This window comes from Pontibacter vulgaris, from assembly GCF_022758145.1.
Taxonomy (GTDB): Bacteria; Bacteroidota; Bacteroidia; order Cytophagales; family Hymenobacteraceae; genus Pontibacter; species Pontibacter vulgaris.
The window spans coordinates 1-230,686 of the sequence record NZ_JAJVDH010000005.1; the positions used below are offsets into that span (position 1 = coordinate 1).

Below are 230,686 nucleotides of genomic sequence, written 5' to 3' on the forward strand. Positions count from 1 at the left end.
CGCCGATGGTACTGGAGTCACATCCGGGAGAGTAGGTAGCCGCCAACCCATCAACCAACACCCCTTGTTCTGCTTGAGCAAGGGGTGTTGCCGTTTATACCACCTGCTCATTGGGGCGTAGAAGGCAAAGCATCCCGCCACCTGCAATAGCCCAGGAGCAAGCCGGTCCAATACAAGCAGTTAGCGCTTTGCTAGTCCAATTCATCCACTTCATTATAGCAACAATAGGCTTCTACAACTTATAACAATGCTTACAATGCAAATCAAAACAAGTCGAAATAATATTAGTCACTTATTTTTCGCTTATTGATCTATAGATATTATCCCTTTATCAAATTTCTACTTTAGACTAGTTACTTCCTGATTTCGGATTTAATTTATAGTTGTTATAGCAGACTTTGCCATTACTCGTAAAAGCATCTTAATTGTTTGTAATTTTTTAAAGTGTTAGCTAACTTAAGTTCATGGCATTGCTATATCCAACTTTCTTGTATGCTTTAATTGCTGCAGTTATTCCTGTAATTCTGCATCTTATTCAGTTAAGAAAAGCTAAGCGGGTTGAGTTTAGTAACGTAAAGCTTATACAGGTTTCAAAAGACCTGACTGCAAGCCAGAAGAATCTTAAAGAATTATTGATTTTACTTTGCCGCATACTTTTTATAGTCTTTCTTGTTCTTGCTTTTGCACAGCCCTTTTTACCAGCCCAGGAAAATGAAAGTATGACCGCTACTTCTGATGTTGTACTGGCTGTAGATAACTCCTATAGTATGCAGAATATCACAGCAGGCAAAGATGTTGGGTTGTTAGCTTCAGCTGTAGATAGAGGTAAGTCAGTCATCAATCTTTTTCCTGCCAGTACTTCTTTTAGTGTTAATACGAATGGTATAGTAAGTAGTGGCGCAAAACATAGTGCCGCTGATGCCGATAATGTATTGGACAATCTTGATTTCAGCGCTAAGCCGTCGCGGTTTCAAAATTTAAGTACTACAAATGAACACATTTTTGTGCTTTCAGATTTTCAGAAGAATACCTTTACTCCTGCTTATCTTAGACAGTTAGATTCTCTATCGCAGGTTCATCTTGTTCCTTTACAAGCTGAAAGTATAAATAATGTTACCGTAGATTCAGTTTTCCTGGAAGATGAGTTTATTCGTGTGGGAGGTGATAATACGTTGCACATTAAAGTGTACAATGCGGGTAATAATCCTGTTGATGGCTGCCCGGTTAAATTGTTTATTGATGAGAAGCAGGTAGCCGCTCTTAGTCTTGATCTTCCTGCCAAGCAGGTAACAGAGGCTACCATTACTTTCGGGATACCCGGTGCTGGAAGTATGAAAAAAGCTTATGTTACCTTAGAGGATTACCCGGTCGATTTTGACAACACGTACTATTTTATTTTATCTCCATCAGGCAGTATACAAATCTCTGAAATTAGCGATCAACCTTCCGGCAGTTTAAGTAAATTATACGGGCACGAACCATTTTTTAAAATCAATACATTCGATGCCAAAAGTATAAATTATGGTACCGTATCAGCTTCTAACACTATTCTATTAAACAACCTACCTGTTATTTCAGCAGGTTTAGCTGCAACTGCTGCCAATTTTGTAAAAGCCGGTGGTACTTTAATAATACTTCCTTCTTCCTCTGGCGAACAGAGTAGTTATACTTCGCTTTTTGAGGCTTTGAGTATTCCAGCAACATTAACAGGAACTTTAGATAATGTTGCTAAAACAGCGTTGCAGGCACCAGATCCTAAGAAGCCATTTTTTAAAAGTATCTTTTCTACTTTTGATCCCAAAATGCAAATGCCGTTAGCAACTCGTAGTTTAGCATGGTCCCGGGCATCAGAAGATATTTTAAAATTCAGGGGCGGCGCTCCCTTTTTATCTCGGTTTGACAGAGGCAAAGGGCAAGTGTACCTGATGGCTTCGCCTCTGGACGATAAGTATAATGAGTTAATGAACCATGCATTATTAGTGCCCATAATGTACCGGATGGCCATTTTAAGTTATAAACAGGAGCAGCAATTAGCTTATTCGTTAGCAGGCGGAACGGTAAGTTTACCTGTTACAACCGTCAAAAAGGAAGGTATTTATAAGTTAGAGAAAGACAGCCTTTCGTTTATACCGGATCAGCAGGTACGGGCCGGTAAATTATACTTTGATATTCCCGCGGATATGGCCGATGCAGGGTTTTATGACCTGAAATCAGATGGCGCAACTGTAGCCAAACTTGCTTTTAATTTTGATAAAAAAGAATCTTATCTGGAGCAATACACACCAGAAGAGCTAAGGAACCTGCTGCCAAAAGGCAAGACGAACATACATGTTTACGACTATGGCGATAACTTTTCGGTGAAAGGAGAATTCGAAAAAAGATTTTTTGGCGTCAAGCTTTGGAAATATTGCCTAATATTGTGTCTGTTTTTCTTAATGGCAGAAATCGCACTTATTAGACTCCTCTAACATGAAAGTACTTCTCCAGGCAGCGCTTATTTACCAACCAGCCTCCCCGTATCATTTACAACGGCATAATATTCTTATTGAGAACGGCATTATCACGTATGTTGGTCCGGAAGATCAGGAAGCTGACCGCAGAATTTCTATGGATGGTTTATGCGTGTCCTCTGGTTGGGTTGATATGCATAGTTTTGTGGGTGAGCCAGGGTTAGAGTATAAAGAAGATCTGGAATCGTTAGTAGCTTCTGCTGCAGCTGGTGGTTTTACAGAAGTACTATGCTTGCCTAACACAGAGCCCGTTGTACAGTCTAAAGGTGCCATCAGTTATATCAGGAGCAGGGCTGAAAGTTTGCCGGTTACGTTGTTACCTGCTGCTGCACTTACTGTAGATACACAGGGCAAAGACCTGACAGAAATGATTGACCTGCAACAGGCTGGGGCTATAGCTTTTACAGATGGTTTAAAACCTTTACAGGGAGCAGATGTATTGCTGAAAGCACTGCAATATGTACAGGTTTTTGATGGCCTGCTCATGAATAAGCCGGAGCATACCCGCCTGACGGAGCACGGGCAGATGCATGAAGGTCTGGCCAGCACCCGCCTAGGGATGAAAGGCATTCCGGCACTGGCAGAAGAAGTGATGGTAACCCGCGACCTGCAACTCCTTAGCTATACAGGCGGCAGGCTGCATTTTTCGCTGATTTCTACAGCCGCATCTATAGAGCATATCCGGAAGGCAAAAGCAGCGGGGTTAAATGTAACCTGCGATGTAGCCAGCTATCAAACCGCTTTTACCGACGAAACCATACTTCCTTTCGATACAAATTATAAAGTAGCTCCTCCTTTCAGAAGCCAGTATGATGCAGACGCTATTAAAAAAGGGTTGCAGGACGGAACGATAGATGCACTGGTTTCGGCACACATGCCGCACGATACCGAAGCCAAAAACCTTGAATTCGACCTGGCTGATTTTGGTATAATAAACCTTGAAACTTCTTACGCTGTAGCCAATACATTTTTAAGCGATACACTTAATACAGAAACTATACTTGTAAAACTCACATCAGGCCCACGCCAGGTACTGGGGTTACCAGAGCCGCAAATCAAAGTTGGCGAACCTGCCAACCTTACCATTTTCAATCCTGACCTGACCTGGACACCTACAGCCGAAGCGTGCAGATCGAAGTCTAAAAACTCACCGTTTTTCGGGCTGGAACTAAAAGGTAAGGTACTTGGCATTATTAACAAGGGACAAATAGTTCTGAACCATTCTTTTTAATATATTTATAGCTATATTTTTACAGCCGGGGCTAAAAGCCTTGCAGATTCGTACAAACCGGAATGTTTAATCAAACAATTATAAGAGTCGGAATTCGCTATGGCGTAATGTGTGGCTTAGCTTGCTTTGGCATTTTATTGCTCCAGTACTTTTTGGGTTTTAACCCGCTGGGGGAGGTAGGCCGCTGGAGTTTCCTGCCCATGCCGGTTTTTTTATTCCTGGGCATCAGGTACTATAAACTCTTTAACGATACTGAGATCGGTTTTTTGAAAGGCTTGCGCGTTGGCTTATCTATCTCATTTTACACGGCGCTAACGGCAGGCATGTTACTGTTCATACTTTTATACTTTGCCGGAGGCTCGCTTATACAGCAGTATGTAAGCGAAATGAAAACTACCCTGGAAGTTAACAAAGCTGAACAGATCAAAGCTTTGGGCCAGGATATGTATAACCAGAGCATCGAAGCCCTGGATAATATTACGCCGTCGTTGTTGGCAACCTATGATTTTGTGAGCCGGTTATTAGTGGGAGGTTTGTTTTCTATTGTGGCAGCAGTTTTTTTCCGTAAATAGTTCACCCTCAATCCATAAACGCATGAATGAAATGACTGAAGTAACCGAAAATCAACCTTCTGTAGCATCTGTAGCCCTGAAGTATGGCTTATTAGGCGGGCTCATAATTGTAATTTACACTGCCATACTTATGACATTAGGCATGGGCACAAACAAATTACTGGCCAGCCTGGGTTACATTATTATGATTGCTGCGTTGGTTCTGGCCATGCAGAATTTCAAAAAAGAAAACCACGGCTATATGTCGTACGGGCAAGGGTTAGGAGTTGGTACGCTGGCATCAGTTATTATGGGCCTGCTCGGAGGTATCTTTATGTATATTTATACTTCGTTCATCGACCCTAATTATATGGAAAGCATCATGGACCAGCAAATTGCAGACCTGGAAGCCAGAGGCATGAGCGACGAGCAGATTGATGCTGCCATAGCCATGACCGAAAAGTTCTCAAACCCGGCCATGACCATTGTTAGCTCGCTGATAGGTTACTTAGTTATCGGATTTATTTTATCGCTTATAATCTCCGCCATCATCAAAAACAGACGGCCGGAGTTTGAATAACACATGCAATACCCTTACGATATATCGGTTGTAGTTCCCCTGTTTAACGAGGAGGAATCGCTTCCTGAACTTGTGCGCTGGATCAAACGTGTGATGCACGCGCACGGGTTTTCTTACGAAATTATACTTGTTGATGACGGCAGTACCGACCGTTCCTGGGAAGTAGTTAACGACCTGGGCGCTGAAGATAATACGGTTAAAGGCATCAGCTTTAACCGCAATTACGGCAAGTCGGCAGCCCTTAACGAGGGATTTCAGCGCTGCACCGGCGAAGTGGTGATAACCATGGACGCCGACCTGCAGGATAGCCCGGACGAAATTCCGGCACTTTACGACATGATCAAGCATCAGAAGTTTGATCTGGTAAGTGGCTGGAAACAAAAGCGCTTCGACCCGCTAAGCAAAACCATACCTACCAAACTGTTTAACGCTGCTACCCGCAAACTATCGGGCATTAAGTTGCACGACTTTAACTGTGGCTTAAAGGCATACCGGCAGCTGGTGGTTAAAAGTATAGAAGTACACGGCGAAATGCATCGTTACATACCTGTAATTGCCAAATGGAATGGCTTTACCCGTATTGGCGAAAAAGTGGTGCAGCACCAGGAGCGCAAGTATGGCACTACCAAATTTGGCCTGGAACGCTTTGTTTACGGTTTCCTCGATCTGCTTTCTATTTCTTTTGTAAGCCGCTTTAAAAAGCGCCCGATGCACTTTTTCGGTACGCTGGGGACACTTTCATTTGTAGTAGGTTTGGGCATCACCTTCTGGCTTATACTTCAAAAGATCTTCCGCCTTTACCCGGAAGGCCGTGTGCGCGATGTGGTAGACCAGCCTTTGTTTTACCTTTCGTTGGTGGCCGTTATACTTGGTGCGCAGCTTTTCCTGGCCGGTTTTCTGGCCGAGATGATCTCAATGGCAGCCAGCAAAAAGAACGAATACCTGATAAGGGATAAGGTTGGCTTGCTGAAAAATTAATGGCAAAGCGTAAGGTAGTAATTGTGGGGCCGGCTTACCCGCTTCGTGGCGGCGGCATGGCTACTTTTAACGAGCGGCTGGCTTACGCTTTCCAGGAGCAGGGAGATGAGGTGGAGATTGTAACATTCAGTCTGCAATATCCGTCGTTCCTGTTTCCGGGCAAAAGCCAGTACTCCGACGAGCCCGCACCGCAAGGCCTTCGCATTAAAGTGTTAATCAATTCCATTAACCCGCTTAGTTGGTTTAAAACAGGCAACTATATCCGGAAGCAAAAACCAGATGTAGTTATTTTCCGGTATTGGCTTCCGTTTATGGGGCCAGGCCTGGGCACTATTGCCCGCATAATCAGGCGCAACAACCAAACAGCGTTGCTAGCCATTACTGATAACGTGGTGCCGCACGAGAAGCGCGCCGGTGATGTACCCTTTACCAGATACTTCCTTAGTGCCTGCAATGGGTTTATTACCATGTCGCGATCGGTGCTGCAGGATTTAAAGCGTTTTGAGCCTGCAAAGCCCGCCGTATACCTGCCTCACCCGCTGTACGATAACTTCGGACCTGCCGAAAGCAAAGCAGACGCCTGCGCTGCCCTAAATCTTGATCCGAACTATAACTACATCCTTTTCTTCGGCTTTATCAGGGCTTATAAAGGCCTTGATTTATTGTTACAAGCTTTGGCCGACCCGCGCCTGCAGCAAAACCGAAGTATAAAATTAATTGTAGCCGGCGAGTTCTACGAGGATGCCACACCGTACCATGAGCTTATCCGGAAGTATAACCTGCAGGATAATCTTATACTTCGCACTGACTTTATACCTAACGCCGAAGTGCGCCACTACTTCTGTGCTGCCGACCTGGTGGTGCAACCCTATAAACACGCCACACAAAGCGGGGTAACACAGGTTGCCTATCATTTCGATAAGCCTATGGTGGTAACCAACGTGGGCGGGTTGGCAGAGCTGGTACCAGACGGAGAAGTTGGTTATGTAGTGGAGCCCCAGCCGCAGGCCATTGCCAGTGCCATAGTTGAGTTTTATACTTCCGATAAAGCTGAGATACTCGCTCAGCATATTGCAAAGTATAAAAAGCGCTTCAGCTGGAGCACGTTTGTTGATGCTATTTACGCACTTGCAAAACAGGTTAAGCCGTAGTATAGCAGGCTGTTAGTGCTTTCTGTCCTGTAGTTTCCTTACTTATTGCTATAGTATACTTTCTTTGCTTTTATAATCCCGCAACTCTAAAAACTATGAGCTCAGAAAACTACATACTTATACTTGGTGCCACAGGCAACATTGGTGGTAAAATTGCGCAGGAACTTATACTTAAAAATGCTATGATAGGTGTAGCAGGCAGAAGCCGTCAGAAATTAGCCACATTTGCAGGTAAGGCGGAGCTACTGGAAGGCGATTTTAACGAGGATGCTTTTCTGCAACAGGCATTTTTTAAAGCAACTTCGCTTTTTCTTACTGTACCCGATGATGCACTTGCCACACCTGCCGTTACCGCTCAGCGGCTTATTAATTTAATTCAAAGCAGCCCGATCAGGCATGTAGTAAACATCAGTAACTGCATTACAGAAAAGTATGGCCAGCCCACCAGGCTGGTAGCGTTTGAGCAGGAACTTAATAAAATGGGAAGTATAAACCTGCTGCACCTGCGTTGTGCCAACTTCTTCGAGAACCTGCACTGGGGCCTGCATACGCCTTACAAACCGGATCTGGCATTGCCTTACATCTCGTCTTACGAAGTTGCCTCTGTAGCCGCAACATATCTTCTGAACAGAGATTTTAGCGGCAATTCAGTGAAAGAATTAATGGGGCCACGGGATTATACCATGGCAGAGCTTGCCGCCGCAGCCGGCGAAGAGTATGTGCAGCTACCCTACACCGATAACAACAGGCATTTCTATAAAGGATTTAACGACGGCGATTTTAAAGTTACTCCACGTACAGCATCCAATACCTCCCCGCTGTCAGAAAACAGGTTCACGCTGGAATATTTCCTGACCCACGACTTTGTGCAATCTGTAAATTAAAACGCCGGACCAGAAGTTTTATACTTAAAATACCTTAGACTGCTTTCCTGAAGTATAAATACTGACGTTGGCGTTGCGATTACGTATCTAGTATAAATTCAGAGAGTTAGCACTATGGGGATACATAAACAACTGCTGTTCTTACTAACAATTATACTTGGCCTGGGCCTTAGCAGCTGCGAGGATGATGATGACCCCAAAGGAACATTAGTGCCGGGCACTGAGGCTGATTTCTTTTTTCAGGGCAACTTAAATGGCAGCCTTATACTGCTGGAAGAAGGCGAGGACGATTATATCAGCACAACAGCAGCATCGAAAATTGTTACGGGCACCGGATGCTGGGAAATGCAGGACATTGTGCTGAAAAAAGAACTCGATGAGAGAAGATCGGTGCGTGTAACATTTATTAAAAAGTTTGCCGCCTGCCCTACACAATGCCCTGAACTGGAGCCTATACTAAGGCAGGGAAAGTATGGCTTTGGTAAGATAGCAACAACTATAGGCACAGAACCTGTAGAAGGTATTGTGGTTACATATACAGATCCTGACGGTAACGTATGGAGCACAGATAAAGGCACGGCAAGGCAACAGGGCAGCTTATTTTCAGTGACGGCATTTAATAATAATACCATAGACAGCCAATCGCCTAAAATAACCGAAGCGCAATTTACGTGTATACTTTACGATGGCACCGGAAAGCAGCTTATCCTTAATAATGGTAAAATTACAAGCCGTAGCCTTGATTGCAGCAAACTATAAAGTATATATGGTACTAAACAAAACAGCCCATGTAAAACTACAAGGGCTGTTTTGTTTTTAAGTATGCTGAAATCTACAGCATATCAACACCAGTGTAAGTATAAGGTGTGATCTGTTTTAGTTCATCTTTTATTGCATTGCTCACATCCAGCGTATCAATAAAGTTACTGATCGTTTGGGCAGTAATCTTTTCATTCTTTCTGGTTAGGGCTTTCAGGGCTTCGTATGGTTGCGGGTATCCTTCGCGGCGCAGCACAGTCTGGATGCCTTCTGCCACTACCGCCCAGTTATCTTCCAGGTGCTGGGTAAGTGCAGCCTCGTTCAGCTCCAGTTTGCCAATGCCTCGCTCCAGCGATTTAAGCGAAATAATTATGTGAGCCAGCGGTACGCCAATATTACGTAGCACGGTAGAGTCTGTGAGGTCGCGTTGCAGCCTGGAGATAGGCAGCTTGGCTGATAAATGCTCCAGCAAAGCGTTGGCTATACCCAGGTTACCTTCTGCGTTCTCAAAATCGATAGGGTTAACTTTGTGCGGCATCGCCGAAGAGCCTACCTCACCGGCTTTTATCTTTTGCTTAAAATAACCCATCGATACATACTGCCACACATCTCTGGAGAAATCGATCAGGATAGTGTTCAGGCGTTTCAGGCCATCGAAGTAAGCTGCCAGGTTATCGTAATGCTCTATCTGGGTAGTATACTGATTGCGGTGCAAACCTAAAGTCTGCTGTACAAAACGGTTACCGAACTCCGGCCAGTTTATACTTGGGTAGGCTACATGGTGGGCATTAAAATTACCTGTTGCACCTCCAAACTTAGCTGAAAAAGGCACCTGGCGTAGCAGGTCCATTTGCGCAGAAAGGCGCTCGGCAAACACCATAATCTCTTTACCCAAACGGGTAGGAGAGGCAGGCTGGCCGTGCGTGTGTGCCAGCATCGGTATGGCTTTCCATTGCTGGGCTAGTTCTACTAACGTCTGGTGCAGCTCCTGGTAAGCCGGCTTCAGTATGCGCTCATCCGCTTCGCGCAGCGAGAGCGGGATGGCCGTATTGTTCACATCCTGCGAGGTAAGCCCGAAATGGATAAACTCTTTATACTTGCCAAGGCCCAGCGTATCAAACTTATCTTTTATAAAATATTCTACTGCCTTTACGTCGTGGTTAGTAGTTTTCTCAGTTTCTTTAATGGCCAGTGCATCAGCTTCGTTAAAATTCTGGTAAATAGCACGTAGCGCTGAAAACTGGTCGGGCTTAATATCCGAAAGCTGGGGCAGCGGCGACTCGCACAATGCTATAAAGTACTCAACCTCTACGAGCACACGGTAACGGATCAGGCCAAATTCAGAAAAATAAGCAGCCAGTTCAGAAGTGTTGCGGCGGTAACGCCCGTCCACTGGCGATAAAGCAGTAAGTGTTGTCAGGTTCATTGGCAAAAGGAAGTTCTTAGGTCAAAGATAAGCAGCTTTGCTTCAGGATGCCAGCAAGGTGAATTGTTTTAATATACAATGCGTTTGTATATAGCCATTTTAAAATTGAACAATAACTTTATGCTGCCGAAATATGTAAGTATTACTACTTTTGAATATTTAGTATACTTACAGTAGGTACACAAGCGTTGATCTAGCTTATAGCATAAGGTAAATGAGTAGTATATATCAAAATAAGTAGCACCTCGTATGTGAGGATAGCACCAACCCAAAGTATAAAATGAATAATGCAGGTATTATCTGCTTTTCCTGTTTTAGATACTGAATCTAATTAGCGTAATTCGCACCTGAATATTTTGAACCAGAAATTGAAAAAACGATTGCTGATTGGGGCTGGTTCTGTACTGGCCTTCTTTCTGATTCTGCTTGTATTGCTGATTGTTTTCCGGAGCAAGGTCCTTTCCTATACTATCCAGAAAGTAATTACGCAGGTTGAAAGCCGCTACCCCGTAGATTTTAACATTAACAAGGCAGAGTTTGTAGACCTTAATTCTGTTGTGCTGAGCGGCATTTCGTTAGTGCCACACGACCGCGATACCCTTTTTACGACAGATAGCGTGCACGCCAGTGTAAGCTTCCGTTCTATTTTTAAAGGCCGCATCGTATTTAAGAAACTGGACGTGTCGGATGGGTACCTGACTGCGGTAAAGCGCAATGGCAAGGATAACTTTTCTTTCCTGCTAAAGGGAGAAGATGGAAACCAGCCAGCCGATACAACAGCTAAACGCAGCCGCAACTACGGCGAACTGCTGAACCGCCTAATTGAAACTGCTTTTGACAACGTGCCCGATCAGGCAAATTTCAAAAACCTGAACGTATCCTATAAATCCGAGAACCGCACCATCGATATCCGGATGCCTTACCTAACCATGGATGACGGCACTATTGATTCAGAAGTAGTTATAAAAACAGATTCGCTGGTGAACAACCTGCGTATGCACGGTACCATAGACCCTGGCGACTATAACATAGCAGCCAGCCTGTATAACACCGATAGAAATGGAATCAGGTTGCCGTATGTAAAAGAGAAATTTAATGGAACGGTAGCTTTTGATACCCTCCACCTGAGCCTTGCCGATAAAAGCTACCGCAAAGACAGGTTAACTGTGCGTGGTACAGCTAAAGTAAATAACCTGAGCGTAAACCATGAAAAACTGGCAACAGAAGATATTCATGTACGGGAAGGTGCCCTGAATTATGTGGTTACGCTTGGCCCTAATTACTACGCTATTGATAGCCTGACGGAAGTACGCGTAAACAAAGCGGTGGCCAACCTGTATGCCGTGTATCAGAATGCTACTTCCAAGATCATCGACCTTAAAATTAAGACAAAGGATTTAGAGGCAAATGATGTGTTTGAGTCGTTGCCAACCGGGTTATTCGAAAACCTGGAAGGTATAAAAGCACAGGGTAAACTAAAGTATAAGCTCAACTTCCATGTGAACATGGATAGCCTGGCAAAAGTAAAGTTTGACTCTGACCTGGATGCCTCAAAAGACTTTAAGATCGTGCAATGGGGTAAAACCAATATCCAGAAAATTAATGGCTCTTTTGTGCATACCGTGTACGAGTATGGCAAACCTGTACGCACGTTTATGGTGGGGCCTGCAAATTCTTTCTATAGCCGCTTAGGGGAAATTTCGCCGTACCTGCGCAATGCCATACTTACAGCCGAAGATGCCGGCTTTTATAGCCATAAAGGTTTCCATGAAGAGGCTTTCAGGCAGGCAATTGCCACCAACCTGAAAAAGGGTGAGTTTGTACGCGGCGGCAGTACCATATCGATGCAGCTGGTGAAAAATGTGTTCCTGACGCGCCAGAAAACGGTAACCCGTAAAGTGGAAGAAGCGATTATAGTCTGGCTGATAGAGAACCTGAACCTGGTATCGAAGAACCGTATGTTTGAAGTATACCTGAATATTATTGAGTGGGGACCAAACGTATACGGTGCCAAAGATGCTTCACGCTTTTATTTTGGGAAACAGCCATCTGAGCTTAATCTGGCAGAGGCCATCTTCCTGACAAGTATAATTCCGAGTCCTAAAAATTACCGGGCTTCTTTCGATAGTTATGGAAACCTGCGCAGCTGGAAACGCGGTTATTTCAGGCTGATCAGTGGTATTATGTTACGCCGTGGGCTTATCTCACGGGCAGCTTACGACGGCCTGTACCCGAACGTGCAGCTATACGGGCGCGCCCGCGACCTGATTGTTACCGCTCCGGATGCAGTGGTGGAAGACTCTACCGAATTTGAACTTGAAACGATCGATCTGTTGGATTTTTAGCGTATAAATTTCTCTGAAGCGGCGGCTTTGCTACACAGCAGGGCCGCCGCTTTTCGTTTAATCACATTTTCTGATACTGACTTATGAAACCGATACAGCAAAAAGCTGACCTTGAAAAAGCCGTAGGATTGGTGCCGAGGCTCGCGGCAACGGCGGCCCGTTTTGGCATCGACTGGTTTTTGCTGGCGCTCATAAGTATGATCATTTTAGCTTACCTATGGCCTCAGATAGGTATAGACCGGGAGCCTGTTTCGCTGGGCGATGTGGCAACTTACGGCGTATCGGTTATCTTCTTTTTTTACGGATTGCGCCTGAGCCCTGAAAAGCTGCGAAGCGGGTTAAGTAGCTGGCGCCTGCATTTAGTGGTACAGCTAAGCACATTTATACTTTTCCCGTTGCTGATTTTGCCGTTGCATACTTTGTTCGAAGGAACCGAGAGCGAAATGCTATGGCTGGGTACATTTTATCTGGCTGCCTTGCCTTCTACAGTTTCTTCGTCGGTGGTAATGGTTTCGATAGCGGGGGGCAACATTCCGGCAGCCATTTTTAATGCCAGCATATCCAGCCTAGTGGGCGTGTTTATTACACCACTCTGGATGGGCCTGTTTTTAACAGCAAGTACCGAAAGTTTCGATATCTGGAGCATTATGGGAAAACTGGTTCTGCAGGTTATACTTCCGGTTGTGCTGGGTGTTTTGCTGCACAAGCGTTGGGGCGAATTTGCCGAGCGCAACAAGAAAAAGATGCGCTACTTTGACCAGTTTATCATCCTCACCATTGTTTATACTTCTTTTTGCGAATCGTTTGCCCGCAATATGTTTGCAGCTTATACTTTAAGAGATATTGCCTTGCTGGGCGCAGCCATGATTGTGCTGTTTTTTCTGGTGTATGCTATTATTTACGGTTTCAGCAAGACGCTGGGTTTTAACCGCAACGATCAGATTACGGCCATTTTCTGTGGGTCCAAAAAATCGCTGGTACACGGCACTGTAATGGCAAAAGTGCTGTTTCCAAACCCTACAACAGTAGGAATAATGTTGCTGCCCATTATGATGTACCACGCCTTACAATTACTGGCTGCCAGTATTATTGCCCAGGCATTGGCCCGACGGAACAGGGCAGAAGTTGAGGAATGATTTTATAGTATAACCGCAACAAATTATACTTCAAAAACAAAAAAGCCAGGCTGCTAAGTATAAGCGTACTGGCTTTTAAAGTATACCTATTATGGCCTAAGCAACTTGCTTCTGCTTCGATTTATGTTTTGCTTCCAACTCTTCTTCGCGCAGCAGTTTTTTATCCAATATAAACGGCCCAAATGGCAGCAACGATGCCAGCACGCCAGCTGCTACTTTAACTACAGACCAACGGTGCACGAGCGTTACGTGTAACAAAGCAACCATGTAAAGCACAAATAATACACCGTGCGCCCAACCCACATACTTCACGGCCAGCGGCATATCAAACATATACTTCAGGGGCATGGCTATACCCAGCAGCAACAGGTACGAAACGCCTTCATAAATGCCAACAGTGCGGAAGCGGGAGATCGGGGTTTTCATGTGTAAATAATGTAAAGGGTTAATGGTTTGTGCCTTAACAATAACTGTGGCGTAATTGTGCCAAACTGTTTTGATTTCAGGCAAAGATAAGGCGATAAATTAAGAAGCGCCTTACCCGAACCGGAAAAGGCGCTTCTTAATTTAAGCTACGGCAGAACCTCCAATTGCTGTGTTGCCTTGTTGGTTTAATGCCTGGATAAAGGGATTTGCAGGCTCATTACCTAGACCGCTTCCTGCAGGAGGTTGGGCAAGCAGCAATTCGAGGTGCTTTTGCCATTTACTTACCTGCATTGCCGGCCTGGTATTGCCCAAACCATAGCTGCCTATTTGTTTTGATACCGCAGATCTGCGTAACAGTAACTCCATCAGCTCATCATCCAGGTTCTCAATCTGCTGGCGCAACTCATCCAGTTGATCTACCAGTTCGGTTGTTTCTGATAGCTTTACTCTGGTTTTAAGGGCATTTATAAGCAGTTCAAGTTCCTGTGGCATTAGTTGCTGTTGTTGGCTGCTTAGCGCCTCTGCAGGACTTATATGAGACTCCAGCAACAAACCATCTATGCCAAGATCTAAAGCGCGCTGGCCAACCGGATACAGCAGGCTGCGCTTGCCGGCAATGTGGCTGGCATCGCAAAGTACAGGCAATTCCGGCATTTCCTGGCGCAGCTGCAACATGTGTTCCCATTTCGGGTGGTTGCGGTACAGGTCGTGGTCTTCGCCTGAGAAGCCTCTATGTATGGCTCCCAAATCGGTCAGGCCAGCCTGCTGCAACCTCTCGAGCGCGCCTACCCATAGCTTCAGGTCTGGGTAAACGGGGTTGGTTACCAGCATAGGTATGTTGGTGCCGCTTACGGCAGCGGCAATTTCCTGTATGGCAAAAGGGTTTACGGTAGTGCGCCCGCTTATGCAAAGTATATCAATACCATGCTTTAATGCTTCTTCGGCGTGTTGTGCATTGGCTATGTCGCAGGCTGTGCGTAAACCTGTTTCGGCTTTAACTTTCTGCAGCCACTGCAGGCCTACGGTGCCTACACCTTCAAAGCTGTTAGGGCGTGTGCGCGATTTCCAGATACCTGCTTTAAATGCCGTTACGCTCTGGTTGTTCTTCAAAAGCTTGGCGGTTTGCAATAGCTGGTCTTCACTTTCGGCACTGCACGGACCAGCAAGCAGCACAGGCTTTCCGCTCTCCTGGCGGAAGCTGCTTTGTGGCGCTAACTTGTTGGTGTTTATACTCCCTCTCATGGCTGTAATTACTAAACTGTTTTCTTATTCAGGCATTTAGCCCTTTTTTAAATTTATACTTGGTTTAAAATGGCTGTAAAACAAAAAGCCCCGCTTTGTGGGCGGGGCTCCTTGATATACTTATGTATGTTTACTATACGCAAAGTCTTACCACGGGAGCCCCGGCTGAGGAACCTTCATCGAATTGGTAAAGCAAATGGCGTATGTTAATATCATTTCTTGTGTTATGAGCTGCAAGTAAAAGTATAAAATTTTAAAAAAGCAAATTTAAGAATGTGTTTTTTGATTTTATACTTCTTTTATTGCTCTTCTTTTGTAGTTGTAGGCTGAGGCACTTCCTCTTCTTTTTTAGGAAACATGAGCGATGCAATAACCGAAATAGCCAGTATGCTGCCTACTACTAACAGGGCTATGCGCATATCCAGGTGGAAAACATCGCTGAACAGCAGCTTGGCCCCAATAAAAACCAGTATTAGCGACAGGCCATAGTGCAGGTAATGGAAGAGCTGCATAATACCCGACAGCGCAAAGTATAAAGCCCGCAGACCCAGCAAAGCAAACACATTGGAAGTATAAACAATAAACGGATCCTTAGAAATAGCAAGTATGGCAGGTATAGAATCGGCAGCAAAAACGATGTCGGTGGTTTCTACCATAATCAGCACCAGTAACAGCGGGGTGGCAAAATACTTTCCGTCGATCTTTGTAAAGAACTTGCCGCCTACAGATGTTTTCGTGAACGGCAGTTTCTGGCTCACCCATACTATCAGCGGGTTTTGCTCCGGATGCAGTTCTTCGTCGTTTTTGGTAAAGGCCATTTTGATGCCCGTATAGATCAGGAAGGCACCAAGTATGTAAATGATAAAGTGAAACTTAGCAATAAGGGCAACACCAACAAGTATAAAAATGGCCCGGAATACCAACGCACCGATAATACCCCAGAACAGGATCTTATGCTGATACTTTGGAGGGACTTTAAAGAAATTGAAAATCAGGATGAAAACGAAAAGGTTATCTACGCTCAGCGATTTCTCTATCAGGTAAGCCGTCAGGAACTCAAGTGCTGGAGCGGGGCCTTCCCAGTAATAGATCAGGGCATTAAAGCCCAGCGAAAGCAAGATCCAGAAAAGGCTCCAAAGCAATGCTTCTTTAATTTTTACCTCGTGCTCTTTGCGGTGAAACACAAAAAGGTCTAAACCCAAAAGCAGGAGAACAAAGCCATTAAATAAGACCCAGAATAGAATGTTGTTATTATCCATAATAGAATAGCCGGTTGTTACCAGTGCCTTTAATAACCAAGGCATAGCAGCTGTACAAGTACGGTAAAGTTAACCGTATTTGGCCATACATACATAGCATTTAACAACTATAAATTTCAGGCAGGGAGGCAATCCACTCTTTTTGAGCAGCCGGAATGCAAAATTTAGTAGCGGTCGAAGTGGCGGAAAAAGCTGTTCACTTTCATTTTGAGCACTCCTAAAACAGCCTCCTTAAATATACCCGACGACATTTTAGAAGTACCCTTGGTACGGTCTGTAAAAATGATCGGAACTTCTTTTATCTTGAAGCCATACTTATAAGCCAGGAACTTCATCTCGATCTGGAAGGCATAGCCTACGAAGCGGATCTTATTTAGCTGAATGGTTTGGAGCACTTTGCGGCGGTAGCATTTAAAGCCGGCTGTGGTATCGGCAATGGGCATACCAGTTACAAGGCGTACGTACCAGCTGGCAAACCACGACATCAATACGCGGTTCATAGGCCAGTTTACCACGTTTACACCCTGGATGTAACGGCTGCCAATGGCCACATCGTAGCCATCAATAGCGCAGGCTTCATATAAACGTATCAGGTCGTCAGGGTTATGGGAGAAGTCGCAGTCCATCTCGAAGATGTATTCGTACTTATGGCGCAACGCATACTTAAACCCATGTATATAAGCCGTACCCAGGCCAAGCTTACCCTTTCTGATTTCCAGAAAAAGCCTGCCCGGATATTCCTGTTGCAGGTCGCGCACAATATCGGCCGTGCCGTCCGGCGAGCTATCGTCTATGATCAGCAGATGAAACGGATGACTCAGTGACATGACCTTCCGCACCATGGCTTCCACATTTTCGCGTTCGTTATAGGTGGGGATGATCACTAATGAGTCTTTCATACCCCAAATATAGTTAATCAGCTATTTTGAGCATCCCGCGACCTTAAATTAATTTTATTGGCCAGCTCTTTTGCATAGCTAATGCAGTTGTTAACCGACACCCCGGACTGCCAGTTTGCAGCTATAAAAAGTCCTTCGGGCTCGAGTTGTTCTGCCATCAGGTGGGCATCTTCTATGTAAAGGTCGTATTGCGGTACCGAGTGCTGCCATACATGCGCATGCTGAAACACTGGCTTATCTGCCTTAATTTTATACTTCTCGCACAGTTCGCGATGCACTTCTGTTAGTACTTCATCCTGTTCTTTTTGGGCATGGGCCGCATATTGCGCACCGCCCACAAAAGTGGTAAACATAACCTCGTGGGGGCGGCAGCGTCCGTCAAAAAGCGAGCTCGTCCAGATAGAGCCGGCAGTAAAAGGAGCTTCTACCTTCGGGTTCAGCGCTCCAAAACCATCGAGCGGGTGTGGCACGTCGCTGCGGTTATATACCATATGCACCACAGCCATAGGCGGGTAATTGATGTTTTGCAGCGCTGCTGCCATACCCGGGAAAGTATAATGCAATAGCTCTGCTGCCCGGTGGGCAGGTAAAGCCAATACCAGCATGTCGTATTCTTCGGTATCGTGGTCGCCGTTGGAGTGGCAACTTACAATATATTTGCCCTGGTTGCGGGTAATAATCTCTACCTGGTGCCCTGTATGCAGCGATACCAGTTTACCGGCAATGGCATTGGGCAGCGTGTGCATACCGTCTTTAAAAGAAAAAGTATTTTGTAGTAGGTTGCTGTTCAGCTGTGCAAGCCCTTTTAGTACGGAGCCATACTTTGTTTCCAGTTCTTTTAGTTTTGGTAAGGCCTTTGCCACCAATAGCTGCTCAGGGTCACCGGCGTAGGCACCTGTTACCAAAGGGGCTACGGCATAATCTACCACTTCGCGGCCAAAGCGTCGCTCAAAAAACTGGCTTACGGTTTCGTAAGCAAATGTGGCAGGTGGTACCTCCCGTTCCTTAAGTATGCGTTTCTTAGTTTTCCGGGAGAAAAATTTATTTGATAGAAAGGAGAGGGGCGAAGTAGGTAGTTTGTGGTAGCTACCGTTGCGAAGTATAAAACGATCAGAGCATACCGAGGCAGCCGGCATCACTTCGTCTTCCAGTTTCAGCTCCTGAATCAGTTCTTCCAGTTCATCACTCATCTGCAAGGCATTAGGGCCGGCTTCCAGTAAATAGCCTTTTACCTGCAGCGTCCGGATATTGCCGCCTACGTGCTCACTTGCCTCGAAAAGATCATAGGGCACGCCCAGCTTTTGCAAGTAATGCGCTAATGCCAACCCCGAAATTCCTGCTCCTATTATCGCTACCTTCATCTTATCCTCCCTTGTTTACTGCGCCATGCTTATACTTTCAGCCTGCGTTTATGGCATTTTAGCAGCAGCTTTAGTGCCATAGTGTAGATACTCAAACGCATAAATGTTAATTTTAGCATCTGAAGCAAAGAGATATGACTGTGCAAAAGCAAAAATGCGTGTTCCTGGACCGCGATGGTGTACTAAACTATGAGCGTGGCGATTATACTTATAAGTTGGATGAGTTTGAGGTTTTGCCCGGCGTGCCCGAGGCGCTGGCTTTGCTAAAGGAAAATGGCTATTTGCTGATTGTGGTAACAAACCAGGGCGGCGTAGCGAAAGGTATTTACACGAAACAGGATGTGCTGGCCTGCCATCAGAAACTGCAGGATAGCTGCGGTGGCATTATTGATGCTTTATACTATGCCCCTTCTCACCCCAATTATTCAGAATCGTTATCGCGCAAGCCGGATAGCCTGATGCTGGAACGTGCCATTGCCAAGTATAACATTGAGACAACAGCCTCTTGGCTGGTTGGCGATACACAGCGTGACCTGGATGCCGCTACCAAAGCCGGTGTAAAGTCAATTTTTGTTGGCAAACCTTTACAGGATAAGAATTATACTTTTAAAGCAAAAGATCTCTGGGAGGCAGCGCAATTTATACTTGAAAGGGAAGGAAAGTAATTGCTGTAGTCGGGGGGTAGTATCTTCAGCAGGTATTTTAGATTTAATATCAGCTGCGTTTATGGGAAGTATATGTGTAGCTATTTGTTAATTTGGCAAAATGATTTTTTACACTTATATTTTTAACTCCCTTAATTCTTAGCGTTTTAAGCAAACTTAAAATACCTATCTGCTCGTGATAAAAAAAAGGATTCTGGTTTTGTTGCTCTTGTTCCTGTGTGCAGCTGAGCAACTCTTTGCCCAACTGCATGAAGGTAGTGTGAACCTGGAAAAGTATGTGTCTTATGGGCCAATACTCGAGCCTTACCGCAGCTTTGAGGAAGGGTTAACGTTTGACCCAAAAAAGTCCTCGCGTGTGGCATTGCTGAAATGGGTGGAAGCTACCAACCCCGACAATGGTAACTCTTTGGCCAATCAGCAGGTCTTTACAGGAGAAGCCATAGTGCCGGAGGGTTGGGCAAATGATAAAATCTTTCTGTACATTGATGCACCCAAAGTCCCTTTTGCCCTGGAAGTTAATGGAATAAAGCTCCAGGTTTCCAAGATCGGTGTCAACACCAGCATTAACTTATCTCCCATAATAAAAGAAGGAGCTAAGAGTGTAACCCTGAAGCTCATAGCCAAGGGACAACGCCAAGCCATTACAGACTTAGCCCAAGACTTTTTACTCGTAGCCCGGCCTGCGCTTGCGCTAAGCAGCGCCTACATAACCTCTCATCTGGTTTACAAAGGACATTACCGTGGGCTTACCTGGACTGCTGGTTTTAGAGTGCAAAACCTATCAGATACACCGCTGCGATGGGAGTATATCAGGCATGAAACCTACGTGAGTTCAGATGTTCCTCCTGTCAGAGTACGTGCTGATAGCCTCACACCAGGTCATGAACCAATTCAACCCGGAGCGAAAAGCAGGTGGGGAGTGCATCACAACAAAGAGATGTATACCCATTTCTGGACTGCAGAGACGCCTAACCTGCTGCAGGTAGGCCATTTGCAGACCTCTGCTCGCTACCGGATTCAGGAAGTGGTTAGTCATAAGATAGGTGTACGCGTCGTAGAAGAAAAGCAAGGCAAACTGCTTGTGAATGGGGTGCCTGTAAAACTTAATCCTGTCGCCTTTCAGCATTCTTCGCTTAGTGAAAAGCCAGCATCCAGGGAAGAACTGGAAGCTTTTATTATAAGACTCAAGCAGCATAACGTCAACACGCTCGTTGTAACAGGCTTACCAGTAAACGAAGACCTGTACGAACTGGCCGATACGTACGGACTTTATGTGATTCAAAAGGTAGAGCCAAGTGCGGCCAGTGCCGCTGATCCGCAGCTGTGGCTGTTGCAGCAGACGTCAATGGTGTACCGGATACGCAACCATCCCTCGCTGCTTGCCTGGCAGCTAGGCAATAGTACCAGGAAAACCGAGAAAGAAATGCTGCAGGCCTTTGCAGATAGTCTTGGCAACGCGTCAAGCTACAGACCCCATGACCTCGATCCGTATAGGCCTGTACTGTTCTCTTCGCCTCTTGGTATGCCGAAGCCTGTGGCGGGGTTTGATAATTTATCAGATGAAGCCAAAAAGCAGTTAAAGCAACAATACCAGCCCCTGCATATCTTTCTACAGGATACTACTGCCGGCAAGATTGTCATCCGAAACTTACAGGGCTTTGCTCCTTTAACCAACCTTGGATTGGATTGGGAGATAAGTGATAGTACAACAATTTTAAAACAAGGCTCGATCCAGGATATTCAGCTCACTCCTCAAAGAGCGCAGACTATACAGCTTCCTCTAAATGGGAAGGAATATTTGAAGTCTGGCAAGTGTCTGCGCATCAGTGTTCGCCTCGGGAAGGAATCTGCCTGGGCTAGCCAAGGACATGAGGTGGCGTGGAAGACTTTCTGTCTCTAATCGAAAAAAACACCCCAACATACAAAACATCAATATGCAAAAGACCACTACCTTTTTAATGTTTGTAGGCGACCAGTTTGGGAAAGCCGAGGAAGCTGTAAGGTTTTATACTTCGCTTTTTAAAAACTCCGAAATAAAACATATTGAATATTTTAAAGCGGGTGAGCCTGGTGGGCAGGAAGGCACTGTGAAGCATGCGCAGTTTATACTTGCAGGCCAGGAGTATATGGCTTCTGAAAACCCGATGAGCCACCAGTTTACTTTTACGCCTGCCATTTCTATTTATGTTACCTGCGAAACAGAAGAGGAAATAGAGACTTTATTCCAGAAGCTTTCAGAAGGAGGGAATATAATGATGCCACTTGGCGACTATGGTTTCAGTAAGAAATTTGGCTGGCTTTCGGATAAGTATGGGATTTCGTGGCAGCTTAACCTGAACGCATTAAACTTTGGCGCAAGCTAATGCTTAAACCTAAACCCTTGAAAACAAAAAAACCGGCAGAACGCCGGTTTTTTTTAATATCTGTCAGCTTTAACAAGCCGCGAAGGGCTCTGTTTGGCTGCTGCTTATCGTGCGATAGCTGTGGAGTTTGTGTTTGATACCGGTACACTAGGCTTGGCAGCTGGTTCGTGCTTGGCATAGTTGTAAGCCGGGCAATACGTCTTGCAAGAGGACACGCCTAATGCTAAGCACAAAGTACCGAATACTAACAATTTCTTCATGATGCTGTAATGTTTATAGGGAATAGGTTTCAAAATTACCTTTTTTAAGATAAAAGCAAAATAACCTGACTTAAAAAATTACAATAAACCGCTTTATACTTCGTAGCCCAGAATCTTCAGCATGGCTTCGCTGCTTTGCTCGGGCGCAAATTGCCATGTTTTCAGGTTTCCTTCTTCATCCTTATCTACCAGAATATGCTTTGGCGAAGGGATGAGGCAATGCTTAATGCCGCCGTAACCGCTTAGCTGCTCCTGGTACGCCCCCGTATGGAAGAAACCGATGTAAAGCGGCTCCTGCTTTGGTATCTTTGGCAAGAACACCTGGAACGAATGCATTTCCGAGTTATAGTAATCCTGGCTGTCGCAGGTCATGCCGCCCAGCTGGATCTTACGGTATTCCTTATCCCAATGGTTTACAGCAAGCAACGGCCAGCGTTGGTTAAGCGCCCACGCATCAGGCAGGTTAGTAATAAAAGATCCATCGATCATGTACCACAACTCTTTGTCGTTCTGGAGTTTCTCATCCAGTATAGAGTAAATGTTGGCAGCGCTCTCGCCTACCGTAAATATTCCGAATTCAGTGAAAATATTTGGCTCCGGCACACCTTCTTCAGCGCAGATACGCTTAATGGTTCGCAGGATTTCTTCGGTCATGTAGCGGTAATCATACTCCAGCTGAATAGAAGTCTTGATCGGGAAGCCACCACCAATATCAATGGTATCCAGCTCCGGGCAAACCTTTTTCAGCTCGCAGTATTTGTGTACAAAACGGCTAAGCTCCGACCAATAGTATGATGTATCTTTAATTCCTGTGTTTATAAAGTAATGCAGCATCTTCAGCTCAAACCTATCGTCTGGTTTAATCTGCTGCTCATACAAATCAATTACATCGTTGTAGCGTACACCCAGGCGCGAAGTATAAAACTCAAATTTAGGCTCCTCGTCAGAGGCCAGGCGCATGCCAACTTTGGTTTTAACCTTTACGTGTTCTTTGTAATATTCAATCTCGCCCAGGTGGTCAAGTATAGGCATACAATTTACAAAGCCTTCGTTCAGTAGCTCCGATATCCACTGGCGGTACAGCTCGCGCTTAAATCCGTTGCAGATAATGTAAATGTTCTTGTCTATCTTGCCCTTATTGTAAAGCGACCTGATTATCTGCATATCGTAAGCAGAGGAGGTCTCGATATGGATGTCATTCTTTAGCGCCTCTTCCAGTACGAAAGAGAAATGCGAAGCCTTGGTGCAGTAGCAGTAGGTATAACTGCCTTTGTAATCCAGCTTTTCAATGCCCTCTTTAAAAAGCTGTTTAGCCTTCTGTATCTGCGAACTTATCTTGGGTAAGTATGTTAATTTTAGAGGAGTACCATATTCCTTTATGATTTCCATCAGAGGAATACCGTTAAATTGCAACTCGTTGTTTTCTACAGTAAACTCATCCGTAGGAAAATCGAACGTTTGGTGTATTAAATCGGTGTATTTATCCATTTAAAAAATGATATTGTCTTTAAGAAGATATGCAATATTGACTGTATTTTACAATCTTTGCAAAAACTTTGTTCAAATTATATGAAAAAAGTAAAGCTAATAGAAGTGAGGTCTGAACTGGGTGCCGGAACGCGCGGGGCAAGCATGGGAATCGACGCGCTTAAGGTAGCTTGCTGGGACAAAGGATCTGATTATTTTAAGCGTTTTAATGCGGTATCGGTACCGGATCTGAACTATACTTTGTTCGATAAAGACCTGTTTACCAACGCACACCGCATCGATAGTATCCTGACAGTACAGAAGAACATCAGTAACACCGTGCAGCAGACCATAGAAATGGGTATGTTTCCGCTGGTGCTCTCCGGCGACCATTCCAATGCCTCTGCTACCATAGCCGGTATAAAAGCTGCTTACCCTGATAAAACGCTGGGTGTGATCTGGATTGATGCACACGCCGACATACATTCGCCTTACACTTCGCCATCGGGCAATATGCACGGCATGCCGCTGGCCATTGCCCTGAACGAAGATAACCTGGAGCGCCAGATAAACGACCCGGAGCCGGAAACCATTTTTTTCTGGAACGCGCTTAAAAAACTGGGCACGGATGGGCCAAAGCTAAAGCACGAGCACCTGGTATACATTGTAGTGCGCGATACCGAAGAACCGGAAGACTACCTGATGGCAAAGCACGGTATCAAAAACTTTACCTATGCCGAAATGCTGGCAAAAGGCCCGCAGCAGATTGCCAAAGAAACATTGGCGCGGCTTCAGGACTGCGACCTTATTTATGTATCGTTTGATGTGGACAGCCTTGACCCGAAATTCTCGAAAGGAACCGGCACGCCTGTAGAAGTTGGCATGACGGTGGAAGAGGCCAAAGCCCTTTGTGTATGCCTGGTACGCGACCCGCGCGTATGCTGCTACGAGATGGTAGAGATAAACCCCACATTAGACACTGAAAATACCATGGCCGAAAATGCCTTCGATATACTGGAGGAAACAACCGAGGCCATCTTAAAACGTGAATTTAAAAGTACAGCTATACATTAAATGCAACTTCAATACGCCATTAGCCAGAGCATAAGCCAGGCACTTTCTTCTGTTTTCGATCTTACTGTTGATGCCACGCAGCTAGCGTTGCAGCCTACCCGCAAAGAGTTTGCCGGCAGTTATACTTTCGTTACTTTTCCTTATACCAAAAGTATAGGTAAAGGCCCCGACCAGATAGGCGAAGCCCTGGGCCAATACCTGAAGGAAAATTCATCCATTATTAAAGATTACAATGTAGTGAAAGGCTTCCTGAACCTGGAAGTAGAGGCTACTGAATGGCTGCGCCTTTTCCGCGAGCTCATGCAAGATGGAAACTATGGTCAGGCCAAAACATCGGGCAAGAACGTGATGGTAGAGTATTCGTCACCAAACACGAACAAACCGCTGCATCTGGGCCACCTGCGCAATAACTTCCTGGGTTATTCTGTGTCGGAGATTATGAAGGCGAACGGCCACAACGTGCTGAAGGCAAACCTGGTGAACGACCGTGGTATACACATCTGCAAATCGATGCTGGCTTACCAGAAGTTTGGCAACGGCGAAACTCCTGAAGGCAGCGGCATTAAAGGCGACCACCTGGCAGGTAAATATTATGTGCTGTTCGATAAAGCCTACAAAGAGCAGATTGATGAGCTGGTAGCAGGCGGTATGGATAAAGAGGAAGCTAAAAAGAAAGCCCCTCTTATGCTGGAAGCGCAGGACATGCTGCTGAAGTGGGAGCAGGGTGACGAAGAAGTAGTTAGCCTCTGGAAGCAAATGAACAGCTGGGTTTATGCCGGCTTTGACCAGACATACCGCAACATCGGCGTTGATTTTGATAAATTCTATTACGAATCGGGTACTTATACTTTGGGCAAAGGCCTGGTAGAAGAAGGTTTGCAAAAAGGCGTATTCTTTAAAAAGCCGGATGGCTCTGTTTGGGTAGACCTGACAGCCGAGGGCCTGGATGAGAAACTATTGCTTCGTGCCGACGGAACATCGGTATACATTACCCAGGATTTAGGAACTGCCGAACTAAAGTATAACGATTTCCCTTATGACCAATCGTTGTATGTGGTGGCCGATGAGCAGAACTACCATTTCCAGGTGCTGAAGGCAGTGCTTAAAAAACTAGGCAAGCCTTATGCAGAAGGTATTTACCATTTATCTTATGGTATGGTGGATTTGCCTTCAGGTAAAATGAAATCCAGAGAAGGTACTGTAGTTGATGCCGATGAACTGGTACAGGAAATGATTGATACTGCCCGCCAGCAAACAGAGGAGTTAGGTAAGATAGAAGGCTTTACCCCGGACGAGGCGCAGCAACTCTACCATACGCTGGCTCTAGGTGCACTTAAGTATTTCCTGCTGAAAGTAGACCCTAAAAAACGCATGCTGTTCAACCCGCAGGAGTCTATTGATTTCCGTGGTAATACGGGGCCTTTTGTGCAGTACACGCACGCACGTATTTCGGCTATACTTCGCAAAGCTGCTGAAATGGGTATAACTGTAGGTGCTGCTACTTTTGATAATTTCGAGAAGCTGCATGAGGCCGAGCAGGATGTGATTACGCAATTGGTAAGCTACCCGGAGGTAGTAAAAGAAGCTGGCAAACTATATGCTCCGTCTGTTATAGCCAACTATGCTTACGAACTGGCCAAAGCCTATAACCGTTTCTACCAGGAGATCTCGATCTTTAACGAAACAGATGAGCAGGCACGTAATTTCCGCATTGCCCTGTCGGCTATGGTTGCCCGCTTCGTTCGTGAAAGCATGAGCCTGCTGGGCATAGAAGTGCCGGAGAGAATGTAAGCTGACTAAACAAAAACTGGGGAAGCTGGTTATGCTTCTGAAATTTATACTTTAACGATCCAACGAAATGATGCGTGTATGTAAACTTTTAGCCTTTGTGCTTGTATTAGGTATGATGGCTTCCTGCTCTGGTAATTCAAGTACCTCTGCAAAAGAAAAAACAATGGAAAAAGAAACTACTGCTAACGCAACCACCGCTGCTAATGGCTTCTATGGCTTTAAAATGCAGTCGCTGGATGGTAAGGAAATTGATTTTGCAAAGTATAAAGGCAAGAAAGTGCTGCTGGTAAATACAGCATCGGAGTGTGGTTACACACCACAGTACGCCGACCTGCAAAAGCTGCACGAAACCCATGGCAACGATGTAGTTATACTTGGTTTTCCTGCAAACAATTTCGGTGGGCAGGAGCCTGGCTCTAGCGAGGAGATCGCTACTTTCTGCCAGAAGAATTATGGTGTAAACTTCCAGTTGTTCGATAAGATTTCGGTAGTTGGCGATGATCGCGCTCCGCTGTATGCGTGGTTAGAAGAAAATTCACCAAACCACGAAAAGCCAACTTGGAATTTCTGCAAATACTTGGTAGATGAGAATGGTAAAGTGGTAGCTTTCTACCCATCCAAAGTAAAACCAATGGGCGAGGAAATCCTGGCTGCCATTTCAAAGTAATTTATAGTTTTCTATTACCACATTGACACAAATAGATCAAACTGCTGCAAATCCAGGCCTAGTAAAGGCCTGGATTTCCGCTTTTAGGCCCCGCACTTTACCCTTGGCCCTTTCCTGTATAGGCATGGGAGGTTTTATGGCTGCTGCCAATGGCTACTTCAACGGCACTATTGTAGGCTTATGTGTACTAACCACGCTGTTGCTGCAAATACTTTCTAACCTTGCCAACGATTACGGCGACTCTGTGCACGGTGCCGACAGCGTGCACCGCGAAGGGCCGATGCGTGCTGTGCAGGCAGGCCATATAAAAGCGGAACACATGAAAAAGGGCATGATGGTATTCAGCCTGCTTTCGCTGGTATCGGGTTTGCTGCTGCTGTGGGTAGCTTTTGGGAAAGAAGGGTTATACTTATTCCTGCTGTTTCTGGGTCTGGGGCTGGCTTCTATCTGGGCTGCCATAAACTATACCGCCGGCTCTAAACCTTACGGCTATGCCGGGCTTGGCGATATCTTTGTGTTCATTTTCTTCGGGCTTGTAGGCGTATTAGGTACTTATTTTCTGCAGGCACAAACACTGGAGGCTGAAGTTATACTTCCGGCACTTATTTGTGGTTTTTTTGCTACTGCTGTACTTAACGTCAACAACATACGGGATATAAACTCTGATATACTGGCCGGTAAACATTCTATACCTGTGCGTTTAGGCCCGAAGCGAGCCCGTATTTACCACATTTTCCTCTTATCAGGTGGCGTGCTGAGTGCCTTTGCTTATGTAGGGCTTACCTTCCATAGTTGGTATCAGTTGCTGTTTATACTTGTTCTGCCGCTGGTTATAGTTAACGGAGTAAATGTATGGCGTAAGCAAACATCGAAAGCACTGGACCCATACCTGAAACAAATGGCTGTCACCACGCTGCTGTTTGTATTGTTATTCGGAATAGGGCAGATCCTGTAATTTCAGGCTTGTAACAAGCCTGTAAAATATAAAGGCCCGTCTGAATCCAGGCGGGCCTTTTATATTTATACTATGCAGGAGCTTCTATTTCAGAAGAGTGTCACTTTGAATGATGTATCCACCTTTTGCCAGAATATCTGTCTTAGCTGTTTCAAAACCTTCTTTGCTGATCGGCCGGGTAGCATCTTCGATCAGGTAGGTCTCGAAGCCTTCCTGCAGGGCATCTTTTGCAGAATAATAAACGCAGTAATCTCCGGCCAGCCCGGCAATGTATACTTGTTTAACACCCTTGCCTCTGAGGTAATCAGCCAGCCCAGTTGATTTAAGGTATCCATTATCATAGAAACCACTGTAGCTGTCAATTTCCGGGTTCATGCCTTTGCGGAAGATAGCTTCTATTTTATTTGCCGGTAACTCAAGTGGCAGTTCTGCCCCGGAAGTACTCTGCAAGCAGTGGTCGGGCCACAAAACCTGTGGCAGGCCTAGCAGTTCTATCTGCTCGAAAACTTGTTTGCCTTCGTGGTTAGATGCGAAGCTTTTGTGGTTCTGAGGGTGCCAGTCCTGCGTAGCCACCACTAACTCAAACAACTCCTGTAATTGATTTACTATAGGTATGATCTGGTCGCCTTCCGGCACAGCAAGTGCACCTCCGGGTAAAAAGTCATTCTGTATATCTATGAGCAATAGTGCTTTCATAAGGCGTTCTGATGTATAGTTTATATGGAAGTATAAAGTATATGCGAATTTAATACGAAGCCAGGTAATATACTGTCCGGATTATACTTTCTTAGTATAGATTTAGGAAGACAATCTCTTTTAAAAGAAAGAAGGCCGCTACAGGTAGCGGCCTTCTTTCTTTTATACTTTACTCTTGCGCCGGAGTCTGAGGGTTATTTTGCGGCTTCGGGTTAGATGATTTGTTGCGATTACGGTTTCTGTTCCGGTTACGATTAGGATTGCGGCCTTCCGCTGCCTGTCCTTCGGGGCGGGGTGCTCTTTCTCCTTCCGGTCGTGGGCTGCCTTCCTGGCGAGGTTCGCCTGCGCCTTCCGGTCTTGGCCCTCTGCGTTTGTTGCGGTCTCTGTTACCTCCGCCCGGGCGGTTACCACCACCGTGGCTACGTCCACTGCCACTCCCGTGGCCAAAGTCGCGCCGGGTTGGGTCGTAAGCCGGGGCAGCGCCAAAGCCTTCCGGTAACGGTAGCTTAGGCAGTTCGCGCTCGATCAGGCGTTCAACCTTGCTCACGCGGTACATATCTTTCTCGTTCACAAATGTGATAGCCATACCTGTTGAGGCGGCACGAGCCGTTCGACCTACGCGGTGCACATAATCTTCAGCATCCTGTGGCATGTCAAAATTAACCACATGGCTCAGGCTGTCGATGTCGATACCCCGTGAAAGAATGTCGGTGGCTACCAGGATCTGGTATTGCTTGTTTTTGAAACCCTGTAGGGCCTTTTCACGCTCTTCCTGTGTCAGGTCAGATTGTATGCCTTCGGCACCAAAGCCCATTTTGCGGAGCGAGCGTACGATCTGGCTTACATTCGACTTGCGTGAGGTGAAGATGATCATGTTCTGCACATCTAACTGGCGCAGGATATGCTCCAGTAAAGGCAGTTTCTGGTTATCGTAGGTCAGGTAAAGGCGCTGGTCTATACCTTCGGCAGGTTTAGAGATAGCCAGGTTTATCTGTTCCGGGTCTTTCAGTATTTGCTGCGATAGGTCTCGTATTTTTTTAGGCATTGTTGCCGAGAACAAAAGCGTCTGGCGATTCTTTGGCAGCGCACGTACAATCTTCAGGATATCATCCATAAAGCCCATGTCCAGCATTTTGTCGGCCTCATCCAGTACCAGGTAATTTAGCTGGTCCAGTTTTACGTAGCCCATTGCCATGTGCGACATAAGGCGGCCGGGCGTGGCTATAATAATATCGGCGCCACTGGTAAGGGCGCGTTTCTGCTGGTCCCACTCATCGCCTTTGCTGCCACCGTAAATGGCAATAGAGCTTACCGGGGCAAAATAGCCGAGGCCCTCTACCTGCTCATCAATCTGTTTGGCAAGTTCGCGGGTAGGTACAAGTATTAAAGTACTTGTGTGGTTATAGTTAGCATGCGAGATGCGGTCAATCAAAGGTAGCAGGTAAGCTGCTGTTTTTCCTGTACCCGTCTGGGCGCAGGCAATCATATCCTTACCTTCCAGAATAAGCGGTATTGCCTGCTCCTGCACAGGTGTGGCGGTATTGTACCCCATTGATTCAATACCAGTCAGTACGTCGTCGTGTAAGTTAAAAGAACGAAAATCCAAGTTTCAAATATTTAAGACTAACTTATTAAGTGCCACTATTTACCAGGCACAATTATCATTATTGTAAAGATACAAAATTTCTGCATGTTAAGTGCATTTGCAGTTTTAGTCCGATTTTATAGCGCACCACTAGTATAAATAGTAAATAGTATAAAAGTGTTGTTTAATTGTCTTTAGATTTGTTGGATGCAATTTTATGGTATTATGAAAGTTAAGTTGTGTTAATGCTATAAAGCAGTTAATCAGGTGTTTATGGTTTAGATTAAGTATAGTGAAGTACATATATTAATGATAAGTAATTTTTGAATATATAAAAAATTATATTATGTATGTAACATTTAGTATATGCCGGCGTAATAGCTTATTAAAGCGGCTACTGCCGCATTTGGCTAAGATAGAGGCGTTTAATTTATACTTTGATTTATGAAGAAGGCTATACAAGAATCACCAAATTTTTACCTGCTTTTAGGTGTTAACATTGTTAACATAATTTTTATGCTATTGTAACAACCTGCTAAAGCAGAATTTTGACATACCACTAGGCAGCTCTACTACAAGGCAGAGCTGCTTTTTTTATGCACCAAAGTTAAATCTTTAGTTATTTTGCTCCGGATCGCAGCTGACCAACTCTTTCTGTTGCCGATATCAAACAAACACTTAGGATGAAGCTTTCAGTTAGCGATCTATCATTGCTGATTTCTTAATTAAAATTGCATGGCCGGACATAATAAATGGTCGCAGATTAAGCGTAAGAAAGGAGCCCTTGATGCAAAACGCTCCAAAATATTTACCAGGCTGATTAAAGAGATAACCGTAGCCGTCAAAGAAGGCGGCCCCGATCCTGAAGGGAACCCCCGCCTTCGGATGGCCATCCAGAACAGCAAATCTGTTAACATGCCCAAAGACAATATAGAGCGGGCAATTAAAAAAGGCGAAAACACGGATAGTAACTATAGCGAGGTTACCTATGAAGGGTATGCAACTAACGGAGTGGCAGTGTTTATAGAATGCGCTACCGACAACATAAACCGCACTGTACAAAACCTTCGCACTATTTTTAACAAGTATGATGGCAGCCTCGGCACCAATGGCTCACTTGAGTTTATTTTCGACAGGAAAGGCGTTTTTGTAATTAAGCTAAGCCCGGTGCAGCTGCCGGATGAAGATGAATTTATACTTGAAATGATAGATGCCGGGGCCGAAGAAGTAGAATTTGAGGAGGAGTGTATAACGATCTACTGTGCCATGGAGGACTTCGGGCAGCTACAGAAAAAAGTGGAAAGTATGCACCTGGAAGTAGAGAATGCCGAACTACAGCGCCTACCTAAAACCACTGTTACGCTGGAGCTGGAGCCGCTGCAGAAAGTGCTGAGGTTTATAGATACCCTGGAAGACGATGACGATGTGCAGAAAGTATACCATAACCTGGATCTGAACGAAGAGCTTCTGGCTAAACTGGAAAGCTAGGGATAAAGAAAGTGAAGTATAAAGTATAAAAGCGGTTTCTTTTAAAAGAGCCGCTTTTATACTTTATACCCGTTTAAAATGCTACATTAACAATTGCTAACTTTCTGCCATGAACCCAAACGAACCGCTCTTAAAGGATTTAGTAGTGCTGGAACTTGCCAGTGTACTGGCTGGCCCAAGTGTAGGGCAGTTTTTTGCTGAGCTTGGCGCTACGGTTATTAAAATAGAAAATGCCGCAACTAATGGCGATGTTACACGCACCTGGAAACTCAGAAACGAAGAACAGGACAATGATACACCCGCATACTTTTGTGCAGCTAACTGGGGAAAAAAATCTGTAGCCCTGAACTTAACCAAACTCCAGGAGCTGCAGAAATTGTATAAACTGGTAGAGCGAGCAGATGTGGTAATTGCCAGTTACAAACCCGGCGATGCAGAAAAGCTGGGCGTTGATTTTGACAAACTTAAAAGTATAAACCCAAAGCTTATTTACGGCCACCTTACTGGTTATGGCCCCCATAGCCAGCGCGCTGGCTATGATGCCGTTGTGCAGGCGGAAAGCGGTTTTATGTACCTGAATGGCGAGCCCGATGGCAAACCAACCAAAATGCCTGTAGCCTTGATGGATATTCTGGCGGCACACCAACTTAAAGAAGGATTACTTACGGCATTGCTGCGGCGGGAACGAACCGGGCAGGGACAACTGATAGAAGTTTCGTTGGTGGAGGCTGGTGTGTCGGCGCTGGCAAACCAGGCGACAAATTATCTGGTGGCCGGGCAAAATCCGCAACGCATGGGCTCCGAACATCCTAATATTGTGCCTTATGGTAGTGTTTATACTGCACACGATGGTGGGCAACTTGTACTGGCCATAGGCGACGACAGGCAGTTCAGACGGTTATGTAGTATACTTGGTGCGCCGCAACTTGCCGATGACCCTGCTTATGCTACAAATTACGCCCGTGTTCAGCACCGCGAACAAATAAACCAGCAACTTCATCAGCTTATAAGCCAGCAAAACCGCGACGAACTATTACAGAAACTGCATCAGCAGCATGTGCCGGCTGGTGCTATCAATACCGTAGAAGATGTTTTTAAAATGCCACAGGCGCAACAAATGCTCCTGATGCATGGGGCTGTAAAGCCGGGTGTGCGGCAGGTAGCGTTTAAAGGCCAGCCTTTGCCACAAACTATAAGCCAACCACCGCATTATGGCCAGCATACTTCTGAAATACTGGCTATGGTAAATAATAAACCCACCATCCCTGACGAAAAAAATAGCAAATTTCAGAATTAAGTGCATGGTAAGTTTTGTACTATAGTTAGTTACATTGCTTAGATAACTATTTGCGTCCTGAATCTGTAAAAAACAGAATCAGCATACTGAAAATGTTCTTTTAAAAGAAGACTATGGAAGACAGATTAAACGATATAGTACTTGGCTTAGAGCAGAAATCTGCCGCCAAGCAAGCTATTTACCGCAATACAAAAGAAACCTTCGATAAAATGAAGGAAATATCGGTGAAATTGGTAGCCGAACTCACCGAGCGTATTACAAAGAAGAACGCTGACATTGTGATCGAATACATCAACATCAGCGAGCATGAGTTCCATATAAAGTTTTCGGGTGACCTGCTTGTTTTTGTGATGCACTCTAACATTATCACTTTTCCCGATGATTATGAGATCATGCGGAATGATTACATAGAAGAAGATTTTAAGCGACGGTTTTTCGGACACATTATGGCTTATAACTTTATGGCCGATACTATAAAGTATAACCGCCTCGATGACCCCGGTTACCTGGTAGGGCGCATGTTAGTAAATATCGAAAAGCACTTCTGTATAGAAGGCGTGAAACAATTAGACCTGGCGTATGACCGAATTGCTAAAAACGTGATCACAGATAAGCGGCTTCGCATTATAGTAGAAAGCGCTATGATTGCCGCCGTGAACAATGACCTGATGGGGCAGGATGTAAGCGATATCGAGAGAATCACCTTAAAGCAGAAGCTTGAAAATACCCACCTGACAAAGCCACGAAAACTTGGCTTTATGATAAGCCCGGAACTGACACATTAAGAAAGTTAAATAAAACCCGGACAGTTTTGCCCGGGTTTTTTTTAAATGGTAACCTGTTCTGTTTTTAACCTGAAAGCGGTCAAAGCCTCTTCCAGGGCCGGCAGGCTCTCCAATAATTCCTGGAAACCACTGATGCAGAAGTACTGGCTCTGGAAAGTTTCTTTGATATAGCCGGTTTCCAGAATGTGCTCTACATCAAAATCATACTTTATACTTTCCTCCGATACCGATAACTTACTCTCGCCTACAGACGAAAGTATACCTGCACCATAGATCTTTGCTTTACCCTCTTCATCGCGGAACAGGCCAAACTCTATTGTGTACCAGTAAATGCGCGTCAGCAGATCGATCAAGTCTGGCCGGTCGGTGTAGGAGAGTGCCAATTGAGACAGCTTAGCCAGGAACTCGCAGTAAACCGGTATAGTCAGCAGCGGCACATGCCCGAACACATCATGGAACATGTCGGGCTCTTCGAGGTAATCAAGCTGCTCCATTTTCCTGATCCAGACGGTAGCCGGAAATTGCCTGTTTGCAATCAGTTTAAAAAACAGCACATCATCTACAATGCCGGGCGCAGGCACCACCTCAAAGCCGGTTAGTGGTTTCAGCCGTTGGTTTACTTCCCCAAAATCGGGTATCCGGTTTCTGCTGAAGCCAACTTTTTCAAGTCCTTCCATAAATTCCGGAATAGCTTTATCTGGCAGGTTTTTAAGCTGACGATCGTAAAGAATGGCCCAAACGTTATGGTTTTCCTCGGTGTAGCTGCTGTAGTTCTGGGTAATGTTCATGGGTTTATGATTTTATAGTTTACAAATAGATATAAATGAAAAAAGCAGGGCTTTCGCTCTGCTTTTCAGTATCACTTAAAGTTCAGCCGGTTTAAGGCCTTTCTTATTTTTTTACGATATGTTATCGGAGTGATTGCCAAAGAGAGCGCGGTACATGCAGCGATAATAATAGCTGTAATAGTTATAAGGGCTCAGGCAATAAGAATAGATAGCACGCAAAAGCTCCTGGCCGGTAGAAGGTACAGGCAAAGTAAGTGTAGTAGCTATAGGTGCTGTGTGCTGCATTTAAAAAGTATGTAATGCAAAGTGGCGAAGTTTCAGGTTAAACGCAAGCTCGGAAATAATGTTAACGGAAAATAAATAATTTTAATAGATTAAGTATAATTCCATCAGCCAATGAAATTGATTTCTTTGGTTTATACTTTAATCAAACTCCCTGAGTATTCTGGATATGTGTTTTTTGTATCTGGTTGATCATCAGTGAATAAGTGCCTTCTATTCTGGCATTACTCTCGTATACTCAGATGTAAAGGCAGTGATGATGAAACCGGTTTTAAATTGGACTAACGCAGCAAGTATAAATTCTTATACTTTGCGGCTGTCCTGTACGCTTGTTTTCGCTTTACTTTATACTTTTTCAGCATTTGCAGCCTTGCCTCCCGAGCCTAAACGCAAGCCGCTTCGCACTAAAAATATCATAATTTTAGTTATTGATGGGCCGCGTTACTCTGAAATGTGGGGAGCCACCCCAGGCGTAATACCCAACTTATCTACCCGCCTGAAAGGGAAAGGTGTTTTCTTCAGTAACTTCCTGAACGATGCTTATACTTATACTAACTCTGGCCACACAGCCATTACTACCGGCATAAACCAACCCATTGATAATTATGGAGCGGAGCTTCCGGCGCATCCTTCTATTTTCCAGCAGTGGTTAAAGCAAACGGGCAAGCCGGCAACCGCCGCTTGGATTGTAAGCAGCAAGGATAAGCTCAACATTTTAGGCAATACTGCCGACTCTGTTTGGCACGACCAGTTTTTGCCATCGCTGAATTGCGGTGTAAATGGCCCGGGCACCGGCTACCGCGCCGATTCGCTGACGCTGATAGAGGTGAAAAAGGTGCTGACCACAAATAAGCCAAACCTGATGCTCATTAATTTTATGGAACCAGATGGCTATGCCCACGCCGAAAACTGGAACTACTATATCCGGGGCATCGCCCGTGACGACAGGTATGTGCAGCAGCTTTGGGATTTCCTGAGAAAGAATAAAAACTATAAAAAGAACACCACGCTCCTGATTACCAGCGACCATGGCCGCCACCTGGATGGTATAGACGGCGGCTGGATTGACCATGGCGATAACTGCCAGGGGTGCCAACAAATTTTTTTATTGGCCATAGGCCCTGATTTTAAAAAGCGGCAAACAGTAGCAACCAAGCATACTTTGGTTGATATCTCGGCAACGGTGGCAAAAATGATGGGTTTTACTTTTGAGCAGTCGCAGGGGCAGGTAATGAAAGAACTCTTCTCCAGGAAAAAACTACGGGACCTGGGTCTGTAAATCATACCTTTCATTTTTCTCAAATCAGCTTGCAAGTATAAATCTGTAAGTATAAAGTATAGCAGCAGTTCTGATGAAGTATTTCTGGTTCTGTATCGCTTGTTTTACCCTGATCTTCGGTCTTGCTCTGCCTGTGCGAGCTGAAGCAGGAGAAACTATACTTTCAGACTATAAAATTCTTAGTAATTACAGCCAGCAAAAAGAGGAAAACCCGCTTTTTACAGCGGCTGATGTGCTGGAGTTTAAGCTTGCTGTAGATTATCAGAAATTGCTGAAAGATAGGGGAGATGAGCGGGGTTATCACCAGGCTGTGCTGACGTACAAAGATTCTGCCGGGGCAGCTGTAAACATGAACCTGAAAGTAATGGTACGGGGCAACCGCCGCCGCGACCCTAATTTGTGTGGCTTTCCGCCCCTGATGCTAAACTTCCAGCGCAAAACTTCCCAGCAAACCATTTTCCGGAAAGTAAATAAAGTAAAACTGGTAACGCATTGCATCAACGAAGATTACATCATTCGCGAGTACCTGGTTTATAAACTATACAATGTGCTGACTGACAATAGTTTTCGGGTAAGGCTGTGCCGCATTGAGTATGAAGACCTGGAAGGGAAAAGGAAGCCGGAGCAAAAGTATGCTTTCCTGATAGAGGACGATGATGAAATGGCCAGACGGAATGAGGGGAAGATCGTGCCAAAAGAGATTGTTATTTCTATGGCCAGTACCGATGAACTACCGATGGCTACGCTGGCTTTTTTCCAGTACCTGATTGGCAACACCGATTGGTCTGTGCCTTACCGCCACAACATCAAACTCGTTTCTACGGACTCTTTATCTGCGCCTGTTCCGGTGCCTTACGACTTTGATTATTCAGGTATTATAAGTGCCCCTTATGCGGTGCCGCCTCCTGAGTTAGGCCTTTCTTCTGTGCGACAGCGTTTATTTAGGGGTTATACGTACTCTGATAACACCTACCGGAAAGTGGTAAATACTTTTAACTCGCATCGAACGGCTTTATACGCAGTTTACCGGCAATGCGAATTGCTGGACAAAAGCTACCTGAAACGCACCTTAAAATACCTCGACAGCTTTTATGAAACGATAAATGATGAGAAGGATTTCAGGAATAAAATTGTAAAGGTAGCAGAGCGGAATCAGGAAAACTATGTGGTGGTAAAAGGCCTGGACTGAAGACTGATTTTAAAGTATAAAGGCAGTCCTCGGGCTGCCTTTATACTTTCCAGTTTATACTTTCCAGTTTATACTTTCCAGTTTATACTTTCCAGTTTATACTTTCCAGTTTATACTTAGCTCTTACATCAGTTCTGCCAGTTCCAGCCAGCGGAATTCTTTTTCTTCCAGTTGCCCGTTTATAGCTTCGAGCTCAGAGGCCCAGGCAGTAAGCTGGGTATGGTCGGTGGTAGTGCCGGCATTCATCAGGCCTGTTATTTCTTCTTTACGGGCCTCTAACGTAGCAATTTCTTTTTCCAGCTGCTCGTACTCTCTTTTCTCGTTATAAGTGGCTTTTCGCTTGTTGGCGGCAGCAGGTTCTTCCTGTTTTTTCTCCACTACAGGTGCGGCTATCACTTTTTTCTCTTCCTGTACCTGCGTGCGTTCCTGTTCCTGTAGCCACTCACGGTAATCAGTATAGTTGCCCGGGAAGTTGCGGATCTTGCCTTCGCCTTCAAACACAAAAAGGTGCTCTACCAACCGGTCCATAAAATAGCGGTCGTGGCTCACTATAAGCAGGCAACCGCCAAAGTTCAGCAGGAAATCCTCCAGTATGTTCAGCGTAATAATGTCGAGGTCGTTGGTAGGCTCATCCAGAATCAGGAAGTTCGGGTTTTTGATGAGCACGCGCAGCAACTGCAGGCGGCGTTTTTCGCCCCCGCTCAGCTTGCTGACCATGGTATACTGTTGTGGCGGCGCAAACTGGAAATGCTGCAGAAACTGGCTGGCTGTTATTACTTCGCCATTCGCCATTTCCACCACTTCGGCAATCTCTTTTACAATATCAATTACGCGCTGGTCTTCTTTAAAAGTCAGTTCGTTCTGGGTGTAATAACCGAATATAGTTGTTTGTCCGGCATCTATAGTTCCGCTATCGGGCTGCAGGTTGCCCACCAGCATGTTCAGGAAAGTGGATTTGCCGGCACCGTTCGGACCAACTATACCTATTCTGTCTTTTTTCTTGAACACATAAGAGAAATCGTCTACGATTACCTTATCGCCAAAACGCTTCGAGATATGGTCTACTTCTATGATCTTGCTGCCCTGGCGCGTGGTTTTTACAGATAGCTCCAAAGTAGGTGCGGCGGTTTTCTTGGCGGCTTTTTCTTTCAGCTCTTCAAAGGCATCTACTCTATACTTGGCCTTGGTGCCACGCGCTTTTGGCTGGCGTCGTATCCAGTCAAGTTCTTTGCGCATCAGGTTACGCGCTTTATCGGTTTCGGCGGCGGCTATTTCTTCGCGTTCTGCTTTTTTCTCAACAAAGTAAGTATAGTTGCCTTTGTAAGTATAAACCTTGCCGCCATCCAGTTCCGCAATTTCGTTTGCCACTTTGTCCAGAAAATAACGGTCGTGGGTTACCATCAGCAGGGTAGTGTTTTGTGTCGAGAGCAGGTTCTCGAGCCATTCAATAGTGTCCAGGTCCAGGTGGTTGGTAGGCTCATCGAGTATCAGCATACTTGGCTCTTCTATCAGCACGCGGGCCATGGCCACACGCTTGCGCTGCCCACCCGATAGTTGCTTTATTTGCTGCTCCAGGTTATGGATTCCCAGTTTTGATAAGATCTGTTTTACTTTCAGCTCAAAATCCCACGCCTGCAGTTCGTCCATGCGCTCCATCAGCTTCTGCATTTTTTCGGCACTGGTGTTAGGGTTCTCAAGGGCAACTTCGTAATCACGTATCACATCCAGCACCTCGCTCTGGCCCGAAAAAATAGTTTGCTGCACGGTCAGTTCTTCGTTCATTTCAGGGTTCTGGCCCAGGAAACCGATAGACACTTCTTTGCGCACACTTACACTACCTTCATCGGGAGGTAATTTGCCGGCAAGTACATTTAGCAGGGTTGTTTTTCCTGAGCCGTTAACGCCTACAAGAGCCACGCGTTGCCCCTGGCTAATGCCGAAGTTCAGGTTTTTAAAGAGCCAGCGATCGCTGAAGCTTTTCGAGATGTTTTCTGCTGATAAGTAATTCATAGTGCAAATTTAGGCATTTCTGCTCGTAAGGGCGTAAAATAAAACAGGCTGGCTCTTTCGGGCCAGCCTGTTTTGTTAAAAGCTTTATAAGCTTTTAACCAACGTTTATCTTATATGCTCGCGTAAGGGGTGTTTTACACGGTAAGATGTGCTCGGACTGCGGTGTGTTGTTAGTGAAGCAAGTATAGCAAATACACCAAAAATAACATGTGGCGTGTATACCTTGTCAGCAAAGCCAAATAACCAGGGCGATAAAGCCAGCAGTACACCAATTGCAAAGTCCATCATAAGATGAGTTTGCATGGGCAGCATCCTGATAATGCCTGCTTCAAAATCGGTAAGTATAGTCTGAAGCAGGACCAGGCTACCTGCAATTACCGGTACCCAGGTTTCGGCGCCGCCAGCAGCAAAGTCAAACAGCCAGGGCGATGCAATTAGTAATAACCCAACTATATAGTCTAAAACTCCGTGGAACCGGGTTGGAATAAATCTCATATAAACCTCCTTTCAAATTGATAGTCGTAGCTATTTATACGCCGGATTAGAAAAGGGGGCTAATAAAATATGGATTTTGGCTATACTATTGCTCGGTTACTACTACTGTTCTGGCAATATAATCGTGCAACATTTGGTTGCGTCTTGTGCTCAGAATCAATAAAAAGCCTAACAGAAACGGTGCTGCTGATGCAAGTTTTGAGAAGTAGCGTAAATTGGCTTGTGCAAAGCTGATGCGCTTGCCGCGCAGGTCGGTTACTTTTAGCCCTAATGTAAACTTGCCAATGGTAGCCTGCTTTGGCGATGCCTCCAGTAAAGTATAGTATAACCAGTGCAGCACAGGGAAGTACAGGTTAAAAAACAGGGTTTTAAAAATGAACACAAGCTGCCCCACACCAAGGCCATGCTGGTGAATGATCTCTTTCCAGGAAACCTGTTGCTGCGGATCGTTGGCAGTGGAGTATAGAATTACCGAGTAAAAAAATACCAGAATGGTAGTATCTACTAAAGTTGCCACAAACCTGGTTGATAAGCTGCCATATAATGCGGACTTTTTTATTACAGGCGCCGTACTTTGTAAAGTAGTAAGCATAAGGGTCTTTACGTTTAGTTGTTAGGGAACAACTTTGCCAACTACGGAAGGCAAGTTTTATGGTTCAGACAATAGTAAAACTCCTATGACAGGCTGACTTGATATGCATCAGGTCGTTAATGGGTCGGTAACTTAAGTTAAATATAATATTTATTCTAAAACCAACAAATAATTAAATAAAATTTATATTTATAGAGTAGAATATGATAATAGTGATTTTATTTATAACTCAATATTAACTAAGAATCGTTCTATGTTTAAATAAAAAAGGGCCAACGGTATGATTTTACTAGTAAACGTATCTTTTCTGTGAATTTACTTAACTTCGTTGCCTATGGTACAGGAGAAGAAAGCACAACCGATCGGGATTTTCGATAGTGGTATAGGTGGCCTCACAGTGGCAAAAGCTATACTTAAAGAGCTACCGAACGAGCGCATTGTATACTTTGGCGATACTGCCCACCTGCCTTACGGCGATAAATCTACAGCAGCCATACAGGCTTATTCTGTTAAGATATGCGACCTTTTGCTTAAGCAACATTGCAAGGTTATACTTATTGCCTGTAACTCGGCATCGGCGGCGGCTTATGAACTGGTAAAAGAATATGTGGGCAGCAAAGCCAAAGTGCTGAACGTGATTGACCCTATTGTAAACTATATCGGTAAAACCTATCCGGGTAAAACCATCGGTTTAATTGGCACCAAACAAACTGTAAATTCCAATGTTTACCGCAAAAAAGTGGATGACCTTAACTTAGGGATTGAGTTAAAATCGCATGCCACACCACTTCTGGCCGCCATGATAGAAGAAGGCTTTTTTAATGACTCCATTTCTGAAAGTGTTATCCATGCTTACCTGTCAGACCCTGCCTTAAAAGGTATTGAGGCACTTATACTTGGCTGTACGCATTACCCGCTCATTAAAAAGCAAATTGAGGCTTATTACCAAGGTAAAGTAGATGTGCTGGATGCAAGTATGATTGTAGCAGAGCATGTTAAAAATTACCTGCAGGCCAATAAACTGGCATCCGATAAACTGGTTGGCGACCATAAATTCTACGTTTCTGACTTTACTCATTCTTTTGAGGAAAGCACCCGGATCTTTTTTAAACGACAGGTACATTTAGAGCATTACCCGTTGTGGGAGTAGATTGGAGTCAAAAATTTTTTTTGTCATTTCGAGCCATAGCGAGAAATCTTAATTGCCTTATAGTTGACGCCTATACTTGCTAGGACCAAGCAATCCATTCAAATTTCCTCTAATCCTGGGAGCACTAATTACCTATAGTTTTATAGCTAACTTTGGTGCCCTCACGGCCGGGAGGCCCCGTCTTTGGGTATCGCGCCTTGTACATTTCCTTTTCTCGTACCTCGAAATGCCTGCGGCACCGGAAATCTACAAGGCGCTCTTCAAAGACTGATATCTTTCGGTAGTTGATTTATAGTTGATTGGAGAAGTAGAGGCTGCGAGATTTATCATGGTTATAGTTTTGTAGGTACAGGTCGCGACCTGTCCGCCCGTGGACTGTACCTATAAAAACAATAATATGAATTATAGCAATGTCCAAATTCCCCTCTTGAGAGGGGTAGGGGTGTGTAAAATGTTTCTGCCAGATATCTCATGCTATTTGAGATGAAAGAATAAAAACTAGGTATAACTCCCCTCCTTAGACAAGGAGGGGTTAGGGGTGGTTGGACCAACTCTAACTATAAAACTATCATCTAATCACTTACCAACACGGGACTCAACACTCTAGACACAGAACTCCTTTGCATTATCAAAAGTCCCCTTAAAACCGTACCTTTAACTATACTTGCATTAGAACGAATGAAAAAACGATATCTGCGCATCGGCGATCTTAAACGCAACGCCTTTATAGTAGCGGCGGCTGCCTGCATGGGCCTTACCAGTTGCGGCAACAACAATAACAATAACAACGACTGGAACTCTGGTGAAGAAGTAAAACTACCGGATGGCATCATCACAGAACTTACCGAAGAAGCTCCTGACCAGTGGAAAATAACCGACGAGCGCACCACAGCACCGGGTGCCAGCATGGCTATTTTAAAGTATAGCGATGGCCGGATAGATACCCTGAAGGGACTGGAACTTGAAAACCGCATGAAAGAACTGGCAACCAATCAGAATACCTATCAGCAAGGTGGATTTGGACTAGGTAGCGTGCTCTGGTGGAGCGGTATGGGGTACATGGCTGGTCGTATGATGTCTCCGAACCCTGCTTATTATGCTAACCCGAGCCATATTCGTCGTACTGATTCCTGGAGGCAGAATGTGCAAACCTATCGTCAGCAAAGTACAGCACCCCGTTCCGGTAGAAGCGGCTATTTCAGAGGTCGCAGCAGTGGCGGTGGTTTCGGTGGTTAAGTTATACTTCAGAACTATACTTCATGCTGAATAATTTAAGAGTTAGAGTGCGTCTGGAACCACACTCCGGCGACGTGGAAACTGCTGTGCGTGGCCTTGGCTGGGAGTGGTGTGTAGAAGATGGTTGCGCCAACTATGTGCCCGGCGAAGCAGTAGTGTTGAACGAGAATGACGCAGATAAACTGTTGGAGGCTGCCGATACACTCTATAATATGATGGTGCAGGCCGTGCCGGATGATCTGCCGGATGCTTTCCTAAATGTGCTTGGTATTCCCCAAAACTTATGGCAACTGGTGCGACAATCATGGAACGACGACCGGCACTGGCACTTGTACGGCCGCTTCGATCTGGCTCAAACTCCTGAAGGGCCAAAACTGCTGGAATTTAACGCCGATACCGCGACATCTATACCTGAAACTGCTGTGGTACAATGGGCAAGCTTAGCTGCTGCCGGAAAACAAAATTCCAACCAATACTCGGGTTTATATGAGGCATTGGTAGAACAGTTCAGAACCTGGCGTATGATGAACAATGATCTGGCTCCGGCATTATTGTTAACTTACCTAGGTGGCAGTGCAGAAGACGAAACTAACTGTGCCGTACTGGCGCAGGCTGCTACCGAAGCTGGTTTTGATGCACATCTTTGCCCCATTGATGAAGTAACTATCTCGACGCAGGGAGCGGAACGTGGCGTGTGGGCACAGATAGGGCAGGAGCAGTGGCAGCAGTTTCCGTTCCTGTTTAAGCTATTGCCCTGGGAACAGATTGCCTGGGAAGAGCCAGAACTCTGCGAAAGCCTGACACAACTTGTTCGTAGCCGAAATGTAGTGGTTTCCAATCCGGCTTATACTTTACTGTTTCAGAGTAAAGGCATGCTAGCCTGGCTTTGGAAGGCTTACCCATACCACCCATTGCTTTTAGAAGCTGATCTGGAACCACTAATTGGCAAGTATATCCGCAAGCCATACTTCGGCAGGGAAGGGCAAAGTATAGAAGTAGTAGACAAAGTGCGCGTAACCAAACTGGAAGGCGAATACGACCAGCAACAGCAGGTATACCAGCGCTGGTGCGACCTGCCCGAGGACAACAAAGGCTATACTTACCAGGCAGGTGTTTTCTGGGCCGGCGAAGGTTGTGCCATCGGTTTCCGCCGCGAGAAGGGTATCATTACCAACCTGTCGCAGTTTGTGCCTCACTTAGTAGAGTAATCAAAATTAGAAGAAGTATAAAATGTCTATAGAATCAGAAGCAGATTTAATTGGGATTACAAAGGTTAGCGAAGTTGTGGCTGTTACGCTGAAGCAAATGCGGGAGCATGCAAAGTCGGGCATGTCAACTAAAGAACTAGATGATTTTGGGTATGAGATCTTACGTTCTTATGGCGCAAAGTCAGCACCAAAGGTAACCTATAATTTCCCTGGTTATACGTGCATAAGCGTGAATAATGAAGCCGCCCATGGCATACCTTCTACTAAAACTGTGCTGAAGGAAGGGGATTTGGTAAATATTGATGTTTCAGCGGAATTAGGCGGTTACTTTGCAGATAATGGTGGTTCTTTTGTGGTAGGCGAAGATATAAATGTTCTTAATAAACTTGTTAATGCTTCGACAAGCGCTTTATATAAGGCGCTGAAAGAGATAAAAGGCGGAGTAAGAATTTCAGATATAGGCAGAATAATTGAGACAGAAGCGAAAAAGAATGGCTATAAAGTAATCCGGAATCTGGTAGGGCATGGTGTGGGAAAGAGCCTACACGAAGCACCACATGAAATCCCCTGCTTTTACGACAAGTTTAATACACAGCGATTTAAGAAAAACAGTGTTGTAGCTGTAGAAACATTTATCTCTACCAAAGGGAGCTATACCCGCGACAAGGGCGATGGCTGGACACTCTTGGCAGAGAAAGGTGGTTATGTAGCTCAACACGAGCATACTATACTCATTACAGACAGCGAGCCTATTATACTTACCAAGGCTAATGGTACTTAACAAATCCTGCCAATCCATTAATCCCGCAAATCCTGATTCAGACATAATCTCTACATCTTCAAATTTCCAAATTTAACCCTACCTTTGCCCGGTAATAAACCATAACCGCCTATGCTCGCTTTTGTGCTTACACTTGTGCTGTTGCTCTCGATAGTGATTGTGCTGGCGTATGCAGAGCGTAAAGTGGCGGCTTTTATGCAGGACAGGCTTGGGCCAACCGAAGCCGGTCCGTATGGTTCACTGCAATCGGTGTTGGATGTGCTGAAGCTGTTGCAGAAAGAAGACATTGTACCTGCTGCTGCCGATAAAAGCCTTTTCAAACTGGCGCCTATACTTATCTTCGCTGCTGTTTTCGCAGGTTTTGCCGTTATCCCTTTTACCCCTGATCTTGTGCCTGCGGGTATTGGCATTGGTGTTTTTTACCTGTTGGCAATTATCTCTTTAGATGTGGTTGGTCTGCTGATGGCGGGCTGGGGCTCTAATAACAAATATGCCATGCTGGGTGCTATGCGCTCGGTAGCGCAAATCGTTTCATATGAGATTCCGGCTGGCTTGGCTATACTTTCTGCAGTAATGGTTTGCCAGTCCCTGGATTTCCAGGAAATAAGTTACCAGCAAGGCGCTTTAATGAATCAGTTTCCGGGACTGGAATACGAAATGAACTGGCTATTCGGCATCGAAGCACTGGGCATTAACACCACAACTATAGGCGGCATCACAACCTGGAACATTTTCCGGGCTCCTATACTTTTAATTTCCTTCATTATATACTTTATCGCCTCGCTGGCCGAAAGCAACCGCGCACCTTTCGATATTCCGGAAGCGGAGTCGGAGTTAGTTGCTGGTTTTCACGTAGAATATTCAGGTTTTAGGTTTGCCGTGTTGTTCCTGGCAGAGTATAGCATGATGGTGCTGGTAAGTCTGGTGGCAGTTATACTTTTCCTGGGTAGCTGGAACACGCCTTTACCAAACATTGGACCTGTTAGTTTAGCTTACTGGACCACTGGTACCGTTGGTGAAGTATCAAGTATACTTTGGGGCGGATTCTGGTTGCTGAGCAAAACGTTTGTACTGCTGTTCCTGCAACTACAAATACGCTGGACATACCCACGCCTGCGTGTAGACCAACTGATGCACCTATGCTGGAAAGTACTTACACCAATTGCGTTAGGAGTAGTTCTGATAGCAGGCATCTGGCGACTTTTGATGATATGAGAACGACCGAGAGAAAAGCCATACAACATAAATCCGGATTCTGGGACGTGGTGAAGTCGCTGGTAAGTGGCCTGCGCCTGACATGGAAGCACTTTAAGAATGCCAATAACCGCCGTACCCCGGAGTATGTAACCGATAAAAATTACTTTAACCAACCCGATGGACTGGTAACGCTGAAGTACCCATACGAAGCCATACCTGTTCCCGATAACGGCCGCTATCGCCTGCACAACGAGATAGACGACTGTATTGTCTGCGACCTGTGCGCTAAAATTTGTCCTGTAAACTGCATAACTATAGAATCTGTAAAGGCTACGGAAGAGATCGGGGTAACATCAGACGGAACCAAAAAACGCCTGTATGCGCCAGTATTTGATATCGATTTAGCTAAGTGCTGCTACTGCGGCCTCTGCACCACTGTCTGCCCAACCGACTGCCTGACTATGACCCCAGTGTACGATTTCGCGGAAGTAGATATCAAGAACATGATCTACCACTTCACGGATCTGTCGCCGGAGCAAGCTGAGGAGAAAAAGCAACTCCTGGCAAAACAGCAGGAAGAAATGGCCGCAGCAAAAGCAGCAGCGTTGGCAGCAAGAAAGCAGGGGTAATTGCTGAATTGTTAAAATGTGCTATTTCAAGGATCTTCTTCGCTTCGGAAGTGCAAAGATCTTTGAGAAACTTAGGCTTAAACGAATATGAAGGACTTGTATAGCAAATATAAAGGTGCGTTGCATGCTTCCTTGCTTTATTTGATTGGTTTTGGCCTAGCAGCAGTTGCTTATTTTAGTTTTAATGAAGCTTACACTCATGGCCCGGGACTTTCTCACATTATTGTCATTATTACAGTCTTAATCGGATTGTTTAAACTGATACCCAATGTATTTAAATACATAACAAAGTCTCCAGATCAACTTTCAAAAGGTGCATTCATGGTGCATGGTATTGTAGCAGGTGGCTTACTTTTATGGTTTTTGATTCTTTATTATGAAATCAGAAATCCAAAAGATGATATAGTAGTTCGTGGGGAGTATCTAATTACTTCAGGAGATACCATTATTATTGCAGATGAAAATGGAGATACTTCCTATCTAAGAATAGGAGATAAAACCATAATTGATAAACAAGGCATCGACTCAATTAAATAAAATGCTTTTCTACATCTTCGCCATACTTGCCATAGTTTCGGGAGCCTACATGGTGCTTACGCGCAACCTGCTGTATGCCGGTTTTTCGTTGTTGATAGTATTGTTAAGTATAGCTGGCATTTACGTGTTGCTTTTTGCTGATTTTATAGCTGTTACCCAACTGATGGTGTATGTAGGTGGTGTACTAGTGCTTATACTTTTCGGTATCATGCTGAGCAGTCGGGTGCACGATAAATCGGTGCTGTCGGAAAACGTGAACACAGTTTGGGGTACACTGATAGCCGGACTTATAGTTGTGGGACTAAGTTATTCTATACTGAAAGCCAACATCAGCTCACTGCCCTGGTTACAAACAACAGAGTTAAATGTATTGGGTGACCAGAAAAGCACAGTGCAAACTATAGGTATAAAACTGATGACGGATTTTGTGTTGCCTTTCGAAATCGCTTCGTTGCTATTGCTGATTGCCCTGATGGGAGCCGCCTACATTGCCACCGACAAACAGAAAGTATAGCTATGCCACAGATTCCTTTAGAACATATTCTACTTCTGAGTGCTGTACTTTTCAGCCTGGGAATACTGGCTGTTATCACCAAACGCCACGCGGTGGTAGTGCTAATGGGCATTGAACTGATCTTTAATGCTGCCAACCTGAACCTGGTCGCGTTTAGCCGCCATGATCCGCAACTGTTGCAGGGCCAGATGTTTTCGCTTTTCGTAATTGTGATTGCCGCCGCTGAGGCTGCCGTTGCCCTGGCTATAGTTTTACGCGTGTACCAGCATTTTAAAACTGCTAACCTTAGCGAAATTGCAACGCAAGACTAAAGCCCGTTTACTGTAAACTATAAGTATAAAATTAAGCTAATATAGCTAACTTTGGCAGCCCGAAAGGCACAAACTGAAACTATAAACCTGACTTGGAGCTCACTGAACTTCTGAAGCCGCTGGCTGGCACGCCCCAAACCACTACCGCGCTGGTAGTGCTGTTGCTGCCGCTACTGGCTTTTTTTGTGCTCTTTTGTTTTGGTAAGCGTCTGCCGCGCCGAGGCGACTGGTTGGCAATTGGTATCTCAGCGGCCACTTTTATACTTTCAGTTTACCTCTTCACCCAAACCTGGAACACCGCTACTTATCACACGCGAACCGTCTGGTTTAGCCTACCATCAAGTATAGTTTCTGATTTTACAGCGGGTATTCTGCTGGATAACCTGACCGTGCTGATGCTGGTAATTGTCACGTTTATCTCTACGCTGGTGCAGCTGTTCTCGGTAGGGTACATGCACGGCGATACAGGCTACCATCGTTATTTTGCTTACCTGGGGCTGTTTACGTTCAGTATGCTGGGTATTGTGCTGGTAGATAACTTACTGCTGCTGTTCATGTTTTGGGAACTGGTGGGACTTTCATCGTACCTGCTCATTGGTTTCTGGTTTGAGCGGCCGGCAGCTGTGGCCGCTAACAAAAAAGCTTTCCTGGTGAACAGGGTAGGGGATATTGGGTTGTTGCTTGGCCTGTTTGCCTTTTATACTTACTTCCGCACTTTCGACCTTGAAACGCTTCGTACACTCATAAGTGCCGGCAACTGGTCAGACAATAGCTTTATACTTGACTATACTTTAAATGGGGAGCTGTGGCAACTGGAGCTAAGTGCGTTGCTGCTTACTTTGGCTGGCTTGGGCTTGTTTATGGGTTGCGTGGGTAAGTCAGCTCAATTCCCGTTGCAGATCTGGTTACCAGATGCCATGCAGGGGCCGACCCCGGTTTCGTCGTTGATACATGCGGCGACCATGGTGGCAGCTGGTGTATACTTGCTGGCGCGTTGCTACGCATTTTTTACTCCTGATGCACTTACCGTTATTGCTATAGTTGGTGCCATTACCGCCTTAGTTGGTGCGCTGGCCGCCCTGAACCAATATGATATAAAAGCAGTTCTAGCCTTTTCTACCATTTCTCAGTTGGGGTATATGGTTATGGGAATGGGTACTGGCGCGTACGATGCGTCGCTTTTCCACCTGACCACACACGCGTTCTTCAAGGCAGCGCTGTTTCTAAATTCAGGTATTATCATTCATGCCATGCACCATGGGCTGCACCATGCACACCTGGAGAACATCGATCCGCAGGACATCCGAAACATGGGCGGGCTCCGCAAAACTATGCCGCTTACATTTTATACTTACTTACTGGCTACGGCTGCGCTGGCTGGCATTCCGCTTACATCAGGCTTCCTTTCCAAAGACGCTATACTTTCAGTAAGTTGGGCCTGGGCACAAACGATGAGCGCGAATGGCAACCTGTTATACTTTATAGTTCCGGTTACAGGCTTTTTAGTAGTAGTGCTGACAGCTTATTACATGACACGCCACATGTGGTTCATGTTCTTTGGCAGTTTCCGGGCTCCTTTTGATGTGCAACAGATTCGCTTCTCCCCGAAGCTGGAAACAGGGCGTGTCATGCTCGTGCCCGTCGTTATACTTGCTATCCTTTCGCTGGGTATTTTCTTCTCCTTAAATCCGCTGAGTTTTAAGGGTAGCTGGGTCGTAGAGGGAATAAGTTTGAAAAGTTTGTCGCTTACCCTGCTTGCCCAAAAACTGGTGCAGACTGTAACGATACAAGACGACGCGAACCATTTGCCCCACATTGTAATTGGAGTTACTTCCGCATTGTTGGCGGCTTTTGGTATAGCAGTAGCACTTATAAAATACAACCGGAAAACAAGTGAACAACTAGTAAGCGAACAGCCCAACAGCACCTTCGTCCGACTGAGCTTCAATCATTTTTACCTGGATACTTTCTTCCATATCACATTTGTAAAGCCAGCGCTCTGGATGGCGACTACGCTTTACCGTGTAGATAAGCGCGTCATTGATTTTACCCTGAACTATGGCAGCAAGTGGCTGGTGGTGCTCTCTAAAATGGTGGGCTGGTTTGACAGGCTGGTAGTAGATGGGCTAGTGTGGCTGGTGGGAGCGCTTTCGAAAGTATTCGGTATGCTGGGCCGCAACCTACAGAATGGCAAAGTGCAGAGTTATTATGCCTATTCACTTTTCGGATTTATTTTGATAATACTATATATCGTCCTGTTTTAAAGTATCTTTGAGTTGAAGATTTGGAGATGAGAAAATTTGAAAATGTGGAGATAAACCAACATGATCTTAATGCTTGTCAGCCCAAAGCAACTAAAGTAAAAACTCGTAACTCATAACTCAGAATTCGTAACTCTTGACTGATTTCATACTTAGTAGCCTGATATTTACACCTTTGCTGGCAGCGCTTGTAGTGTTGCTACTGCCTGCGCGATTGCAAAAACCGATGAAGGCGGTAGCCTTAGCTGGTGCGTTGGTGCAAATGGTGCTGGCTATACTTTTATACTTCCGCTTCGATGGTGCAGCCGCTGCCAACGGGCAACAAGGCTACCAGTTTGTAGAGAAACTGAACTGGATCGGATTTTCGCTGGGTAGCCTTGGCCGGTTCCAGATCGATTATTTTGTTGGTGTGGATGGTATTAGTATCAGTATGGTGCTGCTCACGGGCATTATCGGTGTCATTGGCGTCATTTCTTCCTGGACGATCAAAAAAAACGTAAAGGGCTATTTCCTGCTCTACCTGTTGCTTCTTACCAGCATAATGGGATGTTTTCTGGCGCTGGACTTCTTCCTGTTCTACCTGTTCTTCGAGTTCATGCTCCTGCCAATGTACTTCCTGATCGGTATCTGGGGTGGCCCGAAACGCGAATATGCCGCTATCAAGTTCTTCATTTATACCTTGGTTGGTTCGCTATTTATCTTGATCGTGATGATCGGGCTTTATACTTCGGTAATTGATCCGGCGGCGACTGCAGCGCAGCTTGATATGTTGCAGCAGGGTGGCGCAAACCCGAACGTGATCTTGCAGGTACAGCAACTGTTGCAACAAAACGTGATCGAGCGAGCCGACATTGTACGCACGTTCAGTATTCCAGCCATGATGGAGCCTGCCAACTTTATACCCGGTAGTTTGCTGCATGTATTGTCGGGAACGGTGCTGTGGGATCTGCCAATTCGCTTTATCGCCTTCTTATTACTCTTTGCCGGTTTTGCTATTAAAGTGCCTTCGGTGCCGGTGCATACCTGGTTGCCAGATGCACACGTAGAGGCCCCTACGCCAATCTCTGTTCTACTGGCTGCTATACTTTTAAAAGTAGGTGGCTATGGTTTGATACGTATCGTGTACCCGATTTTCCCAGATGCAGGTGCTTATTTTGCTGTGCTGGTAGGTGGATTAGGAGTGCTTTCGATCATCTATGGCGCCCTTTGCGCGCTGGCCATGAACGACCTGAAAAAGCTCATCGCCTACTCTTCGGTATCGCATATGGGCTTTGTGCTGTTGGGGCTGGCTTCGCTTACGTCAGAAGGGGTGAACGGTGCTATCTACATGATGTTCAGCCATGGTATTATTTCAGCTATGCTTTTCCTGGTGGTGGGTGTTATCTACGACCGCGCCCACGACCGCATGATCCTAAACTTCCGTGGATTAGCCAAGCGCATGCCAGCCTATACTACGTTTGTGGTAATCGCTTTCTTTGCCTCGCTGGGCTTGCCAGGTTTCTCTGGCTTTATAGCTGAGTTGCTGGTACTGGTAGGTGGTTTCAGTTCTCCGGATATAACAGGCTTATTGCCGCGCTGGTTAACTATAGTTGCTGTGTTTGGATTATTACTGGCGGCTGCTTATTACCTGTGGGCCTTACAACGCATGTTCTTCGGTAAATACTGGATATTCCCGGAACTACGCGAAAAAGCTATACTTACTGACCTTAACACTAGAGAATACCTGATGTTAGTGCCACTGGCTATACTTGCCTTGTTATTCGGAATTTTCCCGCACCTGTTGCTAGATAAGATCGGTATGGCGGCGCAGGGCTTTACAGAACTGGTGCTTAAAAATGGCCATGAACAGCTGAACATGGTATTGTCTACGATCATTAAGTAAGTGAAAGTGCAAGCCACCAACCTAAGCCAGTCGATTGACGCCATTATAGCAGGAGCCGGTTCGCTGTTGCCAGAGTTACTATTAGCTGGTTTCTTCCTGCTGTTGGTTACACTCGACCTGTTTAAGTCCAGAACTATAAAACAACTGCTGCCGTGGCTGGCGCTTACTGGTCTTTTTTCCGTTTTTATACTTCAAATCTTAGGTGGCTATACTTCAGGTGGCGTGCAGTTTTTGAACTTGTTGCGCTCAGATGGTTTAGCCCGATACGGTGGTATGCTTTTTAGCGCAGCGGGTATCTTTACCATACTTCTCACACTCCAAAGTAAATCACTTGAACAGCTTAAGGAAGGAAGAGGCGAATATTATGCGCTGATCCTGATGCTGGTGCTGGGCCTGAACCTGATGGCCAAATCCATAAACCTGCTCATGGTATTTCTTGCCATCGAAGTGGTTTCCATTGCATCCTATATCCTGACACTTACCTTAAAACAAGAAAAGCGAGCGGTAGAAGCAGGCTTGAAGTATATACTTTACGGTACTTTGTCGGCGGGTGTGATGCTCTATGGCATGTCGTTCTTCTATGGATTTACCGGCTCACTGAACTATACTGAAGGCACTTTTTGGCAGGCACTTTTGCAGTCCGATTACCTGCTGGTAACTATCGCGGCTATACTTATTTTTGCAGGCTTCTTCTTTAAAATATCGGCTGCACCGTTTCATTTCTGGGTGCCAGATGTGTACCAGGGCGCGCCTATGCCTATAGTTGCACTGTTCTCTACTGGTCCTAAAATGGCTGGCATCATTGTTATACTTCGTTTTGTGGCTGCTTTTGCCGACCCGGCTGTTGCGGCATACTTTGATGATGTGCTCTTGTTCCTGGGTATTGCAGCGTTGGTGACTTTAGTGATTGGAAATTTTACAGCACTCTGGCAAAAAACGCCACGCCGACTAATGGCTTATTCCTCAGTTTCGCATGCGGGTTTCCTGTTGATGGCGCTGATGGCATTTGGCACCAACTATACTTCAAGTGTGCTGTTTTACTTGTCGGTGCTGCTGTTCATGAACTATGGCATTTTCCTGTTTCTGCAGATCTCCGAAGAAAACTTTGGCACCCATAAACTAGAGCATTTTACTGGTTTAGGGCATAAATTACCTTACTTGGGCGTAATGGCCTTGTTATACCTGCTGTCGCTAACAGGGCTTCCGCCGCTGGCTGGTTTTATGGGCAAGCTTCTTATTTTCAGCAATGTCTGGGAGGCCTATACTTCGTCGGGGCAAACGCTGCTGCTTATACTTTTAGTAGCGGGTGTGTTGCTAACCGGGGTGGCACTATTTTATTATATCAGGATTCCATACTACCTTTTCCTTAAAAGGAATTTAACTCAAGAAAATTTAGTTATTTCACTGTCGAATAAGCTGCTGCTGGCGTTTTTTGCGTTGCCGCTGCTGGTCCTGTTCTTTAAACCTGACCTGCTGCTGCACTACATCGAGAAGCTGCTGGCACAGACACTTTAACAGCAAACATGAGCGATTCAATAAAACACGAATGCGGTATAGCCCTGATCAGGCTCCGAAAACCAATTGAGTATTACGTTGAGAAGTATGGCACGCCCATGTACGGCGTTAACAAGTTGTTCCTGCTTATGCAGAAGCAGCATAACCGTGGCCAGGACGGAGCAGGCGTTGCAAGTATAAAAATCGACGCTGGTCCGGGCATGGAATACATCAGCCGTTTCCGTTCTGTAAAAACCCGCGCTATCGACAGCATTTTCGGCAAGATCGGCAAAGAATTTAAAGAGCTGAAGGAAAGTAATCCGGATAAAGCAGAGGACCTGAGCTGGGTTTGGGAAAACATGCCTTTCTTGGGTGATGTATACCTGGGCCACCTGCGTTATGGTACGCACGGCGTAAACAGCGTAGACAACTGCCACCCGATGGTGCGCGAAAACAACTGGCGCAGCCGCAGCCTTGCCGTTGCCGGTAACTTTAACATGACCAACGTAGAGGAGCAGTTTCAGAAACTGATAGAGCTTGGTCAGCACCCGAAACAGAAATCCGATACTATAACTGTTTTAGAGAAGATCGGCCACTTCCTGGACGAAGAGAACCAGGAGTTGTTCGAGTCTTATAAGCACGAGTATACGAACAAAGAAATAACTACTCTTATTGAAGAAAACCTTGATCTGGAACGTGTACTGAAGCGTGCGGCTAAGGATTTTGACGGTGGTTATGCTATGGCTGGCTTAACAGGTTACGGCGCTTCATTTGTTGTCCGCGATCCGAACGGTATTCGCCCCGCTTATTATTATATTGATGATGAAGTGGTGGTGATCGCCTCTGAAAAGCCTGCCATTAAAACAGCTTTTGATGTAGATTATGCGGCTATCAAAGAGATTACCCCGGGGCATGCGCTTATAGTTGATAAAGAAGGCAATCCGTCGCTTAGAGAAATACTGGAACCACGCGAGAAATTGTCGTGCAGCTTTGAACGCATTTACTTCTCACGCGGCAACGACCCGGAGATCTATGAAGAGCGCAAGAACATGGGCAAGCGCCTGTGCCGGCAGATTCTGGAGGCCGTTAATTACGACCTGAAAAATACTGTTTTCTCCTACATCCCGAATACAGCGGAAACATCGTGGCTGGGTATGATGAAGGGAATTGAAGATCACCTACGCGCTTACCGTAAACAGGCTATACTTAACCAGCAACTCACCGAAGAACAACTCGATGAGATACTGCAGTTTAAGCCGCGTGCCGAAAAACTGGTGATCAAAGACGTGAAGCTTCGTACTTTTATTACAGACGATAATAACCGCGACGACCTGGTTACGCATGTGTACGACACGACTTACGAAGTAGTAAAGAAAGGTATAGATACCGTAGTGGTGCTGGATGACTCAATTGTGCGTGGTACTACCCTGGAGAAGTCTATTATCAAAATGCTGGATAAGCTGGAGCCGAAGAAGATCATCATCGTTTCATGCGCGCCACAGATCCGTTACCCGGATTGCTATGGCATAGACATGAGCCGTGTGAAGGAGTTCGTAGCTTTCCGTGCTATGCTGGAGCTGCTGAAAGACCGTAATCTATACTATAAAATAGATGAAGTATACGATAAGTGTGTAGCTGCCGAAGGTACCGAGGCTTTCAAAGAAACCAACTTTGTTAAAGAGCTTTTCGATTTGTTTACGCATGACGAGATCTCAGCCAAAGTATCGGAAATTGTAAAAGCGCCGGAAGTAAAAGCAGAAGTACAGGTAATTTACCAAACTATAGAAGACCTACACCTAGCATGCCCGAACCACAAAGGCGACTGGTACTTTACCGGCAACTATCCAACCCCGGGTGGTACAAGAGTTGTGAACCGTGCCTTTATGAATTTTGTGGAGAAAAAAGCTGTAAGAGCTTACTAGTCAGAAACGTTAATGCTAACAAAAGGCCTGCTCAGTAAAATGAGCAGGCCTTTTGTTTTTGCCACCTGGATTTAAATGTGATTTTTGTTAGAAATTGAACTTTAGGGTGATAGGTGTAGTTAGCTTCTTAATTCATTTTATACTTGATAAAAAGACGGTAACTATAACTTTAACAGTATGGGCAGGAAATTTACGTTCTTTAAATTTTTGTGTAGTGGGATAGCAGTTATATTATTAATGCCTTTTCAGGTAAATGCTCAGATAAGTATGGGTAAATTTCTAACATCCTATTCTCAAAATTTTAACAATTTTCCTCCCTCCGGAACAGCAACTTGGGAAGATGGCACATATTATATGCCTGGTTGGACCGTAAAACGTACCATAACCAATTCTGTCATTACTGCTAATAATGGCTCTGGTAATACAGGCGGGCTTATAAGTTATGGCGCTAATAGCTCTACTGATAGAGCTTTAGGGAGTATAAGCTCTACTAAAGCAGGAGAATTTGCTTATGGTTTACTGTTGCAAAATAATTCAGGTACTGCTATTACTTCACTGGACATAAGCTTTTGGGGTGAGCAGTGGCGTATTGCCAATAGCACAGCTGGGGAGCATAGAATAATCTTTTCTTACGCTATTAGTAATGACCCTCTATCTTTTAACCTGACACCTTCTAATAAAAACTGGACTACTGTTTCAGAGCTTGAGTTTAGAAGCCCTAAATATTTCTTGACTGGTGGTGCTCTTGATGGAAATTTAGCGGACAATAGAAGGTATTTAACTTCGAGGTTACCTGTGAGCATTCCGAACGGATCTTATATCATGCTAAGATGGGTTGATTATGACGAAATTGAAGCAGATCACGGCTTGGCAATTGATGATTTCAGTATGGCCTGGAATACGGCTGCTACATCCAGTCCTACGATATTGCCCGTAGAATTGGCAAAATTTACTGCCAAATCAACTTCAGAGGGCGTATTATTAAATTGGTTAACTGCTTCGGAAATCCAAAATGATTATTTTGCTATTGAGCGGAGCCCTGATGGTGCTGTTTTCGAACAAGTTGCCAAAGTTAAAGGAAACGGTACAAAGCATAATTCAACTGTTTATACTTATACAGATCATACACCAATTACAGGTACTTCATATTATAGACTGAAGCAGGTAGACGAAGATGGTAGCTATACTTATTCTGCGATAGTTTCGGTTCTTATTAACTCTGAAAATACTACCTTTCTTGTGTTTCCTACTGTAGTCACAGATCAGTTGTTTGTATCGTTGCCAGTTAGAAAAGATTACCTGGTAGAAGTTTATGACACGAAAGGTAAAATAGTATTGTCGCAGCAAGTGCAGCCTTTAGCAGAATTTCGGTTGGATGTTAGCAGGCTCAATAGTGGAAATTATATCCTTAGACTTCAGGATGAGCAGGGCGGTTTCAAGTCTTCTAAATTCTTAAAAAGATAATCAACTTTTATTAGCTATTAACCCTGCTTTGGGAAACCAAAGCAGGCTTTTTTTATTACATGATTTTATTCTCTTTTTCTTTAGAACTCGTATTAATTACTGATGGTCAGTAGTTTAAAAAGTTTCTCTCAAGCCATTTGAAAAAACTGTTTAAGCATTCTGGCCGGTTTTGTATAATTCTAAAGTAAATTAAAATGAAAACATTTGTACGCTTTTTTTACCCTTTTGGCTTTGTATGGTCATTAATTATTTATGCCCTTATCGGTGGTGCTGTTGCCATACTTATTGCAGGTGAAATTTCGGTGGTTACTATTATTGCGGGCCTGATAATAGGGGTGTTTGCTGGTGCCATTGGCGGAGTTATACTGGAGGAGTATTCAGAACATTAACTCATGCCATACTATAAAAACAAAAGGGGCAGCTACTGGTAGCTGCCCCTTTTGTTTTTATAGTATGGCATATTATACAGAGAAGCTATCGCCACAACCGCAGGTACGGCTGGCATTTGGGTTGTTAAAGAAGAAGCCTTTACCGTTCAGTCCGTCTGAAAAGTCCAGTTCGGTGCCGGCAAGATATAGGAAGCTTTTCATGTCCACTACAACCTTTACGCCTTTGTCTTCAAACTCCTGGTCCATCGGTTTTACCTCGTCGTCAAAGTCAAGGTTGTAAGATAGGCCAGAGCAACCGCCGCCTGCTACAGAGGCACGCAAACGGAAGGTATCGTCCAGTTGGGCATCCTGCTTCAGCTTTATTACTTTCTCTTTTGCTTTATCTGATACTGTGATCATATTACTTTATTCTTTAAGAAACCGGGTTCAATACAACACTGAAAACAGTAATTGTGTTCATATCACGGCCAAAGTATAACTTATCCAGTGCCTCATACATATTACGTGCACGGAAGTAGGATGTATTTAGTTCTTTATCGCCATGTGCCATCCATTGCACAGTGTAGGGGCTTTCCTTGTCACGATAGCTTTGTACATACTCCAGCATTTTTCGCAACACATCCAGTTTATCATATCCTATCTCAGTATGAAACAGGAACGATTGGCTGTGGCGCGGATTTATCGTAATCAGGTCAAGGCGAACCTTGTTTTCCATCTGGCGAAATTCAAAAAGCAGACTGCTACCGCTTGTTCCAAAGTGGTTCTCAATCTGCTTCTGAATGCGTGCACTTTCTACATGCACATCTGTCGTTGACTCCATTCGTGAGTCTGTTTCTTAGTGGTGAGACTTAGGTAGCTCCAGCGCTGGTAAGCCGTTCTTTACTCTGTAATCGTTGATAGCAGATTTAATTGCATCTTCAGCAAGTACAGAGCAGTGAATTTTTACCGGAGGCAAAGCCAGTTCTTCCACTATATCCATGTTGTCGATAGCCAATGCCTCGTCAACTGATTTGCCCTTCAGCCACTCAGTAGCTAAAGAAGAAGAAGCGATAGCAGAACCACAACCGAAAGTTTTGAACTTAGCATCGGTGATGATCTGGTTTTCATCAACTTCAATCTGAAGGCGCATAACGTCGCCGCACTCTGGGGCACCTACTAAGCCGGTACCTACGTTGCTTTTAGCTTTGTCAAGCGTGCCCACGTTGCGCGGGTTGCTATAATGATCAATTACTTTATCTGAATAAGCCATAGCTATATTTAATTACGAATTATAAATTACGAATTAAGAATTGAATCAGGAATTAAGATTTAAGCAATTCTTCATTCCTGATTCTTCATTTATTAATGTTCTGCCCACTCAATAGAGTTCAGGTCGATGCCTTCTTTGAACATCTCCCATAGTGGCGACATTTCACGCAGTTTGGTAACAGCTTCTTTTACGTGTCCGATTGCAAAATCAATCTCCTCGTCCGTAGTGAAGCGGCTCAGGCCAAAACGCAGCGAAGAGTGCGCCAGGTCATCGCTCAAACCTAATGCTTTTAATACGTAAGATGGTTCTAATGAAGCAGATGTGCAAGCCGAGCCAGATGAAACTGCCAGGTCTTTTACGCCCATCATCAAGCCTTCGCCTTCTACATACTTAAAGGAAATGTTGGAAACATGCGGCAAGCGGTGCTCTACAGAGCCATTTACATAAGATTCTTCGAGTGTCAGCAGCTCACGCTCCAGTCTGTCGCGCATAGCCGAGATACGAGCCGTATCTTTTTCCATGTCCTGCTTGGCAAGCTCTGCAGCTTTTCCTAAACCAACTATACCAGGCACGTTCAAAGTACCAGAACGCATGCCACGCTCGTGTCCGCCACCATCCATCTGGGCAGTAACTTTAACACGTGGATTTTTACGACGCACATACAGGGCACCAACACCCTTAGGGCCATACATTTTATGCGCTGAGAAAGCCATCAGGTCAATGCCATCAGCTTCAACATCAACCGGAATTTTACCAACAGCCTGCGTAGCATCTGTAAAGAACAATACGCCATGCTTTTTAGCAATTCTGGAGATCTCACGGATTGGCTGAATTACACCAACCTCGTTGTTCGCATACATGATAGAGATCAGGATGGTCTTATCTGTAATAGCATTTTCAAGTTGCTCCAGGTCGATAAGGCCTTCTGCGTTTACGGGCAGGTAAGTAACTTTACCTCCTAATTTTTCGATGTGCTTGCAGGTATCAAGTACCGCTTTGTGCTCTGTAGTAGCCGTAATTATGTGGTTACCTTTAGAAGCATACATTTCAAAAACGCCCTTAATAGCCAGGTTATCTGACTCAGTTGCACCTGAAGTAAAAATGATTTCTTTAGGAGAACAGTTGATAAGCGCTGCAATTTGTTCGCGTGCATAATCGACAGCTTCTTCGGCGTGCCAGCCAAACGGGTGGTTGCGTGAAGCCGCGTTTCCAAATTTTTGTGTAAAGTATGGAATCATTGCCTCAAGCACGCGCGGATCCAGTGGCGTTGTGGCGTTGTTATCTAAGTATATAGGAAGTGTTAGCATAGCACTATTTTTATCTATTTTATTCCTTTCTACTAAACAGTCAGTAGAAATTATTAGTTTTAGACTCGGTGCAAAATTACTAAAAAAAGCTTACTTAGACTAATTACAAATACAAAATGCTAAACGTAGAACATATAGGTATTGCTGTTAAAAATTTTAGCGAGGCAAATGGCTTATACTTTAAATTGCTGGGGGTAGAGCCATATAAAACAGAGTTTGTAGAATCGGAAGGCGTAAATACTTCGTTCTTTAAAGTAGGGGGCACTAAAATAGAGCTGCTGGAAGGCACAACAGAAGACAGTGCCATCACTAAATTTATTGAAAAACGTGGCGAAGGCATACACCATATTGCCTTTGAAGTAGCCGATATATTGGCTGAAATGGAGCGACTGAGAAGCGAAGGATTTATACTTTTAAATGAAGCACCCAAAAAAGGAGCTGATAATAAACTGGTTTGTTTTGTGCACCCAAAAAGCGCCAATGGCGTGTTAATAGAACTGACGCAAGAGATTAAATAATTGTGGGTTGTTAATTGCTGCTTGTTTTCTAAATATGGCGAACAATCTCAACGATAATCAACAATCAACTACAAACAATTAACAATTTAAAACTATGAAGCATTTTCTGAAAGAAGTACAGGCAGCGGAAGAGGAACTATTGTTAGGGAATGTTATACTTTACCCCACCGACACGGTATGGGGTATTGGCTGTGATGCTGAAAATGCAGAGGCAGTAAAAAAAATATACAAAATAAAGGAGCGCGAAGAGTCTAAATCCCTGATTATGCTGATGACCGATATAGACATGTTGCGGCATTATGTAAAGGAGGTGCCCGTGAATTTTGAAGAGATGCTGAAGCAGCAGGACAAGCCTACGACCTATGTTTTTTCAGGAGCCCAGAATTTGCCAAAGGAGCTGATTGCCAGCGATGGAAGTATAGCCGTACGCCTTGTTGAAGACGAATTTTGCCACCGCCTGATCCGGCAGATAGAAAGGCCATTGGTTTCTACTTCAGCTAATATCAGTAATGAGCCTTCGCCTAAAACTTTCTCGCAGGTATCAGATAAAATAAAAGAGCGCGTAGATTATGTGGTGCAATGGCGGCAGGATGAAGAAAACGAAGCCAGTCCATCGCGGATCATAAGAATTACCGCAGACGGTAAGCAGGAAGTGCTCCGGGATTAGGCGCTATACTTAAGTATAGGCTGCGCGCTTTAAATTTAATTGACGTATTTTTGTGCCTCAGGCTGCTAAAGTATAGCCTGAGGTTTACTTTTTAAAATGGATAAAATACAACTACCAGAGCATCCGATCTTCGAAATAGTGGCTGCTGCAGCTGCTGAGTTAAATATTGAAGCTTATGTGATAGGCGGTTTCGTGCGTGACCTGGTGCTCAAAAGGCCATCCAAAGATATAGATGTAGTTTGCGTAGGCGACGGGATTAACCTGGCTGAGCTGGTTTCTAAAAAGCTGCCGCATAAACCTAAAGTCTCGGTTTTCAAGAACTTTGGTACGGCTATGCTGCATGATGGCGACTGGGAAGTAGAGTTTGTAGGAGCCCGAAAAGAATCGTACCGCGAGCATACCCGAAAGCCGGAAGTAGAAACCGGCACGCTGGAAGACGACCTCAAGCGCCGCGATTTTACCATTAATGCCTTAGGTATTAGTCTGAACAGGCAAGACTATGGCCAGCTGATAGATCGTTTTGATGGCATGAAAGACATTAAGCGCAAGATCATCAGGACGCCGCTGGAGCCGGGCATTACTTTTTCTGACGATCCATTGCGTATGATGCGCGCCATCCGGTTTGCCAGCCAGCTAAAATTCGATATCGCCCCGGATACTTTTGATGCTATTATAGATAATAAAGAGCGTATTAAGATAGTATCGCAGGAGCGGATTACGGATGAGCTAAACAAGATCATACTTTCGCCGGTGCCCAGCTACGGTTTTAAATTGCTGTTTGCGTCCGGTTTGCTGCACATTATCTTTCCTAAAATGGTAGAGCTGCAAGGCGTTGAAACTATAAAAGGCAATTCACACAAAGATAATTTTTACCATACGTTGCAGGTGCTCGATAATGTAGCAGAAGTTTCTGATGATCTTTGGCTTCGTTGGTCGGCTATACTTCACGACATTGCCAAACCCGATACCAAGCGCTATTCTGATAAAGTGGGCTGGACGTTTCATGGGCACGAGGAGCGCGGCGCCCGCATGACGCCAAAAATATTTAAAGACCTGAAGCTGCCCCTGAATGAGCACATGAAGTTTGTTCAGAAACTGATTCGCCTGCACCTTCGCCCAATTGCCCTGGTAAAGGAAACTGTTACCGACTCAGCTATCCGCAGGTTGTTGTTTGAAGCCGGTGATGATATTGATGCCTTGATGAAACTGTGCCGTGCTGATATCACGTCTAAAAATGATAACAAAGTAAAGCGCTACCTTCAGAATTTCGATAAAGTTGAGAAACGCCTTATAGAAGTAGAAGAAAGTGACAAGCTGCGCAACTTCCAGCCTGTTATTACCGGTGAGATCATTATGGAATCTTTTGACCTGAAGCCATCCAAAACAGTTGGCGACCTGAAGGAAATACTTACCGAAGCCATACTTGAAGGAAAAGTTAAAAACGAATTTGAGGAAGCTTATGCATATTTATTGAAAGTAGGAGAAGCAAAAGGATTACCTGTTATCAACAATAAACTACAATAACTTCATACTATAGCTACAAGTATAAAAAAGCCGGGTTCCTCTACAAAAGGGAACCCGGCTTTTTTATCAAACAGCTAAATAAATAAGGGTATGTTAATAACGTAGGTGTAGCTTAGGTATTGTTATTTTTGAATAAATATTTGCACAGTATTTAAAGATGTAAGCACAAGCATCAGGTTAAATATTCTGTTAATTAACAAGTTTTGCCCTGTCATATCAACTAGTCTTGGGTTAAAGTATAGTTTTATGTTGTACTAGTGGCAGATTTAGAACCGGGCTGATGTAACGGATGATTTTTCAGCCCGGTTTTTAAAGAAGTATAATTCTGTCATTAACGGCGGGTAACTTTGCTCGGTCCCGAAGCATCAATGTCAGTGTTTTTAGGGTTGCCGCCATAAGTTATTTGGCTCGTTCCGGATGCCTCTGCCCGAAGTGTTTGCGTTGCATATACTTCAGCAATACTTACACCGGTGGCATCAATATCTACAGAATTAGCCTGCAGGCCATCAGCATCTAAATGGCAGGCACCTGCTATATCCATCTCTACATGGCTGGCGCGGCCTGTAAATTTACTGGCAGATGCTCCCGCAATATCAATTTTCAGATCACGAACGTTTACCTGAGCCGTAGCTTTTGTAGCTCCGGACAGACTAATGCCAAGATTATCGGTTGATATGTTGCCGATGTCCGCTTTTATAGCGCCACCCAGGTCAATGTCTTCAATATTAGGGGCCGTTATCTGGATCAGTACAGGTGTTTTATCTTCAAAGAGATTGAAGTTTCTTCTTGTTGATTCTATCACGAGTTCCTGGCCGTTCTGGTCTATATCCAGGCGACGGATCTCATCTCTATCACCGCGAACACGCACACTATAATTCCCCTGTCTGATCTGGACATGATAAGGACCGGCAATGCTGATGCGTCTGAAATCTTTCAGGTTGAATGTTTGTGAATAAGTACCATAGGCATCCATGTCCATCAATACACTTTCGCCATCTCTGATGCCTTCCACATCTACATTCACATCACCGTTGTTGTTGAGGTTATACGCTTCATCTTCCTCGTTATCCAGGGTATCAGCAGCGCAGGTTAAACATTCTAGCATATCGCCTTTTACCTGCCAGGTGTTACGCACTATTTTAGCTGTACTATAATCACGGTCGAAGGTGGCGCTAGGCAGCATGTAAGTGAATTCTTCGGTAAGGCGCAGCGGCTTGTTCTTAGGCAGGTATAACTGAATCTCCAGATCCTGATCACGGAACGCAGCTCCTTTCTTAAATTCATAGCTATTATCAAAACGCAGTACAGAATCGGTCTGCACAAAACGGTAAGTAACCATGCGTGCATTTTTCTGGGCTTCAGCCTCTGTTTTACCTTTCGCCTCTACGCGCTGAATAACCTGAATGTCATTGCCAGTTGATTCACGCACATCTACATATACATGGTCGAAGTCGTTGTCCATGTCGTAGGCATCCAGTGTAAGTGTTTTATAGTTGCCGGCAGGTATAGTTTTGGTTACAACCACCTCGCCACTACGTTTAAAATTACCAGCGTAAGCAATAATGGTAGCTATAAGTATAAATAAGCTCACCAGCCACACCCCAAACAAAGACCATCCAACTATAGGGCGTAAGAAAAAGCGCTTGGTTAATAATGCCAGTGCCAGGAAAATAAGCAGCAATAGCGGAATAAGGCCTACAATAAAACCTGCAACAATACCGAGCCTGGGAAAGCCCTCCAGAAACACGGAGGCCGGAAAATCACCCATACTTACATACTGCGATTCATCCACAAGGCCAAGTGATACAAACAATGTCGAAAACAAAGCGATAGTTAAGCCAACCGATATGACAATAAGCAGAATACCTGCGCCCACACGAATCAGGGTGATAAGGAAGGCAAGTATAGGGCCCAGTGCTTTGCCAAGCCAGTTAATAACCTGGGAGATCAGTCGGATAGGAAGCAGGATAATTTTTGCTAAAGCGCTTTCCTCGCCGTTGCGGTCTTTCATGTTCAGGTTTTCCTTTAGGGTATGTTCTATACCTGCCAGCGTAACAGGGTCGCCCTGCATCTGCATACGTTCTGTTAGTGTAACGGCTTCAGGCACAGCTATCCATAGTACTATGTAAGCCAAAATGCCAAACCCGCCCAGGAAAATCGAGATCAGAAACAGGATACGGACAACCGCTACATCAACCCCGAAATACTTGGCTATACCACTTGCCACGCCACCCAGTTTTTTGTCTTCAGGGTCGCGGAACAGCTTTTTAACCGTTGTTTCAGGTAGCTGGTCGCTTTGTGGCATGGCAATCCAAAGTATACCATATATGATGATGCCCGTTGCAGTAGAAACACCTGCCGATATTATACCTAATACCACAAAAAGTATAAAGAACAGCCTGATCCAGAGTGTATCTATGTTAAGATAATTTGCGATACCTGCGCAAACACCTCCCAGTACTTTGCGGTTTACATCCCGGTAAAGTCTTCTGGTACCCGGCGCAGTATAAGTGGAAGAGCCTGCTCCTGCATTTCCTGTTGCCGAAGTATAAGCTGTTTCTTCTTCCACCTCGTCTAAAACTTCGAAGTCGGTAACGTTGCCCATTCTGGCAATCAGGTACTGTATATCTTCCAGTGTAATTACCTGCTTGGCAGGAGATAATCTTGATGAGAAAATCTCGGCAATACGGTACTCAATGTCAGCTACGATTTCTTCGTGGCCTTCATACGTGGAGAAATATTTTCTGATAGACGCAAGGTATCTGCTTAACTGCTCATATCCATCCTCTTCAATATAGAAGATAATGCCTTGCAAGTTGATGCTTATATTCTTTTTCATGATTACTGCGCTTTCTTGTTTAGGATGATATATTCAGTGGAGTCTACCAGTTCTCGCCAGGTTGCCCGGAGCTGATCCAGAAAGGCGCGGCCTGTATCGGTGAGTGTATAATACTTTCGTGGCGGGCCGGAGGATGATTCTACCCAGTTGTAGTCGAGAAGCGACGCGTTCTTGAGGCGGGTGAGCAAAGGGTAGAGTGTACCCTCCACAACGATCATTTTGGCCGCTGTCAGCTCTTCCAACATATCGGACGCATATACTTCACCACGAGAGATAATCTCCAGTATGCAGAATTCCAGAATTCCTTTCCGCATCTGCACTTGTGTGTTTTCTACTTTCATGATGATTCCGTTTAATGTTGAGGCAAATATATCATAAGGTACTATGTAAAGCAAGGTACTTTGTAAAAATAATTACGGTAGTTTTTTAAAAGGGTTTGCGCAACAGCGTTTTGTGGAAATAATTCAGTATTTTTGATGAAAAATATAATTGCCTGAATATTGCAAAAGTGCCTTTTTTATTAAGTATGAGGGGTTTATGGGATTTAAAGGCAAAAATTACATCCGGTAAAATATTTTTTTTAAATTTTGGTATCAGAAGAAATAATTAGAAGAGCTCTCTGTAAAATATGATCAGATTTACCTTTAGGTGTTTATGTTTCGCTTTATTGATGTGTTGGTTTTCTGCTGCCAACGCGCAGCTTACTGCACCAAAGTATAGCAATGAGTTTCTGAATATAGGCGTGGGGGCACGCGCACTAGGTATGGCTAACGTGCAGGCCGCCATAGCCAGCGATGCAACTGCCGGCTACTGGAACCCGGCCGGGCTATTGCGCCTGAAGTATAAGTATAATGTAGAGCTTATGCACTCTGAGCTCTTTGCAGGTATTGCCAAAAATGACTTCGGAAGTTTTGCCATGCCTCTGGATAGCAACAGCGCTCTGGCTGTATCAGTAATAAGGTTAGGTGTGGATGATATTGCCGATACCCGCAGGTTGCAGAATGAATTTGGTTATATTCAGTACGATAGTATAAAATTCTTTTCGGTAGCTGATTATGCGGTTTTGCTTTCTTATGCCCGCCGCAGCAACCTGATAGAAGGTTTGCAATTAGGGGCGAATGCAAAGATTATTTACCGCAACGTAGGAGATTTTGCTAATGCGTGGGGCTTTGGTATAGATGCCGGTGCACAACTACAGCAGGGCAACTGGCAGTTTGGCATCATGGCAAAAGATATAACCACCACCTTTACCTCCTGGACCCATAATGTAGAAGCACTGGAAGAAGCCTATCGCCAAACCGGCAACGACCTGCCCGAGAGTACTACAGAGCTTACCTTGCCCCGTGTGGTGCTTGGTGTTGGAAAGACTTTTGTAATAACCGATAAATTCTCTGCGCTAGTAGCTACCGACCTTGATTTTACATTTGATGGAAAGCGTAATGTTCTTATAAGTTCAGATGTATTATCGCTGGACCCTCATTTGGGATTGGAGTTAGCCTATAATAATTCGGTTTATGTGCGCGGTGGCCTTAATAACTACCAGCAGACAAAGAATTTTGATGGCAGCAATAATAATCGAATGCAGCCTAATTTTGGTGTAGGTGTTAAAACCAGCGGGCTCAACCTCGACCTCGCTTTATCAAGGGTTAATGGTAAAGAAAGTAATGCTGTTTCCAGTGGAGGTGTTTCCTCTGTAATTGTATCATTAGGTTATTCATTCAACTAGATAAATTCAGCTATCCGGCTATGCCTAACTATACTTCTATTAAACAATTTCTGCTGATTCTGGCGCTGACATTAACAAGTGTTTTGTTCTGTAACAATGTACAGGCACAACAGACTTATGGCAACGAATGGATCAAGTATGACCAAACTTATTACAAGATCAGGGTTACACAAACGGGCCTGCACCAATTAGATTATACTTACCTGAGCCAGCTTGGTCTTGCCGGTGTTAACCCGAAACATTTCCAGCTTTTCAGAAGAGGCAAAGAGGTTTCTATTTATGTTGCCGGCGAACAGGATGAGAAATTGGATACGCAGGATTACATCGAGTTCTTTGGCGAACGTAATGATGGCCAACTCGATAAAGAGCTTTACAAAAATCCGGCACACCAGATAAACCCATACTATAGCCTCTATACCGATACCGCCGCTTATTTTCTGACAGTATCTCCAGGCGGAGGCAAACGCATGCAGGTATCAAATCCGACTGTTGATGGCCGCACGCCGGAGCCATATCATCTGCAGAAAGCAACAATATTACCGGTAGAAGCCTTTTACGGGGGCAAAGCATATAGCGGGAGCTTAATGCCGTGGATGGACCAGGGAGAGGGTTTTGTAGGAAGTACATCCAGATATGAAAAGACCTATACCATAAATCAGATTACGAATATTGAAACTACAGGCCCCAGGCCACAATTAAGATATATTGCATATGCCAGAAACGAAGTACTCCATAATTTTGTAATCCGGATTACTGATGCTGCCGGGGTAACCCGGGAGATAGCAAGGCACCAGATCGTAGATTCCGGCCATTTATTAAGGGACTATACTTTGGATTTCTCTGATATAAAATCTCCGGGGACCTTAACATTAAAAACTCTTCCTGATTTATCTTATAATCCTGACGGAAGTGAAATAATTACTAACCAGGTAAGTGTAGCATATGCTTCTGTTACATTTCCGCAAAAGAGCATTGTTACAGGTAACAACATGTTCTTCTTTACCGACTCAACTCGTACTTTAAATCCATACTTCTCTTTTACCGGAGCAGGTGCTGGCACCGTAGCCTATGATATCACAGACCAGGGTAACATAATCAGAACAGAAGGTGTAGCAACAGGCACTACTAAAGGTTATGTGATTGCAGCTGGCGATAGAAGAACACATAAACTACTATTAGCGAATACTGCATCACCTATTAAGCCTCAGATTGCCAAACAAATTGTTTTCAGAAACATAGATCCTGCTGCGCACAACTTTATCATATTAACAAATAAGCGGCTAATGGCTGCAGCTGAAGGTTCAGCTTTGCCAGCTCCAAAGGAGTATGCCGCTTACAGAGCTTCTGCTGCAGGAGGAAGCTATGATACGCTTGTGGTTTTTGTAGATGATATTGTCAACCAGTTTCATTATGGAGAATTTACATCGAATGCGATCAGGCGTTTTGTATCTTATATGCGAACCTCGCCCCGTGAGAAACATTTGCTTATACTTGGTAAAGGTGTAGAGTTTGACAAAGTGAATTACCGTAATGCCGCCACAAGAGCCCTCGATCTGGTACCAACTTTTGGGGTTCCTGGTTCAGATATAATGTTTTCAGCTGATTTTCGGAATAATTCCTACGAACCTAAAGTACCTACAGGTCGCCTTTCTGTAACTTCTCCGCAGCAAATTATAAACTACCTCAACAAAGTAAAAGAGTATGAGGCATTACCAGAAGGGCTTGCCTGGCGCAAAAACATATTACAACTCGGTGGAGGTGTAAAAGCCTCGGAAATGAACCAGTTTGCTACATGGTTACGCACTTATAAGGAAATTGCTGAGGGGCCATTGCTCGGGGCCAATGTTATTGAGAAATACAGGCAGAATGTAAGCGAAGTAGTAGAAACTATGAATGTTTCTAATGAGGTAAACGCAGGTGTATCTTTAATGACTTTCTTCGGGCATAGCTCATTAGGTACTACAGACCTGGATATCGGATTTGCATCCAGCCCTTTGAACGGGTATCAGAATAAAGGGAAATATCCTCTTATGCTTATGAACGGATGTAACATTGGAAGTTTTGCGTCATCGGCTAGTTCTGTTTCATTAGGCGAAGACTGGATAGCTGCCGCCGATAAAGGAGCTATTGGCTTAATTGCGCATTCTCATGTCGGTCTCGATTACTATCTTCATCTCTATTCCCTGAATTTCTATACAACTGCGTTCAAAAACCCTGCTACTTATGGCTTAACAGTAGGCAATGTTATGAAGGAAACTGTTAAGCAGATAACATCAACATACAAACAAAGTGAAGTTGTGGCAATGGTTACTGAGATGGGCTTACAAGGTGACCCTGCTGTTAAGCCTTATACGCCGGGTAAGCCGGATTACATGTTTCAGGATAATGTAGCTTCGGTTAAAGACCAGAATGGTGAATTGTTAACAGCCACTTCAGAGAGTTTTGTTCTCAATGTAGGAGTAGATAACCTAGGGAAAGCGATTACAGATTCTGTAACTGTAACAGTAAAACGAACTTTGTCTGATAATACGGAGATGCCCACAGATTCTTTTAAGATCGGGCCAATAATTAGGAAACGGGTATTACAATTGCCTATGAATAACAAAGGTGTGCCTGCTCTTGGTTTAAATACGTTTGAGGTAACATTAGATAGCCCAAATGAATTTGATGAGTTGAACGAGGGAAATAACATCCTTCGCTTTCAATATTATTTCCCCGCCAATGGTCTTATATCTTTAACGCCTAAAGAATACAGCATTGTAAATACAGAGAAAGTAAAATTGGTAGTGCAGGCAACAGACCTGCAACGTAATAGCAAAGGGTTTTACTTTGAGATAGATACTACCCAAAACTTCAATAGCAGTTTAAAACAAACCCATACAACTGCTAATGCCTTGTTACCGGAGTGGGAGGTTAATTTGCCGGTGACAGGCCAGAACGATAGCACCGTTTATTACTGGCGGGCACGCTTTCAGAGCTACGAAGCCAAAGAAGATACTATTTGGGCATTAAGTTCTTTCAGGTATATCCCAAACAGCCACAATGGATGGTCTCAAAGCCATTACAGCCAGTTTAATAAAGCATCAACAGACAAAATAAGCAATACTGCTAAAAACAGTTTAAAGTGGGAGTTTGGGCCATTTGCCGCTGAAGTAACACTGAAAACAGTGGGTGGAGCTCTCCGCTATACTAACCCTCCTTACGGCATCTTCTTTAACGGGAAAATGCTTTTCGAAGCAGCCTGTAGTAACCCGGGGGCAAGCGCGATACCACGTATTTTTATGATCGTTGTGGATGATAAAACCATGAAAATGGTAGAAAATCTGGGTGTTGGTGTAGCCTGTTCTGCTTATCCTTACCTGTATGAATTTGGCGATCTTACACAGCCTGCCAGCCGCGATAAGATGGAAGCTTTTCTGAAAGCTATTCCTGAGGGATACCATGTGGCAGCCATGAGCGTAAACAATGTGCCTTTCGATCTCTTTTCGCCTACACTAAAGGATGCATTCAAAGGTATAGGTGCAGGTTTGATTGATAATGTTAATCTGAAAACAGGCTACCCTTATGGCATTGTTGGGCAGAAAGGTGCTGCTCCAGGCTCAGCAAAAGAGATGACTGCTCCTGTAGATGCTGAAAAACCGACTTACGAAGCCATCTCCTTAAACATACTACTTAAGTCAAAACAACAGGCAGGTACAATTACCTCTTCTTTAATCGGACCTGCGCTCAGCTGGGGCACGCTTTATCATAACATCGAACGCAATCAGGGAGGCCAGGATAAGTATAAACTTAGTGTTATCGGTATTAATAAAGAAGGAAAGCAGGAGGTATTGGTTGATAGCGTTACTTCTAAAGCTTTTGACTTATCAAATATAAATGTGGCGCAGTTCCCGGAGTTACAGTTCAAAGCTTTTGTTTCGGACTCTACGGCGCGTACGGCACCGCAACTGAAGGAGTGGTTTGTATATTATGAAGCACCGCCTGAAGGAGTAATAAGACCAGACCTTGTAAAAGTTAGCGAGCAACAATTATCGGAGCAGGCCAACAAGGGAAGTATAACTGTGCCAATGGCTTTCCAGAATATTACGAATATAGCCTTCTCTGATTCTTTAACGGTGGAGGTAACTGTTACCGGCGATGGCATACAGCCACTTGTTTCGAGGTTTAAGATTGAGCCGTTAAAAGGCAATAAAACGGCTAACTTCGAATTTAAAATGCAGACCGTGGCGCTGAGCGGAAGCTATAAAGTAAGCATGTACGTTAACCCGCGGGTGCTACCGGAGCAGCAGTACTTTAATAATATTTTTGAAGTTCCGTTTAACGTAAAGGCTAAGCTGCACCCTGTGCTGGATGTTGCCTTTGATGGCGTTCATATCCTGGATGGGGAATTGGTATCGCCAAGCCCGCTGATAAGTATAACAGTTAAGGATGAAAACAGGCATGTGTTTTTACAAGATCCTTCTGGTATGACTGTAGTTCTGGTGCCTGCAAATGGCCCGGAAAGAGAAATTTCTCTGACAGATAACCCACAAGAGGTGCGCTTTTACCCGGCTGATGAGAAAAATGACTTCAGGCTGGAGTATAAGCCCACAAGCCTCGAAACCGGAAAGTATACTTTAGAAGTACGCGCAAGAGATGTTGCTGGCAGATTATCAGGCATATCGCCTTACCGGATTGGGTTTGAAGTAGACAGGCAGGCGAAGATATCTAATTTCTATCCGTTCCCGAATCCGTTTTCAACCAAAACGCAGTTCATTTTCACACTTACAGGCAGCACGATACCAGAACACCTGAAAATTCAGATTCTGACGGTAACAGGCAAGGTGGTAAAAGAGATAATGAAAGAAGAACTGGGGCCTTTAAGAATCGGAAATAATAAAACTGAATATGCCTGGGATGGCACCGATACTTACGGCGATAAACTGGCAAATGGTGTTTATCTGTACCGTGTAATTATGAGCAAAGGCGAAGAAGAGGTAAGACACAAAAATACCTTTGGCGACAAAGCTTTCAAGAACGGATACGGCAAATTATATATACTTCGCTAAGTATAAAATTGCTACACAAAAAAAGGAGCGCCGTTCACAGGTGCTCCTTTTTTTATACTTTCTATTTTCGTTTCAGCTCCAGGAAACTATACTTATACTTGTTCTTTTCATCAGGTGCGTGCTCTGTTGCTGAAACTGTTTCCCAATCTTCAGGCTGTAACTCCGGGAAGTAAGTATCCCCTTCAAATGTATGGTGCACACGGGTCAGGTAAATGGTATCTGTTAGGGGCAATGCTTGTTTATAGATTTCGGCGCCGCCAATAATACAGACAGTTTCATCCAGCTCCCGGCCTTTGGTGATAGCCTCCTGAACAGAATTTACAACAATGCAACCTTCGGCTTTAAAATCCTGTTGGCGCGTAATAATAATGGAAGTACGGCCAGGGAGCGGCTTGCCGATCGAGTCGAAGGTCTTGCGGCCCATGATGATCGGGTGACCCATGGTTATACTTTTAAAGTGCTTCAAGTCGGCGGGCAGGTGCCAGATAAGCTGGTTATCCTTCCCGATCACATTATTGTCGGCTATTGCTACAACTATAGCTATCATAGGCTTAAACGTTAAAAGTATAACCTCTTAGCAAATCCTGAACCGGCATACGTTTTTTACCTTCCATCTGCAGGTCAAGTATAGCCAGTGCGCCGTTTGCCGTTTGCACGTGCAGGTATGTTTTGTTATCGGTGTGTAATTGGCCGGGAGCAGAAGTATAACCGGCATCATCCAATACACTTACTTTAAAGATCTTGAAGGTCTTGTTATCGAAACGCGTCCAGGCGGCAGGGTAAGGCGAAAGGCCGCGAATAAAATCTCTAACCTGCGTGGCTGGCTGGTTCCAGTTTATCTCACAGGTGTCTTTAAAGATTTTAGGCGCATGTTTTGTTTCTGAAGTGATTTGCTGCGGCTGAGGTTGTACTGCATCACGTTCAATGGCCTGCACAGTTCTGATCGCTAATTTCGCACCCTCATACTTCAGCTTTTCATACATCGTTCCAAAATCGTCCTCTTCCAGTATAGGCACGCGCTCCTGGAACAAAAGGTCACCGGTATCAATCTCGTGTTTCAGGAAGAAGGAAGTAACACCGGTTTCTTTTTCGCCATTTATAATTGCCCAGTTAATAGGTGCCGCGCCACGGTATTGCGGCAGAAGAGAGCCATGTATATTAAACGAACCAAGCTCCGGCATCGCCCATACTACTTCAGGCAGCATCCTGAAAGCAACTATAATCTGCAGGTTTGCTTTGTAACTGCGTAACTCCTCCAGAAAAGCCTCTGATTTTAGATTAGTAGGCTGCAGTACCGGAATATTCTGAGAAACAGCATATTCTTTTACCGGGGACTGCTGCAACTTCTGGCCTCGGCCTGCTGGTTTATCGGGTGCGGTAATTACAGCTACCACCTTATACTTATGCTCAACAAGTGCCTGTAGGGTAGGAACAGCAAAGTCCGGCGTACCCATAAACACTATGCGTAGTTCTCTGGTCATAGTTTATTCGAAATCAGGGTATAGCAAATATTTTTTTCGGAGTTGTTTATAGTTCGACAGCGTCGGTTCCCAGCTGGCTCTTATCTCTGACTCGGTTTTGCCGCTCTTTATCTGCTCGCGAAGTGTAGCTGTGCCTGCAAGCTTCTCGAAAAAGTTGTTAAAGAATTTTTCCTGTTGCGTTGAGTTTTTGTAAAACTCGATCAGGTAAGTTAGTGTAAAAGGCTGTGCATGTGATGGAGACGTTAAATCCATACCATAGCAAGGTTGGTTTTTATAAGGCGGATCAAGGGCGCCCGGCATACTTTGCGGCGTGAAAGTATAGGTTTTATACTTATAGTATGGGCTGCCAATTACCTGGAAAGGCGTAGTTGTGCCACGGCCCACGCTTACATTAGTACCTTCAAAAAAGCAGATGGATGGATACAAAGCAATGGCCTGTGCATTAGGCAGGTTTGGCGAAGGTTTTACCGGCAAAGTATAAGCAGTGCTGTGCGTATAGTTGGCAACAGGTATAACCGTGATCTTAGCCTGGCGCTGTCCTTCCAGCCATTTTTCGCCATTTATCATGTGGGCCAGCTCGCCAACTGTTACGCCATGTACGATCGGAATGGGGTGCATGCCCACAAAAGATTTAAACGCAGGCTCCAGTACCGGGCCGTCTACGTAATGGCCATTTGGGTTAGGCCGGTCAAGTATAAGTACTTCTTTGTTTTGCTCGGCAGCAGCTTCCATTACATAATGCATGGTACTGATGTAAGTGTAAAACCGGGTGCCTACATCCTGAATATCAAACACAAGTATATCTATGTTCTGTAATTGCTCAGGCAGAGGTTTTTTATTTTTACCGTAAAGTGAAATTATTGGCAGCCCGGTCCTGACATCTTTGGCATCTTTCACGTATGCACCTGCGTCGGCATCGCCTCTGAAACCATGTTCCGGTGCAAAAATGGTGATAATGTTAATGCCCTGGCTAACGAGCGAATCTACTAAATGCGTTTTGCCAATTACGGATGTCTGGTTTACTACCAGGCCAATACGTTTGCCTTTTAGCAGGTTGAGGTACTTCTCTGTTTGTTCTGCGCCGGTTTTCAGCGGAGCCGTTTCCGGTGTAGTTGTTGGCTCAGATGCAGTGGCAGAAGCTGTGGGTTTAGCTGTTGTTTCGGAAGTGGCAGGCGCCTGTTTAGCGGTGCAGCCGGTAAAGCCCAGCAGCAGCAAAGTATAAAGTATAGCAGTAGCGTGTTTCATCATAGGGCAGAAATCAAAATTGATGCCTATCTTTAAGGCATTTTAAAACATGACGAGTGAACATCTCCAAGTACATATCCAATAAGATATCTGAAGTGCAGGCCGGCTCGTTTACCTCGTCGGTCACAAAAATAGCAATTATAAGCATAGCTGCCGGTATTGCTATCATGATTGTGTCATTTGCTATTCTGGAAGGCTTCCGAAACGAGATCCGTGAAAAGATTTTCAGTTTCAGCGCCCACCTGCAGATAAGCAAGTACGATACCAACAACTCATACGAAGGAGCCCCCATTAGTGCGCAAACCGGTATCAGCAACGCAGGCTCTATCGAAGGTATAAAGCATATTCAGTCGTTTGCGCGCAAAACAGCTATTATTAAAACAGAAGACGAAGTGTTGGGCGTGGTACTGAAAGGCGTAGATAAGAACTATGACCTGAGTGCGATGGAACACAACCTGGATGCAGGCAAGCTGATCGCGTTCACGGATACGGCCTCGTCTAAAGATGTGATGCTGAGCCGCCGGATTGCCAACAAACTGCACCTGAAGGTAGGGGATGATGTTATCTTTTACTTTATCCAGAACCCGCCTAGGGCTCGAAAGCTGCATGTTTCGGCAATTTTTAATACCGGCCTGGAAGAGTTTGACGAGGTTTTTGTAATAGGCGACCTGAAGCTGGTACGTGAGCTGAACAACTGGCCGGATACGCTGGTAGGTGGCATAGAAGTGGTGCTGAAAGATTTTGACCAGATTGATCCGGTAGCAGACCAGGTTTTTGAAAAGATGAACTATGACCTGCAGCTCGAGAAGATTACCGATAAACATGCCCAGCTTTTCGATTGGCTGAAGCTACTGCGCAAGAATGTGATCATCTTCCTGGTTCTGATAATATTCGTGGCTACGTTTAACATGGTTTCTACTGTGTTTATCATGATAATTGAGCGCATAAACATGATCGGAGTGCTGAAAGCTATTGGGGCAACCGATGCCCAGATCAGGCAGATTTTCTATTTCAGGGGATTGAAGCTAACGATAAAAGGCATGATCTGGGGCAACCTGATAGGTATAGGTTTCTGTGCGCTGCAGTATTATTTTAAACTCATCCCCCTAGATCCTGAAAACTATTACATGGATACCGTGCCGATAAGCTGGAACATAGGCGTAATTGTTGCGCTTAACATTATTACACTGGTACTTACCATGCTGGCCATACTTATACCTGCTGCTATGGTTACCCGCATTAAGCCGGTTAAAGCCATTAAATTCGACTAAAGTATAAACGCATAAAAAGAACAGGGCCAACTATAGTTTTATAGTTGGCCCTGTTCTTTTTATCTACTCAGTCTCCGGAGCTAAAGTATAAATCTGTTATTCCATTACTTTACTTGTTACTTCGCGGCGCGGAACCGGCATTTGAATGGCGGCTGCATCAAAAGCCTCTTTGGCGCGTTCGTTCAGGTCAGATAATAAGTTGCCATAATCCTCGCGCTTGCACCAAACGCGTAATGTTATAGTGATGGCGTATTCTGCAAAGTTTGTTACCACAATTGCCGGTGCAGGTTCCTTTAAAATGCGGGGGTCTTCGCTTATCAGGCTCTGTAACAGTTGCCGCACTTCACCAATATTATTATGAATACTGATAGTATAATTCAGCTCTAACCGGCGTGTAGCTTCTACATTATAGTTTACCACTACGCTGTTGGCCAGTGGGCCATTCGGGATGTATACTGTTTTATTATCGGCTGTTTTAATAACAGTGTTAAAAATATTGATGAGGTGTACTGTGCCCGACTGCCCTTGCGCCTCCACAAAATCGCCAACCCTGAAAGGTTTAATCGTAAGTATAAGCACGCCACCGGCAAAGTTAGAAAGGCTACCCTGCAGCGCCAGGCCAATTGCTAAACCCACCGAGCCAAGTACAGCAATAAACGAAGTCATCTCGATGCCGAGCTGGCCAATTACAACTACCAATAGTAAAACCCGCAGCGCAATGCTAAATATGTTACTCAGAAATGGCCGCAGCGAAGCATCAACGCCTTCACGCACCATCAGCCTATCAATAAGGCGACTGATGCGGTTTACAATCCAAAGACCAATTACCAGTATAAAAATGGCAGAGATGATCTTAATGCCATATATCAGAAAAAAGTTGGTGACAAGGTCGCGGTATTTGTCAAAATCGATCATAAGCATGAAATAATTTGAGGGAAAACGAATTGTATAGCCTCTGTATTACAAGTTATTGTGTTGTTTGAAGTATAACCTGGCTAAGCAGGTAAGTGCCGGCTTTGCAGGATCAGGTTGGGGTTGGGGCACAGCTGGCGGTACAGCTCTTTTTCTGCTGTAGTAGCCACGCCGGGATAGTCGCCGGTGCGGCCGCCCATATCCGATATGATCTGGAAATGCAGGTGCGGAGGCCAGTCGCCATTTTCAGGATAATTGCCCAGGTATGCGATCACATCTCCTTTTTTAAACTGCTTGCCAACTTCAAGTTCTGTTAATGAACGGCGGGCCAGGTGGCCATACAAAGTATAAAATGTAATACCATCCAGCTCATGTTGTAGTATAATGGTGGGGCCGTAATCGCCAAAGTTAGCATTGTCCTGAAAGCTGTGCACTGTGCCATCCAGCGGGGCATAAATTTCCGCCTCAGCTTCCATCCAGATATCTACCCCCAGGTGCAGGTTGCGGCTTTGCTCCGAAGTATTAAAATGGGCACTGCGCCTGTAAATAAACCGATCTTCGAGGTAGCCGCCTACGCCTATACTTGCCTGCTGTGCCTGCAACATAGCTTGCACGGCCTTATCAAAATTGGCTGTGTTACGCAGATCAGCTTGCTGTAAAATGGGGTTAGCTTCCGAAAAATCCAGCAGGCAAACTTCCTCAGAATTCAGATCAGCAGCTATAATATGGCCAAAGGCATGCGCATGCCGCCTCAGTACTTCGCTAAGGTTAACAGATGAGTTCATAAAAATAAACAGGGGCTTTTTTGAAACGCCCCTGCAAGTATAAGAAGAATCAGTTTACTTCTTCTACATACTTCGACAGCGTTTTCAGGCTTTTGGTTTTCCCGAATAGCTCTTCTGATTTTTTGCTGTAAGCCAGGGCGGCTTCCTGTAATGTTTCGAAAGTGCCCAGGTTAATTCGCTGCTTGTTAAAATGGATAATGGCACGATACTTCTGCGCCTCTTTATGCACACCACGCACGCCCAGTTTGTTTTCTGTTTTGGCTGTGTTACGCACAATTTTGCAGAGCGGAGCCCATTCTAAATTTTCGCGGCGGCAATCTAACTTGTTGCCATTTTTAAAGTGAACATAGAGCTTGATATTGCTCTCCGGCTTGTCGAGAAGTTGTTCACCTATCAGCTTGTGCAGGTAAATGGTCTCGTTGCGGTACTTTCCGTTTTTCAGCGGCCAGTTTTTCTGGAAAAAAGCATAGCCGTTTGAGTGGATGCGCAAATGTTTGATAAATTCTATTTGCTGCAGGTAAGCATTGTTCTGAATGTACTCGTAGGTTAGATCATCTACTACTACGGTTTTTTCACAGTTTTTTAGTGTCAGTTTGTAAAGCATTGGTGTTTACAGTGGTTGTGATGTATAAGAACGGAGAAACCGGGCAAGTGTTGGCTTGGTCCAGTATAAAAAACTGCTTGCGCAGTACATTGCAAAGTTGCAGTTTTTTTTTAATTCTGCGTTCTGGAATCTGTTTAGATTTGAAGCATGTACGTAGAATGGGTGCGGAACTGCTATCTTTTTATACGAATCTTTATAAGAACAGAATATAGTTTGTTGTAACTTTCAGGTCAGAATTGTGTTAATAGCAAAATTATTACGATTTAAAGCCATAAAGAATGAGTAGCCCCTACCTGAATTTGAAAGTAGTGGAGATAACCCGCGAAACTTCAGATGCCATTACCCTGCATTTTGAACATCCAGATAAACGTACTATAGCTTATAAACCAGGCCAGTTCCTGACACTTATACTTCCTGTAGGAGATAAAAAAGAGCGCCGTTCTTACTCGCTCAGCAGTACGCCACACGAAGCGCCTCGCCTGTCGGTTACAGTTAAGCGTGTTGCCGGAGGCCTGGTATCCAATTACCTGCTTGATAACGTGCAGGTTGGGCAGCAGATAGAAATAATGGAGCCATTGGGTAATTTTAACATTACTACAGATTCAGCTTCTAACCGCCATATTATACTTTTTGGCGCAGGCAGCGGCATTACGCCACTTATGTCTATACTTAAAGCGGTGTTGCACGAAGAGCCAAACAGCAAAGTAACGCTGCTATATGGCAACCGCGACGAAGACAATGTAATCTTTAAAGCACAACTGCAGCAACTACAGCAAAAGTATGGCGAGCGCCTGCATATTGAATACATTTATAGCCAGCCTAAGTTTGAGTGCGAGCACCGTGGCCGTATGAACCAGAGCATGGTGATAAAAATACTGGAGCGCCTGAAGTTAACCAAGCCCGAGAATGCCCTGTATTATATGTGCGGACCTGATGGCATGATGGAAGAAGCCCGCAAAGCCCTGAACTTACTGCACGTGCCTGCCGACCGCATTTTGCGTGAAAGCTTTGTAAGCAGTAAGCTGAACGAGCAGCCGGAACCCGACCAGCACGGCGATGTATGCGCTACTGAAAACGATGGTGAAATTACAACCCAGACGGTAACTATAATTTACGAAGGATCAGAATATAGCGTAGAAGTAAAGCCAGACCAGACTATATTAGAAGCTGCTTTGGACCAGGATGTAGATCTGCCATACTCTTGCCAGGCCGGCCTTTGCACCGCATGCCGCGGCAAATGCCTGAGTGGGAAAGTACACCTCGATGAGCGTGAAGGATTATCTGATGCTGAACTGGATGAAGGTTATGTGCTAAATTGTGTGGGCCATCCGTTAACCAGCGATGTTGTTATTGAGATAGGATAGAAGGCAAGTATAAAAAGTATAAAGAGCCATACCAAGCAAGGTATGGCTCTGCTTTTTTTGCACTCTCATTAGAAGTGATTATATTACCTATTATTAGATTGAATAGAACTATGAGCATTACAAATTCAAACTTAGTGATACCGCAACGCAAGCCGCGTACTTATTTAGCCGAAGATTTTAAAGTAGATACCTGGGAAACACTTCAGCCATACTTAGACGAACTGCAAAACCGCCCTTTAAATACTGTTGAAGAACTTGAGAAGTGGATGACTGACCGCAGCGAGCTGGAGAGTGCCCTTTCGGAAGATGCTGGCTGGCGCTATATCCGGATGACCTGCGATACCCAGAACGAAGAAATCACAAAGGCTTTCCAGTACTTTGTAGAAGAAATAGAGCCCAAAATAGCTCCTTACGACCACAAGCTGAATGAAAAGCTGATGCACTCGCCTTACGTGAATGCGCTGGACCAGGAGAAGTATAAAATTTACCTGCGTGGTGTAGAGCGGGCTCTGGAGATTTTCCGGGAAAAAAACATTCCGCTTAATACCGAGATCAGCACCAAGCAACAGCAATATGCCGCCACTACCGGCGCCATGACAGTAACACTGGATGGGGAAGAAGTAACACTGCAACGCGCCGCCGACCGCTTAAAATTGAATGATAGAAGCAAACGCGAAGAGGCATGGCGTACCATACAGGACCGCCGCCTTCAGGATCGCCAGAAACTGGATGATCTTTTTGATGAGTTACTGAAGCTACGTAACCAGGTTGCCCTGAATGCAGATTTCGATAATTTCCGGGACTACATGTTCTCTGCACTCGGCCGCTTCGATTACACGCCTCAGGATTGCTTTGATTTCCATACTTCCATCGAACAAACTATAGTTCCGCTTATTACCCGCATAGATGATGAGCGCAAGCAGAAACTTGCGCTGGATGAATTGCGCCCCTGGGACCTGGATGTAGACCCTAGCGGTAAGGCTCCGTTAGAGCCATTTAAAACCGGAGATGAGCTTCTGGAGAAAACCGTGCAGGTATTCTATAAACTGGATACTTACCTTGGCGATTGCCTGGCTACTATGCGTGAAATGGGGCATCTTGATCTGGAGTCAAGAAAAGGAAAAGCGCCGGGAGGTTACAATTACCCGCTGGATGAGATTGGAGTACCTTTCATTTTTATGAATGCTACTTCAAGTTTAAGGGATGTAGTAACTATGCTGCACGAAGGCGGGCACGCGGTACATTCTTTCCTTACCCGCGACATGAGCCTGAATGCCTTTAAGCATACACCTTCCGAGGTTGCCGAACTGGCATCCATGTCAATGGAATTGATCTCGATGGATTACTGGGATACTTTCTTTGAAAACGAAGACGAACTTCGCCGCGCCAAGCGTACGCACCTGGAAAGCGTTCTGGAGACGTTCCCTTGGGTTGCTACGGTTGATAAATTCCAGCACTGGATTTATGAGAACCCGCAACATACGCAGGAAGAACGCCATAGCCAGTGGGTAAAAACTTTTGATACATTCAACCATAAGCTGGTAAACTGGGAAGGGCTCGAGAAGTATAAACCTTATACCTGGCAAAAACAGCTGCATATTTACGAAGTGCCATTTTATTACATTGAGTATGCTATGGCACAACTTGGCGCTATTGCCGTCTGGAAGAATTATAAAGAGAACCCTGCTGAGGGCTTAGCTGCTTATAAACGTGCACTGGCCTTAGGTTATTCAGTTTCTATTGGCGAAGTATACCAGGCTGCCGGGATCAAGTTTGATTTCAGTACCGACTACATCAGGAGCCTCGCTGACTTTGTACAAGGGGAAATGGAGAAGCTGTAGAAAGTATAAAAAGCAGAAGCCCCGTTATTTGACGGGGCTTCTGCTTTTTATACTTTATCTGTAAGTCTAAGATCTAACGTCTAATACCTACAACGGTTTAAACTGCTCAAACATCTGCTTGCAATTATTGCAATAGTGCATAGAGCGGCACAATGTCGGACCGAAAGGCGTTCTCAAATCCGTGTTATCACTGTCGCAGTATGGACATTTTACATGTTCCAGAATATCCAGATCCAATATAAGATCATACTTTGGGGGTGGTGCCAAACCGAATTCCTTTAAATGCTGACGGCCTTTCTCGCTTAACTTGTTGCTGTCCCAAGGTTTATCGAAGGTCATGTTAACCGTATAGTTGCTGATGCCGTGTTTTTCAAGCGTACGTTCTACATCTTTTTTCATGTAGTCCATGGCAGGGCATCCGGCAAAAGTAGGGGTCATGTTTACTGTTACATGGTCATCTGCTGACACTTCTACACCTGTAATCACCCCGAGATCCACCAGCGACAACACCGGTATCTCAGGGTCTTTTACCTCCTCCAGCAGGGTTAATATGTTTTCCTTCGTTAATGGCATGATTACCATTCAGCAGTAGGGTCAATCTTAAATACTTCAGCCATTTCATCCAGCAGTAGTTGCAAGTGCTCTGTATGCTCGCCGTAGCGGCCACCGAACTTTGGCTCTATACTTTCCACGTCAGGCAGTTTTAAGTCTGTTTTCTCAAGTACAGCCTGTATGCGCTTCAGCCATTCTGCTTTCACAGCTTCCTCGCCACCATATACACCAGCGTCAATCAGCTCCTGCTCATACTTCGACTTTTCGAACATACTCAGCGCATAAGGCAGTGCCTCGTTCAAAGCTGATTGTAAACGAAGTATAGCCTCTTCAGTAGAAGCGCCCAGGTTCTTGATCCATGTGTTGGCATGCAGCACGTGGTATTTTACTTCGCCTTTCAGCTTGGTAGCAACCTTGGCAATCGGCTCGTAGCTCGACTGCGACAGCATTTCGAAACGGATAATCTCGGCGTTGTCGTACAGGAAATGGCGGATCAGGCTGAAGTCATACTCGCCGTTCGGCAATTCCACCAATTGGCTGTTATGGAACTGTTCCGCATTACGGGTAAAGGCAACAGTGTCCGGGTCAGCTTCCCCTAATTCCTGCAGCAAAGTATAAAACGCCAGGCTATGGCCAATCTTATCCTGCGCCATCGACGAAAAAGCAATGTCTTCCTCCAATATCGGGCCGAAGCCGGTCCACTCAGAGTTGCGGTGGCCAAGTATCAGCTGGTCGTCTGCCAGTTTGTATAACAGGTCTTTTATCGCTAGCTCGTTCATTATTGGGCAGTTGTTTTATTTTCTTCTTTATACTTCGTGATCTTGTCCATTACCTTATAGGCAATGGCTTCGCGATATTTCTTGTCCGGAATAGTGGTCCACATATCCTTGTCTTCTTCCGCAGACTGCAGCACATCTTTCGATTTCACCACCCACACATTCACGATAGGGCCTTTCTCACCAAATGCTTTCTTGGCTTCTGCCAATGCTTCCTGGTAAGAAGTTGCTGTTACACGTCCGGCATGTGCATGCGCTTTACCACGCTTTTTCAGGTGGAAAATCTCGTATGGTTCCGGCTGTGCACTGCGCTCAGTTGGCTCATCTATAGTTATGATGTCGTATACATTTTCCTGGTCGCCTACATAAGGAGTAACCTGTATGTTTTCGGTGCGCGCGATCCATAGGCCGGTACAAGCAAAACGGCGGCTATACTGCTCTTTTGCAAACAGGAAAGCTACATCTTCATTCGGTGCATGAACAGGACCAACGTAAGTATAGGCAGTACCTTCTTTCTTCTGATGGAAGGCTTCGTATGTTTCAAACTGATCCAGTTCCGGCTTCGGCTCCATGGCAGGAACTTCACCTTCTGGCAGGTTCAGTCTCGTTACTCTAGGGTCAAGTGACTTTAAGCTCATAGTTTATTTTTAGGCTAATGGCTTCACGTATTTTGCTTTCGGGTTAAGAAGGGCTCTGCGTACCCAGGCACCACGCTCTTCAGCGGTACGGCGTACAGCAAGGCGCTCTGCGTTGCAAGGACCGTCACCGTTGATCACGCGCTTAAACTCATCCCAATCTGGTTCTGTGTATTCCCACTGGCCGGTTTCCATGTTCTTCTTCAGTTTCGGATCCGGAACAGTTAAGCCAAGTTCCCAGATCTTAGGTACATACATATCCAGGAACTGCTGACGGCATTCGTCGTTAGATGCCATCTTCACTTTCCAGCGCATCAGCGTTTCGGTGTGCGTACTCATTTTATCTGATGGTCCGAAGAAGGTCATGATTGGTGGCCACCAGCGGTTAAGCGCAGCCTGAATCATTTCGCGCTGCTTAGGTGAACCGGTTGCCATGTGTACCACGGCATCGTGACCATACTTCAGGTGGAAGGCTTCCTCAGCACAGATTCGCTCCAAAGCTCTGGAATAAGGGCCATAAGAACCTTTAGCATTTGCCATCTGGTTAACAATAGCACCCGCATCAATCAGCCAGGAAATAATATTAGAATCTGCCCAGGTAAAAGCAGGGTAGTTGAATACGTTTGAGTATTTTGATTTACCGCTGATCAGGTCGGTCAGCATTTGCTCGCGAGACTTGCCCAGTGTTTCGGCAGCAGAGTATAGCAGCTGTGCGTGACCTACTTCGTCCTGCACTTTGGCCATCTGTGCCAATTTGCGGCGGAAGCCAGGAGCACGGGTTATCCAAGTACCTTCCGGCAGGGCACCGATAATTTCAGAGTGCGCGTGCTGTTCGATCATGCGGATCAGCTGCTTGCGGTATAGTTCCGGCATCCAATCGGTTGGTTCTATCTTTTCGCCGCGTGCAATGCGTGCTTCAAATTCGGCTAATTTTGCAGGATCTTCGGTCTGCACATCATCGAATTTGGTAGCTTCAAAAACGTTTCCTCCTCCGTACATAATATCTATAGTTTAAAGGTTCAGTAAAGGTGCCGGGCTGTTAAGGTGGCAGCCCGGCGGGTTTAGATTAGTAAAGGTGTTTAAGGTGAGAGTTGTTATGGTTGTTAGTTTGGTGCTTTTTGTAATCCATTCAGTAGCATAGTAGCCAGGTTGTCGGCTATCTCGGTTGGTGTCATTTTGCCATCAGGCTTATACCAGGTATGAATCCAGTTAAGCCCGGAAAGTATAGTTAGTACTGCAAATTTTTCGTCAGGTACCTGAAACTCGCCGGCTTTTATACCTTCTCTGATTATCTCCCGAAAGCTTTCTTCATACTTGTCGCGCAACGACAGGAAAGTGCCATGAAAAGGCTCGCTGAGGTGGCGCCACTCATGCAGAAAAACTGCGGAAGCCGCTGTGTTCTGCGTTAAAACACGCACATGCGCAGCAATAGCTTTTCTGAGTTTTTCGGAGGCATTGCCATCTGTTGCCTTCGCTTCGTCCATCGCTTCAAAAAACTCACGTGCCATTCTGAAACATACACGCTGCAAAATTTCTTCTTTAGAACGGATATGGGAGTAGATGCTGGCAGCTTCAATACCAAGGGCATTGGCCAGGTCGCGCATAGATGTGGCAGAAAACCCTCTTGTTTTAAAGAGTGCAGTCGCTGTCTGTTCTATCTGTTCTTTTCTGCTCAATACTACTTCCATGATATAGATTCTAACAAATATATGCAACCTAACGTTCGTTAGCAAATTTATTTTTATAAACGTACGTTTATGCATCAGGTTGTTTTATCACATTCAGTGTCAGGATTTAAAGTATGAACAGGTACTTTACTTCTTTGGCAACAGCACCCAAAAAACGGAGCATTTTTTGCTTTAAATAACTGGGCAGGCTGGTTTTATACTTGTCTGATACACGAAATACTATTTGTGCCCGTATTGCCAGAAAAGAAATATAGCTGAAAAATTAATATACTTTTTACAGGCTTGTAGTGTAAAGGCAACAAGTATAAATAGAGGTTTTAAAATACTGGATACTGCTTTGGGAATTTCTTACTTTGCTTAAGCCTAAATCAGGTAGTTGCGTATATTTGAAACACCCTTTTGGGTATATACTTTAACGAATCAACATCATGACACATACATCAGACACTCCTTCCATACAAACTATGGATTATGTGACCTACCAGGTGAAAGACCGCATAGGTTATATTACTATGAACAGGGCTGAAAAGCGCAACGCACTTAATTATGACATGGTTACCGAGCTAAAGCGAGCTTTTGTAGCAGCTGAAGACGACGAAGCCTGCAAAGTAATAGTGTTGCGTGCCGAAGGAAAAGTATTTTGCGCCGGTGCTGATCTGGAGTATATCCAGCGTTTGCAGAAGTATGATTACCATGATAACCTGGCTGACTCTACCCACCTGATGGAGCTTTTCCGGTTAATCTATACATTGAAGAAAGTGGTAATTGCACAGGTAAATGGCCATGCAATTGCCGGTGGCTGCGGGCTTGCTACAATTTGCGATTTTGCTTTTGCGGTACCTGAAGCTAAGTTTGGTTACACCGAGGTTAAAATCGGTTTTATACCTGCCATAGTTAAAGTGTTCCTGCTGCGAAAAATAGGGGAGGCCCGTGCCAAGCAATTATTGCTAACCGGCGACCTCATAGCAGCTGAAGAAGCACAACGTATGGGTCTGATAAATTACCTGGCACCTGCAGAAGCGTTGGAAGAGCGGGTTTATGCTTTCGCTCAAAAAATGTGCTCTGAAAATTCGCGTCAGTCTATGGAGGTAACCAAGGAAATGATTGCACGCGTGCAGGAAATGAGCCTGGAAGAAGGTTTGCAATATGCTGCAGAAATGAATGCAGTAGCACGTAGCAGCGAGGATTGCCAGCGCGGTATTGCCGCTTTTTTAAATAAAGAGCCCCTGGCCTGGTAAGTATTCTGTTTAATTATCTAAACTATTTGTTAAACTTGTTGTTTGTTGTGTATGCTGATGGGAATCGGAATCATGATGACAACTTTTGTAGCTATGGAAGGCGTGGCCTGGGCCATGCACAAGTATGTGCTGCATGGTTTTCTGTGGTTTCTTCATAAATCCCATCACACACGCCACAACCATATTTTTGAGTGGAATGACCTGTTTTTTGCCTATTATGGTGCGCTGGCAATGCTGTTCTTTTACTTCAGCAGTAACGCCATCGATTATAAGTTCTGGATTGGGGCAGGTATAACTTTATATGGTGTGGCGTACTTTGTAATTCATGACGTGTTTATCCACAGGCGCATAAAGTTTTTTGGGAAAACGTCTAACGTTTACCTCAGAGCTTTGAACATGGCACATAAAGTGCATCATAAGTCGGGGCATAAATATGGCTCTGAGGCTTTTGGTATGTTGTGGGTAAACAGAAAGTATTTCAAGGCAGCATTCCATACTTTAAAAAAACAACAAGCTAACCGTGGCGCAATACACTATTAAAGAACTCGAGCATCTTTCAGGCATAAAGGCCCATACTATCAGGATATGGGAGCAACGCTATAATATACTTAGCCCGAAACGCACCGAAACCAACATCCGGTTTTACGACGATGCTGATCTTAAATCGCTGCTGAATATCTCGCTGCTGAACGAACGTGGCTACAAAATTTCTAAGATTGCGCAAATGCAACCTGAACAGATTGCCCAGAAAGTACATCAGCTATGCGACGAGAAATGCCTGTATGTCTCGCAGATAAATGCCCTGATAGCCGCCATGGTTGATATGGATGAAGAACGGTTCGATAAAACGCTTTCTACTTCAGCTTTACAAATCGGGTTTAGCGAAACCATGGATCAGGTTATTTACCCTTTCCTGCATAAGATCGGTATTTTGTGGCAGACGGGTAACATAAGTCCGGCCCATGAGCATTTTGTTAGTAACCTGGTGCGGCAAAAACTTATTGTAGCTATTGACGGGCAGGTAGTAAGGCGCCAAAAAGATGCACCAACATACTTGCTATACTTGCCGGAAGGTGAGTTGCACGAGATTGCGTTGTTGTATATGCAATACATAATTCGGGCGCATAACCTGCATGTAATTTACCTGGGGCAAAACCTGCCGTTCAGCGATCTGGAGAAAACTGTTGAACAATGCCAGCCGCAGAATATCTGCACAGTGCTTACCATCCAACCCGACCGCGATAATGTGCAGGAGTATATTAACAAACTTGCCGCCAGATTCCCCGGCCTTAACATTTACATGTATGGCTACCAGGTGCAGTATGATTTTCTCTCATTTCCGGCAAACGTACAACGCCTTAGCTGCATACGCGACCTTGTAGAGCAGCTAAATTAAAATAAGCTGGCCTTGCCAATCCGCTTACCGCCCTGCATCGTTTGTTATGCAGGGCGGTATTTTTTTGCCTTGTACTTTTTAAGGCCTTGGTTGCTTTTGTAGTAAGCCTGATAGGTTGCAAGTATAAATCTTGTTTATTTGTTTAACTATTTTAGAAAATATGTTTAACAAAAATTAGCTAAATTAATTTTCACTCGTATATTTGTTTATGGTTTTATATATAAACTATAAACAAAATGACTGCAATCGAATTTTCCAATCTGGTACAGAACATGGCACAAGCGCTAAGACCAGCAGCCATGAACCTGACACGTGACTCTGATGATGCAAAAGACCTGGTTCAGGAAACTATGTTAAAGGCGCTCACAAATAAAGAGAAGTTTAAAGCCGGTACTAATCTGAAGGCCTGGCTTTATACAATTATGCGCAACACCTTCATTAACAACTATAATAAGATAACCAAGCGCAGCAGTAACGTAGACAGTGCCGAGTACCTGCAGTACCTGAACACCGATGAAAATTATGTTACTTACAACAAAGGAACTGCAACTTTCGTGATGGGTGATATTAACAAAGCAATTGAGTTATTGCAGGAAGAGCACCGCACGCCTTTTATGATGTACTATGTAGGGTATAAGTACCTCGAAATAGCAGAGAAACTAAAAATTCCGATCGGTACGGTGAAGAACCGCATTCACATTGCCAGAAAAGAATTGAAACAGGCCCTGAAAGTTTATCGCCAGGATACGTAAAACAAATTATTATAAAAATAATGTTATCTATAGTATGTCTCCAAACAGGGTTATAGTTATCGGTTCCGGTTTTTCAGGTATTTCGGCAGCTACTACTCTGGCCGACGAGGGCTATGAAGTAACTGTGCTGGAGAAAAATGCCAGCCCTGGTGGCCGTGCCAGAAAGTATAGTTCCGATGGCTTTACCTTTGATATGGGGCCGAGTTGGTACTGGATGCCCGATGTGTTTGAGTCATACTTCAATAAATTTGGCAAAACCACTTCGGATTACTATGATCTTAAACGCCTTGACCCATCTTATACTGTCGTTTTTGGAGAGGATGATTTTGTTGATGTGCCTGCCTCTGTAGCAGAACTGAAAAAGTTGTTCGAAAGCCTGGAGCCCGGAAGTGCGGCAAAGCTTGATACATTTCTGGAGCAGGCTGCTTACAAGTATGAAGTAGGGATAAACCAGTTGGTATATAAGCCAGGCCGCTCGGTAACCGAGTTTATGAATTTGCGCTTGCTGCTGGATGTACTCCGGATGGATGTTTTCCAGTCCTTTCACAAGCATATCCGCCGCTTCTTCAGCCATGAAAAGATCATCAAGCTGATGGAGTTCCCGATTTTGTTTTTAGGTGCCCTGCCAGAAAATACGCCTGCCCTGTATAGTTTAATGAACTATGCTGATATAAAACTGGGAACGTGGTACCCTATGGGAGGTATGTTTAAGATCATCGAAGGTATGGTGCAGCTGGCCGAAGAAAAAGGCGTGGTTTTTAAGTATAATCAGAACGTGCACCAGGTAGAAGTGGAGCAGGGTATGGCTACCAGGGTGCTGACTGATACTGACGTTTTTGAAGCTGATATTGTTGTGGCCAGTGCAGACTACCATCATGTGGAGAAAAACCTGCTGAAGCCTGCTTACCGCAGCTACTCCGACTCATATTGGGAAAACCGTGTAATGGCGCCTTCTTCGCTTATTTTTTACCTGGGTATAAACAAGCGTCTGCAAAAACTTAAACATCATAACCTGTTTTTTGATGAAGATTTCGGGCCGCACGCAAATGAGATTTATACCAATCCGCAATGGCCTGCCAAGCCGCTGTTTTATGTGTCGGCTCCTTCGGTAACCGATGCTAGTGTTGCGCCGGCAGGTTGCGAGAACCTGTTTATACTTATTCCGGTTGCACCCGGATTGCAGGATACAGAAGAAACACGCGAGAAATACTATGAATTGGTCATGAACAGGCTGGAGCAGCTTACCAGTCAGGAAATACGAAGTGCAGTGGTTTATAAGCGAAGCTATGCGCACAAAGATTTTATCTCAGATTATAATGCTTTTAAAGGCAACGCTTATGGGTTGGCAAATACCTTACTGCAAACAGCATTATTAAAGCCCGGTCTGAAAAGCAAAAAAGTGAAGAACCTGTATTACACTGGGCAGCTTACTGTGCCAGGGCCGGGAGTGCCGCCATCCCTTATTTCGGGGCAGGTGGTGGCTAAAGAGATAATGAAAGAGTTTGCAATGCCTGTACAAGTATAAATCAGCAAAACCGAAATCGCATGGAGCTATTTAAGGATACCTGCCTCAAGTGCAGCAAAGTGATAACTGAAGCTTACAGCACCTCTTTTACGCTGGGCATTAAAACGCTGCATAAAAAATATCATTTGCCAATCTATGCTATCTATGGCTTTGTGCGCCTCGCTGATGAGATTGTAGACACCTTTCATGCGCACGACAAACGCAGCTTGCTGGCAGACTTTAAAAAGCAGACATACGAAGCAATCGAAACCGGCTTAAGCCTCAATCCGGTGTTGCATGCGTTTCAGGGCGTTGTAAATGAGTATAAAATTGAGAGGGATTTTATTGATGCCTTTCTCAAAAGTATGGAAATGGACCTGGATGACCATACGTACGATCATCGTCTTTACAAAGAATATATATATGGTTCGGCTGAAGTGGTAGGGCTAATGTGTCTGCGGGTGTTTTGCGAAGGTGATAATGCCATGTTTGAGCGACTGAAAAAGCCTGCCTGCAGCCTGGGTGCTGCTTTTCAGAAAGTAAATTTCCTGCGCGATATGAAGAGCGATTTTGATGAACGTGGCCGTGTATACTTTCCTAAAGTTAAGTTTGAGAGTTTCAGCAATACCTGCAAAGCGGAAATCGAGGCTGATATTCTGAATGATTTTAATGATGCCTATAAAGGAATATTGGCTTTGCCAACAGGCGCGCGCATGGGGGTATACCTGGCATATGTTTATTACCGCAAGCTTTTCTGTAAAATACAGAATATGCCGGCAACCCGCATCCTTAACGAGCGCGTAAGAGTACCTGATAATACGAAACTGGCTTTACTGCTGGGTTCATACCTCAAGTACAGACTAAACGCCATCTAATGAAAACCCTGCTGATTATTTTTTTATGTGTTATAAGTATGGCGCAAAGCGTAACTGCTACTAACGCATCCGGTTATAAAATTACAGACCTTCGCGAGCACTATCTAATGGCTAGTAAAAGCAGCGAAAATGCAAGAAGGTTTAATGACCACATGTATAAGTATAAGGAGAGCAATCCGGTTATACTTGCTTACAGAGCAGCTTCGGAGGCAACTATGGCTAAGCACGCCTGGAATCCTTACCAGAAAATGAAGCATATTAATAAAGCTGCTGAGCTTTTTGATGAGGCAGTTAAACGGGATAGCCATAACCCAGAAATTCGTTTTCTGCGCTTTACCATGGAGCACTATGTGCCACGCTATCTAAACATGAGTGCACACCTGGAAGAAGATAAAAAGTATATCATAGATAGTTTGCGTGCACACCCACGGTCTGGTTTTTCGACAGAATGGGCGCGTATTTTACGTGATTTTATGTTGCAGAAGGACCACAGTACGGAAGCAGAAAAAAAGCTGATCCGGAGTCTGAAAATATAGGGCGCAGTACAATTAAATTAATCAGTAATCTTTAACAAGACAAGTGTATATCTACCTGTATCTGAACATATTCACCATCCTGTTTCCGTTGCTGCTGTCTTTTGATAAGCGGGTAGCCTTTTACAGGAACTGGGCTAGTCTTTTTCCGGCTATACTTGTGAACGCTGCTGTGTTTATGGTTTGGGATGCCCTGTTTACAGAGGCTGGCGTATGGGGCTTTAATGCCGAATATCTTACGGGAATATACTTTTTTGGATTGCCCCTGGAGGAAGTGCTTTTCTTTATTACAGTGCCTTATGCCTGTGTTTTTATTTACGAAGTTCTGAATGCCTATATCAGCAAGGACTTGCTGCAGCCTTATGCAAAAACTGTAATTTTCCTGCTGGTGCCTGTGCTGCTTGCGCTTGCTGTTTTTAATATTTCCCGGCTATATACTTCTATTACTTTTATGCTGCTTTCGGTAATGCTGGTGGTGCATTACAGTGTGTTCGGGGTAAAATACATGGGGCGGTTTTTCCTGGCCTACCTCGTGCACTTAGTTCCTTTTCTGCTCATTAACGGCGTGCTTACCTACCTGCCAATTGTGTGGTATAATAATGAGTATAACCTGGGTGTCCGCCTGGTTTCTATACCTGTAGAAGATACCATGTACTCTATGCTGATGCTGCTGTTAACCATTTCGGTGTATGAAGGATTGCGCGAGCGCCGAGCAGTTAAACAATACGAGCCTTTAACTGTATAACATATATGCAAAGCCTGAGTGTTACCATCGATTCAAATTCCGGCTTCTGTTTTGGTGTGGTATACGCCATCCAGATGGCTGAAGACATGCTGGAAGAGCAGGGATACTTGTATTGCCTAGGTGATATTGTGCATAATGATGTGGAAGTGGAACGGCTGCAAAAACGTGGCCTGCGCATAATTAACCATGAGCAGTTTAAGCAGCTGCAAAACGAGGCCGTACTGATTCGTGCCCACGGCGAACCTCCTGAAACGTACCAGATAGCTATACAAAATAACCTGACACTGATAGATGCCTCCTGCCCGGTGGTATTAAAACTACAGAACCGCATAAAAACATCGTACGATAAGCAGGAGCAGATTTTTATATATGGCAAGCACGGCCATGCCGAGGTAATGGGATTGCTGGGACAAACGAGCAACGAAGCCGTCGTGTTTGAAAGTATAGGCGAGCTCATGCAGCACGAACTTCCCGCTAAAATCACCCTCTATAGCCAGACTACCAAAAGCACCGATAGTTTTTATAACATCAAAACCGAACTTGAGAATAAAGGATTTGAAGTAGATGCGAACGATACCATTTGCCGGCAGGTATCTAACCGCGATAAAGATCTTCGTAAATTTGCTGCCAGGTTCGATAAAGTTGTTTTTGTATCAGGTACCAAGTCTTCTAATGGCAAAGTACTTTACCAGGTTTGTAAAAATACCAACCCTGATACTTACTTTATCTCGAAAGTAGAAGAGCTACAAATGGATTGGTTTAAACCTGGTAACACAGTAGGTATTTGTGGTGCAACGTCTACGCCCATGTGGCTGATGGAAGAAGTGCGGGATGCTTTGCTCCGGTATGAACTATGAAATTGAAGTAAGGAATTGTAGTTTAGCTGAGTACTGACTGTGTGCCCGACCGGTATTTTAAGTATGGTTAAAGTAGAAAAGTATAAGTATAAAGGCGTCATCATTGCTGCTGTTATCATAGTATGCTGGGCTGCGCTATTATTATACTTGTTGCGTTTTCCTGTAAGTTATACTTCAATACAACCTTATATTTTCCTGCTGTTGCAAACCCACCTTTATACGGGTCTTTTTATTACAGCACATGATGCCATGCACGGGGTGGCTGCTCCCGGAAATCCTAAACTCAACAAAGCTATTGGTACACTTACCGCATTTCTTTTTGCTTACAACTGGTACCCGCGTTTGTTGCCCAGGCATCACCAGCACCATCGGTATGTAGCCACCGCCCAGGACCCGGATTACCACCATGGTTCGTTTTGGCCCTGGTATTTCAGTTTTCTGAAGCAGTACATTACCTGGTGGCAACTGCTATTGATGGCTGTAACGTTTAATGTGCTTAAGCTATATTTTCCGCTGGAGAATGTAGTGTTGTTCTGGATGGTGCCCGCTATACTTGCCACGTTTCAGTTGTTCTATTTTGGTACCTACCTGCCTCATAAAGGCGAGCACACAGCAGATAACAAGCATAAATCCGGAACACAGGCTAGAAATCACCTGTGGGCTTTTATAAGTTGTTATTTCTTTGGCTATCACTACGAGCATCACGACAAGCCTTACCTGCCCTGGTGGCAATTGTATAAAGCCAAAGTATAATTTATTCCGGTATAGTTTATTCGCAGCATAAGTACAGCTGGAATTGTAAAATATAAATAAGTAGCTATATATAGAAAATTGAAACTGCATAGTTAAAGCCTGCGTATAAGCACACCAAACAATTATTCGCTTGCTAACCCCGGCTTTTGCCTTTTTCATCTTTCCTATGAGACTTTCTTTACTACTATTTACAGTAGCGCTTATCAGTGTTTTGTCTATGGCGCCACTTAAGTATAGTTTTGCCGGAAAAAATCCGAATACCTTGAAGGCGGGCATAGGCTATGTATGGCTTTCTGATTATGATAGTCAGGGGCTTATGTTTTATAACAGCTATTCGCATGCAATTGGCAAGCGGGCGGGCATTGGGGCAAATTTCGGGTTGCTGAACGCTTCGCGCTACGACGATACAAAGCAGATTTACTCTATTCAGAATACATTTTACATGGGCTCGCTGGATCTGATGTTTGAACCGCTGAAAAACGAATCTGTAGTTTTCAGGCTGGGAGCCGGGCCAGCAATCAGACACCGTGCCGAGATAAATTCCAATGCGGAAGATGGTACTGTTGACGGTTCTGTAAAACACATACGCACCTCTGACGTTGGTTTTAATGGTTACATCGAAAATGATTTTAACATACTCAAAAATGGTGTAGCAGGCGGCCGGGTAGAGTATTTCTATTTTACAGAAGGTTCGCCGGTTTTTTCAATAGGTCTGCATATCGGGTTTAAATTCTGATTTAAGTATAAATTCAAACAAAAAGGGGAGTCGGTTTCGGCTCCCCTTTTTGTTTCTTATGTATAACATCTGGCCTGGTTTACCACATCAAAATTTGTGTTCTATATGCTGGCAGGTTTCCTTAAAGTATGGTGCGACCGGTCCTCATGTTGCCGAAAGTTTCCACTTTTCTTCCACTTTGCCCCACACTCTCCACTTTATCCCACTTTTGGTGTTAAAATACATAGAAGATAGTCTATTTACTATGTGTTGTCTTGTAAGTTATTGATAATTAGTTATTTGTATATTGTTGTTCTCGTATTTTAGCTGATAATCGCTTTAAAAGCAAAAAAACTTATACCCAAAATTGCGCGTTAAAGCTGTGGATAATGTGGATAAGTGGTGTGGATTACCATAATTTATCCACAAAGTGGTAAAAAGTGGGGGAATGCGGTTGTGGTCTTTTGTTGAATCGTTACATTTGTATACTCCGAAAACTATACGGATAAAATTGTCATAAACATGAACTTCCTATCTGGCGAATACGAGTGCAAGATTGACCCAAAGGGAAGGTTGGTTTTACCTGCAAAGATAAAAGCCAACTTGCCGGAGGCATCTGGCAATCATGTGGTGCTGATGCGGGGATTTGAGCCTTGTCTGGTTCTTTACCCGAAAGTGGAGTGGAAGTCGATTTATGACAAGGTTGCCGGCCTGAACGAGTTTAATGAAGAGTACCGCCATTTCCAGCGCAATTTTTTCAGAGGAAATACTGAAATAGAATTGGACGGAACAGGCAGGTTTATAGTGCCACGTACTATGGCGCGCTTTGCCGAACTGGAAAAGGATGCGATAGTAGTGGGCTTGGGTAACCGGGTTGAAATCTGGAACCCGGATAAGTATGAGGAGTTCCTGATCAAAGACCAGCAGAATTTCTCTCAGCTCGCCCAGAAGTTTTTGGGTGACAAACCAGTAGAAGAACAAGCTATTTAATGGAATACCATAGACCCGTATTATTGGAGGAATCAATAGATGCCCTGGCAATTAAGCCCGATGGTATTTATGTAGATGTAACCTTTGGCGGGGGAGGGCATTCCAGCCTTATAGTTAGCAAGCTTACAAATGGTAAGCTGTATTCGTTTGACCAGGACCGTGATGCAGAAGAGCAGGCGAAAAAGATAACGAGCCCGGCTTTCAATTTTGTAAAGGCAAATTTCAGGGATCTTAAAAAATACCTGCGCCTGCATAAAGTTAGCGCTATTGATGGTTTGCTGGCTGATTTGGGTGTTTCATCGCACCAGTTCAATGTGGCCGAGCGTGGTTTCTCTACCCGTTTTGATGGCCCGCTGGATATGCGCATGGACCCCCAGTCAGATTTGTCGGCAAGCGATGTGGTAAACACATACTCTGAAGAGCAGTTGCACCGCATTTTCGGGATGTACGGCGAAGTAAAAAATGCAAAAACACTGGCAAAACTTATAGTTGGGCAGCGTGCCAGAAAACCGATTGAAACAATTGCTGACTTTAAACAAGCAATAAGCTCCTGCACCCCAAAGGGCAAGGAGAATAAATATTTAGCGCAGGTGTTTCAGGCCCTGCGAATTGAGGTGAATGACGAGCTGAAGGCACTGGAGGAGATGTTAGAACAGGCGACAGCGTTGCTGAAGCCGGGAGGGAGGCTGGTTGTGATCTCGTACCACTCACTGGAAGACAGACTTGTAAAAAACTTTATTGCAAAGGGCAAGTTTTTCGGGGAAGTGGAAAAAGATCTGTTCGGAAACGAAATACGACCGCTTGACGCAGTAAACCGCAAACCCATAACACCATCTGACCAGGAGCTGCTGGAAAACAGCCGCTCCAGAAGTGCTAAACTTAGAATTGCCGAAAAAAGAGAACTGAATGATTAAATAGTAACAGCTACAACATTAGCAAAAGTATAGAGTAACTATGGCTTCTAACCTTATGACCAAGAAAGCAAACGCGCCTAAAGCCAACTCGGCGCGAGTGAAGCCAGAAGTGGTGGCACCTACGCCTAAAGCTCCGGGCTTTAGCTTATTCAAGCTTTTAGATAAGTATACTAATGTTGATGCCCTGTTCGAAGAAGGCGTGCCGCTTAAGTATCTGCCGCATGTGCTTTTTATAACAGGAATTACCCTTTTCTATATCGGCAACACACACTACGCCGAGAAAACGATCCGCAGGATAGACAAGATTAAAGTAGAGACCGAAGATTTACGGGCTGATTATACTACGCTGAAATCTGATTATATGGAGGCCAGTAAGCAATCGGAAGTGGCACGCAATGTGGCACCGCTTGGCCTTATCGAAAGTTCATCTCCACCTTATCAAGTAATTGTGCCTGCTGATGAATATTAAGAAATCCATCGTTGTCAGAGTTCGGGTAGCCTTTCTGGTTATCTGCCTGTTTGCATGCGCTATTATGTACAAGGTAGTGGCCATTCAGTTTCAGGACGGAGCCAAGTGGAAGCAAATATCCCAGGAACGCCGCATACGTTACCAGCCGGTTTTTGCCACACGCGGCAATATTTATTCCGATAACGAAAGTATACTAGCCACATCGCTGCCGTTTTATCGTGTAGCGTTCGATCCTACTATTGCAGAAGCTAAAAAATTTAATGCAGGAATCGATTCTCTGGCGATGTTGCTGTCGCGCTTTTACGGTGACAGGTCAGAAGATTACTACCGCCGCAAAATTAAGAACGCTCGCCATGCTGGCAGAAAGTATATTCGTTTGAACAGCCGGCAAATAAATTACCAGGACAAGAAGATGATGGCAAACTGGCCAATTTTCAGAGCTGGTAAAAATAAAGGTGGTGTAATTTTCGAAAAAGTAGAGAAACGTTTCAAGCCATTTGGTATGCTCGCTGAGCGTACTATTGGCTTTATAAATGAAGATAAGAATGGGGCAGGCCTGGAGTTCAGCTTTAACAACGACCTTGCCGGTACCGATGGCGAAGCTCTTTTTGAGCGTATTGCCGGTGGTAATAAGCCAATTTACGATGGCACCGAAGTGCAGCCGCAACATGGTTACGATATCAAAACAACCATTGATATTAACCTGCAGGACGTAGCCGAAAATGCACTTTATAAAGCCTTGGTGGAGAAGAACGCAGACTATGGCTGTGTAATCCTGATGGAGGTTAAAACGGGTGAGGTAAAGGCAATGGTTAACTTGGGTAAAACAAAAGGAGGTTATATCGAGGATTATAACTATGCTGTTGGTAATCAGGGGCGTACAGAGCCGGGTTCAACGTTTAAACTGGCCTCTATGATGGCGCTTTTTGAACATACAAATGTGAAGCTTACCGATACGATCGATACTGGCAATGGTGCTTACAGCCTTAAAGGCAGAATCATGACGGATTCCAAAATAGGCGGTTATGGCAAGCTTACAGTACAGCAGGTTTTCGAAAAATCATCTAACATCGGAGTAGCCAAGCTGATGGAAGAACACTTCGGTAACAACCCATCTGCTTATATAGAATATTTGAACAAGTTTGGCCTTAATTCCACCTTAGGTTTTCAGATGGATGGCGAAGCCAGGCCATTTATCAAAAGCACGCAGGATAGAACCTGGTACGGCACAACACTTGCATCTATGGCCATTGGTTATGAGCTAAAGCTGGCACCGCTGCAAACACTGGCCTACTATAATGCAGTAGCCAACAACGGTGTAAAGATCCAGCCAATTATAGTTAAGGAGATCCGGAAGGCCGATAACGTTATTCAGTCTTTTAAGACGCGGGTGCTTAACGAGAAAATCTGCTCTGACGAAACATTGAAAAAACTACGTGCTATGCTGGAGGGGGTAGTATCAGATGGTACAGCAAAAAATATATCGAGTACAGACTATAAAGTAGCCGGAAAAACCGGTACAGCCCGCAAAGTAAAAGATGGCAAGTATGTAAAAGAGTATTCTACTTCCTTTGCCGGTTATTTCCCGGCCGATAATCCGAAGTATAGCTGTATCGTGATCATTGATAGCCCTAGAGGTGTAAATGTGTACGGTGGCGATGTGGCCGCGCCGGTATTTAAGGAGGTAGCCGATAAAGCATTTGCCCGCGATTTAGCCATGCACAAGCCATTGCGCGCACGCGTGGCCCCAAATAAAGACAGCCTGCCGCAGGTAAAAGCCGGAAGTATGGATGACCTGAGCCTGATCTGCAACACGATAGGTATAAGCAATCATTCTAAAGTTTCTTCTGATGAAGAATGGGTTCGTGTGCAACCCAAAATGCGCTCTATTGAGTTTTTGCCAAATCCTGTGCTGAATGGACGTGTGCCCGATGTAAAAGGCATGACATTGCGTGATGCGCTGTTCATTTTAGGCAATCAGCGGTTGGATGTGAAAGTGCAGGGTGCCGGAAAGCGCGTGGCAAACCAATCGCTGGAGCCGGGCACAATAATTAATAAAACTGGAAAGATAACGATCGTATTGAGCTGATGCAGTTGTTGCAGGACATATTGAATGAAGTAATGGTGCTGGAGCACCAAGGCCCCCTGTCTGTACAGATAGAGGCTATTACCTTTGATTCGCGGCAGGTGCGCGAGGGCGTAGCCTTTGTGGCCGTACGCGGTGTGCAAACAGATGGGCATGATTACATTGCAAAAGCAGTTGAAGCCAAGGCGGCCGCTATAGTTTGTGAAAAGCTGCCAGACCAACTGGATCCAGGCATAACTTATATTCTGGTCAAGGATTCAGGTATGGCTTTAGGTCAGATGGCTTCAGCTTTTTATGGTAATCCTTCTCAAAAAATTAAGCTGATCGGTGTAACAGGCACGAATGGTAAAACCACTTCGGTAACCTTACTGCATAAACTTTTCCGTGAGTTGGGATACCATGTAGGCTTACTTTCTACGGTACAAAACCAGATTGACGAAGAAGTTATACCTGCAACGCACACCACACCGGATGCCGTAACACTGAACGCTTTACTGGATAAGATGGTAAAGGCTGGCTGTGCTTATTGCTTTATGGAAGTAAGCTCGCATGCCATGGTGCAACAACGTGTGGCTGGTTTAACATTCGCTGGCGGTGTATTTACGAACATTACACACGATCACCTGGACTACCACCAGACCTTTGACGAATACATTAGAGCGAAAAAGCTGTTTTTTGATGGCTTGCCTAAAGGAGCCTTTGCATTAATTAACGCCGACGATAAGCGTGGTGCTGTTATGGTGCAAAATACAAAGGCCAGTGTGCATGAATTCTCTTTGCGCAAAGCAACTGAGTTTAAAGCCCGCATTATTGATAATACCATTGAGGGCCTGCATCTTGAAATAGATGGCAACGAGATATGGTGTAAACTGATTGGCGCTTTCAATGCTTATAATCTGCTGGGTGCTTACGCTGTGGCTGTTATACTTGGCGAGGATACGGTTGAAACGCTAACGGTATTATCCAGCCTTACTTCTGCCTCCGGCCGGTTTGAGTACATTGTTTCAGACTCAAAAATCACGGGTATAGTAGATTATGCGCATACGCCGGATGCACTTGAAAATGTACTGAACACAATTCAGCAGATTCGCACTCCAAATCAGAAAGTTATTACCGTGGTGGGTTGTGGCGGAAACCGCGATGCTGCCAAGCGCCCTGTGATGGCAGATATAGCCTGCCGCCTGAGCGACAAAGTTATACTTACATCGGATAATCCGCGTTTCGAAGAGCCGCAGGTTATACTTGAAGACATGCAGAAAGGCGTAAAGCCACTGGATTTCAAAAAGACATTAGCTGTTCTGGATAGACGTGAGGCCATAAAAACAGCCTGCATGCTGGCAGATACAAACGATATCATACTTGTAGCAGGAAAAGGACACGAAACATACCAGGAAGTGAAAGGCGTTAAATCTCCTTTCGACGATAAACTGGTATTGCAGGAAACTTTTCAGCAACTGGGCAAATAAACTATACGACACTATTATCACCCTTAAAACAAAATATTGGCCGCTGGCCACAGAATAAATGCTCTATTACCTCTTTACATACCTCGACCGCGAATTCGACCTTTTTGGTGCAGGTGTATTCCAATACATCTCCTTCAGGGCAGGTATGGCTACACTGGTGTCGCTGCTGATTGCTATGATCTTCGGGGGCAAACTGATAAAACTTCTGCAGCGCAAGCAGGTTGGCGAAAGTATCCGAGACCTGGGCCTGGAAGGGCAAATGGAAAAGAAAGGTACGCCAACTATGGGTGGCCTTATTATACTGCTGGCTATACTAGTGCCTACGCTGCTTTTCGCGCGCCTTGATAATATTTACATCATCCTGATGCTTGTTTCAACCGTATGGCTGGGCCTGATAGGTTTCCTGGATGATTACATTAAGGTTTTCAAAAAAAATAAAGAAGGACTTGCTGGTCGTTTCAAGATATTGGGACAGATAGGTTTAGGGCTTATAGTTGGCCTGACGCTATACTTTAACGATGATGTGGTAGTGCGCCAGTACTTATTTTCTGATGGTACAGCCTCCGCTGTAAATGCATCCGGTAAATGGGTGGATGTTCATAAAATGATCACGACCATTCCTTTCCGTAAGAATAACGAGCTCGATTACTGCAACCTGTTCTCTTTTGCAGGTCCGCTTTTCCAGGATTGGTCTTGCTACCTCTACATACCATTTGTGATCCTGGTTATTACGGCGGTATCTAACGGAGCCAATATTACGGATGGCATAGATGGTCTGGCCGCCGGTACTTCAGCTATTATTGGCATGACGCTGGCAATCTTTACCTATGTATCCGGTAACACCATTTTTGCCGATTACCTCGACATCATGTTTATACCTAACTCCGGCGAGCTGGCCATTTTCTGTCTGGCATTTGTGGGGGCGTGTGTGGGTTTTCTGTGGTATAACGCGTACCCGGCGCAGGTATTTATGGGCGATACAGGTAGCTTGTCTATCGGGGGAATTATTGCGGTACTTGCCCTTATTGTGCGCAAAGAATTACTTATACCTATACTTTGCGGCATCTTCCTGATCGAGAATCTTTCGGTGATGTTGCAGGTTAGCTACTTTAAGTATACTAAAAAGAAGTATGGTGAGGGGCGCCGCATTTTTAAAATGTCGCCACTGCACCATCATTACCAGAAACTTGGCTATCACGAGTCAAAAATTGTAGGCAGATTCTGGATCGTAGGTATTATGCTGGCCATTCTGACGCTGGCAACATTAAAACTGCGATAAAGCAAACTACAAAACTGGTTGTTGAGCTAAGAATTTAGAACACTGATTACAAACTATGAGAATTGCTATACTAGGTGCGGGAGAAAGTGGCGTAGGAGCAGCCTTGCTTGCAAAAGCAAAGGGGCTCGATGTTTTCGTATCGGATATGGGGCAGATTAAGGATGTGTACAAAGCAAAACTTGCTACTGCCGCTATTCCATTTGAAGAAGGAACTCACACATTTGACCAAATACTAAACGCAAATGAAATCATTAAAAGTCCTGGCATTTCTGATAAAGCTCCAATTATTCAAGAAGCAACCAAAAGAGCGATACCTGTAATCTCTGAAATTGAGTTTGCCAGCCGGTATACAAATGCAAAATTTATTTGCATTACAGGTACTAACGGTAAAACCACAACTACTTTGCTCACTTACCATCTGCTTAAAAGTGCAGGTATAAACGTGGGGCTAGCCGGTAATATTGGAGAGAGCCTGGCAGAGAAAGTAGTCGAAAATACGCACGACTACTATGTAGTGGAGCTTAGCAGTTTCCAGCTGGATGGCATGTATAATTTTAAGGCGCACATAGGTGTGCTGCTGAACATTACACCGGACCACCTGGACCGCTATGGTTATAGTATGGAAAAGTATGCAGCTTCCAAACTGCGTATCGCCCAGAACATGACAGGTGCAGATTTCTTCATTTATAATGCCGACGATAAAAATATAGCAGCTGCTTTTAAGTCGGATGCATTTGGAGGAACCACAGTGCCGTTTTCGCTGCAGGGTGCAGAGGGGGCTAAAGTAACCTTACATGGTCAAAGTATACATGTTGATGTACAGTTCCATACTGGGCAGATTGATACTTCAAAGTCTAGCCTGATCGGGAAGCACAATCAATACAATACCATGGCAGCTGTGACGGTAGCAAAACTATTAGGTGTTGAAGATAACGACATAGCGCAGGCCCTGGAAACTTTCCAGAATGCCGAGCATCGTTTACAGCCAGTGGGGGTAGCCAAAGAGGTAACTTACATCAACGATTCCAAAGCCACCAACGTAGACGCTGTCTGGTACGCGCTGGAAGGTATAAAACAACCGATTATCTGGATTGCCGGTGGTGTAGACAAAGGCAATGATTACAAGATGCTGGAGGACCTGGCGCGTGAGAAAGTTAAAGTGCTCGTGTGCCTTGGCAAAGACAATGAAAAATTAAAGCAGGCTTTCGGCAGGATCATTCCGATCATCGCTGAAACCACATCGATAGAATATGCCGTGCGCCTGAGCCGTTCGTTGGCAGTGCCGGGCGATGTGGTGTTACTTTCGCCGGCTTGTGCCAGCTTCGACCTGTTCGATAATTACGAACACCGTGGCCAGCGCTTTAAGGAGGCAGTAGAAAAAATAGTACTAAAGAAATAGATTGATACTTTTAGCCAAAGGATTATGGTAAAGCAGTGGTTACAGCAGAACCTGAAAGGGGATGCAGTGCTTTGGGGCATTGTATTGGCTTTCTCGCTTATCAGCGTGCTGGTAGTATACTCTGCTACAGGTACGCTTGCCTATAAATCGCATGAAGGCAATACCGAGTATTTTTTGCTGAAGCACTCCTCGCTGATCTTTGTTGGGTTGGCATTTATGTGGGCGGCGCATAAAATAAACTACCGTTATTATTCCAGGCTATCCTTAGTTGCGCTTGTACTTTCTGTACCGTTATTACTGTTCGCTTTCTTCTGGGGATCAAATATCAACGATGCATCCCGATGGATTACTATTCCGGTAATTAATCAGACATTCCAGCCTTCAGATTTAGCTAAACTGGCGCTTATATCTTACCTGGCCAGTATGCTGGCTAAAGTACAGCTACAGGTTAAAGACTGGAGAAAAACATTGGTGCCGATGATGATCTGGACAGTAGCAATCTGCGCTCTTATTGCACTTACAAACACATCTACGGCCATTTTGCTATTTGCAACCTGTATGCTACTCATGTTTATTGGGCGAGTGCCCTTTAAATACCTGGCTACAGTGTTTGTAATTGTTGTTATAGTTGGCGGAGGCGCACTGGCTATAGGTCAGCGACTTGGTACGGCAGTTAGCCGCGTCGAAGCTTTTCTTGACAAATCAGAAACTCCTTTCCAGTTAGAGCAGTCTTACATTGCCATTGCAACAGGAGGTGTAATTGGTAAAGGACCGGGTAACAGTTACCAGCGAAATTTACTGCCTCACCCTTATTCTGACTTTATTTTTGCCATTATCATTGAAGAGTATGGCTTGTGGGGAGGTGCGGTCGTGCTGTTTTTATACTTAGCGTTACTCTACAGGGGCATGGTTACGGTTGTAAACAGTACTGGGGCATTTGGGGGCTTATTGTCTGCAGGCTTGAGTTTTAGTCTGGTAATCCAGGGTATGATAAATATGGGAGTAGCCGTAGGCTTAGGGCCAATTACAGGTCTGCCGCTTCCGTTGCTAAGTATGGGTGGTACATCCCTGATCTTTACAGGTATTTCACTGGGAATTATACTTAGTGTTAGCCGCACAGATAGTGAAGTTAAGAATGCAGCTGTTGGCGCAGCTACAGGTATAAATGCTAAAGTTCCGTCAAATGCCTGATAACAACAGACCATATCGTTTTATTATTAGCGGGGGTGGTACCGGTGGGCACATTTACCCGGCCGTAGCTATAGCTAACCAGATAAAAGTAATTTATCCGGATGCTGAAATTTTGTTTGTAGGGGCAATAGGCCGCATGGAAATGACACGCGTGCCTGAGGCAGGATATAAAATTGTTGGTCTCTGGATCAGTGGTTTGCAGCGCCGCCTAACACTGGATAATCTATCGTTTCCGCTTAAAGTTATTTCCAGCATTCGTGCTTCACATCAGATCATCAAAGATTTTAAACCTGATGCTGTAGTAGGGGTAGGTGGTTATGCAAGTGGCCCTTTGCTGTATGCTGCTACTTCCCGTAAAATTCCGGCACTTATACAGGAACAGAACTCTTACGCGGGTATAACTAATAAACTTTTAGCCAAGCGTGTAAACAAGATCTGTGTTGCCTATAACAACATGCAGGCATTCTTTCCTGCTGATAAAATGGTGCTGACCGGTAATCCTGTCCGGAAAGACATCATGGACAGCCATGAAAAAAGAGAAGAGGCATTGCAGCACTTTGGGCTGACTTCCGGGAAGAAAACCATACTTGTGATAGGAGGGAGTTTAGGAGCCCGTACTATAAATCAAAGTATAGCTGCAGGCCTGGAACAGATTACCAAAGCTGGCTATCAGTTGATATGGCAGACAGGCAGGATGTTTTACCCGCAGGCACAGGAACTGGCGAAACCATATGCTGAAATGGGTGTACGTGCTTATGATTTTATCAAGCGCATGGACCTGGCTTATGCCGCTGCCGATATTGTAATCTCAAGAGCTGGCGCATTATCTATTTCAGAATTATGCCTGGCTGGTAAGCCATCGGTACTGGTGCCTTCTCCCAATGTGGCCGAAGATCATCAGACTAAAAATGCTATGGCTTTAGTGCAGGAGCATGCCGCTATACTGGTACGCGACCAAGAAGCAAGCCAGAAATTAGTGCAAACAGCACTGGGCTTAGCACAGAACGAGCAGGAGCAAAAGCGCCTCTCAGAGAATATACTTAAACTGGCCCGGCCAAATGCTGCCGCCGACATTGTGAATGAGCTGATAAAGTTGATCAAATGAGACTGGAAGACTATAACTATATCTACTTTCTGGGCATCGGCGGAATTGGCATGAGCGCCATTGCCCGTTGGTTCAATGCAAAGGGCTTTCCGGTGTGGGGTTACGATAAAACACGGACGCCGTTAACAGAAGCGCTTGAGCAGGAAGGTATAAAAGTGCATTACCAGGACAGTCTGCATCTGATTCCGGAAGAGGTACTTGAAAACAAAGAACAGACTTTAGTTATACTTACGCCGGCCATTCCGGCAGAACATCAGGAATGGGCATATCTGAAAGAACAGGGCTATACTATAAAAAAGCGTTCCGAAGTACTAGGCATTATCACAGCATCTGCCTATACAATTGCGGTGGCAGGCACGCATGGTAAAACCACTACGTCTTCTATTATAACGCATTTGCTGCACCACGCCAAAGTAGATTGCTCTGCTTTTCTGGGGGGCATTAGTACGAATCTTAATTCAAATCTGCTGATTGGCACAGGCTCTCAAGGTAGAGAAACAGTGGTGGTAGAGGCCGATGAATACGACCGGTCTTTCCTGACGCTGTTCCCGGATATTGCCATAGTTACCTCCGCTGATCCGGATCACCTGGACATCTATGGTGATAAGGAGGAGATGATCCGTACGTTTCAGAAATTTATCAGCCAGGTAAAGCCAGGAGGGTATCTAATTATTCATGAAAGTATAGATTCTAAACTGACAGAACTTGTGCAGCCTGGCGTGCAGGTGATCAGGTATAGCTTAAACAAAGGCGAAGCTTATGTAGAAGGCTTACATATTGAGGGTCATTGGTTTAAGTTTGATGCTGTAACTCCGTTCGGTAACATAGGTTCTCTGGAGCTGGGTTTGCCGGGTTTTCATAATGCAGAAAATACACTGGCTGCCGTGATGGTGGCACAGCTCTTGCAGGTGCCTGCTGCCGACATTAAAACTGGTGTACAGAGTTTCCGGGGCGTGAAAAGACGCTTTGAATTTGTGTATGAAGGTACAGGAAAAGTATACGTGGATGATTATGCACATCACCCGAAAGAGATCGATGCCTTTATGTCATCGTTGAGAGCACTGTACCCGGACAAGAAAATTAAAGTGATATTTCAGCCGCACCTATTTACCCGCACACGCGACTTCGCAGAGGAGTTTGCAGCGAGTTTAAGTAAGGCTGATGAACTTGTACTGCTTGATATTTATCCGGCACGCGAAAAACCAATTGAAGGTATCACGTCAGGTATAATTTTAGAAAAAGTTAATTGCGCAAATAAAGAACTTATCCGGAAGGAAGATGTGTTAGAAAATCTATCCAAAAAGGGTAATTATGATGTGTTGGCAACAGTTGGCGCCGGCGATATCGACACGCTTGTGAAACCGATCAGAAATTTTTTAGAAAATAACTGAAATGGGCTTGAATAGTAAAATAAAATCTTTAATTTTTGCAGGTTGTAGCATTATGTCTATCGGCGCACTGGCAGGCTTTGCCTCATCTAGGCAAAATGAAAAAGTTTGTAAAAAAGTGTCAATAAAAATTGATAATGAGTACAATAATTACTTTATTGGTGATAAGGAGGTGAAAGCTCTTCTGACCCGTGACGGAGAGCGAAAATTAGAGGGGCTGGCCAATAAAGATATTGACCTGAAAAATCTGGAAAAGCGGATTGAAGCAAACAGTTTTGTGAAAGACGCAGAAGTATTCAGAGGACTAGATGGTAATATTCAAGTAAGTGTAAAACAGAACAGGCCTATAGCAAGAATTATACGACCAGATCAAGATATGTATATCGATACAGAGGGCACAACGCTCCCTCTATCCGACAGATACACCGCTCGGGTGATCCCAGTAACGAAGTCGGGCTTTAGTAAATCTTTAGATAAAGGATTCTTTCAGGATTCTGCAGGCCAGGATTATCTCACATTGCTGCGCTATGTTGAGGACAATGATTTCTGGAAGGCACAGTTAGCCCAGATGCACATAAATGCAAAAGGGAAAGTATCTTTTTTGCCTCAGGTAGGAGAGCATACAATAGAATTTGGCAAGCCTGTAGAGGTAGAGAGCAAGTTTAAGAAGTTAATGATCTTTTATAAAGAGGTGCTGCCTGTAATGGGTTGGGACAAGTATAAAAGAGTGAACATAGAATTCGAAGATCAGATTATTTGTGAATAACATATACGAGGGTATGCAGAACGACAAAATAGTAGTAGGCTTGGACATAGGCACAACCAAGGTATGCGCACTTGTAGGTCGGAAAAATGAATTTGGTAAGCTGGAGATTCTGGGCATGGGAAAAGCGCCTTCTGAGGGCGTGGTGCGCGGCATCGTTAGCAACATAGATAAAACTGTGGAGGCCATTAAAAAGGCAATCCGCCAGGCCGAAGAGCAATCAGGCATCAACATTGGTGTAGTAAATGTGGGTATTGCCGGGCAGCATATTAAAAGTCTGCAGCATAATGGCAGTATAACTCGCCAGCTAACAGACCAGGAGATAACCGTTGATGATGTTAATCGCCTGACTAATGATATGTACCGCCTGGTTACGCCTCCGGGCAGCGAGATTATTCACGTAATGCCACAGGAGTATAAAGTGGATTACGAAGAAGGTATTGTTGATCCGGTTGGTATGTCGGGGGTGCGCCTGGAGGGTAACTTCCATATTATTACTGCCCAGTCTAATGCCATTAATAACATCAACAAATGCATGACCCGTGCCGGGTTAGAAGTTGATAACCTGATACTGGAGCCATTGGCATCCTGCATGTCGGTGCTGAGCGATGAAGAGAAAGAGGCAGGTGTTGCGCTGGTAGATATTGGTGGTGGCACAACTGATTTAGCTATCTTCAAAGACAATATCATTCGGCATACAGCAGTTCTACCTTTCGGTGGCAGCATCATAACCTCTGATATTAAACAGGGTTGTATGGTCATGCAAAACCAGGCAGAGCAGCTAAAAGTGAAGTTTGGTAAGGCTATTGCCGATGAAGCATCAGAAAATGAGATAGTTTCTATACCAGGATTGCGTGATAGAACGCCAAAAGAGATATCTTTGAAGAATCTTGCTTATATTATTGAAGCAAGAATGGAAGAGATAGTTGAGTTGGTATATGCCGAGATCGTCAGATCTGGTTATGCTAACAGCCTGGCTGCCGGTATAGTAATCACTGGTGGAGGTGCTCAGCTTCAAAATCTAGTACAACTGGTAGAGTATATTACCGGAATGGATACCCGTATTGGTTATCCGAATGAGCACCTGGGTAAATCCAGAATAGATGCTGTAAAGAGCCCGATGTATGCAACTACAGTTGGTCTTGTGCTGGCAGGTTACCAGTCTTTGGACCAGCGTGCACCACAGTACTACGAAGAAGCGCCAAAACAAGAAGTACATACAAAGCCTGTACAACAGCCAAAGAACAACAGCAACAATAACACTAGTGGCGGCCTGTTCCAAAAGCTTAAAGGCTTTTTATCAGACGATATAGACAACAAACAAAGTTATTAACCCATAATTGAGCAGGAGAATTTAGCATGACTTCAATGTACACTTTTGATTTACCAGCAAGCGGTAAATCCATTATCAAGGTGATTGGTGTCGGGGGCGGTGGAAGCAACGCTGTGAACCACATGTATGGACAAGGCATTAAGGATGTTGAGTTTATTATATGTAACACCGATGCACAGGCTCTAAAGAGCAGCAGCGTTCCTACAAAACTTGCCATTGGCCAGGATTTGACAGAAGGCTTAGGTGCCGGGGCTAACCCTGAAAGAGGTAAGCAGGCTGCTTTGGAAAGCAAAGAGCAAATACGCGAAATGCTCAGCAATGACACTAAAATGGTGTTTATTACTGCAGGTATGGGTGGTGGTACTGGTACAGGTGCTGCTCCGGTTATTGCTAAAGTTGCCAAAGAACTTGGTATCCTGACGGTAGGTATAGTTACAGCTCCTTTCGTTTTCGAAGGCAAGAAAAAGAAAACTGCTGCCGAAAATGGTATCAAAGAACTGAGCGAAAACTGTGATACTATACTTGTTATCCTGAATGACAAGCTGCGTGAAATGTTTGGTAACCTAACCATTCGTGAGGCATTTGCGAAAGCAGATAACGTATTGACAACAGCCGCCAAATCTATAGCCGAAATTATTACTGTTACTGCCGAAGTTAACGTTGACTTTGAAGACGTTAAAACGGTAATGAAAGACTCTGGTGCCGCAGTGATGGGTTCTGCGATTACAGAGGGCGAAGGCCGTGCATTGCGAGCTGCTGAAGAGGCATTATCATCTCCTTTGCTGAACAACACAGATATTCATGGTGCTCAGAAAATTCTTCTTTCCATTATGTCTGGTGAGCAGGCAGAACTGGAAATGGACGAACTGACTGAAATCACGGAGTATATCCAGGAGAAGGCTGGCCAGGAAGCCGAGGTGATCTTTGGCCACGGTATCGATTCTACACTGGGTCAGGCTATACGTGTTACCGTTATTGCTACTGGTTTTGCCAGCAGCGCTGAAACGATCATCGAGCCAAAAAAAACAGTTTTTGACTTAGAGAGCGAAAAAAAAATTACAATTACGGAGCCAGCTAAGCCTGAGGTAATAGAAGTAACTACTTTTGCGCCAAAAGCTCCTGTTGCACAACAACCAGTTGTTGCGCCACAGGCTACTGTAGTAGCTCCTGCTCCGCCGCAGCAATACGAGGCAGTACGTCGCCCGATTGAACAACCGCAGCCACAACAGCAAAAAGTTGTTTTTGAATTGGATGGCCATCTGCATGAGTCACCTTCTTCTGCCTTTATTTCGCGTGAAGATGACCGCGTGGCGCGTGAAGCAGCCAGGATTGCTGAAGAGCGTGAGTTAATGCAGCGCAGAGCTGAAGAGCGCCGTGAGCGCCTGAGAATGCTGAGCTCTGAGATTACTTCTGAAGCAATTAAAGAGAAGTTAGATGTACCTGCTTACCTTCGCCGCAACGTAGCGCTTGATAGAGTAGTGCATTCATCTGAGCGTAACATTTCTCGCTTTAACCTGAATGATGATAATGAGATTTTAGGCGATAATCGTTTCCTGCACGATAACGTTGACTAATTTTTCTGCTAAAGTATAAAAAGAGAAAGCCTGCAAATAATTGCAGGCTTTCTCTTTTTTACAGCTCATATGAGTGCAAAGTATAAACTAACTGTGATATGACCTAAAAGCTAAGGAACTGTTCAATTTGTTGTACCAGTAATTCTGTGTAGAGTTTGTTGGTGATAGCCATCCCATCGAAATTCTTCTCTATGTGCGCCAGTTTAGGTTTTAGTGCCAACACATGCATACCTAGGTAATTAAGTATATCTGTAAGATGGCTCATAGCCAGGCCGCTTCCCTGCATGCCAGATGAAATTCCAACTAATGCGGCTTTCTTATTCCTGAAACCACTTGGATACTGTAAACCATCAATAAATGCTTTCAGTACGCCCGGAAAAGATCCATTATACTCCGGCACTACAAACACAAATTTATCTGAAGTTGGTAGTAGTGATGCCAGTTTATTAAATCGCTCGTCTTTACCTACATTATCATATAAAGCAGTTGCTGTAAAATTATCAGGCAAGTCTGCAAGGTCCAGAATCTGGGTCTCATATCCTTTCTCTGCCAGCATTGCTGCATATAAATTAGCTACTGCTCTTGAGTTTGAATCAGGCCTGTTAGTACCTGAAATGATGGTTATCATACAGTTAGGTTATCTTTTATGCTTCCTGTTAGGAAACCAGTAGCAGATTTAAATTGCTGCTAAAGTTTCACAAAGATTATACTTTAAAATAGCTTTAAAAACAAAAAGGCGGAAACAGCTACTGTTTCCGCCTTTTTACTAACATATTTATACTTATGCGATGTTTTCCGAAGTAGCTTTAGCTGACAGGTATTCTCTGTTCATTATGGCGATGTTCTCCAAAGAAATACCCACCGGGCACTCCACTGCACAGGCGCCAGTATTAGAGCAGGCGCCAAACCCTTCCACGTCCATCTGAGATACCATGTTTTCAACACGGGTTTTAGCTTCTACTTTACCTTGTGGCAACATCGCCATCTGAGATACTTTAGCAGATACAAACAGCATAGCAGAAGCGTTTTTACACGCAGCTACGCAGGCACCACAACCAATACAGGTTGCTGCATCAAAGGCTTTATCAGCGATCGTTTTCGGAATAGGAATAGCGTTCGCATCCGGTACACCACCTGTGTTGATAGATACATAACCACCAGCTTGCTGAATACGGTCGAAAGCAGAACGGTCAACTACAAGGTCCTTATGTACCGGGAAAGCAGCTGCTCTCCATGGTTCAATAGTTATTGTATCACCATCATTAAAGTGGCGCATATGTAACTGGCATGTAGTAGTACCACGCTCAGGTCCGTGAGGGCGTCCGTTAATGTATAAGCTGCACATACCGCAAATACCCTCACGACAATCGTGGTCGAAAGCGATCGGGTCCTGGCCGCTACGCAGCAGGTCTTCGTTCAGTACATCCAGCATCTCCAGGAACGACATGTCCGGGGAAATGCCTTTTACAGGGTATGTTACCATAGCACCTGCTGATTCTCTATTTTTTTGGCGCCAAACCTTTAGTGTCAGGTCCATTGGTTTAGCATTTGGATTACTTCCAGCCATTTTATTTTAATTATGAATTACGAATTAGAAACTATAAATGAGTTTATACTTAGAGCTCATCTATAATTATTCATTATCAATTATTTATAGCTACGCTGTGTTAGCTTCACGTTCTCGAACTTCAGGTCTTCTTTATGAAGTACCGGCTCGTTGCCTACACCTGTAAACTCCCAGGCAGCCACATAAGCATAGTTCTCATCGTCGCGCAGGGCTTCGTTCTCAGGCGTTTGGTATTCTTCACGGAAGTGACCACCGCACGATTCATTTCTGTTCAGGGCGTCATCTACCATCAGTTCACCAAGTTCCAGGAAGTCGGCAACACGGTTGGCTTTCTCTAGTGTGATGTTCAGCTCCTCGTTTACACCAGTCACTTTAACATCTCTCCAGAACTCATCGCGCAGTTTACGGATTTCCTGTTTTGCAAACTTCAGACCTTCTGCGTTACGGGCCATGCCGCAGTAATCCCACATCAGCAAACCAAGTGCCTTATGGAAATCATCCACTGTGCGTGTACCGTTTATTGAAAGCAACTGGTTGTTTTTAGCAATTACAGCTTGCTCAGCTTCTTTAAAGGCAGGGTGGTCAGTAGTTACTTTCGTAGTCGGGTTCTGAGCCAGGTAGTCACCGATTGTGTAAGGTATAACGAAATAACCATCAGCCAGACCTTGCATTAGGGCAGATGCACCTAAACGGTTCGCACCGTGGTCAGAGAAGTTACACTCGCCTGTAGCATATAAACCAGGTATGTTAGTCATCAGGTTATAGTCTACCCAAAGGCCACCCATTGTATAGTGAACTGCAGGGTAAATACGCATCGGATTTTCGTACGGGTTCTCGTCTGTGATCTTGGCGTACATATCAAACAGGTTACCATACTTAGCTGCAATAGCAGGCTGGCCTTCACGCTTGATAGCATCAGCAAAGTCAAGGAAAACAGCCAGGCCGGATGCACCTACACCACGTCCTTCGTCGCACATCAGTTTTGCGTTACGGGAAGCCACGTCACGAGGAACCAGGTTACCGAACGCAGGATATTTACGCTCTAAGTAGTAATCGCGGTCTTCTTCTTTAATATCGCTAACTCTGATCTCACCTTTGCGCAGGCGCTGGGCAATCTCAACAGTCTTCGGTACCCAAACACGGCCATCGTTACGAAGCGACTCAGACATCAGCGTAAGCTTAGACTGGTAATCACCTGATACCGGGATACAGGTAGGGTGGATCTGAGTAAAGCAAGGGTTAGCAAACAAAGCACCTTTCTTGTGCGCTCTCCAGGCTGCCGTTGCGTTAGAGCCCATCGCGTTAGTAGAAAGGAAGAATACATTACCGTAACCACCTGTTGCCAATACCACCGCGTGTGCACTGTGCGATTCGATCTTACCTGTGATCAGGTTACGAACAACTATACCACGTGCTTTGCCATCTACCATTACTAGGTCAAGCATTTCAGTACGTGGGTACATTTTTACTTTACCGTAAGCGATCTGGCGGTTAAGTGCTGAGTAAGCACCCAAAAGCAGCTGCTGACCAGTTTGGCCACGGGCGTAGAACGTACGCGATACCTGTGCACCACCGAACGAACGGTTAGCAAGAAGTCCACCGTACTCACGGGCAAAAGGAACACCCTGCGCCACACACTGGTCAATAATATCAACAGATACCTGTGCCAGGCGGTAAACGTTAGCCTCACGTGCACGGTAGTCACCACCTTTTATGGTATCGTAGAACAGACGGAAAACGGAGTCACCATCGTTCTGGTAGTTTTTAGCAGCATTTATACCACCCTGTGCCGCAATAGAGTGTGCACGACGTGGGGAATCCTGGAAGCAGAACGCTTTAACGTTATAGCCAAGCTCGCCCAGGGTTGCAGCAGCAGATGCACCGGCAAGGCCAGTACCAACTACAATTACATCATATTTACGCTTGTTAGCCGGGTTAACCAGCTTTACATTAAATTTATGCTTGTCCCATTTCTCAGCCAATGGCCCTTCAGGGATTTTAGAATCTAATATCATATCAACTATAGAATCTGGATGTTACAAGAAGAAAAAGAAATAGAGCGGCATAATTGCAAAGCCTAGGCACACAAGTACCGAAAAGGCAACACCGAATTTCTGGATGAATGGCGTATACTTCTTATGCGTTAAGCCCAGCGACTGGAAAGCACTCTGGAAACCGTGGATAAGGTGGAAAGCCAGGGCAATCATCGAGATCACGTAAAGCGCAACGTAAAGCGGGTTCTGGAAAGCTTCAACAACCTTTACATAAAGATTGTCATATTCCATACCATCGATCATTACCGGGCCTAGTTCGCCTGTTTTAGTCGGGATAAAGAAGTTGTACAGGTGGATGATAAGAAATACCAGGATAACCGTACCCAGTAAACCCATGTTACGCGAAGACCAGTTGCTGTTTTGCTCAGGATGGCTGTTTGCATAACCAACCGGACGGGCAGCCTTGTTACGACGGGTAAGGGCAATTGCATCCCAGATATGGAATACAAAACCTGCCAGCAACACAAACTCCATTGTTCTGATCACAGGGTTAGTGCCCATGAAGTGAGAGTAGATGTTAAAAGCTGCACCGCCATCGTCTTTAAATAGCTGCAGGTTACCAATTAAGTGCACTACAAGGAAAGAGCACAGAAAAAGACCCGTGATCGACATGATGATCTTGCGTCCGATTGTACTGGAAAACGTTTTAGTAAACCAATTCATCTGTATTAGTTATAGGTTAAGTAAATAAGCGTTTTTAATTCTCAAAGGTACATGCGGGCCTTATATAAAACAATTTTGATATCATATTTTGAATCAATCTAAATTGCAATGCGTAGGACAGAAAGTCATATCTTAATAACCTGCTAATCTATCGTTTGTTAACAATAATTTAGTTGTTATATTAGTTTTTAATATACTTTTGTCAAGTTTCTAACCCTACGTTTATGCCAAACAGTTTACGCTTAAGGTATCTGCTGCCAGGCAGTTTTTTGGGGGTGTTGATATTGCTGTTGGTTTCTTTTACTGAGGCGCAGGCTACGCACATACGGGCAGGCGATATTACGGCGAAGCGGGATACCACCCCAAATCCTAACCCACGCCGTTTTTTCTTTACAATGATTATGTACACCGACCGTGCTTCTACAGCAGAAGACCCAACGGTGCAGATTTCTCCGGGAGATGGCAATACGATCACAGTTCCCCGGCAGGCGGTTATACCTATTGGCGACCCTTCAGATCAGGTTGATAAAGAGATTTTTAAATGGGAGTATACTTATAACACTGACGGTACTTATATAGTGTCGTGGAACGGTATCAACAGGAATCCGAATATCCTGAACATGGCGCCGCCCTCCGATCAGCTGACCTTTTTTATTTCTACCACCATCAATATAAATGCATTGCGCGGGTTTAACAGTACGCCTGTACTTACGGTAGCACCGGTAGACCTTGCTGCCATTGGTCGCATCTGGGTGCATAACCCCGGCGCTTTTGACCCTGACGGAGACAGTCTTGCCTTTAAATTACGTGTGCCGCAACGTATAGATGGAGGCGGTAATATAGCTCCGGTGCCAAATTATAGTTTGCCAGACCGTACATTTAATTGCCGGAATGCTGCCAACACCAGTGCAGCCTTCTTAACCTTAGACCTTGCCAAAGGGCAGCTTACCTGGGATGCGCCATGTGTTAAAGGAGAGTATAATGTAGCTTTTGTAGTGGAGGAGTGGCGGGTTACGCCAGGCAGGGGAGCTGTAAAGCTTGGTGAAGTGGTGCGCGATATGCAGATTATTGTGAAAGAAACCCCTAACCGGCCACCTGTACTGGCACCGAAAGATACCTGCGTAATTGCCGGCACCACCATGACCGGCATAGTTAGAGCTACTGATCCGGATAATGATTTTATAAGACTGACAGTTGCGGGTGCAGGCGGGGTTATACCTCCGGCAACATTTACGCCGCTGGTAAACCAGGCAGGTTTGGCAACAGGGCGTTTTACATGGGCTACCCAATGCTCTGATGTGCGCGAACGTGCCTACCAGGTAATTTTCAGAGCAGAAGATGTAAGGCCTCCAACCGAAACAAAACTAGCCGACCTCCAACCCTGGAACATACGGGTAGTGGGGCCGCCGCCTCAGAACCTGGTGGCTATAGGGCAGGACAGAGCCGTTACCCTTACCTGGGACAAGTATGTTTGCCAGAATGCTTCTACTATCAGGATCTACCGCCGCGAAGGACCATCTAACTTTAAGCCGGATGTATGCCAGACGGGCGTGCCTGCCAGCACAGGCTATGTTCAGATTGGTGAGGTATCGAAAGATAAAACCACTTTTTTAGACGATAATAATGGAGCAGGCTTAAAAGCAGGAGTAGAGTATTGCTATATAATTTATGCAGAGTTCCCGGCTCCGGCAGGCGGTAAAAGTATAGCTTCAATAGAGGCCTGTCTTTCTATCGAACAGGATATCCCGTACCTGACCAACGTAACTGTTGATGCAACCAGCGCTACTGCAGGTCAGATTACAGTGAAATGGACGCAGCCACGCAAAGGGCTTGATAAACTGGTGCCGCCACTGGAATATCGCTTGTACCGCAAAACCGGGCAGAGCGGAAATGCCGGTTACACCGAAGTAAAACGTACCCGCAACCTGGCCGATACCACTTTTGTAAACACTGGACTTAACACACTGGAGCAGGCATATCGCTATAAACTGGAGTTCTATCAGTCAGGGCCTAACGGTGCAGCGACAGTACTGCGTGATAGTACTTCGGCCTCCAGCGTTAGGCTTGAAGCGGCAGCTACCAGTACAGATGCAGATAAGTTTGTTACCCTGAACTGGACCTATAATGTGCCCTGGAAGAACGAAGTGCTAAAGCACTACATTTACCGTGTAGTAAATAATAACCGTGTGTTAATTGATAGTGTGCAGGCAACAGCAGCCAGTGGTACTTACACCGACAGGGGAACCATTGCCGAAGCGCCGCTAGTGCGGGGTAATACCTACTGTTACGTTGTAGAAACAAGAGGTACATACCAGATTGCCGGATTGCCTGAACCGTTGCGTAATTTCTCGCAGCAGGTTTGTGTGGAACTGCCTAAAATTATCTGTCCGCCGACACTTACACTGGCCAAGTTAAACTGCGATGAGTTTAACCAGAACCCAACGCAGCCACCTTACCAGAATGTGCTGAATTGGGTGCCACAGATAAGCGATGATTGTACCGACCAGATAGACTATTACACGGTATACTTTAAACCAACCTTAGACGCTGAGTATGTGAAACTGGATACTACCTCCAACACAACTTACACGCATACCGGATTGCAGTCGTTTGCGGGTTGCTATAAAGTTACGGCTACAGACAGGGCTGGTAACGAAAGTGATTTCAGTAACGAAGAATGCAATGATAACTGTATTTTCTTCCTGTTGCCAAATATCATCACGCCAAATGGAGATGGGTTGAATGATGTTTTCCGTCCTGATAAACGTGCAGCATTTATCAAATCCATGAAGTTTAGTGTGTTTAACCGATGGGGTGTGAAAGTTTTTGATGGCAATGATCCTTTTATAAACTGGGCAGGTGTAGACAATAATGGCAACCGACTGACAGATGGCGTATACTACTATGAAGCGCAGGTCGAGTTCTATACTATAGATCCGGCCAAAGCACGATCCAAGTATAAAGGCTGGGTAGAGATCACACGATGAAAGTAGAAAACATAGAGCAGTTACAGGGTAAGCCCATCGTTTTTTACGATGGCACCTGCGGCTTTTGCCAGGCAAGTATACAGCTGGCCTTAAAGTATAACAAGAAGCAGGATTTATACTTTGCTGCCCTGCAATCGGGGCTGGCCGAGCAATTGGTGCCACAAGTGCAACTACCTGACCCATTGCCTGATTCTATACTTTTCTTCGAGAACGGAACACTCTATACTGAGTCTGAAGCCGCCCTTCGTATTGCCCGCCATCTCACATTTCCGTGGTCAGTGCTTTACTATTTCAGGTTTATTCCTTTATCTTTCCGCAATTTTGTGTACCGCTTCGTGGCAAGGCACCGCTACCTGATAGCCGGCCGCACCGAAGCTTGTATGCTGCCAAGCCCTGAAGAACAGGCAAGGTTTATAGCATATTAAGGACACAAGACATTAGATACAAGTACTAAGCTATTTATAGTTATTAGGGTTAGAAGTAATACAGCTTTATGATTTTAATGACTGTGGCTACTACTAATTTTGTCTTGTGTCTCATGTCTAATATCTATTGTCTATCAAAAATTAACAATAAAGAATGAAGAAAGCATACGTTTTCCCGGGACAGGGTTCTCAGTTTGTAGGTATGGGCAAAGACCTGTACGAGCAGCACGAAGAAGCAAAGAAACTGTTTGATAAGGCAAACGAGATCCTGGGTTTTAACATTACCGAGATCATGTTTAACGGCACCGACGAGGAACTGAAGCAAACCAAAGTAACGCAGCCTGCTATTTTCCTGCACTCTGTGGCTCAGGCCGCAGTTGCCAAGGATTTTGCTCCGGATATGGTGGCTGGCCACTCGTTAGGGGAGTTCTCGGCGTTGGTAGCCAGCAAAGTACTGAGCTTTGAAGATGGCCTGAGACTGGTATCTAAAAGAGCACTGGCCATGCAGGCAGCCTGCGAAGCCAACCCATCAACCATGGCCGCTATACTTGGCCTGGAAGATGAAAAGGTTGAAGAGGTTTGTGCTTCTATAGAAGGTGAAGTAGTAGTGGCAGCTAACTATAACTGCCCGGGCCAGTTGGTAATTTCTGGTTCAAACAAAGGTATAGAAATTGCCTGCGAGAAAATGAAAGAAGCCGGAGCCAAGCGTGCATTGCCATTACCAGTAGGTGGCGCTTTCCACTCACCGCTGATGAAACCTGCCGAGGAAGAACTGGCAAAAGCCATTAACGAAACTACTTTCAGCAAAGGTATCTGTCCGGTTTATCAGAACGTAGATGCCCTGCCACACATCGACCCAACCGAGATCAAAGAAAACCTGATCAAGCAATTAACCGCTCCGGTTCGCTGGACACAGTCTGTGCAGCAGATGGTAGCCGATGGTGCTACACATTTTATTGAGTGCGGCCCTGGTAAAGTGTTGCAAGGCCTGGTTAAAAAGATAGAGCGCACTGCCGAAGTTAGCTCAGTAGAGTAGTAGCTAAATCTGAAAGTACAAAGTATAAACGCCCTCTCTGGTTAAAACAGAGAGGGCGTTGCTTTTGATAACTGATGCTTTTAATAATCAGCTAGAAGGTCTAATCGTGTTCTTTGGCTTCTTTGTGAGTCTTTTGTATCGTGCCTGCCGGATGCTGTGCAGGAGCATAGATGGTGTATAGTTTGAGCTCCTCCTTGCCAATGTTCTTTATATGGTGCCAATGGCCGGAAGGGATAAGTATTGCCCAGTTCTCAGACACCTTTTTGTCAAAGCTCAGGTTATCTTTTGATTTCCCTATGCGTACCTGCGCCTGGCCTTGCTCAATCCGTAGAAACTGGTCCACATCTCCATGTAACTCCAGGTCTATTTCCTCACCTGCCTTTAGCGACATGAGCACCATTTGCAAGTGTTCGCCTGTCCACTGTACATGGCGGTAGTTCGGGTTGTTTAACGTTGCCTGTTCTATGTCGATCACCCAAGGCTTTTTTCCCATATCCCCGCCTTGCTGCGCTGCTGCTGGAGTAGCCTGCTTTGTTTGGAATGTACTTGCCTCTGTATTTGCCCCGCTCGTCCTGGCCTCGTCACAACTGCATAAGAGCGCTAAAAGTAGAAGGCTTGCCGCATAAATTATATTTCCCCTTTCCATAGACAGATATTTTATACATAGAAAGATTCTCTATAAATAATAACGAAAGCTTATAGATTATGTTGAAAAAGTTATAGTATTTTGCAGATTCCTGATACATTATATAAGACTATGAAAAATAAGATTGCCCTTATCCTGTGGATCGGTGGGTTCATACTTCTGAACCTGTATGCCAACCTGATCCCGAAACTGTTTCAATTCGATCCGCTTCCTTGGTTGGGCTGGGCGGTAGGTTTCTTTGTTGTAGCTTTTCTGCTTGCCAAGTATGTGCTCCAGCTAAAAGGGCTTCAATCGTTTGGCATGCAATTGCACCGGGGCTGGGGCCGGAATCTGCTGATCGGATTTATACTTGGCTTTGGCATCTGGGGCCTTAAAAACCTGGTGTTTTATAGTATGGGTAAGTTTGAGGTAACAGGTATGATGGATGCCAGCTACATTTACCCAATGCTTGCGCTGGCACTGCTCGGAATGTTCTTCGCCTCTGCCATCAACGACCTGATGATACGGGGCTACAGCTTTGCTTTCTGTAAAAAAGAAAACCAGTTGCGCTGGTACCTTATATTTGCCACGGTGCTTTATACTCTGGACGATTCCTGGAACGAAGGCTTTGACATCATGAACCTGGGTTTTTCAGCTGTGCTGGGCATTTCGCTGGCTTATACAGTTGTTAAAACCGGCTCTATCTGGATGGCGATTGGTATACACTGGGGTAGTAACATGATGTTCAGGGTAATGTCTGGCTTTGATGGACAGGGAGTGTGGCAGCTTGATAATATGAAAGATGGCTTTACTTATGAGCTGATTAGCATTGTAATTACGGCGCTTCTATTCCCGGTTTTATACTTTCTGCTCAGAAACAGAAAGGCCAACGAAATTATACCTTTAAATAAGCCTTCGGAAACACCTGAATTTGCTTGATATTTTGAACTCTATGAACCTGGAAAACAGAAAAGAAGTGCTTAAACTGGTAAATGCTACTCATGCCAAAGTGGAGTCATTTTACCCGCAGGAAGCCGTTTACAAAAACACGCCGGAGTGGGCAGAAAAACGCAGGTTATTATTAGCTGATTTAGCCCTGCACCTGGCAGAGGATGCAATGAAAGGTGAAAGTATAAATGAAGGTTCTTTAAAGAATCACTTGTTTGCTATACTTAAGATCAGTAGTGAATTTTTCCCGGAAGCGAATTTTACGCAGGCTGCTGATCTTGTGGATGATGAAAGTTTAATAGTAGGGTAGCCAGTGCTGTTTAGTAATGAGCTGTAACTTTAGTCTGAGGTAGTTTGTCTATTCGTTTTTTATTTTCGACTGATATTTCAGAACCTTCTGCCAGCATAACTGAAGCAGGTGTTTGGTTGTTTAGAAAGCTGAATTTTGTACCATAAACTTGCCCGAAGTCCACATCAATGGTATAATCCAGAATATCATAAGAAGCCCATCTTGGGTGTGTAACTTCGTATTCGTTAGTGCAACTTTTGTTAATTTTTGCATAACCCCAATAATGCTCGGTTATAAATTCAGTTTCGCTACCGGCTGGTATCGTGTTTGCATGTAGGTTTGCCCGAACGCTGAATTTATTCCATTGCGCATTTTTCTTCCAACAGTATTCAACTTGCCTTTCACAAGCTGTTTCAGCCCAGGTATGTTTCATTGGAAGCGTCTCGTAATTTTCGTTGTACACAGTGTTTGCCACAAATGTTAAAGCATACCTGGGCACGATTTCTTTTATGAATACAACCCCACGTTTCCATTCATTCGCTTCAAATCTCTTAACATAAAACCGGAGGTTTACTTCTTCGAAGTTTACATGATAAGGAATCTTTATGCCCAGTAGCTTTGTGTTTACAAACATGAACCCAACCAAGCTTACATAGCACTTGCCATTCCATAAATCGAGTTCGGTACCATATGGCACAAATTCGTTTAGCACTGAACTATCAACTTCAAAGTTTGCAATTGCTAACTTTCGCCATTCTGCTTTTAAGAAACTCATATTCTTTAAGTTAATGCTAACGGTTAGTCTGGAATGTGAATGAGCGCCGGCTTAAGTATGGTTTATATGCTTTGTTGTTAGCTGCCATTTCTTTTATTTCTTAATTAAAGTTCCTGCTTTATATCCTGAAATTTCAGTCTTAATTCTTTTAATACTTTGTCTGGATCTGAACTTATAATGTGTCGAAATATACTTGAACTGGTCAGGGCAAAACATACTTTACTTCCGTCCTGAAATTTAATACAGTACTTCAACGGTATGATTGTTTGCTCTACTGATTTAAATCTAGTTATTGGTTTAGCTTTAGCACTAAATAATTTCTTGATTATTATATTATCTCCCTCCAAGTATAAGTCAGCGTAGGTATAGGCGTGTCTAATCACAAGTATACTTGGAACTAAAAAAGTCAAAAGAAAGCCAATTCCTTCAATGCTAAAGTTTTTTGTGACGATAATGTAAAGCAAGAACACGCATAAAGGAATAATGACAAGTAGCACCATAACTTGGCCTACAACAGCATATCCCCCACTAATTTTTTCTTGCTCCATTTTTGACCTTTTATACTTGCCACCTAACTAACAGCTATAAAAAATACCAACCCTTAGTTACACACTAACAATTAGCAGTTAAATAAGTAAGCTTACTTTACAATCTGGTCGGCAGAAGACCTGTTCAGCGCAATTGGAATATTGTTGATCACAGCTGTGCGGATTAGTGTCTGGATGTCGTGTTCGTGGCCGTGTGGCGTTTCTACATCAATAAAGAAAATTACCTTGTCTATCTGGCCTTGTAGTATCTGCGCAGCCAGCAAAATATCGCCCCCGCTTGGTCCGTGGCCGAATGCCTCAATGTTCAGGTCCAGCAGGTCGTTTATCATTTTAGATGTGTTGGTAGTGCCTATAAGTTTGTAACCGCGCAGCGCCTCCTGGTTGTTTTTTACCCAGTTCAGCAATTCTGTTTTTTTGTTGTTATGGGCAATTAGTGCAAGTGTTTTCATGTATAAATAAAATTTTAATGATCTATGCTCAATCACGGGTTTATAGTATCAGCACTATAACTGATGAAGTATAAACCGGCAGGAGCAAGTTAGCAAATTGGTGTATTAAATATGGGGTTTCTGCAATGTTTTGAACACAGTATTATTGGTATGCTCCCACAAGCCTGATTAAGTATAAATCTGTACTTCCAGCTTATCTGCACAGGATTTAAGCAGCTGGCTTATACTTTGCCCGAGCACCGGGTGCACAAGTTCTGGAGCCAATTCGGCTATAGGCATTAGCGTAAACCGGCGTAGGTGCAGTTGCGGATGAGGAATAGTTAGTCGCTGGGTTTGCAGAACGAGGCTGTCGTAGAAAAGAATATCTATATCGATAACGCGTGCGCCCCAATGTTCCTGGCGTATGCGGCCAAGCTCATGTTCAATAGCATTTATACGTTGCAAAACCTGTTCCGGCGTAAGTTCGGTTTTAACTTCCAGTACCTGGTTCAGGAAAGCAGGCTGATCGGTTTTGCCCCAGGCAGCTGTTTCGTATAAACCGGAACTTCGTGAAATGGTGCCAACGTCCGCCGCTATACTTTCGCGGGCTTGCTGCAGGTATGCGGTTCGGTTGCCGAGGTTGCCGCCCAGCAATAAGTATAATTCAGGCATGTTTCCGGAAAAAATCTATACTTAAGTCGGCGGCGGCGCGGGCAGCTTCGGGCAGTTCGTGGTGCGTGTAAGGGTGCTGGCCGCCAAAAGAATGATCGGCTTCCGGCAGCAGGTGCATTTCTGCATCGGGCTTCCAGCTTTGCAGGTCATAGGCCATCTTTGCGGGTAACGTTTCGTCTTTTTCGCCGTGAAGTATGAGCAGGGGCTGGCGCATTTTTTTAATTACTTTCGGAATTTCCAGTCGCTCAATATTTGCCAGGTAATCTTCCACAATCTGGTAGTATAATGGCATACGCTGGCCTGTACGGGCATTCATTACCCATTGCACACCTTCTTTTTTCCATTGTTTTCTTTCCAGTTCATCCCACCGCTGATCAAAATTATTTACAGCAGCCCAGGTAGCCACAGCTTTTACACGGTCGTCTTCAGCAGCCTTAAGTATAACCGAGCCGCCTCCACGGCTGTGGCCTATCAGGTAAATATGATCAGGGTCGATTTCCTGTTGCTCAAGCGGTCCGTTGGCATCCTGTACCAGGTCCAGTAATGCTTGCAGGTCGTCGAGCTCCAGGCTAAAGTTGTTTTGGCCAAAAGCTTCCAGGTCGTGCACATCGGAATGGTCTTCAACGGTTGTGCCGTTATAAGAGAAATTGAATTTAATAAACACAAAGCCGCGCTCTGCAAAATACCGAGCCAGCAAATTAAAGTGTCCCCAGTCTTTAAAACCCTTAAAACCATGGGTGTAAATTACTACAGGCTTTGGTTGCCCGTCTTGTTTATAAGTAGCATCGGCAGTGAAAGGACGGCCGTGTGAAGGGTAAACTACAAAATCAACTTTCATTAGTATAGGTATTAATTGTTGATTGATAAATGCTTGTACGGCAGCGCAGTTAAACTTGCCTGAAGTATAAACATTGCTTTTAGTAAGGAAGTGCCTGGCTAAATCGGAACAGCTACAGCTGGTATTAAGTATGAAGATCTGCCAATAGCAACTGTACAATCTTTTAACAAGGCAGCAAGATAACAATTTAGCCATTATACGCGAATGCCTGTTATCTGGCAGAGATAAAACGCCCGTTTTGCAGCGCTTTGTTTGGATACCACATCTGAGCATAGTAATATTGCAGACTTAACCCATGAGCATCAGCCTAACGCAAATACAAGCGCCAATAGCGCAGGAAATGGAGCTTTTCGAGAAGAAGTTCAGGGCTTCCATGAAGTCCAAAGTGCTGCTTCTTGACAAGATCATGAGCTACATTGTAAAGCGCAAAGGCAAACAGATGCGCCCCATGTTCGTGTTCTTTACTGCCAACCTCTTTGGCAAAGGGATTACCGAGGCTACTTACCGTGGCGCTGCCCTAATCGAGTTACTGCATACGGCCACGCTGGTGCACGACGATGTAGTGGATGATGCCAATTACCGCCGTGGATTCTTTTCTGTAAATGCCCTCTGGAAAAATAAGATAGCCGTTCTGGTAGGAGATTATCTGCTGTCGAAAGGTTTGCTTCTGAGCCTGCACAACGATGATTATGATCTGCTGAAAATCGTATCGAATGCGGTGCGCGAGATGAGCGAAGGGGAGTTGCTGCAAATAGAAAAAGCACGCCGCCTGGATATTACGGAGGAAGTATACTTTGATATTATCCGGCAAAAAACTGCTTCGCTTATTGCCTCTTGTTGTGCGGTAGGTGCCGCCTCGGCTGGCGCTACGCCCGAAGAAGTTGAGAAAGCCCGTTTGTTTGGCGAAAAGGTTGGTATTGCTTTCCAGATAAAGGACGACCTGTTCGATTACGGTACCGCCGAAATTGGCAAACCTGTTGGCATCGATATCAAAGAAAAGAAAATGACGCTTCCTTTGATACACGCATTAAAGCAAGCCGACTGGCTGACCAAGCGCCGCGTTATCTACAACGTGAAAAATAACAACGGCAACAACAAGCGGGTGCAGGAAGTTATCGGTTTTGTAAAGCAATCCGGAGGCATTGATTATACTATTCAGCTGATGAATAAATACCATGCCGAAGCCTTAGCCATACTTCATACTTTTCCAGCATCTCCATCCCGTACCTCGCTGGAGCAACTCATCGCTTATACCATAGAGCGCGAAAAATAATTTAATTACTTGTGGTAACGACAGGTCGCGGACAGTCCGTGCGATTTGCGTGAGCCATGCTATAAAGGCACTGGACAAGTATAAATCCTGTTCATCCATTCATCCTGAAAATCCTGATTCAGACAAACAAGATGCCCGCAAAACCTTTGGAAGCTGCGGGGTCATCGCTCTGATCTTATACTTTTGTAAATCTCAATCGAAATTTTGTAATAAGTAGTATTGGCAACATAGGTACATTTGTTTACGCAAAATAACCTATGAAAAAATGAGCCTGAACACCAATTCCTGGAACCGCCTGCGTTATACCTTATACTTACCCATATATGACCTTATTGCCGACAAAATTTTCCGGAAGTATAGAAAGCGTTCTGTTGAGTTGCTGAACGCGAAACCTGATGATACCATACTTATACTTGGCGCCGGCACGGGCCTCGATTTACCCTACCTGCAAGGCTATCCCAACCTTACCGCCATTGATATCACACCGGGCATGATCAGCAAGCTTAAGCAAAGAGCCGAAAAGTTAGGTATACCTGTGCAGGCACACGTGATGAATGGGCAGCAGCTTGACTTTGCAGCATACAGTTTTGATGCCGTAATTGCCCACCTTATACTTGCCGTTATACCTGACCCAATAGCCTGCATTAAAGAAGTAGAGCGTGTACTAAAACCAGAAGGCACTGTTATGGTTTTTGACAAGTTTTTACCGGAGGGACAGCAACCATCTATACTTCGCAGATTTTTTAACATAATAGCCAGCGCCCTGTTCTCCGATATTAACCGCAGCATCGAAACTATAGTTGGTCATACTTCATTAAGTATAGAATTAAATGAGCCCGCTGCTTTTAACGGCACTTTCCGGTTGGTACGTTTAAGAAAGCTGAAACCATAAAGTATAACATGGCGGGAGCGTTCTCGCTCATGAATTACTATGATTGGGCATCAGGTACAGTTGAGTTACAAACTCTCGCAAGCAAAAGGAATATAACTATAGTTAAAATAGCTCTCGCGCCGTGCGCAGCTCCGGCAAGCGTCTAAAAGCAAAGGCCGCTACTTCTGCAGTAACGGCCTTTGTTATACTTGTACTGATTCAACAAAGCAATAAACAATCAACAATTAGATTTTCTCAGACAGCATCTGATCCATTGTATTGTTAAAATCGGCTACCCATTCTTCGTAGTACTTGCCAGTGCCTGGCCCGGAGAAGCCGGTATGTATTTTGCGCACTTTGCCTTGCCTGTCGATGAAGATAGTGGTAGGGAATGACATGACTTTGTTCAGGGCTGGAAGAGCTTTGGCAGCTGCTTCTTTATCCGATACGCCGGCCACCAGCAAATCATAGTTTACGTTCAGGCGCTCCTGCATTTTCTTCAGGCGTGGGGCTGCTTTTTCAAATTCAGGGCTGCGCTCAAAACCAAGCCCGATAATTTCAAGGCCGCGGTCTTTGTTCTTGTCGTAATACGGCGCCAAGAAATTTGTTTCGTCCATGCAGTTAGGGCACCAGGTACCAAGCAGCTGTACGATCACTACTTTGCCTTTATACTTGTCATCAGCCAGCGATACTTTTTTGCCGTTCAGGTCCGGGAAAGTAAATTCAACTTTCTCGTAGCCCGGCTTTAAGTTTGTAAGCGTATCGGCGCTGGCAAGTTTTGCATTTTCATTGCGCTTAGCCGTCCACGATTCATAGCCGTTCATGCCGGCATAAAAATCGCCTTTCAGGGTATTGTCGGCGTTTGGTTTGGCAGTGAACAGGTAGGCGTGGTTGCCGTCAAAAGTAGATAGTTTCAGTTCATCTCCTTCAACCTGTCCTTCCAGGTAGCGATAGTCGCCGGTTTCGGTCAGGAAAGTGCCGGTTACATAGTTGTCTTTTTGCTTGAAAACACCAATAGCTTTGTAGCTGGCATCATCTTTAGGCGTGAACACAACTTCCCATTTGCCATCAAAATCATACTTGGCTGCTGCAGGGTTTTCGGTAAAGCGGTTCTTTTTGCCATTTTCTGCAGTAAAAGGTACCGAGTACGGGGCTTTGGTATCGTTCTTTACAAAACGGCCATTCATTTTGTCACCTTCTATTTTAGCAATCAGGTCGGCATCAAAAATATGAAGTCTTATTTTTACAGAGTCGCCTTCGGGCTTTATATCATCTACAAGTATGCGCTCTTCGCCATTTACAAGGTATAGCACAGTTTTACCAGCTTTCTCCTCCACATCTATTATAAAAGGAATTTCCTTGCCTTTAGCGTGTTGCAGCGCTATACGCCAGCTGCCGGCCTTCAGCGTATTATTTTCAGATTTCATAGGCGATGTACAAGATGTAGCCACTTGGGTTAATGCCAGGACTAACAACAAAATAAGCCTGACAGGTGTATTTAAAATGGAGTTTCTCATGGTGCAAAATTACACATTGGTTTAATTAAACAACACAGTAGTTGCACATGCGCTGCAACATACAATTGGTGTTATATTCATTTAGGTTAATGTTTCTCAAAAACTATGATATTTCGTACATTTGTGAACTTCAACAAGAAGAGTAAAAAAAACTAATAATAGCAAAACTATGGCATTTGATTTAGGAATGATCAAGGCAGTTTATGCCGGTATGGCTGAGCGAGTGAATGCTGCCCGAACTAAAGTTGGCAGACCGCTTACCCTGACAGAAAAAATCCTGTATGCTCACCTATACGAAGGTCCGGCAACAGGAGCACATGAGCGTGGTCAATCTTATGTAGATTTCGCTCCGGACAGGGTAGCTATGCAGGATGCGACGGCACAGATGGCCTTGCTTCAGTTTATGCAGGCTGGCAAGCCAACAGTAGCTGTGCCTTCTACGGTACACTGCGATCACCTGATACAGGCCCGCGATGGTGCAGATTCAGATTTAAGAGATGCTTATAGCGAAAACAAAGAAGTTTACGATTTCCTTGCTTCGGTATCTAACAAGTATGGTATTGGTTTCTGGAAGCCGGGTGCCGGTATCATTCACCAGGTAGTACTGGAGAACTATGCTTTCCCAGGCGGTATGATGATCGGAACAGACTCACACACGCCTAATGCAGGTGGTTTGGGTATGATCGCGATCGGTGTTGGTGGTGCTGATGCCGTAGACGTAATGGCAGGTATGCCCTGGGAGCTTAAATTCCCGAAAGTAATTGGTGTGAAGCTGACAGGTAAACTGAGCGGCTGGACATCTCCAAAAGACGTGATCCTGAAAGTAGCCGGTATACTTACTGTAAAAGGTGGTACGGGTGCTATTGTAGAGTATTTCGGTGATGGTGCTGAGAACATGTCTTGTACTGGTAAAGGTACAATCTGTAACATGGGTGCTGAGATTGGTGCTACCACTTCAGTATTTGCTTATGACGACAGCATGCGTGCTTACCTGCGCTCTACTAACCGCGACGAAGTAGTTCAGATGGCTGATGAAGTAGCTGATATGCTGCGTGCTGATGATGAAGTTCTTGCTGATCCGGCTTCTTACTACGATCAACTGATCGAGATTGACCTGAACACACTGGAGCCACACGTAAACGGACCATTCACGCCGGATGCTGCCTGGCCAATTTCTCAGTTTGCTGCTGTTGTAAAAGAGCACAACTGGCCGGCTAAACTGGAAGTAGGTCTGATCGGTTCTTGCACGAACTCATCTTACGAAGATATTACCCGCGCTGCTTCTATAGCAGAGCAGGCTATCACTAAAAAGCTTGCTGCCAAAGCAGAATTCACAATCACGCCGGGTTCTGAAATGGTGCGCTATACTACAGCCCGCGATGGTTTGTTAGATACTTTTGCGCAGATGGGTGGTGTTGTATTGGCAAACGCTTGCGGTCCGTGCATCGGCCAGTGGGCACGTCACACCGACGATCCTACACGCAAAAACTCTATCATCACGTCCTTCAACCGTAACTTCGCCAAGCGTAACGATGGCAACCCGAACACACACGCGTTCGTGGCATCGCCGGAGATTGTTACAGCTTTCGCTATTGCCGGTGATCTTACTTTCAACCCGCTTACAGATACACTAATTAACGAAGAAGGTGTAGCTGTAAAACTGGATGAGCCAAAAGGTATAGAGTTGCCAACAAAAGGCTTTGCAGTTGAAGATGCCGGTTATGTAGCTCCTGCTGAAGATGGTAGTGCTGTAGAAGTAGTAGTAGATCCGCAGTCTGATCGTTTGCAGTTACTGGAAGGCTTTAAGCCATGGGAAGGTACTGACCTGAAAGGCCTTAAGCTTCTTATTAAAGCACAAGGTAAGTGTACTACTGACCATATCTCTATGGCTGGCCCTTGGTTGAAATACCGTGGTCACCTGGATAACATTTCTAACAACATGCTTATCGGTGCTATTAACTGCTTTAACGGCGAGGCGAACAAGGTATACAACGACATGACACGCGGTTATGAGACGGTACCTGCAACTGCCCGTACGTATAAGGCAGCTAACATTGGTACTGTTGTAGTTGGTGATGAGAACTATGGCGAAGGCTCATCTCGTGAGCACGCTGCCATGGAGCCACGCTTCCTGGGTGTTCGTGCCGTACTTGTGAAATCTTTCGCTCGTATCCACGAAACCAACCTGAAAAAGCAAGGTATGCTGGCGCTTACTTTCAACAACAAAGCTGATTACGACCTGATCGAGGAGAACGACACCATCGATATCCTGGGTCTGGAAAGCTTTGCTCCTGGTCAGCCGCTTAAAGTTGTATTAACACACAAAGATGGTTCTCAGGATGTGATCCAGGTAAACCATACTTACAACGAAGGACAGATCGAGTGGTTCAAGGCTGGTTCAGCGCTTAACCTGATCCGTTTACAGCAGAAGCAGGCAGCACAAGCATAAGTTGTTGCTGTAATTCATAAAAAGAAAAGGCCTCACAATTTTGTGAGGCCTTTTCTTTTTATATGGTATACTTTATGGTTTAAGAAGTATGATCCTGCGCGTAACGGTGGTCTGGTTAAGCGTAATTCTGACCAGATAAACGCCATCTGCAAGGCCATTCAGGTCAAGTATAAACTCATGGTTGGTCACCTGTTTAATACTTGGATAAAAGGTTTTCCCCAACATGTCGGTTAAAGTGATCTGTTCTTTGGAAAGGAGTATATTGCCCTGGTTTGCTATATATACTTTTACTAAACCTGTAGTTGGGTTAGGGTATAGCTGCAGCAATTTATCCAGTTGGTCAGGGGCGGCAGTTGGTGTATCCAGTTTAATTTCCAGTGCCTGGCTTACAGTATCTTCCAGGCAACCGAATTTATCAGTGATGCGAAGCTGCACCTTGTAAATGCCCGGCTCGGCGTAAGTATAAACAGGGTCTTTGGCAGTAGAAGTATCGCCATTTCCGAAATTCCAGAGCCATGCTTTTGCTGCTGTACTTTGGTTTTTAAACTGAACTGCTGTGCCCTTTATAAAGCTATCTGAATTTATTTCAAACTTGGCTACAGGTGGCGCCGGTATAGCATACGACGCTGGCACGGCTACACTTTGAAACAGAGAGTCAGTATTACTTATGTATACAACCGTTGGCTGCGTTAGCTTTGGTATGGTATAAGTTGAGCCGGTAGCCAATATGGTTTTCTTTTCGGCATCGGCATAAAAAGTATACGAAGTGCCTCCTTTGGGAGCAAGTATAACGGGTGTGCCTGCGCACAAAGTATCGGTTACGGCAATTGGTGCAGGGCCTGTTTTTATACTATAGTATTTTTGTTGGGCAGCCATAGCATGTTTTTTCAGATCAGCCAGACTATCGGCAGCTAATAAGGCAAAGGCAATAATCTTTATTTCGCCCGGCGCAAGGTTTTTAGCTGCTGCACCAATCACATGCGATACATCATTTCCGGAACCGCTGCCCGATGCCGATTTACGTGATACCCCATGCGAAAGCGTTTTATACTTTTCATCATTAGTGAAACCATCACTTACAGACACTGCTCCGTCTTCTCCACCAATGTTGTCAATGGCGTAGTATAACGGATCATCCTTAGTAAGTAATTTTATACCTGCATAAGGCAGGGTAGCGGCAGAAGTGCTGTAAACATAACCCAGGTTATTAACTGCATCCCAATCGGCAGCGTTCTGGTAAATATCCTGTCCTATATTCCAGTCGGCGAACAGGCCGGCGGATACATTTTTCAGCGTATCCGGTGTTATGTTCTGGATGTAATATTCCAGTATCACAAAATTCTTATCGGGATCCGAAGCCCAGGCGTAAGCTTTGTGTTTTATACTTACACCCACGTTTGTAGTGGAAGGATAGGTATCATGTAAAACAGTGCGGGCCTCCAGGTTAGCTAATTTACTTTTATAATCGAGGCGGGCACTGCTGGTAGGTGTAAAGTCGTTATCGAGGTCCCAGGTGGCATTGCGCACATTATCGGATACCAGTTTTGGTCCGGAAGCTACCATCAGGCCTCCTTCGAACAACAACGAGTTGCTGCCTTTGTAAGTAACACCAACGCCCTGGTCAAATTTAAAACCGTTGTACCCGAAGTTGCCTTTTGAGTTAATGCTAATATGCAGGTTGTTTTTATTCAGTGTTACATAATCGGGGTTTACATAAAGTTCGATGTACTGGAAATCGGTATAGGTGCCATCGGTGTAATTAAGCCTTAAGTATACAGGCGTGTTGTGTGGGGTGCCTGGCAAAACAGTGAACCGGAAAGGTTGCTTTGTATTATCTATCCGGCCCAGGGTAGCCATTTTACCAACTGCAAATTTCCCGTCTAAAATCTTAATATAAGGCGAAGCGCAGGTAAGCGTAACGTCAACATTATCGGTAGCGGCCAGGTAGTTCACAAAATCCAATTCCAACGCCATTGTATCGCCTAGTTGTGGTATGCGGCCATCGGCCAGTCGGATATTGGTAGCTCTTACAGCTTTCAGGTTAGTGTCGAGCAGCGCACGTTTAAGGTTTACGCGGCCTTTTCCAAGCATTTCGAGATAAGGCTGGTTGCCTGCCAAAGTATAAATATCATCGCTTGAAGCCCTGATGCGCTCCATTACCTGCAGTGCATTCAGTTCCGGAAACTGTGCCCTTATAAGAGCGGCACTACCAGACACAGCAGGAGCTGCATAAGAAGTACCGTTACCTGTGGCATAGGAGTCATCGCCGGTAACCCGGGTAGTATAAATATCTACGCTGGGGGCGCACACATCAATTTTATAGCTGTAAGTATAATTTTTATACTTCACATCTGTCTTGTCGGTGCCGCCCACTGACAGTACATTATCGTACGAAGCAGGGTAAATGTCCAGGTATTTATTTGTGTTTCCTGCGGATGCCACAACAACCACATCTTTTTCAAGTACGGCGTAGTTAATGATATCCTGCTCTAGTTGCGAATAGCCTTCGCCACCCCAGGACAGGTTAATGACGCGGCACCCTTTATCAGCGGCATACACAATCGCCTCAAAGCCTCCGAAATTGCCCTCAGCAGATTTTGAAAAAACTTTCAGGGGCAAAAACCTGGTTTTAAATCCAAGGCCTGCTATTCCTTTTCCGTTATCTGGCGTGGCAGCAGCTGCACCGCTCACTCCTGTACCGTGCCCAAAGTATGGGGTGTCGTCGGTTACATCTCTGTCGTTATCTGCAAAGTCCCAACCTGAGAAATTATCTACCAAGCCATCGTTATCGTTGTCTATCCCATCAATCGGGTCGTTGTAATTATGCTTAACATTAGCCTTCAAGTCAGAGTGCGAAAGCCGGAAGCCGGTATCCAGAATACCAATTACGATGTTGGTATCGCCCTGCTGCACATCCCAGCCACGGTAAGCCTGTAGCAGTTTCAGGTAATACTGTTGCGTTTTAAGTGAATCAGATAAAGGGTCGTTGGGTTGATGAAAGGGTTCGCGAATGTATAGCGGCTCTACGTAGGCAACCATACCTGTAGCCAGTAAGGCATTTTTTACCTGCTCAAAACTTTGGCCGGGTTTATACTTCAGTTCGTAAATCAAAGATAAGTCTACAGCCGGAGTAGTACGGCGTGCATTGGCGGGTGCGGCAGCTTTCGGGAATTTTTGCCGGGCATTTTGTGCACCTACCTGTTTTATAGTTTGCTGTAAGCTTGCCACCGCTTGTTGCGGCACACGGGCATTACTGCCAAAAGCAGGCTTCAGTTTATATACTACCGTATTGGGTTTAGTACGGGGAGCACCAGTAGCCGCTGCCTGAGCCCGGACATCAGCCTGAATAAAAACCCAAAGTATGGCAAGTAAAATGGTGCAACGGATGTGTGCTCCTAATGAAGTATACATTTTATCATATAAGAGGGTGTAGGAAAAGTAATAAACTCAGGGCTTGCAACTATACTTTGGGGTGTAGCAAATGCCAAAGTTACGTATGAATTAGATAGCTGTATTCAGCTGTTTAGAAAAAAATACGTAACTTTCCACAAATTGATTCTTATATAGATGTTAAATTATATAAAAAATTTACTATGTCATTAAATCTGACTCAAAAACATCAAAATATTATCGACACGGCAGTTAAGGCGTTGCATGAGCGTACGTTTTTTTCGCATTATCCTGAAAATCCTACACCGGAAATTTACGGTGAAACAGCTGATAAGGACGGCCGTGAAAAGTATAAGAATTACCTGAATAATAATTTTAACGAGCTACTGCAGGAAAACCCTGTAAAGTGGGTAGGGCAGGAAGAATCGCCGTACGAGCAGCAACCGCTCGGCATAAAATATCCATACTTTGAAGTAGATACATTGGTAAGCCGTGCCGAAGAAGCTTACCACCAGTGGCGCAAAGTAAAGCCTTCCTATCGTGCAGCTATATTGGTAGAGTCGCTGGAGCGTTTGCGCAACCGATTCTTCGATATTGCCTATGCTACCATGCACACAACCGGCCAGGCGTATATGATGTCGTTCCAGGCATCGGGCCCGCACGCAGCTGATCGTGCTTTGGAAGCCATTGCATCTGGTTACGAAGAGCAGACACGTTTTCCGGAAGCTACCGAGTGGGAAAAACCTATGGGCAAGTATAACCTGAAGCTGAGCAAAACCTGGAAAGCCGTACCAAAAGGGGTGGCACTGGTAATTGGCTGCTCTACCTTCCCAACCTGGAACACCGTGCCGGGTATGTATGCGAGCCTTGTTACCGGTAACCCAGTTATCATTAAACCGCATCCGAAAGCTGTATTGCCAATTGCTATAGTTGTAGCCGAAGTACAGAAAGTACTGGCTGAAAATGGCCTTAACCCTAACATTTGCCAGCTTGCCGTAGATGCCGAAGACCACCTTATAACGAAAGAACTGGCCGAGCACCCAAGTATAAAACTGATAGATTATACCGGAGGCACTGAGTTTGGTAATTATGTAGAGAGCCTGAAAGGCAAAACCGTATTTACTGAAAAAACAGGTGTTAACTCCATCATTATAGATTCGGTAGATGACCTGGATAAAGTGGTGCAGAACCTGGCGTTTTCGGTGAGTTTATACTCTGGACAGATGTGTACTGCGCCACAGAACTTCTTTATACCGGAAGGCGGCATAAAAGTAGGCGGCGAAACAGTACCTTACCAGGAAGTAGTGCAGAAACTGGCAGATGCTGTTAGTGGCCTTGTTAACAACCCGAAAGCAGCTCCGCACATATTGGGTGCTATCCAGAACCCGGCTACACTGGAGCGCGTGAAAGAAGCTTCTTCTGTTAAAGGCAAGCCTGTACTTACAACCTGCGATTTCACCAACCCGATGTTTGCCAATGCGCGTACCTGCACGCCGGTAATTTATGAAGTAGATGCTACGGAAAAGGAAAGCTACAGCCGCGAACTTTTCGGCCCGGTTATGCTCATCATCAAAACCAAGGATACAAACCAGTCGGTAGAACTGGCCAAGGAAATGGCAATGAACTATGGTGCCATCTCATGCGGTGCTTATACCACTGATCCGGTTGTGAAAGAGCACATAATGGATGAGATGAGCCTAGCCGGAACGCCGGTAAGCTTTAACCTGACGGGTGGTATTTATGTGAACCAGAATGCCAGCTTCTCAGATTTCCACGTTACAGGCGGCAACCCTGCTGGTAATGCTTCTTTTACCAACCCTGAGTTTGTGATCAAGCGCTTTACCTGGGTAGGTTTCAGAGAGCCTGTGGTTGGCTAAGTATAAATTGTAAAGTATAAAAAAGCCCGGCAAATTAATTTGCCGGGCTTTTTGCTTTTAGCTTTTAGCTGAAGAGTTTATTCAGATCGTTTTTCAGGTTGTCCAGCCCATCCTTTAATTCCTGCCATTTGCTATGCGTATCTTCCGCATCTCCCAGTTTGTTGGCAATTAGGTGGCGTTTGGCCTCCAGGGCTGCAATATGCTCGTGGTAAGTATGGTTAGAATCGGCCGCGGTGGCATTTACTTTTGCCCGAAGGGTTTTTATCTTGCTATCCAGCTCTTCAAGGCTTTTCTGGATTTCCGCCCGCGACAGATTATCAGGTGCACGCATATTTTCAGGTTTCAGGTGATATGTATCCATAGTTGTTCAGTCTGGTTCTATTAATTCGATACTGAATTCATATCTCTAAATACTCTAAAACTTAAAAAAAGATGTTTACCCAGGCTCCCGGACAATTCTTATAGTTGAGTTTTTAATTATTTAGAAAAAATCTAAATAGATGTTTTGACTTATAAGATTGCTTCTTACTTTTGCGCATATTTAGAATTAATCCAAATAAAAATGCGCCCCTTTCTTACTGTATTAGTAACTATAATTTTAACAGCACAAACTGCCTTCAGCCAGAACCTTGGCCGTATTGAGGGCAGAATTGTGTCGGAACGCAACGAGCCGTTAGCCGGTATAAGCGTAGCATTGGAAGGCACCAGCCAGGGTACTACAACCGACGAAGAAGGTAAGTATGTGATCAGAACAGTGGCGCCGGGTACCTACACATTGGTTGCAAACAGTTTGGGCTTTGTAACTACCAAACGCCAGGTAGAGGTGAAGTCAGGCTCTACCGCTACAGTATACTTGCTGCTGCCATCATCGGCTACAACTTTGAACGAGGTGGAAGTTACAGCCAGCCACAGCGGCGAGTTTGTACAGCCTATCGGTTCTACAGCTACCAAAATGGAAGCTCCGTTAAAGTCTGTTCCCCAATCGGTGCAGATTATTTCGCGCCGTGCTTTAGACCAGATGCAGGTAGTACGCCTTGACGATGCCATGCGTAACGTGAGTGGTGTTACGATGGAAACAGGCTTTGGCGGCCGTACCGATATCTTCCAGGTGCGTGGTTTCAGAACCAGTACTGAAAGTATATTTAAAAACGGTTTCCGTAACAGCGTGCGTACCTTCCGCGAAACGGCTAACATACAGCAGATCGAAGTAATGAAAGGCCCTGCTTCGGTGCTTTACGGGGTGAGCGATCCGGGTGGTATGGTCAATATCACAACTAAAAAACCTACAGCTTATACTTTCCAGGATGTGCAGTTAACTGCCAATAGCTTTGGCCAGATCCGTCCTGCTATTGATCTGGGCGGTGCATTTAACAAGAGAAGAACATTCAAGTATAGATTGAACGCCGTGTATGAAAAAGGCGATACTTACCGCGACTTTGTAAGCACAGAACGCATTTTTGTAGCACCGGCATTTACGTATGACTTCTCAGACAAAACTTCGCTTACTGTAGAAGCCGAATACCTGGACCATGACCAGGCATCGGACCGTGGTATTGTTGCCTTTAATAAAGTAATTGCCAATGTGCCAGCTAGCCGCTCTATCGGTGAGCCCGATAACAAAGGCAAACACCAGAACCGCCTGGTACAGTACAACCTGCAGCACCGCTTCAACGATATTTTCAGCTTGCGCCACGCTTCTAACTTTAACTATTCTTCCGAAGACAGAACGGTAGTAGAATTAGCAGGCATACTTAAAGGCAGCAACTCTAAAGTTACGCGCCGCATACAAGACCAGTATAACTTCGAGCGCAACTTTGCTACACAGAATGAATTATACGCTACGTTTAATACAGGCACTTTCTTAGAACATAAAACGGTAGTAGGGGTGGAGGTAGCCAGATCTATGTTTGATATCTGGTATAACCGTGTTAACTATGATACTCTGGATGTATTTAATCCACAATACAGCCGCCTGCCAAAGCCATATGATAAGTTAGCCTTCGGCGATGATTACCGCGACAACACAACACTTTACGGTTTTTATGTGCAGGATTTCCTTTCTGTTAATCAGCGCCTGAAATTATTGTTAGGTGCCCGCTATGATGTGTGGGACCTGGAAAGAACCGGTTTGGTTAAGAACGCAGCTAAGACTTTCTCTACACAAGTTACAAAACAACCGAACCGCGTTCTAAATCCGCGAGTGGGCGTGCTTTACGAAGTATACGGGCCTGTATCGGTATATGGAAACTGGTCAAGAGGCTTTCAGCCGGAAGTGGGCAGCGTGCTGAATGCAGATGGCGTTACAACTAGTCCGCTTGACCCGGTAACATCTGATTTGTTTGAAAGCGGTACCAAAATTGGTTTGCTCCAGGATAAGATCAACTTTAAGGCTGCTTACTTCAATATTACCCGCAGCAACGTGCCACTCACAAACCCTGAAAACGCGAACTACCTGATACAGGTAGGCGAGGTGCGCAGCGAAGGTGTAGAAACAGATATTACAGGAGAAGTTCTGCATGGCCTGAACGTGATAGCTACTTATAGTTATACCGATGCCCGGATAACAGAAGATACAAACGAAAACAATATTGGTGTAGCCTTCAGAGGAGTAAGCAAGCACAGCGGTAGCCTTTGGACTACCTATGAATTACAGAGCGGTTTACTGAAAGGCCTTGGTTTTGGAGGCGGTTTCACGAGTTTCGGTGATCGTCCGGTTGATGCAGCTGATAGCTTCAGATTGCCGGGTTATACCCGCTACGATGCCACTGTTTTCTACGACTCCAAGCGTTTTCATGCAGCTATTAACTTGAAGAACCTGGCCGATATCAAGTATTATGACGGTTCACAATCTGCGACAGCTATTATGCCAGGTGCGCCGCGTTCTGTGCAGGGTACAGTTGGTGTTAGGTTCTAAATTAAATTCTTTAGTTTTGCTTTATACTTGCGGCGCAGCTTTTAGCTGTGCCGTTGGTTTTTCCTGGTAACCATGCGCAAATTAATTCTTCAGTTACATTTATGGGTTGGCCTTATAACAGGTGCTGTGCTGGCGGTGCAGGGTTTAACCGGCTCTGTCTACGTTTTTCAGCCGGAGCTTACCGCTATACTTTACAGCGAATTATACCAAAGCGCAGAACCGGTTACAAAACCTGTTGATCCAAAGGTAATTGTAAGAACAGCCGAAGAACAATTTGACGGCCATATAACGAACATGCTTTTCCCGTTGCGCGAGCTGGAGAACTACATTGTAAAAGTAAAGGGCCACAAGGAGTGGCATTTTTACGATGCAGCTACCGGCAAATACCTGGGAAGTATGGAAAAACGCCGTGGCGTGCTCGATACGGTACTGGAGGTGCATCGCGAACTTACACTCGGCGAAATTGGCTCTACTATAACAGGACTGTGCGCGCTGTTATTAGCCGTAGTCCTGGTATCATCGGGTTTATACTTGTGGTGGCCACGTAAAAAACGCAGGCTAAAAGATGGGTTAAAGTTTAAGAAAAATGCCTCTGCCAAACGCCGCATCTGGGATACCCATACTGTATTCGGAATATACTTTAGTGTGCCGCTTTTTTTTGCTGCGCTTACGGGTGTATACTTTGCCTTTTCGGAGCAGGTACAAACTGTTGTTGATTTTGTAACGCTGGCCAAAGAGCCGACTCCTGACCCCGAAAAGCTGCAATCGGTTTATCAGGCAAATGCACAGCCGCTCTCAATTTTCCAGGCGCTCGACCTGATGGAAGACCCTGCTTACAAAGGCTATTACAAGCGCAACCTGAATATGCCAAAAGATAGTGTGGGGTTTGTTTACTTCTCTCTTACTAACGCAAACGATGTCGATGCCGGTCCGGAATACCGTCCGCAGGTTTACCTTGACCAATATACCGGACACTCGATTTATACTTATAACCCCCAAAAAACAACAACCGGCAGGCAACTTACCCGTAATTGGTTTGTGCCAATACATTTTGGCGAAGTAGGCGGTAACCTGACCAGGGTGCTCTGGTTTTTACTGGGCCTGATGCCGGCTATACTTTGGTGCACCGGTATTATAATGTGGCAGAACAGAAGAAAGAAAAGCAAACGAAAATTACACGTAAATAAAATTGTATAGCACAAGTTAGCCGCTTCAGGTTTTGTTTAAGCAATAGGTAAGTTTAAAATTCTTTCTTGTTAACTTTCCGGCATAATAAAGGGCTATAAGATATTAATTTCAGCAATTTTAAGGCTACACAAGAAGTATAATTTTTGATTTATTGTTAAACAATTTGGATATTTGTAAACACAAACAAATGTTAGTATAGCTCCGTTGTTTTGTGGATACTACTACATTTGATTATTGCCTGATATATAGCGGATGGATAATTACAACAATGCTTTAGACCTCGTGATGTTGGTTGATGATGACTCGACAACCAATTACCTGAACGAGCGCTTGCTAAATGAGATGAATGTGGCAAAGCAGATTCTGGTAATGCAGAACGGAAAAGAGGCGATTGATTATCTGGTGAAAGCAGGTACTGCCACTGAAGATGCACCTAAATTTCCTGACCTGATTTTCCTAGATATTAAGATGCCGGTAATGGATGGGTTCTCTTTTTTAGAAGAATACCAGAAGCGTGGTTTAGATTCAGGCGATCATGTTATTATTCTGATGCTAACTTCTTCAGCAAGCTTTTATGATCTGGAGAGGCTGAAGACGTTTCAGAAAGTAAAGAAGCATTTTGCCAAAGCACTTACGAGGCACGATGTTCGTGAGATAATGAGGGAATATTTCTCGAATAAGAACTAGCGATAAAATAAAAAAGGGCTGCCATGGCAGCCCTTTTTTATTGAAGCTCTTCTGCTACCAGATCTTCTACTGGCCAGGTAAAAGAAAACCTGCACCCCCGCCCCTGTGATTCTACCCAGATATTGCCGCCTTTTTCTGTCACAATCTTTTTCACAATTGACAAACCAAGACCAGTACTGTCAGAGCGGCCATAGTTAGCTCCCCTGTCAAACATTTCAAAAATATTTGCCTGGTAATCAGTTGGGATGCCGGGCCCGTTATCCTGTACTATAAATAACAACCTGTCCGGGTGTTTTTCGAACATTATATTAATTTCTCCCTCGTCAGGCTTGTCGTTATACTTTATGGCATTTACAAGCAGGTTACTGAAAACCTGGTGCAGGTTTATTTCCTGGGTAAATAGCTCCGGTAAGTCGGGCTGTATGCTTATCTTAAAACTATCAGGTACTTGCAGCGAGTTAATTACCTGTTTTACCAGCGTTGCTACATCTACAAAAACCTTCTCAATTTTAGCATACCCTGCCAGAGAGTAAGAAAGTATACCTGTAATCAGGCTTTCCATCTTCTGTGTCTGGTCGCGTAGTATGGGCAAAAGGGTAGCAACATCTGCATAGTTTTGGGATTCTATACTTGATTCAAGAGCATCTGTCAGGCCATTGATGTTTTGTAGCGGCGAGCGTAGATCGTGGGATACGGTGTGCGCAAAAGCATCGAGGTTATCATTTATCTTCTGCAGTAATTTGTTTTTTCTGTCGCGTTCTACCAGCAGCTCGTTAATCTCGTTGTTAGATTGCTGCAACTGCGTGTTCAGCCTCCTGATTTCCAGTAAGCGTTGCTCTGCTTCTAGGTTTCGGATACGAAGTTGTTCCAGAATCTCCAGCAGGTGTATATTCTGCTTTTTAATTTCGGCGTAAGGCGATATGCTTACCTCCTGGTTAAACTCTATTGCCCATTGGTCCAGTAAAGCTTTTGTTATGCCTGGTGCCTGAGATGGTATTTTGCGGCGGAGAATTACTTTGGTGCCCTTATCAGCTTCAGATTCAATACTAAACTGGTCTACCAGTTTACGGGCGTTAAATATACCGCTGCCCCGGCTTCCGCTTTTTAAATTAATTGCCTGGCTTAGTATATAATCGATATTGCCAATACCACGGCCTCTGTCTGCCACTAAAGCCTCCAGGTAATTAAGGCCTGCATCCTCTACCAGGTTAAACTGTATAAAACCGCTGCCAACATACTCCACCACATTCCTGCAAATCTCTGAAACGGCTGTTGCAAATTTCGTCTGGTTAGCTATAGCTATACCTAATCTTTCCGAAAGCTGCATGGCTCTTTTGTAAGCCAGTACTATATCAAGCTCGTTTGCAACATTAAACTTAAGAATCTGACGGAACATGAGGCTATACTTTTGCTTTACAAACTACAACTAAGGTGTCATCCGTATGTCGGCTGAAATCACGGTAGAGTACAGCTGCAACAATAATGGCGTGGTGTCGGTTCAGGTTTGGATATTTACTCAGATCCCACCTTGATTTAAGGCCATCTGAATGCAGGATCAGGGTTTTAGAGCGTGCCCACTCCAGGTGCTGGTTATTAAGCGTAGTAGGTATGTTATGGCCTAATATACCGTTATAAGAAATAATGTTTTTGTAAGGAGGGCTGTTGGTTATATAATCCCCGTTGTAAAGTTTACCGGCAATATTACCTACACCGCAATATGAAATCCTTTCCGGGGAAATAGCTGCTGCAAAACCAACTGCTCCGCGGGTGCGCTTAATGGCCTGGTGCAGTTCGCGCAGCGTTAGCACCGGCTCTGTTTCAGGAGCCTGCTCAAAGTAATGGCAGGCCGCTGCAGATGCTTCGCTGGCATTGCTGCCATGGCCAAGCCCATCGAGTGCAAGCAAGTATACTTTATTGTTATGGGTTTTAAATGTAAAGCCATCTCCACATACTGTTTCGTGGGGCTTGGGTACCATAACACAGCCAATTTCTATCGACCTCAGTGAAGGATCGGGTGTAGCAGTGGGTGTTGATTTTTTTACCTGTGCAAGTATAATGGTGCCTAAACCCGGGTGGGAGTAAATATCGAAAAGGTCTGACTGCCTTTTTATAGCTCCCAGCCCTTCGCCGGCAGAGCCAAAAGTAGTAACGCCATCCTGCATCATACGGGCAGCATCGCTCATTCCCGGCCCCGAATCAAGGCATAATATCTCTAATGTATGTACAGGCTTGCCAATTGGTTTTACCAGCAACTCGCCTCCCTCAGGAGAGAATTTTGCCAGGTTAGTGAGCATCTCTGATACAATGATATTTATCTTGCCTGTTTCTCCTTCTGAAAAACCAAAGCTTTCGGCCAGGCGGGTAATATCACGTTTTGTTATACTTGCAAAGCTTCTGTCGGGTACTAAGAAACTGTGGTGGTGTTTAACGGCCATTCTTCCAATGAATTATCATAACGGTAGTGCCCTGGCCCGGTGCGCTTTTGATGTCAAACTCATTTACAAGCCTTTTGGTGCCGGGTAAGCCCAGCCCCAGGCTCCTGCCGGTAGAAAAACCATCCTGCATGGCTTGTTTAACATCTGCAATACCTGGCCCCTCATCTACGAAAGTTAGTCTTACGCCTGATTGGGCACTTTTGCTGATAATTTCTAAAATAACTTTTCCGCCATTCGCGTAGCGAAGCATGTTACGAACAAGCTCGCTGGCTGCGGTAATAAGTTTGGTCTGGTTAACCAAACTCATTCCAATCTTCACGGCTAATTCGCGTACTCTGTTTCTGAACGGTACTACATCCTGTTCCCGCAAAATTTGCATCGTGTCCTTAGTCAGTACGATCATCGGGCCCTTCCTCTTCGTCTTCGTCTAATGAGCCATACTGTATATCGATTTTAGTCTTCAGCAGCTCCATGCCTTTTTCTACATCAAGCGCAGTATGAACACCTTGTAGCGTAAGGCCAAGTTCAACTAAAGTAATTGCCACAGCGGGCTGCATGCCTACTACTACTGTCTCAGCATCCATGATACGCGACATAGAGGCAATATTGCCCAGAATACGACCCATAAAGGAGTCGACTATGTTAACAGCTGAAATATCAATAAGCACACCTTTTGCACCGGTTTTGCTTACCATTGTTATCAGATCGTTTTCTAGATTAAGCGCCACCCGGTCATACAAATCTATTTGTATGGTTACCAGCAAAAATGGCCCTAATTTCAGAATAGGAATTCTCTCCATGTTGCCCTATCGTCCCAATCCTGACATCGGGGTTCTATTTATTTTTCTTACCTCTACGTTTCTCATGCTGAATGCCAGTTGCAGGGCATGTGCAAGAGAAGCTTTGGTTTTAATGTTTGAAAGATCGATGCCTAAGTGCACAATAGTCTGGGCAATTTCGGCACGGATACCGCTGATGATACACTCTGCACCCATCAGGCGTGTAGCACTTACCGTTTTAATAAGGTGCTGGGCTACAAGCGAATCCACGGCTGGTACGCCAGAGATGTCAAGTATAGCAATGCTGCTACCTGTGTTCACAATTTCCTGCAACAGGTTTTCCATTACTATCTGTGTGCGGGCACTATCCAGGGTACCAATAATTGGCAGGGCAAGTATACCTTCCCAAACGCGGATTACCGGAGTAGATATTTCGTTTATCTCATCTGTCTGGCGAAGTATAACCTCTTCACGACCTTTGATATAAGTTTCGAAGGTAATGATGCTAAGGTTATCCAGTAGTTTGTTGATAGTGGAGATCTCACGGTACAGCTCAGCAGGTTTATCGCTCAGTTCCTGCTCATAAACAGCGTTTATTGCTTGCTTCAGGCTAAGTACGAACATACCTGTTTCGCGCGGGCTGAAACCCTGGCGGGCACGTGTAATGGAAATATCACTTAGGATTTCAGTTATCTGCTCGTAATCAGAAGAATAAATGTTATCAAGGTTTCCGGATGTAACGGCGCGGGCCAATGCTTCCAGCAATTCTTCAGACTGCCTGCGAAGCTCGTCATTTGTCATGAGATCATCACGCAGCATAACGTCTGCTAATTGGTTCTGCATCCAGATTTCCAATATTCTCTTTTTGTGTTTTTGCAAAAGTTGAGATGTTAGGTCCATAATTGAGGTAATGAACGAGTTCGGATTTTGTTTGAAATTGATTAAGCGGAGTTAAACCATTCTCCCAAAAAAGTACAGGTGCTTAAAGGTAGGAAAAAAACTCCGGATTAGGTTTGCTTATAATTAAGCATGAGGTTTAAAGCTGAGAAATCAGAATCTTTCTGATAATTAATTCATGCCTGAATAGGGGATACGGGCTTAAGTATAAATTGATATTGTTTTACAGATAAACCAGGATTAGTTAACATCGTAAGCAGGAGCATATTTTAAGTTTATACTTGCTAACCACCTGAATTTATACTTTGAACAATGATGCGCTATAACCTGCTCTGTTTTTTCTGGATACTGATGACCTTCCTGTCTTCCTGCTCACCTTTTACAGTTTTAGATGCCGATTCGGTGGAGGGGTTCAGGCTGGCCAACTATAAAACGTTCGATTTTGTGGATGTAGAAATTTCTGGCAGAGCCTTAGGCGAAGCACAAAGCCCGCAAGTAGAACTGCTAAAAAGCGAAATTGCAAAGCAACTGGCTGCAAGAGGGTTAACGTATGATTCCGGTAATGCCGACTTAGCTATTAATATTGGAATTGTTGTAGCCGATAAAGTACAAACCCGCCAAACCGATTACCGCACAGATGCGCCACGCTACGTAGGCCAGCGCCGCTATACCTGGAAAAGCCAGGAAGTAGAAGTTGGCCGCTACAAAGAAGGCACTTTATCGTTGCACCTTGTGGAGCGCGAAAAGAATGAGTTGGTTTGGCAAGGTGCTATTGAGGCCGTAGTACCCAAAGATGCCGATAAGCAAAAAGGCGATATTGTAGAAGGCGTGAAAAAACTGATAAGCACAATTCCGTAAGTTATAGTCGGGCACTTAACAGGTTTATACTTACAAACAGAATCTGGTGAAGTATAAACTGTAACCCAAGAGAACAAAAAAGCCTTGCACATTATCTGTGCAAGGCTTTTTTAGTCGGGGTGGCAGGATTCGAACCTACGACCTCCACATCCCAAATGTGGCGCGATACCGGGCTACGCTACACCCCGAACTTTAGAAGTTAAAAGCCCTGCATACTTACAAGACTTTATATTTCCGGTGCGCAAAGGTACGTATCGCGAACGATTTTGCAAATGCTTTTAGCGAAATAACATAGATATAAGTCGGAAGGCATGACTAAATTTATACTTTACAGCATGCGTTAAGTAGTAGGACAGTATTAGTTTGTCATCCTTACAGGATGACAAAAAATGAAGAAGGAAACGACCCTGCTCCAAAAAATAGGAGAGCATCGTTAGTTCAATCTTGTATTAAAAAGATACTGAATAAATACATTTATCCGAAAATTTATTTATATATTCATGTTATAGTATGTTTTCATAAACTGTTCACTGCTCATGGGGATACTTCTGCAAAATAGATTGCATACTTTCAGAAGAGGGTTATATTACCTGTTTCTGGTGCTCATTTTCACTATCCCAGCTACATTTCCGGCTAAGGCGCAACAGACACAGGAACAAATACACCGCAATTCTATTTTCCTGGAGCTGGCCGGGAACGGCGGTTTTTATTCCATCAACTATGACCACATACTGCTTTCCGCCGATAACTGGAGATTGGCAGGGCGAGCAGGGGCGATGTACTACAGCACAGTTTCCGGGGGAGTAAAAGGAGAACGTACTGTTTGGCTCGCTGCGCCGTTGGAAGTATCCTACTTACGCGGGAGGGGAGACCACTTTATGGAACTTGGTATTGGGTTGACACCACTTTACCAGGAGTACCCGGAGCAGGATGTGATGATGCAGAAGAAGGAAATTGTGCTACTGCCAGTGGGTAGGCTGGGTTACCGTTATCAGCAGAGGAAGGGTGGCATGTTCTACAAAGCTGGTTTTACACCCATGGCGCAGTTTAATAACGAACGCAACCTGGGGAGGAGCAAGTTCCTGCCCTGGTTTGGGCTTGCCGTCGGATATACTCTGAAGAAGTAATCTGTTTATATTCAGGAATCAGCCATAAGGCCGGTAAAGGGAATTAATCTTGCGCTATGCGATATTTGCTGCTGGTATTCTTTGTGTTCGCCTGCTGCATACCGAAAGGAGGGGCACTTGCCCAAAAGCAAACTAATGTCTGGTATTTCGGCAATGCCAAAGCTGGTTTAGACTTTAATCAGGCCCCGCCAAGAGTACTGAGCAATGGAGCCATGGTAGCCTCAGAGGGAGTGGCGACTATGGCGGATTCTACGGGGAAATTGCTCTTTTACACAAACGGGGAAAGTATCTGGAACCGTGAGCACCGGGTGATGGTTAACGGCTCTGGCATGGACGGCCACGTTTCTGCTAGACAGGGTGTTGTAATTGTTCCTCAGCCTGGCTCCAAAAACCAATACTTTGTCTTTACGACAGATGCGTTCGAAAATAAGTTCGCTAAGGGGCTACGCTACTCTGTGGTAGATATGGCGCGGCAGGATGGCCTGGGGGAAGTGGTATCCAAGAACACGTTCCTCCATCCTTTGTCCGAGGAAAACCTGACGGCAACTGGGGGCTGCTGTTGTTCTGATTCGGACCGCTACTGGGTTGCCTCCGACAGCCAGGACCGTCCCGGTGTACTCTACGCTTACCGAATAGACGCAGCCGGCGTGAACCCTCAGCCGGTGGAATCCTTTCTTCCGGGCGTTACCAACATTACCTACCTGAAGTTCTCTCCGTCCGGAGACCGTTTGGCCTTCACGGGACTGACACATAATGATGCATCTGTCATCGGTATTGCTGACTTTAATGCAACTACCGGCCGATTCTCTAACCTAAAGTTGGTACCAGTGGCAAATAAGGACTATCATCGTGCCGTGGAGTTCTCCGGAGACGGCAAGCTGCTATACTTCACCACATGGTCAAATCCGCAACTAACACAGTATGACCTCAGCCATGAATCCGCCGAAGAAATGGCGCTCACAGCGGTTCCATTATTTCAGCATTCTGTGTACAGCCTGCACAGTCCCCAACTTGCCAGCGACGGGAAGATTTACTTATCAGCTTTTGAGGGGCAATCGGGGCAAACCAGCATGGCCGTCATCGAGCGCCCAAACTTGTTGGGCCAAGCCAGCCTCTTCCGATTACAAGTTTTTTCAGGAGTTGGTTCTTATATGCTGCCCAATTTTGTAACAAGTCTGCTTTACCTCAACGAACTGTTGGAGCAACATGCGAACGCAGGGCCAGACAAACAGGTTTGCGCCAACGAGCCTGCTCAGCTTGGCGGAGCCCCAAACAGCAGACTACGCTATAGTTGGAGCCTTGGCACCTTTCTTAGCGACACTGCGGTGGCCGACCCAATATTTCGGTTTACTGGTGAGGTTGACAAGATAACTACTCTACAATATGTGCTTACAGTTTCGGATGGCCCTTGCGCGCGCCGAGACACAGTAGAAGTAACGGTTTACCCTCTTCCTAAGGCAATAATTTCCGGCCCACGTTCAGTGTGTCCCATGGTGGAAGGAGTAGCCTATGGTGTGGAGGAGATAAAGGGGCACGCCTATCACTGGCGTATCGGAGGCGGCACTATCCGATCAGGCCAGGGAACAGCGGCCGTTTCGGTAGACTGGGGAAAAACTAATGCGGCCGCATGGATAGAGGTGACACCGGTTAACGTGATAGGTTGTGAGGGACCTCCGGTCAGGGTGCCGGTGCGCGTAAATGTAGAACTTGACACTGAAACCCCAAAAGGACTACAGTCCGTCTGCCTTAACCAAAACAAAGGAAACACTTATCAGGTTACCCTTACCAATGGCTCAACTTATACCTGGGGCGCAGTCGGTGGCAAAGTAGTATCGGGTCAGGGCACAGCTAAGGCAGTGGTGGACTGGGACGGAATAGGAAAAAAGAAACTGTGGGTGCAGGAGCAGAGTACCACGATAGACACAGTATGCTATGGCGTATCGGACACTCTGCATATTAATGTTTTCAGGGATCCGACCACTATCTCGCTGGATTTTGTGACAATAACTGGGGAGGAGGATACACAGAGCCGAATACAATGGCAAGTGGACGGAACCCTCAGTACAGCGGCCTCCCTGCAACGCCGGGTGATAGGAACTTCCAACTGGGCAGAGGCAGCATCTGTTCCAAACATAGGTCGTGGCCACACCGACACCGGAATACGGGCTAAGGAGGAAATATACGAATACAGGGTAGTGGCGCAGAACAGTTGCGGAGAGGAGATCGCTAGTGACGCTCACCGGACAATGCTGTTGCGTGGTGAGGCAGATGCCGATCAGGAATACCTGATGCTTAACTGGAGCGCCTATGTCGGCTGGCGGGAGGGGGTATCACGGTACCAGGTATGGCGTAAAGTAGACAATGAGGTTGAGTACTCCCTGCTGCAGGAGGTGGACGGCGGCACGCTTTCCCTCGCCGGACTTAGCGCCACTGCGGGTTTTAACCACCGCTACCGGATAAAGGCATTAGCGACGGGAAAACCTTTTGAGTCCAGGTCAAACAGTATTGAACTCTCATTCGAGCATGCCCTCTCTATTCCCAACATATTCAGCCCAAACAATGACGGCTACAACGACACCTTCTCCATTCCTAAGCTGGAACTTTACCCTGATAATGAGTTAGTTGTTGTTAATCGGCTAGGCCAGGAGGTATATCGGAAGAAGAGCTATCAAGGTAGTTGGAACGGCGGAAACGTGGTGTCAGGTGTTTACTACTACAGCCTCTATGTGGGCAAGCTGAGCAAGTACTTTAAAGGTTGGGTAGAAGTTGTGAGGTGATAAAATTGGAATATGTACTATAAAAATAAGAAAGCCCTGCAAGCTTATACTTACAAGGCTTTTATACTTCAAGTGCACCCGAGAGGATTCGAACCCCTAACCCAAGTGCTTATCTTTCAGCCATTAATGATGTCTATTCTTTAAGAGGTCACCAATTAGTTCACCAAGCTATTTCAGTTCTCAGTTCGTTAGAATGGGCCTTAAATAAATTAAATATTTATTAATGTAATATAATAATTGAATTTGATATTTTAGTTGAATCTAGAACTTAAACTCACTGCGACCAGTAATTTTGTCCCAAATATATATTGATTTACTCTTGCTTAGATTCCTTTTCTCAAGCTTTTGCATTGTCAGAACATATTCCTGAAATACACTCCAATAGTAACTCTCTCTATTTATATCAATCCAAAAGTACTTACTCTCCCAACAGCACAATGCAAAATAAGAAAACATGTAATGAGCTACATCTCTCTTTATCAGGCCAGAGTTTACAGCAATCGCTATTTGTTCATAAAGGCCAATGAAGTAGTATCTGTCAATTAATGGAATAGATGCTAGCTGTGGGTCATCTTTTTCTAGAAGTTGAGTAATATTAAGTATACGCTTTTCGGTTTTAAATGTGGTTTTAAACTTATCGAAAAACTCTGCTCTTTTTTGCCTTCCTTGAAGTCTATACTCGAAAATTGCTTTTATGAATGTTCCAAGCGCTATAATGACTGCAAAAAAGGTAATAGTTACTGTTATTATATCTTTATTATCTGTAAGAAAGTTTGCTAAAGCTTGATTTGTCATTTATGTAGGTTAGTATTGTTTCATTAATTAAAGTGACTTAATATGTTATTAGCTGCTCTAGCTATTGGTTTTTAGACCATTTGATTATTATTTCCTCAAGTACATCATCTTTCTGAAGGTTTACTTTAAGCCCCTTATAAAAGTACTCCCTTTCTTCTTTTGGAAGCATTGATGCAGCAATCAGATAAGCGCGTTTTGTCCAAGTGTCGAATCGGTTATACTGTTCCTTTAGACCTCTCAGCCAGCTAGCCGAATTGTAATTCATGCTGGCAAACAAGATTTTGCGTTTCAAATTTTCAGAAACTCTGTTAAATACTCCTAGTAGTGAAGCAATGTGATTTAAGTTCTTGTTATAGACGAAAAGGTTATAAAGCGATATCTTATAGAATTCATTTGACTCTATAATGTCATCTTCTAACATTTCAAATATTTGCTCTCCAACTACTTTCCAATCTGATGTATAGTTTTCTGCACATGAGTTAATATACAAGCAAACATCATTTAGTGCTGGAATAAGCTTATCGAAATTTTCTATTGAGAAATCAATAGCATGTGGTAAGCCAATTTGTGATAAGCGCCTATAAATCCATCTTATTTTTTCATAGTTAGGTGAACTTCCCTCCAAATATGACTCTAATAAATCTACAATATTGTGTTCAGACAATGTTCTTAAATCAGAATTACTAACCTCTGAAAGTTTAATTCTTGTATAAGCATTACCACCAGAATAGCTCTTAATAATATCAACAATTGCTTCTTCGGCTGGATTAGAGGCTTCTTCTAGTAAATTACTTTTACAAAGACTAACAAACTCTAAGGAAGCCAATATTTTGGTTTTTTGTCTTTGAAGTGTGAGCCTTTGTTCTTTATCTAATATCTCTGCTACTTGATTTAGAGCTATTCTTGCTTCTTTTTCACTTGAGCAGAAAAGAATAATATCATCTACATATCTCTTAAAAGGGATACCCCTTAAACTTAAATTGTCATCAAATGGAATCAATGACATCTCAGCTAAAAGGTGAGAGCAGTGAGGGCCTATAGGAATTCCTTTTGAACTCCTTTGTGTGATTGATATAATTAACTCTTTAAGACTCTTAATAACTTGATTCGGGAACCCACATTCACCTAACTGATTCTCTATAGTGTGTAAGTATATTTGGTTATAGAAGTCAGAAATATCACAGATTACAATATGAGAATAATCAACAGCCTCATCTCGTGCTGACGTCCAAAATTTTTCCCAAGCATTCTTGTTACTATACAAAGTTCCATCATCAAGGGGCTTAAATCGGTAGCTGAAGACTGTGTTTTCAGTTGTACTTCTTCTTTTGTCTTCTATAAGTTGCCCATATTCATATATGATTCCACCAAAGATTATGCTATCTATCAAATCTAATTGAGTAGCATTTCTGAATGAAAGATTATCTTTTGGAATTAAGAATCTTCTAGCTGCTTTCCATCTATAGTTTCCTATTTCTATCTCTTTACAGAGATTAACAACATCCTGCTCTAACTCCTTAATAATACCTAGCTCATAAGGCCTTGGGAATAAATCATTATCACTTTCTTTAAAAAGATGGTTTATCGCCCATTGGATAGATTTTTCTTGTAATTTCATTTAGTGAATTATAATTTTCAAGGTATTACTGATTATGAATTAGTGTCTAACTTAAATCAGAAATATTTTATGTTGTTTAAAATCTTGTAAAGTATTCTCATCTACGCCTTATTTTTTTATCTAATTATACTCCCTTATTAATACATCTAACCCTAGTCCTTTGTACTTCCCAACTCTCCGTTACGCTGTTTAATGTGTGCTTATTTGTATCTTCAGTTTTATCGTGTTGTATGCAAATTAACCTATATTTATTTTTAAAGATATTCACTATTTATAAATTCAGATAATTAAATTTTAAATAGTCTTTTCAATTAGATTAGGCTGCATATGTCGTCTAAATTTTATATTTGTTTATACCTTAGAGTAACTACTCCTTAATTAATTGAAGATATATGTTACCCTTTAGCTATAAGAGTATTGAGAGTAAAGCCGTACTGGAGCAAACGGAAAAGTTTATTGAGCAGAATCCTGAAATTAAGGAACAACTTTCACTATATTCTTGGGGATTCCATTCACTGGAAGGTATCATCCCTCATACTGAAGAATCTTTTTGGTCAGGGCATTTCTTTCCAATGACGGAGTGCTTTGAAGAGCTTCAAGTTTCATATAACCTTTGTGCTTTTGGCTTCTATAAGCAATCATTAGTATCGTTAAGAAGTGCTCTGGAATTAGGGCTTCTCTCAGTTTATTGGAATCTCAATGATGATGGTCATTTAATAATAAAGGAATGGGTTAGTTCGAAGGAAGACACTCCAAGACTTAGTGAGATATGGAAAAAGTTGGAAAAGAATATTTACATCAAACAGTATAACGATGCGAAAAAATTTAAACAAAGACTTTTCAAACTAAACGAACTTCACCATTATGTTCATTCCAGAGGTGTTAAGTATTCAAATCGAATAGGATTATTCAAATCAAACTTCCAAACGTTTGAAAAGCGAGGATTTCTCTTGTGGTTCAGTGCCTATAAAGAGATAATAGAGATAATTACCATACTTCATATTCTTAAATATCCTCTAGGAATAAGAGAGTTTGATTTCAGTGCAAAATTCGGAATCGATACTCCACTCTTAGGTTTACTTAACGAATTTCAAATAAGACAATTAAGCGCAATCATAACTGAAGCAGAATTCAAATTTATAATTGAATTGACGAAGGACGATGAATATACTAATACAGTCATTGAAGAATTAGGTGAGCTGCCAGATTTAACGAAGGAAGATGTCGATTTGCAGGTTCTAAATTGGCATAAATGGAGAATTGAACAAGAAGGCTTTGAACATTGGAAAAAGCTGCAAGCTGGCAGAAAAACAGTTTTAGCCATAGGTGGCCAAATAGTGGATATGGAAAAGTTTTTAGAGGAGTGGGCATTAGAGCATGATTTGATGCAACCTTTGCAAGAAAGAATCAAAAAAACCACATAAGAAAAGTTTGCCACAGGAAGAGTAATAAGCTATACTATATGTTCATACCTAAAGCTTTATATCATAAAAAATGTTTATTTACATTTAGCAAAGTCTGCATCATATAGTACAGCTCACATTCTAGACCTTAATAGTATCCTTTGCCCTCTACACAATGCCTGATTCCCCCCCTTGGATTAGCCATATCTCCTTTATAACGAGGTATGAGATGACAGTGGAAGTGCATAACTGTTTGACCAGCTACTGCTCCGCAGTTCATTCCTATATTATATCCATCTGGAGTGAATTCTTCCTCTATTAGAAGCTTACATATTTCAATAACGTTTATCAGATGATGTTTTTCTTCCTCGCTTAAATCAAAGTAGTCAGACCGTAACTTATTGGATATAATAAGTGAGTGACCTTCTGAAACAGGGTACTTGTCTTTTATGATAAAGAAGTATTTATCTTTATAAATGATTCTATCTTCTGGTATTTCAAGGAATACGCTCATCGTCTAAAAATTAGATTCTAGTTCAAATTCGGGAGCCCATTTTATTATTGAATTATTTAGAGCAATTTGGTAATGACGCTCCAGAAAAAGCCTGCGTTTTTCAGGAGTGTCGCCAGTCTGGTTCACTATAGTTTCTGACAAAGGGTGTTTACTTTCAATAAAGAATTCATTCCTATTGTACAGCCTTTGTAGGAATCTCTTTTCAGGTACTCTTGCCAATTTATCCCTATTTATACCCTTGTCTGTGAGTACAAGATTCCAAACCCCATTGATGTTTGCTGGTAAGTGATGTCGTTTATTAACATGCGGTAAGAAATGGTCTACTTCGCATAGGTTAACTGAAAAGCTGTTGACCGAAATATCTTTAAAGCTGTAAAAGCACTTTCCTTTCTGGTAGCCATTCAAAGAGTCTCGAACAGAAGTTATGTCAACTCTGCGCATCAAATTGTTTTCTAAAAAGAAAAGCTGCTTATCTTCGTCGTATTGAACCTCAAGTAAGTTGGGATTAATATTCAAGTTCCATGCAGTCTCCACCAACTTCCAACGAGCCTCTGTTTCTTGTCCAAAGTTCTGGAAATGGAACGATTCTTTCAGCCTCAAAAGATTGTCAGTTATAACGATTTCTTTCCTGCCGTTGCTGTAGTTCTTATGGTAAAAGAGATTTGGTATAGAATCTCTGTTAACTATTTGAAACGCATCTATTACGTTCACAAAACCAAGTTTTTCGGTCTGATAGTGTAGTTCCTGTTTTGAAATCTGTTCATTTATATAGCTTCTGCACGTGTTTAAGAACTTACTGGATGTTGCGTTACCCTGTTTATCGTTCTGCTTCAAATGTTCCACTACATGTCTTGAAAATGGCTCTGCAAGGTCAGTAATAGTAATGGCAGTCTTCTCTAGCTCAATAAGCTCAAGTAGTGTCTTAGCAAAGGCGAACTTGTAAGTTGCAGAGTTCTTACCGAACAAAATGATGGCTCTCCATTGTGACTCGAGTGAAGGGTCATTTATTTGAAATTTAACCATTATCGAAAACAATTTTATATGATACTAACCTGTATCAACCTAAATAAGAATTTTAAAGAATTGTCAAGCCTTCTAATTATAGTGATTTGTGCTTTTTAATTTAAAATAAAATATTTAAATATACATATCTATGCTAGTTTAATCATCTTTTAACAAATCATTAACCTATTAATAATGGCAATTTTTGGTGTGGGAGCTTACTATGACAAAGATGTAAGTTCTGATTTTATTACTAATAATCTTGTAGGAGTTGGTTGGAATTCAACTGATGCTCCTGAGTTACAGGAATATTTCAAATCATTAAAAGTAGGAGATATAGTTTATCTAAAGTCTGCTTTTGGAGGAAGTGACATTACTGTAAAGGGAATCGGTATAATAAAGGATAACACTATCCTAGACCGACATTCATCTCACAGCCTAGTTCAAACAGGGAGAAGTGTAAAATGGCTATCAACAGTTAAGTTTAAAATTAAGAGACCTAGCGAGAAGAATAATGTACGCTCAAACACAGTTTATGAAGAATTTCACCCTGAAGTTCTTAAGGAAATTATTTCCAGAATTAATTAGTCTCAATACATATAGTAATCATTACTTTATATACAATTAACAATGGATGCAGGAAAACGAACTATAAATGACATCTTCAACGGGAACAGAGTATTAGAAATCCCATTTTTTCAGAGAGCTTACGTTTGGGGTAAGAACCAATGGGAGAGGCTCTTAGAAGACATGGAGCTAGTATCTTCTTCTAATAAGCCCTACTTCTTGGGTTCTGTAATTTTGAAGCAGCAACAAACCCATAGTAGTAATGCTATTGGTGATATGAGAACTTTAATTGATGGACAGCAGAGATTAACAACACTTAACATATTCTTCAAAGTGTTGTGCTTGAAAACAGGCAAAAATTCATCTTTTGAAAGAAGATTTAAACTTGAGAATGACAGAGTGGCGCTATGGCACAATCATAACGATATAAGGTCTTTTGAAAAGGTTCTTAATCTTCAGTCTTTAGAGGATATTAAGGGTGACAATAACATTCTTGAAGCTTATAACTTCTTTAAGGAAAATGCAGACCCTGCAAAGCTAGACTGGCAGACTATCCTCAACAATATCATGTTTGTAGGGATTGACCTAGGTGTAGATGAAGATGAACAACAGATTTTTGATACCATTAACTCACTAGGGGTAAGGCTAACAACTGCTGAACTATTAAAGAACTATTTCTTTAGCCGTAACGAATTATCTGAGTATGATACTTACTGGAAGAATATTTTTGAGAAAGACGATGATACGAAAAGGTATTGGGACAGAGGGGTTACTGCTGGTAGGTTCAGAAGAACATTTATTGACCTTTTCTTTTATTCATTCTTGCAAATAAAGATTCAACAAGACGATTTAAAAGTAAGAACCGAAGATAAACTAGAGTACTCTAAAGTAGAAACGCTGTTTGATTCATACAAGAATTTCATAAAAGGCTATGGCATTGACAAAAAAGCGCTGTTAGCAGAAATCAAAGTGTATGCAGAGCTATTCAGAGAAAATTTTGATGCTGATATTGTTGATAGGGAATTAACAGCAGAGTATGGAATTGAAAGGATAAATGCTATCATTTTCGGGCTAGATACTACGACATTAATACCATATATTTTGTATGTCTTGAAAAACGTTCAAGACCAGCAGCAACAAGCAGACCTGTTTGAGTTTATAGAAAGCTATGTAATGAGAAGGATAGTGGTGAATGCAACAACTAAAAACTATAACCAACTTTTCACCGACAGGCTCATATCAAATCAGATTTTGTCAAAAGAGCAGTTCCAAGAATTCTTGAGCAATCAGGATGATAGAGTAAACTACCTGCCAAACAATAAAGAACTAAAAAGAGGCTTTGATGAAGTAGTGCTTATTAATAAGCAAGCAGCAGGTATCATCTATTTCCTAGAGTCTAAAATTAGAAATAGAAGTAGACAAGCTACACAACTCTTAGGAATAAGTAGGTATAGTTTAGAGCATCTAATGCCTAAAAAGTGGGAAAATAAATGGCCTAGTGTTGCTACAAAGGAAGAGAAGGATACTAGGAACTTTAAACTCAAAACATTAGGTAATTTAGCAATTATCACTCAATCGCTTAATGCTTCTATTCGTGACTCTGATTGGCAAACTAAGAGGCATGGCAATGGCAATAGGCAAGGTTTGATACACTTCTCAGGAGGTATTGAGACTCTTGCGCCTTACTTAGCCATTGATGATTGGAATGAGGAAGAAATACAGAAGAGAGCTAATTCACTTTATGATATAGCTACTGAAGTTTGGAAAGAGGAGGAGTCCCTGGTTGCTTCTTAGTTAAGTATAGCTAGTTGCATTAGTAAAACAAAAGAGTCATAGTATACCCATGACTTTTTTGTTTTACCCTTCATTATCTACTTATAATCTATAGAATCTATTGCATGCTCATGATAAGAGCATCATGGAGAAACAGTTGAGTATTACATACTGCTAAATTATAGTTACTATGAAGCACTCTGTTAGCCTAGAGGTGTGTCCAGTTCTTCCAGTTTACAATTCTCCAAATAGTTGGTTTTGAAACACGAAAAAGTTTTACTAATTCTGATGATTTAACACCTTTACTATATGCGTTTCTGATGAATAGTACTTCAGATTCTATTAATTTCGAATTTGGTTGGTTACTACCTCTAAGATGCCTCCCTTCTCTTGCAGCCTTTTTTACATTTTCTGAACGTGTCAAATACTGAAGGTTCTCAAGTGTGTTGTTTTCTTTCCTTGAGTCAATATGGTCAACAATTAATGAACTGTCATTTGTAGGCTTTAATGTTTTCAAAACTAGCCTGTGAACATACTCCTGCTTACTATTAAGAGTCACCACAAAATAGCCTGACTTTCTTCTAGTCTGTTTCTTTAGTTGGCAGGTAATATTATCTCTAACGTTTCCAAAGTTCGATACTGCAAACTGGCCTCCATATCCTTTTATATTTTTGAATGTTTCCTTCATGACTTCTTATTTATAATAAATAGTCATGGATTCAGATTTTACATCTGTCAGACAAATATATTTTGATTTCTTATGGAAGAAGTAATGTACTACATCTTCATCTCAAGCATGTGCTCATACAACTGCTTCTTGTTAGGCAGGTGCTTAGCTAGTTCAGCCCAAAATTCCTTGGAGTGGCTTTTAACTACTGTGTGGCAAAGCTTGTATACTAATCAGGTAAATAAGCATCGTTTAAGGCTGCTTTAAAGCCTAATAGTTGAGAATGATGGTGTTGCTTTGATAGTAAGGTGAATGCTTCATATCCTTTGTTTTGTATAGGCATCTTAGTTAGAACGCATATTTTTTAAAAAATTTTTGCTCAAAAAAATGTGGTTGTGCAGTCACTTTTCTGGAAAGCTAGAGTGGAGTATAGAATTTTATAAATCTGAATTTTTGAAACGGAAAATTTTCAAAAATTATGTTTACGTACTACCCCGTATTCAAAAAAAAATGTGGCTTTGTAGGAGAGGCAGGATACGGCTTACCCTATTAGTTATTTAAGTTCACCTCACTAGAGTTCTAGATAGGGAGGAGGGGATTTTGTGCCATTACTCCTTATTTGTAGTAGTATGGTGTTGCGCACGTCTGTATTGTCGTTTAGATTGCTTGCTTGATGGTTAAGCAACTGGAAAAGTAGTAGTTATTTCAGCTAGAATTACAGTAAAGTACTAAATTACCTCGTTTAACCCAGTTTCGGAACGCATAGTCGTTACAGGTTTCCCCGTATTGTATGGTTCATACAATGGGGTTGTGACAGTTTAGTAGTGTTTTAGACATTAGTCATAGTTAGAGAAAAGTGTCACAAATGCCTTTTCAACTAATAGTGGACCTAAAGAAAGGTTTATTGAAATGTGCCATTTATTTATCAGTATCTATCTCTGTTTCTTGTATCTTTCTTTCTGCTAAATCTCTAGCAAAATCAAAAAAGACGTTATACGCAGGTGTAAATGAGAATCTTTCGTTATCAGTTCTATCAATAATATTTTTTGAAGACATCGTTTTTACCAGTTTACGCCTTGCCTCTGAATCCTTAATGTGATTATTGGAGCCAATTAAATCTGAAAAGGAAGAGTTATCGAAAATAGCATCAACTTCTTCAAAAGAAAAGTCTCCATACTCGAATTGGTCAAGGAAATTTCTACCATCTTTATCTAGCTCGTAACAAAGAATAGCTATAAAAATGCTTATGTCCCTAGATAAATTCTCGTTAGTCTCATCTGAAAGTAAGTAGCAGTAATTTTGCTGAACTACGAGTTCATGTCCAAATGAACGACTGAAAAAGGATAAATAATAATCCCTATTTTCTATAATTGTATCAAAATGTTTTTCTTTAGGCAAAACAAATTTACCATTCATTAAATCTCCGACAATAATATTGTGATAATTAGGGCAATCAAATTTCATTGTTTTGTACGATTATCTTAGGTAGAATAAATACTGAATTATTTGTTTGAATTTTAGTGGATTCAGCTTCTGCGCTGTTACTTATTACTAACTCTTCTTCAAAGAGAAGGGTAGTTAATGAAAGAAGCTTTTCGTTCGTTAACTCTCCTTGGTCTAGAAGTGATAGTTTACACCATTCAAAGAAATCATCTACAGGTAAAGAAGAGACTAAATTCTGTTTAAATAGACTTTTATTAAATATCCATCTATTTACTTCTGTTAAATTTTCCTCAATGAAAACATCTTCTGTTTCAGTGAATTGCTCAAAATATTCCTTACAATTCAGGTTAAATTTAGATGAAATTGGTGTTAGTCTTTCCGTCTTAAACAATTTAGGAGATTCACTTTTATAGGGGTTCTTTATGAATTCTAACCATCCAGTTAAGACTAAAGATTCAGTTCTTATTCTATCAATAAGCGGTATAAGTTCATTTAAAAGGATTTTGGACTGAAGAAGTAGCTCATCATTCGTTTGATTTAACTGGAAGTACAACTTTTCAAATTCATTTCTAATTGTTTCTTCAGTAAGTGTTAATCGGATATGATTAGCATACTCTGAGATAGCGAAAAGTCTATTAGCTATTGATTCTGAATGGTTAACATCGAGGATTTTATTAAGTGGAAGAATATAATGTTCTGTCCAAAATGAAGCTTTCTGTATTTTTTCTCTATAATCTATTTTATTGACATTGGCTTTTAGATTCCTTGTTTCAGATAGTAAGCGAATCTTATTTCTATCAATTGACTCAGAAAATTCTTTGATTTGATAGGAGAGAGCACTAAGCCTATCTAGCAAAATGTTTTTATCTCCGTTTATGCCTTCTTTTATCTTTCTAAACAACTCAGAAATAGCAACACCATACTTTTCAATTTCATCAGGTAACAGAGGTCTGAACTCATAAAGCAAAAACTCTATTAGGTTGAAATAAATATCTCTCAATTCATAGTCTTCTTGAACTGGCTTGATGATTTTATAATCAAAAAGTTGTTTTCTAATCCCTTCAGCATTATTCCGGCTGCAAATTATTTCAAATATTTCCCTTTTAATGAGTCGTTCATTTTTTTGAGTTTCATAGAGGTCTCTTATTATTCCAAAATGTGTTGCAATAAATTTTAGAATTGATACTGGTTCTACTTTAATCATTTATCAGAACCTCCTGTTCAAGAAATTTATTGGACTTCTGTAGTAATTCTCTAATCGATACCACTTCAGGTAAGTTTGATTCTAAAACTCTCTTACTGGCCCTTTGCTTACCCTTTAACTTACTTGAATACATGCCAAATAACTCATCAAAGTTATTAGGGATATACAGCGTTGCATCAGGATGTTCACTCTTTATTCTTAAGAATTCATCTAGCCCATTAAAATCGTAATCTACAAAGACAAGTACTTCAGCGCACTCTATATTTTTGATAGCTTCTACACCTACTCTTCCATATGAATGTAAATAAGTCCATTCTTTACCAAGCAATCTTTCTGCTTTCATGAAAGTATCTTTATTCTCAACAAAGCAAACTTTTGATGCTCTGATTTTGGGTTGTACTATTCCAAATAAGCCGTAGGATGTAGTAAAATCTTTGATGTTAACCATTTCATCATTGATACTGATAAATTCAAAGCCTCTAATAAAGAATACAGGGAAAATACTGGTTCTTCTAGCCTTTGAGCTTCTGTATTTCTTTATATTATTACTTTTGGTTGGTATTAGCTCTTCTGTAGTAGGAAAGTTTACACTAAGGAAGTTATCATAAAGCTCATGCTTTTTTACAACTATTTTTGAACCCCTTCCAGATTTCACAATATCAATTATTCTAGCGCCTAATAAATTTGAAAAACTTGTTGAGCTAGTAATACTTTTAGATACTTTATTTAACGAAACCTCTTTAGTTTTTAAGCTAGTATAAAAGTTAAAGTCAATTTGTTTCATGTAGTAATAGTTTCTTTTGAAAGATAACGTTTGGTTGTTTTTCACTCACGTTAACTTTTCCACCTTTAGATGGTCTAAATAAAAGGATATACTTATCAAAACCATCTAAAATAGTTTCATCGGGTGAAGCACAAATAGGAATGAAATTGTGGCTCTGACAGAATTTAAATAGCTCTCTTCTATTTTGACCATCTATTGTTGCAATTTCATCAACAAACACAACAATCTTATTCTCCTTGTCATTAATAGCAAGACGATTTATAACAGACATCATTATTATTAATCTTATCATTCTGTCTGTTCCATCAGACTCAACCTGGTTCTTTAGGTCAACCTTTTTCTCTTTACCACCTTTGATAAGCTTGAGTTCAATATCAAATAGCTCATCGAAATCAATTCTTTTTGAGCTATCTAACCATGAATTGAGAATTTTTAAGTTGTCCGATTGACCGAAATCAAATTCTAAATTACTCTTCAAGTCTTGAATTGTGCTTATCCTTTTCAATTCATCGATTAAGCTAGAGTTACTTATAAGGTCAATCTTGAGTGACTCTATATCGGAGAATTTGGTTTTACTCAGTTTATTGTTGAATTTATTATAAATGAATTCTTGGAACTCATTGTATCTCCTTAAAAGAGAAGCAGCTGGGTTAGCAAACTGTACGGAAATGGCTTGTAAATACCCATCTATACTTGTTAACTTATTAGGAATACAAGCAATTTCCTCTTCAACATTTTTAATGAATTCATCCTCACTTGCTACAGTACTTTTTACACGTTCTTTTAACTTCTCAAAGCTCCTGTCCTTATCATACTTAAGGTCTTCCCTTTCTTTATTGATTAATTTTATTTTTCTGTAAAGATTATCTAAACCTTCTGTTGTATCATATTCTGAAGGAGTAAGATTAATTGTTTCAACAAATTTCTTTTGTTCAAAAATCTCTTTAATACGGCTTTCATGTTCAGTTTTCTGCTCAACTAGAACATTGACAGCTATAGTTTTCCTATCTATATCCTCAATTAAAATATTTATTTCTCTTTCTAGTTTGTCTTTGGACTCTGAAAGGATTTTTAATTCATCATAAAGTGTAGTTAAAGTCTCCTCAACTACAAATTTTGACTCAACTTTAGCAATGTTATTCTTGTAATCCTGAATAGATATTTCTACTGAACTAAGTTCCTGCTTTGTTTTCTCAAAATCTTGAGCAATTGGAAGTAGTTTTTGATATTCTATAAGTTCTTTTTCAGACTCTTCTAACTCTCCTGTTAGCTTGCTTAACGATGCTACAGGAACACTTTTTAATTCGTGATGTAATGAAATTTCTCCATCAAAAAGCTGCATAATGGAGCTAATACTATCAATTTTCTTTATAACATTACTATTTGTTAATGTGCTAAGGAAATCCTGAGAAATGATGTAATTTATATTTCCTTTGATTTCTGGATTATCGCTAATACTGTGAATTAATTGATTCGAGAAATTATTAACCTGCCTTTTTTTGTTTTGAATCTGCTCTTTCAGATTTGCTATTTTGTCATTTATCTGAGAAACTGATAGTTTTTGTGTTTCTATCCTTGTTAATCTAGTCTCAAGTTCTTTACGCCTAACATCAAGATTATTAAGTGACTCTTTTAGAAATTCAATAGGCTCTAAATTTTCAATTTCTGTTAATTTACTTTTGTTTTCAGCAATAAGAGTATGCTTTTGCTCAATGTCTCCCTCAGTTTTACCTATATTTCTATTTAGCTTTTGCTGATTTGGTTTTAATTCTTCATTTAACTCATTAGTTATTCTTTCTGCTGATGTCTTTTTTTCAATTATTTTGTATTCTAGGTCAGCTTTAGTATAAGAATATTGGTTGTCATAGGCGAAAATTAATTCTGAAACTGTCTTCTCTTTTATTCTCTGTTGCTTTACTATTTCTCTGAATTCAAAAAACTCTTTTTTTATGCTCTCAAGTGTTTTTATTTCATCATTTGCTCGAAGGAGGTTAGCAATATCCTTTTTATCTTTTTGAGAGAAGTTAATACCATCTTTATCTCTAGAATCAGCAATTATTAATGTTTCCTTGAGAGTTTTATTATTAATAAGTTTAGAGTTTATCAAGTATCTGTAGACTTTACTGAAGTTGTTACTCAGACCATCAGACACTACAGAGTTCTCAAGCCAGACAGCAGCATTAGTCCTCTTACCACGTTGATAAATAAAATTAAATACTTCAGATTTATTTTTGAATTGGTATAGCTCTATTCCTCGAGTCGAAAGTCTTTCACGTACCTCTTCAAATTTGCGAACTCTTTGTTGTTCTTGGTTTTCTAGAAATATTCCTTCTTCATACTCGTTATCAAAGCGATAATACTCTAAGTCTCCATCTATTCCTCTCTTAACAAGTATACAGTAGTACCTTTGCTTGAAGATTTCAAATATTAGATAACTATTTAAAGGGCTTGGGAAGTAGTGGTGAAGTGTATCCTTTTCACTCCTGTTACCACTGAAAGACATCTTTTTACCATCTATGATGAATAAAAAGTTTAAAGTATAAATAAGTGTACTTTTCCCTATATTATTGGGGCCTACAAGTTGTATAGAGCTACAATCATCCATTCGGATTGATGCTTTACCGTAAACCGCTGAATTTAGTATTACAAGTCTTTTTAACATTTATGCGAAATATATTTTATCAAATATCTCTCAAGATTGCAGCGCATAGGAGAAGGGCTGGTTTTATGCTATCTGCTATAAAAAGAGCATGAATTAATTATAATTCTAATATATGAAAAACTTTATTCATTGAGAGATAATAATATTCAGTAACCTCGGTTGGAGCAGATTAAGTCTTTATTCTATCGTTACAGGTTTCCCCGTATTGTATGGTTCTTGCAATGGGTTGTGACAGTTTAGTAGTGTTTGAGATATAAGTCGTAGTTAGAGAAAAGTGTCACAATTTGAAATAAAAAGCCTGCACAATTATCTGATGCAGGCCTTTATTTTATGTTATAAGACACATACTTTTTACTCACTGAAGTCAGTATCCATTATTAATCTGTATATCTCATCCTTAATATCAATCGTTGAGTGTTTATATCCTGTACTGGTTCTAGGTTCATTTTCAACTATCCTGTACCCATATTTATCAGTTTCAAGAGCTTGCTTTAACTCATACTCTAAAGCACCTTTTTTGATAATAGTATACTTACCTTCTCTATCTCTCTTGAGTAGGAGGAATTTCTTAACCTGCTGTACTGCCTTCACAAGAGTAAGATTTGATGCCTGTGATTTTCTCCCATTAATTTTAGAGTGAATGCGCTTAACCAATTCTAATATCTCTAGTGAAGAGTATTTTTTGCCTACTTCAAAATGACTGATGAATACATCAATAAAACTGGTTGGAACAAGGCTTTGGCTTGCATTATTTTCAATGTAGTACTGAATTAGCAATTGTAACCTGAAGTTGTTCCATGCTTTGGTTGAAGAATACTGTTCTAGTATAAAGGGTATCTTTTTTTCATCAATACATAATTCATGTAAGAATAAATATCTAGCTGCTAGTTCAAGTTTGAATGGTGTTCCTCTTTTGGTAAGGGTAATTTCTTGAGCATAATCAAAACCTTCTTGGCTAAGTAGTTCCAACGTTGTTTTTAGCTGTTCATCCCTCTCATCATTGGCTGTCTTCCTGTCTTCCTTTAATTTATCTGCTGTAATATCTTTACTAAAATGTTCAGTAGGGGCAAGCGCCACATCATAGCCATAGTTTGAGATATTACTTATGTAAAAGGCAGGATTTTGTATTTCAACTTTTTTCCATTCCTGAAAGGCTTTATTCGCAACCGCTAGGTTATTAACAGTCACTTTTTGCTCTTTACTGCTAGGTATATTAATTAGCTCGTCATCACCACCAACAAACTTATTTGCAACCATACTGTTAAACTGTATTGATTCAATATCCAGCCCTTCAGCAATCAAGTTAGTTCTAGCTCCCTCAAAAGCTACTGCCAGTTTTTGAGCTTTAGTGTGTAGTAACTGCTCCATTTGTAGTCTTTGCTCGTTGTTCATTTCTTCGAAGCTATAATTACCTTCTGAATTTAGATAACAGAAAGTGACTGGTACACTTTTTCTGACCCTGTTAATAATTTGCTCAGTAGTTATGCTATCAGTACTTGAAATGAGATGTACGCAGAAGTCACTTTTGTCTATCAGACTAATACCTTCTTTAAAGAGGTCTGTAACTACTATGCCTCTTACTCCATCAGGTAAGTGACCAGTTAATGTTATGTTTTTTTGTACCCTATCGTTTTTCTTATCTGCATGAATAGGTATAAATTCACCATGCCCTAATTCAGTAAATAGCCTAGCAACAGACTCTGATTTGTCTTTTTTGTTTAGGTATACTAAATGTAGTGTGTTTGGATTGTTCTTAATCCTTTCAGCAGTGCTTTGTATAGCATCATCAGTAGGAATGATATTAAACTGACCTAGTTTCTTGTTTCTGCTTTTTATGACTACTCTTTCAAAGTTTGAGAATGGTGCAGTGCTTGTTGGTATCCAAGTACCAGACATGAGAACTACCCTTTTGAAGTAGTCAATATTTTCACAAATCTCTGATAACGCTTTGTTTCTGTAGCTCACTGATGAAGACTGCACCATGTTATGAGCTTCATCAATCCATAGTTCGTACTTGCTGATATTGAGAATTTTTATAAGCTTGTTTATACACTCATATGTTCCAACAAGTACCTCATCATGCTTATAAACCTGTACTCCACTATAAACTGCTTTTATACCATGTTCTTTCTCTACTTGAATAGCTAGAGCTATAGTAGGGACTAACATAATTCTCCTACCTGATGCAACTTTAACAAAGTATGTTGTCTTGCCGCAGTTTGTTGGTGCTTCAAGTATAAGTAACTCAGTATTTGGTATACTAATTTCGCTTAGGTAATTATCAATAAAAATTATATTCCCTTCAATCCCTGGGACATAAGTACTAGGCTGCTCCAACTGTTTCAATACTGGTGATATATAGTCAGCCAAATATTGTCTGCCTCTGTATGGAGAACTGCCAAAGTCACTCTTTAGGCGCTCATATACATCAATAAGTGTTCTTCTATGTTCCTCGAATTGATGCAGGTTTATTCGACTGTCTAAGTTGTGTAAGGCTGTCTCTAATTGAACCCCAAACTTATTAAGTAAACCTCCAACACTTAAAATATAACTGTGCCTTGTACCAGCTTCAAAACGTTTCCCTCTTTTCTGTGCGATTCGAAGCGCATACGAAATAGCATCTTCTCCAATTTGGGCAGGAGTTGTTTCTAGGTCCTCAGAACTGGCAACCTCTAGTTGTAACTCAAGTACACCTGATGAATTGTCGTTTTTCTGGTTACAAGGCTTATAAGTCTGTATTTTATCAAAATTTTGCTTGAGGAGAGAGTTGTACTCTAAATCTTGGTCGTATGATGTAATTCTAAGACGTGTTATATCCTTGCAATTATCAATACGAACACCTAGCTCTGCAAAATCCTTTTTAAAGCTATTAAAGGCTAAATCATGGTCTTCAGGTACTATTTTGTAGAGTACACTAATTCCATGAGATACAGTGCGCCAGCTAGCTAACCAAAATGGTTGAAGCTTTATCTTGTTCAGAAGCCCTTGAACATTTCGCTCATCCTCAAAAAAGGCAGTATTGTGCTTTACATCAATATCTACATTGAATATACCTGTATGACACTCAATGTTTCCTTTGGTTCTTCTGCCTCTGAATATGGCTGAGGGGGTGATAGCAGGCATGCTTTCTTTTAGTGCCTTTGCCGTTTCCTTATTCTTCTCCTCTCTAATCCTTTGGATTAAGGTCTTATTACTAGTTCCTGTCCCTGTCTTTATATCTTCTAGGAACTGTATTATTGTGATTTTTCTGGAGCTTTTACCCTTTACTCTTGAGTATAGACTTACTGTCGGTATGTAGGGTTTAGTTGATAGTAAACCATTGGTTAGACTATAATAAATATTGGTTACAGCATGAGCACCTAGGTTTATTACTTTATGCTTTCTATAAGTGTCGCATGTAGTACTATTAGTGATTGTTGAATTTTGTTGTGCTTCATCATTTCTATATTTATGTACAAATAAATGCGACACTTTACCTGAATTACGGTATAATGTCATTTCAATTCTCTTGTTATTAATAAACCATCTTGCTGCTTCTTAAAGCAGTATTTTTAGTTTAGGTTAAAATTCAATTTCTTTTGACTGTTCATCAGTCTGCACCTTGCGTGCTTTACGGGTTCCATGTATTGTCAAATTGATACGTTAGTTGTCTTTCCCCCTTTCTTTTTGGTTGTATAATCGTTTTCACACTAGTTGACCAACTGGTTTAACTAATATTATATCCAATTCAGGAGAATTAAAAAGCGGGTTAATAAAAAAAGTATAAGTGCCTGCCTACAAGGTTGTAAATCTTAAACGACCGTTTGTGATTTATAACTTTTGCATTAAGTTTGTGATATATACTGGTGATAAGATATATGAACTACATAGCCTACTATAGAACCTCAACCAAAGAGCAGAGCTTAGGTATCAATGCCCAGCAGACTACTGTTATTAAGTTTTTGAAATCAGATGATTCTCTTATTGCAGAGTACACCGAACAGGAGTCAGGGAAGAATGATAAGCGTGTTGAACTGGCAAAGGCTATTGAGCATTGCAGAGCCACCGATTCCACTTTACTTATTGCTAAGCTAGATAGGCTTTCTCGTAATGTATCATTTATTTCACAGTTGATGGACCAGAAGGTTAAATTCAAGTGTTGTGACATGCCTGATGCAAATAACTTCACTATACACATTTTCAGTGCCCTAGCGCAGCAAGAGAGAGAACTAATCTCAACACGTACTAAAGCCGCTCTTTCTGAACTCAAAGCCAGGGGTGTAAAGCTAGGCAAGCCTGAGAACCTCAATCAATCGGCCAGAATGAAAGGAGTAGAAGCAATCAAAGCTAATGCTGAAATGATGAATAGGCAGGTAACAGAGTTTATAAACCTATACAGGGAAAAAGGTATGACCTATGATTCTATTGCAACTAAGTTGAATGACCTAGGCTATAGGACACGCTACAAAAAGAACTTCAGTAAAGGTACAGTCAAAATAATGCATGATAGATACAAGGAATTTCTAGTTGTTGCTTAAGTCAGATATTTTAAAATAGGAGAGTAACCAAAATATAATTTACTCTCCTACATTCTTACCTAGTGCTTTTTAATACCCGCATGATAATAGAAGTCTGGCCTAATTGGTAAATTCGTATCAGGGAAGTTTAAGATGAAATCAATATAATCTACATAAGAGTTTAAACCTAGTCTATCTCTTTCATTAATATAATCATACCATTTAGGATAGCTTAATCTTCTTTTTTCCTGCCTTCCGATGAAGCGAACTAAATCGTTTGCAGCCCTGTCGGGTTCTAAAATAAGTATTGGCCCTGTAGGCTTAACATTTTCTAGCTTATACTTTTGTGCTAGGAAAGCTTGAGCTAATAGGTTTTCTTCTATTTCGGCATAACGCATAATTAGAAAGATGCGAGCACTAGTATCAGTATCTGTACTGTAACAATCCAATTCATATAAATGGTCTTTTTGACCATCTAAAGAATTTTTATCTCCCAATATAGGGTCGTAATCTACATTTAAGTCATTTCGATTAGAGTTAACTCTTAATAAGTCCGCTGCCTTTGATAAACAAACCTTTTTGTCCTCTATTAAATCTATTTCTCCTGAAGGATGGATTATAACATTTCTTGCTTTGTCCATAATTTTCTTTTTGTTAAATATCTATTTGTAGAAAAGCAGAGGCCCCTGAGTCATTTTCTGATACAAATCTATGTCTCATTTTTTGAAAATAAAAATCCCTGAGAATTGTATATTACCTGTATAGTTTTTAGTGTGTTAAAATATTTATACTTGCTAAATAGCGTTGTTTATTGAAAAAATGGGTTTTTTAAACCGAATCCGAAGATTTCAATTCTTAATTAAGAATTGAACTTAATTAAGGGTTTAAAGTGCAATTTTTTTTGTCAAAAAAATATTTTTAATTTTTTTTGAAGTACAGATTTTCAGGGCTAGGCAGGCACATAAAGCCTGCTAGCGGATTACATAGAGGTAAACTATATAGGATTAAGAAGGGTACTTACTCCCTGTACTTCTCCCTTAGTGGTTGTAATGCGCTTGAGATGAACTCATCTTTCACTTTTGCATACACTTGAGTTGTGTGTATATCCGAATGACCTAGAAGCTCTTTCACAACTTCCATTGGTACATTATTTTGTAGAGCTATAGTAGTAGCAAAAGTATGTCTGCCTAAGTGTGTAGTGAGCTTCTTGTTAATCCCTACTATATCTGCTATCTCCTTAAGGTAAGCGTTGAACTTCTGATTTGAGGGTAGCGGTAAAATGTTGCCTGTTCTTATGACCTTGTCATGGTCCGCATACTTATTTAATATCGCTTTTGCAGGAGGTAGGAGAGGGACTTTGCATAGTGAGCCTGTTTTCTTTCTGGAGACAAAAAGCCATTCTTCTCCATCAATCCCTAATCGTATATTTTCTTCCCTAAGTGACGATGCATCTGAGAATGCTAGACCTGTGTAGCAAGAAAAGATAAAGAGGTCTCTAATAACATTTAATCGTTCTGTGGAAAACTGTTTTGACTCTATTGCTACAAGCTCATGCTTAGTTAGCGGCTCAACAAATACCTTCTTCTTTTTAATGGAGTAACGTAAAAATGGGTCTTTGTCAAGAAAGTCATATTGTAGCGCAATGGTTATTGCTTTTCTAAGCTTCTGCATGTGCTTTATGCAACCATTCTGTGTGCAGCCTCCCTTAGTCTTGAGGTATAGTTCATATTCTGTGATGAACCTAAAATCAAGCTCTTTTAACCTTATGTCTTTAGCTAGATATTGCGCTTCAATATATTTGTGTAGTTGCCTTTGAGAAGCTAGGTAGTTCTTATATGTACTCTCAGTGTACTCATTGCCAATCAACGATTTTATATCATCCACCATTTTATCAAATATATCAAGAAGTGTAGGCTGCTTTTCTTCAACTCCTGTAACTCCATTTTTTATCAAAGCTAGCTCTATTTCCTTCCCCGCTTCAATTAGCTTATTGTATTGTTGCTTCGCCCTAATCGTTAATAGGTCTATGGTGTCATTGACAACGCCTGCTACGTCACCTTTACCTTTTACTCTTCCTGTATTACTGCTCCATGAGGAAGGCTTGATGAAGTGCTTAGTTGCAATTTCAGCACGTTTACCATTTACCATAATTCTTAAATACACAGGGACTTCTCCAAGCTTGTTTTGTTTGGTTCGTCTGATGATAGCTGATACCGAAAATGTGTGAGTGTTTTGCATGGTCTTCATAAGTTTTTGAAGCCCTTTCAAAACTGAGGGAATGCGCAGGTAAGTTATTGGTAGCCAGAGAAAAAAAGTGCTTTCTGGTGACCTGATGTCTTCTCTTAATCAGAGGTCACCTTTTAGTTCACCTTTTCTCTAAAGTTCTCAAAGATAGAATATCGGAGTTCGGCTCCTCCTAACCCCTTTTAAGGGAGAATTCACAAATAAATGGGGCCTTAAATAAAAAAAAGCCACACTACGAAGTATGGCTTTCTCTAAAAAGTGCACCCGAGAGGATTCGAACCCCTAACCCTCGGAGCCGAAATCCGATATTCTATCCAATTGAACTACGGGTGCAGAACGTGTGCAAAAATAGGAACAATGCTGACAAAAGGAAACATCCCGGGTAAAAATTATACTTGCTTGGGTAAATAAAAAAGAAGCAGAAGGCTCATGGCTTAGATTTTAAAAACAATCTGGCAGTTTATGCAGTTTAGAAAGCTGTAGCTATTGGGTTAAATTAAAGAAGCACAACTATGGAAAAACTGTATACGGCAGAGGTTACTGCCACAGGCGGCCGTCGTGGCCATGTAACGTCATCAGACGGTGTGATTGATATGCCTTTGTCGTTGCCGGAAGGCTTAGGCGGAGAAAAAGGCAAGTCAAACCCGGAGCAGCTTTTTGCAGCAGGGTACGCAGCCTGTTTCCAGAGTGCGTTGCTGGTAGTTGCCGGCAAACACCATGAGCGCCTTGATACGGCCTCCACTGTTAAAGCGCACGTAGATCTGCTAAAAGCTGAAGATGGCCGTTATGGGCTGGGAGTAAAACTAACCGTAGACCTGAAAGGGCTGGATAAAGAAAAAGCCCGGCAAATGGTAGACGAAGCTCACCAGATCTGCCCATACTCTATAGGTGTGCAAGGCAATGTGGAAGTACAGCTGGAGGTAGTATAGCTAAGTATAGAATTGCAGAGGAGTGGGTTTATAAAGGCTCACCAAAGTATAAAAACAGGAAAGGCTACCAGTTACGGCAGCCTTTCCTGTTTTTATAGTGAAAGCTTATACTTAAGCTCCAACTTCAGCTAAAACCTGCTCTACTTTTTCAGCAGCTTCTTTCAAAGCTACGGCAGAGTAAACTTTCAGGCCAGACTCATCGATGATGCGGGCACCTTCTTCAGCGTTTGTACCTTGCAGACGAACGATGATCGGAACACGGATGTCACCAATGTTTTTGTAAGCCTCAACCACACCGTTAGCAACACGGTCGCAACGAACGATACCACCAAAGATGTTGATCAGGATCGCTTTTACGTTCGGGTCTTTCAGGATAATGCGGAAACCAGCTTCAACCGTCTGTGCATTTGCCCCACCACCTACGTCAAGGAAGTTAGCAGGCTCGCCGCCAGAAAGTTTAATAATATCCATCGTTGCCATTGCAAGGCCGGCACCGTTTACCATACAGCCTACGTTACCATCAAGCTTCACGTAGTTCAGGTTAGATGCACTTGCTTCCACTTCCAACGGATCTTCTTCTGAAGTATCGCGCATTGCAGCAAGGTCTTTGTGGCGGAACAGGGCGTTATCGTCTAAGTCAACTTTCGCATCTACAGCCAGGATCTTGTTGTCTGATGTTTTCAGCACAGGGTTGATCTCAAACATAGAAGAGTCAGTCTCAACAAAAGCTCTGTAAAGGTTTGTGATGAATTTCACCATTTCCTTGAACGCTTCGCCTTGTAAGCCAAATGCAAAAGCGATCTTGTTAGCCTGGAACGGACGCAGACCTACAGCCGGGTCGATCCACTCTTTGATGATCTTTTCAGGAGTTTTTTCAGCCACTTCCTCAATGTCCATACCACCTTCAGTAGATGCCATGATCACGTTCTGGCCTTTGGCACGGTCAAGCAGAATGCTCAGGTAAAACTCTTTCGGATCAGACTCGCCCGGATAGTAAACATCCTGCGCAACAAGAACTTTCTGAACCAGTTTGCCTTCAGGGCCTGTCTGGTGTGTTACCAGTGTCATGCCTAAGATCTGGCCAGCAATTTCTTTTACCTGCTCCAGGTTTTTAGCCAGCTTTACGCCGCCACCTTTACCGCGGCCACCCGCATGTATCTGTGCTTTAATAACATGCCAGCCCGTGCCGGTTTGTTCAGTAAGTTTTTTGGCAGCTTCTACAGCCTGCTCCGGCGTTTCAGCCACGATGCCTTCCTGTATGCGTACGCCGTAGCTTTTTAAAATGTCTTTACCCTGATATTCGTGTATGTTCATGCTTTCAGTTTTAATGGACGCACGAAAGTACGCCTATTTACCTATAAATTCAAGTAATGGATTTTTAAAATATTGCCAGTCGCAACTGCCTAAGTTCATGCACCTTTACAAACAGATGTTATACTTTCATGCAGGTTTTTAGTTCTGCCGTATTACAACACAATTCTACTACAGGAGTAGAGTAACTGATTAATTGTTGAACCATACCATCTGCAAATGCAGCACATTTATACTTCTTACAGAAAAATAGCGCTGGGCACGCTCATCGTGTTGTTAATGATCTGTGGTTTTTACCTGCTCATAGAAGTGGCCGATTTTTTTCTGCTGGTGTTTGCCGGTATACTGCTAGCCGTAATGTTTTGTGGGCTTACGGAGTGGGTAGTGCGTAACCTTCACTTTAAACGAGGCTGGGCCTTATTGCTGGTGGTATTGCTGTTCTTCGGTATAATCATAACTACTTTCTGGTTAATAGCACCCACTGTAGCAGACCAGATTTCGGAAATGCGCCAGGCTATACCAGATGCGCTTTTAAAAGTAAAAGAATGGCTGGGAAAGCATAACTGGGGACAAAAGCTTGTACAGGAAATGCCTGCCCACACTTCGGATCTGCTGCCAAAACGCGGTACTTTGTTATCCAGGATATCCACTCTGTTTTCATCCACGCTGGGTATACTTGCCGATGTTATACTTGTCATCATCACGGCTTTATTCTTTTCTGTGAATCCGAAGTTATATACTCATGGTTTTGTAAAGCTTTTCCCGCCGCAAAGCCGTACCCGCATGCTGGATGTTTTGGCAAAATGTTATGCCACCCTAAAACTATGGCTGCTGGCCATGCTCCTTTCCATGACCATTATCGGGGTTAGCACCGCTATACTTTATACTTTGCTCGGGCTGCCGCTGGCAATTGCATTGGCTGTACTTTCATTTTTCCTGGCTTTTATACCTACCATTGGTGCCTACGGTGCTGCAGTACCGGCCGTGTTGGTTGCCCTTACACAAGATCCTAAGCTGGCTTTATATGTGATATTGGTTTATGGAGGTGTGCAGATGGTAGAAACGTATATGATCACGCCTATTATTTTTCAGCGCACTGTAAAATTACCGCCCGCTTTGCTGTTATTTAACCAGGTGCTGTTCGGTATTTTATTGGGTGGGCTTGGTTTGCTGATGGCTGCACCTATACTTGCCGTAGCTATGGTGTTAATAAAAGAGATCTATATTAAGGATGTGCTGGAAAATAAAGCTGAATCCGGGAATGGCACGATTTTACACTACAAAGAGTAGGAGAGGCCTGAAACTGCTGTATGTCCGCATTCATTGTATTGGAAGTACGCAATCCCAAATCCAACAAAATTTTGTAGCTTTGACACAACTATAGTCGTACAACACCTCCAAAAAATTACTCAGAAGTGCTGCAGGTAAATAACATCCATAAAAAATACGGTTCGCTTGAAGTGCTGAAAGGCATTGATCTCTTTATTGCTGCCGGAGAGGTAGTTTCGATAGTAGGAGCATCGGGAGCCGGCAAAAGTACGTTGCTGCACATTTTAGGTACGCTTGATACGGCTGATTCCGGAGAAGTGCTGTTTGACGGAAAAAACATTGTGAAGCTGAATGCTACCGAACTGGCCCGTTTCCGCAACAGGCACATAGGCTTTATATTTCAGTTTCATAACCTGCTGCCCGAGTTTACCGCTTTAGAGAATGCCTGTTTACCGGGTTTCCTGGCTGGCCGCCCTGAGAAAGAAGTACGTGAGCGCGCCAAAGAACTGCTGCACATGCTTAACCTGTCGCATCGCCTCGACCATAAGCCATCTGAGCTATCGGGTGGCGAGCAGCAACGCACCGCTGTTGCGCGCGCCCTAATCAACTCGCCCCGCATTATTTTTGCCGATGAGCCCAGCGGTAATCTGGATTCGCATAACGCCCAGGAACTACACGAGATCTTCTTCCGGTTGCGCGAAGAATTTAACCAGACCTTTGTTATAGTTACGCACAACCAGCAGCTGGCTGCCATGGCTGACCGTACACTTGAAATGAAGGATGGCCTGATCGTGCAGGAAATGCCAATTCTGTAGTTATACTTTGCCCGAATATTTATTTTGTATAAACCTTCTCCCTGAAGGGCAAAAAGTACGTATCTCTTCTTACCCTTTGCTTCACTTTTAGCCTCTTTTCGCATCGCGCCGGAGGTGTATAAAAATCTTTAAAAATAATTTATAACTATCTGATAATCAGTGTGATAAATTATGTATTTTTTTGATTTTTTTGCACCATTTGTATAGCAGGTGTGTTTGATATATGTACTGAAACAATGAAAAGCTAAAAGAGATGAGTCAACCAAATAAAGAGACAAACGTGCAGAAGAAGGCAAAAGTAGAAAGCTACGACATTGCTAAATCAGATGAGACACTGCACCTGGCTGTTGATCTGGCGAAGTTCATAAAAGAGAACCGCCTGTATCAGAACATACAGGGTAAGGAGTATGTGAACGTGGAAGGCTGGCAGTATGCCGGCTCGCGTTTAGGTATTCTGCCAGTGGTGGATCATGTAATTAACATCAGCACTGATGATGAAATTAAATACCAGGCCAAGGTAAACCTGCTGGACCTCAGAAGCCAGCAAGTTGTAGGAGCCGGTTTCGCGATATGCTCTAATAAAGAGCAGGGTAAGAAATATTACCAGGAGTTTGCTATTGCCTCTATGGCACAAACACGTGCTATTGGTAAAGCATACCGTAATATACTTGCCTGGATTATTCGTGCAGCTGGTTACGAACCTACGCCTGCCGAGGAAATGGACTACAGCGGCAATGAACCTGCAAAAGCAACACAACAGCCAGCTGTGCCAACCGAGAAAAAAGCAACAATGAAAGCAGCTCCGGCAACAGCCGCCGCACCAGCGGAGGCTCCTGCTACAGAAGCAGCACCAAGTACCAGCGTACGTTATGCATCGGCAAAGCAAAAGGAAGAGATTATCCGACTTTTGAACAACCCGGTAATTACGCGCCAGGAGAAAACAAAAATGCTGCTCAACATCAACCGCCTGGACGAAGAGCGTGCGTCACAGGCCATTGATAAGCTGAAGAAAGTAATTGAAGAGCGCGAAGATGGCCAGTCTGCAGCTGCTTAACAAAATAATATCTACCTGTATAAAGCCTGCCCCAAATGGGGCAGGCTTTTTTTATTTTCAGGCCAAACCTTCCTTGCCCTCTCCTAAATGAAAATAGCTAGAAAGTTCTTTTCGAACATTTAGTTTAACCTTCAACTTCTATGCTTTGTATTAGTTTTCGCCTCGCCGGCTGGGCCTCACTTTTCTCCTTGATGAGAAAAGTAAGCAAAAGAATCAAGACTATTCGAAACTCGCTGAACGCTCAAACATCGAATCGTCAGTAGATGCACATGGCTAAGGTTTTTGCTTCGTAGTTCAAGTTGGTCATCCACCCGCCCCCTTCAAAGGGGTACTAGGTTCTAGTCGTATAGAAGTATTTTTTCCAGTCCTTAGGTTGAGCGCCTTGTGAGATCCGGTGCCCATTTAGGGCAGCCGCAGCGCAGGCAGGAGGGAACACAGCGCGATGCCAAAGGACGATGCCGCCCGGCCTGGGAGAGCACCAGAGTATAAATTGAAACTGTAGGTAAGTAAAGCTCCAGGATAGAAGGAAGTTTGAAAAGTTAGCCTGGTTCAAGCAAGTATAAACCACTGCTATGAAATTTTGCCTTAACAACTACATGACAAAGCATTTTATTATGCTGACTTCTGTCTTCAAAACTTTATCTTCGCTTTAATAATCAGCATTACCCTGTGCAAGAAATTCACCACATATTAAAAACATACTGGGGCTACGACCAATTCCGGCCGTTGCAGGAGGATATCATCCAATCTGTGCTGGCTGGTAAAGATACTTTGGCGTTGTTGCCTACAGGTGGGGGTAAATCTGTTTGTTTCCAGGTGCCGGCTATGTCTAAAGAGGGACTTTGCCTGGTTATAACACCACTTATCGCCCTGATGAAGGATCAGGTAGAGCAACTGAAGAAGCGTGGAATTCCGGCTGTGGCGGTATACTCAGGTATGAACCGGCGCGAAATTGATATTGCGTTGGATAACTGTGTGTATGGCAACATTAAGTTTTTATACTTGTCGCCGGAGCGTTTGCTGACAGAGCTTTTCCAGGAGCGGGTAAAACGGATGAAGGTAAGTTTGCTGGCTATTGATGAAGCACACTGCATCTCGCAGTGGGGCTACGATTTCAGGCCGCCCTATTTGCAACTTGCCGAACTGCGCGAGACTTTACCAAATGTACCTGTAATTGCCTTAACTGCTACTGCCACCGAGCTCGTGCGCGACGATATACAGGAACGTTTAAAGTTTAAAGAGCGCAATGTTTTTGTAAAAAGCTTTGCACGTAGCAACCTTTCATATTCCTGCCTTTACACCGAAGATAAAACCGGCCGCTTGCTGGAAATTCTGCAGCGCATGCAGGGGCAGAGCATTGTATATGTGCGCAGCCGCCGCCATACAGTAGAGATGGCCAGGTTCCTGCAGAGCCGGCGTATTTCTGCTGCCTCTTACCATGCCGGGCTGAAGTTTGAAGAACGAAGTGCAGCACAGCAGGCCTGGATTGATGATAAGGTACGGGTTATAGTTGCTACAAATGCTTTCGGTATGGGTATCGATAAACCGGATGTACGGTTGGTGGTGCACCTTGATCTGCCCGAAAGCCTGGAAGCTTATTACCAGGAGGCGGGCCGGGCCGGGCGCGATGAAAAGTATGCCTATGCTGTTATACTTTATGGCCCCACTGATGTAGCCGAGCTAAAGCGTAAAGTAACCGAGGCGCATCCGCCTGTAGAGCTTATCCGGCGCGTGTACCAGTCGCTGGCCAATTATTACCAGTTGGCAGTCGGGAGCGGCTTGCTCAGCAGTTTTGATTTTGACCTGGCAGATTTTTCCAAAAACTATAAACTGAAGCCGCTGGAAGTACACCATGCCGTTAAGCGTTTGGAGGGTGAAGGTTATCTGCAACTAAACGAGGCTTACTTTATGCCATCAAGGCTGTTTTTGGCTATGAACAATATGGCTTTGTATGAGTTTCAGGTGGCAAACCCCGAGCATGATGCTTTGATCCGGATGATACTGCGACTTTACGGCGGCGAAGCTTTTGCAAACTTTGTAAAGATATCGGAGAAAAAGCTGGCGCAGCAACTTCGGGTACAGGAGCAGGAGGTGCGCCGAAAGCTGGAATACCTGCATAAACTGCAGGTGCTGGTGTACGAGCCGCAGCACGATTCTCCGCAACTGGTATTTACCGCCTCCCGCAAAGATGCCAACAACCTGCCACTGAATACGAAAAAGCTGGACCAACTGCGCGATCGCGCCTTGGAGCAGGTAAACGAAATGGGGCATTACATCGAAACCACCAACCGTTGCCGCACCCAATTACTGCTGGAGTATTTTGGCGAGATAAGTGATAAAAGCTGCCGCATCTGCGATTACTGCCTGGCCGAGCGTAAAAAAGAAAGAGCAGGGCAGGAGGGAAGGGAGCTGCGCAACAAAGTCATCACCCTCGTTAAAGAGAAACCATACTTGCCGAAAGAATTAGTACAGCAGTTCGAACCAAAGCATACCGAAGTGGTTACCGAAATCATCCGGGAACTGATTGACGTAGGACAGCTGAAGTATAAAGAAAGCGGCAAGCTGGAGATAATTTAAATGCCTGCTGTAAAAGTATATTTTGCAAAGAACATAGCACTAAATAACTGCCTACAAAGACAGCACCATGTGGTAAGTTGAAGGAGTAAAACCCTGTGATTCCCAGAACCTGAGACCGGCGGTGTTTTTAACAGAAACCTGCAATTCCAGGTGGTCGGCGCCTTTGTCTTCGAGCCATTTTTTGGCAGCCTCAAACAGCTCTTTCCCTACACCCGAACTTCTGAAATTTTCCTTAACTATGGTTTCGCCGATGTAGCCTTTGCGTGAAAGTTTAAAGCCTTCCACTGCCTTTTTATAGGTGGCAACTATCAAGCCCAGCCATTCTTCCTGCTCATTTACATAGGCAAAAACCCGGGTGTCTTTGTCTTTTAACCGGTTACGGATTTCCTCTTTCAATACACGATCGCTGCCGGGTTTATACTTAAAAATGACATGATGACTTTGATGAAAATCCAGCAGTTCGCGCCACAAAGTATAAACCTCATCCAGGTCGTCGGTATCTGCTTCTCTTATCATGGCAAGTATAATTTTGAAGCTGAATATACGGAGTAAACAAGTATAACTGCGGCCGGGTTTCCGGGTAATATAAAGTATAACTTGCTTACGCTATACCTTCAGCTGTTAAAAGAGCTCTTTAAGGTCGGTTGGTTTATCTATTACTTTGTCGAAGCGTTCTACCTCCCGGAAGCCATACCTTGCATAAATAAACGGAATACCGGCTACAACGCTTGCTTCATAATCGCCTTGGGTATCGCCAACATAAAACACAGCTTGCAGCTTATTGCGCGCTATAACGGCTTTCAGGTTTTCGCCTTTGGGATTGCCTGTTCTGCCCGAGCATTCGAAGTCGGTAAAGTATATCCCTAAGTCATGATAATCAAGGAAAGCCTCGATGTAACCATCCTGGCAGTTGCTCACAATGCATAACTTATACTTTGTATGCAGGTATTTTAAAGTATCCTGCAAACCAGGGTACAATTCGCCGCCATACTTTTTAATGTGCGCCATTTCTTCCTGGCCGCTAACTTCCATTAATTCGTGTTGCTGCTCTTTTGTAAGCTGAGGAAAAAGCTTTTTAAAGATAAGGTCGTGCTGGGTGCCGGCTATGTTGCGGATGTCCTGCTGCGTTATTTCCTGTATTTCAAAATCTACTTTTTTACGGGCTGCCTGCCAGGCTTTTGCTACGGTGGCGGTGGCATCCCAGAGGGTACCATCCAAATCGAAGATGAGGCTGTCTGTTTCTGCTGTCATGAAGTATATGTAAAGCGACTCGGTGCTTTTTTATTTGGGTGCAATTTGCGCAATTGTGCGGCTATTTACTACGCTGCTTAAAGTTTATCGTTTGTTGTTATTTCTGATGCCAGAGGAAGTATAAACTGAAAAACAGCCCGGCAGCGGCGCACAATTATCGAAGTATAAACCATACTTCAAATACTATATTTTATAAATACTGAATTCTTTTTATACAATTTTTAGCCATTCTCGTTTGTATGCGAAATATAGCTTTAACCAACGCTAATTTACATGACAACCCAGGAGCCATTTTATAAAAAGAGTACCACAATTTTGTTCGGGCTTATACTCGTAGTGTATGTGCTTTTCATGCTTTCGGATATACTGGTGCCGCTGGCTTTTGCCGGGCTGCTGGCAGTGCTGCTAAACCCACTGTACAACAGGCTCATGAACCTGAAAGTGCCTAAAGTGCTGTCTATCAGCATTGCGTTGCTGGTGGCATTTCTGATTGTGGCGGCTATACTTTATTTCCTGTCGTCGCAGATAATGCAGTTTGGCGAAATGCTGCCTACACTTAAAACAAAGTTCAACCAGATACTTACCGATCTGCAGCGTTGGATCGCAAGCTCTTTCGGAATCAGTTTTGAAAAGCAACTGCAATATTTTAAAGAGGCGGCAAACAGCAACAAAGCCTTGATAAGCCGGACATTAAGCGGTGCCTTAGGCGTGTTCAGTATCCTGTTTTTGCTTCCGGTGTATATTTTCTTACTGCTGTTCTATAAAACACTTATCCTGAATTTTATTTACGAAGTGTTTTCCAAAGAAGGCCCCGATAGCGTTGCCGGCGTACTGAAAGAGACCAAAGCAGCCATACAGAGTTACATTGTGGGCTTATTGATCGAGGCATTTATAGTTGCCATACTTAACTCGGCTGCGCTGCTGTTGCTGGGTGTAGATTACGCTATACTTATCGGGGTAATTGGCGCTATCCTGAACCTGATACCTTATATTGGTGGCCTGGTTGCCATACTTTTACCTGTACTGATGGCTACAGTAACGAAAGACGGTTATACTACCCAGTTGCTTATTCTGGGCGCTTACGCCATCATTCAGTTCATAGATAACAATATCCTGGTGCCGCGCATCGTGTCTTCTAAAGTGCAGATAAATGCGCTTATCTCTATACTTGCCGTTTTGCTGGGCGGTGCTTTGTGGGGCGTTTCGGGTATGTTCCTTTCTATTCCGTTTGTGGCTGTGTTAAAGATAGTGTTCGATAAAATTGAGGGCCTGAAACCGTGGGGCAAACTGCTGGGCGATGAAGTACCATCGGTAAACTTTACGCAGCGCTGGAAATTGCGCCGTCGCAGGGTTTAAGAGGCTGATTTGAAAGTATGATCAGCTATTGTAATTTGTCAGGCGATATAAAAGTTACCTCTGCAATTTCATTGTTCCGGATTCTGTAAACAGCAATGGCATCGAAGCGCGGCTGGCCATTTTTAAGCACTTTTTCATGGTCTATTACCACGTTTCCGGCTATAATCCGGTTTACTACTTCGCAGTGCAGGTCGGGTGTTTCGGCAAACATCTGGCCATACCTTTTTCGTAATTCCTCTTTGCCCTCATACGTTAATGTGCCCGGCGTTCGGTATACTTTTACATCATCGCTGAAGGCTGTTACAAACAGATCTATGTCACGGTTATTGTAGGCCGTTAGCTGTAGTTTTACAGGCCCGGTTACAGGCGAATCATCGGATAAAGAGTGGACTTTTGCCGGCATTTAAAAGTAGCTTTTAAGTATGAATCCTGATCAACTGCTCTTATCAAAAGTATAAAATAATTACCTGTTCCGGCTGAAAAGCGAAGTATAAAATTTACAGCTTATACTTCCTGCTCGTGCCGCCGTATATGCTCACCTATGATTGAAGAACTGATAATCCGGACACTTTGCGACACGCTGCCCCGAACACCCGTTGATGCCGTTTTCCTTTTCGGGCAAACCGAAGATAATGAGCATGCAGCATTTGTGGCGGCCCGGCTGCTGGTAGAGAGTAAACTTACAGGTAAGGTTTTATGCCTGGGCACCAAAGCCATGAGTGGCTACCCCGGCTACGAAAGCTGGAAACAGGAAATCGCTAAACTTGGGATTCTGGAGCCTGTGCTGGAACCTGTTGCACCTATACCCCCTGATACCGAACTGTTGCATACTTTTATAGAAGCGCAATCGATGGTGCGGCACGCGCAAAAGCAGCAGTATAAACGCATAATTGTTACAGCAGCACCTTTTCAACAACCGCGCGCTTTTATGACTGCCGTTACAATGGCATTGCGCGAATACCCTGATTTATACTTGTATAGTTTGCCGGGCCAGCCCTTGCCATGGCAGGAAGAAGTTACGCACTCGCAGGGGCAGGTGCAGGGCACCCGGGCCGAACTGATTGAAGGCGAAATGGACCGCATCAAAAAGTATTATGCCAAAGGCGACCTCGCCTCTGTAGACGAAGTGCTGGATTACCTGAACAGGCGCGACAAGGGTGCACTGTAGGGATTTGCCTCCTGATTATACTGAAAAATGATCTTATGACGGCGTTACCCACGAATCTTTTATCACCAGCCTGTTTACGGTAAGTTGGTCTACCTGTAATTCACCAATGCGGAGTTTACGGATGTTGGAATCAGCGATGGCCATGCGTTTGATAACCATACTTCCGATAGCAATTGTGCCAACAGCCAATGCCCCGCAGGCAGCAGCGCCAACTGCAAAAGCCCCCATCGACATTGCCCCCATGGCAAGTGTTCTGATTGTGCCTCTGCCCGCATTAAAGCTTTTTATACTTCCGATCAATCCCTGCATAGCTCCGTTTTTAATTTTTATACTTTTCTGCATTAATAGAAACGGAGGACAAGCATGCTTGTTAGCCTGAACAGGATAATAGCAGTGAACAGGCTTTTGGAGATAGCGAGCTATAGGTTTGCAGCGGATACATTACCCTTCAAATCCATCTACCACAATCATATTGGTGTTGGAGGCTTTTTGCCTGATGCCCTTAGCAGTTTCATATTCCGGCGAACTCCACCAGGCTTTGGCTTTCTCAACAGTCGGGAACTCCAGCACCACGATGCGGTTAGGTTGCCAGTTGCCTTCCAGTATTTCGGTTTCGCCGCCCCGAACAATAAATTTACCATCGAAAGGAACAAGCGAACCCGGCGTTAACTTTTTATACTCATCATAAGTGGCTGGGTCTGTTACATCGATATCTACAATAATGTATGCCGGCATGGGGTAAAGGTTTATCGTTATTGAATTACAAAGTAAGTATAAATGGCGGAAGATTAGCTTTCTTTTGCTTCCTCCAGGTGCACCAGGTAGGCAGTTAACTTATTCCATTGCAGGGCTTGCACGCCTGCCCAGCCACCTTCTGCAATCAGGGTATTCAGCAGGGCGCGGTTGCCGGCTTCTTCGCCCTGGTTGTTTATGGCTTCGTTCTTCCCGATTTCCGAGGCAATCAATCTGGTGCCCTGGCGCTCTACCCGGAACGTACTGCTGGCTTCTTTTACGAAAAAGTGTTTTACCACTTCCTGCTCATCGGTTAGTTCGGCGGGTTTCTGGCTGGGGTGCACTGTAAATTCTGCCAGGTCTTTTTCTGATCTTATACCTGCCACCTGCACCCAGTTCTCTACGGCAGCGCCCGGAAGTATGATCTTGATGTAGTTTGCAATTTGAGGGCTGATGGCAGCGCTCTGGCGGCCCCGCGAATCATAAAGTGTAAAAGTGGAGTTTATGCCTTTCAGGTTTGTCCAGCTGTTTACATCAAAGAGTTTTTTCCGGGATTGTTCAAAAGCTACCGCAGCCGAAGTTTCATCCGGGTACTCCTGTTCGTTCGTGTAAAGCTTGTCTTTGGTCTCCTCGCCCTGCGCTGCTTTTACCTCATGCATTACCTTGTTTACGATGTCTTTCAGTCCCATTTTGCCTCCTGTTTTTAAAGTATAAACCGGCTAGTTAGTACGGGTGCCAGGCCAGTATGTTAAGGCGCATGTATGTATGCAGGTTTATACTTTAGTGTTAGCAGCCTGTTATTTATAAGGTTTTATCTCGCCATCCTTCACCAGGAAGGCTTTTTCAGCTTCGTCAAGTATAGGTTCTTTGCTATCGGAGTAGGCTTCTATTAGTTCGAATGGTTGGTTTTTGTAATGCGATTCCAGGCGCTTCAGTTTTTCCTCGTCTTTGCAGGCTTTGCCTTCTACCAGGTAAGTGGTGCCGTTATACTTGGTTTGGGTGCCTGCCAGGCCATCTATCTCATAAAGTTTAAAAAGGGGCTTCACGTATACTTCTAACCCGCCGGTGGCGCAAAAAAGCTGCACGCCTTCTCGCTTCATTTTATCGAAGTGCGATTTCAACTCCTGGTTAAAATTCACCGGAAACTCCTTCTGCCAGAATTCTGCTGCATAGGCTTCTACTTTTTCCGGTGGCAGGTTATCGAGGTAGTTAAAGAAGTTTTCCTTGAACTCGGTTTTCCTGATCTGGTTCATTTTGTGGAGGAGCTTGTAATACATCATCTCCAGGAAAAACCGTACCCGCTTCGGCCTTTTCGTGCAAATAAATTTAAAGAATTCATCTTTCGAGCTCTTGTTGTAAAAGGTCTGGTTCAGGTCGAAAACTATCACTTTGATCTTCTCCTTTTCGTTGTCGTTGCTGGCCATTTTCAGGTTCTTTTATCTTGCTTATGCTAATACGGTTTACCAGTACTAACAGACTAGGCATGCGAGCATAAAGGCAGGTATAGATGCTGGGCTGAGCGGGAAGTATAAATTGTATGGAGCTGGTTAAAGTATACGTTCAGAATTATGCTTACCTTCCGGTTATGAAACTAACCAGATTCCTTTTTTCAGCTTGCTTTGCACTGGCTACCCTTTTCTTGTATTCCTGCGATTGCGAGGACGTTTACTTGGGCCAGATCGACCTGAAAGGCACTTTAGACAGCTTTATTCCTGAGCCGGGAAAAGGAGAGAATATACATGTTGCTTATGATAATACCAGCGCAACTATAGGATTCAAACTGACGCAGGATAATTTCCTGGTTTCTGTGCCGGTGCGGGATACCGGCAAAATGCGTATGCATGGCAAAGGAGCCATTAGTGATTGTTCAGAATATTACAGCGCTCGGAATAAGTTGCTGGAAGCATACAGTTATACTTCTGCACCACCATTTACCATGACCATACTTCTGACGAAGAACTTTAATCCGACCAAGTACAATGAGGATTTTAACGCCGAAGCCGCAGAAGATGTGATTCATTTTTCGATGGGCTACCAGAATACCTTTCCGCAGCCTATAACACGTGGCATGCTGAATATTTATGGTTATAAACCCTTAAGAACGTTCGTGTTTTCTTTAAAGCCTGCTGCGCTTGTGTATAAACCAAATGATACAAAGCAGGAGTTTATTCCAAGTATAACACTTAATGGCGTGCAACACGAAAATGTATACCACTTATACCTGCCAGAACCGCAGTATACAGAAGATGAAGTTTACCTGAACCAGCACTACCCACTTACTTATATAAAAGGTATTTACCTGAAAGAAGGCATAGGCGTGTTACAAGCTTATACTTCTACGGGGCAGAAATTCAATTTCAGCATAAAGCCAGATTAAGTTGATTTTTTAAATTAGCAGGAAAATGCACTGCCCCCTTAAGGGGACTACAGGGGTGATTACAGCTGCAGGATAAAGCTTTTAAAGTAACAAAGACTCGATGCGGTGGGCGTGCACCATGCCCTCGCACGGCGACCAGGTAAAGATGGTAAAGCGACCATCCTGCGAGGCAACCAGCGCAATGGAGTCGCGCTGATCGTGCACGAACTGGGCAGCCGATAAATGCCGCGTGCCGCCGCTTTGGGTAGGGTGCACCACTTCCGCGGTTCTGCCCACTATAGGCTCGGTTACAATAATCTGCTCAACGGGTTTGCTGCCAATGGCTCGTACTATTTTAGCACCGAAGGCGAGCAGCTCATACTTGCTGTTAATAATGGTGGCGCCATCCACAGCAGTAAGTCCGGCAGTGCTGTCAATTTCCTGGCGAAGGGCGGTCTGCCATATACTTTCCCTTTTAGCATCTTCGTGTTGCCTTATCAGGTCTGCCAGCCCCGGAAATGGCGGAACTACGGGGTAGGAGATAGGATGAACAATAGAACCGGGCCAGGAGGTAGAGCCTTCAGGCACTACAAGCAACGAGCCGCCATGCCCGTGTGCCCGCATCGAAACGGCCATCTGTACAAGTATATTTACTGAATAGTCCCAGGTGCTGGGTGAGGTGAAGCCAAGTAGCGAGGTAAGCAGTTGCGGGCAGTCTGGCAAACTGGCGCTGCCTTCATCCACAATTTTTACCTGGTCGCCTTTAAGTACAGCCACATTGGCAAATTTGCCGAAACCATCACGGCGGCGGTGTTTTATAACCAGCAATCCCGGCTCCGAAACATCCACTACAAAACAAAAACTTCTTATCTCGCGGGTAGTGCCCCACAAGTATAATTCATCGCCATCATGCCAAACCCCCAAATGTATACCCGGCCGCTCTACGCCAGGTGCAAGCTTGGTAAGTACTGTTGGGGAAAGCGGGAGTCGCTTCTGAAATAACAAGGGTTGCCCGCTTTGCTCAGGTGGGAGGAAAGCAAGTGAAATTCTTGGGGAGCGGCCTTCTTCGCGCCTGAGGCTGGCCCAGAAGGCGGTATCAATTACAGCTTCAATAATACGCTTTGGCGGTGCACTTGCCAGCTCCTGCTCGCCTTGCTGATGGGCTGCATTAATATGGCGTGCAAAATGTGCCTCAACGGTTTCTGCCACTGCGCGTGCAGCCTGGTAAGTTGGTTCGCCGATCATGATACTCCTTTTGTCGCGGTAAAAAGCTTTTAGTTTATACTTGTGCTTACTCAACTTTTTTGAACATCTCAGAAATGATCTCATACGAATGCACCCGGGCAGCATGGTCGTAAATAGTAGAAGTTACCATCAGCTCATCTACCTGCGTCTCATCCAGAAATGCTTGTAACCCTTTTTTAACTGTTTCGGGGCTGCCTATAAACGAGTAGCGCAGCATCTGGTGCACGGCATATTTCTCTGACCCATCCCATTCCAGGTCGTCGAGGGTAGCAACGGGCGGTTGCATTTGTCTGGCTGTACCGCGTACCACGTTCAGGAAAGAAGCATACATGGTGGTGGCAAGTCGGTTGGCTTCTTCGTCGGTATCTGCGGCAATAACGTTCACGCAGGCCATGGCATAAGGTGCTTTCTGCTTTTCTGATGGCTTAAAGGTGTCGCGGTATACTTTAAGCGCCATTAGCAGACTTGCCGGTGCAAAGTGGCTGGCAAACGCATACGGAAAGCCAAGTATAGCAGCCAGTTGCGCGCCATACGTGCTGGAGCCTAATAACCACATGGGCACCTGTAGCCCTTCGCCCGGTACGGCACGAACCCGTGCTGTCGGGTCTGCGGGGGCAAAGTAATGCTGGATTTCCTGCACGTTCTGCGGAAACTCTTCTACGCTGCCATGCAGGTCGCGGCGCAATGCCATCGATGTAACCTGGTCGGTGCCGGGTGCGCGGCCCAGGCCTAAATCTATCCTCTCCGGATATAAAGACTCCAGCGTGCCAAATTGCTCGGCTACTACCAGCGGCGCATGGTTGGGGAGCATAATACCACCAGAGCCTACGCGTATTTTTTTAGTGCCTCCGGCCACGTAGCCAATTAAAACTGCAGTGGCAGAGCTGGCAATGCCAGCCATGTTGTGGTGTTCGGCCATCCAATAACGTTTCAGGCCCAGGCGCTCGGCATTTTGTGCCAGGTCTAATGTGTTCTTAAACGAATCAGCAACAGTTTTGCCGGCCAGTATCGGCACCAGGTCCAGCACCGACAACGGAATATCAGACAGTTTTTTAGCAGTAGTTGCCATCATAAAGTATAAGCTAATTAATTTCCGGATTAGGTTATATACCCAGAAACCGGGTAGGGGTTATATAAAACACGGGATGATCAGAAAGTATAACCTCTGATCATCCCGTAGTAATTTGTTTTGCTGTAAACCTACAGCGCTATTTTATTTAGCAGGATACCACTGTCTCAGGCGCACATCAATATTTTTGTTGCCCTCGTTCACCTGCTTTTTAAAAGACGCCACATCGCTTAAACCCTCCTGGCCGCGGTAGTGGTAGGGGTAAACTACTTTTGGTCTAAATGCAAGCACCGCGCTGGCAGCCTGGTTTACATCCATGGTATAAGGCAGGTTCATGGTTACAAAAGCCACATCAATGTTCTTTAAGGCGCGCATTTCAGGTATGTCTTCGGTATCGCCGGAAAGGTAAATGTTTTTGTTGCCTATGTTCAGGATGTAGCCATTGCCACGGCCTTTCGGGTGGCGCGAATCTGCTGTTTCAGGCAGGTTATACATGGGGATGGCTGAAATTGAGATACCGGCCTGCTCGGTTTTGCCTCCGTTTTTAACTACAATGGTTTTGCTTTTTATACTTTCCGGAAGCTGATCGGCAACGGCCTGCGGTACCACAAAAGTTGCTTTGGAAATATCCAGCGAGTCAAGCGTTTTCTGGTCAAGGTGGTCCTGGTGGATATCGGTGATCAGGATAAGGTCGGGTGCTGCAAGGCCTTTGTATGCTGCAGCACCGCCATAGGGGTCTACATAAATGGTTTTACCATTCCATTGCAATACCAGCGACCCATGCAAAACAGGCTGTACAGCCAGGTTGCCTTTATTTGTTTTGATCTGATCCGGAGTGGGGCGCTGCGCTAAAACAGGATAAAAGGCCAGGCTCAGCAGAAGAGCAAATACAGTTTTCAGTTTCATAGTTATAATGTTTTATAGTGAACAGGTAATGCATGCATATGTTCAGCAGCAGGTATATTTATACTTAAACTATAGCTGTAAGCGATGTAAAGTATGGCGTTCTGGTGCCGGAAAGTATAAACTACGCGTTTTTGCCTGCGAACGTACGGATGTATAGCTCTTCTACTTTCTGGCGGGCCCAGGGCGTTTTACGCAGAAACTTCAGGCTGGAATTTATACTTGGGTTGCTGTTAAAACTGTTGATGTTGATCTTATACCCCAGTTCGTCCCAGCCATAATAATCTACAAGCTGCACCAGAATACGCTCTAAAGTTTTGCCGTGCAGGGGGTTGTTCTTTTGTTCTTCCATGGTAATAATTTTGCACACCAAAGGTACGCAAAACGGGCTACATTTACTGAAAGTATACCTGTTGGCTTTGCTATTCAGAATACTTCCGGAAAAACTCTACCAGATCATCGTTAATTTTCAGATCGGTGCCGTGGCCAATGTTTTGGTACGTTCTGAAATCGGCTTGCACACCACTTTTTAAGTATACTTTCTCGACAAACTGCCAGCGTTGCGGCACAAGCTGCCTGCCCATTAACCTGTAAACAATTTCACGGTCTTCCTGGCTGTAGGCATCGTCAAAAGCTACGGCATCGTTATCGTCTAAAGCACCCATGTACAGTATTTTAGGTAGGTTGCTGAATGCTTTCATGTTAACAGGCTTACCTGTTATCTGCTGTAAATCGGCTATACCTAAAGGGTAGTTAAGTGGCTGGCCTTCTATCTCGGAAACAGGTAAAATTGGCATGGCGTTAATGCCGCCGGAGGCTGTTGCCTGTATAAGTTCCGGGTGAAGTATGGAGAACCTGTTGGCAAATGTGCCGGATGCCGAGAAGCCGGTAATAAAGAATTTTTCTTTTAGCGGATAGCCCTGTTTTGCCAACTGCTTTCTGGCATCCCCGATCATGGCCAGCAGTTGCAGGTCCAGCCTTTCTATGTCAGATCCCTTGCTTAAAATTACGTCTCTGTCCAGGGCATGGGTATAGTATTGCCAGTTGGTTTCTGATCTCGGGAAAATGGGAATCAGTAATGGTATCTGTAGTTTTTTGGAAACATAGTTTGCTACCCCGCTTTTGCTGGCGGCATACCTGGCTCCCCGTTCATGAAACTCGATGGAATCATTAAGGCCGGAGTTATTCGTTTCTACCATCAGGTAGTTCTGGCTTTGGCTTTTTGTCCCTTTGGGCAAGTAAACAAGGTATGCAAAGTTAAAGCCGGCTGCAGGTCTGGCTTCAAACTTCATCAGCGTATCTGTGGCTCGTACTTGTGGCAGTGCAACAACAGCGCTTTCAGTCTTTTTCAGGTTAGAGCTGCAGCCAAAAAGTATGGGAATAACGAGTAAGTATACCAGTGCTTTCATGCGGGTATGGGCTAACTAGGTTTGTTGCTAAGGGCCGGGCTGGTAAAGAAAACGTAGCCAAAAAGTATGGCAAAAATGGCGTAGGCAATGGCTGCTACCCAGATGTAACTTAGGTTAGGACCACTGAATGCAAATTTAGCCAAAGCTAGCGCGGCCATTACAAAGTGAGCCAGGTTGCCAAGTGCAACGGGTTTGCTGTAAATACCGCCGATTAAGTTTGCTTTGGCCGTCCAGTTGAGCATGGCAAACCCAAAATATGAGGCTCCCAGAACCTGCAGCAGTATGGCAGAAGCTTCGTTCATGCCTAAACTGCCGGAAAGCTCCTCCGGGAAAAAAGATAACATAATGCCTGCCGCTCCTAAAGTAACAGCGCTTACAGACATGAGTAGTTTTGTATTCATTGGGTTAGATTTAGTGTGGGTGTTTATTTGGTAAAAGTTTTCGTGCATAGTCTGGGCATGGCGCAGCCTTAGCTATGTCATGCACCTTGTTGGTAGCCGTTACTTTTATGTACAATTATTTAACTATTGGCGATTTTCTCCAGCGAAGTATGGCAAGCATGATAAGACCAAACAGGATCTCAATAGCTGCACCCACCATAAGCGTTTTATGGGAAAGTGCATTCATAGTAAATAGCACGTAAGCTGCCAGCCCTAATCCTATGCCTATGGCCCAGTAGAGCTTTGAACCGTAGAGCGTTGCAAAATGCAAATACCTGCCCCCGATGATGAGGAGCATGCCCTGGAAAAACCATTCTACTTTTTGAAAAGACAGCCCATAGGCCAGCGGTAGGCACATGATCATAAATGCAGTTCCTTCCATGGCAAGCTTGCCCAAGGGATTACCTGGAGCGTGTGCACCAACTGCTCCCAAAACTTTATTTAGCAGCATGCTAACAGGATGAATAAAAACGCCCCCAATAAGTAAGGTAAAAACTGCTTTGTTTGGCGACACATAGATGGCTACAAGTGCTGAAACAAGCCAAACCATACCAGATACAACCACACCGGGGTAACCATTTTGGTAGGCATCGCGCATATTCCGTTGGGCGTTTTGCAGGTGCTGTAAATCTTCTACAGTGCCTTTTGTAACTTGATCAGTGTTTACCAGTGTCATCTTATTCATCAAATTTAGTTTTATGAGAACTCTGAGTAAGCTCCCATTTTTTTGATTTGCTATACTTGCTGCCAACGGTTGGGCTAGGGCACGTTTTAATGTGCTTTAGGTTTTGTTGTGGTGTGTTTTTCTTTGTTAATTCCAATCATACCAATAATGTCGTCCTAAGCCTAAGTCGCTAAATAGATATAGGTGTCCTGCCATCAGCAAAGGGAAAATTATTATCGATATACTCTTTTCAGTCCAATTCGTCTTTTTATTTCTTACTATTCCAACAACAGTCAGTATATAACTTGGTATAAGACCCATAAACAACATTAAATGTAACCACCCAAGTCCCTGTCTGTCGTGAGTTCCCCCAGAGTAGAGCTTAAGCCCAACATCGTGGAAAATTATAAGCCCTAAAATTGCCAGAGTAATAAAGATTGGTTTTAAGTCTTTTGTCCCGAATACAATTAATACTGTCGCAATAATCAAAGCGACTGGTGTAAGCATTATTCCTGTTGGAGCGAAGAAATGCCCAAGTAGAAGGTTTAGTATTATTACCCCTGTTGCTATTGAAATTGATTTTATGTCTGCCATTTTATCTGCCATTTTAAATGTACCACAACTATAGGATAAACAAAAACATACGTTTATCTGCATTATGTACGGAGTAAGTTAAGGTTGTTTATGTAAGTATAAAGTATAGTCTGAGAGCTGATTACAGGCTATACTTATGCAAACATATTAGTAATACAATATACTAAACAGAATTGATATTGCCGCACTCTGTGGTTATTTAGAAACAATAAAATAAGAGTAGAAGAAAAGCAGTTTTTTTAAGTGTTTAGAAGGTTATTTATTATTGCTTTGCCATTTCGAATTGCACTAAACCAATTAAAGTATAAAATCTAAACTTTCAAGTTCAGCTGTGGCGGCACTTTTATCCGTTTATAAACGCTTATACACGTTTATAAGCGTTTAATAACACCTTTTTTTAAAATTGACTATGGTTGTAATGAGCTGATTATAAGTTTTTAATGAAGTAGTGGTAACTGGTTGCGGATCTTTTGTATACAGATAAACAGCAAATTTGAATTTTTTAAAGTAAAACGCCCTGCCACTTTTCAGTAGCAGGGCGTTTTTGTAAGTATAGCTAACTATAGATTAGTAATCGTCGCGCTCGATGGCAGCTACACCTGGCAGGGTTTTGCCCTCCATATACTCGAGCAGTGCACCACCACCCGTAGATACATACGATACACGGTCGGCGTAGCCAAACTTGTTAACGGCTGCAGCCGAGTCGCCGCCGCCAATAAGCGAGTAAGCACCAAGGCGGGTTGCATCTACAACGGCATCAGCAATGGCTTCGGTACCAACCGAGAAGTTAGACATCTCGAACACACCCATCGGGCCGTTCCAAAGTATAGTTTTAGAGTTACGGATCACATCGGCGTATTGCTCACGGGCTTCAGGCCCAATGTCAAGGCCCATCCAAAGAGGTTTAATGTGGTGGCTCAGGCTGATGTCTATATTGGCATCGTTGCTGAATGCATCGGCTACAACCGAGTCTACTGGAATCATCAGGTTAACACCTTTTTCGCGGGCCATCGCAATAAGGCGGGCAGCCAGGTCCACTTTATCAGCCTCCAGCAACGAGGCCCCGATTTCGCCCCCATCAGCCTTCACAAAAGTATAAGACATACCGCCGCCAATGATCAGGTTATCCACCTTGTCCATCAGTCGCTCTATGATCATGATCTTATCAGAAATTTTAGCACCACCCATAATAGCAGTGTAAGGGCGCTCTACATTATCAAGCACGCGGCGGGCATTATCGAGCTCGGCCTGCATTACATAACCCATTACCTTATCTTTAGGGAAGTAGCGCGCGATTACGGCTGTAGAAGCATGCTCGCGGTGCGCGGTGCCGAAGGCATCGTTCACATACACGTCGCCAAGTTGGGCCAGTTTTTCAGCAAAGGCAGCATCGCCTTTTTCTTCTTCTTTGTAGAAACGCAGGTTCTCAAGCAGCAGGATCTCGCCTGGTTGCAGGTTCCGGGCCAGTTCCAGGGCTTCGTCGCCAATGCAGTCAGCGGCAAAATGCACGGTAGTGTTAAACTCTTCAGAAAGACGGTTTACCAGGTGCTTCAGCGAGTATTTCTCTTCAGGGCCTGTTTTAGGGCGGCCCAGGTGCGACATCAAAATAACAGCACCTCCATCCTGAAGGATCTTGTTGATAGTAGGCACGGCCGCACGAATGCGGGTGTCGTCGGTGATGTGGTATTCTGCGTCCAGAGGTACGTTGAAATCTACACGCACAAGCGCCTTTTTACCGGCAAAATTATACTCGTCTACAGTTCTCATGAAGTATGTTATAGTTTGGATTCGGATACTCGTTGTTCGTGTTTCCGCCGATTTTGTTGCTGGCAATTTAGCGGTTGAGCAAATATAGTAAAATGACTATGATTTACGGGAGAATCGGGGAGGAGTTATAGTTTGGGGTTAGTTTGTAGGATTACCTCACCCTAACCCTTTCCTAAAAACAGGAGAGGGGATTTGGCCATTGGGTATACTTCAAGTATTAGTTCTATAGCTGCAGTGGTCCAACCACCCCCAGCCCCTCAGAGCTATGCTCGCTGGTTTCAAACTCGCGTTCTCACTAGTCTAAGAAGGTGAGTTTGGAGGTTCTTCGCAAACGGTAAGCATCAATTTTAACTTCTATGCTTTGATTAAGCTTTCGCCTCGCCGGCTGGGCCTCACTTTTCTCCTTGATGAGAAAGTCTAAAAGGGGCCCCTGCACCCCTGTAAGCAAAAGAATCAAGACAATTCGTTTATCGAGGGCCCCTACCCCCACTCGCTGAACGCTCAAACATCGAATCGTCTTGGGTGCACTTGGAAAAGCTATTGCTTTATAGGTCAAGTATAACACCCCTGTAGTCCCCTCAAGGGAACAGTGGTTTCAGTAGTACTAGCGTTTGCTATCGAAATTGTACCCAGTCCTTGGGTTGAGCGCCTTGTGAGATCCGGTGCCCGTTAAGGGCAGCCGCAGCGCAGCGGAGGCAGGAGGGAACACAGCGCGATGCCCGAGGACGAGCCCTCGCGGGCTAGGAGCGAGCCAAAGCAACTATAAAACAGTAGGCAAGTAGAGCTCCAAGGATTGAAAGTAGCTATGAAAGTATAGCCTGCAAGCCACAATCTAAAGCTTCAACGATAGAACATATAAGATTTCTCGACTATCGCTCGAAATGACAGAATACCAATTATCAACAGAAGTATACAGCTAGTCAGCTAATAAACTTCATCAACAATAATTGTTACCTACATTAGTTAAAAACCAAAAACAACTCCTAACTTTTAACCCTTAACTTTAACCTCCAATTTGTTACCTTTGCAACAATGAGAGTAGGAATAATTTTCGGTGGACCATCACGTGAGCGCGAGATTTCGTTTGCGGGTGGGCGTACGGTTTACGATAACTTAGACAAAGCGCTTTTTGAGGCCGTTCCTGTATTTGTGGACAGCCTGGGTAATTTTATACTGCTGGACTGGCAGTTTATTTACAAAGGCACCATCCGGGATTTTTATCCGCCGGTAGCGGCTTTGCCCGAAACCCAGCACGGACTGCAGATTTACCTGGAGTCGTTGGGCGAGCTAAGCATAGAAGAACAGGACAGGATTATTAACAAAGCCGGTAAGCGCCTGCAGCCTAACGAGTTTAAGGAGCATTTCGATTTTGCTTTCCTGACACTGCATGGCCCTTATGGCGAAGATGGCAGCATCCAGGGCTTGCTGGAGTGGTACCACATTCCGTATTCCGGCTCTGGTATACTTCCGTCGGCGATAGGTATAGACAAGGCAGCGCAGAAAGAAATGCTGAAACAGCATGGCTTCCCGACCCCGGATTACAGAACCATAAGCTATACCGAATGGACAGATAAGCAGAACCGGCCGCAGTTGTTGCAAAACCTGGTAGCTCAACTTGGTTTGCCACTCGTGCTAAAGGCGCCGCACCAGGGTTCTTCCATCGGTATTTCCATACTTAAGGATAATGATTTTGCAGCTTTTGAAGCCGGCGTAGACCGCAGCTTCTTTACCAAAACCATTTACAAGAGCCAGTGGCTGGCGCTTGGCGAAGAGAAGCAGCTGGTGAGCATGAAGCAGTTGGTCGATATTCGCGAAGGGATTGGTATGCCGGTATTAGTGGATGGCGGCGAGATCATCTATCATCCGGAGCAGCTTTTCAACTACATCAACCATACTTTTAATGCCAGCGCTACCGACAGCATTACGCTTACCAATGTAGAGCATGAGCAGCAGGTGCTGGTAGAGGCATTTATTAAAGGCCGTGAGTTCTCAAGTATAGTAGTGCAGGACGAAACCGGCAAACCGATTGCCCTGCCTCCAACTGAGATCGTGAAAGGCAGCGAAGTATTCGACTATCGTTCTAAATACCTGCCGGGCCTTAGCCGCAAAATAACACCGATAAACCTGCCAAGCGAAGAGATTCAGCGCATACGCGAAGCCACCAGTAAGTTATTTACTGCTTTTGGTTTCAACGTGTATGCCCGCCTGGATGGCTTTATTACAGATAGCGGCGAGATATTCCTGAACGACCCGAACACTACCTCAGGTATGTTGCCATCGTCGTTCTTCTTCCACCAGGCTGCTGAAATCGGGCTGAACCCGTCTCAGTTTCTGACTTATATTATCCGCACCTCAATTGCTGAGCGACTGAAATCCGGAAAGGACACTGTTAAGCTTACCCGGTTGCTGCAGAAGCTGGATGCAAGTATAAAAGAAGAGCAGGCTCACCGCCACGATAAAATCCGTGTGGGTGTGATCATGGGTGGCTATTCTTCAGAGCGACATATATCCGTGGAAAGTGGCCGTAACATTTACGAAAAGCTTTCTTCCTCAACCAAATATGAGCCGCTGCCAATCTTCCTGACGGGCAGCAACGAAGAGCACCGTTTGTATTCTATTCCGATCAACATTATGCTGAAGGATAATGCAGACGATATTAAAGAGAAGGTTTTATACTTTGAGCAGGGCGGCAAACCGCACCCGGTGCTGGAGCAGATTGCAAAAGAGGCTGAAAGTATAACACGCAAGTATACCGGCCGCAGCCTGCAGGAGCCGCAGCGCATTACCTATTCGCAGCTTAAGAATATGGTGGATGCCGTGTTTATTGCACTGCACGGTCGTCCGGGCGAAGATGGTGCTTTGCAAACCGAGCTCGAAAAACTTCACATTCCTTACAACGGCTCTGGCATCCGTTCGTCTCAGATCACAATAAACAAGTATGAGACAAATGAGATTCTGGCCAAGCACGGCGTACCGGTTGCAAAACACCGCATGGCCTGGAAAGAAGACTGGCAAAAAGACAAAGAAGCGTTTTTCCAGAGTTTAGAAGCAGAGTTCCCTTACCCGTTTATTGCAAAGCCTGCCGATGATGGCTGTAGCTCTGCCGTGAAAAAGATAAAAAACCGCGCTGAACTGGATGCCTTTGCGACGCTTATTTTCCGGGAGATGGAGGAGCTGGACACAGAATGTGCCCGTACTTTATCGCTTGGTTTTAAAGAAGAATTCCCGAACAAGCAGGGCTTCCTGGTAGAAACTCTGATCTCGAGAAACGGTGCCAAACACTTTCTGGAAATTACAGGCGGTTTACTTACCAAGTATGGCCCGGATGATAGCGTGAGTTACGAAGTGTTTGAAGCTTCGGAAGCACTGGCTGAAGGCGAAGTTTTATCGTTGGAAGAAAAATTCCTGGCAGGCGAGGGGCAGAATATTACACCGGCACGTTATGCCACAGACCCGGAGCGCCGCCAGAAAATATCTGATAAGGTAAAAGAAGACCTCAAGCACGTAGCCAACATCCTGAACATTGAAGGCTATGCCCGTATAGATGCTTTTGTGCGCGTGCTGGAGAACGATGAGGTAGAAACGATCATCATAGAGGTGAACTCGTTGCCAGGTATGACGCCTGCCACCTGTATTTTCCACCAGACGGCTATCAACGGGTACAAACCATATGATTTCATCGATCGCATTCTTACCTATGGTATCAAGCGCAATAAGATGAAAGCGACAATATAGTCTGAAAGTTAAAATCTATACTTTGTCCTGATTAAAAATTCAACGGTTTAATCAGCAATAATAAAATTATAATTAGTGAATTAAGAAGTTAGTACTCAGGAAGTTTAAATGTCTTTTGTCTAACATCTATCCTCTGAAAAATATGTTAAAAGCAAATTCCTTTGTGGATGTACTGAAGCACCTGGTTATTATGGCAGCCATTGTGGCGATGCTGGTTGCCGGCTTCTTTTACGTATACCTGCCATCTACCACCAACCACGGCGAGAGCATTTCGGTGCCTAAAATTACCGGTATGCAATTGCCTGATGCCGAGGAATACCTGGATGATCAAAACCTGTTATACTTCGTAAACGACTCCAGTTACAGCCCTGACAGAAAGCCTTTTGAGATCCTGACGCAGGACCCGGCTCCGGGCGCGAAGGTAAAAGAAGGCCGTAAGATCTACGTCAGCGTGAATATGAAAAACCCGCCGATGATCAAGATGCCTAAGCTGATTGATGGCTCGGTGAAAAATGCAGAGCTTATACTTAAGAGCTACGACCTGAGAAAAGGCCAGATAACGTATGTGCCGGACTTGCAGCAAAACGCTGTACTGAAGCAATTTGTGAATGGTCGTGAAATAAAGCCGGGCGAGATGATCCCGAAAGGCTCGGTGGTAGACCTGCATGTAGGCGATGGCCTGGGTAATACTGAGTTCGAGATTCCGGATGTGGTAGGCATGCCGGTTGATGAAGCTTCTGTATTGCTGGTAGGACAGGGGCTGCAGATCGGGAACATTATTTATGAGCCGGGAAGCACCGAAGACCCGGGCACCATTGTACGGCAGCGGCCATTTGCCGAGGTCGGTGCAAAAATACGCGTTGGCGAGCTCGTAGACCTGTGGGTTGCCGGCGAAGAGCCGGTACAGGTACAAGGAATAGAATAATTTAAGAGCGCCTGCCACTGTGGCAGGCGCTCTTTTGATACCACCAAAACTATGAAACTAAAACTGGCGCTTACTTTTCTGCTTTCCTGTTATGGTATGGTAGCCATGGCGCAGGCTGTGCTTAGCCCGCTGCAACAAGAGCCGCGCCAGGTTAAAAGTTATACTTCTAAGCCATTACGGGTAGCAGCCTTATCGCTCCCTTTCTTTGATGATTTTGCCACAACTACCATTTCGCCGGATCCTGCCCGTTGGGTGAATGGTGGGGTATATGTAAACAGCCGTTTCGCTATAGAGCCCATCACTAAAAACGTAGCCTCCTTCGATGGGCTAAATGCAGCAGGAAAGCCATATCAGCCAGGTTCGGTAGGTACAGGAACTTCCGATACGCTTACATCCCAACCTATCGTTTTAAGTACGCTTATACCTTCCGATTCTGTTTATCTTAGCTTTTACTGGCAGGCAGGTGGCTTAGGCGATGTGCCCGATAAATCCGGTACTAACCCTGTATACTTTCAGCTTGAGTTTAAAGATGCTTCGGGTAACTGGCAGCAAGTATGGCAGCAGCCGGGTTTAGGCGAAACCACCCAGTTTACGCAGGTTTTTATTGCCATCAAAGACGCCAGGTTTTTGCATGATAGTTTTCAGTTCCGGTTCAGGAGTTTTGGGCAGCGCGGTGGTTTAGGCGACAACTGGAACCTGGATTATGTGGAACTGGACAGGAACCGCCGCAAAGGGCAAAACACATCCCGGGATATAGCCATTAGCCAGACGGTAACACCACTGTTAAAAAACTATACTGCCATGCCGCTCCGCCAGTTCCTGGAAAATCCGGCGGCATCGCTTCGCGAGGAAGTAACTGCAACTATAAATAACCTGGGCGATCTTCCGGGGGCTATCAACTGGCGGGGTTTTATCAGGAGAGCAGACGAAACGGTAGCCGATACTTTCCTGCGTTCGCAAGGTTTGATTCCGGCTGTTGCACGTCAGTTTGAGATAAAAGGAACTCCCAGCCTGGCAGCGCTGGCTTTACCCGAAGAGAATTTTGCTTTACTGCATGGCATGGTGCTGGATACAAAAGAACAGAACCCGCTGCAGCGAGCAAACGACAGCACTTTCCGCAAAACAGAATTCGCTGATTATTATGCCTACGACGATGGCACCGCCGAAGCAGGCTTTAGTTACATAGCCTCTGGCAACAGCCAGGTAGCGCAACGCTTCGACCTGAACCGCCCGGACCAGGTAAGAGGTTTTCAGGTATACTTCCCGCGGGTTAGGAACATGATTGAGGGCTCGTCCATTACATTTCGTGTATGGAAAGACGATAACGGCAAGCCCGGCGAAACTTTAGGTGAGCAGAGCTTCCACGTAAAGTATAGCGACAATCTGAACCAGTTTTATACTATTGAGCTTGCTAAACCTGTGGGTGTGGATGGCAGCTTTTATATTGGCTGGTCGCAGCCGGGTAGTCTTTTCTTAAATATCGGTTTCGATAGAAATGAGCGTGCCACGGGTCGTCGCTTTTTATGGAGCACCCAGAATGGCTGGGCCGAGGATAAAACAATTGAAGGCGCTATTATGATGCGGCCCCTGATGGCAGGTATGGCCCTGGGAATTGAGGATGAAGAGCTGGCGAATAAATTGAAAGTATACCCGAACCCTTCGGCAGGTACGATTGCCATTAACGAGGCTTTTAAAACACTTGATGTTATCGATATTGCCGGGCGCAAAGTATACGGACAAGATTTTTCAGGCATTATAAACAGCCCGATCAGTTTAAAGCAACTGGCACCCGGGCTTTATACTTTACGTATTCAAACACAAAACACCATAATCACCAGGAAACTTATACTTACAACACCATGATCACAACAGATATTACTGCGGAAGAACTGAAAGAACGTTTAAACAATGGCGAAACGCCGGTTATTATTGACGTACGCGAAGACTGGGAGTACCAGGAAGCCAATATAGGCGGTGCAGAGAATATTCCGTTAGGAACTTTGCCAAACCGCATCGAAGACCTGGAACACCTGAAAGACGCTGAAGTTATTGTACACTGCAAATCTGGGGCGCGTTCTGCTACAGCAAAGGCTTTCCTGCAGCAGCAAGGCTTTAAACAGGTTCGTAACCTGCTGGGCGGCATTATTGCTTATAAAGGCTAGGCTTACCAGGTATATATTTAAAAACTGGCCCCTGGTGTTTGATTAATCAAATACCAGGGGCGGTTTGTTTTTTAGCTTTTTAAAACCTGCTATTCTACAATAAAAGGCGAAGGGCTGAAGCAAAGTATAAAAATAACGAATGCCAGTATGCCCAACACTTTGCGGCCTGGTGTAAGTGGCGTTTCGTCGGGGCAGGAGGGATGGAAAATGCCCATCACACGCGAAAGCAATAAGCCAAACAGTAACCAGCCGCTATACCCATCAGCGCCCGGGAATGCAAACGAGATCAATACCTGCACAGCAAGAACGAATAAGGTCAGGTAGAATGCATAGCTTAATTTAGGCATTGCAGGCTCTAGTACAAACAACAGGTATACCAGATAGGCCGGCCATACCCAGATATAACCCTGCCATTCCGGGAAAGTAGTGGCCAGGCTGTACTGCAACATCAATAAAACAATAGCCGCACCAAAGCCATAGCGGTTGTTGTGCAGTAGCTTCCTAAAAGCCCAAAGCAGGAATGGAATATACACCACCAGCAACTCATCTGACCACACAGGCACGTTAGAAGGCGATATCACTCCTAAACCGGCATACAGGATAAAGAAAGTATAAAATACCGGTGAAATACGGTTAAAGCGCTTATAGCCAATTAATCCATATAAAACGTGGCCTCCGTCCAGCTGTCCGATGGGTAGCAAATTAAGCGCCGTAAAGAACAAGGCCAGGTATCCGGCAAATATTAGCGGGTAATGCATCACCTCATACTGGTTAGGTACCAGCGCTGGGTCAGGGGCCACAAATTGCTCAAAAAAGAGAAACAACAGGTTTTTGCCTAAAGCAAAGCTGCCTTCTGTTTCGAGGTATACATGCTGGGCATAATCCAGCCCATACTGTTTATACTCCGGGTGAATACTGAAAATATGCTCCGGTTGCGGCAAGTGCGTAAAACCATAAAACAATAATGGCAAAGCCACTACAAAACCAGCAATCGGGCCTGCTATGCCAATATCGAAAAACTGTTGCCGGGAGTAAATACGGCTTTTTATCCGGATAAAAGCCCCCATGGTGCCAATGCTGGAAGTTATGCCCAGCCAGAGCGGTATATAGTAAGGCAATGTAACACGCGTGCGGTATACTTTTGCTGTAAAGTAATGGCCGAACTCATGCACCGTTAGCACACCCAGAAAGGGAATAGAGAAGTATAAACCAGCCACTAGTTCGTCCCAGCTAAGCGTACCTCCCCAGTCAAAACCATCCCGGGACAGGAAAAACAGTTTACCCGTTATCCATTCGGCTCCGGCTATGGTGGTGGTGGCAAGCGTAACTATAAACAGCAACAGGTGCAGGCCATACCTGCGTTGCTGTTTAGTTAACCACATCCTTAAAAACCTGGTTTATAGTTAGCGGCGGTGCCAGATGCAGCGCCTGAAGACCTACTTTACGGGCGCTTTCGATGTGCTGTATGCTGTCGTCTATAAAAAGTGTTTCTTCCTTGTTCAGGCCGTTCTGGTCTATTATCTGCTCAAAAACGATGGCGTCAGGCTTACGCTGGCCAATAAGGTGCGAATAGTAGCTTTGCTCGAACAGCGAATCGAGGCTTGGAATGGTAAAGCTGTGGGCCACTATCTCATTAAACTTTTTAAGATGGATAGCATTGGTATTGCTTAACAGGAAAATACGATACTTTTTGCCAAGCTCCAGCAGCAAATCTATACGCTCTTGTGGTATGTCCAGTAGCATGGCATTCCAGGCGGCATCTATCTCTTCGTCGGTTGCCTCTAAATTATATTCGCTGCGCAGGCTGTCGCGGAATTCCTGGCAGGTGCTGTTGCCTGTTTCATACAGGTCGAATAAACGGGACTGTGCTTTTTGGGTAAACTCCATGGCACTGCCTGATTTACTATACTTTAGCAGCTCGGTTATACTTTTGTTGTAGTCTATGTTAATGATCACTCCGCCTAAATCGAAGATGATATTTTTGACGCTTTCTAAATTCACGGAAAAAATTTTCGTTTACTATTTGAAATATTCGATACAAATATGTAGAATTGCACTCCCAAATCAAAGAAAGCACCTTTTTAGCGATCTTCGAGGGACGGGCCTATAGCTCATTCGGTTAGAGCAACTGACTCATAATCAGTAGGTGCCTGGTTCGATTCCAGGTGGGCCCACATACTAATAAGCCACTTACGAGTAAAATCGGTAAGTGGCTTTTTTTGTTTTCAGTCAACTCGTACACAGCTACTCATATTCGGTTCTATGTCAAGAGTAGTATGCCTGTATTTACTGAATGGTCTTTATTACCGGCTTTCTTATGATTTTTAATGCTCAAATATATATAGCTGCTAAGTTAAATAATGTATACTGGAAGTATTCAAGAAAATAAATAAATGAATATAAAGTTATAACTTGTGCTTTAGAAATATAAATCAACAACTTAACAGCTCAGTAATTTAATTTAGATGAAGGGATTACTGCTATTTACGTTAATATTAGTACTGGTGGCATGCGAGAAGAGCGAAGATTCAGTACCCTATACTTCTGCTTGTGTAGTTTCTACAACGCTGACTGAAAATTATTCCTTAGACGGTATGACCATTGAGTTAAAGTACGTCCGTGATGAAACAACGGGTAGGCTAATTGAAATACAAAGGTTTGAGGATAATACAAATTATGGAAATCATAAATATACGTATGACGATAAAGGGAACATTATTCAAAGAGACTTCTATATTTCCACTGGCGATTTACAAGCCAGACAGACTTACGAGTATGATTCTAATAACCAACTTACCTATTCCCTTAGTTCTTATGTTCCAGATATCTCAAATGGAAAACTTATAGAATCAACTAGCTATACTTATGAATATGCTTCTCCAACCCAATTAAAGAAAATTACTATCCATGGTTTTAGAATTTCTACCAATCAAAACTATACTATCACGACTATCACGTTTGACTACAAGAATGGGCAGATTTATAAAATACATGTGTATAATAATGAGAACCAGTTACGCTTATCATATATAATTGAGTATGATGACAAAAATAATAAACTAGTAGCAGATACTGCTTACCGCAAAACCTTATTTCCTCCTGAAAGCTTACCCTTAAAGCATAACATTAAGAAGATATTGGTTGACTATTTAATTAACGGAGGTGAAACTACATGGGGTCATACATCAACGTTTACTTATAACAAAGAAGGTTACCCTATACAGGAAATTCGTACTCTTCTGGATGGATATCACTATACTCTGAATTATACCTATCGGTGTAAATAATAATTAAAAGACAATATATAAATAATAGCCCTGGATGACACCTTGATAAGAGTTTATGTAATATTCAAAATAACTTAGTCACCAATATATATATTATAGCAGAATTAACATTAGACTCTTGTCTGTCTGTACATTGTTGAGAATAGGATTGATCACTTCACATCTTCTTTGTACCCTTGAGAGTCTGTCCGTTACTGGTAACGGTGAAAGCAACTGCGAAGAAAGAGGTTAGTAGAAGTTTTTTCATCTATAAAAGGTGGTTTAATATTTTAAATTACTGATAACGGTTTACGTACCGGCGATAGAGGGGCTTTTGCCAATATCTACATAACTGCCCATTGGAATTATAATGTTGAGTTTATAACTGTCAGCCCCACTATTGCCAGTACGATGTTAGCGGTTCGGACATTATCTCTGGTACCATTTGCTTTCGTCATTTAATTGTCGTGTCAAAATCAACATGCCTGTAAAGCAAAACAATGGCCAGTACTGCATGCCATAACTGATGCCCGTATTGTGAGGCACGCTCCATAATTCCAAGACCAGGCGTCGGACTGTTTTCGTATACCAATAAAGCCTTTGGGACTGCGAATACAACCATTACTAGCAGCATTAATATAGTCGTTATTGAATAATATCTAAACCAGTTTTTAAAATAGACAGCTCCAAGTATAAGACTAACCAAGACGAATGGGTTTATTGCCAGAATTCCGTGCATCGTGTCGGTAAATGTTGGTTCAATTCCGCGCATGTGCATCGGGAAGTAGTTCCACAATATCAAGCTGTTTACCGCATTTCCAAATATCATTACAGACAATGCCCGGAGAATACGCTTACCGTTGGATAGTAACCAAATGCCTAAAGCGAAAGCTATAAAAAGTAAGCTGGAAATTGTAAAAAGGGTAACCACTAATTTACTGGTTGGGGCGCCTATCGCAAACAATTCACTCACAGTTTGCTCGTTAAAACTATAGCCCTTGTAAAGAATGCCGGCAATTATGTCCGTGAGGGGATAAAGAAAGGCCCCTAAAATCCCACAAGTCAATAAAAGATTTATAGTTTTCTTATGAGCATTTACTGTATCCATATGAATTACTTTTTTCAAAGACTTCATAAGTATTGAATATACATTAAAGTGACTCCAAACGCATGTTAGCAGTTCGGGCTTCATCTCTCGAACTTCACTTTTTCCTTTTGATGCCTTTTTTGTAATTCTTAACCATTTTTCCGAATTCCTTATCTTTTTTCCGTCTTTCTACAACCGAAGATTCAAAATGAGCTTTCTCTCGTCCTAACTTCAGGTAATTTTCATAGGAAGCCCGGTCTATTTCTCCCTTTGCAACGGCTTCAATAACAGAACAGCCTACCTCATTCGTGTGCGTACAATCTTTGAACTTACAACTCTGAGAAAGCCTGATAATCTTATCAAATGTAATTTCTAATCCGCTGGTTGAGTCGGCAATACCTACTTCTCTCATTCCTGGATTATCAATTAAAATTCCACCATTTTCAAGAAGAGTTAATTCTCTATGGCTTGTAACATGTTTCCCTTTATTTGTGCTCTGGCTGATGGTATCTGTTCGCATTATAGATTTGCCAGAAAGATTATTTAATAGAGTGGATTTTCCAACACCTGAAGAACCAAGTAGGCAATATGTTTTACCTTTTTCAATAACCGCTTTTAGTTTGTCGTACCCATCTTGAGATTCGTTACTTATAGCAATAATCGGAACATTATTAATCCGAGCTTTTATTTTCTCTACTATCTCCAAAGTCCGATGTTCATCAATTAAATCAATCTTAGTGAGCACTATAATGGGACTAACCTTTGATGAATTACAAATTGTCAGGTATCTTTCAAGCCTATTAATATTGAAATCCCTGTCAGCGGCTTGCACCAACAATGCATAATCAATATTTGTTGCTATTATTTGTATCTCTCCGGATTTACCAATGTCCTGTCTAGAAATAACAGAGGACCTCGGAAATATGCTGTGAATAATGGAAAAATCTGAATCATGAATTGTTATTGCAACCCAATCGCCAACTGCTGGAAAATCTTCACGACTTTTTGATGAAAATCGTAAATTCCCTGTTATCTCGGCTTCAAACTCTCCTTTCTCAGTCTTTACAATATATCTTTCCTTATGTTCTGATATAACTCTTCCAACCTCAAACTTTTTAAGGTTATTCTCAATCCTGAATTTTTCAAGTTTATCATTATATCCTAAATCTTCTAATGTCATTTCATTATAGAATTGATTGGCTTATTCAATACTCATAGTCTTTTTTAGCCTCACCTCTAACGTTTCGTGCATAGTATGGGCAAGGCATAGCCGCAGCCTGAACTATGAACCTTGTTGGCGTTTTTAGTTTTACCCCTTCTTTACTACAAGCTATCTAAAACAGCCTGTGATTCCACATAACCTGGAGGTAGTGGCCACAAGACATCTTTGGTTGTTGCAAAGCGTCTGTTAGAAGTTTTGACCAATTGCTGCCCTTCCACAATTTCAACTAACTCCATGAGCATTTTCTGTACTTCAATCGGAAAGTCCATACCTTTAGTTCTTACTTCTTTGCCATTGTTTTTCAAACTCATTGAGTAATAGGCTCCATCTTCATACTCTTGGTAAAAAGTATCTAACGCTTTAATGTTCATAGAGTCAACAAGTAGAAAAATCTGCCTTAGGCTCTGAGAGTCAAGTTTCGCTTTATAGTTCTCTTTAATTTCTCTATTGTCTCTCAAGCGAAGATAAGTAGTGCCGTCTTTATGTATTTCCACTTCCTTGCTGTCATCTGTGCTCCAGCCCGACTCTATCGAAAAGACAAATTCTTCAAAGTGCTTTATTTGATGCTCTTTTTCCTTTACATGTGCTCTTTCTTCTGTTCCATTACAGGAAAACAGGAAAAAAAGGAAAACTACATGTAAGGGCTTTTTCATAATTATCTATTGACGCCAACTATTGTATAAACGAAAACATACGCTTATCTGCACTATGTACGTAACTATTTCAATCCATTTTATGGCAGATTATATAGCAGGATCTGGTAAAGTTTGTAGCATTTTGGATGAGCGTATACTTAAGCTAATGTAAGCTTTTGCTGCAGATTATCTAGTGGGCTGACGGTTTTATTCAAGACAAGGGTATAATGATAGAAAAGATCACTGATAAAATATATATCCTTCTCTTTTCGTAGCCATGTTATTACACACATAAACTATGGAAAACAGCAAAACCTGTATTTTCTCACCCATTTGCTTCCGGCTAACTGTAGTGTACCCATAATAGCGCGAAACGAAATAATTGTATAATTTTAAAGACTCTATACTACGGTTCAAATCGCGAGTTTTAGGGTGTACTTATTATAACTTATAATCATTCAAATGAAGCATATCTCTCTCCGGTCAAGTATACTTTTTTCGTTATTAGTTATGGGAGCCTGTCAGTCACAAAAACCGGCTGCTGATACAAGTATAGCTGCTGAAGTAAGCAGTAAAAAAGCCATGTACCAATCTCCGGCTTATAGTATTTACCCCGATAGTGTGGTGCAGGGTGAGTATGTGGCAAAAGTGCTTTCGTCTACCGAACTTACCTCTGATTACCAAAGCCCGGTAAATGCTACCATGAGCCCGAAGGTTGTATTTAAGTTTGCCATAAACGGTCGCGACAACGAAATGGTACCCGGAGCCGACCACTACTTTAACTGTATCGCCGATAATGGTAATTGTATTACGCCTGTGATCACGTTTGGTAAGCAGCTGAAAGATGATGCTGAAATTGCAAGCGATGTATACCTGACCCCAAATACTAAAATGAAGATCCGCCTGGACATGCGCCCGGTGCTGGAAGCCTTTAAAAAGAGCGGGGTTTATACTACGCCAACCGGCGACAAGATCTATAAAGAAGATTTTAAGGGTGTGTTTATAGCTGGCGGCACCGACCCTTTGAGCTGGGATTTTGACAACCTGGGCGGTAAAAAAGAAATGCAGCTTCAGGACCCGGACGGCGATGGAATTTACGAGATAACCTTGCTGATGAACGAGAACCGCGAGGAGAAGATGACGGCTCAGCAATGGAAAATGACCCTCAATGCCAACGCTTTTCCGCAGTACCAGTCTGATTACCCGATAGCCGACGCATTGTATAACCTGGCGCTCGAAGAAATGATAATTGCCGTAGAGCCTGACAGCACTTTCAGAACAGGTAAGGAATGGGCCGGCGTCTGGACCCGCGATATCAGCTACAGCATTATACTTAGCATGGCGCAGCTTCAGCCAAAAGTATCGATGTATAGTTTGATGCGCAAAGTAAAAGACGGCCGCATTGTGCAGGATACCGGAACGGGCGGCGCATACCCGATCTCGACGGACCGCATGATCTGGGCCGTGGCAGCCTGGGAAGTATACAAAGTGACCGGCGACGAGAAATGGCTGCGCGATACCTATGCCATCATCAAAAAATCTATAGCAGACGACCAGAAAAACGCTTTTGACCCGGAAACTGGCCTGATGCGTGGCGAGTCGTCGTTTCTGGACTGGCGTGAGCAGTCCTACCCGCGCTGGATGCAGCCTGCCGATATCTACGCCTCAGAAAACCTGGGTACAAACGCAGCGCATTACCAGGCCAATATGGTAGCCGCTCAAATGGCCGAGTTGCTAAAGGATACTGAAGCCGTAGCTGGTTTTAGAAAGACTGCCGAAAGTATAAAACAAGGTATAAATAAGCACTTGTGGCAGGAGGAGAAGGGCTACTATGGCCAGTATCTGTATGGTCGTAACTATAAGATTCTGTCACCGAGAGCGGAAGCGTTAGGAGAGGCCTTGTCTGTTATTTATGGGGTAGCCGATGAAGCACGCAGCAAAACTATAGTTGCCCACACACCGGTTACGGATTTCGGTATACCAAATATCTATCCTTATATTCCGGGCATTCCGCCGTACCATAACAATGCCGTTTGGCCGTTTGTGCAATCATACTGGGCACTGGCTGCTGCCAAAGCAGGCAACGACAAGTCGCTGACCGAAAGTATAACTGCTATTTACCGCCCTGCTGCTTTATTCCTGACTAATAAAGAGAATTTTGTAGCTATCAGCGGCGATTATGCAGGCACGCAGGTAAACTCCAGCAACATGCTGTGGAGCCTTGCCGGTAGCCTGAGCATGGTGTACAAAGTATACTTCGGGATGGATTTTAAAGCCGACGGTATAGAACTGAAACCGTTTGTACCGAAAGCTTTTGCTGGTAACAGAAAACTGACCAACTATACTTACCGAAATGCTGTGCTGAACTTTGAAATGAGCGGTTACGGCAACCAGGTAAAAAGTATAACTATGGATGGCAAGCCAATGGAAAAGCCATTTATACCAGCTAACCTGGCGGGCAACCATACCATTAAAATTGAACTGGCTAACAACGAAGCAGGAGGTGAGATAAACCATACCGTGGATTATACTTCGCCTGAGACACCAAAAGTGACTTATACTTCAGGCAAACTAACCTGGCCATCTGTAGAGGGGGCGGTTACTTATCAGGTTATCAAAAACGGACAGGCACAGGAGAAAACACAGAACAATAGCTTAGCTGTAACCGAAGGCGCTTATGCCGAATATGTAGTGTTGGCCGAAGACAAAAATGGTGTTACCTCGTTTGCCAGCGAGCCTATAGTTGTAGTGGCCGGCAAGTATAAAATGCAATACGAACTGGAGAAATCGCTGCCTAAAGCCAACCTGCCTTACCGCGACTTTTCAGGTACCGGTTTCGTGGAGATCAGCAAACAGAAGAACAAGGAAGTGAAAGTAAGTATAACCGTACCGGAAGATGGTGTATATGCGATTGATTTCCGCTACGCCAATGGCAACGGCCCGATAAACACCAGCAATAAAGCTTCTATCCGTACGCTGAAATATAATGGTAAATTTGCAGGTACTGTTGTGCTGCCGCAGCGTGGCAACGACGAGTGGAGCAACTGGGGCTTTACCAATGCCGTGCAGGTGCCGTTAACCAAAGGCAAACATACTATTTCTGTGGTTTTTGAACCGCATAACGAGAACATGAACGGCGACGTGAACCAGGCGATGTTAGACTACATGCGTCTGGTAAAGATCAAATAAATATAAAGCTGATTTAAGTATAAAGTCCTCCTGTTGGCTTAAGTACTGGCAGGAGGATTTTGTGATTTTTCAGGTTTGATCAGTAGGCAGCTGTTTTCATATAGCTGCAAAAGCATCTTTATGTATTTACACGATGTAACAAAGTATAAACGTGCTCATCCAGCCAGGGCCAAAGTATAGCCTGGTAAGGGTGAATTAAGTAAGTTAAGGTTGAAACAGGAAGCGGGGAGAGTGAGTGGCAATAGCGAGCGTGGCAGCGGTGTGGGTTAGCTTTTAAATTGGGCAAGCCACTTAAGTGCACTATTCTTATCAGTGAACATTTGAGTTGGGTTTTTAGGCTTATTAACCCGTATAAAAAAGTTAGCAGACATTTTTAGCATCGGCGACCCAATTAGAATGGCACTGGCAATTACAAGATCATTTCCTTCATTTGCCAGGTAATCGCGACCTTCCTTTGTTGATTGCTTTACTCTTGTGATATCAAATAATACAGGATATGACTTATTCTCGCTATACTCAATACGTTGTTTAACACAAATTTTAGCAGTCTCCAGATCTACCAGCTCTATGTCTTTATAAATACAGTACAAAATTCCATCTATAACACAGAGGTTAAGATAGTCGGTAGACGTGATGCTGGAATTTTTTTCGGAGTTAGTCATTCAAGATTTAAACAATTTTCATGGCGTGCTTGTTATGCACCCATTACAAATGCAATTATAGGTAAAATACGTGGCAAAAATAAGACACAACAATATCATTGATACGGTAGATTCTGTTCTTAGCGTTTCCAAAAAGAAGGGAATTATTCATTTACATGCAGAAGATCAGGAGCTTAGTGGCCAGCATCTTACTTTAAACAGCAAAAAAGTTTTACACTTTGGCACCTGCGGCTACCTTGCTTTAGAGCATCATGCTGCAGTAAAACGTGGTGCAATAGATGCCATAGAGCGCTTTGGTACCCAATTCCCGATGTCGCGTACTTACATTTCTAACCCGCTTTACAGCGAGCTGGAAGGCCTGATTAAGCAGATGTATAATGTGCCGGCCGTTATCTCCAAGAATTGTACTTTAGCTCACCTGACAACTATACCAAGTATAATCCGCCAGTCTGACCTGATAATATTAGACCACCAGGTGCATGCCAGCGTGCAGGAGGCCGTTAAAAAACTGCTGAGCCAGGGCGTAACTGTCGAGATGATTCGCCATAATAACCTGGAAATGCTGGAAGACCGCATCAAGAAGCAAAGAAGCAAGTTTGATCGGATCTGGTATATGGCAGATAGTGTGTACTCTATGTATGGCGATTTTGCTCCTATCAAGGATATGATTGCGCTGGCAGAAAAATATGAGCAGCTATACCTGTACGTGGATGATGCCCACGGCATGAGCTGGGCAGGCAAGCACGGGACCGGCTATGCTATGAGCCAGATGCCTGATGGCCTTTACCGCAAAATGATACTGACAGCTAACCTGGGCAAGGCATTTGGGGCATGTGGTGGTTTGTCACTGTTCCCGAACGAGGAATGGTATAACAAGGTAAATAACTTTGGCGGTCCGCTTACATTTTCTGTGCAGATAGAGCCTGCAACATTGGGCGCAGCAATCGCCTCTGCTAAAATACACCTCAGCAACGAGATCTATACTTACCAGGAAGAACTCCAAAAAAAGATCTCATACTTTAACAAGTTGTTGAAGCAAACCGATTTACCTTTGGTGCACGAGTGCGAAAGCCCGATCTTTTACATCGGGACGGGCACCATGGATATGGGTAACCACCTGGTGCAGGCGCTGCTTAACGATGGCGTATACGTGAATCTGGCCACATTTCCGGCAGTGCCAGCCAAGAATATCGGCGTCAGAATTACTATCTCGCTGAGCAATTCTTATGAGGATATTGAAGAGCTCGTACGCAAACTCGATATTCATTTTAAAGAAGCCCTTATTGCCACAAACCAAACGCACGAAAACATCAGGAAAGCTTTTAAAATGCCCGCGTTAGAAATGGTTATAGCTTCGACTAAAACTGTTGCCAGCACTGACCTGACTGTAAAGCGTTATACTTCTATTACTGAGCTAGATGCTGCTTACTGGAACAAATACCTGGGTAACCGTGGCATGTTCGATTGGAACGGCCTGAAGTTCCTGGAAGAATCTTTTAAAGATAATCCGGAGAAAGAAAGCAACTGGGGCTTCAGGTATTATACAGTTCAGGATGCTGAAGGCAAACTGGTACTGATGACCTTTGCTATCGTAAGTCTTCTGAAAGAGGATATGTTCTCGCAGGCGTCTATTTCGAAAGCAATTGAGAAAGAGCGTGAATCAAATCCTTATTATCTGACATCGACTGGTATTTTAATGGGCAGCCTGTTTACAGAAGGTAACCATTTATACTTAGACAGAGAAAGCCCATACTGGAAAGAGGCGCTGAAAGCACTGCTGGCTGAGCTCTACAAAGATCAGGAAACCGAAAATGCAAGCAGCATCATGATCCGTGACCTGGACGCCAACGACCCGGAATTGAATGAGTTTATGGTGGAGCAGGATTTCGTAAAGCTGGACCTGCCGGAGTCTTGTGTAGTTGAAAACCTGGACTGGATAACAGAAGATGAATACAGGCAAACGCTGACCAAGAAGGGCAGGGAAAACTTTGTGCAGAAGATAAAGCGATATGAGCATTACTATGATGTACAAGTAAAGAACCGCCTCTCAGCCGAAGAATTACAATATGCTGTTTCGTTGTTTAAGAATGTTAAAAGCAACAACTTTGCAATCAATAACTTCCTTTATCCCGATAAGCTCTTTAGCCTGCTAAACGAGAACAATGCCTGGGAATTTGTTGTGCTTTATTTAAAGGAGGAACACTCCCTGAACAGGAAGCCGGTATCGGTTGCCTTTTGCCACAAGAACGCCAGCAATGTGTACAACTTCATGTTAATAGGTATGGATTATGAGTACCTGCTGGAGTACAACGTATACAGGCAAACCCTTTACCAGGTAATTAAAAGAGGCCATGCCCTGGGCAGTAAAAAGATAAACTTCGGCATTTCTGCCACTATGGAGAAGAAAAAGGTAGGCGCCACACCATATCCTAAAGTTGGTTATTACCAGGCAAAAGACAACTTCGCTATGGAAATGATGGGAGCTACCTTTGCAATTGAAAGAGAATAATGGCGTTTGCCATTTAAGAGTATAAAGAGTACCACGTGAAAGTTCTAAAAGACAGACTTGAAGATATAATTACACTGATCGCGGAAGTGGCCAATGGTAATTTCGATTACCAGTTGGAGGTCTCTGAAACCGGCGATGAGTTAGATGCAGTAATAGAGGGTGTTAACATGCTGGGGCAGGAGCTGAAAAACTCCACTGTCTCGCGCGATTTTATGCAGAGCATTTACCAGGGTGTAGTGGATATGCTCCTGGTTCTGAATACTGATTTCACTGTGCGAAGCTCAAATGAGGCCTTCGAGGAGATAACCGGTTATAGAGAAGCCGATATTGTTGGCTTACATATTTCAGAACTTTTCCGGCTCACCAATAACCCTGATTTTGAGAAGGTGCTGGCTGATTTTGAGGAAAAAGGCAAATGCCTGAATGCAGAGTTAATACTGGATGCAAACCAGAATGCTGCTATTTCTACTTCGTGCTCTTTCTCTTATCTCAAAAATAACCAACAGGAAAGAGATGGTATCCTGATTGTTGCCAAAGATATAACAGAGCAGAAACGAAAAGAGAAGGAATTGAAAGAAGCTAAGGAAAAAGCAGAAGCAGCCAACGAAGCAAAAAGCAGTTTCCTTTCCAGCATGAGCCACGAGATACGGACGCCCCTGAACGGGATCATGGGTTTTACAAATCTGTTGATGGATACTACCATGAACCAAACGCAGGCGCAGTATGTCAACCTGATCAAAACATCCGGCTCTACGCTAACCAGGCTCCTGAACGATATACTTGACCTGCACCGCATAGAGCAGGACCGTATTGCCATAGAAGCTATCCCTTTCGATTTGCGCGAATCTATAGCCTCGCACCTGGAACCTTATAAATACCTGGCAGATGGTAAAAATATTTCCTTTGCTTATACTTTTGATGCTGCTATACCCCGCGTAGTAATCAGCGACCCAACGCGTATAAATCAGGTACTTATAAACCTGGTAAGCAATGCCATTAAATTTACAGAAACAGGAAGTATAAAGGTACATGGCGAGCTCATAGCCATAAACGAAACTGATAAGTCTGCGGAATTGCGGTTTAGCATTACCGATACCGGAATCGGAATACCGAAAGAAAAGCAGGAAATTATCTTTGATTCTTTCACACAATCCGATCAGTCTACGTCGCGCAAGTATGGCGGATTTGGGCTGGGGCTGGCCATCTGTAAAAAGCTTGTAAACCTGATGCAGGGCGAAATAGGCATTTTAAGCCCGCTGCCGGGGCAGCAGAACGGAGCCACTTTCTGGTTTACAACCAAGCTACATTTCCTCGATAACGAGGCGGTGGAGCCGGATGTTGATGATTTTGATATCAATTTCCAGCTGCATGATGATGTACAGGTACTGGTTGTAGATGATAATGCCATTAATGTGCTGCTGATGCAGGATGTACTTGAAAACTACGGGGCAAAGGTAACAACGGCACATAATGGAGAAGAGGCAATTAAATTAGCGCTGGCCCAGCCATTCGATATTATTTTTATGGATATTCAGATGCCCGAAATGGATGGTCTGGAAGCGGCAAGCAGGCTCAGGAGAGCAAACTTTGTAAGTCCGATTATTGCCTTCTCAGCCAATGCTTATAAAGATGATATCGCAAAAAGTATAAAAGCAGGCATGGATGACCATTTGTGCAAGCCTTTTACAAACAAAGACCTGGTAGCGTTACTTAAAAAATGGTTGTAGCTGGCGTGTTCTCAGTTGCCCATAGCGGCTAAAGTAATAAGTTTTCTTGAGCGGCAAAGTATAAAATAAGTGCCGGGTTGTTAATCAGGGCAAGTAAAAAAAAACCGTATCCGGCCCAGGCCGGATACGGTTTTTTTATATGGTTTAAATTGATCTATAAGGAATCAATCCATTGTTTTAGTTCATGTTTGGCTTTGCCGGTTTTCTGCTGAAGCTTGCCCAGCCACTCGTCCTGCTTACCTTCATCGTAAGTAAGGTCATCATCGGTCATGTCGCCGTACTGTTGCTTTATTTTTCCTTTGAGCTCGTTCCAGTTACCTCTTGCTCTATATTCTGCTTCGTTCATAGCTTTTATATTAAATTTATACTTGATCTATAAAAGTATTTACGGGTACGGGGCTGTATCGTTTGCAAGCAGCATAAAAACGAAAGCCTCTTCATTTTGAAGAGGCTTTCTGACAGGTAGGTAGTAGTAGTTGTATCTTAGCCAACGCCGTTGCCGTCGCCTTGCTTGGTATCGTCGTTGCGGATTGATTTTTTACGCTTAGGCGGTTTCTGCTGATCCAGCTTGCCGAAGTTATAGTTGAAAGTTACACGCAGGCCGCGGTTATAGTTATTAATGCGGATATGCTGCTCGTATGCTCTTGGGTTTGTAGGAGTTTTAGGCGCTACCACATCGTTTTTCATGCGCATATTCTCACGGAACGGGTTGTCCAGACCGATGCTGATGCCACCTTTCTTATCAAATAGATCCTTTTTAATAGCCAGGTTGTGGTAAGAGAAGGAGTTAAACTTACCCAGCAACTGTACGCGGCGTGAGTTGAAACCACCATTAAATTGTGCAGAGAAGCCCTTGCCAAAAGTATAAGACGAGTTAGTGTTGATGTTATACATCCAGCCGCTGTTGCTGTTATAAGCACTGTTCAGGTCTACAAAGTATACGTTTGCGCTACCACCAACAGTCCAGGCATTGGTCGGCTTGGTATTTCCGAAAAGGCTCATGCCGTAAGTTTTGTTTCGGGCAATGTTCTGGAACGATAAGGTAGTTACATCTTTGCCGTCTATGTTTTCTATATAAGCGATTGGCTCAATGGCGTTATCTGTCTGGCGCATGTAAAGCGTAGCGTTGATAGAGGTTGTTTTAAAGAACGTGCTGTAACCTAACTCATACAGGTTTGTGAGCTCGGCATCCAGGTTCGGGTTACCTTGCACATATGTATTGGACGTTTGCTCCTGGCGGTACGGGTTCAGGAAAAACAACGATGGGCGCTGGATACGCTGGGTAAAGTTTGCCTTAAAAGTATGCTTGTTCTTCAGGTTGTAAGATAAAGCCAGGCTTGGGATAAAGTTATCGTAGCTGGTTGTGTAATCAGTGTCTTCGCCTTGCAGGTCGGCGTTGATATCTGTATACTCATAGCGGCCGCCAAACTTCACGTTCAGCATTTTCTTTAAGGTAAAGCCGTAGGTCAGGTAAGTGGCGTAAACGTCCTGCTCATAAAAGAAAGCGTTTGTTTCCACATCCGTAGACGGCAGGTTTTTATACTTCGCGTCGCTGTCTACATCGCGCAGAATGTTCTTTGCCCCGATCTCCAGTGTTGTTTTGTTATCGAAAGGGTGTGTATAATCTACCTGGAAGGTTAGCTCTTTGTTGCTGCCGTCGTTTGTATTACGCTTCAGCAGGTAAGGAGCTTCTCCGTCGTTATAATAATCCTGGTTAATCTCGTTATCGGTGTTGGTTACAGAGTATAAAGAAAGCAGTGCTAACTCCTGGCCTTGTTTTTTAAAGTAGTGTGTAAAATCAAGGTTATAGTCTGTACCGATGCGCAGGTTATAATTTCTGATCTTGTTATTGAAGTCGTAAACTTCTTCTCCACCTACTGTAGAAGAGGCTTCCTGATCGTTGCGCATGCGGAAGGTACCACCGTTTGTGCGTATACCACCGGATAAACTGTTTTTAGGCGTAATATCATATTCAAACCCAAGCTGACCATTCATAAAGCGGCCGTTTATGCGGGTATCGCCACTCTGGAAACTGTAAGAGTCATCGTCAGTAGTAGTAAGGTCGCCGGGAGCAAGCATGGTGTTGGTCATGTTACCTTTGTTATAGAACATGTGGCCACCAAAATTACTGTTGATGCCCAGTTTGCCACGGCGCACGTTCAGGCTGGCGTTACCATTGCTGGAGCGTGTACCGCCAGTAAGCGAAACTGAACCGGTAACACCCTGTAGGCCTCCATCGCGCTTGGTAATAATGTTGATAATACCGGCTGTACCTTCAGCATCATACTTCGCAGATGGGCTGGTAATTACTTCCACAGATTTGATCTGGTCGGCTGGGATCTGCTTCAGGGCGTCGGCTATACTTCCGGCCATAATAGCAGAAGGCTTGTTGTTGATAAGCACGCGCACATTAGAGCTACCGCGCAGTTGCACGTTGCCATCCGTATCCAGCGACAGCGAAGGTACTTTCTGTAATACATCTGCAGCGTTTCCTCCGGCGTTAGTAATGTCTTTCTCAGCGTTGTAAACAGTGCGGTCTATTTTCTCCTCCACCAGCGGTTTTTCGCCGGTTACAACTACTTCGGTAAGTTTTTTGGCATCAGAAGCAATACTGATAGCGCCAACATTCACTTCATCATTATCAGATGAGATAGTAACGTCTTCTACCATTTTTTGCTGATAGCCCAGGAAGCTTACCTGCAGTTTATACTTACCGGCAGCTACTTTGGCAATCGAGAAACGCCCTTTCTCATCGGCCATAGTGCCATCTATCGGTTTGCCTGCTGCGTTTACAAGCGCAATGGTGGCAAACTCTACCGGCTTTTTGGTGTCGGCATCGAGCACGGTGCCGCTGATTCTGGCGTTGCCCTTAGGCGCTGTGGTGCCAGGCATGCCGGCCTGTTGTTGTGGGCGCGCCTGCTGCGCACCGGGTGCCTGGGCAAACACTGCAGTAGTGCTTAAGCCAAGCAGGATCACTAGTAATTTTTTCTTCATAGTTTTGGTAGCATAGTTTATCGGGTATTCCGATCGTATTTTATTAGTCATTTTATTAAAGCTTTGGCAAATCTTTATGCTTGAGTATACAAAGTAAAGTCGCATTTTCGAGCTAATAAAACAGATTATACCAAAACATAGCATTTCTATATGAATAGGCCGATGAAACCGATGAGCAGTTGGTAGGTGTATTAAGGGGATTGATCGGAAACTTTGCGATAGCAGCCCGCAGAAGTATAAATTAAGTAGCTGCATTAAGTTTAGGCTTACCTGTCAGCTCTGTTTAGCTCTCGTTTCAGGAGGCGTTTAAACCGGAATTTGGAAGCGGGGGTTCAGTATGAATGAAAATTTAGAATATAAAAAAATCAGGTTGGGGGATTTCGTGTTTTATACTTGCCGGATATGATTTTGCACTGTGATTTATACTTTATACTTTCGCAAAAAAGACGGATATGGAGGTTAACTTAACACGCTTAAACCAGGATTTTCATTTTGCAGCAACCGGAGCATCAGGAGTTGCTGTGCACATGGATGCCAACCCCGAAATTGGCGGACACAACCAGGGTGCCCGCCCTATGGAGATGCTGCTGATGGGCCTTGGGGGCTGCAGTGCCATAGATGTTATACTTATACTTAAAAAGCAGCGCCAGGAAATCGGCTCATTCGACATAAAAGTTACAGCCGACCGTGAGAAAGTAGAAGAGCACACTGAGTTCCGTAACATTAATGTGCATTTTATACTTGGTGGCAACCTGAACGAAGAAAAAGTGCGCAGAGCCATTGAGCTATCGCTGGAGAAATACTGTTCCGTAGCAATGGCACTTTACAAGACCTCCACAATTACCTATACTTTAGAGTTGGTTTAGGTCAGGTACTCAGGCTGGCTACATACTTAACCAACGAGCGTTTGGCTATGGGTAGCAGCGAGTTTTCGAGCGGTACCGGCACCCTGGAAACAATTGCAAACGTTGCAGGATTAGGTAACTCACTCCGTTCTCGCACCAACTGTATTTTCAGGCTTTCGTGGGTATGGGCTAACCCGCGGCGCACAGTTTGCAGGTGTATAGTGCTGATGCCCCTGTACTTGTCGTAGGTGTTTTCGAAAATGGTGATCTGGTACACATAAACCTGTACCTCTTTACCCGGGAAAGCCTCCAGGAATAGATACCCTTCGTTATGATACATGGGCGTAATACCCACGGGGCTTATCTCTAGATGGCGCTCCACAAAATCATACAACTCTTTTCCCGATTCTACTGCTTCACCAAATAAGGGAGCAGCATACTGTATGATCTCCTCTATCTGCTGCATGGTTTCATCGTCTTCCACAATTTTCTGGTACACCAGCTCCAGCTTTTCAAAATCTGCGCGGCTGATGCGTTGCGGAAAAGACTCGTAAACCAATTGCTTATGCTCTTTTACCTGCAACAGATTGCGGTAATGCATAATAAGGTCGGAAAATACGGGGTATAGGCGCTGGTGTCCAAATTCAGTTCTGGCAGACTTCAGGTAAGCCAGCAGCATATATTTCTTATACTCAAAATCAATAAGCCCTTCGGTAAGCCAGTTGATGGGTAGGGTGTTCATAGCCTTCAACTTTTAAGGTTTATACTTGCTGTATTTAACGCAGGAAATGGGGGAGAAGGTTAGAAGGATAGGAGTTAAGCGTTAGAATACTGCTGCCTTGGAAGCGTCTTTCCTACTTATGACTGCCCAAAAAAAGAAAAGCCTTCCTGCTATACTTGCAGGAAGGCTTTTTTACTTATAGGATTTTATACTTACCCGTAGATCTCGTTCAGCAGGCCGGCCAGGTGAATACCACCTTTCAGCAGTTGCTGGTTCAGAGTATCCAGGTGGTCGTAGTTGTAACGGTAACCTAGTTTCTCTTCCGGCTTTAGTTCGCTGTATAGTTTGTTGCTGATCAGGTACGACTCGTACAGCCACTGGCTGATCGGCTGTTTTTGCCACTCTTTGCGCTGTGCTTTGGTAGTGTGGTTAAGGGCAGTGCTGTACTCTGTGTAGCTTAGGTCCTGAGATTCGATCAGGTCGCTGTCCCACAGGCGGTGCAGGTTGGTAGGCTCTCCAAACCAGAACAGTTTTACACGGTTACCACCTAGGTCTTCCGGGCGGCCTGTATGCATTGGCTGATGAATATCACCTACCATGTGTATTACCAGGCGCAGGTACATCTGTGCTTTATCTTTCGGCAGATCTTTTTTCTTCAGCTCCGATACCAGCATGTTCAGTTTCGTGTGCACGTTGGTAGCAGTGTCCTGCATCAGGCTTTTCGTGAACTCATCCTGGTTCAATCCTTCCTTAAAGTTGATGTAGTGCCACGTATCCAGGTATTTGTAGCTTGGTTCAGATTTAATAAAATCGGCCCAGTTGCTGGCCATTGCCAGAGATTCTGTGCCCAAAACTTTCTTTATCTGTTTTTTTGCTTTGCAGCTCAGGTTACGTTCTGCAATTTCGCCTACTACGCGGTGTCCCAGCATACCCCAGGCCATAGACTGAAGCGGCAGGTACAGGAACAAGCCCACCAGCAATAATTTTTTAAGCGCGTTAAATGCCATTGATGTAAAACTATAGGTTAGAGTAATTCGGCAGCAAAGGTCTGAAAAATCTGCAGAATCACGACACCTCTTGTTAAGAATTGTTCGGCTGTAGTATAGGCGCTTTTTTAAACTGGCTGTAGGTATGCTTTTTTCTGTTTGCCCCTTATACTTGCTGGTGAAAATACGCAGCAAGTATAAGGGGCAAACAGTCAAAACTCTAAAAAGCTTTTGAACTAGTTAAAGCTGAAGAGCACCGGGAAAAGAAACACTACCACCAAAATCCAGATAACATATACAGGCAGGTAAGCGGCAATGGCTCTGCCTAATTCCGAAAGATCTGCTTTTCTTGTAAGGGACTGAAAGAGGGAGCGGGTTACCAGCAGCAGGTTGAAGAGGATCAGGATGTTGCTGCCCAGCACTGCCAGCCTGTTTGGTGTAATGCCCCATTCTGCGATCCGGAACATAATAGCAGATAAGGCAATACAGTTTACGATAGCGGTAACTATAGCAAGCAGAAACAGGACCCATCTGCCTGCCTTATCCTGCTGCTTACCAGAGCTATCGGCAATAGAGAAAAAGATGAGCGCCATTACTCCAATCAGCAGCACATTAAATAATATCAGGAAATCCCTGTCGGTATATGGGTCTTTTCCCGAGAAGGGGATAGCCAGCAAATACGCGGTTAGCATGATAAGAACCAGAGGGCTGAATATTTTAGCAATTACCGGCGATACCTTGTTTACCAGTTGCGGATTGGTTTGTGTAAGGTAGGTGGCAACTATAGGTATAGCTGCAAGCCCGAACACACCAACATATTCTGCATAAAACTGCTCTATCTGCAAGCCAATTATTGCAAAAAGTCCTATGGTAATTCCGGTCAGGATCGCACCGGCTATAACCAGCAGTGCGGTCATTACCAGTAGGTCGCCGTTAAAACGGAGGTAGCCCAGCCGCCTGTTATAGTTGTTAAGTTCATTGCCAGTATAGGCTACTCCCAGCATCGCCCAGAGCAGCACAGGCAAATGTAAACAGGCCAGCACCAGTGTATCGCTCTCGTTAGTGTTGCCGGGCAGTAGATTTATGTACAGCAGGCTGATGATGGTAACCCCACCCAGCAGGGCTAATCTGTTTTTCGCCAAATTGTTCTTCCAGGCAAAATAAGCTGTCAGCAGCGGGAACACGATAAAGCCAATATTTCTTGGGTAAAAGAACTCTTCGCTGATAGGTAAGAATGCCGGAAGTTTAGCAATAGTGCCAGCCAGCAATGAGGCTATCAGCACGAGCAACAAATCTTTGCCGGTGCCCCAGGAAATCTCATCACCTTCGTAGTTCAACCTTTCGTTCCAGAAATCTGCCAACAGGGTACCTTTCAATTCCGGGTAAATAGTTCTGAACTCCTGTATAAAAGGCGTTTTGTTATTTCTGTATAGCCTTTCGAGTTGACCCGGGTCGTTTAAGTGCGTAAGTATTTCGTTTTTCATGGTTGATTGATTAAAACCGAAGAAATTATAGTTTGCTGAAGCCGTTTTATTCCGCTGTTCTGGATACTTATAGTTTATCGATCATATCCCCGAGGTCGCTGACGCCTAAGGTGAACATAAAAATGACAATGCCTAAGATAAGCTTTACCACAATTGGAATCTGGAAACCTAGTTTTTGCCTGAACCAGGCAGTTGCAGGAGGAAGATAAACCAGGGAAAGAAGCAGGTAAACGATGCCCGGAACAGGGTGTACCAATACAATATTCAGTACACCCACAACCAGCACAAGTATACCAAACACCCAGCTAATAATTTGCAGTGGCATAACGTAGTTTCTCATGGTGTTAGAGCTTAACTACCAGCGAACGGAGTACCAAAAATACCTACGGCAAGCTCAGCCCAAATGAGGAAGAGCGCTACCAGAATGAATGCAATGAGGCCGATGCGGTAATCCATGTTCCGTACCTTTCTGATCACAAGTTCAATTACAAGGCCGGTGCCAAGTAGCAGTATACCCATCACCACAAAATCGCCAACGCCCCAGTTTACTTCATTTGTAAATTGCATGGCTATCAACGGAATAGAAAGTAGAAATGCTACTCCGGCCACAATGCCAACTAGTCTTTTGTTTTGCGCAATCATAATGTTCTGTTTTTATAGTTTATAATAAGTTAATAGTTCCTGATCCTGAGGTATTAGATGGAATTCATCATGAGCTCGATCTTGTCAAATAATTCGCCTACACCCATGGCTGCCCAAAGTATAAACATGCCCAGCAGGATCTTTACTACCCAGAATTTAGGGATGGAGAAGCCGGTAATTCTCTTCAGTATGTCATTTACCGGGAGGAAATAAACCAGGGAGAGGAGGATGATGAAAATTCCAAAACCGGTGTCGTTTCCCCAGAAGGTATTGACCACTCCTATGGCAAAAAAGAGGATGCCAAATAGCCAGCTGATGATAGTTAAAGCTGTTGATCCGTCGTTAATGGCAATGTCTTCCTGAAGTTCTCTTCTGTTGTTCATAATGTTTGCTATAAATGGTTTAATGATGAGATAAGTATGATTAGTCCCACATGGTGCCGGCCAGGCCTAACACCGTACCAAGCCACAACCCGATGAGGTATACTGCCAGGCTTGCGACATTTGCTAATGCTGTTTTCCAGCCGCCCTGGTAGCGCAGGGTATCCATATAATAATAGAATGCACCACCGGCAGCACCAGCTACCGGCACTATAACAAGGGGGCGAATAAACCAGAATTTTGCCCAGGCTGGGTCTGGCTCACCTACGAAGAACAGGAAAGTGGCTATAAGTACAAATGCAATTATTGCCCCCTGCAAAGCACGTGTGCCAAGCGATATGGGGTGTAACGGTTGCTGAAATTCAGATTGCTCATTCATGATATTAATGTTTTAAAGGTATCTGCTATTGTAGCTTTTGCTTGTTTGTAAAGTACTTTGAAAAGCAAAGTGTAAGCACAAAAAAAATTAGCTAATGTTCCGGTTGTTCAAAATCAGTTGTTCCAGCGCATCCAAGTGGCTTTTAAAAGCTTCGCGCCCGGTGTTGGTGGCATGGTAAGTGGTCTGGGGCTTTCGGCCAACAAACTGCTTTTCCACGCGCAGGTAGTCAGCTTCTTCGAGTGCACGCAAGTGGCTGGCAAGGTTACCGTCAGTTAGCTGCAAGGTATCTTTCAGGGTATTAAAGTCCACCTTGTCTTCCACCATCAGCACCGACATAATGCCAAGCCGCGCCCTGCTCTCGAAGGCTTTGTTTATATTTTCAAGATACGTCTTCACAGGCCTGCTAGCGTTCGTATTTAAAGTACATCATGGTACCATACACAATGTGCAGCGCCCCAAATCCAATCGTCCACGCTAATAATCCATAGCCAATAAAGAAACTGGCAATCAAACCAAGTATAAGCTCGCAAAAGCCAAGGTAACGGATATCGCTCAGGGTATATTTGCTACCGTTTATCAGGGCCAGGCCATAAAAAACCAGCATAGCAGGCGCGATCAGGTAAATAATGCCATGGTAAAGCAGCACTACACAGAACACAGCCCCTACAGCCAGCGGAATAAACAGGTTCAGCAACAGGCGCTGAGACTTGCTGTCCCAGATGCGGTGGTTGTTTTGCTTAGCGGTGCGCACTGTAAAGTACAGGGCAGATAATAAGGCAACCACAAGTACAGCAATGGCCAAAACCAGCAGGAACATAATATTCTCCTGAGACAGGCTAAAACTATAGTTATCGCGGTAGCCGATGTTGTTGCTGCTCAGGTACCATTTTGCAACGGCAGCACCGGCAAGCGCCGTAAGTCCGGCTGCTATACCTGAAAGTCCGCTAAGCGAAATAAACCGCGAAGAGCGATCCATGATGTTTCGGATCTCGTGCAGGGCGGCTAACTGGTCTTGCTGTTGGTTCATAGTAAAGTACTTTGAGTTTCAAAGTTAATAATGCTTTACGTAAAGTCAAGTGCAATGGATAAAATATTTTAAAAGTCTATACTTTATACTTTTGATCAATAACCCAATAGCTCTACTATAGTTAGTATACTGGAAACCTAGCTTAAGATTTATGACCAATACATACTATAAAAACAAAACCGTTTTAATTACCGGAGGCGCACAGGGCATAGGCTTAGGTATGGCACAGGCATTCGCCCGCGAAGGTGCTAATGTAGTAATAACCGATGCGGATAAAGAAGCGGGCAACGAAGCAGTAGAAAGGTTGCAGAAGGAAAAGCTGAAAGTTGAGTTTATACCTTGCGATATCAGCCAGGAGCATGAAGTTGTTGCCTTGCTGGCAAAGGTAGGTGAGAAGTATAAACAACTGGATGTGCTGGTGAATAACGCAGGTATTGCTGATCCTTTTATGGGAGATCTGGAGGAGATGCTGATGTCGGAGTTTGACAGGATACTGGCTGTAAACCTTCGTGGGCCGGTACTTTGTACCAAGTACGCACTACCCTTATTGAGAAAAGCTACCCACCCGGCTATACTCAACATCAGCAGTACCAGGGCTTTTATGTCGGAGCCAAATACGTTCGCTTACTCTGCTTCAAAAGGTGGCCTGCAAGCGCTCACACATTCATTGGCTATAAGCCTGGCTGAAGACAGGATCAGGGTAAATGCCATTGCGCCAGGCTGGATAGAGACAGGAGAGTGGCAGAAAAAAAGCGACAAGTATAAACCCCAACATACCAAAGAGGATAAGGAGCAGCACCCGGTAGGCAGGGTAGGTACACCGGAAGATATCGCAGAGGCTGCCCTCTTTTTATGCTCCGACAAGGCAGGTTTCATCACGGGCCAAAGTATAACTATAGACGGCGGCATAACCGTGAAGATGATCTATGTGTAATTCGAAATCTGCCAATCAAATTTAACTCCTTCTTAACCTTTCTGAGGGGCAACACGGTAAACAGTAAAAACCAACGCTAACAAATTATGGCTGATCTGCTGCAAAACCCTGTACTATACTACGTAACCGATCCTATGTGTGCCTGGTGCTATGGTTTTACACCTGTTGTGAGGCGGTTATGGGCGTTATGGCGCGGTCGCCTTACTATACATGTCGTTGTGGGTGGGCTAAACCCTTATGCCGAAGAACCGCTTCATCGCGAAGAAAAGGAACGCCTGGCCGTAAGCTGGCACCGTGTGCAGGAGCGAACCTTCCAGCCGTTTGATTATCGCTTTTTTCTGCAGAAAGATTATGTATATAATACCGAGCCTGCCTGCCGGGCTTTGCTGTGCGCGCGCCACCTGCGGCCCATGCTTACCCTGGAAATATTGCGTGCGCTGCATTCTGCTTTTTATGCCGATGGTCAGGATATTACAGATACACAGGTTTTAGTAAATATCATGCGCTTGTTCGGTATTCAGGAAGGTTTGTTTCTTACCTTATTCGAGTCGGAGGAAATGATGCGGCAAACAGAAGAAGAATTCAGGTTCGCCCAACAGCTTGGAGCTACAAATTTCCCGAGCACCTTCTGGCAGGGAAATAACGGGCCTATACTTTTAACCAAAGGCTATTGCGACCTGCTGGAGCTGGAAGACAGACTACTGGAACAAATGCAACATAGCAATTACGGAGCTCCGTCCTGATTTTGATTAATACTTCCTGAATATAATGTTTTTAGCGCTTGTAAATATAGATTTTCAACAATATTCATAACTTTAGGTGTCTGAAACGGATTTAAAAGTGCAGCACAGCTAAAGAACCATGAGAAGCAAGCCTACAACCAACCAGGTAGACGAGTATTTAGATCATCTTCCGCCAGAAAAACAAGTTCTGGCGCAGGAGATCAGGCGTATAATTCATGAGGCAGTGGCTCACCTTGAAGAGTGCGTGCGTTGGGATTATCCTTGTTATTTCTTTTATGGCCCGGTATGCTATTTTGCAGCCTCGCGTAGTGGTATGCATTTCGGCTTCTTCAGAGGAAAAGAACTTTCTGACCCGGCAAAGCGACTGGTAAGCCGAAACGGGCAAATGCCCCACATCAAAGTAAGATCACTGGAAGATATCGATGAGTTATACTTTGGCGATCTTATCCGGGAGGCCGTGCACCTGAACCAGAACTAACCGGCTCCTCCTCCAGGGCGCACTGCTGGCCCGGAGCTTCCAGCTCGATGGTAACATGCGTTATTTCCAGTTTAGCCATCTCATCGCGTACCTGTTGCTTTAATTTTTCGGATTCCTGCAAGGGCAAAAGCGCATCTACCACGGCGTGCAGGGTAAGTACGTGGTGTGTGCCGTCTAAGGTCCAGAGGTGGAGGTCGTGCGCAGACCGGATGCCGGGAATTTTCTCAACTTGTTTTTGTACATCGGCTAATTTCAGGTCAGAAGGTATACCTTGTAATAATATGTTCAGGCTGAGGCGCAGGTTCCGGATAACATTATAAACCACAAAGCAGGTAATCAGCAACGAAAGTATAGGGTCGATAATAGGCAGATCGAAAAAGTAAAGTATAACACCACCGGCCAGTACAGCTACCCAGCCCAATACATCCTCCAGCAGGTGCAGTTGCGCCACCCGTTCATTTAGCGAGGAGCCTTTGCCAAGCCGTAGGGCCGCAGCGCCATTCACCAGCACGCCTAAAAGTGCAAACCCAATCATACCTGTGGCATTTACAGGCTCCGGTTGCAACAACCTTGGTATTACTGCTGCCAGCACAAACCCTGATCCTACTAAAAGTATAACTGCATTAATAACCGCACCCAGCAACGAAAAACGCCTATAACCATACGAGAAATTCTGATCGCGGCCCCGTTGGGAGAGGTGGGCAAAGTACCAGGCAAGACCCAGTGCCAGCGAATCGCCTAAATCATGTAAAGCATCCGAAAGTATAGCCAGGCTGTTTATCCAGAGCCCGCCAAATATTTCGATCAGTGTAAAGCCAAGGTTAAGGAAAAAAGCAACTTTAATATTGCTGCTGCCATGGTGGTGATGGGTGTGCCCGTGGTGGTGGGAATGCGCGTGTGCCATACTTTTTTAACGCAGTACTTTTATGTTTGGATACTATGGCCAGGACCCTGGTTTAGGTCTGTTTGCAATTTGCTTCGTACTTTTGTAAACAGTGTAAATGATCGCCTGTTCTGTAACAGCAAAATTAATAGCTTATACTTATGAAGATACTGCTGGTAGAAGATGAGCCCAAAGTGGCTGCTTTCATTAAAAAAGGGCTGGAAGAGCAGTCTTTTGAAGTAGACCAGGCCTACGACGGACTTTTTGGCGTTAAGCTGGCCCTGCAGAACGAGTATGACCTTATTATACTGGATATTATACTACCGCACATGAGCGGGCTGGATGTTTGCCGCGAAATCCGGAAACACAACACCACCGTGTCTATACTGATGCTAACAGCCCTGGGTACCACCGACGATAAAATTACCGGGCTTGATGCCGGCGCCGATGATTACCTGACCAAACCTTTCGAGTTTAAAGAACTGCTGGCACGTATGCGAGCCTTAACCAGGCGCACAAACGATAGCGGAAGCGGCGAAAAACTAACCATAGCCGACCTTGAAATGGATGTGGTAAAGAAAACCGTAACCCGTAGCGGCAAACCCATAAACCTGACAGCCCGCGAATTTGCTTTACTACATTACCTGCTGCGCAACCGCGAGCGCGTTGTATCCAGGGTAGATATTACGGAGCAGGTATGGGAAACCTCTTTTGATACAGGTAGCAATGTGATAGATGTTTACATCAATTTCCTACGAAAGAAGATCGATAAAGACCATCCATCCAAACTGATACACACGCTGGTAGGCATGGGGTACGTACTAAAAGAACAGGCCGAGGTATGAAAATAAGGACCAGACTTACGCTGCAGTTTGCCGGTATCTTTGCCCTGATTCTGGTGCTGTTCTCGCTTGTGATCTATTATTTTACTTCTATTTACAGGCAGGAAGATTTTTATGACCGCATTTTAAAACGGGCACAAGTGGTAGCGCATTATATACTGGATGCCGATGTAGCAGATGCCCGCACCAAACGTCTGAACCAGATCCGCTATTATCAGGTGCTGCCTTACGAAGTAGTAAATATCTATGATAGTACAGGTAAGATGATTTTTTCGGAAGGAAGCGGCAAACTGGAAGTTGATGATGCACTTTTGGACAAAATACGGCAGCAAAAAGAAGTGCATTTCGAGCAGGACGTGCGGCAGATTGTAGGTATACTTTATACCGATAACCAGGGAGAATTTGTGGTGCTGGCCTCTTCTATAGACGCTTATAGTTTAAAAAAGCTGGAACACCTGAAAGTTATACTTATAGTTGGTTTCCTGGGATCTATAATTGTGGTGCTGGCTGCCGGAGCGGTTTTTGCTAAAGAAGCCCTGCGCCCGATAACCAAAGTGGTAAGCGAGGTAGAAAAAATAAGCGCCTCCGACCTGCACATGCGCCTGAGTAACGCCGACGGCAAAGATGAGCTTTCGTACCTGGCACAGATTTTTAACAAAATGCTGGAACGGCTTGAACTGGCATTTGAAATGCAGAGCACTTTTGTGTCTAATGCCTCGCATGAGTTGCGCACGCCGCTTACCACCATGATGGGCGAGCTGGAAGTAGCTTTGATGAAAACCCGCACTCCCGAAGAATACCAGCGGGTACTTAACTCAACCCTGGAAGATGCCCGCCTGTTAACTGAGCTTTCCAACGGTTTGCTGCAAATTGCTCAGGCAAGTATAGATTCATCCAAAATACAACAAGTATACCTGCGCTTCGATGAACTGGTATGGATGGCCCGCGACCAGGTAGTAAAGCGTCAGCCCGGCGCTCATATCGATATAGATTTTGCCGATTTTCCGGAAGATGAGGACAGGCTGGTAGTGAAAGGAAATGAAGCACTGTTGCTGGTAGCTATGGTAAACGTGATCGAGAATGCCATTAAATTTTCGCCAACCGGTAAAAGTGCTACGGTACGCATTGTGCTTGGTAAAAACGATATCATGCTGGTGGTTAAAGACCGGGGCTTAGGTATAGCCGAAGAAGATCTGAAGCATGTTTTCGTACCTTTTTTCAGGGCGGAGAATGTGCGCAGTATTACTGGCCACGGCATAGGCCTGCCCTTAACTGAGCGTATACTTAAACTGCACCGTGGCTCCATAGCAGTGCATTCGCAGATAAACCAGGGTACCGAAGTTACCCTCACATTACCACAAGCTTACAGTTTTATACCTGCACGCCCTTAATTTTAATCTCTTTTTAATCTCGTTTTAATTCCAACTTAATATGGCCGCTATACTTTTGTTGGCATAAGGTGAGAACTCTGGTTTTTGTCCCTGCTCTGATAGTATAATAGGGCAGGGCGGAGGCCGGAATTAATAAGATTAAAATATGAGATCGGATACAAATACATCTACAAAATTTGCCAGCCTGGCTAAAGATATACCGGCAGGCCTGGTTGTTTTCCTGGTAGCTTTGCCGCTTTGTCTTGGTATATCACTGGCATCGGGGGCGCCGCTTTTTGCAGGTATAATTACCGGTATAATCGGAGGTGTGGTGGTGTCGTGGCTAAGTGGCTCGCAGCTGAGTGTAAGCGGCCCTGCAGCCGGACTGACTGTTATAGTACTTAATGGTATCGAGACCCTGCAAACTTATGAGGCTTTTTTGCTGGCAGTTGTGCTGGCAGGTATACTTCAGGTTGTGCTGGGCTTTTTAAAAGCTGGTGTTATCGGTTTATACTTTCCGTCGTCGGTAATTCGGGGTATGCTGGCTGCCATTGGCCTTATACTTATACTGAAGCAGATTCCGCACTTTTTAGGTGCCGATGATGATTTCTTCGGAGAAATGAATTTCTTTCAGCCTGACGGACGCACTACATTTTCAGAAATTGGACATGCATTCTCAGCTATAAACCTGGGCGCATTCCTGATTGGTTTGGTATCGCTGGTTATACTTATGCTATGGGATACTCCTGCCTTTAAGCGCATTAAGCTGTTTAAATTTGTGCCTGGCGCTTTAATTGTTGTGCTTGTATCGGTTGCCATTAATGCATTGTTCATTAATTTTTACCCTGCACTTGCCGTTGCAAATACGCATCTAGTTAACCTTCCGCTTATTTCAGGCATACAGGACCTGGGCAACGAGTTGCGCTTACCTGATTTTAGTGCTTTAACCAACCCGTCGTTGTATGTGGTGGCATTTACTATTGCCATAGTGGCCAGCCTGGAAACATTGCTGAGTGTAGAGGCAGTAGATAAACTGGACCCGCATAAGCGCCGCACGCCAACTAACCGCGAACTGAAAGCACAAGG

Annotated in this window: 208 protein-coding genes, 3 tRNA genes and 2 pseudogenes (1 of these 213 cut by a window edge); 113 read left to right on the forward strand and 100 right to left on the reverse strand. The window is 44.0% G+C overall.

All coding sequences use genetic code 11. The annotated features are described in order from the left end of the window. Positions 1-464 precede the first annotated feature (464 nt). The 9 genes and pseudogenes from LWP20_RS18375 to LWP20_RS12410 form a co-directional block, all read left to right on the forward strand. A pseudogene (locus LWP20_RS18375) lies at positions 465-695 on the forward strand (BatA domain-containing protein); the annotation flags it as partial. A gap of 105 nt (positions 696-800) precedes the next feature. Continuing rightward, the gene (locus LWP20_RS12375; RefSeq protein WP_242928466.1) at positions 801-2,468 is read left to right on the forward strand and encodes a hypothetical protein; all 1,668 of its coding nucleotides are present in this window, start codon (positions 801-803) and stop codon (positions 2,466-2,468) included. A 1-nt stretch (position 2,469) separates the two neighbouring features. Further along, positions 2,470-3,741 (forward strand): dihydroorotase, encoded by a 1,272-nt coding sequence (locus LWP20_RS12380; protein ID WP_242928467.1) that lies wholly within the window; start codon positions 2,470-2,472, stop codon positions 3,739-3,741. A 62-nt stretch (positions 3,742-3,803) separates the two neighbouring features. Continuing rightward, the gene (locus LWP20_RS12385; RefSeq protein ID WP_242928468.1) at positions 3,804-4,313 is read left to right on the forward strand and encodes a DUF4199 domain-containing protein; all 510 of its coding nucleotides are present in this window, start codon (positions 3,804-3,806) and stop codon (positions 4,311-4,313) included. A 22-nt stretch (positions 4,314-4,335) separates the two neighbouring features. Continuing rightward, positions 4,336-4,872 (forward strand): DUF4199 domain-containing protein, encoded by a 537-nt coding sequence (locus LWP20_RS12390; protein WP_242928469.1) that lies wholly within the window; start codon positions 4,336-4,338, stop codon positions 4,870-4,872. A 3-nt stretch (positions 4,873-4,875) separates the two neighbouring features. Further along, a complete protein-coding gene (locus LWP20_RS12395) occupies positions 4,876-5,850 on the forward strand; it encodes a glycosyltransferase family 2 protein (RefSeq protein ID WP_242928470.1) in 975 nt (324 codons plus the stop codon). Further along, on the forward strand, positions 5,850-7,001 hold the full coding sequence (locus LWP20_RS12400) for a glycosyltransferase (RefSeq protein ID WP_242928471.1): 1,152 nt from the start codon (positions 5,850-5,852) through the stop codon (positions 6,999-7,001). The genes LWP20_RS12395 and LWP20_RS12400 overlap by 1 nt, the downstream gene beginning before the upstream one ends. 95 nt (positions 7,002-7,096) lie before the next feature. After that, complete coding sequence (locus tag LWP20_RS12405) at positions 7,097-7,885, forward strand: NmrA family NAD(P)-binding protein (RefSeq protein WP_242928472.1); 789 nt, start codon at positions 7,097-7,099, stop codon at positions 7,883-7,885. A 114-nt stretch (positions 7,886-7,999) separates the two neighbouring features. Beyond that, complete coding sequence (locus tag LWP20_RS12410) at positions 8,000-8,644, forward strand: hypothetical protein (RefSeq protein WP_242928473.1); 645 nt, start codon at positions 8,000-8,002, stop codon at positions 8,642-8,644. 73 nt (positions 8,645-8,717) lie between these two features. Here the strand turns inward: LWP20_RS12410 and purB are convergent, their stop codons facing one another. Further along, positions 8,718-10,070: an adenylosuccinate lyase gene (gene purB / locus LWP20_RS12415; protein ID WP_242928474.1), complete on the reverse strand. Its 1,353-nt coding sequence runs from the start codon at positions 10,068-10,070 to the stop codon at positions 8,718-8,720. A gap of 368 nt (positions 10,071-10,438) precedes the next feature. Here purB and LWP20_RS12420 point away from each other — a divergent pair, with 368 nt between their 5' ends. Together LWP20_RS12420 and LWP20_RS12425 are read left to right on the forward strand one after the other, a co-directional pair. Next, the gene (locus tag LWP20_RS12420; protein WP_242928475.1) at positions 10,439-12,415 is read left to right on the forward strand and encodes a transglycosylase domain-containing protein; all 1,977 of its coding nucleotides are present in this window, start codon (positions 10,439-10,441) and stop codon (positions 12,413-12,415) included. Positions 12,416-12,498: 83 nt separating this feature from the next. Then, positions 12,499-13,551, forward strand: a complete 1,053-nt coding sequence (locus tag LWP20_RS12425; protein WP_262914595.1) for a bile acid:sodium symporter family protein — start codon at positions 12,499-12,501, stop codon at positions 13,549-13,551. Between the two features lie 96 nt (positions 13,552-13,647). On the opposite strand, the gene LWP20_RS12430 is transcribed toward LWP20_RS12425, so the two are convergent. The 5 genes from LWP20_RS12430 to hemG form a co-directional block, all read right to left on the reverse strand. Continuing rightward, positions 13,648-13,977 (reverse strand): DUF3817 domain-containing protein, encoded by a 330-nt coding sequence (locus LWP20_RS12430; protein WP_242928476.1) that lies wholly within the window; start codon positions 13,975-13,977, stop codon positions 13,648-13,650. A 141-nt stretch (positions 13,978-14,118) separates the two neighbouring features. After that, positions 14,119-15,219: a chorismate mutase gene (locus LWP20_RS12435; protein ID WP_242928477.1), complete on the reverse strand. Its 1,101-nt coding sequence runs from the start codon at positions 15,217-15,219 to the stop codon at positions 14,119-14,121. Between the two features lie 299 nt (positions 15,220-15,518). Continuing rightward, a complete protein-coding gene (locus LWP20_RS12440; protein WP_242928478.1) occupies positions 15,519-16,523 on the reverse strand; it encodes a TerC family protein in 1,005 nt (334 codons plus the stop codon). Between the two features lie 119 nt (positions 16,524-16,642). After that, positions 16,643-17,377, reverse strand: coding sequence for a polyprenol monophosphomannose synthase (locus LWP20_RS12445; protein WP_242928479.1), 735 nt, complete (start codon positions 17,375-17,377; stop codon positions 16,643-16,645). A gap of 17 nt (positions 17,378-17,394) precedes the next feature. Next, positions 17,395-18,738 carry a protoporphyrinogen oxidase gene (gene hemG / locus LWP20_RS12450; RefSeq protein WP_242928480.1) on the reverse strand — a complete coding sequence of 448 codons (1,344 nt, stop codon included), beginning with the start codon at positions 18,736-18,738 and terminating at the stop codon, positions 17,395-17,397. Positions 18,739-18,878: 140 nt separating this feature from the next. On the opposite strand from hemG, the gene LWP20_RS12455 reads away from it, so the two are divergent. From LWP20_RS12455 to LWP20_RS12465, 3 genes are all read left to right on the forward strand, one after another. Continuing rightward, entirely contained in the window at positions 18,879-19,403 is a 525-nt protein-coding gene (locus LWP20_RS12455) for a D-glycero-alpha-D-manno-heptose-1,7-bisphosphate 7-phosphatase (protein ID WP_242928481.1), read from the forward strand. 175 nt (positions 19,404-19,578) lie between these two features. After that, entirely contained in the window at positions 19,579-21,303 is a 1,725-nt protein-coding gene (locus LWP20_RS18380) for a beta-galactosidase domain 4-containing protein (protein ID WP_242928482.1), read from the forward strand. Between the two features lie 34 nt (positions 21,304-21,337). Continuing rightward, a complete protein-coding gene (locus tag LWP20_RS12465; protein ID WP_242928483.1) occupies positions 21,338-21,766 on the forward strand; it encodes a VOC family protein in 429 nt (142 codons plus the stop codon). Positions 21,767-21,870: 104 nt separating this feature from the next. Here the strand turns inward: LWP20_RS12465 and LWP20_RS12470 are convergent, their stop codons facing one another. Next, a complete protein-coding gene (locus LWP20_RS12470; protein WP_242928484.1) occupies positions 21,871-22,026 on the reverse strand; it encodes a hypothetical protein in 156 nt (51 codons plus the stop codon). A 93-nt stretch (positions 22,027-22,119) separates the two neighbouring features. Continuing rightward, on the reverse strand, positions 22,120-23,514 hold the full coding sequence (locus LWP20_RS12475) for a type III PLP-dependent enzyme domain-containing protein (RefSeq protein ID WP_242928485.1): 1,395 nt from the start codon (positions 23,512-23,514) through the stop codon (positions 22,120-22,122). Between the two features lie 81 nt (positions 23,515-23,595). Between LWP20_RS12475 and LWP20_RS12480 the strand changes: the two genes are divergently transcribed. The 4 genes from LWP20_RS12480 (at position 23,596) to LWP20_RS12495 (ending at position 27,980) form a co-directional block, all read left to right on the forward strand. Continuing rightward, a complete protein-coding gene (locus LWP20_RS12480; RefSeq protein ID WP_242928486.1) occupies positions 23,596-24,567 on the forward strand; it encodes an arginase in 972 nt (323 codons plus the stop codon). Further along, entirely contained in the window at positions 24,568-26,358 is a 1,791-nt protein-coding gene (argS, locus tag LWP20_RS12485) for an arginine--tRNA ligase (RefSeq protein ID WP_242928487.1), read from the forward strand. Positions 26,359-26,521: 163 nt separating this feature from the next. Continuing rightward, positions 26,522-27,025 (forward strand): glutathione peroxidase, encoded by a 504-nt coding sequence (locus LWP20_RS12490; protein ID WP_242928488.1) that lies wholly within the window; start codon positions 26,522-26,524, stop codon positions 27,023-27,025. A 31-nt stretch (positions 27,026-27,056) separates the two neighbouring features. Beyond that, on the forward strand, positions 27,057-27,980 hold the full coding sequence (locus tag LWP20_RS12495) for a 1,4-dihydroxy-2-naphthoate polyprenyltransferase (protein WP_242928870.1): 924 nt from the start codon (positions 27,057-27,059) through the stop codon (positions 27,978-27,980). A gap of 84 nt (positions 27,981-28,064) precedes the next feature. Here LWP20_RS12495 and pncA read toward each other — a convergent pair whose 3' ends face one another. Both pncA and LWP20_RS12505 read right to left on the reverse strand, forming a co-directional pair. Then, on the reverse strand, positions 28,065-28,676 hold the full coding sequence (gene pncA, locus LWP20_RS12500; protein WP_242928489.1) for a bifunctional nicotinamidase/pyrazinamidase: 612 nt from the start codon (positions 28,674-28,676) through the stop codon (positions 28,065-28,067). A 169-nt stretch (positions 28,677-28,845) separates the two neighbouring features. Beyond that, positions 28,846-30,228, reverse strand: a complete 1,383-nt coding sequence (locus LWP20_RS12505) for a DEAD/DEAH box helicase (RefSeq protein WP_242928871.1) — start codon at positions 30,226-30,228, stop codon at positions 28,846-28,848. Positions 30,229-30,996: 768 nt separating this feature from the next. Here LWP20_RS12505 and LWP20_RS12510 point away from each other — a divergent pair. The 3 genes from LWP20_RS12510 to LWP20_RS12520 all read left to right on the forward strand — a co-directional run bounded on the left by LWP20_RS12510 (position 30,997) and on the right by LWP20_RS12520 (position 33,831). Then, positions 30,997-31,749: a YebC/PmpR family DNA-binding transcriptional regulator gene (locus LWP20_RS12510; RefSeq protein WP_242928490.1), complete on the forward strand. Its 753-nt coding sequence runs from the start codon at positions 30,997-30,999 to the stop codon at positions 31,747-31,749. 109 nt (positions 31,750-31,858) lie between these two features. Continuing rightward, the gene (locus LWP20_RS12515) at positions 31,859-33,046 is read left to right on the forward strand and encodes a CaiB/BaiF CoA transferase family protein (protein WP_242928491.1); all 1,188 of its coding nucleotides are present in this window, start codon (positions 31,859-31,861) and stop codon (positions 33,044-33,046) included. A gap of 113 nt (positions 33,047-33,159) precedes the next feature. Beyond that, positions 33,160-33,831, forward strand: coding sequence for a hypothetical protein (locus LWP20_RS12520; protein WP_242928492.1), 672 nt, complete (start codon positions 33,160-33,162; stop codon positions 33,829-33,831). A gap of 41 nt (positions 33,832-33,872) precedes the next feature. Here the strand turns inward: LWP20_RS12520 and LWP20_RS12525 are convergent, their stop codons facing one another. Together LWP20_RS12525 and LWP20_RS12530 are read right to left on the reverse strand one after the other, a co-directional pair. Beyond that, on the reverse strand, positions 33,873-34,619 hold the full coding sequence (locus LWP20_RS12525; protein ID WP_242928493.1) for a phenylalanine 4-monooxygenase: 747 nt from the start codon (positions 34,617-34,619) through the stop codon (positions 33,873-33,875). Positions 34,620-34,730: 111 nt separating this feature from the next. After that, positions 34,731-34,904 carry a hypothetical protein gene (locus LWP20_RS12530; protein WP_242928494.1) on the reverse strand — a complete coding sequence of 58 codons (174 nt, stop codon included), beginning with the start codon at positions 34,902-34,904 and terminating at the stop codon, positions 34,731-34,733. 253 nt (positions 34,905-35,157) lie between these two features. On the opposite strand from LWP20_RS12530, the gene LWP20_RS12535 reads away from it, so the two are divergent. Beyond that, positions 35,158-36,180 carry a sulfatase-like hydrolase/transferase gene (locus tag LWP20_RS12535; RefSeq protein WP_242928495.1) on the forward strand — a complete coding sequence of 341 codons (1,023 nt, stop codon included), beginning with the start codon at positions 35,158-35,160 and terminating at the stop codon, positions 36,178-36,180. A 73-nt stretch (positions 36,181-36,253) separates the two neighbouring features. Then, positions 36,254-37,369: a hypothetical protein gene (locus LWP20_RS12540; protein WP_242928496.1), complete on the forward strand. Its 1,116-nt coding sequence runs from the start codon at positions 36,254-36,256 to the stop codon at positions 37,367-37,369. Positions 37,370-37,492: 123 nt separating this feature from the next. On the opposite strand, the gene LWP20_RS12545 is transcribed toward LWP20_RS12540, so the two are convergent. The 3 genes from LWP20_RS12545 to LWP20_RS12555 all read right to left on the reverse strand — a co-directional run bounded on the left by LWP20_RS12545 (position 37,493) and on the right by LWP20_RS12555 (position 40,391). Beyond that, positions 37,493-39,379 (reverse strand): ABC-F family ATP-binding cassette domain-containing protein, encoded by a 1,887-nt coding sequence (locus LWP20_RS12545; RefSeq protein WP_242928497.1) that lies wholly within the window; start codon positions 39,377-39,379, stop codon positions 37,493-37,495. A 105-nt stretch (positions 39,380-39,484) separates the two neighbouring features. Next, positions 39,485-39,874 carry an SPW repeat domain-containing protein gene (locus LWP20_RS12550; protein WP_242928498.1) on the reverse strand — a complete coding sequence of 130 codons (390 nt, stop codon included), beginning with the start codon at positions 39,872-39,874 and terminating at the stop codon, positions 39,485-39,487. An 85-nt stretch (positions 39,875-39,959) separates the two neighbouring features. After that, positions 39,960-40,391, reverse strand: a complete 432-nt coding sequence (locus LWP20_RS12555) for an RDD family protein (RefSeq protein ID WP_242928499.1) — start codon at positions 40,389-40,391, stop codon at positions 39,960-39,962. A 409-nt stretch (positions 40,392-40,800) separates the two neighbouring features. Between LWP20_RS12555 and murI the strand changes: the two genes are divergently transcribed. The 15 genes from murI (at position 40,801) to LWP20_RS12630 (ending at position 57,441) form a co-directional block, all read left to right on the forward strand. Further along, positions 40,801-41,616 (forward strand): glutamate racemase, encoded by an 816-nt coding sequence (murI, locus tag LWP20_RS12560; RefSeq protein WP_242928500.1) that lies wholly within the window; start codon positions 40,801-40,803, stop codon positions 41,614-41,616. A gap of 678 nt (positions 41,617-42,294) precedes the next feature. Next, complete coding sequence (locus LWP20_RS12565; protein WP_242928501.1) at positions 42,295-42,852, forward strand: Cj0371 family chemotaxis-regulating polar lipoprotein; 558 nt, start codon at positions 42,295-42,297, stop codon at positions 42,850-42,852. Between the two features lie 23 nt (positions 42,853-42,875). Continuing rightward, positions 42,876-44,060, forward strand: a complete 1,185-nt coding sequence (locus LWP20_RS12570) for a glutathionylspermidine synthase family protein (protein WP_242928502.1) — start codon at positions 42,876-42,878, stop codon at positions 44,058-44,060. 22 nt (positions 44,061-44,082) lie between these two features. Continuing rightward, positions 44,083-44,841 carry a type I methionyl aminopeptidase gene (gene map / locus LWP20_RS12575; RefSeq protein WP_242928503.1) on the forward strand — a complete coding sequence of 253 codons (759 nt, stop codon included), beginning with the start codon at positions 44,083-44,085 and terminating at the stop codon, positions 44,839-44,841. A gap of 111 nt (positions 44,842-44,952) precedes the next feature. Beyond that, positions 44,953-46,056 carry a complex I subunit 1/NuoH family protein gene (locus LWP20_RS12580; RefSeq protein WP_242928504.1) on the forward strand — a complete coding sequence of 368 codons (1,104 nt, stop codon included), beginning with the start codon at positions 44,953-44,955 and terminating at the stop codon, positions 46,054-46,056. Next, positions 46,053-46,667, forward strand: a complete 615-nt coding sequence (locus LWP20_RS12585) for a NuoI/complex I 23 kDa subunit family protein (protein ID WP_242928505.1) — start codon at positions 46,053-46,055, stop codon at positions 46,665-46,667. Before LWP20_RS12580 ends, LWP20_RS12585 begins: the two co-directional genes overlap by 4 nt. An 87-nt stretch (positions 46,668-46,754) precedes the next feature. After that, positions 46,755-47,204 carry a hypothetical protein gene (locus tag LWP20_RS12590; protein WP_242928506.1) on the forward strand — a complete coding sequence of 150 codons (450 nt, stop codon included), beginning with the start codon at positions 46,755-46,757 and terminating at the stop codon, positions 47,202-47,204. Position 47,205: 1 nt separating this feature from the next. Then, positions 47,206-47,718, forward strand: coding sequence for an NADH-quinone oxidoreductase subunit J family protein (locus tag LWP20_RS12595; protein WP_242928507.1), 513 nt, complete (start codon positions 47,206-47,208; stop codon positions 47,716-47,718). Positions 47,719-47,720: 2 nt separating this feature from the next. Beyond that, entirely contained in the window at positions 47,721-48,029 is a 309-nt protein-coding gene (gene nuoK, locus LWP20_RS12600) for an NADH-quinone oxidoreductase subunit NuoK (RefSeq protein ID WP_242928508.1), read from the forward strand. Positions 48,030-48,121: 92 nt separating this feature from the next. Then, positions 48,122-50,293, forward strand: a complete 2,172-nt coding sequence (nuoL, locus tag LWP20_RS12605) for an NADH-quinone oxidoreductase subunit L (RefSeq protein ID WP_242928509.1) — start codon at positions 48,122-48,124, stop codon at positions 50,291-50,293. Between the two features lie 133 nt (positions 50,294-50,426). Next, positions 50,427-52,172 (forward strand): complex I subunit 4 family protein, encoded by a 1,746-nt coding sequence (locus tag LWP20_RS12610; RefSeq protein ID WP_242928510.1) that lies wholly within the window; start codon positions 50,427-50,429, stop codon positions 52,170-52,172. Between the two features lie 6 nt (positions 52,173-52,178). Continuing rightward, positions 52,179-53,687 (forward strand): NADH-quinone oxidoreductase subunit N, encoded by a 1,509-nt coding sequence (locus LWP20_RS12615; RefSeq protein ID WP_242928511.1) that lies wholly within the window; start codon positions 52,179-52,181, stop codon positions 53,685-53,687. 8 nt (positions 53,688-53,695) lie between these two features. Then, complete coding sequence (locus LWP20_RS12620) at positions 53,696-55,588, forward strand: amidophosphoribosyltransferase (RefSeq protein ID WP_242928512.1); 1,893 nt, start codon at positions 53,696-53,698, stop codon at positions 55,586-55,588. A 177-nt stretch (positions 55,589-55,765) separates the two neighbouring features. Continuing rightward, positions 55,766-57,052 carry a T9SS type A sorting domain-containing protein gene (locus LWP20_RS12625; protein ID WP_242928513.1) on the forward strand — a complete coding sequence of 429 codons (1,287 nt, stop codon included), beginning with the start codon at positions 55,766-55,768 and terminating at the stop codon, positions 57,050-57,052. Positions 57,053-57,246: 194 nt separating this feature from the next. Further along, entirely contained in the window at positions 57,247-57,441 is a 195-nt protein-coding gene (locus LWP20_RS12630) for a hypothetical protein (protein WP_242928514.1), read from the forward strand. A 72-nt stretch (positions 57,442-57,513) separates the two neighbouring features. Here the strand turns inward: LWP20_RS12630 and LWP20_RS12635 are convergent, their stop codons facing one another. The 4 genes from LWP20_RS12635 to LWP20_RS12650 all read right to left on the reverse strand — a co-directional run bounded on the left by LWP20_RS12635 (position 57,514) and on the right by LWP20_RS12650 (position 59,997). Then, positions 57,514-57,840, reverse strand: a complete 327-nt coding sequence (locus tag LWP20_RS12635) for a HesB/IscA family protein (RefSeq protein WP_242928515.1) — start codon at positions 57,838-57,840, stop codon at positions 57,514-57,516. A 13-nt stretch (positions 57,841-57,853) separates the two neighbouring features. Beyond that, on the reverse strand, positions 57,854-58,261 hold the full coding sequence (locus LWP20_RS12640) for a hypothetical protein (RefSeq protein WP_242928516.1): 408 nt from the start codon (positions 58,259-58,261) through the stop codon (positions 57,854-57,856). Between the two features lie 15 nt (positions 58,262-58,276). Further along, positions 58,277-58,690: a Fe-S cluster assembly scaffold IscU gene (gene iscU, locus LWP20_RS12645; protein ID WP_242928517.1), complete on the reverse strand. Its 414-nt coding sequence runs from the start codon at positions 58,688-58,690 to the stop codon at positions 58,277-58,279. A 92-nt stretch (positions 58,691-58,782) separates the two neighbouring features. After that, positions 58,783-59,997 carry an IscS subfamily cysteine desulfurase gene (locus LWP20_RS12650; protein WP_242928518.1) on the reverse strand — a complete coding sequence of 405 codons (1,215 nt, stop codon included), beginning with the start codon at positions 59,995-59,997 and terminating at the stop codon, positions 58,783-58,785. 116 nt (positions 59,998-60,113) lie between these two features. On the opposite strand from LWP20_RS12650, the gene mce reads away from it, so the two are divergent. From mce to LWP20_RS12665, 3 genes are all read left to right on the forward strand, one after another. Continuing rightward, on the forward strand, positions 60,114-60,515 hold the full coding sequence (gene mce, locus LWP20_RS12655) for a methylmalonyl-CoA epimerase (RefSeq protein ID WP_242928519.1): 402 nt from the start codon (positions 60,114-60,116) through the stop codon (positions 60,513-60,515). Positions 60,516-60,609: 94 nt separating this feature from the next. After that, entirely contained in the window at positions 60,610-61,182 is a 573-nt protein-coding gene (locus LWP20_RS12660) for an L-threonylcarbamoyladenylate synthase (protein ID WP_242928520.1), read from the forward strand. A 96-nt stretch (positions 61,183-61,278) separates the two neighbouring features. Next, positions 61,279-62,706: a CCA tRNA nucleotidyltransferase gene (locus tag LWP20_RS12665; RefSeq protein WP_242928521.1), complete on the forward strand. Its 1,428-nt coding sequence runs from the start codon at positions 61,279-61,281 to the stop codon at positions 62,704-62,706. A gap of 331 nt (positions 62,707-63,037) precedes the next feature. On the opposite strand, the gene LWP20_RS12670 is transcribed toward LWP20_RS12665, so the two are convergent. Both LWP20_RS12670 and LWP20_RS12675 read right to left on the reverse strand, forming a co-directional pair. After that, a complete protein-coding gene (locus LWP20_RS12670) occupies positions 63,038-65,545 on the reverse strand; it encodes a PspC domain-containing protein (RefSeq protein ID WP_242928522.1) in 2,508 nt (835 codons plus the stop codon). Between the two features lie 2 nt (positions 65,546-65,547). Then, positions 65,548-65,886, reverse strand: a complete 339-nt coding sequence (locus tag LWP20_RS12675) for a PadR family transcriptional regulator (protein ID WP_242928523.1) — start codon at positions 65,884-65,886, stop codon at positions 65,548-65,550. 287 nt (positions 65,887-66,173) lie between these two features. Between LWP20_RS12675 and LWP20_RS12680 the strand changes: the two genes are divergently transcribed. Both LWP20_RS12680 and porU2 read left to right on the forward strand, forming a co-directional pair. Then, on the forward strand, positions 66,174-67,271 hold the full coding sequence (locus tag LWP20_RS12680) for a putative type IX sorting system protein PorV2 (protein ID WP_496197213.1): 1,098 nt from the start codon (positions 66,174-66,176) through the stop codon (positions 67,269-67,271). 20 nt (positions 67,272-67,291) lie between these two features. Next, positions 67,292-72,319: a putative type IX secretion system sortase PorU2 gene (porU2, locus tag LWP20_RS12685; RefSeq protein WP_242928525.1), complete on the forward strand. Its 5,028-nt coding sequence runs from the start codon at positions 67,292-67,294 to the stop codon at positions 72,317-72,319. Positions 72,320-72,380: 61 nt separating this feature from the next. Here the strand turns inward: porU2 and LWP20_RS12690 are convergent, their stop codons facing one another. From LWP20_RS12690 to LWP20_RS12700, 3 genes are read right to left on the reverse strand one after another with little or no spacing between them, the layout of a single operon-like run. Then, entirely contained in the window at positions 72,381-72,866 is a 486-nt protein-coding gene (locus tag LWP20_RS12690; RefSeq protein WP_242928526.1) for a dihydrofolate reductase, read from the reverse strand. Between the two features lie 4 nt (positions 72,867-72,870). Then, complete coding sequence (fmt, locus tag LWP20_RS12695; protein ID WP_242928527.1) at positions 72,871-73,800, reverse strand: methionyl-tRNA formyltransferase; 930 nt, start codon at positions 73,798-73,800, stop codon at positions 72,871-72,873. A gap of 3 nt (positions 73,801-73,803) precedes the next feature. Next, the gene (locus LWP20_RS12700) at positions 73,804-75,045 is read right to left on the reverse strand and encodes an exo-beta-N-acetylmuramidase NamZ family protein (protein ID WP_437179409.1); all 1,242 of its coding nucleotides are present in this window, start codon (positions 75,043-75,045) and stop codon (positions 73,804-73,806) included. 56 nt (positions 75,046-75,101) lie between these two features. Here LWP20_RS12700 and LWP20_RS18385 point away from each other — a divergent pair, with 56 nt between their 5' ends. After that, on the forward strand, positions 75,102-76,316 hold the full coding sequence (locus LWP20_RS18385; RefSeq protein ID WP_242928529.1) for an ABC transporter permease: 1,215 nt from the start codon (positions 75,102-75,104) through the stop codon (positions 76,314-76,316). Positions 76,317-76,412: 96 nt separating this feature from the next. Here LWP20_RS18385 and LWP20_RS12710 read toward each other — a convergent pair whose 3' ends face one another. The 3 genes from LWP20_RS12710 to LWP20_RS12720 all read right to left on the reverse strand — a co-directional run bounded on the left by LWP20_RS12710 (position 76,413) and on the right by LWP20_RS12720 (position 78,617). After that, complete coding sequence (locus LWP20_RS12710) at positions 76,413-77,231, reverse strand: mechanosensitive ion channel family protein (RefSeq protein ID WP_242928530.1); 819 nt, start codon at positions 77,229-77,231, stop codon at positions 76,413-76,415. A gap of 80 nt (positions 77,232-77,311) precedes the next feature. After that, entirely contained in the window at positions 77,312-78,013 is a 702-nt protein-coding gene (locus LWP20_RS12715) for a peptidoglycan DD-metalloendopeptidase family protein (RefSeq protein WP_242928531.1), read from the reverse strand. A 49-nt stretch (positions 78,014-78,062) separates the two neighbouring features. Further along, positions 78,063-78,617, reverse strand: coding sequence for an HNH endonuclease (locus LWP20_RS12720; protein ID WP_242928532.1), 555 nt, complete (start codon positions 78,615-78,617; stop codon positions 78,063-78,065). Positions 78,618-78,895: 278 nt separating this feature from the next. Here LWP20_RS12720 and LWP20_RS12725 point away from each other — a divergent pair, with 278 nt between their 5' ends. Continuing rightward, positions 78,896-79,981 carry a ferredoxin--NADP reductase gene (locus LWP20_RS12725; RefSeq protein WP_242928533.1) on the forward strand — a complete coding sequence of 362 codons (1,086 nt, stop codon included), beginning with the start codon at positions 78,896-78,898 and terminating at the stop codon, positions 79,979-79,981. 110 nt (positions 79,982-80,091) lie between these two features. Then, positions 80,092-81,822, forward strand: a complete 1,731-nt coding sequence (locus tag LWP20_RS12730) for a M3 family oligoendopeptidase (protein WP_242928534.1) — start codon at positions 80,092-80,094, stop codon at positions 81,820-81,822. 87 nt (positions 81,823-81,909) lie between these two features. On the opposite strand, the gene paaD is transcribed toward LWP20_RS12730, so the two are convergent. The 5 genes from paaD to LWP20_RS12755 all read right to left on the reverse strand — a co-directional run bounded on the left by paaD (position 81,910) and on the right by LWP20_RS12755 (position 85,473). Next, on the reverse strand, positions 81,910-82,395 hold the full coding sequence (gene paaD / locus LWP20_RS12735; protein WP_242928535.1) for a 1,2-phenylacetyl-CoA epoxidase subunit PaaD: 486 nt from the start codon (positions 82,393-82,395) through the stop codon (positions 81,910-81,912). A 2-nt stretch (positions 82,396-82,397) separates the two neighbouring features. Then, positions 82,398-83,153, reverse strand: coding sequence for a 1,2-phenylacetyl-CoA epoxidase subunit PaaC (paaC, locus tag LWP20_RS12740; RefSeq protein WP_242928536.1), 756 nt, complete (start codon positions 83,151-83,153; stop codon positions 82,398-82,400). After that, positions 83,153-83,788, reverse strand: coding sequence for a phenylacetic acid degradation b (locus tag LWP20_RS12745; RefSeq protein ID WP_242928537.1), 636 nt, complete (start codon positions 83,786-83,788; stop codon positions 83,153-83,155). The genes paaC and LWP20_RS12745 overlap by 1 nt, the downstream gene beginning before the upstream one ends. Positions 83,789-83,797: 9 nt before the next feature. Beyond that, the gene (paaA, locus tag LWP20_RS12750) at positions 83,798-84,784 is read right to left on the reverse strand and encodes a 1,2-phenylacetyl-CoA epoxidase subunit PaaA (protein ID WP_242928538.1); all 987 of its coding nucleotides are present in this window, start codon (positions 84,782-84,784) and stop codon (positions 83,798-83,800) included. Positions 84,785-84,888: 104 nt separating this feature from the next. Continuing rightward, positions 84,889-85,473, reverse strand: coding sequence for a TetR/AcrR family transcriptional regulator (locus LWP20_RS12755; protein ID WP_242928539.1), 585 nt, complete (start codon positions 85,471-85,473; stop codon positions 84,889-84,891). A gap of 428 nt (positions 85,474-85,901) precedes the next feature. On the opposite strand from LWP20_RS12755, the gene LWP20_RS12760 reads away from it, so the two are divergent. From LWP20_RS12760 to ftsZ, 24 genes are all read left to right on the forward strand, one after another. After that, complete coding sequence (locus tag LWP20_RS12760) at positions 85,902-86,711, forward strand: enoyl-CoA hydratase/isomerase family protein (protein ID WP_437179407.1); 810 nt, start codon at positions 85,902-85,904, stop codon at positions 86,709-86,711. Positions 86,712-86,768: 57 nt separating this feature from the next. After that, positions 86,769-87,251: a sterol desaturase family protein gene (locus LWP20_RS12765; protein WP_242928540.1), complete on the forward strand. Its 483-nt coding sequence runs from the start codon at positions 86,769-86,771 to the stop codon at positions 87,249-87,251. Next, positions 87,232-88,107 (forward strand): MerR family transcriptional regulator, encoded by an 876-nt coding sequence (locus tag LWP20_RS12770; RefSeq protein ID WP_242928541.1) that lies wholly within the window; start codon positions 87,232-87,234, stop codon positions 88,105-88,107. The genes LWP20_RS12765 and LWP20_RS12770 overlap by 20 nt, the downstream gene beginning before the upstream one ends. A 236-nt stretch (positions 88,108-88,343) precedes the next feature. After that, positions 88,344-88,859: an RNA polymerase sigma factor gene (locus LWP20_RS12775; protein ID WP_242928542.1), complete on the forward strand. Its 516-nt coding sequence runs from the start codon at positions 88,344-88,346 to the stop codon at positions 88,857-88,859. Between the two features lie 34 nt (positions 88,860-88,893). Next, on the forward strand, positions 88,894-90,384 hold the full coding sequence (gene crtID / locus LWP20_RS12780) for a bifunctional phytoene desaturase/3,4-desaturase (protein ID WP_242928543.1): 1,491 nt from the start codon (positions 88,894-88,896) through the stop codon (positions 90,382-90,384). A gap of 20 nt (positions 90,385-90,404) precedes the next feature. Continuing rightward, positions 90,405-91,238, forward strand: coding sequence for a phytoene/squalene synthase family protein (locus LWP20_RS12785; protein ID WP_242928544.1), 834 nt, complete (start codon positions 90,405-90,407; stop codon positions 91,236-91,238). A gap of 38 nt (positions 91,239-91,276) precedes the next feature. Further along, the gene (locus tag LWP20_RS12790; RefSeq protein ID WP_242928545.1) at positions 91,277-91,774 is read left to right on the forward strand and encodes a hypothetical protein; all 498 of its coding nucleotides are present in this window, start codon (positions 91,277-91,279) and stop codon (positions 91,772-91,774) included. A 43-nt stretch (positions 91,775-91,817) separates the two neighbouring features. Then, positions 91,818-92,516 carry a lycopene cyclase domain-containing protein gene (locus LWP20_RS12795; protein ID WP_242928546.1) on the forward strand — a complete coding sequence of 233 codons (699 nt, stop codon included), beginning with the start codon at positions 91,818-91,820 and terminating at the stop codon, positions 92,514-92,516. 5 nt (positions 92,517-92,521) lie between these two features. After that, the gene (locus tag LWP20_RS12800) at positions 92,522-93,373 is read left to right on the forward strand and encodes a 4-hydroxy-3-methylbut-2-enyl diphosphate reductase (RefSeq protein ID WP_242928547.1); all 852 of its coding nucleotides are present in this window, start codon (positions 92,522-92,524) and stop codon (positions 93,371-93,373) included. 63 nt (positions 93,374-93,436) lie between these two features. Next, positions 93,437-94,126: a fatty acid desaturase gene (locus LWP20_RS12805; protein WP_242928548.1), complete on the forward strand. Its 690-nt coding sequence runs from the start codon at positions 93,437-93,439 to the stop codon at positions 94,124-94,126. Between the two features lie 166 nt (positions 94,127-94,292). Continuing rightward, entirely contained in the window at positions 94,293-94,862 is a 570-nt protein-coding gene (locus tag LWP20_RS12810; protein WP_242928549.1) for a hypothetical protein, read from the forward strand. A 501-nt stretch (positions 94,863-95,363) separates the two neighbouring features. After that, positions 95,364-95,831: a division/cell wall cluster transcriptional repressor MraZ gene (mraZ, locus tag LWP20_RS12815; RefSeq protein ID WP_242928550.1), complete on the forward strand. Its 468-nt coding sequence runs from the start codon at positions 95,364-95,366 to the stop codon at positions 95,829-95,831. Beyond that, complete coding sequence (gene rsmH, locus LWP20_RS12820; RefSeq protein ID WP_242928551.1) at positions 95,831-96,745, forward strand: 16S rRNA (cytosine(1402)-N(4))-methyltransferase RsmH; 915 nt, start codon at positions 95,831-95,833, stop codon at positions 96,743-96,745. The genes mraZ and rsmH overlap by 1 nt, the downstream gene beginning before the upstream one ends. A 40-nt stretch (positions 96,746-96,785) precedes the next feature. After that, positions 96,786-97,214 (forward strand): FtsL-like putative cell division protein, encoded by a 429-nt coding sequence (locus LWP20_RS12825; protein ID WP_242928552.1) that lies wholly within the window; start codon positions 96,786-96,788, stop codon positions 97,212-97,214. Beyond that, the gene (locus tag LWP20_RS12830; RefSeq protein ID WP_242928553.1) at positions 97,204-99,303 is read left to right on the forward strand and encodes a penicillin-binding protein; all 2,100 of its coding nucleotides are present in this window, start codon (positions 97,204-97,206) and stop codon (positions 99,301-99,303) included. Before LWP20_RS12825 ends, LWP20_RS12830 begins: the two co-directional genes overlap by 11 nt. Continuing rightward, positions 99,303-100,766 (forward strand): UDP-N-acetylmuramoyl-L-alanyl-D-glutamate--2,6-diaminopimelate ligase, encoded by a 1,464-nt coding sequence (locus tag LWP20_RS12835; RefSeq protein WP_242928554.1) that lies wholly within the window; start codon positions 99,303-99,305, stop codon positions 100,764-100,766. The genes LWP20_RS12830 and LWP20_RS12835 overlap by 1 nt, the downstream gene beginning before the upstream one ends. A gap of 58 nt (positions 100,767-100,824) precedes the next feature. Further along, positions 100,825-102,045, forward strand: a complete 1,221-nt coding sequence (gene mraY, locus LWP20_RS12840) for a phospho-N-acetylmuramoyl-pentapeptide-transferase (protein ID WP_242928555.1) — start codon at positions 100,825-100,827, stop codon at positions 102,043-102,045. Between the two features lie 55 nt (positions 102,046-102,100). Then, positions 102,101-103,444, forward strand: a complete 1,344-nt coding sequence (gene murD, locus LWP20_RS12845) for a UDP-N-acetylmuramoyl-L-alanine--D-glutamate ligase (RefSeq protein ID WP_242928556.1) — start codon at positions 102,101-102,103, stop codon at positions 103,442-103,444. A 24-nt stretch (positions 103,445-103,468) separates the two neighbouring features. Beyond that, the gene (locus LWP20_RS12850) at positions 103,469-104,635 is read left to right on the forward strand and encodes an FtsW/RodA/SpoVE family cell cycle protein (RefSeq protein ID WP_242928557.1); all 1,167 of its coding nucleotides are present in this window, start codon (positions 103,469-103,471) and stop codon (positions 104,633-104,635) included. Next, entirely contained in the window at positions 104,628-105,740 is a 1,113-nt protein-coding gene (gene murG, locus LWP20_RS12855; RefSeq protein WP_242928558.1) for an undecaprenyldiphospho-muramoylpentapeptide beta-N-acetylglucosaminyltransferase, read from the forward strand. Before LWP20_RS12850 ends, murG begins: the two co-directional genes overlap by 8 nt. Beyond that, entirely contained in the window at positions 105,737-107,131 is a 1,395-nt protein-coding gene (gene murC / locus LWP20_RS12860) for a UDP-N-acetylmuramate--L-alanine ligase (RefSeq protein WP_242928559.1), read from the forward strand. The genes murG and murC overlap by 4 nt, the downstream gene beginning before the upstream one ends. Position 107,132: 1 nt before the next feature. Then, complete coding sequence (locus LWP20_RS12865) at positions 107,133-107,894, forward strand: cell division protein FtsQ/DivIB (RefSeq protein ID WP_242928560.1); 762 nt, start codon at positions 107,133-107,135, stop codon at positions 107,892-107,894. A gap of 13 nt (positions 107,895-107,907) precedes the next feature. Next, positions 107,908-109,224, forward strand: coding sequence for a cell division protein FtsA (ftsA, locus tag LWP20_RS12870; RefSeq protein ID WP_242928561.1), 1,317 nt, complete (start codon positions 107,908-107,910; stop codon positions 109,222-109,224). 26 nt (positions 109,225-109,250) lie between these two features. Next, complete coding sequence (gene ftsZ / locus LWP20_RS12875; protein WP_242928562.1) at positions 109,251-110,798, forward strand: cell division protein FtsZ; 1,548 nt, start codon at positions 109,251-109,253, stop codon at positions 110,796-110,798. Between the two features lie 103 nt (positions 110,799-110,901). Here ftsZ and LWP20_RS12880 read toward each other — a convergent pair whose 3' ends face one another. From LWP20_RS12880 to LWP20_RS12895, 4 genes are all read right to left on the reverse strand, one after another. Next, positions 110,902-111,426 (reverse strand): NADPH-dependent FMN reductase, encoded by a 525-nt coding sequence (locus LWP20_RS12880; protein ID WP_242928563.1) that lies wholly within the window; start codon positions 111,424-111,426, stop codon positions 110,902-110,904. Positions 111,427-111,579: 153 nt separating this feature from the next. Continuing rightward, positions 111,580-112,335 (reverse strand): succinate dehydrogenase/fumarate reductase iron-sulfur subunit, encoded by a 756-nt coding sequence (locus tag LWP20_RS12885; RefSeq protein ID WP_242928873.1) that lies wholly within the window; start codon positions 112,333-112,335, stop codon positions 111,580-111,582. Positions 112,336-112,445: 110 nt separating this feature from the next. Then, positions 112,446-114,380 (reverse strand): fumarate reductase/succinate dehydrogenase flavoprotein subunit, encoded by a 1,935-nt coding sequence (locus LWP20_RS12890; RefSeq protein ID WP_242928564.1) that lies wholly within the window; start codon positions 114,378-114,380, stop codon positions 112,446-112,448. 21 nt (positions 114,381-114,401) lie between these two features. Next, the gene (locus LWP20_RS12895) at positions 114,402-115,082 is read right to left on the reverse strand and encodes a succinate dehydrogenase cytochrome b subunit (RefSeq protein WP_242928565.1); all 681 of its coding nucleotides are present in this window, start codon (positions 115,080-115,082) and stop codon (positions 114,402-114,404) included. 224 nt (positions 115,083-115,306) lie between these two features. On the opposite strand from LWP20_RS12895, the gene LWP20_RS12900 reads away from it, so the two are divergent. The 3 genes from LWP20_RS12900 to fabD all read left to right on the forward strand — a co-directional run bounded on the left by LWP20_RS12900 (position 115,307) and on the right by fabD (position 119,530). Further along, positions 115,307-118,069: a T9SS type B sorting domain-containing protein gene (locus LWP20_RS12900; RefSeq protein WP_242928566.1), complete on the forward strand. Its 2,763-nt coding sequence runs from the start codon at positions 115,307-115,309 to the stop codon at positions 118,067-118,069. Then, positions 118,066-118,494, forward strand: coding sequence for a thiol-disulfide oxidoreductase DCC family protein (locus LWP20_RS12905; protein WP_242928567.1), 429 nt, complete (start codon positions 118,066-118,068; stop codon positions 118,492-118,494). Before LWP20_RS12900 ends, LWP20_RS12905 begins: the two co-directional genes overlap by 4 nt. 154 nt (positions 118,495-118,648) lie before the next feature. After that, a complete protein-coding gene (gene fabD / locus LWP20_RS12910) occupies positions 118,649-119,530 on the forward strand; it encodes an ACP S-malonyltransferase (RefSeq protein WP_242928568.1) in 882 nt (293 codons plus the stop codon). Positions 119,531-119,630: 100 nt separating this feature from the next. Here the strand turns inward: fabD and LWP20_RS12915 are convergent, their stop codons facing one another. Beyond that, positions 119,631-120,023, reverse strand: a complete 393-nt coding sequence (locus tag LWP20_RS12915; RefSeq protein ID WP_242928569.1) for a cupin domain-containing protein — start codon at positions 120,021-120,023, stop codon at positions 119,631-119,633. A gap of 264 nt (positions 120,024-120,287) precedes the next feature. Between LWP20_RS12915 and LWP20_RS12920 the strand changes: the two genes are divergently transcribed. Both LWP20_RS12920 and LWP20_RS12925 read left to right on the forward strand, forming a co-directional pair. Beyond that, positions 120,288-121,094: a CPBP family intramembrane glutamic endopeptidase gene (locus LWP20_RS12920; RefSeq protein WP_242928570.1), complete on the forward strand. Its 807-nt coding sequence runs from the start codon at positions 120,288-120,290 to the stop codon at positions 121,092-121,094. A 13-nt stretch (positions 121,095-121,107) separates the two neighbouring features. Further along, the gene (locus LWP20_RS12925; RefSeq protein WP_242928571.1) at positions 121,108-121,413 is read left to right on the forward strand and encodes a hypothetical protein; all 306 of its coding nucleotides are present in this window, start codon (positions 121,108-121,110) and stop codon (positions 121,411-121,413) included. A gap of 10 nt (positions 121,414-121,423) precedes the next feature. Here LWP20_RS12925 and LWP20_RS12930 read toward each other — a convergent pair whose 3' ends face one another. From LWP20_RS12930 to LWP20_RS12950, 5 genes are all read right to left on the reverse strand, one after another. Continuing rightward, entirely contained in the window at positions 121,424-122,167 is a 744-nt protein-coding gene (locus tag LWP20_RS12930; RefSeq protein ID WP_242928572.1) for a YqjF family protein, read from the reverse strand. A 104-nt stretch (positions 122,168-122,271) separates the two neighbouring features. Then, positions 122,272-122,715, reverse strand: a complete 444-nt coding sequence (locus LWP20_RS12935; RefSeq protein ID WP_242928573.1) for a hypothetical protein — start codon at positions 122,713-122,715, stop codon at positions 122,272-122,274. A 92-nt stretch (positions 122,716-122,807) separates the two neighbouring features. Then, positions 122,808-123,164, reverse strand: coding sequence for a methylglyoxal synthase (locus LWP20_RS12940; protein WP_242928574.1), 357 nt, complete (start codon positions 123,162-123,164; stop codon positions 122,808-122,810). 168 nt (positions 123,165-123,332) lie between these two features. Next, the gene (gene folK / locus LWP20_RS12945; protein ID WP_242928575.1) at positions 123,333-123,815 is read right to left on the reverse strand and encodes a 2-amino-4-hydroxy-6-hydroxymethyldihydropteridine diphosphokinase; all 483 of its coding nucleotides are present in this window, start codon (positions 123,813-123,815) and stop codon (positions 123,333-123,335) included. Next, positions 123,808-124,653 (reverse strand): alpha/beta hydrolase family protein, encoded by an 846-nt coding sequence (locus LWP20_RS12950; protein WP_242928576.1) that lies wholly within the window; start codon positions 124,651-124,653, stop codon positions 123,808-123,810. The genes folK and LWP20_RS12950 overlap by 8 nt, the downstream gene beginning before the upstream one ends. Positions 124,654-124,948: 295 nt before the next feature. Between LWP20_RS12950 and LWP20_RS12955 the strand changes: the two genes are divergently transcribed. Both LWP20_RS12955 and LWP20_RS12960 read left to right on the forward strand, forming a co-directional pair. Further along, positions 124,949-125,926 carry a polyprenyl synthetase family protein gene (locus LWP20_RS12955; protein WP_242928577.1) on the forward strand — a complete coding sequence of 326 codons (978 nt, stop codon included), beginning with the start codon at positions 124,949-124,951 and terminating at the stop codon, positions 125,924-125,926. 265 nt (positions 125,927-126,191) lie between these two features. Further along, complete coding sequence (locus LWP20_RS12960; protein ID WP_242928578.1) at positions 126,192-126,818, forward strand: class I SAM-dependent methyltransferase; 627 nt, start codon at positions 126,192-126,194, stop codon at positions 126,816-126,818. Between the two features lie 224 nt (positions 126,819-127,042). Here LWP20_RS12960 and LWP20_RS12965 read toward each other — a convergent pair whose 3' ends face one another. Further along, entirely contained in the window at positions 127,043-128,224 is a 1,182-nt protein-coding gene (locus tag LWP20_RS12965) for a peroxiredoxin family protein (RefSeq protein ID WP_242928579.1), read from the reverse strand. A gap of 259 nt (positions 128,225-128,483) precedes the next feature. On the opposite strand from LWP20_RS12965, the gene LWP20_RS12970 reads away from it, so the two are divergent. Beyond that, the gene (locus LWP20_RS12970; RefSeq protein WP_242928580.1) at positions 128,484-130,763 is read left to right on the forward strand and encodes an aconitate hydratase; all 2,280 of its coding nucleotides are present in this window, start codon (positions 128,484-128,486) and stop codon (positions 130,761-130,763) included. Positions 130,764-130,835: 72 nt separating this feature from the next. On the opposite strand, the gene LWP20_RS12975 is transcribed toward LWP20_RS12970, so the two are convergent. Beyond that, the gene (locus tag LWP20_RS12975) at positions 130,836-134,174 is read right to left on the reverse strand and encodes a S8 family serine peptidase (RefSeq protein ID WP_242928581.1); all 3,339 of its coding nucleotides are present in this window, start codon (positions 134,172-134,174) and stop codon (positions 130,836-130,838) included. A gap of 182 nt (positions 134,175-134,356) precedes the next feature. Between LWP20_RS12975 and paaN the strand changes: the two genes are divergently transcribed. After that, the gene (paaN, locus tag LWP20_RS12980) at positions 134,357-136,030 is read left to right on the forward strand and encodes a phenylacetic acid degradation protein PaaN (RefSeq protein ID WP_242928582.1); all 1,674 of its coding nucleotides are present in this window, start codon (positions 134,357-134,359) and stop codon (positions 136,028-136,030) included. 64 nt (positions 136,031-136,094) lie between these two features. Here the strand turns inward: paaN and LWP20_RS12985 are convergent, their stop codons facing one another. Then, positions 136,095-136,391, reverse strand: a complete 297-nt coding sequence (locus LWP20_RS12985; RefSeq protein WP_242928583.1) for a sll1863 family stress response protein — start codon at positions 136,389-136,391, stop codon at positions 136,095-136,097. A 201-nt stretch (positions 136,392-136,592) separates the two neighbouring features. Between LWP20_RS12985 and LWP20_RS12990 the strand changes: the two genes are divergently transcribed. The 3 genes from LWP20_RS12990 (at position 136,593) to LWP20_RS13000 (ending at position 140,819) form a co-directional block, all read left to right on the forward strand. After that, on the forward strand, positions 136,593-138,944 hold the full coding sequence (locus LWP20_RS12990; protein ID WP_242928584.1) for a TonB-dependent receptor: 2,352 nt from the start codon (positions 136,593-136,595) through the stop codon (positions 138,942-138,944). A gap of 72 nt (positions 138,945-139,016) precedes the next feature. Continuing rightward, entirely contained in the window at positions 139,017-140,141 is a 1,125-nt protein-coding gene (locus tag LWP20_RS12995; RefSeq protein WP_242928585.1) for a PepSY-associated TM helix domain-containing protein, read from the forward strand. A gap of 243 nt (positions 140,142-140,384) precedes the next feature. Further along, positions 140,385-140,819: a response regulator gene (locus LWP20_RS13000; RefSeq protein WP_242928586.1), complete on the forward strand. Its 435-nt coding sequence runs from the start codon at positions 140,385-140,387 to the stop codon at positions 140,817-140,819. Between the two features lie 37 nt (positions 140,820-140,856). Here the strand turns inward: LWP20_RS13000 and LWP20_RS13005 are convergent, their stop codons facing one another. The 5 genes from LWP20_RS13005 to LWP20_RS13025 are packed head-to-tail and all read right to left on the reverse strand — an operon-like array spanning position 140,857 to position 144,933. Next, complete coding sequence (locus tag LWP20_RS13005; protein ID WP_242928587.1) at positions 140,857-142,215, reverse strand: ATP-binding protein; 1,359 nt, start codon at positions 142,213-142,215, stop codon at positions 140,857-140,859. A gap of 4 nt (positions 142,216-142,219) precedes the next feature. After that, positions 142,220-143,254, reverse strand: coding sequence for a PP2C family protein-serine/threonine phosphatase (locus LWP20_RS13010; protein ID WP_242928588.1), 1,035 nt, complete (start codon positions 143,252-143,254; stop codon positions 142,220-142,222). Continuing rightward, complete coding sequence (locus LWP20_RS13015) at positions 143,244-143,657, reverse strand: anti-sigma regulatory factor (protein WP_242928589.1); 414 nt, start codon at positions 143,655-143,657, stop codon at positions 143,244-143,246. The genes LWP20_RS13010 and LWP20_RS13015 overlap by 11 nt, the downstream gene beginning before the upstream one ends. Next, positions 143,641-144,054 carry an STAS domain-containing protein gene (locus LWP20_RS13020; protein WP_242928590.1) on the reverse strand — a complete coding sequence of 138 codons (414 nt, stop codon included), beginning with the start codon at positions 144,052-144,054 and terminating at the stop codon, positions 143,641-143,643. The genes LWP20_RS13015 and LWP20_RS13020 overlap by 17 nt, the downstream gene beginning before the upstream one ends. 6 nt (positions 144,055-144,060) lie before the next feature. Next, positions 144,061-144,933: an STAS domain-containing protein gene (locus tag LWP20_RS13025; RefSeq protein ID WP_242928591.1), complete on the reverse strand. Its 873-nt coding sequence runs from the start codon at positions 144,931-144,933 to the stop codon at positions 144,061-144,063. Positions 144,934-145,242: 309 nt separating this feature from the next. Between LWP20_RS13025 and LWP20_RS13030 the strand changes: the two genes are divergently transcribed. After that, positions 145,243-145,788, forward strand: a complete 546-nt coding sequence (locus tag LWP20_RS13030) for a DUF4136 domain-containing protein (RefSeq protein WP_242928592.1) — start codon at positions 145,243-145,245, stop codon at positions 145,786-145,788. A 114-nt stretch (positions 145,789-145,902) separates the two neighbouring features. Here the strand turns inward: LWP20_RS13030 and LWP20_RS13035 are convergent. After that, positions 145,903-145,976, reverse strand: a tRNA-Pro gene (locus tag LWP20_RS13035). A 348-nt stretch (positions 145,977-146,324) separates the two neighbouring features. Between LWP20_RS13035 and LWP20_RS13040 the strand changes: the two genes are divergently transcribed. Then, complete coding sequence (locus LWP20_RS13040; RefSeq protein ID WP_242928593.1) at positions 146,325-146,915, forward strand: hypothetical protein; 591 nt, start codon at positions 146,325-146,327, stop codon at positions 146,913-146,915. A 56-nt stretch (positions 146,916-146,971) separates the two neighbouring features. Then, positions 146,972-149,692, forward strand: coding sequence for a T9SS type B sorting domain-containing protein (locus LWP20_RS13045; protein ID WP_242928594.1), 2,721 nt, complete (start codon positions 146,972-146,974; stop codon positions 149,690-149,692). 261 nt (positions 149,693-149,953) lie between these two features. Here the strand turns inward: LWP20_RS13045 and LWP20_RS13050 are convergent, their stop codons facing one another. Beyond that, positions 149,954-150,487, reverse strand: coding sequence for a hypothetical protein (locus LWP20_RS13050; RefSeq protein WP_242928595.1), 534 nt, complete (start codon positions 150,485-150,487; stop codon positions 149,954-149,956). A gap of 61 nt (positions 150,488-150,548) precedes the next feature. Then, entirely contained in the window at positions 150,549-152,105 is a 1,557-nt protein-coding gene (locus LWP20_RS13055; protein ID WP_242928596.1) for an RNA-directed DNA polymerase, read from the reverse strand. Between the two features lie 392 nt (positions 152,106-152,497). Here LWP20_RS13055 and LWP20_RS13060 point away from each other — a divergent pair, with 392 nt between their 5' ends. Next, positions 152,498-153,529 carry a hypothetical protein gene (locus tag LWP20_RS13060; RefSeq protein WP_242928597.1) on the forward strand — a complete coding sequence of 344 codons (1,032 nt, stop codon included), beginning with the start codon at positions 152,498-152,500 and terminating at the stop codon, positions 153,527-153,529. 127 nt (positions 153,530-153,656) lie between these two features. Here LWP20_RS13060 and LWP20_RS13065 read toward each other — a convergent pair whose 3' ends face one another. Together LWP20_RS13065 and LWP20_RS13070 are read right to left on the reverse strand one after the other, a co-directional pair. After that, positions 153,657-154,022, reverse strand: coding sequence for an HIT family protein (locus tag LWP20_RS13065; RefSeq protein ID WP_242928598.1), 366 nt, complete (start codon positions 154,020-154,022; stop codon positions 153,657-153,659). Positions 154,023-154,025: 3 nt separating this feature from the next. Then, positions 154,026-155,045: an HNH endonuclease domain-containing protein gene (locus LWP20_RS13070; protein ID WP_242928599.1), complete on the reverse strand. Its 1,020-nt coding sequence runs from the start codon at positions 155,043-155,045 to the stop codon at positions 154,026-154,028. A 174-nt stretch (positions 155,046-155,219) separates the two neighbouring features. Between LWP20_RS13070 and LWP20_RS13075 the strand changes: the two genes are divergently transcribed. Both LWP20_RS13075 and LWP20_RS13080 read left to right on the forward strand, forming a co-directional pair. After that, on the forward strand, positions 155,220-155,612 hold the full coding sequence (locus LWP20_RS13075) for a hypothetical protein (RefSeq protein ID WP_242928600.1): 393 nt from the start codon (positions 155,220-155,222) through the stop codon (positions 155,610-155,612). 42 nt (positions 155,613-155,654) lie between these two features. Further along, positions 155,655-157,385, forward strand: a complete 1,731-nt coding sequence (locus LWP20_RS13080) for a DUF262 domain-containing protein (protein ID WP_242928601.1) — start codon at positions 155,655-155,657, stop codon at positions 157,383-157,385. 187 nt (positions 157,386-157,572) lie between these two features. Here the strand turns inward: LWP20_RS13080 and LWP20_RS13085 are convergent, their stop codons facing one another. The 7 genes and pseudogenes from LWP20_RS13085 to LWP20_RS13110 form a co-directional block, all read right to left on the reverse strand. Further along, complete coding sequence (locus LWP20_RS13085; RefSeq protein ID WP_242928602.1) at positions 157,573-158,052, reverse strand: HNH endonuclease; 480 nt, start codon at positions 158,050-158,052, stop codon at positions 157,573-157,575. 89 nt (positions 158,053-158,141) lie between these two features. Then, positions 158,142-158,240: pseudogene (locus tag LWP20_RS18390) on the reverse strand (M48 family metallopeptidase); the annotation flags it as partial. Positions 158,241-158,949: 709 nt separating this feature from the next. Then, on the reverse strand, positions 158,950-159,495 hold the full coding sequence (locus tag LWP20_RS13090; protein ID WP_242928603.1) for a condensin complex protein MksE: 546 nt from the start codon (positions 159,493-159,495) through the stop codon (positions 158,950-158,952). Then, on the reverse strand, positions 159,485-160,678 hold the full coding sequence (locus tag LWP20_RS13095) for a hypothetical protein (RefSeq protein ID WP_242928604.1): 1,194 nt from the start codon (positions 160,676-160,678) through the stop codon (positions 159,485-159,487). The genes LWP20_RS13090 and LWP20_RS13095 overlap by 11 nt, the downstream gene beginning before the upstream one ends. Further along, positions 160,671-161,462 (reverse strand): hypothetical protein, encoded by a 792-nt coding sequence (locus LWP20_RS13100; RefSeq protein WP_242928605.1) that lies wholly within the window; start codon positions 161,460-161,462, stop codon positions 160,671-160,673. Before LWP20_RS13100 ends, LWP20_RS13095 begins: the two co-directional genes overlap by 8 nt. Beyond that, on the reverse strand, positions 161,449-164,124 hold the full coding sequence (locus LWP20_RS13105; RefSeq protein ID WP_242928606.1) for a coiled-coil domain-containing protein: 2,676 nt from the start codon (positions 164,122-164,124) through the stop codon (positions 161,449-161,451). Before LWP20_RS13105 ends, LWP20_RS13100 begins: the two co-directional genes overlap by 14 nt. 351 nt (positions 164,125-164,475) lie before the next feature. Beyond that, positions 164,476-167,622: a BT4734/BF3469 family protein gene (locus tag LWP20_RS13110; RefSeq protein WP_242928607.1), complete on the reverse strand. Its 3,147-nt coding sequence runs from the start codon at positions 167,620-167,622 to the stop codon at positions 164,476-164,478. 359 nt (positions 167,623-167,981) lie between these two features. Between LWP20_RS13110 and LWP20_RS13115 the strand changes: the two genes are divergently transcribed. After that, positions 167,982-168,641 carry a recombinase family protein gene (locus LWP20_RS13115; protein WP_242928608.1) on the forward strand — a complete coding sequence of 220 codons (660 nt, stop codon included), beginning with the start codon at positions 167,982-167,984 and terminating at the stop codon, positions 168,639-168,641. A gap of 59 nt (positions 168,642-168,700) precedes the next feature. On the opposite strand, the gene LWP20_RS13120 is transcribed toward LWP20_RS13115, so the two are convergent. The 3 genes from LWP20_RS13120 to LWP20_RS13130 all read right to left on the reverse strand — a co-directional run bounded on the left by LWP20_RS13120 (position 168,701) and on the right by LWP20_RS13130 (position 171,197). Then, positions 168,701-169,261, reverse strand: a complete 561-nt coding sequence (locus tag LWP20_RS13120) for a hypothetical protein (protein ID WP_242928609.1) — start codon at positions 169,259-169,261, stop codon at positions 168,701-168,703. A 376-nt stretch (positions 169,262-169,637) separates the two neighbouring features. Then, positions 169,638-170,867: a site-specific integrase gene (locus LWP20_RS13125; RefSeq protein WP_242928610.1), complete on the reverse strand. Its 1,230-nt coding sequence runs from the start codon at positions 170,865-170,867 to the stop codon at positions 169,638-169,640. Positions 170,868-171,123: 256 nt separating this feature from the next. Continuing rightward, a tRNA-Arg gene (locus LWP20_RS13130) sits at positions 171,124-171,197 on the reverse strand. Between the two features lie 179 nt (positions 171,198-171,376). On the opposite strand from LWP20_RS13130, the gene LWP20_RS13135 reads away from it, so the two are divergent. After that, entirely contained in the window at positions 171,377-171,793 is a 417-nt protein-coding gene (locus LWP20_RS13135) for an organic hydroperoxide resistance protein (protein ID WP_242928611.1), read from the forward strand. 111 nt (positions 171,794-171,904) lie between these two features. Here LWP20_RS13135 and sucC read toward each other — a convergent pair whose 3' ends face one another. Then, positions 171,905-173,107, reverse strand: coding sequence for an ADP-forming succinate--CoA ligase subunit beta (sucC, locus tag LWP20_RS13140; RefSeq protein WP_242928612.1), 1,203 nt, complete (start codon positions 173,105-173,107; stop codon positions 171,905-171,907). A gap of 216 nt (positions 173,108-173,323) precedes the next feature. Here sucC and LWP20_RS13145 point away from each other — a divergent pair, with 216 nt between their 5' ends. From LWP20_RS13145 to LWP20_RS13160, 4 genes are all read left to right on the forward strand, one after another. Further along, positions 173,324-174,394 carry an AI-2E family transporter gene (locus LWP20_RS13145; RefSeq protein WP_242928613.1) on the forward strand — a complete coding sequence of 357 codons (1,071 nt, stop codon included), beginning with the start codon at positions 173,324-173,326 and terminating at the stop codon, positions 174,392-174,394. A gap of 125 nt (positions 174,395-174,519) precedes the next feature. After that, complete coding sequence (locus tag LWP20_RS13150) at positions 174,520-175,188, forward strand: ABC transporter ATP-binding protein (protein ID WP_242928614.1); 669 nt, start codon at positions 174,520-174,522, stop codon at positions 175,186-175,188. Positions 175,189-175,441: 253 nt separating this feature from the next. Then, on the forward strand, positions 175,442-176,242 hold the full coding sequence (locus LWP20_RS13155) for a hypothetical protein (protein ID WP_242928615.1): 801 nt from the start codon (positions 175,442-175,444) through the stop codon (positions 176,240-176,242). Between the two features lie 669 nt (positions 176,243-176,911). Then, the gene (locus tag LWP20_RS13160; RefSeq protein WP_242928616.1) at positions 176,912-178,819 is read left to right on the forward strand and encodes a RecQ family ATP-dependent DNA helicase; all 1,908 of its coding nucleotides are present in this window, start codon (positions 176,912-176,914) and stop codon (positions 178,817-178,819) included. Positions 178,820-178,870: 51 nt separating this feature from the next. Here the strand turns inward: LWP20_RS13160 and LWP20_RS13165 are convergent, their stop codons facing one another. Both LWP20_RS13165 and LWP20_RS13170 read right to left on the reverse strand, forming a co-directional pair. After that, positions 178,871-179,335, reverse strand: a complete 465-nt coding sequence (locus LWP20_RS13165; protein ID WP_242928617.1) for a GNAT family N-acetyltransferase — start codon at positions 179,333-179,335, stop codon at positions 178,871-178,873. A 105-nt stretch (positions 179,336-179,440) separates the two neighbouring features. Then, positions 179,441-180,070 (reverse strand): HAD family hydrolase, encoded by a 630-nt coding sequence (locus LWP20_RS13170; RefSeq protein WP_242928618.1) that lies wholly within the window; start codon positions 180,068-180,070, stop codon positions 179,441-179,443. 273 nt (positions 180,071-180,343) lie between these two features. Here LWP20_RS13170 and LWP20_RS13175 point away from each other — a divergent pair, with 273 nt between their 5' ends. Continuing rightward, entirely contained in the window at positions 180,344-181,426 is a 1,083-nt protein-coding gene (locus LWP20_RS13175; protein ID WP_242928619.1) for an AI-2E family transporter, read from the forward strand. A gap of 25 nt (positions 181,427-181,451) precedes the next feature. Here LWP20_RS13175 and LWP20_RS13180 read toward each other — a convergent pair whose 3' ends face one another. Beyond that, entirely contained in the window at positions 181,452-181,829 is a 378-nt protein-coding gene (locus LWP20_RS13180; RefSeq protein WP_242928620.1) for a nuclear transport factor 2 family protein, read from the reverse strand. Positions 181,830-181,967: 138 nt separating this feature from the next. Between LWP20_RS13180 and LWP20_RS13185 the strand changes: the two genes are divergently transcribed. Then, entirely contained in the window at positions 181,968-182,594 is a 627-nt protein-coding gene (locus tag LWP20_RS13185; protein WP_242928621.1) for a YdcF family protein, read from the forward strand. A gap of 33 nt (positions 182,595-182,627) precedes the next feature. On the opposite strand, the gene LWP20_RS13190 is transcribed toward LWP20_RS13185, so the two are convergent. From LWP20_RS13190 to LWP20_RS13205, 4 genes are all read right to left on the reverse strand, one after another. Next, positions 182,628-182,903, reverse strand: coding sequence for a hypothetical protein (locus LWP20_RS13190; protein WP_242928622.1), 276 nt, complete (start codon positions 182,901-182,903; stop codon positions 182,628-182,630). A gap of 132 nt (positions 182,904-183,035) precedes the next feature. Next, complete coding sequence (locus tag LWP20_RS13195) at positions 183,036-183,329, reverse strand: DUF1330 domain-containing protein (protein ID WP_242928623.1); 294 nt, start codon at positions 183,327-183,329, stop codon at positions 183,036-183,038. Between the two features lie 53 nt (positions 183,330-183,382). Further along, positions 183,383-184,015, reverse strand: a complete 633-nt coding sequence (locus tag LWP20_RS13200; protein ID WP_242928624.1) for a hypothetical protein — start codon at positions 184,013-184,015, stop codon at positions 183,383-183,385. Between the two features lie 108 nt (positions 184,016-184,123). Beyond that, complete coding sequence (locus LWP20_RS13205; RefSeq protein ID WP_242928625.1) at positions 184,124-184,750, reverse strand: HAD-IB family phosphatase; 627 nt, start codon at positions 184,748-184,750, stop codon at positions 184,124-184,126. A gap of 161 nt (positions 184,751-184,911) precedes the next feature. On the opposite strand from LWP20_RS13205, the gene LWP20_RS13210 reads away from it, so the two are divergent. After that, positions 184,912-185,703, forward strand: coding sequence for a hypothetical protein (locus LWP20_RS13210; protein ID WP_242928626.1), 792 nt, complete (start codon positions 184,912-184,914; stop codon positions 185,701-185,703). A gap of 81 nt (positions 185,704-185,784) precedes the next feature. Here LWP20_RS13210 and LWP20_RS13215 read toward each other — a convergent pair whose 3' ends face one another. From LWP20_RS13215 to LWP20_RS13255, 9 genes are all read right to left on the reverse strand, one after another. Next, positions 185,785-186,981, reverse strand: a complete 1,197-nt coding sequence (locus tag LWP20_RS13215; RefSeq protein ID WP_367615751.1) for a putative sensor domain DACNV-containing protein — start codon at positions 186,979-186,981, stop codon at positions 185,785-185,787. Further along, entirely contained in the window at positions 186,974-187,996 is a 1,023-nt protein-coding gene (locus LWP20_RS13220) for an LLM class flavin-dependent oxidoreductase (RefSeq protein ID WP_242928875.1), read from the reverse strand. The genes LWP20_RS13215 and LWP20_RS13220 overlap by 8 nt, the downstream gene beginning before the upstream one ends. A 144-nt stretch (positions 187,997-188,140) precedes the next feature. Next, on the reverse strand, positions 188,141-188,902 hold the full coding sequence (locus tag LWP20_RS13225; RefSeq protein WP_242928627.1) for an MBL fold metallo-hydrolase: 762 nt from the start codon (positions 188,900-188,902) through the stop codon (positions 188,141-188,143). A gap of 121 nt (positions 188,903-189,023) precedes the next feature. Continuing rightward, entirely contained in the window at positions 189,024-189,251 is a 228-nt protein-coding gene (locus LWP20_RS13230; RefSeq protein ID WP_242928628.1) for a VF530 family protein, read from the reverse strand. A 70-nt stretch (positions 189,252-189,321) separates the two neighbouring features. Then, complete coding sequence (locus tag LWP20_RS13235) at positions 189,322-190,308, reverse strand: alpha/beta hydrolase (RefSeq protein WP_242928629.1); 987 nt, start codon at positions 190,306-190,308, stop codon at positions 189,322-189,324. 11 nt (positions 190,309-190,319) lie between these two features. Beyond that, the gene (locus LWP20_RS13240; protein ID WP_242928630.1) at positions 190,320-190,709 is read right to left on the reverse strand and encodes a hypothetical protein; all 390 of its coding nucleotides are present in this window, start codon (positions 190,707-190,709) and stop codon (positions 190,320-190,322) included. A gap of 115 nt (positions 190,710-190,824) precedes the next feature. Next, positions 190,825-191,433, reverse strand: coding sequence for a DUF7010 family protein (locus LWP20_RS13245; protein WP_242928631.1), 609 nt, complete (start codon positions 191,431-191,433; stop codon positions 190,825-190,827). 126 nt (positions 191,434-191,559) lie between these two features. Then, the gene (locus tag LWP20_RS13250) at positions 191,560-192,018 is read right to left on the reverse strand and encodes a hypothetical protein (RefSeq protein ID WP_242928632.1); all 459 of its coding nucleotides are present in this window, start codon (positions 192,016-192,018) and stop codon (positions 191,560-191,562) included. A 555-nt stretch (positions 192,019-192,573) separates the two neighbouring features. After that, positions 192,574-193,773, reverse strand: coding sequence for a phosphoglycerate kinase (locus LWP20_RS13255; RefSeq protein WP_242928633.1), 1,200 nt, complete (start codon positions 193,771-193,773; stop codon positions 192,574-192,576). 1,032 nt (positions 193,774-194,805) lie between these two features. Between LWP20_RS13255 and LWP20_RS13260 the strand changes: the two genes are divergently transcribed. The 4 genes from LWP20_RS13260 (at position 194,806) to LWP20_RS13275 (ending at position 200,595) form a co-directional block, all read left to right on the forward strand. Then, the gene (locus LWP20_RS13260) at positions 194,806-197,508 is read left to right on the forward strand and encodes a D-alanine--D-alanine ligase family protein (RefSeq protein WP_242928634.1); all 2,703 of its coding nucleotides are present in this window, start codon (positions 194,806-194,808) and stop codon (positions 197,506-197,508) included. 142 nt (positions 197,509-197,650) lie between these two features. Continuing rightward, positions 197,651-198,433 (forward strand): PASTA domain-containing protein, encoded by a 783-nt coding sequence (locus LWP20_RS13265; protein WP_242928635.1) that lies wholly within the window; start codon positions 197,651-197,653, stop codon positions 198,431-198,433. Positions 198,434-198,484: 51 nt separating this feature from the next. Then, positions 198,485-200,296, forward strand: coding sequence for a T9SS type A sorting domain-containing protein (locus LWP20_RS13270; protein WP_242928636.1), 1,812 nt, complete (start codon positions 198,485-198,487; stop codon positions 200,294-200,296). Next, positions 200,293-200,595: a rhodanese-like domain-containing protein gene (locus LWP20_RS13275; RefSeq protein ID WP_242928637.1), complete on the forward strand. Its 303-nt coding sequence runs from the start codon at positions 200,293-200,295 to the stop codon at positions 200,593-200,595. The genes LWP20_RS13270 and LWP20_RS13275 overlap by 4 nt, the downstream gene beginning before the upstream one ends. An 89-nt stretch (positions 200,596-200,684) precedes the next feature. Here LWP20_RS13275 and LWP20_RS13280 read toward each other — a convergent pair whose 3' ends face one another. Together LWP20_RS13280 and LWP20_RS13285 are read right to left on the reverse strand one after the other, a co-directional pair. Beyond that, a complete protein-coding gene (locus LWP20_RS13280; RefSeq protein WP_242928638.1) occupies positions 200,685-201,977 on the reverse strand; it encodes a site-2 protease family protein in 1,293 nt (430 codons plus the stop codon). Next, on the reverse strand, positions 201,964-202,596 hold the full coding sequence (locus LWP20_RS13285) for an HAD family hydrolase (protein ID WP_242928639.1): 633 nt from the start codon (positions 202,594-202,596) through the stop codon (positions 201,964-201,966). The genes LWP20_RS13280 and LWP20_RS13285 overlap by 14 nt, the downstream gene beginning before the upstream one ends. A gap of 99 nt (positions 202,597-202,695) precedes the next feature. Between LWP20_RS13285 and LWP20_RS13290 the strand changes: the two genes are divergently transcribed. Next, positions 202,696-202,769, forward strand: a tRNA-Ile gene (locus LWP20_RS13290). A 291-nt stretch (positions 202,770-203,060) separates the two neighbouring features. Continuing rightward, positions 203,061-203,882 carry a hypothetical protein gene (locus tag LWP20_RS13295; RefSeq protein WP_242928640.1) on the forward strand — a complete coding sequence of 274 codons (822 nt, stop codon included), beginning with the start codon at positions 203,061-203,063 and terminating at the stop codon, positions 203,880-203,882. A 433-nt stretch (positions 203,883-204,315) separates the two neighbouring features. Here LWP20_RS13295 and LWP20_RS13300 read toward each other — a convergent pair whose 3' ends face one another. The 3 genes from LWP20_RS13300 to LWP20_RS13310 all read right to left on the reverse strand — a co-directional run bounded on the left by LWP20_RS13300 (position 204,316) and on the right by LWP20_RS13310 (position 206,823). Next, positions 204,316-204,996 carry a DUF998 domain-containing protein gene (locus LWP20_RS13300; protein ID WP_242928641.1) on the reverse strand — a complete coding sequence of 227 codons (681 nt, stop codon included), beginning with the start codon at positions 204,994-204,996 and terminating at the stop codon, positions 204,316-204,318. Between the two features lie 67 nt (positions 204,997-205,063). Beyond that, the gene (gene rsgA / locus LWP20_RS13305) at positions 205,064-206,128 is read right to left on the reverse strand and encodes a ribosome small subunit-dependent GTPase A (protein ID WP_242928642.1); all 1,065 of its coding nucleotides are present in this window, start codon (positions 206,126-206,128) and stop codon (positions 205,064-205,066) included. A gap of 143 nt (positions 206,129-206,271) precedes the next feature. Beyond that, positions 206,272-206,823 carry a hypothetical protein gene (locus LWP20_RS13310; RefSeq protein ID WP_242928643.1) on the reverse strand — a complete coding sequence of 184 codons (552 nt, stop codon included), beginning with the start codon at positions 206,821-206,823 and terminating at the stop codon, positions 206,272-206,274. Between the two features lie 444 nt (positions 206,824-207,267). On the opposite strand from LWP20_RS13310, the gene LWP20_RS13315 reads away from it, so the two are divergent. Then, positions 207,268-209,994, forward strand: coding sequence for an alpha-L-rhamnosidase-related protein (locus tag LWP20_RS13315; protein ID WP_242928644.1), 2,727 nt, complete (start codon positions 207,268-207,270; stop codon positions 209,992-209,994). 266 nt (positions 209,995-210,260) lie between these two features. On the opposite strand, the gene LWP20_RS13320 is transcribed toward LWP20_RS13315, so the two are convergent. Then, positions 210,261-210,656, reverse strand: a complete 396-nt coding sequence (locus LWP20_RS13320) for a DUF7793 family protein (RefSeq protein WP_242928645.1) — start codon at positions 210,654-210,656, stop codon at positions 210,261-210,263. A 70-nt stretch (positions 210,657-210,726) separates the two neighbouring features. Here LWP20_RS13320 and LWP20_RS18395 point away from each other — a divergent pair, with 70 nt between their 5' ends. Both LWP20_RS18395 and LWP20_RS13330 read left to right on the forward strand, forming a co-directional pair. Then, on the forward strand, positions 210,727-213,165 hold the full coding sequence (locus LWP20_RS18395; RefSeq protein WP_242928646.1) for a GNAT family N-acetyltransferase: 2,439 nt from the start codon (positions 210,727-210,729) through the stop codon (positions 213,163-213,165). Between the two features lie 35 nt (positions 213,166-213,200). Then, positions 213,201-214,892, forward strand: coding sequence for a response regulator (locus tag LWP20_RS13330; protein ID WP_242928647.1), 1,692 nt, complete (start codon positions 213,201-213,203; stop codon positions 214,890-214,892). A 154-nt stretch (positions 214,893-215,046) separates the two neighbouring features. Here LWP20_RS13330 and LWP20_RS13335 read toward each other — a convergent pair whose 3' ends face one another. Together LWP20_RS13335 and LWP20_RS13340 are read right to left on the reverse strand one after the other, a co-directional pair. Then, complete coding sequence (locus LWP20_RS13335; protein ID WP_242928648.1) at positions 215,047-215,238, reverse strand: CsbD family protein; 192 nt, start codon at positions 215,236-215,238, stop codon at positions 215,047-215,049. 137 nt (positions 215,239-215,375) lie between these two features. Beyond that, positions 215,376-217,937, reverse strand: a complete 2,562-nt coding sequence (locus LWP20_RS13340; protein ID WP_242928649.1) for a TonB-dependent receptor — start codon at positions 217,935-217,937, stop codon at positions 215,376-215,378. Positions 217,938-218,338: 401 nt separating this feature from the next. Here LWP20_RS13340 and LWP20_RS13345 point away from each other — a divergent pair, with 401 nt between their 5' ends. Beyond that, complete coding sequence (locus LWP20_RS13345) at positions 218,339-218,752, forward strand: OsmC family protein (RefSeq protein WP_242928650.1); 414 nt, start codon at positions 218,339-218,341, stop codon at positions 218,750-218,752. A 1-nt stretch (position 218,753) separates the two neighbouring features. Here the strand turns inward: LWP20_RS13345 and LWP20_RS13350 are convergent, their stop codons facing one another. The 9 genes from LWP20_RS13350 to LWP20_RS13390 form a co-directional block, all read right to left on the reverse strand. Then, a complete protein-coding gene (locus LWP20_RS13350; protein ID WP_242928651.1) occupies positions 218,754-219,473 on the reverse strand; it encodes a hypothetical protein in 720 nt (239 codons plus the stop codon). A gap of 191 nt (positions 219,474-219,664) precedes the next feature. After that, positions 219,665-220,459, reverse strand: coding sequence for a S1/P1 nuclease (locus LWP20_RS13355; RefSeq protein ID WP_242928652.1), 795 nt, complete (start codon positions 220,457-220,459; stop codon positions 219,665-219,667). 215 nt (positions 220,460-220,674) lie between these two features. Then, a complete protein-coding gene (locus LWP20_RS13360) occupies positions 220,675-221,922 on the reverse strand; it encodes a hypothetical protein (protein ID WP_242928653.1) in 1,248 nt (415 codons plus the stop codon). Between the two features lie 67 nt (positions 221,923-221,989). Further along, the gene (locus tag LWP20_RS13365) at positions 221,990-222,262 is read right to left on the reverse strand and encodes a hypothetical protein (protein ID WP_242928654.1); all 273 of its coding nucleotides are present in this window, start codon (positions 222,260-222,262) and stop codon (positions 221,990-221,992) included. A gap of 11 nt (positions 222,263-222,273) precedes the next feature. After that, positions 222,274-222,564 carry a hypothetical protein gene (locus LWP20_RS13370; protein WP_242928655.1) on the reverse strand — a complete coding sequence of 97 codons (291 nt, stop codon included), beginning with the start codon at positions 222,562-222,564 and terminating at the stop codon, positions 222,274-222,276. A 53-nt stretch (positions 222,565-222,617) separates the two neighbouring features. After that, entirely contained in the window at positions 222,618-222,947 is a 330-nt protein-coding gene (locus LWP20_RS13375) for a hypothetical protein (protein ID WP_242928656.1), read from the reverse strand. A gap of 40 nt (positions 222,948-222,987) precedes the next feature. Then, entirely contained in the window at positions 222,988-223,323 is a 336-nt protein-coding gene (locus tag LWP20_RS13380) for a potassium transporter KefB (RefSeq protein WP_242928657.1), read from the reverse strand. A gap of 87 nt (positions 223,324-223,410) precedes the next feature. Next, positions 223,411-223,719, reverse strand: a complete 309-nt coding sequence (locus tag LWP20_RS13385) for a winged helix-turn-helix domain-containing protein (protein WP_242928658.1) — start codon at positions 223,717-223,719, stop codon at positions 223,411-223,413. Between the two features lie 7 nt (positions 223,720-223,726). Continuing rightward, positions 223,727-224,350, reverse strand: a complete 624-nt coding sequence (locus LWP20_RS13390) for a hypothetical protein (protein WP_242928659.1) — start codon at positions 224,348-224,350, stop codon at positions 223,727-223,729. 151 nt (positions 224,351-224,501) lie between these two features. Here LWP20_RS13390 and LWP20_RS13395 point away from each other — a divergent pair, with 151 nt between their 5' ends. The 3 genes from LWP20_RS13395 to LWP20_RS13405 all read left to right on the forward strand — a co-directional run bounded on the left by LWP20_RS13395 (position 224,502) and on the right by LWP20_RS13405 (position 226,505). Further along, on the forward strand, positions 224,502-225,284 hold the full coding sequence (locus LWP20_RS13395; RefSeq protein ID WP_242928660.1) for an SDR family NAD(P)-dependent oxidoreductase: 783 nt from the start codon (positions 224,502-224,504) through the stop codon (positions 225,282-225,284). 86 nt (positions 225,285-225,370) lie between these two features. Further along, positions 225,371-226,027: a DsbA family protein gene (locus tag LWP20_RS13400; protein WP_242928661.1), complete on the forward strand. Its 657-nt coding sequence runs from the start codon at positions 225,371-225,373 to the stop codon at positions 226,025-226,027. 118 nt (positions 226,028-226,145) lie between these two features. Continuing rightward, positions 226,146-226,505 (forward strand): DUF1801 domain-containing protein, encoded by a 360-nt coding sequence (locus LWP20_RS13405; RefSeq protein WP_242928662.1) that lies wholly within the window; start codon positions 226,146-226,148, stop codon positions 226,503-226,505. On the opposite strand, the gene LWP20_RS13410 is transcribed toward LWP20_RS13405, so the two are convergent. Then, the gene (locus LWP20_RS13410) at positions 226,471-227,409 is read right to left on the reverse strand and encodes a cation diffusion facilitator family transporter (RefSeq protein ID WP_242928663.1); all 939 of its coding nucleotides are present in this window, start codon (positions 227,407-227,409) and stop codon (positions 226,471-226,473) included. The two genes, LWP20_RS13405 and LWP20_RS13410, sit on opposite strands and share 35 nt — an antisense overlap. 140 nt (positions 227,410-227,549) lie before the next feature. On the opposite strand from LWP20_RS13410, the gene LWP20_RS13415 reads away from it, so the two are divergent. From LWP20_RS13415 to LWP20_RS13425, 3 genes are all read left to right on the forward strand, one after another. Then, positions 227,550-228,233, forward strand: a complete 684-nt coding sequence (locus tag LWP20_RS13415) for a response regulator transcription factor (RefSeq protein WP_242928664.1) — start codon at positions 227,550-227,552, stop codon at positions 228,231-228,233. Then, positions 228,230-229,621 (forward strand): HAMP domain-containing sensor histidine kinase, encoded by a 1,392-nt coding sequence (locus tag LWP20_RS13420; RefSeq protein ID WP_242928665.1) that lies wholly within the window; start codon positions 228,230-228,232, stop codon positions 229,619-229,621. Before LWP20_RS13415 ends, LWP20_RS13420 begins: the two co-directional genes overlap by 4 nt. 145 nt (positions 229,622-229,766) lie before the next feature. Beyond that, positions 229,767-230,686: the 5' portion of a SulP family inorganic anion transporter gene (locus tag LWP20_RS13425; RefSeq protein WP_242928666.1), read on the forward strand. The gene runs 652 nt beyond the window's last position; only the first 920 of its 1,572 coding nucleotides appear in the window; its start codon is at positions 229,767-229,769; its stop codon lies off the right edge, out of view.

What these genes read in the sequence shown, in the direction of transcription:
- LWP20_RS12380 (WP_242928467.1), top strand. Translation starts at nt 2,470, where the DNA reads ATGAAAGTACTTCTCCAGGCAGCGCTTATTTACCAACCAGCCTCCCCG.
- LWP20_RS12385 (WP_242928468.1), top strand. Translation starts at nt 3,804, where the DNA reads ATGTTTAATCAAACAATTATAAGAGTCGGAATTCGCTATGGCGTAATG.
- LWP20_RS12390 (WP_242928469.1), top strand. Translation starts at nt 4,336, where the DNA reads ATGAATGAAATGACTGAAGTAACCGAAAATCAACCTTCTGTAGCATCT.
- LWP20_RS12395 (WP_242928470.1), top strand. Translation starts at nt 4,876, where the DNA reads ATGCAATACCCTTACGATATATCGGTTGTAGTTCCCCTGTTTAACGAG.
- LWP20_RS12400 (WP_242928471.1), top strand. Translation starts at nt 5,850, where the DNA reads ATGGCAAAGCGTAAGGTAGTAATTGTGGGGCCGGCTTACCCGCTTCGT.
- LWP20_RS12405 (WP_242928472.1), top strand. Translation starts at nt 7,097, where the DNA reads ATGAGCTCAGAAAACTACATACTTATACTTGGTGCCACAGGCAACATT.
- LWP20_RS12410 (WP_242928473.1), top strand. Translation starts at nt 8,000, where the DNA reads ATGGGGATACATAAACAACTGCTGTTCTTACTAACAATTATACTTGGC.
- purB (WP_242928474.1), bottom strand. Translation starts at nt 10,070, where the DNA reads ATGAACCTGACAACACTTACTGCTTTATCGCCAGTGGACGGGCGTTAC.
- LWP20_RS12425 (WP_262914595.1), top strand. Translation starts at nt 12,499, where the DNA reads ATGAAACCGATACAGCAAAAAGCTGACCTTGAAAAAGCCGTAGGATTG.
- LWP20_RS12430 (WP_242928476.1), bottom strand. Translation starts at nt 13,977, where the DNA reads ATGAAAACCCCGATCTCCCGCTTCCGCACTGTTGGCATTTATGAAGGC.
- LWP20_RS12435 (WP_242928477.1), bottom strand. Translation starts at nt 15,219, where the DNA reads ATGAGAGGGAGTATAAACACCAACAAGTTAGCGCCACAAAGCAGCTTC.
- LWP20_RS12440 (WP_242928478.1), bottom strand. Translation starts at nt 16,523, where the DNA reads ATGCCTTGGTTATTAAAGGCACTGGTAACAACCGGCTATTCTATTATG.
- LWP20_RS12445 (WP_242928479.1), bottom strand. Translation starts at nt 17,377, where the DNA reads ATGAAAGACTCATTAGTGATCATCCCCACCTATAACGAACGCGAAAAT.
- hemG (WP_242928480.1), bottom strand. Translation starts at nt 18,738, where the DNA reads ATGAAGGTAGCGATAATAGGAGCAGGAATTTCGGGGTTGGCATTAGCG.
- LWP20_RS12465 (WP_242928483.1), top strand. Translation starts at nt 21,338, where the DNA reads ATGCAAAAGACCACTACCTTTTTAATGTTTGTAGGCGACCAGTTTGGG.
- LWP20_RS12470 (WP_242928484.1), bottom strand. Translation starts at nt 22,026, where the DNA reads ATGAAGAAATTGTTAGTATTCGGTACTTTGTGCTTAGCATTAGGCGTG.
- LWP20_RS12475 (WP_242928485.1), bottom strand. Translation starts at nt 23,514, where the DNA reads ATGGATAAATACACCGATTTAATACACCAAACGTTCGATTTTCCTACG.
- LWP20_RS12480 (WP_242928486.1), top strand. Translation starts at nt 23,596, where the DNA reads ATGAAAAAAGTAAAGCTAATAGAAGTGAGGTCTGAACTGGGTGCCGGA.
- argS (WP_242928487.1), top strand. Translation starts at nt 24,568, where the DNA reads ATGCAACTTCAATACGCCATTAGCCAGAGCATAAGCCAGGCACTTTCT.
- LWP20_RS12490 (WP_242928488.1), top strand. Translation starts at nt 26,522, where the DNA reads ATGGAAAAAGAAACTACTGCTAACGCAACCACCGCTGCTAATGGCTTC.
- pncA (WP_242928489.1), bottom strand. Translation starts at nt 28,676, where the DNA reads ATGAAAGCACTATTGCTCATAGATATACAGAATGACTTTTTACCCGGA.
- LWP20_RS12505 (WP_242928871.1), bottom strand. Translation starts at nt 30,228, where the DNA reads ATGGGGTACAATACCGCCACACCTGTGCAGGAGCAGGCAATACCGCTT.
- LWP20_RS12510 (WP_242928490.1), top strand. Translation starts at nt 30,997, where the DNA reads ATGGCCGGACATAATAAATGGTCGCAGATTAAGCGTAAGAAAGGAGCC.
- LWP20_RS12515 (WP_242928491.1), top strand. Translation starts at nt 31,859, where the DNA reads ATGAACCCAAACGAACCGCTCTTAAAGGATTTAGTAGTGCTGGAACTT.
- LWP20_RS12520 (WP_242928492.1), top strand. Translation starts at nt 33,160, where the DNA reads ATGGAAGACAGATTAAACGATATAGTACTTGGCTTAGAGCAGAAATCT.
- LWP20_RS12525 (WP_242928493.1), bottom strand. Translation starts at nt 34,619, where the DNA reads ATGAACATTACCCAGAACTACAGCAGCTACACCGAGGAAAACCATAAC.
- LWP20_RS12530 (WP_242928494.1), bottom strand. Translation starts at nt 34,904, where the DNA reads ATGCAGCACACAGCACCTATAGCTACTACACTTACTTTGCCTGTACCT.
- LWP20_RS12535 (WP_242928495.1), top strand. Translation starts at nt 35,158, where the DNA reads ATGATGAAACCGGTTTTAAATTGGACTAACGCAGCAAGTATAAATTCT.
- LWP20_RS12540 (WP_242928496.1), top strand. Translation starts at nt 36,254, where the DNA reads ATGAAGTATTTCTGGTTCTGTATCGCTTGTTTTACCCTGATCTTCGGT.
- LWP20_RS12545 (WP_242928497.1), bottom strand. Translation starts at nt 39,379, where the DNA reads ATGAATTACTTATCAGCAGAAAACATCTCGAAAAGCTTCAGCGATCGC.
- LWP20_RS12550 (WP_242928498.1), bottom strand. Translation starts at nt 39,874, where the DNA reads ATGAGATTTATTCCAACCCGGTTCCACGGAGTTTTAGACTATATAGTT.
- murI (WP_242928500.1), top strand. Translation starts at nt 40,801, where the DNA reads ATGGTACAGGAGAAGAAAGCACAACCGATCGGGATTTTCGATAGTGGT.
- LWP20_RS12565 (WP_242928501.1), top strand. Translation starts at nt 42,295, where the DNA reads ATGAAAAAACGATATCTGCGCATCGGCGATCTTAAACGCAACGCCTTT.
- LWP20_RS12570 (WP_242928502.1), top strand. Translation starts at nt 42,876, where the DNA reads ATGCTGAATAATTTAAGAGTTAGAGTGCGTCTGGAACCACACTCCGGC.
- map (WP_242928503.1), top strand. Translation starts at nt 44,083, where the DNA reads ATGTCTATAGAATCAGAAGCAGATTTAATTGGGATTACAAAGGTTAGC.
- LWP20_RS12580 (WP_242928504.1), top strand. Translation starts at nt 44,953, where the DNA reads ATGCTCGCTTTTGTGCTTACACTTGTGCTGTTGCTCTCGATAGTGATT.
- LWP20_RS12585 (WP_242928505.1), top strand. Translation starts at nt 46,053, where the DNA reads ATGAGAACGACCGAGAGAAAAGCCATACAACATAAATCCGGATTCTGG.
- LWP20_RS12590 (WP_242928506.1), top strand. Translation starts at nt 46,755, where the DNA reads ATGAAGGACTTGTATAGCAAATATAAAGGTGCGTTGCATGCTTCCTTG.
- LWP20_RS12595 (WP_242928507.1), top strand. Translation starts at nt 47,206, where the DNA reads ATGCTTTTCTACATCTTCGCCATACTTGCCATAGTTTCGGGAGCCTAC.
- nuoK (WP_242928508.1), top strand. Translation starts at nt 47,721, where the DNA reads ATGCCACAGATTCCTTTAGAACATATTCTACTTCTGAGTGCTGTACTT.
- LWP20_RS12620 (WP_242928512.1), top strand. Translation starts at nt 53,696, where the DNA reads ATGAGCGATTCAATAAAACACGAATGCGGTATAGCCCTGATCAGGCTC.
- LWP20_RS12625 (WP_242928513.1), top strand. Translation starts at nt 55,766, where the DNA reads ATGGGCAGGAAATTTACGTTCTTTAAATTTTTGTGTAGTGGGATAGCA.
- LWP20_RS12630 (WP_242928514.1), top strand. Translation starts at nt 57,247, where the DNA reads ATGAAAACATTTGTACGCTTTTTTTACCCTTTTGGCTTTGTATGGTCA.
- LWP20_RS12635 (WP_242928515.1), bottom strand. Translation starts at nt 57,840, where the DNA reads ATGATCACAGTATCAGATAAAGCAAAAGAGAAAGTAATAAAGCTGAAG.
- LWP20_RS12640 (WP_242928516.1), bottom strand. Translation starts at nt 58,261, where the DNA reads ATGGAGTCAACGACAGATGTGCATGTAGAAAGTGCACGCATTCAGAAG.
- iscU (WP_242928517.1), bottom strand. Translation starts at nt 58,690, where the DNA reads ATGGCTTATTCAGATAAAGTAATTGATCATTATAGCAACCCGCGCAAC.
- LWP20_RS12650 (WP_242928518.1), bottom strand. Translation starts at nt 59,997, where the DNA reads ATGCTAACACTTCCTATATACTTAGATAACAACGCCACAACGCCACTG.
- mce (WP_242928519.1), top strand. Translation starts at nt 60,114, where the DNA reads ATGCTAAACGTAGAACATATAGGTATTGCTGTTAAAAATTTTAGCGAG.
- LWP20_RS12660 (WP_242928520.1), top strand. Translation starts at nt 60,610, where the DNA reads ATGAAGCATTTTCTGAAAGAAGTACAGGCAGCGGAAGAGGAACTATTG.
- LWP20_RS12665 (WP_242928521.1), top strand. Translation starts at nt 61,279, where the DNA reads ATGGATAAAATACAACTACCAGAGCATCCGATCTTCGAAATAGTGGCT.
- LWP20_RS12670 (WP_242928522.1), bottom strand. Translation starts at nt 65,545, where the DNA reads ATGAAAAAGAATATAAGCATCAACTTGCAAGGCATTATCTTCTATATT.
- LWP20_RS12675 (WP_242928523.1), bottom strand. Translation starts at nt 65,886, where the DNA reads ATGAAAGTAGAAAACACACAAGTGCAGATGCGGAAAGGAATTCTGGAA.
- LWP20_RS12680 (WP_496197213.1), top strand. Translation starts at nt 66,174, where the DNA reads ATGATCAGATTTACCTTTAGGTGTTTATGTTTCGCTTTATTGATGTGT.
- porU2 (WP_242928525.1), top strand. Translation starts at nt 67,292, where the DNA reads ATGCCTAACTATACTTCTATTAAACAATTTCTGCTGATTCTGGCGCTG.
- LWP20_RS12690 (WP_242928526.1), bottom strand. Translation starts at nt 72,866, where the DNA reads ATGATAGCTATAGTTGTAGCAATAGCCGACAATAATGTGATCGGGAAG.
- fmt (WP_242928527.1), bottom strand. Translation starts at nt 73,800, where the DNA reads ATGACCAGAGAACTACGCATAGTGTTTATGGGTACGCCGGACTTTGCT.
- LWP20_RS12700 (WP_437179409.1), bottom strand. Translation starts at nt 75,045, where the DNA reads ATGAAACACGCTACTGCTATACTTTATACTTTGCTGCTGCTGGGCTTT.
- LWP20_RS12710 (WP_242928530.1), bottom strand. Translation starts at nt 77,231, where the DNA reads ATGATCGATTTTGACAAATACCGCGACCTTGTCACCAACTTTTTTCTG.
- LWP20_RS12715 (WP_242928531.1), bottom strand. Translation starts at nt 78,013, where the DNA reads ATGAACTCATCTGTTAACCTTAGCGAAGTACTGAGGCGGCATGCGCAT.
- LWP20_RS12720 (WP_242928532.1), bottom strand. Translation starts at nt 78,617, where the DNA reads ATGCTTTACAAACTGACACTAAAAAACTGTGAAAAAACCGTAGTAGTA.
- LWP20_RS12725 (WP_242928533.1), top strand. Translation starts at nt 78,896, where the DNA reads ATGAGTAGCCCCTACCTGAATTTGAAAGTAGTGGAGATAACCCGCGAA.
- LWP20_RS12730 (WP_242928534.1), top strand. Translation starts at nt 80,092, where the DNA reads ATGAGCATTACAAATTCAAACTTAGTGATACCGCAACGCAAGCCGCGT.
- paaD (WP_242928535.1), bottom strand. Translation starts at nt 82,395, where the DNA reads ATGCCATTAACGAAGGAAAACATATTAACCCTGCTGGAGGAGGTAAAA.
- paaC (WP_242928536.1), bottom strand. Translation starts at nt 83,153, where the DNA reads ATGAACGAGCTAGCGATAAAAGACCTGTTATACAAACTGGCAGACGAC.
- LWP20_RS12745 (WP_242928537.1), bottom strand. Translation starts at nt 83,788, where the DNA reads ATGAGCTTAAAGTCACTTGACCCTAGAGTAACGAGACTGAACCTGCCA.
- paaA (WP_242928538.1), bottom strand. Translation starts at nt 84,784, where the DNA reads ATGTACGGAGGAGGAAACGTTTTTGAAGCTACCAAATTCGATGATGTG.
- LWP20_RS12755 (WP_242928539.1), bottom strand. Translation starts at nt 85,473, where the DNA reads ATGGAAGTAGTATTGAGCAGAAAAGAACAGATAGAACAGACAGCGACT.
- LWP20_RS12760 (WP_437179407.1), top strand. Translation starts at nt 85,902, where the DNA reads ATGACACATACATCAGACACTCCTTCCATACAAACTATGGATTATGTG.
- LWP20_RS12765 (WP_242928540.1), top strand. Translation starts at nt 86,769, where the DNA reads ATGGGAATCGGAATCATGATGACAACTTTTGTAGCTATGGAAGGCGTG.
- LWP20_RS12775 (WP_242928542.1), top strand. Translation starts at nt 88,344, where the DNA reads ATGACTGCAATCGAATTTTCCAATCTGGTACAGAACATGGCACAAGCG.
- crtID (WP_242928543.1), top strand. Translation starts at nt 88,894, where the DNA reads ATGTCTCCAAACAGGGTTATAGTTATCGGTTCCGGTTTTTCAGGTATT.
- LWP20_RS12785 (WP_242928544.1), top strand. Translation starts at nt 90,405, where the DNA reads ATGGAGCTATTTAAGGATACCTGCCTCAAGTGCAGCAAAGTGATAACT.
- LWP20_RS12790 (WP_242928545.1), top strand. Translation starts at nt 91,277, where the DNA reads ATGGCGCAAAGCGTAACTGCTACTAACGCATCCGGTTATAAAATTACA.
- LWP20_RS12800 (WP_242928547.1), top strand. Translation starts at nt 92,522, where the DNA reads ATGCAAAGCCTGAGTGTTACCATCGATTCAAATTCCGGCTTCTGTTTT.
- LWP20_RS12805 (WP_242928548.1), top strand. Translation starts at nt 93,437, where the DNA reads ATGGTTAAAGTAGAAAAGTATAAGTATAAAGGCGTCATCATTGCTGCT.
- LWP20_RS12810 (WP_242928549.1), top strand. Translation starts at nt 94,293, where the DNA reads ATGAGACTTTCTTTACTACTATTTACAGTAGCGCTTATCAGTGTTTTG.
- mraZ (WP_242928550.1), top strand. Translation starts at nt 95,364, where the DNA reads ATGAACTTCCTATCTGGCGAATACGAGTGCAAGATTGACCCAAAGGGA.
- rsmH (WP_242928551.1), top strand. Translation starts at nt 95,831, where the DNA reads ATGGAATACCATAGACCCGTATTATTGGAGGAATCAATAGATGCCCTG.
- LWP20_RS12825 (WP_242928552.1), top strand. Translation starts at nt 96,786, where the DNA reads ATGGCTTCTAACCTTATGACCAAGAAAGCAAACGCGCCTAAAGCCAAC.
- LWP20_RS12830 (WP_242928553.1), top strand. Translation starts at nt 97,204, where the DNA reads ATGAATATTAAGAAATCCATCGTTGTCAGAGTTCGGGTAGCCTTTCTG.
- LWP20_RS12835 (WP_242928554.1), top strand. Translation starts at nt 99,303, where the DNA reads ATGCAGTTGTTGCAGGACATATTGAATGAAGTAATGGTGCTGGAGCAC.
- mraY (WP_242928555.1), top strand. Translation starts at nt 100,825, where the DNA reads ATGCTCTATTACCTCTTTACATACCTCGACCGCGAATTCGACCTTTTT.
- murD (WP_242928556.1), top strand. Translation starts at nt 102,101, where the DNA reads ATGAGAATTGCTATACTAGGTGCGGGAGAAAGTGGCGTAGGAGCAGCC.
- LWP20_RS12850 (WP_242928557.1), top strand. Translation starts at nt 103,469, where the DNA reads ATGGTAAAGCAGTGGTTACAGCAGAACCTGAAAGGGGATGCAGTGCTT.
- murG (WP_242928558.1), top strand. Translation starts at nt 104,628, where the DNA reads ATGCCTGATAACAACAGACCATATCGTTTTATTATTAGCGGGGGTGGT.
- murC (WP_242928559.1), top strand. Translation starts at nt 105,737, where the DNA reads ATGAGACTGGAAGACTATAACTATATCTACTTTCTGGGCATCGGCGGA.
- LWP20_RS12865 (WP_242928560.1), top strand. Translation starts at nt 107,133, where the DNA reads ATGGGCTTGAATAGTAAAATAAAATCTTTAATTTTTGCAGGTTGTAGC.
- ftsA (WP_242928561.1), top strand. Translation starts at nt 107,908, where the DNA reads ATGCAGAACGACAAAATAGTAGTAGGCTTGGACATAGGCACAACCAAG.
- ftsZ (WP_242928562.1), top strand. Translation starts at nt 109,251, where the DNA reads ATGACTTCAATGTACACTTTTGATTTACCAGCAAGCGGTAAATCCATT.
- LWP20_RS12880 (WP_242928563.1), bottom strand. Translation starts at nt 111,426, where the DNA reads ATGATAACCATCATTTCAGGTACTAACAGGCCTGATTCAAACTCAAGA.
- LWP20_RS12885 (WP_242928873.1), bottom strand. Translation starts at nt 112,335, where the DNA reads ATGGACCTGACACTAAAGGTTTGGCGCCAAAAAAATAGAGAATCAGCA.
- LWP20_RS12890 (WP_242928564.1), bottom strand. Translation starts at nt 114,380, where the DNA reads ATGATATTAGATTCTAAAATCCCTGAAGGGCCATTGGCTGAGAAATGG.
- LWP20_RS12895 (WP_242928565.1), bottom strand. Translation starts at nt 115,082, where the DNA reads ATGAATTGGTTTACTAAAACGTTTTCCAGTACAATCGGACGCAAGATC.
- LWP20_RS12900 (WP_242928566.1), top strand. Translation starts at nt 115,307, where the DNA reads ATGCCAAACAGTTTACGCTTAAGGTATCTGCTGCCAGGCAGTTTTTTG.
- LWP20_RS12905 (WP_242928567.1), top strand. Translation starts at nt 118,066, where the DNA reads ATGAAAGTAGAAAACATAGAGCAGTTACAGGGTAAGCCCATCGTTTTT.
- fabD (WP_242928568.1), top strand. Translation starts at nt 118,649, where the DNA reads ATGAAGAAAGCATACGTTTTCCCGGGACAGGGTTCTCAGTTTGTAGGT.
- LWP20_RS12915 (WP_242928569.1), bottom strand. Translation starts at nt 120,023, where the DNA reads ATGGGAAAAAAGCCTTGGGTGATCGACATAGAACAGGCAACGTTAAAC.
- LWP20_RS12920 (WP_242928570.1), top strand. Translation starts at nt 120,288, where the DNA reads ATGAAAAATAAGATTGCCCTTATCCTGTGGATCGGTGGGTTCATACTT.
- LWP20_RS12925 (WP_242928571.1), top strand. Translation starts at nt 121,108, where the DNA reads ATGAACCTGGAAAACAGAAAAGAAGTGCTTAAACTGGTAAATGCTACT.
- LWP20_RS12930 (WP_242928572.1), bottom strand. Translation starts at nt 122,167, where the DNA reads ATGAGTTTCTTAAAAGCAGAATGGCGAAAGTTAGCAATTGCAAACTTT.
- LWP20_RS12935 (WP_242928573.1), bottom strand. Translation starts at nt 122,715, where the DNA reads ATGGAGCAAGAAAAAATTAGTGGGGGATATGCTGTTGTAGGCCAAGTT.
- LWP20_RS12940 (WP_242928574.1), bottom strand. Translation starts at nt 123,164, where the DNA reads ATGAAAACACTTGCACTAATTGCCCATAACAACAAAAAAACAGAATTG.
- folK (WP_242928575.1), bottom strand. Translation starts at nt 123,815, where the DNA reads ATGCCTGAATTATACTTATTGCTGGGCGGCAACCTCGGCAACCGAACC.
- LWP20_RS12950 (WP_242928576.1), bottom strand. Translation starts at nt 124,653, where the DNA reads ATGAAAGTTGATTTTGTAGTTTACCCTTCACACGGCCGTCCTTTCACT.
- LWP20_RS12955 (WP_242928577.1), top strand. Translation starts at nt 124,949, where the DNA reads ATGAGCATCAGCCTAACGCAAATACAAGCGCCAATAGCGCAGGAAATG.
- LWP20_RS12960 (WP_242928578.1), top strand. Translation starts at nt 126,192, where the DNA reads ATGAGCCTGAACACCAATTCCTGGAACCGCCTGCGTTATACCTTATAC.
- LWP20_RS12965 (WP_242928579.1), bottom strand. Translation starts at nt 128,224, where the DNA reads ATGAAATCTGAAAATAATACGCTGAAGGCCGGCAGCTGGCGTATAGCG.
- LWP20_RS12970 (WP_242928580.1), top strand. Translation starts at nt 128,484, where the DNA reads ATGGCATTTGATTTAGGAATGATCAAGGCAGTTTATGCCGGTATGGCT.
- LWP20_RS12975 (WP_242928581.1), bottom strand. Translation starts at nt 134,174, where the DNA reads ATGTATACTTCATTAGGAGCACACATCCGTTGCACCATTTTACTTGCC.
- paaN (WP_242928582.1), top strand. Translation starts at nt 134,357, where the DNA reads ATGTCATTAAATCTGACTCAAAAACATCAAAATATTATCGACACGGCA.
- LWP20_RS12985 (WP_242928583.1), bottom strand. Translation starts at nt 136,391, where the DNA reads ATGGATACATATCACCTGAAACCTGAAAATATGCGTGCACCTGATAAT.
- LWP20_RS12990 (WP_242928584.1), top strand. Translation starts at nt 136,593, where the DNA reads ATGCGCCCCTTTCTTACTGTATTAGTAACTATAATTTTAACAGCACAA.
- LWP20_RS12995 (WP_242928585.1), top strand. Translation starts at nt 139,017, where the DNA reads ATGCGCAAATTAATTCTTCAGTTACATTTATGGGTTGGCCTTATAACA.
- LWP20_RS13000 (WP_242928586.1), top strand. Translation starts at nt 140,385, where the DNA reads ATGGATAATTACAACAATGCTTTAGACCTCGTGATGTTGGTTGATGAT.
- LWP20_RS13005 (WP_242928587.1), bottom strand. Translation starts at nt 142,215, where the DNA reads ATGTTCCGTCAGATTCTTAAGTTTAATGTTGCAAACGAGCTTGATATA.
- LWP20_RS13010 (WP_242928588.1), bottom strand. Translation starts at nt 143,254, where the DNA reads ATGGCCGTTAAACACCACCACAGTTTCTTAGTACCCGACAGAAGCTTT.
- LWP20_RS13015 (WP_242928589.1), bottom strand. Translation starts at nt 143,657, where the DNA reads ATGATCGTACTGACTAAGGACACGATGCAAATTTTGCGGGAACAGGAT.
- LWP20_RS13020 (WP_242928590.1), bottom strand. Translation starts at nt 144,054, where the DNA reads ATGGAGAGAATTCCTATTCTGAAATTAGGGCCATTTTTGCTGGTAACC.
- LWP20_RS13025 (WP_242928591.1), bottom strand. Translation starts at nt 144,933, where the DNA reads ATGGACCTAACATCTCAACTTTTGCAAAAACACAAAAAGAGAATATTG.
- LWP20_RS13030 (WP_242928592.1), top strand. Translation starts at nt 145,243, where the DNA reads ATGATGCGCTATAACCTGCTCTGTTTTTTCTGGATACTGATGACCTTC.
- LWP20_RS13040 (WP_242928593.1), top strand. Translation starts at nt 146,325, where the DNA reads ATGGGGATACTTCTGCAAAATAGATTGCATACTTTCAGAAGAGGGTTA.
- LWP20_RS13045 (WP_242928594.1), top strand. Translation starts at nt 146,972, where the DNA reads ATGCGATATTTGCTGCTGGTATTCTTTGTGTTCGCCTGCTGCATACCG.
- LWP20_RS13050 (WP_242928595.1), bottom strand. Translation starts at nt 150,487, where the DNA reads ATGACAAATCAAGCTTTAGCAAACTTTCTTACAGATAATAAAGATATA.
- LWP20_RS13055 (WP_242928596.1), bottom strand. Translation starts at nt 152,105, where the DNA reads ATGAAATTACAAGAAAAATCTATCCAATGGGCGATAAACCATCTTTTT.
- LWP20_RS13060 (WP_242928597.1), top strand. Translation starts at nt 152,498, where the DNA reads ATGTTACCCTTTAGCTATAAGAGTATTGAGAGTAAAGCCGTACTGGAG.
- LWP20_RS13065 (WP_242928598.1), bottom strand. Translation starts at nt 154,022, where the DNA reads ATGAGCGTATTCCTTGAAATACCAGAAGATAGAATCATTTATAAAGAT.
- LWP20_RS13070 (WP_242928599.1), bottom strand. Translation starts at nt 155,045, where the DNA reads ATGGTTAAATTTCAAATAAATGACCCTTCACTCGAGTCACAATGGAGA.
- LWP20_RS13075 (WP_242928600.1), top strand. Translation starts at nt 155,220, where the DNA reads ATGGCAATTTTTGGTGTGGGAGCTTACTATGACAAAGATGTAAGTTCT.
- LWP20_RS13080 (WP_242928601.1), top strand. Translation starts at nt 155,655, where the DNA reads ATGGATGCAGGAAAACGAACTATAAATGACATCTTCAACGGGAACAGA.
- LWP20_RS13085 (WP_242928602.1), bottom strand. Translation starts at nt 158,052, where the DNA reads ATGAAGGAAACATTCAAAAATATAAAAGGATATGGAGGCCAGTTTGCA.
- LWP20_RS13090 (WP_242928603.1), bottom strand. Translation starts at nt 159,495, where the DNA reads ATGAAATTTGATTGCCCTAATTATCACAATATTATTGTCGGAGATTTA.
- LWP20_RS13095 (WP_242928604.1), bottom strand. Translation starts at nt 160,678, where the DNA reads ATGATTAAAGTAGAACCAGTATCAATTCTAAAATTTATTGCAACACAT.
- LWP20_RS13100 (WP_242928605.1), bottom strand. Translation starts at nt 161,462, where the DNA reads ATGAAACAAATTGACTTTAACTTTTATACTAGCTTAAAAACTAAAGAG.
- LWP20_RS13105 (WP_242928606.1), bottom strand. Translation starts at nt 164,124, where the DNA reads ATGTTAAAAAGACTTGTAATACTAAATTCAGCGGTTTACGGTAAAGCA.
- LWP20_RS13110 (WP_242928607.1), bottom strand. Translation starts at nt 167,622, where the DNA reads ATGACATTATACCGTAATTCAGGTAAAGTGTCGCATTTATTTGTACAT.
- LWP20_RS13115 (WP_242928608.1), top strand. Translation starts at nt 167,982, where the DNA reads ATGAACTACATAGCCTACTATAGAACCTCAACCAAAGAGCAGAGCTTA.
- LWP20_RS13120 (WP_242928609.1), bottom strand. Translation starts at nt 169,261, where the DNA reads ATGGACAAAGCAAGAAATGTTATAATCCATCCTTCAGGAGAAATAGAT.
- LWP20_RS13125 (WP_242928610.1), bottom strand. Translation starts at nt 170,867, where the DNA reads ATGAAGACCATGCAAAACACTCACACATTTTCGGTATCAGCTATCATC.
- LWP20_RS13135 (WP_242928611.1), top strand. Translation starts at nt 171,377, where the DNA reads ATGGAAAAACTGTATACGGCAGAGGTTACTGCCACAGGCGGCCGTCGT.
- sucC (WP_242928612.1), bottom strand. Translation starts at nt 173,107, where the DNA reads ATGAACATACACGAATATCAGGGTAAAGACATTTTAAAAAGCTACGGC.
- LWP20_RS13145 (WP_242928613.1), top strand. Translation starts at nt 173,324, where the DNA reads ATGCAGCACATTTATACTTCTTACAGAAAAATAGCGCTGGGCACGCTC.
- LWP20_RS13155 (WP_242928615.1), top strand. Translation starts at nt 175,442, where the DNA reads ATGAGTCAACCAAATAAAGAGACAAACGTGCAGAAGAAGGCAAAAGTA.
- LWP20_RS13165 (WP_242928617.1), bottom strand. Translation starts at nt 179,335, where the DNA reads ATGATAAGAGAAGCAGATACCGACGACCTGGATGAGGTTTATACTTTG.
- LWP20_RS13170 (WP_242928618.1), bottom strand. Translation starts at nt 180,070, where the DNA reads ATGACAGCAGAAACAGACAGCCTCATCTTCGATTTGGATGGTACCCTC.
- LWP20_RS13175 (WP_242928619.1), top strand. Translation starts at nt 180,344, where the DNA reads ATGACAACCCAGGAGCCATTTTATAAAAAGAGTACCACAATTTTGTTC.
- LWP20_RS13180 (WP_242928620.1), bottom strand. Translation starts at nt 181,829, where the DNA reads ATGCCGGCAAAAGTCCACTCTTTATCCGATGATTCGCCTGTAACCGGG.
- LWP20_RS13185 (WP_242928621.1), top strand. Translation starts at nt 181,968, where the DNA reads ATGATTGAAGAACTGATAATCCGGACACTTTGCGACACGCTGCCCCGA.
- LWP20_RS13190 (WP_242928622.1), bottom strand. Translation starts at nt 182,903, where the DNA reads ATGCAGGGATTGATCGGAAGTATAAAAAGCTTTAATGCGGGCAGAGGC.
- LWP20_RS13195 (WP_242928623.1), bottom strand. Translation starts at nt 183,329, where the DNA reads ATGCCGGCATACATTATTGTAGATATCGATGTAACAGACCCAGCCACT.
- LWP20_RS13200 (WP_242928624.1), bottom strand. Translation starts at nt 184,015, where the DNA reads ATGGGACTGAAAGACATCGTAAACAAGGTAATGCATGAGGTAAAAGCA.
- LWP20_RS13205 (WP_242928625.1), bottom strand. Translation starts at nt 184,750, where the DNA reads ATGGCCAGCAACGACAACGAAAAGGAGAAGATCAAAGTGATAGTTTTC.
- LWP20_RS13210 (WP_242928626.1), top strand. Translation starts at nt 184,912, where the DNA reads ATGAAACTAACCAGATTCCTTTTTTCAGCTTGCTTTGCACTGGCTACC.
- LWP20_RS13220 (WP_242928875.1), bottom strand. Translation starts at nt 187,996, where the DNA reads ATGGCAACTACTGCTAAAAAACTGTCTGATATTCCGTTGTCGGTGCTG.
- LWP20_RS13225 (WP_242928627.1), bottom strand. Translation starts at nt 188,902, where the DNA reads ATGAAACTGAAAACTGTATTTGCTCTTCTGCTGAGCCTGGCCTTTTAT.
- LWP20_RS13230 (WP_242928628.1), bottom strand. Translation starts at nt 189,251, where the DNA reads ATGGAAGAACAAAAGAACAACCCCCTGCACGGCAAAACTTTAGAGCGT.
- LWP20_RS13235 (WP_242928629.1), bottom strand. Translation starts at nt 190,308, where the DNA reads ATGAAAGCACTGGTATACTTACTCGTTATTCCCATACTTTTTGGCTGC.
- LWP20_RS13240 (WP_242928630.1), bottom strand. Translation starts at nt 190,709, where the DNA reads ATGAATACAAAACTACTCATGTCTGTAAGCGCTGTTACTTTAGGAGCG.
- LWP20_RS13245 (WP_242928631.1), bottom strand. Translation starts at nt 191,433, where the DNA reads ATGAATAAGATGACACTGGTAAACACTGATCAAGTTACAAAAGGCACT.
- LWP20_RS13250 (WP_242928632.1), bottom strand. Translation starts at nt 192,018, where the DNA reads ATGGCAGATAAAATGGCAGACATAAAATCAATTTCAATAGCAACAGGG.
- LWP20_RS13255 (WP_242928633.1), bottom strand. Translation starts at nt 193,773, where the DNA reads ATGAGAACTGTAGACGAGTATAATTTTGCCGGTAAAAAGGCGCTTGTG.
- LWP20_RS13260 (WP_242928634.1), top strand. Translation starts at nt 194,806, where the DNA reads ATGAGAGTAGGAATAATTTTCGGTGGACCATCACGTGAGCGCGAGATT.
- LWP20_RS13265 (WP_242928635.1), top strand. Translation starts at nt 197,651, where the DNA reads ATGTTAAAAGCAAATTCCTTTGTGGATGTACTGAAGCACCTGGTTATT.
- LWP20_RS13270 (WP_242928636.1), top strand. Translation starts at nt 198,485, where the DNA reads ATGAAACTAAAACTGGCGCTTACTTTTCTGCTTTCCTGTTATGGTATG.
- LWP20_RS13275 (WP_242928637.1), top strand. Translation starts at nt 200,293, where the DNA reads ATGATCACAACAGATATTACTGCGGAAGAACTGAAAGAACGTTTAAAC.
- LWP20_RS13280 (WP_242928638.1), bottom strand. Translation starts at nt 201,977, where the DNA reads ATGTGGTTAACTAAACAGCAACGCAGGTATGGCCTGCACCTGTTGCTG.
- LWP20_RS13295 (WP_242928640.1), top strand. Translation starts at nt 203,061, where the DNA reads ATGAAGGGATTACTGCTATTTACGTTAATATTAGTACTGGTGGCATGC.
- LWP20_RS13300 (WP_242928641.1), bottom strand. Translation starts at nt 204,996, where the DNA reads ATGAAGTCTTTGAAAAAAGTAATTCATATGGATACAGTAAATGCTCAT.
- rsgA (WP_242928642.1), bottom strand. Translation starts at nt 206,128, where the DNA reads ATGACATTAGAAGATTTAGGATATAATGATAAACTTGAAAAATTCAGG.
- LWP20_RS13310 (WP_242928643.1), bottom strand. Translation starts at nt 206,823, where the DNA reads ATGAAAAAGCCCTTACATGTAGTTTTCCTTTTTTTCCTGTTTTCCTGT.
- LWP20_RS13315 (WP_242928644.1), top strand. Translation starts at nt 207,268, where the DNA reads ATGAAGCATATCTCTCTCCGGTCAAGTATACTTTTTTCGTTATTAGTT.
- LWP20_RS13320 (WP_242928645.1), bottom strand. Translation starts at nt 210,656, where the DNA reads ATGACTAACTCCGAAAAAAATTCCAGCATCACGTCTACCGACTATCTT.
- LWP20_RS13335 (WP_242928648.1), bottom strand. Translation starts at nt 215,238, where the DNA reads ATGAACGAAGCAGAATATAGAGCAAGAGGTAACTGGAACGAGCTCAAA.
- LWP20_RS13340 (WP_242928649.1), bottom strand. Translation starts at nt 217,937, where the DNA reads ATGACTAATAAAATACGATCGGAATACCCGATAAACTATGCTACCAAA.
- LWP20_RS13345 (WP_242928650.1), top strand. Translation starts at nt 218,339, where the DNA reads ATGGAGGTTAACTTAACACGCTTAAACCAGGATTTTCATTTTGCAGCA.
- LWP20_RS13350 (WP_242928651.1), bottom strand. Translation starts at nt 219,473, where the DNA reads ATGAACACCCTACCCATCAACTGGCTTACCGAAGGGCTTATTGATTTT.
- LWP20_RS13355 (WP_242928652.1), bottom strand. Translation starts at nt 220,459, where the DNA reads ATGGCATTTAACGCGCTTAAAAAATTATTGCTGGTGGGCTTGTTCCTG.
- LWP20_RS13360 (WP_242928653.1), bottom strand. Translation starts at nt 221,922, where the DNA reads ATGAAAAACGAAATACTTACGCACTTAAACGACCCGGGTCAACTCGAA.
- LWP20_RS13365 (WP_242928654.1), bottom strand. Translation starts at nt 222,262, where the DNA reads ATGAGAAACTACGTTATGCCACTGCAAATTATTAGCTGGGTGTTTGGT.
- LWP20_RS13370 (WP_242928655.1), bottom strand. Translation starts at nt 222,564, where the DNA reads ATGATTGCGCAAAACAAAAGACTAGTTGGCATTGTGGCCGGAGTAGCA.
- LWP20_RS13375 (WP_242928656.1), bottom strand. Translation starts at nt 222,947, where the DNA reads ATGAACAACAGAAGAGAACTTCAGGAAGACATTGCCATTAACGACGGA.
- LWP20_RS13380 (WP_242928657.1), bottom strand. Translation starts at nt 223,323, where the DNA reads ATGAATGAGCAATCTGAATTTCAGCAACCGTTACACCCCATATCGCTT.
- LWP20_RS13390 (WP_242928659.1), bottom strand. Translation starts at nt 224,350, where the DNA reads ATGAACCAACAGCAAGACCAGTTAGCCGCCCTGCACGAGATCCGAAAC.
- LWP20_RS13395 (WP_242928660.1), top strand. Translation starts at nt 224,502, where the DNA reads ATGACCAATACATACTATAAAAACAAAACCGTTTTAATTACCGGAGGC.
- LWP20_RS13400 (WP_242928661.1), top strand. Translation starts at nt 225,371, where the DNA reads ATGGCTGATCTGCTGCAAAACCCTGTACTATACTACGTAACCGATCCT.
- LWP20_RS13405 (WP_242928662.1), top strand. Translation starts at nt 226,146, where the DNA reads ATGAGAAGCAAGCCTACAACCAACCAGGTAGACGAGTATTTAGATCAT.
- LWP20_RS13410 (WP_242928663.1), bottom strand. Translation starts at nt 227,409, where the DNA reads ATGGCACACGCGCATTCCCACCACCACGGGCACACCCATCACCACCAT.
- LWP20_RS13415 (WP_242928664.1), top strand. Translation starts at nt 227,550, where the DNA reads ATGAAGATACTGCTGGTAGAAGATGAGCCCAAAGTGGCTGCTTTCATT.
- LWP20_RS13420 (WP_242928665.1), top strand. Translation starts at nt 228,230, where the DNA reads ATGAAAATAAGGACCAGACTTACGCTGCAGTTTGCCGGTATCTTTGCC.